The sequence below is a fragment of the Bradyrhizobium oligotrophicum genome (assembly GCF_051168495.1).
In the GTDB taxonomy this organism is placed as follows: Bacteria; Pseudomonadota; Alphaproteobacteria; order Rhizobiales; family Xanthobacteraceae; genus Bradyrhizobium; species Bradyrhizobium oligotrophicum_A.
Window position 1 is genome coordinate 56,486 of record NZ_JBNPVB010000011.1, and the last position, 197,093, is coordinate 253,578.

Annotated in this window: 176 protein-coding genes and 3 pseudogenes (1 of these 179 cut by a window edge); 129 read left to right on the top strand and 50 right to left on the bottom strand. The window is 66.3% G+C overall.

Going from position 1 to position 197,093, the window contains the following annotated elements:
• The 16 genes from bchF to bchJ form a co-directional block, all read left to right on the top strand.
• A protein-coding gene (bchF, locus tag ACQR1B_RS20920) for a 2-vinyl bacteriochlorophyllide hydratase (protein WP_434833443.1) crosses the window boundary here: on the top strand, nucleotides 1–503 show its 3' portion. It extends 97 nt beyond the left edge of the window; only the last 503 of its 600 coding nucleotides appear in the window; the start codon falls outside the window, past its left edge; its stop codon occupies nucleotides 501–503.
• Nucleotides 500–1,786, top strand: coding sequence for a ferredoxin:protochlorophyllide reductase (ATP-dependent) subunit N (locus tag ACQR1B_RS20925; RefSeq protein ID WP_434833444.1), 1,287 nt, complete (start codon nucleotides 500–502; stop codon nucleotides 1,784–1,786). The genes bchF and ACQR1B_RS20925 overlap by 4 nt, the downstream gene beginning before the upstream one ends.
• Nucleotide 1,787: 1 nt before the next feature.
• Nucleotides 1,788–3,341: a ferredoxin:protochlorophyllide reductase (ATP-dependent) subunit B gene (bchB, locus tag ACQR1B_RS20930; RefSeq protein ID WP_434833445.1), complete on the top strand. Its 1,554-nt coding sequence runs from the start codon at nucleotides 1,788–1,790 to the stop codon at nucleotides 3,339–3,341.
• The gene (locus ACQR1B_RS20935) at nucleotides 3,316–6,906 is read left to right on the top strand and encodes a magnesium chelatase subunit H (protein ID WP_434833608.1); all 3,591 of its coding nucleotides are present in this window, start codon (nucleotides 3,316–3,318) and stop codon (nucleotides 6,904–6,906) included. The genes bchB and ACQR1B_RS20935 overlap by 26 nt, the downstream gene beginning before the upstream one ends.
• Complete coding sequence (gene bchL, locus ACQR1B_RS20940; protein WP_434833446.1) at nucleotides 6,903–7,811, top strand: ferredoxin:protochlorophyllide reductase (ATP-dependent) iron-sulfur ATP-binding protein; 909 nt, start codon at nucleotides 6,903–6,905, stop codon at nucleotides 7,809–7,811. Before ACQR1B_RS20935 ends, bchL begins: the two co-directional genes overlap by 4 nt.
• Before the next feature lie 43 nt (nucleotides 7,812–7,854).
• The gene (bchM, locus tag ACQR1B_RS20945) at nucleotides 7,855–8,556 is read left to right on the top strand and encodes a magnesium protoporphyrin IX methyltransferase (protein WP_434833447.1); all 702 of its coding nucleotides are present in this window, start codon (nucleotides 7,855–7,857) and stop codon (nucleotides 8,554–8,556) included.
• Entirely contained in the window at nucleotides 8,553–9,980 is a 1,428-nt protein-coding gene (locus ACQR1B_RS20950; protein WP_434833448.1) for a PucC family protein, read from the top strand. Before bchM ends, ACQR1B_RS20950 begins: the two co-directional genes overlap by 4 nt.
• A gap of 19 nt (nucleotides 9,981–9,999) precedes the next feature.
• Nucleotides 10,000–10,782 carry a photosynthetic reaction center subunit H gene (puhA, locus tag ACQR1B_RS20955; RefSeq protein ID WP_434833449.1) on the top strand — a complete coding sequence of 261 codons (783 nt, stop codon included), beginning with the start codon at nucleotides 10,000–10,002 and terminating at the stop codon, nucleotides 10,780–10,782.
• A 26-nt stretch (nucleotides 10,783–10,808) separates the two neighbouring features.
• Nucleotides 10,809–11,429, top strand: a complete 621-nt coding sequence (gene puhB / locus ACQR1B_RS20960) for a photosynthetic complex putative assembly protein PuhB (RefSeq protein WP_434833609.1) — start codon at nucleotides 10,809–10,811, stop codon at nucleotides 11,427–11,429.
• A 16-nt stretch (nucleotides 11,430–11,445) separates the two neighbouring features.
• Nucleotides 11,446–11,913, top strand: a complete 468-nt coding sequence (gene puhC / locus ACQR1B_RS20965) for a photosynthetic complex assembly protein PuhC (protein ID WP_434833450.1) — start codon at nucleotides 11,446–11,448, stop codon at nucleotides 11,911–11,913.
• Entirely contained in the window at nucleotides 11,910–12,215 is a 306-nt protein-coding gene (locus tag ACQR1B_RS20970; protein ID WP_434833451.1) for a hypothetical protein, read from the top strand. The genes puhC and ACQR1B_RS20970 overlap by 4 nt, the downstream gene beginning before the upstream one ends.
• Nucleotides 12,212–13,273 carry a magnesium-protoporphyrin IX monomethyl ester (oxidative) cyclase gene (gene acsF / locus ACQR1B_RS20975; protein WP_434833452.1) on the top strand — a complete coding sequence of 354 codons (1,062 nt, stop codon included), beginning with the start codon at nucleotides 12,212–12,214 and terminating at the stop codon, nucleotides 13,271–13,273. Before ACQR1B_RS20970 ends, acsF begins: the two co-directional genes overlap by 4 nt.
• A gap of 13 nt (nucleotides 13,274–13,286) precedes the next feature.
• Nucleotides 13,287–14,321, top strand: coding sequence for a putative photosynthetic complex assembly protein PuhE (puhE, locus tag ACQR1B_RS20980; RefSeq protein ID WP_434833453.1), 1,035 nt, complete (start codon nucleotides 13,287–13,289; stop codon nucleotides 14,319–14,321).
• Complete coding sequence (gene hemA, locus ACQR1B_RS20985) at nucleotides 14,318–15,529, top strand: 5-aminolevulinate synthase (RefSeq protein WP_434833454.1); 1,212 nt, start codon at nucleotides 14,318–14,320, stop codon at nucleotides 15,527–15,529. Before puhE ends, hemA begins: the two co-directional genes overlap by 4 nt.
• A 95-nt stretch (nucleotides 15,530–15,624) precedes the next feature.
• Nucleotides 15,625–17,229: a magnesium-protoporphyrin IX monomethyl ester anaerobic oxidative cyclase gene (bchE, locus tag ACQR1B_RS20990; protein WP_434833455.1), complete on the top strand. Its 1,605-nt coding sequence runs from the start codon at nucleotides 15,625–15,627 to the stop codon at nucleotides 17,227–17,229.
• 1 nt (nucleotide 17,230) lies between these two features.
• Entirely contained in the window at nucleotides 17,231–17,872 is a 642-nt protein-coding gene (bchJ, locus tag ACQR1B_RS20995) for a bacteriochlorophyll 4-vinyl reductase (protein ID WP_434833456.1), read from the top strand.
• Between the two features lie 45 nt (nucleotides 17,873–17,917).
• Here bchJ and ACQR1B_RS21000 read toward each other — a convergent pair whose 3' ends face one another.
• Nucleotides 17,918–18,838 carry a LysR family transcriptional regulator gene (locus ACQR1B_RS21000; protein WP_434833457.1) on the bottom strand — a complete coding sequence of 307 codons (921 nt, stop codon included), beginning with the start codon at nucleotides 18,836–18,838 and terminating at the stop codon, nucleotides 17,918–17,920.
• Between the two features lie 146 nt (nucleotides 18,839–18,984).
• Here ACQR1B_RS21000 and ACQR1B_RS21005 point away from each other — a divergent pair, with 146 nt between their 5' ends.
• The 9 genes from ACQR1B_RS21005 to ACQR1B_RS21045 all read left to right on the top strand — a co-directional run bounded on the left by ACQR1B_RS21005 (nucleotide 18,985) and on the right by ACQR1B_RS21045 (nucleotide 28,768).
• Nucleotides 18,985–20,037: a class 1 fructose-bisphosphatase gene (locus ACQR1B_RS21005; RefSeq protein ID WP_434833458.1), complete on the top strand. Its 1,053-nt coding sequence runs from the start codon at nucleotides 18,985–18,987 to the stop codon at nucleotides 20,035–20,037.
• Nucleotides 20,038–20,073: 36 nt separating this feature from the next.
• Nucleotides 20,074–20,949 (top strand): phosphoribulokinase, encoded by an 876-nt coding sequence (locus ACQR1B_RS21010; RefSeq protein ID WP_434833459.1) that lies wholly within the window; start codon nucleotides 20,074–20,076, stop codon nucleotides 20,947–20,949.
• Nucleotides 20,946–22,973 (top strand): transketolase, encoded by a 2,028-nt coding sequence (tkt, locus tag ACQR1B_RS21015; protein ID WP_434833460.1) that lies wholly within the window; start codon nucleotides 20,946–20,948, stop codon nucleotides 22,971–22,973. Before ACQR1B_RS21010 ends, tkt begins: the two co-directional genes overlap by 4 nt.
• Nucleotides 22,974–23,016: 43 nt before the next feature.
• Complete coding sequence (gene fba / locus ACQR1B_RS21020; RefSeq protein WP_434833461.1) at nucleotides 23,017–24,099, top strand: class II fructose-bisphosphate aldolase; 1,083 nt, start codon at nucleotides 23,017–23,019, stop codon at nucleotides 24,097–24,099.
• A 35-nt stretch (nucleotides 24,100–24,134) separates the two neighbouring features.
• Nucleotides 24,135–25,595 carry a form I ribulose bisphosphate carboxylase large subunit gene (locus ACQR1B_RS21025; RefSeq protein ID WP_434833462.1) on the top strand — a complete coding sequence of 487 codons (1,461 nt, stop codon included), beginning with the start codon at nucleotides 24,135–24,137 and terminating at the stop codon, nucleotides 25,593–25,595.
• A gap of 74 nt (nucleotides 25,596–25,669) precedes the next feature.
• Complete coding sequence (locus tag ACQR1B_RS21030) at nucleotides 25,670–26,086, top strand: ribulose bisphosphate carboxylase small subunit (RefSeq protein ID WP_434833463.1); 417 nt, start codon at nucleotides 25,670–25,672, stop codon at nucleotides 26,084–26,086.
• Nucleotides 26,087–26,257: 171 nt separating this feature from the next.
• The gene (gene cbbX / locus ACQR1B_RS21035; protein ID WP_434833610.1) at nucleotides 26,258–27,190 is read left to right on the top strand and encodes a CbbX protein; all 933 of its coding nucleotides are present in this window, start codon (nucleotides 26,258–26,260) and stop codon (nucleotides 27,188–27,190) included.
• The gene (locus tag ACQR1B_RS21040) at nucleotides 27,187–27,909 is read left to right on the top strand and encodes an HAD-IA family hydrolase (protein ID WP_434833464.1); all 723 of its coding nucleotides are present in this window, start codon (nucleotides 27,187–27,189) and stop codon (nucleotides 27,907–27,909) included. Before cbbX ends, ACQR1B_RS21040 begins: the two co-directional genes overlap by 4 nt.
• Nucleotides 27,910–28,075: 166 nt before the next feature.
• Nucleotides 28,076–28,768 carry a TetR/AcrR family transcriptional regulator gene (locus tag ACQR1B_RS21045; protein ID WP_434833465.1) on the top strand — a complete coding sequence of 231 codons (693 nt, stop codon included), beginning with the start codon at nucleotides 28,076–28,078 and terminating at the stop codon, nucleotides 28,766–28,768.
• A 45-nt stretch (nucleotides 28,769–28,813) separates the two neighbouring features.
• Here ACQR1B_RS21045 and ACQR1B_RS21050 read toward each other — a convergent pair whose 3' ends face one another.
• The gene (locus ACQR1B_RS21050) at nucleotides 28,814–29,413 is read right to left on the bottom strand and encodes a PepSY domain-containing protein (protein WP_434871311.1); all 600 of its coding nucleotides are present in this window, start codon (nucleotides 29,411–29,413) and stop codon (nucleotides 28,814–28,816) included.
• Nucleotides 29,414–29,542: 129 nt separating this feature from the next.
• Nucleotides 29,543–30,706: a patatin-like phospholipase family protein gene (locus ACQR1B_RS21055; protein ID WP_434833467.1), complete on the bottom strand. Its 1,164-nt coding sequence runs from the start codon at nucleotides 30,704–30,706 to the stop codon at nucleotides 29,543–29,545.
• A 317-nt stretch (nucleotides 30,707–31,023) separates the two neighbouring features.
• Between ACQR1B_RS21055 and ACQR1B_RS21060 the strand changes: the two genes are divergently transcribed.
• Both ACQR1B_RS21060 and ACQR1B_RS21065 read left to right on the top strand, forming a co-directional pair.
• Entirely contained in the window at nucleotides 31,024–31,839 is an 816-nt protein-coding gene (locus ACQR1B_RS21060; RefSeq protein ID WP_434833468.1) for a lytic murein transglycosylase, read from the top strand.
• A gap of 105 nt (nucleotides 31,840–31,944) precedes the next feature.
• Nucleotides 31,945–33,075, top strand: a complete 1,131-nt coding sequence (locus ACQR1B_RS21065; RefSeq protein WP_434833469.1) for a hypothetical protein — start codon at nucleotides 31,945–31,947, stop codon at nucleotides 33,073–33,075.
• Nucleotides 33,076–33,376: 301 nt separating this feature from the next.
• Here ACQR1B_RS21065 and katG read toward each other — a convergent pair whose 3' ends face one another.
• Nucleotides 33,377–35,557, bottom strand: coding sequence for a catalase/peroxidase HPI (katG, locus tag ACQR1B_RS21070; protein WP_434833470.1), 2,181 nt, complete (start codon nucleotides 35,555–35,557; stop codon nucleotides 33,377–33,379).
• Between the two features lie 115 nt (nucleotides 35,558–35,672).
• On the opposite strand from katG, the gene ACQR1B_RS21075 reads away from it, so the two are divergent.
• The 35 genes from ACQR1B_RS21075 to ACQR1B_RS21245 all read left to right on the top strand — a co-directional run bounded on the left by ACQR1B_RS21075 (nucleotide 35,673) and on the right by ACQR1B_RS21245 (nucleotide 67,780).
• The gene (locus ACQR1B_RS21075) at nucleotides 35,673–36,602 is read left to right on the top strand and encodes a LysR substrate-binding domain-containing protein (RefSeq protein ID WP_434833471.1); all 930 of its coding nucleotides are present in this window, start codon (nucleotides 35,673–35,675) and stop codon (nucleotides 36,600–36,602) included.
• Between the two features lie 62 nt (nucleotides 36,603–36,664).
• Complete coding sequence (locus tag ACQR1B_RS21080; RefSeq protein ID WP_434833472.1) at nucleotides 36,665–36,994, top strand: hypothetical protein; 330 nt, start codon at nucleotides 36,665–36,667, stop codon at nucleotides 36,992–36,994.
• A 178-nt stretch (nucleotides 36,995–37,172) separates the two neighbouring features.
• The gene (locus tag ACQR1B_RS21085) at nucleotides 37,173–37,613 is read left to right on the top strand and encodes a hypothetical protein (protein WP_434833473.1); all 441 of its coding nucleotides are present in this window, start codon (nucleotides 37,173–37,175) and stop codon (nucleotides 37,611–37,613) included.
• Nucleotides 37,614–37,781: 168 nt separating this feature from the next.
• Nucleotides 37,782–38,381 (top strand): hypothetical protein, encoded by a 600-nt coding sequence (locus tag ACQR1B_RS21090; protein ID WP_434833474.1) that lies wholly within the window; start codon nucleotides 37,782–37,784, stop codon nucleotides 38,379–38,381.
• Nucleotides 38,378–38,611 carry a type II toxin-antitoxin system HicB family antitoxin gene (locus ACQR1B_RS21095; protein WP_434833475.1) on the top strand — a complete coding sequence of 78 codons (234 nt, stop codon included), beginning with the start codon at nucleotides 38,378–38,380 and terminating at the stop codon, nucleotides 38,609–38,611. The genes ACQR1B_RS21090 and ACQR1B_RS21095 overlap by 4 nt, the downstream gene beginning before the upstream one ends.
• A gap of 38 nt (nucleotides 38,612–38,649) precedes the next feature.
• The gene (locus tag ACQR1B_RS21100) at nucleotides 38,650–38,838 is read left to right on the top strand and encodes a hypothetical protein (RefSeq protein WP_434833476.1); all 189 of its coding nucleotides are present in this window, start codon (nucleotides 38,650–38,652) and stop codon (nucleotides 38,836–38,838) included.
• A 195-nt stretch (nucleotides 38,839–39,033) separates the two neighbouring features.
• Nucleotides 39,034–39,357 carry a hypothetical protein gene (locus ACQR1B_RS21105; protein ID WP_434833477.1) on the top strand — a complete coding sequence of 108 codons (324 nt, stop codon included), beginning with the start codon at nucleotides 39,034–39,036 and terminating at the stop codon, nucleotides 39,355–39,357.
• A gap of 1,094 nt (nucleotides 39,358–40,451) precedes the next feature.
• The gene (gene pstS / locus ACQR1B_RS21110) at nucleotides 40,452–41,462 is read left to right on the top strand and encodes a phosphate ABC transporter substrate-binding protein PstS (RefSeq protein ID WP_434833478.1); all 1,011 of its coding nucleotides are present in this window, start codon (nucleotides 40,452–40,454) and stop codon (nucleotides 41,460–41,462) included.
• Nucleotides 41,463–41,557: 95 nt separating this feature from the next.
• Nucleotides 41,558–42,553: a phosphate ABC transporter permease subunit PstC gene (pstC, locus tag ACQR1B_RS21115; protein WP_434833479.1), complete on the top strand. Its 996-nt coding sequence runs from the start codon at nucleotides 41,558–41,560 to the stop codon at nucleotides 42,551–42,553.
• Nucleotides 42,554–42,557: 4 nt separating this feature from the next.
• Nucleotides 42,558–43,433: a phosphate ABC transporter permease PstA gene (pstA, locus tag ACQR1B_RS21120; RefSeq protein ID WP_434833480.1), complete on the top strand. Its 876-nt coding sequence runs from the start codon at nucleotides 42,558–42,560 to the stop codon at nucleotides 43,431–43,433.
• Nucleotides 43,430–44,251: a phosphate ABC transporter ATP-binding protein PstB gene (gene pstB, locus ACQR1B_RS21125; protein WP_434833481.1), complete on the top strand. Its 822-nt coding sequence runs from the start codon at nucleotides 43,430–43,432 to the stop codon at nucleotides 44,249–44,251. Before pstA ends, pstB begins: the two co-directional genes overlap by 4 nt.
• A gap of 33 nt (nucleotides 44,252–44,284) precedes the next feature.
• Entirely contained in the window at nucleotides 44,285–45,001 is a 717-nt protein-coding gene (gene phoU / locus ACQR1B_RS21130; protein WP_434833482.1) for a phosphate signaling complex protein PhoU, read from the top strand.
• Between the two features lie 16 nt (nucleotides 45,002–45,017).
• Complete coding sequence (gene phoB, locus ACQR1B_RS21135) at nucleotides 45,018–45,725, top strand: phosphate regulon transcriptional regulator PhoB (RefSeq protein WP_015668923.1); 708 nt, start codon at nucleotides 45,018–45,020, stop codon at nucleotides 45,723–45,725.
• A 51-nt stretch (nucleotides 45,726–45,776) separates the two neighbouring features.
• Nucleotides 45,777–47,114, top strand: coding sequence for a trypsin-like serine protease (locus tag ACQR1B_RS21140; RefSeq protein WP_434833483.1), 1,338 nt, complete (start codon nucleotides 45,777–45,779; stop codon nucleotides 47,112–47,114).
• Between the two features lie 169 nt (nucleotides 47,115–47,283).
• On the top strand, nucleotides 47,284–48,399 hold the full coding sequence (locus ACQR1B_RS21145) for a HoxN/HupN/NixA family nickel/cobalt transporter (protein WP_434833611.1): 1,116 nt from the start codon (nucleotides 47,284–47,286) through the stop codon (nucleotides 48,397–48,399).
• A 15-nt stretch (nucleotides 48,400–48,414) separates the two neighbouring features.
• On the top strand, nucleotides 48,415–49,431 hold the full coding sequence (locus ACQR1B_RS21150; protein ID WP_434833484.1) for a HupU protein: 1,017 nt from the start codon (nucleotides 48,415–48,417) through the stop codon (nucleotides 49,429–49,431).
• A complete protein-coding gene (locus ACQR1B_RS21155; RefSeq protein ID WP_434833485.1) occupies nucleotides 49,428–50,864 on the top strand; it encodes a nickel-dependent hydrogenase large subunit in 1,437 nt (478 codons plus the stop codon). Before ACQR1B_RS21150 ends, ACQR1B_RS21155 begins: the two co-directional genes overlap by 4 nt.
• 236 nt (nucleotides 50,865–51,100) lie before the next feature.
• Nucleotides 51,101–52,192: a hydrogenase small subunit gene (locus tag ACQR1B_RS21160; RefSeq protein ID WP_434833486.1), complete on the top strand. Its 1,092-nt coding sequence runs from the start codon at nucleotides 51,101–51,103 to the stop codon at nucleotides 52,190–52,192.
• 21 nt (nucleotides 52,193–52,213) lie between these two features.
• Entirely contained in the window at nucleotides 52,214–54,004 is a 1,791-nt protein-coding gene (locus ACQR1B_RS21165; protein ID WP_434833487.1) for a nickel-dependent hydrogenase large subunit, read from the top strand.
• Between the two features lie 13 nt (nucleotides 54,005–54,017).
• Nucleotides 54,018–54,761 (top strand): Ni/Fe-hydrogenase, b-type cytochrome subunit, encoded by a 744-nt coding sequence (gene cybH / locus ACQR1B_RS21170; protein WP_434833488.1) that lies wholly within the window; start codon nucleotides 54,018–54,020, stop codon nucleotides 54,759–54,761.
• Nucleotides 54,762–54,773: 12 nt separating this feature from the next.
• Nucleotides 54,774–55,361, top strand: a complete 588-nt coding sequence (locus ACQR1B_RS21175; protein WP_434833489.1) for a HyaD/HybD family hydrogenase maturation endopeptidase — start codon at nucleotides 54,774–54,776, stop codon at nucleotides 55,359–55,361.
• 28 nt (nucleotides 55,362–55,389) lie between these two features.
• Nucleotides 55,390–55,680: a HypC/HybG/HupF family hydrogenase formation chaperone gene (locus ACQR1B_RS21180; RefSeq protein WP_434833490.1), complete on the top strand. Its 291-nt coding sequence runs from the start codon at nucleotides 55,390–55,392 to the stop codon at nucleotides 55,678–55,680.
• A 231-nt stretch (nucleotides 55,681–55,911) separates the two neighbouring features.
• A complete protein-coding gene (locus tag ACQR1B_RS21185; RefSeq protein WP_434833491.1) occupies nucleotides 55,912–56,355 on the top strand; it encodes a hydrogenase accessory protein in 444 nt (147 codons plus the stop codon).
• Nucleotides 56,352–57,215 (top strand): hydrogenase expression/formation C-terminal domain-containing protein, encoded by an 864-nt coding sequence (locus ACQR1B_RS21190; protein WP_434833492.1) that lies wholly within the window; start codon nucleotides 56,352–56,354, stop codon nucleotides 57,213–57,215. Before ACQR1B_RS21185 ends, ACQR1B_RS21190 begins: the two co-directional genes overlap by 4 nt.
• Entirely contained in the window at nucleotides 57,212–57,421 is a 210-nt protein-coding gene (locus ACQR1B_RS21195; RefSeq protein ID WP_434833493.1) for a rubredoxin, read from the top strand. The genes ACQR1B_RS21190 and ACQR1B_RS21195 overlap by 4 nt, the downstream gene beginning before the upstream one ends.
• Complete coding sequence (gene hybE / locus ACQR1B_RS21200; protein WP_434833494.1) at nucleotides 57,418–57,921, top strand: [NiFe]-hydrogenase assembly chaperone HybE; 504 nt, start codon at nucleotides 57,418–57,420, stop codon at nucleotides 57,919–57,921. Before ACQR1B_RS21195 ends, hybE begins: the two co-directional genes overlap by 4 nt.
• Nucleotides 57,918–59,012, top strand: coding sequence for a hydrogenase assembly protein HupF (locus ACQR1B_RS21205; protein WP_434833495.1), 1,095 nt, complete (start codon nucleotides 57,918–57,920; stop codon nucleotides 59,010–59,012). The genes hybE and ACQR1B_RS21205 overlap by 4 nt, the downstream gene beginning before the upstream one ends.
• Nucleotides 59,005–59,346, top strand: a complete 342-nt coding sequence (hypA, locus tag ACQR1B_RS21210) for a hydrogenase maturation nickel metallochaperone HypA (protein ID WP_434833496.1) — start codon at nucleotides 59,005–59,007, stop codon at nucleotides 59,344–59,346. The genes ACQR1B_RS21205 and hypA overlap by 8 nt, the downstream gene beginning before the upstream one ends.
• Entirely contained in the window at nucleotides 59,346–60,323 is a 978-nt protein-coding gene (hypB, locus tag ACQR1B_RS21215) for a hydrogenase nickel incorporation protein HypB (RefSeq protein ID WP_434833497.1), read from the top strand. The genes hypA and hypB overlap by 1 nt, the downstream gene beginning before the upstream one ends.
• Nucleotides 60,320–62,578, top strand: coding sequence for a carbamoyltransferase HypF (gene hypF, locus ACQR1B_RS21220; RefSeq protein ID WP_434833498.1), 2,259 nt, complete (start codon nucleotides 60,320–60,322; stop codon nucleotides 62,576–62,578). The genes hypB and hypF overlap by 4 nt, the downstream gene beginning before the upstream one ends.
• On the top strand, nucleotides 62,578–62,811 hold the full coding sequence (locus ACQR1B_RS21225) for a HypC/HybG/HupF family hydrogenase formation chaperone (RefSeq protein ID WP_434833499.1): 234 nt from the start codon (nucleotides 62,578–62,580) through the stop codon (nucleotides 62,809–62,811). Before hypF ends, ACQR1B_RS21225 begins: the two co-directional genes overlap by 1 nt.
• The gene (hypD, locus tag ACQR1B_RS21230; protein WP_434833500.1) at nucleotides 62,808–63,935 is read left to right on the top strand and encodes a hydrogenase formation protein HypD; all 1,128 of its coding nucleotides are present in this window, start codon (nucleotides 62,808–62,810) and stop codon (nucleotides 63,933–63,935) included. The genes ACQR1B_RS21225 and hypD overlap by 4 nt, the downstream gene beginning before the upstream one ends.
• The gene (hypE, locus tag ACQR1B_RS21235; RefSeq protein ID WP_434833501.1) at nucleotides 63,932–64,972 is read left to right on the top strand and encodes a hydrogenase expression/formation protein HypE; all 1,041 of its coding nucleotides are present in this window, start codon (nucleotides 63,932–63,934) and stop codon (nucleotides 64,970–64,972) included. Before hypD ends, hypE begins: the two co-directional genes overlap by 4 nt.
• Nucleotides 64,973–64,980: 8 nt before the next feature.
• Entirely contained in the window at nucleotides 64,981–66,438 is a 1,458-nt protein-coding gene (locus tag ACQR1B_RS21240; protein ID WP_434833502.1) for a sigma-54-dependent transcriptional regulator, read from the top strand.
• A complete protein-coding gene (locus ACQR1B_RS21245; protein ID WP_434833503.1) occupies nucleotides 66,413–67,780 on the top strand; it encodes a sensor histidine kinase in 1,368 nt (455 codons plus the stop codon). Before ACQR1B_RS21240 ends, ACQR1B_RS21245 begins: the two co-directional genes overlap by 26 nt.
• Nucleotides 67,781–67,787: 7 nt before the next feature.
• Here the strand turns inward: ACQR1B_RS21245 and ACQR1B_RS21250 are convergent, their stop codons facing one another.
• The 3 genes from ACQR1B_RS21250 to ACQR1B_RS21260 form a co-directional block, all read right to left on the bottom strand.
• Nucleotides 67,788–68,648: a formate/nitrite transporter family protein gene (locus tag ACQR1B_RS21250; RefSeq protein ID WP_434833504.1), complete on the bottom strand. Its 861-nt coding sequence runs from the start codon at nucleotides 68,646–68,648 to the stop codon at nucleotides 67,788–67,790.
• Nucleotides 68,649–68,778: 130 nt separating this feature from the next.
• Nucleotides 68,779–69,465 (bottom strand): GntR family transcriptional regulator, encoded by a 687-nt coding sequence (locus ACQR1B_RS21255; protein WP_434833505.1) that lies wholly within the window; start codon nucleotides 69,463–69,465, stop codon nucleotides 68,779–68,781.
• A gap of 103 nt (nucleotides 69,466–69,568) precedes the next feature.
• Nucleotides 69,569–70,285 carry a GntR family transcriptional regulator gene (locus ACQR1B_RS21260; RefSeq protein WP_434833506.1) on the bottom strand — a complete coding sequence of 239 codons (717 nt, stop codon included), beginning with the start codon at nucleotides 70,283–70,285 and terminating at the stop codon, nucleotides 69,569–69,571.
• A gap of 134 nt (nucleotides 70,286–70,419) precedes the next feature.
• Between ACQR1B_RS21260 and ACQR1B_RS21265 the strand changes: the two genes are divergently transcribed.
• The 7 genes from ACQR1B_RS21265 to ACQR1B_RS21295 all read left to right on the top strand — a co-directional run bounded on the left by ACQR1B_RS21265 (nucleotide 70,420) and on the right by ACQR1B_RS21295 (nucleotide 78,380).
• Nucleotides 70,420–70,944 (top strand): copper chaperone PCu(A)C, encoded by a 525-nt coding sequence (locus ACQR1B_RS21265; RefSeq protein WP_434833507.1) that lies wholly within the window; start codon nucleotides 70,420–70,422, stop codon nucleotides 70,942–70,944.
• An 88-nt stretch (nucleotides 70,945–71,032) separates the two neighbouring features.
• Nucleotides 71,033–72,811 carry a PQQ-dependent dehydrogenase, methanol/ethanol family gene (locus tag ACQR1B_RS21270; protein WP_434833508.1) on the top strand — a complete coding sequence of 593 codons (1,779 nt, stop codon included), beginning with the start codon at nucleotides 71,033–71,035 and terminating at the stop codon, nucleotides 72,809–72,811.
• Nucleotides 72,812–72,909: 98 nt separating this feature from the next.
• Nucleotides 72,910–73,407 carry a c-type cytochrome gene (locus ACQR1B_RS21275; protein ID WP_434833612.1) on the top strand — a complete coding sequence of 166 codons (498 nt, stop codon included), beginning with the start codon at nucleotides 72,910–72,912 and terminating at the stop codon, nucleotides 73,405–73,407.
• A complete protein-coding gene (locus ACQR1B_RS21280) occupies nucleotides 73,404–74,036 on the top strand; it encodes a hypothetical protein (RefSeq protein WP_434833509.1) in 633 nt (210 codons plus the stop codon). The genes ACQR1B_RS21275 and ACQR1B_RS21280 overlap by 4 nt, the downstream gene beginning before the upstream one ends.
• Nucleotides 74,037–74,108: 72 nt before the next feature.
• On the top strand, nucleotides 74,109–75,662 hold the full coding sequence (locus tag ACQR1B_RS21285; protein WP_434833510.1) for an AMP-binding protein: 1,554 nt from the start codon (nucleotides 74,109–74,111) through the stop codon (nucleotides 75,660–75,662).
• Between the two features lie 38 nt (nucleotides 75,663–75,700).
• Nucleotides 75,701–76,639, top strand: coding sequence for an AEC family transporter (locus ACQR1B_RS21290; protein WP_434833511.1), 939 nt, complete (start codon nucleotides 75,701–75,703; stop codon nucleotides 76,637–76,639).
• Nucleotides 76,640–76,667: 28 nt separating this feature from the next.
• Nucleotides 76,668–78,380, top strand: coding sequence for a thiamine pyrophosphate-binding protein (locus ACQR1B_RS21295; RefSeq protein ID WP_434833512.1), 1,713 nt, complete (start codon nucleotides 76,668–76,670; stop codon nucleotides 78,378–78,380).
• 307 nt (nucleotides 78,381–78,687) lie between these two features.
• On the opposite strand, the gene ACQR1B_RS21300 is transcribed toward ACQR1B_RS21295, so the two are convergent.
• Nucleotides 78,688–79,998, bottom strand: coding sequence for an MFS transporter (locus ACQR1B_RS21300; protein ID WP_434833513.1), 1,311 nt, complete (start codon nucleotides 79,996–79,998; stop codon nucleotides 78,688–78,690).
• Between the two features lie 153 nt (nucleotides 79,999–80,151).
• Here ACQR1B_RS21300 and cyoA point away from each other — a divergent pair, with 153 nt between their 5' ends.
• From cyoA to ACQR1B_RS21335, 7 genes are read left to right on the top strand one after another with little or no spacing between them, the layout of a single operon-like run.
• Nucleotides 80,152–81,327, top strand: a complete 1,176-nt coding sequence (gene cyoA, locus ACQR1B_RS21305; RefSeq protein WP_434833514.1) for a ubiquinol oxidase subunit II — start codon at nucleotides 80,152–80,154, stop codon at nucleotides 81,325–81,327.
• A gap of 10 nt (nucleotides 81,328–81,337) precedes the next feature.
• Complete coding sequence (gene cyoB, locus ACQR1B_RS21310) at nucleotides 81,338–83,347, top strand: cytochrome o ubiquinol oxidase subunit I (RefSeq protein ID WP_434833515.1); 2,010 nt, start codon at nucleotides 81,338–81,340, stop codon at nucleotides 83,345–83,347.
• Complete coding sequence (gene cyoC / locus ACQR1B_RS21315; protein WP_434833516.1) at nucleotides 83,344–83,973, top strand: cytochrome o ubiquinol oxidase subunit III; 630 nt, start codon at nucleotides 83,344–83,346, stop codon at nucleotides 83,971–83,973. The genes cyoB and cyoC overlap by 4 nt, the downstream gene beginning before the upstream one ends.
• Complete coding sequence (gene cyoD, locus ACQR1B_RS21320) at nucleotides 83,970–84,335, top strand: cytochrome o ubiquinol oxidase subunit IV (RefSeq protein ID WP_434833517.1); 366 nt, start codon at nucleotides 83,970–83,972, stop codon at nucleotides 84,333–84,335. The genes cyoC and cyoD overlap by 4 nt, the downstream gene beginning before the upstream one ends.
• Entirely contained in the window at nucleotides 84,335–85,171 is an 837-nt protein-coding gene (locus ACQR1B_RS21325) for an SURF1 family protein (RefSeq protein WP_434833518.1), read from the top strand. Before cyoD ends, ACQR1B_RS21325 begins: the two co-directional genes overlap by 1 nt.
• 49 nt (nucleotides 85,172–85,220) lie before the next feature.
• Nucleotides 85,221–86,564 carry an ATP-binding protein gene (locus ACQR1B_RS21330; protein ID WP_434833519.1) on the top strand — a complete coding sequence of 448 codons (1,344 nt, stop codon included), beginning with the start codon at nucleotides 85,221–85,223 and terminating at the stop codon, nucleotides 86,562–86,564.
• Complete coding sequence (locus ACQR1B_RS21335; RefSeq protein WP_434833520.1) at nucleotides 86,554–87,087, top strand: response regulator transcription factor; 534 nt, start codon at nucleotides 86,554–86,556, stop codon at nucleotides 87,085–87,087. Before ACQR1B_RS21330 ends, ACQR1B_RS21335 begins: the two co-directional genes overlap by 11 nt.
• Before the next feature lie 269 nt (nucleotides 87,088–87,356).
• On the opposite strand, the gene ACQR1B_RS21340 is transcribed toward ACQR1B_RS21335, so the two are convergent.
• From ACQR1B_RS21340 to ACQR1B_RS21355, 4 genes are all read right to left on the bottom strand, one after another.
• Nucleotides 87,357–88,631: a DUF2130 domain-containing protein gene (locus ACQR1B_RS21340; RefSeq protein ID WP_434833521.1), complete on the bottom strand. Its 1,275-nt coding sequence runs from the start codon at nucleotides 88,629–88,631 to the stop codon at nucleotides 87,357–87,359.
• A gap of 108 nt (nucleotides 88,632–88,739) precedes the next feature.
• Nucleotides 88,740–91,817 carry an efflux RND transporter permease subunit gene (locus ACQR1B_RS21345; protein WP_434833522.1) on the bottom strand — a complete coding sequence of 1,026 codons (3,078 nt, stop codon included), beginning with the start codon at nucleotides 91,815–91,817 and terminating at the stop codon, nucleotides 88,740–88,742.
• Nucleotides 91,814–92,890 (bottom strand): efflux RND transporter periplasmic adaptor subunit, encoded by a 1,077-nt coding sequence (locus tag ACQR1B_RS21350; RefSeq protein WP_434833523.1) that lies wholly within the window; start codon nucleotides 92,888–92,890, stop codon nucleotides 91,814–91,816. Before ACQR1B_RS21350 ends, ACQR1B_RS21345 begins: the two co-directional genes overlap by 4 nt.
• Complete coding sequence (locus ACQR1B_RS21355; protein WP_434833524.1) at nucleotides 92,887–94,011, bottom strand: efflux RND transporter periplasmic adaptor subunit; 1,125 nt, start codon at nucleotides 94,009–94,011, stop codon at nucleotides 92,887–92,889. Before ACQR1B_RS21355 ends, ACQR1B_RS21350 begins: the two co-directional genes overlap by 4 nt.
• Nucleotides 94,012–94,332: 321 nt before the next feature.
• On the opposite strand from ACQR1B_RS21355, the gene ACQR1B_RS21360 reads away from it, so the two are divergent.
• Nucleotides 94,333–94,971: a TetR/AcrR family transcriptional regulator gene (locus ACQR1B_RS21360; protein WP_434833525.1), complete on the top strand. Its 639-nt coding sequence runs from the start codon at nucleotides 94,333–94,335 to the stop codon at nucleotides 94,969–94,971.
• Nucleotides 94,972–95,004: 33 nt separating this feature from the next.
• Here ACQR1B_RS21360 and ACQR1B_RS21365 read toward each other — a convergent pair whose 3' ends face one another.
• From ACQR1B_RS21365 to ACQR1B_RS21375, 3 genes are all read right to left on the bottom strand, one after another.
• Entirely contained in the window at nucleotides 95,005–95,652 is a 648-nt protein-coding gene (locus ACQR1B_RS21365; RefSeq protein ID WP_434833526.1) for a hypothetical protein, read from the bottom strand.
• Nucleotides 95,653–95,702: 50 nt separating this feature from the next.
• Nucleotides 95,703–95,999, bottom strand: a complete 297-nt coding sequence (locus ACQR1B_RS21370) for a hypothetical protein (protein WP_434833527.1) — start codon at nucleotides 95,997–95,999, stop codon at nucleotides 95,703–95,705.
• A gap of 1,024 nt (nucleotides 96,000–97,023) precedes the next feature.
• Nucleotides 97,024–98,214 carry a urate hydroxylase PuuD gene (locus ACQR1B_RS21375; RefSeq protein ID WP_434833528.1) on the bottom strand — a complete coding sequence of 397 codons (1,191 nt, stop codon included), beginning with the start codon at nucleotides 98,212–98,214 and terminating at the stop codon, nucleotides 97,024–97,026.
• A 304-nt stretch (nucleotides 98,215–98,518) separates the two neighbouring features.
• Here ACQR1B_RS21375 and ACQR1B_RS21380 point away from each other — a divergent pair, with 304 nt between their 5' ends.
• On the top strand, nucleotides 98,519–98,803 hold the full coding sequence (locus tag ACQR1B_RS21380) for a hypothetical protein (RefSeq protein ID WP_434833529.1): 285 nt from the start codon (nucleotides 98,519–98,521) through the stop codon (nucleotides 98,801–98,803).
• A gap of 17 nt (nucleotides 98,804–98,820) precedes the next feature.
• Here the strand turns inward: ACQR1B_RS21380 and ACQR1B_RS21385 are convergent, their stop codons facing one another.
• The 3 genes from ACQR1B_RS21385 to ACQR1B_RS21395 are packed head-to-tail and all read right to left on the bottom strand — an operon-like array spanning nucleotide 98,821 to nucleotide 103,787.
• Nucleotides 98,821–100,218, bottom strand: coding sequence for a nucleobase:cation symporter-2 family protein (locus ACQR1B_RS21385; protein ID WP_434833530.1), 1,398 nt, complete (start codon nucleotides 100,216–100,218; stop codon nucleotides 98,821–98,823).
• 30 nt (nucleotides 100,219–100,248) lie between these two features.
• Nucleotides 100,249–102,963, bottom strand: coding sequence for a molybdopterin-dependent oxidoreductase (locus tag ACQR1B_RS21390; RefSeq protein WP_434833531.1), 2,715 nt, complete (start codon nucleotides 102,961–102,963; stop codon nucleotides 100,249–100,251).
• Nucleotides 102,960–103,787 (bottom strand): FAD binding domain-containing protein, encoded by an 828-nt coding sequence (locus ACQR1B_RS21395; protein WP_434833532.1) that lies wholly within the window; start codon nucleotides 103,785–103,787, stop codon nucleotides 102,960–102,962. The genes ACQR1B_RS21390 and ACQR1B_RS21395 overlap by 4 nt, the downstream gene beginning before the upstream one ends.
• A 140-nt stretch (nucleotides 103,788–103,927) precedes the next feature.
• On the opposite strand from ACQR1B_RS21395, the gene ACQR1B_RS21400 reads away from it, so the two are divergent.
• The gene (locus ACQR1B_RS21400; protein WP_434833533.1) at nucleotides 103,928–105,274 is read left to right on the top strand and encodes an 8-oxoguanine deaminase; all 1,347 of its coding nucleotides are present in this window, start codon (nucleotides 103,928–103,930) and stop codon (nucleotides 105,272–105,274) included.
• 19 nt (nucleotides 105,275–105,293) lie between these two features.
• Here ACQR1B_RS21400 and ACQR1B_RS21405 read toward each other — a convergent pair whose 3' ends face one another.
• From ACQR1B_RS21405 to ACQR1B_RS21445, 9 genes are all read right to left on the bottom strand, one after another.
• Nucleotides 105,294–106,271, bottom strand: coding sequence for a peptide ABC transporter ATP-binding protein (locus ACQR1B_RS21405; RefSeq protein WP_434833534.1), 978 nt, complete (start codon nucleotides 106,269–106,271; stop codon nucleotides 105,294–105,296).
• Nucleotides 106,268–107,305 carry an ABC transporter ATP-binding protein gene (locus ACQR1B_RS21410; protein WP_434833535.1) on the bottom strand — a complete coding sequence of 346 codons (1,038 nt, stop codon included), beginning with the start codon at nucleotides 107,303–107,305 and terminating at the stop codon, nucleotides 106,268–106,270. The genes ACQR1B_RS21405 and ACQR1B_RS21410 overlap by 4 nt, the downstream gene beginning before the upstream one ends.
• 18 nt (nucleotides 107,306–107,323) lie before the next feature.
• Entirely contained in the window at nucleotides 107,324–108,235 is a 912-nt protein-coding gene (locus tag ACQR1B_RS21415) for an ABC transporter permease subunit (RefSeq protein ID WP_434833536.1), read from the bottom strand.
• Nucleotides 108,232–109,242, bottom strand: a complete 1,011-nt coding sequence (locus tag ACQR1B_RS21420; RefSeq protein ID WP_434833537.1) for an ABC transporter permease subunit — start codon at nucleotides 109,240–109,242, stop codon at nucleotides 108,232–108,234. The genes ACQR1B_RS21415 and ACQR1B_RS21420 overlap by 4 nt, the downstream gene beginning before the upstream one ends.
• A 67-nt stretch (nucleotides 109,243–109,309) precedes the next feature.
• Complete coding sequence (locus tag ACQR1B_RS21425; RefSeq protein ID WP_434833538.1) at nucleotides 109,310–110,905, bottom strand: ABC transporter substrate-binding protein; 1,596 nt, start codon at nucleotides 110,903–110,905, stop codon at nucleotides 109,310–109,312.
• A gap of 177 nt (nucleotides 110,906–111,082) precedes the next feature.
• Nucleotides 111,083–112,162 (bottom strand): BMP family ABC transporter substrate-binding protein, encoded by a 1,080-nt coding sequence (locus tag ACQR1B_RS21430; RefSeq protein WP_434833539.1) that lies wholly within the window; start codon nucleotides 112,160–112,162, stop codon nucleotides 111,083–111,085.
• 81 nt (nucleotides 112,163–112,243) lie between these two features.
• Nucleotides 112,244–113,161, bottom strand: coding sequence for an ABC transporter permease (locus tag ACQR1B_RS21435; RefSeq protein WP_434833540.1), 918 nt, complete (start codon nucleotides 113,159–113,161; stop codon nucleotides 112,244–112,246).
• A complete protein-coding gene (locus tag ACQR1B_RS21440; protein ID WP_434833541.1) occupies nucleotides 113,148–114,239 on the bottom strand; it encodes an ABC transporter permease in 1,092 nt (363 codons plus the stop codon). The genes ACQR1B_RS21435 and ACQR1B_RS21440 overlap by 14 nt, the downstream gene beginning before the upstream one ends.
• Complete coding sequence (locus ACQR1B_RS21445; RefSeq protein ID WP_434833542.1) at nucleotides 114,223–115,791, bottom strand: ABC transporter ATP-binding protein; 1,569 nt, start codon at nucleotides 115,789–115,791, stop codon at nucleotides 114,223–114,225. Before ACQR1B_RS21445 ends, ACQR1B_RS21440 begins: the two co-directional genes overlap by 17 nt.
• A 578-nt stretch (nucleotides 115,792–116,369) precedes the next feature.
• Between ACQR1B_RS21445 and ACQR1B_RS21450 the strand changes: the two genes are divergently transcribed.
• Entirely contained in the window at nucleotides 116,370–117,491 is a 1,122-nt protein-coding gene (locus ACQR1B_RS21450; protein ID WP_434833543.1) for a hypothetical protein, read from the top strand.
• Between the two features lie 61 nt (nucleotides 117,492–117,552).
• On the opposite strand, the gene ACQR1B_RS21455 is transcribed toward ACQR1B_RS21450, so the two are convergent.
• On the bottom strand, nucleotides 117,553–118,071 hold the full coding sequence (locus ACQR1B_RS21455) for a nucleoside deaminase (RefSeq protein ID WP_434833613.1): 519 nt from the start codon (nucleotides 118,069–118,071) through the stop codon (nucleotides 117,553–117,555).
• A 127-nt stretch (nucleotides 118,072–118,198) separates the two neighbouring features.
• Between ACQR1B_RS21455 and ACQR1B_RS21460 the strand changes: the two genes are divergently transcribed.
• On the top strand, nucleotides 118,199–119,161 hold the full coding sequence (locus ACQR1B_RS21460; RefSeq protein WP_434833544.1) for a cation diffusion facilitator family transporter: 963 nt from the start codon (nucleotides 118,199–118,201) through the stop codon (nucleotides 119,159–119,161).
• 39 nt (nucleotides 119,162–119,200) lie between these two features.
• On the opposite strand, the gene ACQR1B_RS21465 is transcribed toward ACQR1B_RS21460, so the two are convergent.
• Both ACQR1B_RS21465 and ACQR1B_RS21470 read right to left on the bottom strand, forming a co-directional pair.
• A complete protein-coding gene (locus ACQR1B_RS21465; RefSeq protein ID WP_434833545.1) occupies nucleotides 119,201–119,440 on the bottom strand; it encodes a DUF378 domain-containing protein in 240 nt (79 codons plus the stop codon).
• A 59-nt stretch (nucleotides 119,441–119,499) separates the two neighbouring features.
• Nucleotides 119,500–120,639: an MFS transporter gene (locus tag ACQR1B_RS21470; protein ID WP_434833546.1), complete on the bottom strand. Its 1,140-nt coding sequence runs from the start codon at nucleotides 120,637–120,639 to the stop codon at nucleotides 119,500–119,502.
• 217 nt (nucleotides 120,640–120,856) lie between these two features.
• Here ACQR1B_RS21470 and ACQR1B_RS21475 point away from each other — a divergent pair, with 217 nt between their 5' ends.
• From ACQR1B_RS21475 to ACQR1B_RS21490, 4 genes are all read left to right on the top strand, one after another.
• A complete protein-coding gene (locus ACQR1B_RS21475) occupies nucleotides 120,857–121,786 on the top strand; it encodes a 2-dehydro-3-deoxygalactonokinase (protein ID WP_434833547.1) in 930 nt (309 codons plus the stop codon).
• Nucleotide 121,787: 1 nt separating this feature from the next.
• Nucleotides 121,788–122,429: a 2-dehydro-3-deoxy-6-phosphogalactonate aldolase gene (locus ACQR1B_RS21480; RefSeq protein ID WP_434833548.1), complete on the top strand. Its 642-nt coding sequence runs from the start codon at nucleotides 121,788–121,790 to the stop codon at nucleotides 122,427–122,429.
• 131 nt (nucleotides 122,430–122,560) lie between these two features.
• Nucleotides 122,561–123,016, top strand: a complete 456-nt coding sequence (locus ACQR1B_RS21485; RefSeq protein ID WP_434833549.1) for a MarR family winged helix-turn-helix transcriptional regulator — start codon at nucleotides 122,561–122,563, stop codon at nucleotides 123,014–123,016.
• Nucleotides 123,013–124,911 carry an FUSC family protein gene (locus ACQR1B_RS21490; RefSeq protein WP_434833550.1) on the top strand — a complete coding sequence of 633 codons (1,899 nt, stop codon included), beginning with the start codon at nucleotides 123,013–123,015 and terminating at the stop codon, nucleotides 124,909–124,911. The genes ACQR1B_RS21485 and ACQR1B_RS21490 overlap by 4 nt, the downstream gene beginning before the upstream one ends.
• Here ACQR1B_RS21490 and ACQR1B_RS21495 read toward each other — a convergent pair.
• Nucleotides 124,908–127,562: a flavin-containing monooxygenase gene (locus ACQR1B_RS21495; RefSeq protein WP_434833551.1), complete on the bottom strand. Its 2,655-nt coding sequence runs from the start codon at nucleotides 127,560–127,562 to the stop codon at nucleotides 124,908–124,910. The genes ACQR1B_RS21490 and ACQR1B_RS21495 overlap by 4 nt on opposite strands.
• A gap of 293 nt (nucleotides 127,563–127,855) precedes the next feature.
• On the opposite strand from ACQR1B_RS21495, the gene serA reads away from it, so the two are divergent.
• Nucleotides 127,856–129,103 carry a phosphoglycerate dehydrogenase gene (gene serA / locus ACQR1B_RS21500; protein WP_434833552.1) on the top strand — a complete coding sequence of 416 codons (1,248 nt, stop codon included), beginning with the start codon at nucleotides 127,856–127,858 and terminating at the stop codon, nucleotides 129,101–129,103.
• Nucleotides 129,104–129,124: 21 nt separating this feature from the next.
• A complete protein-coding gene (locus tag ACQR1B_RS21505; protein WP_434833553.1) occupies nucleotides 129,125–129,604 on the top strand; it encodes a TOBE domain-containing protein in 480 nt (159 codons plus the stop codon).
• Here the strand turns inward: ACQR1B_RS21505 and ACQR1B_RS21510 are convergent.
• From ACQR1B_RS21510 to ACQR1B_RS21550, 9 genes are all read right to left on the bottom strand, one after another.
• Nucleotides 129,513–129,935 (bottom strand): winged helix-turn-helix domain-containing protein, encoded by a 423-nt coding sequence (locus ACQR1B_RS21510; RefSeq protein ID WP_434833554.1) that lies wholly within the window; start codon nucleotides 129,933–129,935, stop codon nucleotides 129,513–129,515. The genes ACQR1B_RS21505 and ACQR1B_RS21510 overlap by 92 nt on opposite strands.
• 17 nt (nucleotides 129,936–129,952) lie before the next feature.
• Nucleotides 129,953–130,522, bottom strand: coding sequence for a DUF2478 domain-containing protein (locus tag ACQR1B_RS21515; RefSeq protein ID WP_434833555.1), 570 nt, complete (start codon nucleotides 130,520–130,522; stop codon nucleotides 129,953–129,955).
• An 11-nt stretch (nucleotides 130,523–130,533) separates the two neighbouring features.
• The gene (locus tag ACQR1B_RS21520) at nucleotides 130,534–131,394 is read right to left on the bottom strand and encodes a xanthine dehydrogenase (protein WP_434833556.1); all 861 of its coding nucleotides are present in this window, start codon (nucleotides 131,392–131,394) and stop codon (nucleotides 130,534–130,536) included.
• Nucleotides 131,395–131,604: 210 nt separating this feature from the next.
• Nucleotides 131,605–132,702, bottom strand: coding sequence for a molybdenum ABC transporter ATP-binding protein (gene modC, locus ACQR1B_RS21525; protein WP_434833557.1), 1,098 nt, complete (start codon nucleotides 132,700–132,702; stop codon nucleotides 131,605–131,607).
• Nucleotides 132,699–133,388, bottom strand: a complete 690-nt coding sequence (gene modB / locus ACQR1B_RS21530) for a molybdate ABC transporter permease subunit (protein WP_434833558.1) — start codon at nucleotides 133,386–133,388, stop codon at nucleotides 132,699–132,701. Before modB ends, modC begins: the two co-directional genes overlap by 4 nt.
• Before the next feature lie 40 nt (nucleotides 133,389–133,428).
• Nucleotides 133,429–134,196, bottom strand: a complete 768-nt coding sequence (gene modA, locus ACQR1B_RS21535) for a molybdate ABC transporter substrate-binding protein (RefSeq protein ID WP_434833614.1) — start codon at nucleotides 134,194–134,196, stop codon at nucleotides 133,429–133,431.
• A gap of 261 nt (nucleotides 134,197–134,457) precedes the next feature.
• On the bottom strand, nucleotides 134,458–136,023 hold the full coding sequence (locus ACQR1B_RS21540; protein WP_434833559.1) for an amidase family protein: 1,566 nt from the start codon (nucleotides 136,021–136,023) through the stop codon (nucleotides 134,458–134,460).
• Nucleotides 136,024–136,048: 25 nt separating this feature from the next.
• Nucleotides 136,049–137,467: a M20 family metallopeptidase gene (locus ACQR1B_RS21545; RefSeq protein WP_434833560.1), complete on the bottom strand. Its 1,419-nt coding sequence runs from the start codon at nucleotides 137,465–137,467 to the stop codon at nucleotides 136,049–136,051.
• Between the two features lie 286 nt (nucleotides 137,468–137,753).
• Nucleotides 137,754–137,942: a hypothetical protein gene (locus tag ACQR1B_RS21550; protein WP_434833561.1), complete on the bottom strand. Its 189-nt coding sequence runs from the start codon at nucleotides 137,940–137,942 to the stop codon at nucleotides 137,754–137,756.
• A 384-nt stretch (nucleotides 137,943–138,326) separates the two neighbouring features.
• Between ACQR1B_RS21550 and ACQR1B_RS21555 the strand changes: the two are divergent.
• Nucleotides 138,327–138,545, top strand: a pseudogene (locus ACQR1B_RS21555) (protein norD); the annotation flags it as partial.
• 65 nt (nucleotides 138,546–138,610) lie between these two features.
• On the opposite strand, the gene ACQR1B_RS21560 reads toward ACQR1B_RS21555, so the two are convergent.
• On the bottom strand, nucleotides 138,611–139,045 hold the full coding sequence (locus ACQR1B_RS21560; protein WP_434833562.1) for a DUF2267 domain-containing protein: 435 nt from the start codon (nucleotides 139,043–139,045) through the stop codon (nucleotides 138,611–138,613).
• Between the two features lie 541 nt (nucleotides 139,046–139,586).
• On the opposite strand from ACQR1B_RS21560, the gene ACQR1B_RS21565 reads away from it, so the two are divergent.
• Complete coding sequence (locus ACQR1B_RS21565) at nucleotides 139,587–139,829, top strand: hypothetical protein (protein WP_434833563.1); 243 nt, start codon at nucleotides 139,587–139,589, stop codon at nucleotides 139,827–139,829.
• A 236-nt stretch (nucleotides 139,830–140,065) separates the two neighbouring features.
• Here the strand turns inward: ACQR1B_RS21565 and ACQR1B_RS21570 are convergent, their stop codons facing one another.
• Nucleotides 140,066–141,052, bottom strand: a complete 987-nt coding sequence (locus tag ACQR1B_RS21570; RefSeq protein WP_434833564.1) for a LysR family transcriptional regulator — start codon at nucleotides 141,050–141,052, stop codon at nucleotides 140,066–140,068.
• A gap of 170 nt (nucleotides 141,053–141,222) precedes the next feature.
• Here ACQR1B_RS21570 and ACQR1B_RS21575 point away from each other — a divergent pair, with 170 nt between their 5' ends.
• The 5 genes and pseudogenes from ACQR1B_RS21575 (at nucleotide 141,223) to ACQR1B_RS21595 (ending at nucleotide 146,100) form a co-directional block, all read left to right on the top strand.
• Nucleotides 141,223–142,176, top strand: a complete 954-nt coding sequence (locus ACQR1B_RS21575) for an N-carbamoyl-D-amino-acid hydrolase (RefSeq protein ID WP_434833565.1) — start codon at nucleotides 141,223–141,225, stop codon at nucleotides 142,174–142,176.
• Nucleotides 142,177–142,204: 28 nt separating this feature from the next.
• Nucleotides 142,205–142,414 (top strand): annotated as a pseudogene (locus ACQR1B_RS21580) (transporter substrate-binding domain-containing protein); the annotation flags it as partial.
• A gap of 34 nt (nucleotides 142,415–142,448) precedes the next feature.
• Nucleotides 142,449–143,123, top strand: a pseudogene (locus tag ACQR1B_RS21585) (polysaccharide deacetylase family protein); the annotation flags it as partial.
• A gap of 23 nt (nucleotides 143,124–143,146) precedes the next feature.
• Nucleotides 143,147–144,730, top strand: coding sequence for an ABC transporter substrate-binding protein (locus ACQR1B_RS21590; protein WP_434833566.1), 1,584 nt, complete (start codon nucleotides 143,147–143,149; stop codon nucleotides 144,728–144,730).
• Entirely contained in the window at nucleotides 144,727–146,100 is a 1,374-nt protein-coding gene (locus ACQR1B_RS21595) for an amidohydrolase family protein (protein WP_434833567.1), read from the top strand. Before ACQR1B_RS21590 ends, ACQR1B_RS21595 begins: the two co-directional genes overlap by 4 nt.
• A gap of 970 nt (nucleotides 146,101–147,070) precedes the next feature.
• Here the strand turns inward: ACQR1B_RS21595 and upp are convergent.
• From upp to ACQR1B_RS21615, 4 genes are all read right to left on the bottom strand, one after another.
• Nucleotides 147,071–147,700, bottom strand: a complete 630-nt coding sequence (upp, locus tag ACQR1B_RS21600; protein ID WP_172112217.1) for a uracil phosphoribosyltransferase — start codon at nucleotides 147,698–147,700, stop codon at nucleotides 147,071–147,073.
• 514 nt (nucleotides 147,701–148,214) lie between these two features.
• Nucleotides 148,215–149,366, bottom strand: a complete 1,152-nt coding sequence (locus ACQR1B_RS21605) for an IS110 family transposase (RefSeq protein ID WP_434833420.1) — start codon at nucleotides 149,364–149,366, stop codon at nucleotides 148,215–148,217.
• A 313-nt stretch (nucleotides 149,367–149,679) separates the two neighbouring features.
• Nucleotides 149,680–150,903 (bottom strand): URC4/urg3 family protein, encoded by a 1,224-nt coding sequence (locus tag ACQR1B_RS21610; protein ID WP_434833568.1) that lies wholly within the window; start codon nucleotides 150,901–150,903, stop codon nucleotides 149,680–149,682.
• Nucleotides 150,904–150,918: 15 nt separating this feature from the next.
• Nucleotides 150,919–152,175: a GTP cyclohydrolase II gene (locus tag ACQR1B_RS21615; protein WP_434833569.1), complete on the bottom strand. Its 1,257-nt coding sequence runs from the start codon at nucleotides 152,173–152,175 to the stop codon at nucleotides 150,919–150,921.
• Nucleotides 152,176–152,429: 254 nt separating this feature from the next.
• On the opposite strand from ACQR1B_RS21615, the gene ACQR1B_RS21620 reads away from it, so the two are divergent.
• Both ACQR1B_RS21620 and ACQR1B_RS21625 read left to right on the top strand, forming a co-directional pair.
• On the top strand, nucleotides 152,430–153,659 hold the full coding sequence (locus tag ACQR1B_RS21620) for an amidohydrolase family protein (RefSeq protein WP_434833570.1): 1,230 nt from the start codon (nucleotides 152,430–152,432) through the stop codon (nucleotides 153,657–153,659).
• Nucleotides 153,660–153,929: 270 nt separating this feature from the next.
• On the top strand, nucleotides 153,930–154,856 hold the full coding sequence (locus ACQR1B_RS21625) for an N-carbamoyl-D-amino-acid hydrolase (RefSeq protein ID WP_434833571.1): 927 nt from the start codon (nucleotides 153,930–153,932) through the stop codon (nucleotides 154,854–154,856).
• 219 nt (nucleotides 154,857–155,075) lie between these two features.
• On the opposite strand, the gene ACQR1B_RS21630 is transcribed toward ACQR1B_RS21625, so the two are convergent.
• Nucleotides 155,076–155,735, bottom strand: a complete 660-nt coding sequence (locus tag ACQR1B_RS21630; RefSeq protein WP_434833572.1) for an aspartate/glutamate racemase family protein — start codon at nucleotides 155,733–155,735, stop codon at nucleotides 155,076–155,078.
• 128 nt (nucleotides 155,736–155,863) lie between these two features.
• On the opposite strand from ACQR1B_RS21630, the gene hydA reads away from it, so the two are divergent.
• From hydA to ACQR1B_RS21645, 3 genes are all read left to right on the top strand, one after another.
• Nucleotides 155,864–157,333, top strand: a complete 1,470-nt coding sequence (gene hydA, locus ACQR1B_RS21635) for a dihydropyrimidinase (RefSeq protein ID WP_434833573.1) — start codon at nucleotides 155,864–155,866, stop codon at nucleotides 157,331–157,333.
• Nucleotides 157,334–157,569: 236 nt separating this feature from the next.
• Nucleotides 157,570–158,541 (top strand): NAD-dependent epimerase/dehydratase family protein, encoded by a 972-nt coding sequence (locus tag ACQR1B_RS21640; protein WP_434833574.1) that lies wholly within the window; start codon nucleotides 157,570–157,572, stop codon nucleotides 158,539–158,541.
• A 1-nt stretch (nucleotide 158,542) separates the two neighbouring features.
• On the top strand, nucleotides 158,543–159,304 hold the full coding sequence (locus ACQR1B_RS21645) for an SDR family oxidoreductase (RefSeq protein ID WP_434833575.1): 762 nt from the start codon (nucleotides 158,543–158,545) through the stop codon (nucleotides 159,302–159,304).
• Nucleotides 159,305–159,508: 204 nt separating this feature from the next.
• Here the strand turns inward: ACQR1B_RS21645 and ACQR1B_RS21650 are convergent, their stop codons facing one another.
• Nucleotides 159,509–160,405, bottom strand: a complete 897-nt coding sequence (locus tag ACQR1B_RS21650; protein ID WP_434833576.1) for a LysR substrate-binding domain-containing protein — start codon at nucleotides 160,403–160,405, stop codon at nucleotides 159,509–159,511.
• A gap of 209 nt (nucleotides 160,406–160,614) precedes the next feature.
• On the opposite strand from ACQR1B_RS21650, the gene ACQR1B_RS21655 reads away from it, so the two are divergent.
• The 6 genes from ACQR1B_RS21655 to ACQR1B_RS21680 all read left to right on the top strand — a co-directional run bounded on the left by ACQR1B_RS21655 (nucleotide 160,615) and on the right by ACQR1B_RS21680 (nucleotide 169,184).
• Nucleotides 160,615–162,030 carry an FAD/NAD(P)-binding protein gene (locus ACQR1B_RS21655; RefSeq protein ID WP_434833577.1) on the top strand — a complete coding sequence of 472 codons (1,416 nt, stop codon included), beginning with the start codon at nucleotides 160,615–160,617 and terminating at the stop codon, nucleotides 162,028–162,030.
• A 110-nt stretch (nucleotides 162,031–162,140) separates the two neighbouring features.
• Nucleotides 162,141–163,760, top strand: a complete 1,620-nt coding sequence (locus tag ACQR1B_RS21660; protein ID WP_434833578.1) for an ABC transporter substrate-binding protein — start codon at nucleotides 162,141–162,143, stop codon at nucleotides 163,758–163,760.
• 286 nt (nucleotides 163,761–164,046) lie between these two features.
• Nucleotides 164,047–165,078: an ABC transporter permease gene (locus ACQR1B_RS21665; RefSeq protein WP_434833579.1), complete on the top strand. Its 1,032-nt coding sequence runs from the start codon at nucleotides 164,047–164,049 to the stop codon at nucleotides 165,076–165,078.
• Between the two features lie 2 nt (nucleotides 165,079–165,080).
• The gene (locus tag ACQR1B_RS21670; protein ID WP_434833580.1) at nucleotides 165,081–165,941 is read left to right on the top strand and encodes an ABC transporter permease; all 861 of its coding nucleotides are present in this window, start codon (nucleotides 165,081–165,083) and stop codon (nucleotides 165,939–165,941) included.
• Between the two features lie 47 nt (nucleotides 165,942–165,988).
• Nucleotides 165,989–167,650, top strand: a complete 1,662-nt coding sequence (nikE, locus tag ACQR1B_RS21675; RefSeq protein ID WP_434833615.1) for a nickel ABC transporter ATP-binding protein NikE — start codon at nucleotides 165,989–165,991, stop codon at nucleotides 167,648–167,650.
• 118 nt (nucleotides 167,651–167,768) lie between these two features.
• Complete coding sequence (locus ACQR1B_RS21680; protein WP_434833581.1) at nucleotides 167,769–169,184, top strand: FAD-binding oxidoreductase; 1,416 nt, start codon at nucleotides 167,769–167,771, stop codon at nucleotides 169,182–169,184.
• A gap of 103 nt (nucleotides 169,185–169,287) precedes the next feature.
• Here the strand turns inward: ACQR1B_RS21680 and ACQR1B_RS21685 are convergent, their stop codons facing one another.
• Nucleotides 169,288–170,664, bottom strand: a complete 1,377-nt coding sequence (locus ACQR1B_RS21685) for an MFS transporter (RefSeq protein ID WP_434833582.1) — start codon at nucleotides 170,662–170,664, stop codon at nucleotides 169,288–169,290.
• Nucleotides 170,665–170,666: 2 nt separating this feature from the next.
• On the bottom strand, nucleotides 170,667–171,452 hold the full coding sequence (locus ACQR1B_RS21690; RefSeq protein ID WP_434833583.1) for a GntR family transcriptional regulator: 786 nt from the start codon (nucleotides 171,450–171,452) through the stop codon (nucleotides 170,667–170,669).
• A gap of 166 nt (nucleotides 171,453–171,618) precedes the next feature.
• Here ACQR1B_RS21690 and ACQR1B_RS21695 point away from each other — a divergent pair, with 166 nt between their 5' ends.
• The 24 genes from ACQR1B_RS21695 to ACQR1B_RS21810 all read left to right on the top strand — a co-directional run.
• A complete protein-coding gene (locus tag ACQR1B_RS21695) occupies nucleotides 171,619–172,815 on the top strand; it encodes a mandelate racemase/muconate lactonizing enzyme family protein (RefSeq protein ID WP_434833584.1) in 1,197 nt (398 codons plus the stop codon).
• A gap of 7 nt (nucleotides 172,816–172,822) precedes the next feature.
• Complete coding sequence (locus ACQR1B_RS21700) at nucleotides 172,823–173,590, top strand: glucose 1-dehydrogenase (RefSeq protein WP_434833585.1); 768 nt, start codon at nucleotides 172,823–172,825, stop codon at nucleotides 173,588–173,590.
• Between the two features lie 47 nt (nucleotides 173,591–173,637).
• Nucleotides 173,638–174,669, top strand: a complete 1,032-nt coding sequence (locus ACQR1B_RS21705; protein ID WP_434833586.1) for an L-idonate 5-dehydrogenase — start codon at nucleotides 173,638–173,640, stop codon at nucleotides 174,667–174,669.
• A 47-nt stretch (nucleotides 174,670–174,716) separates the two neighbouring features.
• On the top strand, nucleotides 174,717–175,613 hold the full coding sequence (locus ACQR1B_RS21710) for a sugar kinase (protein WP_434833616.1): 897 nt from the start codon (nucleotides 174,717–174,719) through the stop codon (nucleotides 175,611–175,613).
• A complete protein-coding gene (gene eda, locus ACQR1B_RS21715; RefSeq protein WP_434833587.1) occupies nucleotides 175,610–176,254 on the top strand; it encodes a bifunctional 4-hydroxy-2-oxoglutarate aldolase/2-dehydro-3-deoxy-phosphogluconate aldolase in 645 nt (214 codons plus the stop codon). Before ACQR1B_RS21710 ends, eda begins: the two co-directional genes overlap by 4 nt.
• Nucleotides 176,255–176,503: 249 nt before the next feature.
• Nucleotides 176,504–177,469, top strand: coding sequence for a galactofuranose ABC transporter, galactofuranose-binding protein YtfQ (ytfQ, locus tag ACQR1B_RS21720; RefSeq protein WP_434833588.1), 966 nt, complete (start codon nucleotides 176,504–176,506; stop codon nucleotides 177,467–177,469).
• Between the two features lie 116 nt (nucleotides 177,470–177,585).
• Complete coding sequence (locus ACQR1B_RS21725) at nucleotides 177,586–179,136, top strand: sugar ABC transporter ATP-binding protein (RefSeq protein ID WP_434833589.1); 1,551 nt, start codon at nucleotides 177,586–177,588, stop codon at nucleotides 179,134–179,136.
• A complete protein-coding gene (locus ACQR1B_RS21730) occupies nucleotides 179,133–180,125 on the top strand; it encodes an ABC transporter permease (RefSeq protein ID WP_434833590.1) in 993 nt (330 codons plus the stop codon). The genes ACQR1B_RS21725 and ACQR1B_RS21730 overlap by 4 nt, the downstream gene beginning before the upstream one ends.
• Nucleotides 180,122–181,117: a galactofuranose ABC transporter, permease protein YjfF gene (gene yjfF / locus ACQR1B_RS21735; RefSeq protein WP_434833591.1), complete on the top strand. Its 996-nt coding sequence runs from the start codon at nucleotides 180,122–180,124 to the stop codon at nucleotides 181,115–181,117. The genes ACQR1B_RS21730 and yjfF overlap by 4 nt, the downstream gene beginning before the upstream one ends.
• Entirely contained in the window at nucleotides 181,114–181,854 is a 741-nt protein-coding gene (locus ACQR1B_RS21740) for a FadR/GntR family transcriptional regulator (protein WP_434833592.1), read from the top strand. The genes yjfF and ACQR1B_RS21740 overlap by 4 nt, the downstream gene beginning before the upstream one ends.
• Entirely contained in the window at nucleotides 181,851–183,587 is a 1,737-nt protein-coding gene (locus ACQR1B_RS21745; RefSeq protein ID WP_434833593.1) for an IlvD/Edd family dehydratase, read from the top strand. The genes ACQR1B_RS21740 and ACQR1B_RS21745 overlap by 4 nt, the downstream gene beginning before the upstream one ends.
• Before the next feature lie 9 nt (nucleotides 183,588–183,596).
• The gene (locus ACQR1B_RS21750; RefSeq protein WP_434833594.1) at nucleotides 183,597–184,526 is read left to right on the top strand and encodes a dihydrodipicolinate synthase family protein; all 930 of its coding nucleotides are present in this window, start codon (nucleotides 183,597–183,599) and stop codon (nucleotides 184,524–184,526) included.
• A gap of 2 nt (nucleotides 184,527–184,528) precedes the next feature.
• The gene (locus ACQR1B_RS21755; protein ID WP_434833595.1) at nucleotides 184,529–185,455 is read left to right on the top strand and encodes a Gfo/Idh/MocA family protein; all 927 of its coding nucleotides are present in this window, start codon (nucleotides 184,529–184,531) and stop codon (nucleotides 185,453–185,455) included.
• Nucleotides 185,456–185,458: 3 nt separating this feature from the next.
• Nucleotides 185,459–186,538 carry an aldose epimerase family protein gene (locus tag ACQR1B_RS21760; RefSeq protein WP_434833596.1) on the top strand — a complete coding sequence of 360 codons (1,080 nt, stop codon included), beginning with the start codon at nucleotides 185,459–185,461 and terminating at the stop codon, nucleotides 186,536–186,538.
• A gap of 2 nt (nucleotides 186,539–186,540) precedes the next feature.
• Entirely contained in the window at nucleotides 186,541–187,422 is an 882-nt protein-coding gene (locus ACQR1B_RS21765; protein ID WP_434833617.1) for an SMP-30/gluconolactonase/LRE family protein, read from the top strand.
• Between the two features lie 108 nt (nucleotides 187,423–187,530).
• Nucleotides 187,531–188,601 carry a multiple monosaccharide ABC transporter substrate-binding protein gene (chvE, locus tag ACQR1B_RS21770; protein WP_434833597.1) on the top strand — a complete coding sequence of 357 codons (1,071 nt, stop codon included), beginning with the start codon at nucleotides 187,531–187,533 and terminating at the stop codon, nucleotides 188,599–188,601.
• A gap of 82 nt (nucleotides 188,602–188,683) precedes the next feature.
• A complete protein-coding gene (gene mmsA, locus ACQR1B_RS21775; protein ID WP_434833598.1) occupies nucleotides 188,684–190,234 on the top strand; it encodes a multiple monosaccharide ABC transporter ATP-binding protein in 1,551 nt (516 codons plus the stop codon).
• 21 nt (nucleotides 190,235–190,255) lie between these two features.
• Complete coding sequence (gene mmsB, locus ACQR1B_RS21780; protein ID WP_434833599.1) at nucleotides 190,256–191,446, top strand: multiple monosaccharide ABC transporter permease; 1,191 nt, start codon at nucleotides 190,256–190,258, stop codon at nucleotides 191,444–191,446.
• A gap of 153 nt (nucleotides 191,447–191,599) precedes the next feature.
• Nucleotides 191,600–191,827: a hypothetical protein gene (locus ACQR1B_RS21785; protein WP_434833600.1), complete on the top strand. Its 228-nt coding sequence runs from the start codon at nucleotides 191,600–191,602 to the stop codon at nucleotides 191,825–191,827.
• 152 nt (nucleotides 191,828–191,979) lie between these two features.
• Entirely contained in the window at nucleotides 191,980–192,300 is a 321-nt protein-coding gene (locus tag ACQR1B_RS21790; RefSeq protein ID WP_434833601.1) for an STAS domain-containing protein, read from the top strand.
• 1 nt (nucleotide 192,301) lies between these two features.
• Nucleotides 192,302–192,667, top strand: coding sequence for a response regulator (locus ACQR1B_RS21795; RefSeq protein WP_434833602.1), 366 nt, complete (start codon nucleotides 192,302–192,304; stop codon nucleotides 192,665–192,667).
• A complete protein-coding gene (locus ACQR1B_RS21800; RefSeq protein WP_434833603.1) occupies nucleotides 192,658–194,712 on the top strand; it encodes a chemotaxis protein CheA in 2,055 nt (684 codons plus the stop codon). The genes ACQR1B_RS21795 and ACQR1B_RS21800 overlap by 10 nt, the downstream gene beginning before the upstream one ends.
• Nucleotides 194,702–195,229 (top strand): chemotaxis protein CheW, encoded by a 528-nt coding sequence (locus ACQR1B_RS21805; RefSeq protein WP_434833604.1) that lies wholly within the window; start codon nucleotides 194,702–194,704, stop codon nucleotides 195,227–195,229. The genes ACQR1B_RS21800 and ACQR1B_RS21805 overlap by 11 nt, the downstream gene beginning before the upstream one ends.
• Nucleotides 195,230–195,283: 54 nt before the next feature.
• Nucleotides 195,284–197,093: PAS domain S-box protein (locus ACQR1B_RS21810; protein WP_434875133.1), on the top strand; the 1,810-nt coding region annotated here is incomplete at its 3' end.

A 197,093-nucleotide genomic window follows, 5' to 3' on the forward strand; every position in this document is an offset into this window, starting at 1 on the left:
CGCGTGCAAAGCGGCAAGCGCTTTACACGCCTGAGGAAAAGCGCAGGCGCGATGCCACGCCCTGGACGCTGGTGCAGGGAATTCTGGCGCCGCTGCAATTTCTTGTCTTTCTGATCAGTCTCGGATTGGTGGCGCGTTATCTCGCGACCGGCGACGGCCTCTGGCTGGCCACGGCCTCGGTCGTTCTGAAGACGGCGCTGCTCTACACCATCATGATCACCGGCTCGATCTGGGAGCGGATCGTGTTCGGGCGCTATCTGTTCGCACCGGCCTTCTTCTGGGAGGACGTGTTCTCGATGCTGGTGATCGCGCTGCATACGGCCTATCTCGCCGCGATCATCGGCCACATCGGATCGGCGCGGCAGCAGATGCTGCTCGTGCTCGCCGCCTACGCGGCCTATGCGATCAACGCCACGCAATTCCTGCTCAAGCTGCGCGCGGCGCGGCTGCAGGAGCAGGCGATGGCGCAGGCTGGCGTGACCAGCGTGGAGCGGGCGTCATGACCATTCTCGCGCAGGCCTGCGCCGTTTCCCCGGCATCGTCGCCCGACGGCGTGCTGCGCGAGCGCGGCCAGCGCGAAGTGTTCTGCGGCCTCACCGGCATCGTCTGGCTGCACAGAAAGATTCAGGACGCATTCTTCCTCGTCGTCGGCTCGCGCACCTGCGCGCATCTGATCCAGTCGGCCGCGGGCGTCATGATCTTCGCCGAGCCGCGCTTCGCCACTGCGATCATGGAGGAGCGTGATCTCGCCGGCCTCGTCGACGCCAATGACGAACTCGATCGCATCGTCGGTCAGCTCTTGGCGCGCCGGCCGGATATCAAGCTCCTGTTTCTCGTCGGCTCTTGTCCGTCGGAGGTGATCAAGCTCGATCTGTCGCGCGCAGCGCTGCGGCTGTCACAGCATTTTTCGCCGGGCGTCCGTGTGCTGAACTACTCGGGCAGCGGCATCGAGACGACGTTCACGCAAGGCGAGGACGCCTGCCTCGCCTCGCTGGTGCCGGTGCTGCCGGCCGCCGATCGTGGTGCGGGGCCGTCGCTGCTCGTCGTCGGTGCGCTCGCCGACGTGGTGGAAGACCAGTTCAAGCGGACCTTCACGGCGCTCGGCATCGACAAGGTGGCATTTCTTCCACCGCGGCGCTCCTCGGAGCTGCCGGCCGTTGGACCGGAGACGCGCGTGCTGCTGGCGCAGCCCTTCCTCGGCGACACCGCGCGGGCGCTGGAGGAGCGGGGCTGCCGCCGCATCGCGGCGCCGTTCCCGCTCGGCGGCGAAGGCAGCGCGCTGTGGCTCGCGGCCGCCGCTGAAGCTTTCGGCGTCTCGCGCCCCCATGTCGAGCGCACCATCGCGCCGCTCAAGGCGCGGGCCGAGCGCGCGCTGGCGCGCTACCGGGCGCAGCTGGCGGGCAAGCGCGTGTTTCTGTTCCCGGACTCCCAGATCGAGATTCCGCTGGCGCGTTTCCTGGCGCGCGAGATCGGCATGGAGCTGGTCGAGGTCGGCACACCCTATCTGCATCGCGACCATCTCGCCGCCGAGCTGAAGCTGCTGCCTGACGGCACGCAGCTCAGCGAAGGCCAGGACGTCGAGCGTCAGCTCGACCGCTGCCGCGCCGCGCGGCCGGATCTCGTCGTTTGCGGGCTCGGGCTCGCCAATCCGTTGGAGGCCGAAGGCCTCACGACCAAATGGTCGATTGAGCTGATCTTCACGCCCATTCAAGGGTTCGAGCAGGCCGGCGATCTCGCCGAGCTGTTCGCGCGGCCCCTGTTGCGTCAAACCAGACTGGCGGTGTGAGATGCAGCTGTCGGTCTGGACATATGAAGGACCGCCGCACATCGGAGCGATGCGCATCGCCACCGCGATGCGCGACGTGCACTACGTGCTGCATGCGCCGCAGGGCGACACCTATGCCGATCTGCTGTTCACGATGATCGAGCGCCGCGACCGCCGCCCGCCCGTCACCTACACCACCTTCCAGGCGCGCGATCTCGGCGGCGACACCGCCGACCTGCTGCAGAGCGCGGTGCGCGCCGCGTACGATCGCTTCCAGCCGCAGGCGATGCTGGTTGGCGCCTCCTGCACCGCGGAACTGATCCAGGACGATCCCGGCGGGCTGGCGCAGGCCTTGAAGCTTCCGATTCCAGTGATCCCGCTCGAGCTCCCGGCCTATCAGCGCAAGGAGAATTGGGGGGCCTCGGAAACGTTCTATCGGATTGTACGGGCGTTGGCTGCGTCTTCCGCGAACGGCTCCCCCCGCCGTGCAAGGGAGGCAGGCGCTCGTCCAGCCTGCAACCTGCTTGGTCCGACGGCGCTCGGCTTCCGTCACCGCGACGATCTCGCGGAAGTGACCAGGCAGGTTGTGGAGCTCGGCATCGACATCAACGTGGTGGCACCGTGGAATGCGACGCCGGCCGATCTCGCCCGGCTTCCCGAGGCCGATTTCAACATCGTGCTCTATCCCGAAATCGCCGCGACCGCCGCGCAATGGCTGCAGCGCCAGTTCGGCCAGCCCTTTACGCGTACGATTCCCATCGGCGTGACCGCGACGCGCGAGTTCATCGCCGAGGTCGCTCAGCTCGCAGGTGTCGACGCATCGCCCGTGCTGGCGCGCAGCGAGAGCCGGCTGCCGTGGTATTCGCGCTCGGTCGACTCGACCTATCTCACCGGCAAGCGCGTCTTCATCTTCGGCGATGCCACCCATGCCGTGGCCGCAGCGCGGGCCGCCACCCAGGAGCTCGGCTTCGAGGTCGTCGGCCTCGGCACCTATGCTCGCGAATTCGCCCGCGAGATCCGCGAGGCTGCCGCGATCTACGGCGTCGAGCCGCTGATTACCGACGACTATCTGGAAGTCGAGACCCGCGTCAGCGAGCTGCGTCCCGAGCTCGTGCTCGGCACGCAGATGGAGCGCCACATCGCCAAGCGGCTCGGCATTCCCTGCGCGGTGATCTCGTCGCCGTGCCACGTGCAGGATTTCCCGGCGCGCTACTCGCCGCAGATGGGCTTCGAAGGCGCCAACGTGCTGTTCGACACCTGGGTGCATCCGCTGATGATGGGCCTGGAAGAGCATCTGCTCGGCATGTTCCGCGAGGACCACGAATTCGCCGATCACGCGCCGTCGCATCTCGGCGCCGCACCGGCGGCGCCTGCGCCTGCGCCGCTCCGCGTGGTCGAATCCACGACATCGACCGAACTCGCCTGGGCCACCGACGCCGAGCGCGAGCTGACCAAGATTCCCTTCTTCGTTCGCGGCAAGGCGCGCCGCAACACCGAGCGGTTCGCGCGCGAGCGCAACGTCAACCTGATCACACTCGAGACCTTATATGATGCCAAAGCGCATTTCGGTCGCTGACAAGACACCCATCCGGGTGGTGATCGTGACGATGGACAGCCATCTCGCCTCGGCTGCCGTGCGCGCGCGCACGACGTTGCAGGCGGAGCTGCCCGGCCTCGATCTCAAGGTGCATGCGGCCGACGAGTGGGGCTGCAATCCGGCCGCGCTGGAGCACTGCCTCGCCGACATCGCCACCGGCGACATCGTCGTCGCCACCATGCTGTTCATGGAAGATCACATCCAGCCGGTGCTGCCGGCGCTGCAGGCGCGCCGCGACCATTGCGATGCCATGATCGGCTGCCTGTCGGCGGGCGAGGTGGTGCGCCTGACGCGTCTCGGCAAGCTGACGATGTCGGGCTCTGCCACCGGCGTGCTCGGCCTGTTGAAGCGGCTGCGCGGCAGCAACCGCTCCGGCTCGTCCAGCGGCCAGAGCCAGATGAAGATGCTGCAGCGGATGCCGCGGCTGCTGCGCTACATTCCCGGCACCGCGCAGGATCTGCGCGCCTATTTCCTGACGCTGCAATATTGGCTCGCCGGCTCCGAGCAGAACTTCGCCAACATGGTCCGCTTCCTGGTCGGCCGCTACGCCGACGGCGCGCGCGCCTCGCTGCGCGGCAAGCTCGCTGCGGCCGAGCCGGTGACCTATCCGGACGTCGGGCTTTATCATCCGCGTCTGCAGCAGCGCATCGTGGATCGCGTGGACGATCTGCCGGCGACGCCGAAGGCGGTCGGCCGCGTCGGCGTGATCCTGATGCGCTCCTATCTGCTCGCCGCCAACACCGCGCATTATGACGGCGTGATCTCGTCGCTGGAGGCGCGCGGGCTTGCGGTCGTGCCGGTGTTCGCCTGCGGCCTCGACGCCCGGCCGGCGATCGAGCGCTATTTCCAGAAGGAAGGTGTCGCCACGGTCGACGCGGTGATCTCGCTCACCGGCTTCTCGCTGGTCGGCGGCCCCGCCTACAACGACGCGCGCGCGGCCGAGGAAGTGATGGCCGGGCTGGACGTCCCGCTGATCGCGGCGCATCCGCTGGAGTTCCAGACCGTCGAGCAGTGGCACGACGACGCGCGCGGGCTGACGCCTGTGGAGGCGACCATGATGGTCGCGATTCCCGAACTCGACGGCGCGGTCGGGCCGACCGTGTTCGGCGGCCGCTCGGCGCTTGCCAATGATGGGCGAGACATGGCCTCGCTGCCGGAGCGTGCGGCGCAGCTTGCCGCGCGTGTCGCAAGGCTGGTCGAACTGCGGCGATCGGCGCGCGCGGCGCGGCGGCTCGCCGTGGTGCTGTTCAACTTCCCGCCGAATGGCGGCGCGGCCGGCACGGCGGCCTATCTGTCGGTGTTCGAGTCGCTGCACAACGTCATGACCTCGCTGAAGGCTTCGGGCTACACGGTCGATGTGCCTGCGACGGTCGACGAACTGCGGACGCGCGTGCTGAAGGGCAATTCCGAACGCTTCGGCACGGCGGCCAATGTCGCAGCGCGCATTCCGGTCGATCAGCATGTCCGGCGCGAGCGCCATCTCGCCGAGATCGAGAAGCAGTGGGGCCCGGCGCCGGGCCGCCATCAGAGCGATGGCTCCAGCCTGCTGGTGCTCGGCGAGCAGTTCGGCAATGTCTTCGTCGGCCTTCAGCCGGCCTTCGGCTACGAAGGCGATCCGATGCGGCTCCTGTTCGAGCGCAGCTTCGCGCCGACGCACGCCTTTGCCGCGTTCTATCGCTGGATGCGTGAGGATTTCCGCGCCCACGCCGTACTGCATTTCGGCACCCATGGCGCGCTCGAATTCATGCCGGGCAAGCAGGCGGGACTCTCGGCCGAGTGCTGGCCGGAGCGGCTGATCGGCGACCTGCCGAACTTCTACATCTACGCCTCCAACAATCCGTCCGAAGGTGCGCTCGCCAAGCGCCGCGGCGGCGCCACCCTGATCAGCTATCTCACGCCCTCGATCACCCGCGCCGGTCTCTACAAGGGCCTCGCCGATCTGAAGTCGTCGCTGGATGCCTGGCGCAATCTGTCGCCGGACGCGGCCGAGCAGGTCAGGGCCGCCAGCGCGGCGCTGATCCAGGCGCAGGCCTCCGCCGTCGATCTCGCCGCGGCCGAACCGGCCTGGGGCGATGAGCGCGAGGGCCGCATCGCAGCGCTCGCGACGAGCGTGCTCGAACTGGAATATTCGCTGATCCCCCACGGTCTGCACGTCGTCGGCGCACCGCCCGAGCAGGCCCAGCGCGCCGAGCTGCTCGACCTCGCCGGCATCACCGACGACGTCAAGCGCGCCGAGCTCGACCGGCTGCTGGCGACCGACAGCGAGACGCCGGCGATCCTGCATGCGCTCGACGGCGGCTACATCCGCCCCGTTCCCGGCGGCGATCTCCTGCGCAACACCGACGTGCTGCCGACGGGACGCAATCTGCACGGCTTCGATCCGTTCCGCATCCCGAGCGCGTTCGCGCTCAAGGATGCCGAGCGCCAGGTCGCGCGGCTGCTTGCCCGCCATGCCGGCGAAGGCCACGGCCTGCCCGAGACGATCGCGCTGGTGCTGTGGGGCACCGACAATCTCAAGACCGAGGGCGGGCCGATCGCGCAGGCGCTGTGGCTGATGGGCACCGAGCCGCGTCACGACAGCTATGGACGGCTGTGCGGCGCCAGGCTGATTCCGCTCGAAACGCTCGGCCGGCCGCGCATCGACGTCGTGATCACGCTGTCCGGCATCTTCCGCGACCTGATGCCGTTGCAGACCAGGCTGCTCGCCGAAGCGGCGCTGCTCGCCGCCTCCGCCGACGAGCCGGCCGAGCTGAACTACGTGCGTAAGCACGCGCTGTCGTTCCAGGCGGCCCATGGCGGCGAGCTGGCCGACGCGGCGCTGCGCGTGTTCGGCAATGCCGAGGGCGCCTATGGCGCCAACGTCAACCACCTGATCGACTGCGGCGCCTGGACCGACGAGGATGAGCTCGCCGACGTCTATACGCGCCGCAAGGGCTTTGCCTACGGTGCCGACGGCCGGCCGGTGCGGCGCGACGCGCTGCTCGGCCATGTGCTGGCCGGGGTCGACGCCGCCTATCAGAACGTCGACTCGGTCGAGCTCGGCGTCACCACGATCGACCACTATTTCGATACGCTCGGCGGCATCAGTCGCGCGGTGCGCCGCGCCAAGGGCGAGGCCGCGCCGGTCTATATCGGCGACCAGACCCGCGGCGAAGGTACGGTGCGCACGCTGTCGGAGCAGGTCGCGCTGGAGACCCGCACCCGCACGCTCAATCCGAAATGGTACGAGGCGCTGCTCGCCCATGGCTACGAGGGCGTGCGCCAGATCGAGTCGCACGTCACCAACACCATGGGCTGGTCGGCGACCACGGGGCAGGTCGCGCCCTGGGTCTATCAGCAGATCACGACGACCTTCGTGCTCGACGAAGCGATGCGCGAGCGCCTCGCCTCGCTCAATCCGGCGGCGTCGGCGAAGATCGCGAACCGTCTGATCGAGGCGCATGAGCGCAATTACTGGACCCCGGATCCCGCCATGCTCGACGTGCTGCGCAAGGCCGGGGAAGAGCTCGAAGATCGCCTCGAAGGCGTGGGAGTTGCCGCATGAACGTGACCTTGAGACCGCCGCTCGCCTCGACGGCATTGCGCCGCCCCGATGGGGCCGGCAGCGTGCAGGTGCAAATGGACCCGACCCTCGCCATCGGCACCGCCAAGGTGTTCTCGGTGTACGGCAAGGGCGGCATCGGCAAGAGCACGACCTCGTCGAACCTCTCGGTCGCGCTATCGAAGCTCGGCAAGCGCGTGCTGCAGATCGGCTGCGATCCCAAGCACGACTCCACCTTCACCCTGACCAAGCGGCTGGTGCCGACCGTCATCGACATTCTCGAGCAGGTCAACTTCCATGCCGAGGAGCTGCGCCCCGAGGACTTCGTCTACCAGGGCTATAGCGGCGTGATGTGTGTGGAGGCGGGCGGCCCGCCGGCCGGTACCGGATGCGGCGGCTATGTCGTCGGCCAGACCGTGAAGCTGCTCAAGGAGCATCATCTGCTCGAGGACACCGACGTCGTGATCTTCGACGTGCTCGGCGACGTCGTCTGCGGCGGCTTCGCAGCCCCCCTGCAGCATGCCGACCGCGCGCTGATCGTGGCCGCCAACGATTTCGACTCGATCTTCGCGATGAACCGCATCGTCGCCGCGATCCAGGCCAAGTCGCGCAACTATCCGGTGCGGTTAGGCGGCGTCATCGCCAATCGCAGCGCCGCCACCGACCAGATCGACAAGTTCAACGAGCGCGCCGGCCTGAAGACGGTGGCGCACTTCCCCGACCTCGACGTGATCAGAAAGAGCCGTCTCAAGAAGTGCACGCTGTTCGAGATGGAGGCCTCGCCGGACGTGGAGCGCGCCCAGAACGAATATCTGCGCCTCGCGGCCTCGCTGCTCGCCGGCAGCGAGCCGATGCAGGCGGTGCCTCTCAAGGATCGCGATATCTTCGATCTCCTTGGATTCGATTGATCGGGTTTCGACTGATTGGGTTTCGATTGAGCAGGGCTGTCCGATGACCTCAGCGCAATATCTCGCCCGCCGTAGTGAAGTGGAGACCTATTTCGACCGCACCGCGGTCGCCGCCTGGACGCGGCTGACCTCGGATGCGCCGGTTGGGCGCATCCGCGCCACCGTGCGCGCCGGCCGCGACGAGATGCGGCGCACGCTGTTGTCATGGCTGCCGCTCGATCTGCGCGGCGCGCGGCTGCTCGATGCCGGCTGCGGCACCGGCAGCTTCTCGATCGAGGCGGCGCGCCGCGGCGCCGAGGTCGTGGCCGTCGACATCTCGCCGACCCTGATCGAGATCGCCCAGCGCCGGCTGCCCGACGACATCAGCCACAATGCGATCCGCTTCGTCGCCGGTGACATGCTCGATCCCAGGCACGGCGGCTTCAATTTCGCGGTGGCGATGGATTCCTTCATCCACTACCGCGCCGAGGACGCGGTGCGCATCGTCGCCGGCCTCGCGGCGCGTACCTCAGATGCCATCCTGATGACCTACGCGCCGCGCACGCCGCTGCTGGCTGTCATGCATGCCGTCGGCGGCCTGTTCCCGCGCGGCAATCGCGCTCCGGCGATCGAACCGGTCGCGGAGCAGAAGCTGTCCCGCCTGATCGCCGATCATTCTGATCTCGCCGACTGGCGCTGCGCCCGCAACTGCCGCATCGCCAACGGCTTCTACATCTCGCATGCGCTGGAGCTCCGCCCGTCATGAGCGCGCGCGCACCATCGTTCCTGCAACTGTGGACGCGGCTGTCGGCGCGCTATCTGCCGTTTGCGGATGCCGCCTCGGCCGAGCTGCCGCTGTCGCGCCTGATGCGGCTGTCGCTGTTCCAGGTCTCCGTCGGCATTTCCGTGGTGCTGCTCAACGGCACGCTCAACCGCGTCATGATCGTCGAACTCGGCGTGCCCTCCTGGCTCGTCGCCACCATGGTCGCGCTGCCGCTGGTGTTCGCGCCGCTGCGCGTGCTGATCGGCTTCAAGTCCGATCACCATCGCTCGGTGCTCGGCTGGCGCCGCGTGCCTTACATCTGGATGGGCACGCTGCTGCAGTTCGGCGGTCTCGCGATCATGCCGTTCGCGCTGCTGGTATTGTCGGGCGATGCGCCGGGCCAGGTGATCGCCGGCCGCATCGGTGCCGCGCTCGCCTTCCTGCTGGTCGGCGCCGGACTGCACACGACGCAGACCGCCGGGCTGTCGCTCGCGACCGACCTCGCACCGGAGCAGGCCCGGCCCCGCGTGGTGGCCTTTCTCTACGTGATGCTGATGTTCGGCATGATGGCGAGCGCGCTGACCTTCGGCGGGCTGCTGGCCGAGTTCAGCGAGATGCGGCTGATCCAGGTGATCCAGGGCGCGGCGCTGACCGAGATGGTGCTCAACGTCATCGCGCTGTGGAAGCAGGAGGCGCGTGATCCGTCGCGGACCTCGGCGAGCCGCGAGCGGCCGCGCTTCGGCGACTCCTGGCGTCACTTCCGCGAGGCGGGCGGCTCGGCGCGCGTGCTGCTCGCCGTCGGGCTCGGCACTGCCGGCTTCACGATGCAGGACATCCTGCTCGAGCCCTATGGCGCCGAGATCCTGCATCTCACCGTGGGCGAGACGACGGCGCTCACCGCCTTGCTGGCCGCGGGCACGCTCGCCGGCTTCGGTCTCTCCGCGCGCCGGCTCGGCAAGGGCTCCGATCCCTATCGGATCGCAGCGCTCGGCGGCCTCGTCGGGCTGTTCGCCTTCTCGGCGGTCATCTTCTCGGCACCGCTCGCCTCGCCGCTGCTGTTCCGGATCGGCGCGACTCTGATCGGCTTCGGTGGTGGATTGTTCGCGGTCGGCACGCTCACCGCGGCCATGGCGCTGGTGCAGAATGGTGAGAGCGGCCTTGCGCTCGGCGCCTGGGGCGCGGTGCAGGCGACCGCGGCAGGTGTGGCCATCGCGGGCGGCGGCGCCATTCGCGACGTGATGTCCCAGCTTGCGCTGGACGGGCACCTCGGGGTCGCGCTCGCCGGGCCGGCGACCGGCTACAGCATCGTCTACCACGTCGAGATCGCGCTCCTGTTCGTCACGCTGGCGGTGATCGGACCGCTGGTGCGGCGGCGGGCCGTGCAACCACAACAACTACAATTCGGGATCGCTGAATTTCCAGGTTAGCCCAGTCGGGGAGGAAGCCATGCAGACGTCATTTACGAGCTACATCGATGTCGCCCAGGTCGTGCTTTACGGCTTCTGGGTGTTCTTCGCGGGTCTGATCTTCTACCTTCGCACCGAGGACAAGCGCGAAGGCTACCCGCTGCAGTTCGAGGGCCGCCTCGGGCGGCAGACCGCCTCGAGCGGCCACGGCTTCCCGACGCCGCCGAGCCCGAAGACCTATCACATGCATGGCGGGCGCACCGCGACCCTGCCGAACCGGGACAACGACCGCGCGGACGCGCCGGTGACGCCGATGTATCCCTGGCCGGGCACGCCCTATCTGCCGACCGGAAATCCGATGCTCGACGGCGTCGGGCCGGGCTCCTTCGCCGCGCGCAAGGACGAGCCGGAGCTGACCATGGACAACATCCCCGCGATCGTGCCGCTGCGCGTCGCCGGCAGCATCTTCATCGCCTCGGAAGATCCGGATCCGCGCGGCATGCCGGTGATCGGCTGCGACGGCAAGCTCGGCGGCAAGGTCCGTGAGGTCTGGGTCGACCGCGCCGAGATGCTGATCCGCTATCTCGAAGTCGAGGTCGAGGGCATTGTCGGTCGCCACGTGCTGCTGCCGATGACCATGGCCATCGTCGACAGGTCCCGCGAGGCGGTGCTGGTCGATGCCATCCTGGCCTCGCAGTTCGCCGACGTGCCCGGTCTCGCCAAGCCCGACCAGGTCACCAAGCTCGAGGAAGACAAGATCGTCGGCTATTACGGCGGCGGGCATCTCTATGCCACCGCCTCGCGCCAGGAGCCACTGCTGTGAGGACGCGTCAGGAGCAAGACACGCTGATGCTGCCTGAGGGCGAGCGGCTGCTCTGGCAGGGACAGCCGACGGTGAAGGCGCTGCTGCTGCGGGTGTTCCACCTGCGCCTCGTGCTCGCTTATTTCGCGGCGCTGTTCGGTGCTCGCGTGGTGGCGGGCGTGGTTGATCATCAGCCGCTCGCGGCCGCGGTCGCCAGCGCATCCTCGCTGCTGACACCGGTGGCGCTGGCGACGCTGCTGCTCACCGGGCTCGCAGTGCTCTACAGCCGCACCACGCGCTACACCATCACCAGCCGGCGGGTGCTGCTGCAGTTCGGCGCCGTGCTGCCGATGACCTTGAACGTGCCGTTCAAGCAGGTCGGCCGTGCGGATCTGAAGCTGCATTCCGACGGCACCGGTGACCTGCCGCTCGGTGTCATCGCCGACCAGCGGCTGTCCTACCTGCTGCTGTGGCCGCATTCGCGGCCGTGGCGGCTGAACGTGGTCGAGCCGATGCTGCGCGGCGTGCCGAACGCCCGCGATGTGGCCGAGATTCTCGCCAAGGCGCTGGTCGCCGCATCTGATGGTGCCGTCGCGGCACAGCCGTTGCCGGCAGCCGATGGCGAGACGCAGGGCGCACCGCCGGCGGCGATCGCCAGCGCAGCTTGACCAGGAGGAGGGCGCCATGAGCAACGCCGAGGGACACGCTGAAGCCGAGATCATCATCCCGAAGGGCGCACTCCGCGCGGCCTTTGCCCTGGTCGCCTTTGCCTTGCTCGCGGCCGGCGTGGGCCGGATCACGGGCGTCGGCACGGTGCGCAGCGACCACGTCGTGGCCGTGCAGTCGACGGCGCTGCGGTTCGAAGACCGCGCCGATGGCGGCATCACGGTGGTGTCGCCCGCCACCGGCAAGGTCGTGACCGTGGTCGCGGCCGGCGGCGATGGCTTCCTGCGCACGGTGCTGCGCAGCATGGCCTTCGACCGCCAGCGTCACGCGATCGGATCGGGCCCGGCCTTCACGATCAACCGCTGGTCGGACGGTCATCTGACGCTGGACGATCCCGCCACCGGCCGGCAGATCGATCTCGCGCCGTTCGGCGCCGACAACATGCGCCGGTTCACGGGATTGATGGCGATGGGAGAGCAGCCATGAGAGGGCTATGGACCACCGGGCCGCGCCGTTTCGACATCGGCTGCAGCATCGAGATCGAACGTACCGGCGAGAGCCTGCATGCGCATGTCACGCTCGACCGCGACGTCGGCATCCGTCCGGGCGACGAGGTGCTGATCCAGGGCGCGCCGATCACGGTGAAGTTCGGCGAGCACTTGAACCTGCGCCGCACCGCGACCGTGGTGCGGGCCGGGCCGCTGAAGCGGATGCTGATGCACCTTGCAGGGTATCTCGAACTCACTGAATTGTACGACGTCAGCTTTTCGGACGGGAGGGTCAGATGATCGCGATGGAAGGCGGGGCCGGCAGCACGTCGACCAACATGGCGCTGGAGGACACGATCCTCACACCGCGCTTCTACACCACCGATTTCGCGGCAATGGACCGGCTCAACGTCGATCTGGTGCGGCGCGAATGGGATGCGGTCATGGCCGAGCTGCGCGCCGACCACAACCGCAAGCACTTCGTGCGCACGCCGGAATTCGACAAGGATCTGAACGACCTGCCGGAGGCGCTTCGCATCGAGTTCAAGGACTTCCTGGTGTCGTCGCTGACAGCGGAGTTCTCCGGCTGCGTGCTCTATGCCGAGATCAAGAGGCGCATCACCAATCCCGACATCCGCGAGCTGTTCTCCTATATGAGCCGCGACGAGGCCCGCCACGCCGGCTTCATCAACGAGATCCTCAAGGATCACGGCATCGGCGTCGACCTCGGCTTCCTCACGAAGGTGAAGAAGTACACCTACTTCAAGCCGAAGTTCATCTTCTACGCGACCTACCTGTCGGAGAAGATCGGCTATGCCCGCTACATCACCATCTACCGCCAGATGGAGCGGCATCCGGAGCGCCAGTTTCACCCGATCTTCAAGTGGTTCGAGAAGTGGTGCAACGACGAGTTCCGCCACGGCGAGGCGTTCGCGCTGCTGATGCGCGCCGATCCGAAGCTGCTCAGCGGCCTCAACAAGCTCTGGATCAAGTTCTTCCTGCTCGCGGTGTTCGCCACCATGCATGTGCGCGACCACATGCGCCCGGCCTTCTACGAGGCGCTCGGCATGCCGCCGGACGAGTACGACATGCGCGTGTTCCGCATCACCTCGGAGATCTCGCGCCAGGTGTTCCCGGTCATGCTCGACATCGAAAATCCGCGCTTCTGGGCCGGCTTGAAGCAGTTGCGCGAGGTGTCGGAAGCGATTGCCGATGCCAAGGCGCGAGGCGGCGTGATGGGTGCGATCAAGCGCGCCGTGCTGCCGCTGAAGGCCGCGCTGACCTTCGGCCGGCTCTATTTGCTGCCGGCCAAGAGCAACGCGCTGCCGCGGGAGATCACGCTGCAACCGGCCTGGTGAGAAGGAGCCCGACATGGGCGCGACCGCGATTGCCATTCCCTACGTCGTGTTCGTCTGGTGGTTCTCGACCGGCGCCGTGCTGCTGCTGGTCGGGCTCGCCGCCCGCTATCCGGCCGCGTTCAAATGGGGAACGGCCGCGGCCTTCGTCGCGGCCCTCTCGGGCGTCGCGGTGTCGAGCCAGGCGGCCGAGGACGCCAGCGCCTATTGCGCCTTCACCTGCGCGATCCTGCTGTGGGGCACGGTGGAGATGTCGCTGCTCGCGGGCTGGATCACCGGGCCGCGCCCCGAGCCGTGCCCGCGCGACTGCACGCCGGCCTCGCGCATCGGTTTCGCGCTGCAGGCGATCGCCTATCACGAGCTGGCGCTGATCGTGACCGCAGGCCTGGTGTTCGCGGTGACCTCGGGCGCGCCCAACCGTCTGAGCTGGTGGACCTTCGCCGCGCTGCTGGTGCTCCGGCAGAGCGCCAAGATCAATCTGTTTCTCGGCGTCCGCACCCTGAACGACGAGCTGCTGCCGCAACAGGTGCGCTTCATGCGCAGCTATTTCGCGAAGAAGTCCATCAACCTGCTGTTTCCATTCTCTCTTGCCGCCGCGACCGCTGCGACCGTGCTGGTCGCCGCCGCCGCGCTCGGTGCAAAATCCTCGTTCGACGGCGTGGCGCTGTCGCTGCTGGCATCGCTGATCGCGCTCGGCCTGCTCGAACACGGCTTCATGGCGCTGCCGATGCCGGTGATCAATCTGTGGCGCTGGAGCGCACCGGTCGAGCCCGCCGTTGCGACCGTGGCTGTGGCGCCGGTGCCCGTGCCCGTCACGCCGCTGGCGCGGCCGATGCTCACCATCGTGCCGGCTACGCCACAGGCGGAGCGTCCGGTGTCGGCGCAGAAGACCGCCGCGGCTTTGGCGCGGCAGCGGCTGGAGGAGCAGTTCCGCCAGGCCTACCGCCAGGCCCGCGCCGAGGCCCAGGCGCAAACCATGTCTGGACTGGCCGCAGTGTCGGTCACGACGCCGGTCGATCCGAACACGACAGCACAGGGGGGAGTCCCATGAACTACGAAGACTATTTCCGCCGCCAGCTCGACGGTCTTAGGCGCGAAGGACGCTATCGCGTGTTCGCCGATCTCGAGCGCAAGGCGGGCGCCTTCCCGATCGCGACCTATCGCGGGCCGCATGGCGAGCGCGACGTTTCGGTGTGGTGCTCCAACGACTATCTCGGCATGGGCCAGCACCCGAAGGTGCTGGAGGCGATGCACGAGGCGCTCGACCGCTGCGGCGCCGGCGCCGGCGGCACCCGCAACATCAGCGGCACCAACCACTATCACATCCTGCTCGAGGACGAGCTTGCCGATCTCCACGGCAAGCAGGCCGCGCTGCTGTTCAACTCCGGCTATGTCTCGAACTGGACCTCGCTGTCGACCCTGGCCGCACGCATGCCCGGCTGCGTGATCCTGTCCGACGAGCTCAACCACGCCTCGATGATCGAGGGCATCCGCCACAGCCGCTGCGAGACCCGGATCTGGCGCCACAACGACGTCGCCGATCTCCGAGACAAGCTGTCCGATCTCGATCCGAAGGTGCCGAAGCTGGTCGCGTTCGAGAGCGTGTACTCGATGGACGGCGACATCTCGCCGATCTCCGATATCTGCGACGTCGCCGACGACTACAACGCGATGACCTATCTCGACGAGGTCCATGCCGTCGGCCTGTACGGCCCGCGCGGCGGCGGCATCTCCGAGCGCGACGGCGTCGCGGACCGGCTGACCGTCATCGAGGGCACCCTGGCCAAGGCGTTCGGCGTCATCGGCGGCTACATCACGGCCTCGAACACGGTCTGCGACTTCGTGCGCAGCTTCGCCTCCGGCTTCATCTTCTCGAGCTCGCTGCCGCCGGCCGTGGCCGCCGGCGCTCTCACCAGCATCCGCCATCTCAAGGCCAGCGGCATCGAGCGCGCGCGGCACCAGGATCGCGTGGCGCGGCTGCGCCGCCGGCTGGACGAAGCGGGCGTCAGCCACCTCGACAATCCCAGCCACATCGTGCCGGTGATGGTGCGCGACCCCGTGCGCTGCAAGCAGATCAGCGATATCCTGCTCGATCGCTACGGCATCTATGTACAGCCCATCAACTACCCGACCGTGCCGCGCGGCACCGAGCGGCTGCGCATCACGCCCTCGCCCTATCACAGCGATCAGGACATCGAGCATCTGGTGTCGGCGCTGTCGGAGATCTGGGCCGAGATGGGGCTCGCGCAGGCGGCCTGACGGCCGACTTTTCGCGCGGCGTTTGATCCGGATCAATTTGTAAATCTGTCTTGACGTTAAGATGGATTGACAATTGATAATCGGGGGAGGACGCTGTGCGGATCTTGTTGCTGCATCCGAATTATCACTCCGGCGGCGCCGAGATCGCCGGCAACTGGCCGCCCGCATGGGCGGCCTACATCTGCGGCGCGCTGAAGGCCGCGGGCTTCGCCGATTTGCGCTTCATCGACGCGATGACCAACGATCTGTCCGAGGATCAGGTCCGCGCCATCCTGCGCGCCGAGAAGCCCGACGTGATCGGCTGCACCGCGATCACGCCCTCGATCTACAAGGCCGAGCGGCTGCTGGAGATCGCCAAGGAGGAGCACCCGCAGGCGCTGACCGTGCTCGGCGGCATCCATGCGACCTTCATGTATCAGCAGGTGCTGACGGAAGCGCCGTGGATCGACGCCATCGTGCGCGGCGAGGGCGAGGAGATCATCGTCGATTTGATGCGCGCCCGCGAGGACGGCCGCTGGGCCAATGATCGCCGCAGCATCAAGGGCATCGCTTATCGCGACGGCACCGAGGTCGTTGCGACCGTGGCGGCGCCGACGGTGAAGAATCTCGATGCGATCACGCCCGACTGGAGCGTGCTCGAATGGAGCAAATACATCTACATTCCGATGAACAAGCGCGTCGCCATCCCCAACATGGCGCGCGGCTGCCCGTTCACCTGCAGCTTCTGCTCGCAATGGAAGTTCTGGCGCGACTATCGCATCCGCGACCCGAAGAAGGTGGTCGACGAGATCGAGACATTGATGCGCGAGCACGACGTCGGCTTTTTCATCCTCGCCGACGAGGAGCCGACCATCAACAAGAAGAAGTTCGTGGCGTTCTGCGAGGAGCTGATCCGCCGCGACCTCAAGATTCTCTGGGGCATCAACACCCGCGTCACCGACATCCTGCGCGACGAAGCGCTGCTGCCGCTGTATCGCAAGGCCGGCCTGATCCACGTCTCGCTGGGCACGGAAGCCGCGGCGCAGATGAAGCTCGACCGCTTCAACAAGGAGACCACGGTCGCGCAGAACAAGAAGGCGATCCAGTTGCTGCGCGATGCCGGCATCGTGGTCGAGGCCCAGTTCATCGTCGGGCTCGAGAACGAGACCCGCGAGACCCTGGAGGAGACCTACCAGATGGCGCGCGACTGGAAGCCGGATCTCGCAAATTGGGCGATGTACACGCCCTGGCCGTTCTCGGACCTGTTCCGCGACCTCGGCGACAAGGTCGAGATCTTCGACTATGAGAAGTACAATTTCGTCACGCCGATCATGAAGCCGGACGCGATGGACCGCGGCGAGCTGCTTGACGGCGTCATGAACAACTATCGCCGCTTCTACATGCACAAGGCGCTGTTCTCCTATCCATGGGCCGGCTCCGGCGAGCGCCGCCGTTATCTGCTCGGCTGTCTCAAGGCGTTCCTGAAGTCCGGCTTCGAGCGCAAGTTCTACGACCTCGGCCGCGTCAATTATTGGGGGCCGCAGTCCAAGGGCAAGGTCGATTTCGGCTTCGACGCCTCGCGCAAGCGCGCCGACCCCGGCACCGTCGAATGGAAGACGAGCCACAATCGCAAGCTGACCGGACCACAGCAGGCGCAACTGATGGCCTGCGGCGGCGGCACCGAGCAGATGAGCGAAGAGGCCGAAGCCAGGGTGCATTGAGATGCACGGCACGCGGGCCCAGACCTTGCAGCAGCCGCGCGCGGCCGCCGCCTCGAAGCACGCGGCCGGTCGCATCGGCCCCAATGCCATCATCCAGACCGCTGAGGCTTTGCGTCTGCGGCTCGGCGAGGACATCGCGCGTCGCGTATTCGCGGCCGCGCGGCTCGAGACCTATCTCGCGGCGCCGCCGGCCGAGATGGTCGACGAAGCCGAGGTGATGCGCCTGCACGACGCGCTCCGCGCCGTGCTCGACGACGACACGGCCCGTGCCGTCAGCACCCGGGCCGGGCAGCTGACCGCCGCCTATCTGCTCGCGCATCGCATTCCCCGCGCGGCCCAGCGCGTGCTTCGTGTGCTGCCAGCCCGGCTGGCGGGCCGCGTCTTGTCGCGCGCCATCTCGGCCCATGCCTGGACGTTTGCCGGCACCGGCATCTTCACCGCGCGCCCTGGGCGACCGACCATCTATGAGATCAGTCATTGCCCGCTGTGTCGCGGGCATCGCGCCGATCATGCCATCTGCGACTTCTACACCGCGACCTTCGCGACGCTGTTCAAGACGCTCGTGCATTCGCAGGCGCAGGCGCGTGAGATCAGTTGCGAGGCGACGGGCGCCTCCGCCTGCCGGTTCGAAATCGCCTGGTGAGGCGGCGCCATCCCGGAAGCCGCGTCGTCACGACTTCGGGCGCTTTCAGCCCGGCAGGAAGCGCGCGCCCTCCTTGCCGAAGAAGTCCAGCATCGCCTGTGCCGGCGGCAGCAGCAGCTTGTCGGCGCGCCGCACCGCGTGCCATTGGCGGATGATCGGCAGGCCGGCGACCTTCAACGTGACCAGCCGTCCTTCGCTGAGCTCGTGCGCCACCGTGTGCTGCGAGATGAAGGCGATGCCGAGGCCGGCGATGACCGCCTGCTTGATGGTCTCGTTGCTGTCCATCTCCATGCTGGTCTTCGGACGCAGGCCGTGCTTGTCGAAGAAGCTCTCCATCAGCAGCCGAGTCCCCGAGCCTGGTTCGCGGGTGATGAACACTTCGCTTGCGAGGTCTTCGGCTGCGATCCGCTTGCGGCGGGCGAGGCGGTGGCCGGCCGGAGCGATGATGACGTGCGGGTGCTTGCCGAACGGCCGCATATCGACCGGAATGTCGGCCGGCGGCCGGCCCATGATGGCGATGTCGAGATCATAGCCTCTGAGCGCCTCGCGGAGGCTGTCGCGGTTGCCGATCCGCAACGTGACGTCGATCTTGGGATGCCGCCGCGAGAATTCCGCGATCGCGAACGGCACGAAATATTTCGCAGTGCTGACGGCGCCGATCGCGACGCGGCCGCCGCTGCGGCCGGCGAGAATGTCGAGCGCCTGCTCGCAATCCTGCAAGGCGGCCTCGACGCGTTCGGCGAGCGCGAGCACGCTGCGTCCGGCTTCCGTCAGGATCATGCCGTCCGTGGTGCGCTGGATCAGCGGCAGCCCGGCGAGCTCCTGAAGATTGCGAATCTGCAGGGTCACGGCAGGCTGGGTGAGGTTCAGGCGGCTCGCGGCGGACGTCACGGATCCGGAGTTTTGCACGGCGACCAGCGCGCGAAGCTGACGGATGGTAAGATCGCGAGCGAAGTGCCGGTTCATGGAACCCTCGGTGAGATCGTTCTCATAAGGAAAACTTTGGTCGATCCAAAGATAATGAAATTTCCCTAATCGTGCAATTCGAGTGTTGATGGCCATGCAGCACGACGCCTTCGTGGGGCTTCATCAAGTTCCCTTCAGAGGAGCTGATGGCAAGGGAGTTGACCATGAACCATCCGACCGATCATCAGACATTGCAGGCTCATCTCGCGTCGCAACAGGCCGATGCCGACTGCGCTGCGGTCGTCGAGGCGCTCGCCGACGCTGCGCGCGATCTCGCGCGGCAGATCGCGGTCGCGCCGCTGTCGGGCGTCGACGAAGGTGCGGCCACCGTGAACGCCGACGGCGATATCCAGAAGGCGCTCGATATCGTGGCCGACAATCTGATGCGGGACGCGTTGCGGCGGTCGCCGGTGGCCGGCATCCTCTCCGAAGAGGTCGACCTCCCGGAAACGGTCAATGCTGCTGCCCCATTGTGCGTCGCGATCGATCCGCTCGACGGCTCCTCAAATCTTCAGAACAACATCTCGGTCGGCACCATCTTCTCGATCCGGCCGCGCGGCCGCGACGTCCTCTCCAGCTTCTTCGAGCCCGGCACGGTGCAGCGCGCCGCCGGCTTCTTCGTCTACGGCCCGCAGACCTGCCTCGTGCTCGCGATCGATCGCCGCGTCGACCTGTATGTGCTGCATCCGACCTTGCACGAATTCATTCTCGCCAAGGCGGCCATCCGCATCCCGCAGGATACGCCGGAGTTCGCCATCAACGCCTCCAACCGCCGGCACTGGAGCGGCACCGTCCGCAATTATGTCGACGAGTGCCTGTCGGGCGCCGCGGGCCCGCGCGGCCGCGATTTCAACATGCGTTGGGTCGCCTCGCTGGTCGCCGAGGCCTATCGCATCCTGATGCGCGGCGGCGTGTTCCTCTATCCGGCCGACGCGCGCCCCGGCTATCGCGAGGGCCGGCTGCGGCTGATCTACGAGGCGCATCCGATGGCGCTGATCATGGAATGGGCCGGCGGCTCTGCGTCCAGCGGCCGCTCGCGCATCCTCGAACTGTCGGCGCGTTCGCCGCATCAGCGCGCGCCGCTGATCATGGGCGATGTCCGCCTGGTTCGCGATATCGACCAGCTGCATGAGGGCGTCGAGCCGCTGTTCGAGACCAGCGATGCGCCCTTGTTTGCGCGGCGCGGCCTGTTCCGCTGAGCCGGCCCTGCCGAGCGCGCCTTCCGGAGAACGTCCATGTCACGTCGTCATCCCATCATTTCGATCACCGGCTCGTCTGGCGCCGGCACCACGTCGGTCAAGCGGACCTTCGAGAACATCTTCCGCCGCGAGAACGTCAAGGCCGCCTATATCGAGGGCGACGCCTTCCATCGCTACAATCGCGAGGAGATGCGCCGCAAGATGGTCGAGGAGGCCGAGCGCGGCAACAAGCACTTCAGCCATTTCAGCCCCGACACCAACCTGTTCGAGGAGCTCGAGAAGACGTTCAGCGACTATTCCTCGACCGGCACCGGCAAGACCCGCCATTACGTGCACGACGAGGAGGAGGCGCGGCTCTACGACACCAGGCCCGGCAACTTCACCGAATGGACGGAGCTGCCGGCGGATTCCGATCTTCTGTTCTACGAAGGCCTTCACGGCGCGGTCGTCACCGAAACGGTCAACATCGCCCAGCACGCCGACCTGAAGATCGGCGTAGTGCCGGTGATGAATCTCGAATGGATCCAGAAGCTGCACCGCGACCGCGCCTCGCGCGGCTACACGACCGAGGCGGTCACCGACACCATCCTGCGGCGCATGCCCGACTACGTGAATTACATCATCCCGCAGTTTTCGGAGACCGACATCAACTTCCAGCGCGTGCCGACGGTCGACACGTCCAATCCGTTCATCGCGCGCTGGATTCCGACGCCCGACGAATCGATGGTCGTGATCCGCCTCAAGAATCCGCGCGGCATCGACTTCCCGTATCTGCTCTCCATGATCCAGGGCAGCTTCATGTCGCGTGCCAATTCGATCGTGATCCACGGCTCGAAGCTGGACATCGCGATGCAGCTCATCCTCACCCCCATGATCATGCAACTGATGGACCGAAAGAGGCGCACGCTATGACCGCCACCGCCGTGCAAACGCTGGCCACCAAGACCGATCCCAGCCATGCCGAGATGGCCAATGCCATCCGCTTCCTCGCCATCGACGCCGTCGAGAAGGCCAAGTCGGGCCATCCGGGCATGCCAATGGGCATGGCTGACGTTGCGACTGTCTTGTATCAGCGCTTCCTGAAGTTCGATCCGGCCGATCCCGCCTGGCCCGATCGCGACCGATTCATCCTGTCGGCCGGTCACGGCTCGATGCTGCTCTATGCGCTGCTGCATCTGACCGGCTACGAGGCGGTCACGATCGACGAGATCAAGCGGTTCCGGCAGTGGGGCGCCAAGACGCCGGGACATCCGGAATATGGTCACACGCCCGGTGTCGAGACCACGACCGGTCCGCTCGGACAGGGCATCGCGACGGCGGTGGGCATGGCGCTCGCCGAGCGTCTGATGAACGCGCGCTATGGCGACGATCTCGTCGACCATTATACTTATGTGATCGCCGGCGACGGCTGCCTGATGGAAGGCATCAGCCACGAGGCGATCTCGCTCGCCGGGCACCTCCGGCTCAACCGGCTGATCGTGCTGTTCGACGACAACGGCATCTCGATCGACGGCTCGACCAATCTTGCCTGCTCGGACGATCAGCTCGCGCGCTTCGCGGCCTCGGGCTGGGCGACCAGCCGTATCGACGGTCATGATCCCGAAGCCATCGAAGCGGCGATCGCCGCGGCCCGGCAGAGCGACCGGCCCAGCATGATTGCGTGCCGGACCACGATCGGCTTCGGCTCCCCCGGACGGCAAGGCTCGGAGAAGGCGCATGGCGCGCCGCTCGGGCCGGAGGAGGTCGAGAAGACCCGCGCCGCCCTGCATTGGCCGCACCGTCCCTTCGAGATCCCCGCCGACGTGCTGGTGAGCTGGCGCGAAATCGGCGCGCGCGGCCGCAGCGTGCGCGAGGCCTGGAAGGAGCGCGCGCGCAAACGCTCCACCTCCGACCGGTCGCCATGTCATGACGCGCTGAACAAGAAGCTGCCGGCCGCCTACACCGAGCGCATGGCGCAGTTCATCGCCCAGCTCAGCGCCGAGCGTCCGAAGATCGCGACCCGCCAGGCCTCGCAGAACGTCATCGACGTTATTGCGACGGTGCTGCCCAACCTGCTCGGCGGCTCGGCGGACCTGACCCATTCCAACCTGACCAAGGCGAAGACGCACAAATCGGTCACGCCGGCGACGATGGACGGCAACTACATCCATTACGGCGTGCGCGAGCACGCGATGGCCGCGGCCATGAACGGCATCGCGCTGCATGGCGGCTTCATTCCCTATGGCGGCACGTTCCTGGCGTTCGCCGACTACAACCGGCCGGCGATCCGGTTGGCGGCCTTGATGGGCATCCGCGTCATCCACGTCATGACGCACGATTCCATCGGCCTCGGCGAGGACGGCCCGACGCATCAGCCGGTGGAGCATGTCGCGAGCCTGCGCGCCATTCCCAATCTGCTGGTGTTCCGCCCCGCGGACGCAGTCGAGACGGCGGAGGCCTGGGATTGCGCGTTGCGCGCCGAGACCTCGCCCTCGGTGCTGTGCCTGTCGCGCCAGGCGTTGCCGGCGTTCCGCACCGAGGCGCCGGATCATAACCAGGTGGCGCTCGGCGCCTATGTCATCGTCGAGCCCGAAGCCGGCCGCGACGTCACGCTGATCGCGACGGGTTCGGAGGTGGCGATTGCGCTCGAGGCGGCGAAGCTGCTGGCGGCCGAGCATGTGCGCGCCGCCGTGGTGTCGGCGCCGTGCTTCGAACTGTTCCGGCAGCAGCCCGCGGACTATCGCGCGAAAGTTTTGGGCCAGGCGCCGCGCATCGGCGTTGAGGCTGCGATCGAGGGTGACTGGGCACGCTGGCTCGGCGATGCCGGCGAGTTCGTCGGCATGCACGGCTTCGGCGCCTCGGCGCCGGCCGAGGTGCTGTATCGCGAATTCGGCATCACGCCCGCGGCGGTGGCCGACGCGGCGATGCGCAACATCATCCGGGCGCGCGTTTCCTGACGGCGCACGGACCAGAACACGCAAGAGAGGGACGGAGACGAACATGGCGCGGATCACGCTCAGACAATTGCTGGACCATGCTGCCGAGCGCGGCTACGGCGTGCCGGCTTTCAACATCAACAACATGGAGCAGGGGCTCGCGATCATGGAGGCGGCCGCGGCGGTCGACGCGCCCGTGATCATCCAGGCCTCCCGCGGCGCGCGCTCCTATGCCGGCGACATCATGCTGTCGAAGATGATCGACGCGCTGGAGGAGATGTATCCGCAGATCCCGCTCTGCCTGCATCAGGACCACGGCAACGACGAGGCGACCTGCGCGACCGCCATCAAATACGGCTTCACCTCGGTGATGATGGACGGCTCGCTCAAGGCCGACGCCAAGACCGCGGCCGACTACGACTACAACGTCGACATCACCCGCCGCGTCACAGACATGGCGCATTGGGTCGGCGCCTCGGTCGAGGGCGAGCTTGGCGTGCTCGGCTCGCTCGAGCATGGCGGCGGCGAGCAGGAGGATGGTCACGGCCTCGAAGGCACGGTCAGCCGCGACCAGCTGCTGACCGATCCCGACCAGGCGGTCGACTTCGTCCGCGCCACCAAGGTCGACGCGCTGGCGATCGCGATGGGCACCTCGCACGGCGCCTACAAGTTCTCGCGCCAGCCGGACGGCGACATCCTCGCCATGAACGTGATCGAGGAGATCCATCGCCGGCTGCCGAATACTCACTTGGTCATGCACGGCTCGTCCTCGGTGCCGCAGTCGCTGCAGGACATGTTCAACCAGTTCGGCGGCGAGATGCCGCAGACCTGGGGCGTGCCGGTCGAGGAGATCGTGCGCGGCATCCGCCACGGCGTCCGCAAGGTCAACATCGATACCGACTGCCGGCTGGCGATGACGGCGATCTTCCGCAAGGTCGGCACCCAGTCCAGGAGCGAGTTCGATCCGCGCAAGTTCCTGAAGCCGGCGATGGATTCGATGCGTGACCTGTGCCGTGAGCGCTTCGAGCAGTTCGGCGCCTCCGGCAATGCGTCCAGGATCAGGGTCATCCCGCTCGCGGAGATGGCCAAGCGCTATCGCTCCGGCGCGCTCGACCCGCGAATTGGGGGAATGACTGAAGCTGCGTGACGTCAACGGCCACAACGAAAATCGAGGAGAAACACATGAACGACCCATCGATCACGGTGCGCGGCAAGGATCGCTACAAGTCCGGCGTGATGGAATACAAGCGCATGGGCTATTGGGAGCCGTCCTATCAGCCCAAGGACACCGACGTGATCGCGCTGTTCCGCGTCACGCCGCAGGACGGCGTCGATCCGACTGAGGCCTGCGCCGCAGTGGCCGGCGAATCCTCGACCGCGACCTGGACCGTGGTGTGGACCGACCGGCTGACGGCGGCCGAGAAGTATCGCGCCAAGTGCTACCGCGTCGAGCCGGTGCCGGGCTCGCCGGGCAGCTACTTCGCCTACATCGCCTATGATCTCGACCTGTTCGAGCCGGGCTCGATCTCCAACCTCACGGCCTCGATCATCGGCAACGTGTTCGGCTTCAAGCCGCTGAAGGCGCTGCGGCTCGAGGACATGCGGCTGCCGGTGGCCTATGTGAAGACGTTCCAGGGCCCGGCGACCGGTATCGTCGTCGAGCGCGAGCGGCTCGACAAGTTCGGCCGGCCGCTGCTGGGCGCCACCGTCAAGCCGAAGCTCGGCCTGTCCGGGCGCAACTACGGCCGCGTGGTCTACGAGGCGCTCAAGGGCGGCCTCGACTTCACCAAGGACGACGAGAACATCAACTCGCAGCCCTTCATGCACTGGCGCGAGCGCTTCCTGTATTGCATGGAGGCGGTGAACAAGGCGCAGGCGGCGACCGGCGAGATCAAGGGCACCTATCTCAACGTCACCGCGGCGACGATGGAGGACATGTACGAGCGTGCCGAGTTCGCCAAGGAACTCGGCTCCAACATCATCATGATCGACCTCGTGATCGGCTATACCGCCATCCAGTCGATGGCGAAGTGGGCGCGCCGCCACGACATGATCCTGCATCTGCACCGCGCGGGCCACTCGACCTACACGCGGCAGCGCTCGCATGGCGTCTCGTTCCGCGTCATCGCCAAGTGGATGCGGCTCGCCGGCGTCGACCATATCCATGCCGGCACCGTGGTCGGCAAGCTCGAAGGCGATCCCAACACGACGCGCGGCTACTACGACATCTGCCGCGAGGACTTCAATCCGATGCGGCTCGAGCACGGCGTGTTCTTCGACCAGCCGTGGGCGAGCCTGAACAAGCTGATGCCGGTGGCGTCCGGCGGCATCCATGCCGGCCAGATGCACCAGCTGCTCGACCTGCTCGGCGAGGACGTCGTGCTGCAGTTCGGCGGCGGCACCATCGGCCATCCGCGCGGCATCGCGGCCGGCGCCACGGCCAACCGCGTCGCGCTGGAAGCGATGATCCTCGCCCGCAACGAGGGCCGTGACTACGTGCATGAGGGCCCGGAGATCCTGGCCAAGGCGGCGCAGACCTGCACGCCGCTGCGCGAGGCGCTGGAGATCTGGAAGGACGTCACCTTCAACTACGAATCGACGGACTCGCCGGACTTCGTGCCGACCGTCACCCCCGCCGCCTAAACCTCGGTCGATGCGCCGCCGCGATGCGGGCCGGACACCGGCCCGCCCGGCTGGGCCAATCAGGAGACATCAACATGCGCGTGACACAAGGCTGCTTTTCGTTCCTGCCCGATCTGACCGATGATCAGATCACGGCTCAGGTCCAGTATTGCCTCGAAAAGGGATGGGCGGTGAACATCGAGTTCACCGACGATCCGCATCCCCGCAACACCTATTGGGAGATGTGGGGCCTGCCGATGTTCGACCTGCGCGATGCCGCCGGCATCATGCGCGAACTGGCCGAATGCCGGAAGATCTATGGCGACCGCTATATCCGGGTCTCGGCCTTCGATTCCACCCATGGCTGGGAGTCGACCCGGCTCTCCTTCATCGTCAACCGCCCGAAGAACGAGCCGGGCTTCCGGCTCGACCGGCAGGAAACCGTTGGGCGCAATCAGCGTTATTCAACGCGGTCCTATGCCGTCGAACGCCCCGAAGGCGAACGCTACTAGTCCGTGCCGCTCGGTCGGAGTCTCCGCCGGTCGGTCGACCGCTGCGGAGACTTCGTCACTGATACTGCCGCAATGACCGGTCCGATTTGACGGTATCCCCTGCTTGCCGGAGTTCGCAGAGGAGCTGCCGCCAGCGTGTGCGAACTTCGGCAAGCGGAGCACCAGCCCATGATGCAGGCCACGCAGGCGGACACCACCGAGGCGACGCCGGTCGATACCATCGACCTGCGCCGCGAGTTCGAGAGCGTCGAGATCGCCCCCGTGCTGGAGCAGCTCGACCGTGAGCTGGTCGGGCTCGCGCCGGTGAAGACGCGGATCCGCGAGATCGCCTCGCTGCTGATGATGGAGCGGATCCGCCGCAAGATGGGGCTGGCGACGACGTTTCCGACCCTGCACATGTCGTTCACCGGCAATCCCGGCACCGGCAAGACCACGGTCGCGCTGCGGATGGCCGGTATCCTGCACCGGCTGGGCTTCGTCCGCCGCGGCCACGTCATCAGCGTCACCCGCGACGATCTCGTCGGCCAATATATCGGCCATACCGCGCCGAAGACGAAGGAGGTGCTGAAGAAGGCGATGGGCGGCGTCCTGTTCATCGACGAGGCCTATTATCTCTATCGTCCCGAGAACGAGCGCGACTACGGCCAGGAGTCGATCGAGATCCTGCTGCAGATCATGGAGTCGCAGCGCGAGGACCTGGTGGTGATCCTGGCCGGCTATGCCGACCGGATGGAGAAGTTCTTCCAGAGCAATCCCGGCTTCCGCTCGCGCATCGCCCATCACATCGATTTCCCCGATTATTCGGAAGGCGAGCTGCTGACGATCGCCGAGATGATGCTGGAGGGGCAGAACTACCGGTTCACGCCGGAGGCGCGCACGGCGTTCGAGAAGTACATCGCGGTCCGGCGGGGCCAGCCGTTGTTCTCCAACGCGCGCTCGATCCGCAATGCGCTGGATCGGGTGCGGCTGCGCCAGGCCAACCGTCTGGTGTCGCGGCTCGATCGGGTGCTGACCCCGGAGGACGTGATGTCGATCGAAGCCAGCGACGTGCTGGCGAGCCGTGTATTCGCGCAAGCGGCGCCGAAGACGGAGGCGTCGTCATGAGTCTCGCGCTGGCGCAGAACGCGCCGCTGGACGATCTCCGCCGCCGCATCGCCGACGCCGGCGCGCTGATCCTCGATGTCGACGGTACGCTCGCGGAAACCGAGGAAATCCATCGCGAGGCCTTCAACGAGGCTTTCATTGCGGGCGGCGTCGACTGGCATTGGGGCCGCCGCATCTACAAGGACCTGCTGCGCGTCGCCGGCGGCAAGGAGCGCATCCGCGCCTTCGACCAGATGCGGCGCTCCGGTCCGCCCTTGAGCGATGCGGTGATTGCCAGGCTTCATCGCATCAAGACGGAGCGGTTTGCCGCGATTATGTCCGACAAGGGATGTCCGTTGCGACCGGGGGTCCGCGCGCTGCTCGATGCCGCCTGGGCGCGGGCGCAACGGGTCGCCATCGCGACGACGACCACGCGCGTCAATATCGACGCACTGCTGGCGCCCGTGCTGGGTGAGGATTGGGAGACGAAATTTGCCGCTGTCGTCGCGGCCGACGATGTCGCACGCAAGAAGCCGGCCCCAGACGTCTATCTGGAGGTGTTGTCACAGCTCGATCTGCCCGCGGCGAGCTGCATCGCGATCGAGGACTCCGGTAACGGGCTGATGGCCGCGACGCGCGCAGGCGTCCCCGTGCTCATCACGCGCAGCCTTTATTTTCATGACGACACTTTCGACGGCGCGCTCGCGGTGCTCGACGATCTCGCCGAACTGGTCGCCTGAGGTGTTTTGATGGTTCGATCGATTTCTGCATGACGGATTATGTACACCAAAGTGCGCATGGCTAACGTGCGCATGGCTGCTTCTCAGGTGCGGTTCTCTTGCCGTTCTGCTGAGAACGTGTAATCCCTTGACGACTTGCACACACGTCGAGTCGAGGTCGTGGAGTATGGCCCGTACGCAGGCCAAGGTTAAACGGAGTGAGGTCGCGCGCACGGTCGCGTTGCGCGGCCGGGTCGGCCGGCCGCCGAAGGCATTGGCCGGCAACATCGAGGAGCGGATCCTGGACGCGGCGCGCGAGGTATTCCTGGAGCGCGGCTTCGACGGCGCCAGCATCGATGAGATCGCCGAACGGGCGCCGGCCTCCAAACCCACCATCTATGCACGCTATTCCGGCAAGCCGGCATTGTTTGCCGCCATCGTCGAACGCTCGATCGGCGAATTGATGAATTTCGGCTCCTACACGTCGCCGGCCGGCACCGTGCAGGAAAAGCTGGCCGGGCTGGCAATGACCATCGTCGACCGCGCCCTGAAGGAATCTCTCGGACTGCTGCGGGTGACGATCGGAGAAGCCTACCGCTTTCCCGATCTCAGCTGCCAGTTTCACGAGGTCTCGCGACGGCGGTCGACCCATGCGGTCGCGGTGCTGCTCGCCGATACGATCGCGGCCTCCGGAGCGTCATCCAGGCGCACGCCGTCGAAGGCGTCGGAGGCGTCCGCCGACATCTTCATCGACCTGATCGTGCTGCCGCTGATGATGCGCGCGCTGATGGGAATGAAGGAAAAGACCATTCGCAAGGAGATGCCCGCCTTCGTCCGCGAGCGCGTCAAGGTCTTCCTCGCTCTGCATGCCCGGACATGATGCCGCGCATCTGAGATTGCCCGCACGCAGAGCGCGCCGGCGGCTTCAGCGCCGTCGCAGCGAGGTCGGTTCGAGCGTCACCTGTTTGAGATCCTTGCCGCAGACCACGACGACGATGAAGGCCAGCTTGCCGTCCTTGCTGACGAGGCCGCCGCTGATCGCCCGGCCTGCGGCGGATCGTTCCGCGATCTTGATGGCATCCGACATCTTGAGCGTCACGGCGTCGAGCGCAGCCAGGCTGTTGCGGTCGCTTTCGCTGAGGCCCTCGACGCTCGAGAACAGGACGCTGTTCAGCACCTTGGCGGTCGCGCCGTCGATGTCGGACTCCCAGATCTGGCCGCTCTGCAGGGTGCGGACCTTGTAGACGGGAACGTCGAGCCCACCCTCGAAGCTGATGTCCGCGGTTTTCGACCCCGGATGAATCTTCTCCGCGATCCGCAGGGCCTGATTCAACGACACTTCGGTGCGATGGAAGCGGTCGAGTTCGCGCTCGACCGCGTCCTGGCTCAGGGCCGGATCATCCGAGGATGGTGCCTCGGTGGCGGCGCGGGCAGGGATCTGCGCATCGACGATGTTGGCAACCGCGGCAACCGGCACCGCCGTCCAGCAAGACAGCATCAGGGCGAGAACGGCATTGTGTGTCATGTAACGTGTCATGGAACGGGTCATGGGCCACTCCGAATGTCGCCCGGCCAGGTGAGGGCCGATATCAAAATCGCACGTTAAGAACTAAACCGTATCGTTTTATAATTCGCTGCCCATCATTTGTCAAGGTCACGGCACCGGAGGTGTCTGGACCCAGAAGCGGCCGGAGCGCGCGGCGTCATAGCCGAGCGAATAGAGCGCGCGCATGTAGTCGGTATCGAAGCCGACGCCCTGGGCCTCGGGGACGGACTGGTCGATGGCGGTCATGTTGAACGCCATCCCGTTGTGCCTGGCGAACTGATGGGTGGCCGACAGATAGCCCTGGATCTCGCGCTTGCTCTTCATGCCCAGCGAGCGGATGGCGATCGCCTTGGTGCTGTTCTCGACCGGCTGGAAATCGATCGAGGTCCGGCCGTTCATGATGATGTAGATGGCGGGCTTCGGCGACGCCATGCGCCGCGATGATCCAGGCTGCATCAGCAGGCGATCCGGAAACGTGAACACCTGGGTCGAGACGCCGCCGTCGACATGCATCTCCTCGATGGCCTTGCCGTCCGAGGAGGCGGCGATCAGCGCCGGCGGAAACGCGACCGGCACGCTGGCCGATGCGGTCAGGACCTGCCGGAACAGCTCCAGCGCCCGTGGCGTCCGCGCCGAGGCGATCTCGCCCATGTTCCACAGCACCGGCCGCCCCGCATCCAGATCGGTGGTCACGACGAACAGCCGGCGTCCCTTGGCGTGCTCCTTGGCGATGGCCTCCAGCAGGGCCGGCGTCGTGTAGTGCCCGATCGCCTCGCGCAGCGGCTGGCCGTCGAAGATCGACGAGCCGAACACCGCCCCGAGCGCATTGGGGGAGGCGGCGAACGAACTCGCCAGTCCGCTGGTATACATCTCCTTCAAGGTCGGGTCGTAGGCCGGTCCGAGGAAGGCGAAGGGCGCGATCAGGGCGCCGGTGCTGACGCCCGAGACGATGGTGAATTCGGGACGCGCGCCGCTCTCGCTCCAGCCGTTCAGGACGCCGGCGCCGTAGGCCCCGTCGCCACCGCCTCCCGACAGCGCGAGATAGGCGAACGGCTTGTTGGGCTGCGGCTGCGGCTTGAACGCGGACGTATCGAAGCTCTCGGCCGGCGCATCGGCCCACATCCGGACGCTGCGGAAGCCGTCGATCGTGGCGCGCTTCGCATCGTCGGCCGAATAGGTCGCGCGCTGAACCGACGCGCAGCCGCCGAGCAGGAGGCCGAGACCAAAGACCGCGGCCCGAATACCGGCCGCCCTTGCCAAACGCGATCGCACATCTCACCCCTGCATTAAACGGAACCGTATAGTATTATTTATTCGATTTGATCAAGCAGGAATGAATCGGATGCGGGCGCGCGCATCACGATTGCGGGAGGGGCGCGGACTGGAACCCGCGCGGCACGTTGTGGGCGTCAGAGGTGCTGGTTCCCTGGTGATCGTCGCGACGTCGACCGGCTATGACTTCTTTCCCGTTTCCGATACGTTGTCAGCGTCAACCAGGGCGGCCGATATTGCCGCGTCAGCGTCGTCCGATGTCGCGCCGGGGCAATGATGCAGGCCGCGTGCGAGAGGACGCCATCACAGGAGCATCGATGACCAGGCGCCGGGCCATGATCACTTTCACCTTCATTGTCGCGGCGCTGCTCGCGGCCTGCGGCGGCCATGCGCAGGCGGCGCAGTGCGGCTCGTCGCCGGCGGGGTTCGAGGCGTGGAAGCGCGAGTTCGGCGAGGAGGCGAGGTCCAAGGGCGTCGGCGGCACCGCGATCGCAGCGCTGATGCAGACCAATTACGCCTCGGCCACGATCGCCGCCGATCGCGGCCAGCGCAGCTTTTCGCTGTCGCTCGATCAGTTCCTCGCCAAGCGCGGCGCTGTGACGATCGTCGCGCGCGGCCGTCAGCTCAAGCAGTCGCAGGCGGCGATGTTCGCCTCGATCGAGCAGCGTTACGGCGTGCCGCCCGGACCCTTGATCGCGATCTGGGGCATGGAGAGCGGCTTCGGCAGCCAGCGCGGCAATCAGCACATGCTGTCGTCGATCGCGACCTTGGCCTATGACTGCCGCCGGCCGGAGTTCTTCACCGAGCAGCTCTATGCCGCGCTGAAGCTGATCGACCGCGGCGTGCTCTCGGGCAGCACGCGCGGCTCGATGCATGGCGAGGTCGGGCAGACCCAGTTCATGCCGAAGAACATTCTCGCCTATGGCACCGGCAATCTCGACGTCGCCGCCAATGCGCTGGCTTCGACCGCGAACTTCCTGCGCGCCAATGGCTGGAAGGCGGGCGCCGGCTATCAGCCGGGCGAGCCGAACTTCGTCGCCATCGAGGCCTGGAACGCCGCCGGCGTCTATCAGAAGGCGATCGCGCTGATGGGCCGCCAGATCGACGGCGGCGGCTCGGCCGCGGAGCGGTAGGTCCTACTGGTTGTGGATTGATCGAAGGGATCCGGACGCAGGGGATGGACTATAGCCACCCCTGCGGTCAGGTTTGCTCATCCCGTTACCGCAACCGGCGCCCTCATGAGCGAATATCAGTACTACGAGTTTCTGGCCATCGACCGTGTTCTCGATGCCGCGGCACGCGAGCAGCTGCGCGTCATCTCGTCGAGGGCCCGAATCACCGGTTCGAGCTTCACCAATCACTACGAGTGGGGCGATCTCAAAGCCGATCCGCGCGACATGATGCGGCGCTGGTTCGACCTGCACGTCTACGTCGCCAATTACAACGCCCGGCGTTTCATGATCCGCCTGCCCAGGGCGGCGTTGGAGCCGTCGGACGCGGCTCCGTTCCTGGGGCCGCTCGATTGCGTCGAAATTATCGCATCAGGCGACGACGTCATCGTCGACATCAACCTCTATGATTTCGAATCCGACGACTACGAGGACGATGGATCGAGGTGGATGGCGGCGCTCGCGCCGCTTCGCACCGATCTTCTCGATGGCGATCTGAGGCCGTTTTATCTGCTCTGGCTGATGGCCGTTCAGGCCGAGCTCGTGCCCGACGATGCGCTGGAGCCGCTGCCCGGGATCGGTCCGGTGACCGGAGCGCTCGACAGCCTCGCCGATTTTCTGCTGATCGATCCGGACCTGGTGCAGGCCGCGGCCGAACGGCAGGCGGCTGCCGTCAAGCCGTCGCAGGCCGACCTCCGCGGGCAGATCGATGCGCTGCCGAATTCGGAGAAGATCGAGCTGTTGCTGCGGGTGGTCGAGGGCGATGGCGGCGTCGCGGCCGAGCTGCGGCGTCGTTTCCGCAACCCCGTTGCCCGGTCCGATGGACAGCGCTCGGCCGCTTCGCTGCGGGCGCGTGCCGGCGAGATTGCCGCCGCCCGCGAGGCAATCGAGGCTGCCGCGGCGGAAGCCAAGCGCAAACACCGGATGGAGCAGGAGAAGAGCGAATGTCAGTTGAGGTTGAAGACACTGGAGAGCCGCGGTGACGCGGTTTGGAAGCAGGTCGAGACCGAGATCGAGCGCCGCAACCCGTCCGGCTACGATGCAGCCGCTGCCCTGATTTCCGATCTGCGTGCGCTCGCGCATCAGACGAAGCAGATGGCGGCGTTCGAACGACACATCGCTGCGATCCGCATCAGGCACGACAGCAAGCGGAGATTTATCGAGCGCCTCGATTCGCTCAAACGGCAACCGCTGATCTAGACGAGCGTTTCCTTGGAACCGGTTGCTTCCGGGTCGAGCTCTCGCCGTCTTCACCGCTGTCATGCTCCGCGAAAGCGGGGCATCCAGTACTCCGTGGCAGAAGAGATTCACCGAGGTGTCACGGCGTACTGGATCGTCCGCCGGAGCCTGTCATCCGGCCGGCCGGAGGACGACGACAGCCGGGGTCCCATGATCCATGTGCCAGGACGTCGGAAGCGGTCGCCTGGTCTAGTCAACAAGAGGGCGGCGTTTCGGTGAAACGCCGCCCTCGCTGCTCGTGTTTAGTCGAGGTGAAGAGGCCTTACGCCTTCAGTTCGAACCGGTCGAGGTTCATCACCTTGGTCCAGGCGGCGACGAAATCCTTGACGAACTTCTGCTTGGCATCCGAGCTCGCATAGACCTCGGCGAGCGCGCGCAGCTGCGAGTGCGAGCCGAAGATCAGGTCGGCGCGGGTGGCCGTCCACTTGACGGCGCCGGACTTGCGGTCGCGGCCCTCGAACGTATGCTCGCCCTGATCGACTGGTGTCCAGGCCACGCCCATGTCGAGCAGGTTGGCGAAGAAGTCGTTCGAGAGCGTCTCCGGCTGCGCGGTGAAGACACCGTGCTTGGAGCCGCCCGCGTTGGCGCCGAGCACGCGCAGGCCGCCGACCAGCACGGTCATCTCCGGCGCGGTCAGCGTGAGCAACTGGGCCTTGTCGACCAAGAGCTCCTCGCCCGACAGCCACTGCTTGCCGCCGAGATAGTTGCGGAAGCCGTCATATTTCGGTTCGAGCACCGAAAACGACTCGACGTCTGTCTGCTCCTGCGAGGCATCGGTGCGGCCGGGCGCGAACGGCACGGTCACCTCGACGCCGGCCTTCTTGGCCGCCGCTTCGACGCCGGCATTGCCGGCGAGCACGATCAGGTCGGCGAGCGAGATCTTCTTAGCCCCGCCGGCCGCTGCGTTGAACTCCTTCTGGATGCCTTCGAGTGTCGACAGCACCTTGGTGAGTTCAGCCGGGTTGTTGACCTCCCAGTCCTTCTGCGGAGCGAGGCGAATGCGCGCGCCATTGGCGCCGCCGCGCTTGTCCGAGCCGCGGAAGGTCGAGGCCGAGGCCCAGGCGGTCGAGACGAGCTGCGCGACCTTCAGCCCCGAGGCGAGGATCTTCGCCTTCAGCGCCGCGACGTCCTTGTCGTCGACGACCGGATGATCGAGCGCCGGCACCGGATCCTGCCAGATCAGGTCTTCCTTCGGCACCAGCGGGCCGAGGTAGCGCACCTTCGGGCCCATGTCGCGGTGGGTCAGCTTGAACCAGGCGCGGGCGAAGGCGTCGGCGAACTGATCCGGGTTCTCCAGGAAGCGGCGCGAGATCTTCTCGTAGGCCGGGTCGAAGCGCAGCGCGAGGTCGGTGGTCAGCATCGACGGCGCATGGCGCTTGGACTTGTCATGCGCATCCGGCACGGTGCCGGCACCAGCGCCGCCCTTCGGCGTCCACTGATGCGCGCCCGCCGGGCTCTTGGTCAGCTCCCATTCATAGCCGAACAGGTTCCAGAAGAAGTTGTTGCTCCACTTGGTCGGCGACGACGTCCAGATCACCTCGAGACCCGAGGTGATGGTGTCGCCACCCTTGCCCGACGCATATTTGCTGGCCCAGCCGAGGCCCTGCTGCGCGATGTCGGCGCCTTCCGGCTCGGCACCGACCAGCGAGGCATCACCGGCGCCATGGGTCTTGCCGAAGGTGTGACCACCGGCGATCAGCGCCACCGTCTCCTCGTCGTCCATCGCCATGCGGCCGAACGTTTCGCGGATGTCGCGCGCGGCAGCGACCGGGTCGGGGTTGCCGTTCGGACCTTCCGGGTTGACGTAGATCAGGCCCATCTGCACGGCCGCCAGCGAGCCGGCGAGCTCGCGATCGCCGCTGTAGCGCTCGTCGGCGAGCCACTTGCCCTCGGGGCCCCAATAGATGTCCTGCTCCGGCTCCCAGGTGTCGGCGCGGCCGCCGCCGAAGCCGAAGGTCTTGAAGCCCATCGATTCCAGCGCGACGTTGCCGGTGAGCACGAACAGGTCGGCCCAGGAGATCTTCTGGCCGTATTTCTGCTTGATCGGCCACAGCAGGCGGCGCGCCTTGTCGAGGTTGGCGTTGTCAGGCCAGCTGTTCAGCGGCGCAAAGCGCTGCTGACCGGTGCCGGCGCCGCCGCGGCCGTCGCCGATGCGATAGGTGCCTGCGGCGTGCCAGGCCATGCGGATGAACAGCGGGCCGTAATGACCGAAATCGGCCGGCCACCAGTCCTGCGAATCCGTCATCAGCGCGTGCAGGTCCTTGATCACGGCATCGAGATCGAGGCTCTTGAATTCCTTGGAGTAATCGAACGCCTCACCGAACGGATCGGAGAGCCTCGAATGCTGGTGCAGGACCGACAGATTGAGCTGGTTCGGCCACCAATCCTTGTTCGAAAATCCCTTCAAGCCGCCCGAAAACGGGCACTTGCTGACGTCATCCATGTTTGCCTCCTGACTTGATCGGCATTGTTTCCCCCTGGGGTGGGCGGCGGGACCCTACGCGCCCAGATTGATCAGGGGAAATTGACTTTGGTGATTGTCACGATAAGTTAATCTGATGATACACCTGACGATGCGGCAGCTTCGCTATTTCGACGCGCTGGCCCGTCTCGGCCATTTCGGCCGCGCCGCGGAGGCCTGCGCGATCTCGCAGCCGGCGCTGTCGATGCAGATCAAGGAGATGGAGGAGGCGCTCGGCGGCGTGCTGCTGGAGCGCAATGCGCGCCAGGTGGTGCTGACGCGGTTCGGCGAGCAGCTTGCCGAACGGGTGCGCGAGATCCTGCGTTCCGTCGACGAGCTCGCCGATTTCGCCCGCGCCTCGCGCGACAAGCTCACCGGGCGGCTGCGGCTCGGCATGATCCCGACGGTGGCGCCCTATCTCGTGCCCAAGGTGATCGGCGACCTGACGCGCAAGCATCCCGAGATCGACATCCATGTGCGCGAGTCCAAGACGCCGAAGCTGATCGAGGAACTGGTCGAGGGCCGGCTCGATGCCGCGATCGTCGCACTTCCGGTGTCGGAGCCGTCGCTGACCGAGGTCGGATTGTTCTCGGAAAACTTCCTGCTGGTGCGCCCGCCCGAATATGAAGGCGCTGACGTGCCGAGCAGCGAGAGCCTGCGCGAGATGCGGCTGCTGCTGCTGGAGGAGGGGCATTGCTTCCGCGATCAGGCGCTGTCGTTCTGCAACATGCAGGCGCCGCGCGAGATGCTCGATGCCTCCTCGCTCTCGACCTTGGTGCAGATGGTCGGCGCCGGCATGGGCGTGACGCTCATTCCGGAGATGGCCGTCGGCGTCGAGACGCGCTCCGCATCGGTCTCGCTGGCGCGTTTCGCCGAGCCGCAGCCGCAGCGCACCATCGGCATGGTCTGGCGCAAGACCAGCCCCCTCGCCAAGCAGCTCATGCAGATCTCTGAGATCGTCGGCGGCGCGGCGGAGAGCCTGCGCAAGCAGGCCGCGGCGGGGCAGGTGCGCAAGCGGCGCGGCTGACGAGTTGAGGAACGTCCTGTCGAGGCCGACCTTGTCGTCCTTCTCCAACGAAGGACGTCCTCATGAAACGCATCGTGATCGCATCTGCCGCCGCCCTCGTATTGTCGAGCACGCTCGCCTCGGTTCAAGGCAATGGGGCCGGGAGCAGCGGCACCGGCGGCAGCAGCGCAGGACCGTCGCATAACGTGCCGACGGCCGCACCCGGCACGGCGCCGAGCAACACGGGCACGACCGGCATGGGGCAGGGCGGTTCCAACGATGGCGCGACGCCCGGCAACGGCTCGGGCCGCACGCGGTCGGCGCCGAAGGACGCGACCGGCTCGCTCAACAACAACAGCCCGAGCACCGGCGACGCCAACTCCGGAAGCTCGAGCAATCTCGGCCGGCATTGAGCGCGACGCGATGTTCCCACATCCGATGGCGCTTTTGCATGGAACGTGCGCGCAAACCGGCCGTTCGTAGCTTTCGAGCAACTCACGTGCTCCAAGCCGTCGCTGTTGCGGCGGACATCGGCGCCCGATCCAGATGGGAGCCGTCATGCGTGATGATCTCTGTCGAGGAGTCCTAGTGATGCGAAGCTTGAATTACGTGGCGGCGCTGGCCTTGTCGGGTGCGCTGCTGGCCGGTGCGAATGCGCCGGCGATGTCTGCTCCGATGACGGCGTTGTCGGCCGCCGCCCGGCCCGACGCCGCGCCGCTCAGCACCACGCAGGTGCGCTATGGCGGCCGTGGGTTCGGCGGCGGGTGGCACGGTGGCGGCTGGCACGGCGGAGGAGGCTGGCGCGGCGGTGGCTGGGGCTGGGGTGGCGGCGCGCTCGCGGCCGGCGCATTGCTCGGCGCCGGTATCGCGGCGACGGCGGCACCCTATTACTACGACGACCCCTATTATTATGGCGGCGGGCCCTACGGCTATGCCGGCGTCGGCTATGCGCCCTATTATGGTCGTCCCTATTACGCGCGCCGTTACTATGGCGGCTGGGGTGGCGGACCGTGGGGCGGCCCCTGGTGGTGAGCTTCGGCTGACTGAGCACGCGAAGCCGTCTGCGCGGGCCATCGCGCAGACGGACCATGCCGGGCCGGTGCCCCCTCCGCCGAGCCGCCGTTGAGGCCCCGTGGCATGGGTCTTGTATCGATCTCCGGCAGCGGCTGCGCGCCACGGCGCGTGGTCCGGAGAACGGACATGTCTGAGGCTGTCAATACCGAGGCGTTCTGGGTCGGAACGATCGTCGACTGGCTGGTCAAGAATGCCAGCCTGCGCAGGGAGCGCATCGACCTCAAGCGCAAATTTACGCAGGAGCCCTATAATCTCAGCGCCGTCAGGGTTCTGACGATGATGGACGAGTTCGTCGCGCTGCATAACGCGGCCAATGGGACGAAGCTCGTGCTGTCGCAGAACTGGCGGCTGGCGCATCGCAACGCCACGGTCGGCGACTTCATCGCCGCGTTTCTCCGCCTGGTTCTTCCCGATGATGGCCGAGCCGGGACCGACAATGGTGCGTCGGCCTCCGGCCGAATGTCGGAAAGCCAACAGGGCCCGACGCACAATCATCGTCTCGAAGCGTTGCGCGCCAATCCCGGCGGCGACTGGAAGCCGGTCGATCTCGAGATCATCGCCTCGCAATATGCGATGAAGTTTCGCAAGATCACCGGCACGCACGAGGTATTCCTGCATCCCTCGGTTCCGCATTGCGTGACGATCCCGCTCAAGGCCAAGATCAGGCCGCCGCACATCCGGGCCTTCGTGGCGATGATCGACGGCATGGACGAGGCGGCGCGATGAGCGATGCGAGCACCTACGTCTACGCGGTGACGGAACTCGGCGCCGAGGATGGCGGCGGCTATCTCGTCACCTTTCCCGATCTCCCCGGCGTCATCGGCATTGGCGAGACCACCGGCGAGGCCATCGCGGACGGACGGCAGGCGCTGTTCGCCTGTCTCGATGCGCTCAAGGCCGTCGACCGCGAGCCGCCGGTCCCGGGCGCATCCCACGCCGCCGCGCCGCTGGCGTGATCCGATGTGACGCCGGAGAGTTCAGCAGGAGGAAGAGCATGCCACTGTCGGAGGACGCCATTCAGGTCGGCAAATGCTACAAGACCAGGATCGCCGAGAGCTACAAGGTGCTGTCGATCACCCGCGGCATCGTCACCTACCAGACCTTGAGTTCGCCGCTGCGCATCAACACCGGCATCAAGGCGTTCGCGGATGCCGTCTACAAGGAGATCAAGTGTCCGGGATAGGAGCGCGATCCCGGGTCACCTTTCCTCCCGCCGCGAGTCTGGCAGTAACATCCACGATCTCTCCTCCGTCATTGCGAGCGCAGTGAAGCAATCCAGGGGCGTGGGCGGGACTCTGGATTGCTTCGCTGCGCTCGCAATGACGCGGAGAGAGTTCGCTTCTATATAACTGCGTGGAACTGCGTGGGGAATTTGAAGATGCGATTAGAACAGCGCGACGACGGCGTTCTCGCCTTCGTCGACGAGACCGGCTGCATCTGGGCGCAATGCGCGCGGCCGTCGCAGCATCCCGATGATTCCGACTACGTGATCGAAGGTCCGTTGAGCGGCTTCATCTGCGAGGAGGGCACGTTCACGCCGGACAGCGAGCAGGCGTTTCGCGCCTGGCTCGATGACCGACTGATCAGCGACGAGATCTTCCATGTCAGGGACCGCGAGACCGCGCTGTCTCTGTGCCAGCGCATCGCGGTCGCGGCGCGCGAGATCCTGAAGGACAGGGCCGGCCAGACGCAGATCGGCTGACAGGGGGGTGTTCGCTGAAAGAAAAATCGCTTGCTATTTTTCGGAAATCATGTTCTTCTCCCTGCAACCCGCCTCGTGCAGAGGGACGTACGCGTCGTCACGATACGTGGAGGTGGGCTGCGATGGACGTGACGGCTGTGCCAGACGAGCGCAGTCGGCGCGGACGGCGAAGTCGTGTGGTCCTGGCCTCTCGACGCTGAGGTCAAGTTCGCGAGTGATGCTGTCGAGTGATGCTGTGACGGCTCGCGCGGGCGATGGGGGCAAGAACGCCGATCCCCAGGGAGAGCACGAAGGACCCCGTAAAACGATCGCGCGGGGAAGGCCGGGTCGTCCGGCTGGACCTGTGGTACCTGCCGCCTGCATTCTTTTGAGCAGGCGGGCCACGGGCCTCAGTCGAGGTCCGGCCTTCCTCGCGCCCTCTCGTATTTCAAGAGGGACACGACTGCTGCATCACCCGGGCATCACCTGCCGCGGGACCGTGAGAGCGTGTCTCGATGACGAAGATCCCATCCAAACCCTCACTGTCGTCCCGGGCAAGCCAAAGCGGCGCGCGAGCGCCGCATCAGCGCCGACCCGGGACCCATACCCCCAGGGAGATGTGCGAGGCACCATGTCCGCCCGATCCCGCCCAGCCACATCCGCCGCGGCGTATGGATCCCGGGTCAGTGCCCGCCAACGCTGGCGCGTTGCCGGACTTGCCTGGGACGACACTGAATTGGAGGCGCAGGCGGTGCCGCATCCACCGCCGTCATGCCCGCGCCGGCGGGCATCCCGGACGCCGCGGCCATCGGTTGATCGCGGCGACCGCTGGAATGCGGGTTTGCCCGCCTGTCGCGGGCGATGCCGGCAATGATGGTCTTTCGCCGGGTGAGCAACGCTCGCACAAGGGCGAGGTGCGGCGACCTGCGGCAACGTGTCGGTGGACCCGTAAACTTTCGGGAAGATTCAAAAATATCAATCATTATCAACGGCTTGTGACTGTCATCCGACTGTCATCGAACCTTTATAAAAGCGGCACCGAGGCCCCTTAAAGCGGCCGGGGAAGCGCGATCGGGCGCATTTGGCGCTTCGCTTCCCGAGCATGGAGACCAGCTATGAATTTCGTCAAAGCACTCGTCGCTGCCGGCTTGGTCGCCGCATCGACGTCGGCATTCGCGGCCGACATCACCGGCGCAGGCGCGACGTTCCCGTTCCCGATCTATTCGAAGTGGGCCGACGCCTACAAGAAGGAGACCGGCAACGGTCTGAACTACCAGTCGATCGGCTCCGGTGGCGGCATCAAGCAGATCCAGGCCAAGACCGTGACCTTCGGCGCCACCGACGCGCCGCTCAAGGCCGAGCAGCTCGAGAAGGACGGCCTGGTGCAGTGGCCGATGGTGATGGGCGGCATCGTGCCGGTCGTCAACCTCGAGGGCGTGAAGCCGGGCGAGATGGTGCTGGACGGCGAGACGCTCGCCAACATCTATCTCGGCAAGATCACCAAGTGGGATGACGCCGCGATCAAGAAGCTGAACCCCAGCGTCAAGCTGCCGTCCGACGCGATCGCCGTCGTCCGCCGCTCCGACGGTTCGGGCACGACCTTCAACTTCACCTATTATCTCTCCGAGGCGAGCGCCGACTGGAAGAGCAAGATCGGCTTCAACACTGCCGTCGAATGGCCGGTCGGCGTCGGCGCCAAGGGCAACGAGGGCGTGTCGGGCAACATCAGCCAGACCAAGAACTCGATCGGCTATGTCGAGTACGCCTATGCCAAGCAGAACAAGCTGACCTACACCGGCATGGTGAACAAGGCCGGCAAGACCGTGCAGCCGACCGTCGAGGCCTTCCAGTCCGCGGCTGGCAACGCCGATTGGGCCAAGGCTCCCGGCTACTACGTGATCCTCGCCAACCAGCCGGGCGACAAGTCCTGGCCGATGACGGCGGCGACCTTCATCCTGATGCACAAGGAGCCGACCGACAAGGCGGCGTCCGCCGAGGCCATCAAGTTCTTCAAGTGGTCGTTCGAGAAGGGCGGCAAGATGGCCGAGGAGCTCGACTACATCCCGATGCCCGACAGCGTCGTGAAGCTGATCGAGAAGACCTGGTCGGCCGACATCAAGAGCTGAGCTCTCTCTTACCGAATACCCCTCTCCCGTCCCGGGAGAGGGGCTTTGCTCAAGGTTGAAGCGTGACCAAGAAACAGGGGGCGGACTTGGCTGAGATGGCGGTTCAATCCGAAGTCGGCGACATGTCGGCCGCAGGGCCCTATGACCGCGCCCGCGCGCTGAGCGCGTTCAGGCTCGGCGATGTGACGTTCTACTGGATCACCCGCCTGTCGGCGATCTCGGTGCTGCTGATCCTCGGCGGCATCATCATTTCGCTCATCATCGGCGCGTGGCCGGCGATGAAGACCTACGGCTTCGACTTCCTCCTGACCAAGCGCTGGGCGCCCTCCGCCGATCCGCCGGTGCTCGGCGCGCTCGGGCCGATCTACGGCACGCTGGTGACGTCCTTCATCGCCATGCTGATCGCCATTCCGGTCGGTCTCGGCGTTGCGATCTTTCTCACCGAGCTGTGCCCGCAATGGCTGCGCCGTCCGATCGGCATCGCCATCGAGCTGCTCGCCGGCATTCCCTCGATCATCTACGGCATGTGGGGCTTCTTCGTACTGGGCCCGTTTTTGGCCTACACGTTCCAGCCGTTCATGATCAGCCTCTGCGCCAACATCCCGGTGCTACAGGACATCTTCGCAGGTCCGCCGTCCTATCTCAGCCTGTTCAACGCCTCCTTGATCCTGGCGATCATGGTGCTGCCGTTCATCACGGCGATCTCCGTGGACGTCTTCAAGACGGTGCCGCCGGTGCTGAAGGAAGCCGCCTACGGCGTCGGCTGCACCACCTGGGAGGTCGTGCGCAGCGTCGTGATCCCCTATACCCGCGTGGGTGTCATCGGCGGCGTCATGCTGGCGCTCGGCCGCGCGCTCGGCGAGACCATGGCGGTGACCTTCATCATCGGCAACTCGTTCCGGATCTCGTCCTCGATCTTCGCCCCGGGTACGACGATCTCCGCTGCGATCGCCTCCGAATTCCAGGAGAGCGACGGCCTGCACCAGTCGAGCCTGATCCTGCTCGGCCTCCTGCTGTTCGTTCTGACCTTCTTCGTGCTCGCCGCAGCCCGCCTGATGCTGATGCGGCTCGAGACCAAGGCGGGGAAATAAGCTCATGACTGCCGTCGACATTCAGCCCACGCCCGTCAATCCGATCTACACGCGCCGTCGCCGCACCGACATCGTGGTTCGCGTGCTCTGCTTCGCAGCCGCCGCATTCGGCGTCACCTGGCTGGCGCTGATCCTGTTCACGCTGTTCTATAACGGCCTGGCCGGCCTCAGCCTGCAGGTCTTCACCGCCGACACGCCGCCGCCGGGCTCCAGCGAAGGCGGTCTGCGCAACGCCATCGTCGGCTCGGTCATCATGACCATCATCGGTGTCGGCATCGGCGCGCCGCTCGGCCTGTTCGCCGGCACTTATCTCGCCGAATACGGCCGCAACGACAAGCTGACCTCGGTCATCCGCTTCATCAACGACATCCTGCTGTCGGCGCCCTCGATCATCATCGGCCTGTTCATCTATGGTGCGGTCGTGGTGCCGATGGGCGGCTTCTCGGCGATTGCGGGCGCGCTGGCGCTGGCCGTCATCGTCATCCCCGTGGTGCTTCGAACCACCGAGGACATGCTGCTGCTGGTGCCCAATCCGCTGCGCGAGGCGGCCTCGGCGCTCGGCCTGCCGCGCTCGCTGGTGATCCGCCGGATCGCCTACCGTGCCGCGCGCTCCGGCCTCATCACCGGCGTGCTGCTGGCGACCGCCCGCGTCGCCGGCGAGACCGCGCCCTTGCTGTTCACCGCGCTGTCGAACCAGTTCTGGAGCCTGAGCCTGTCCAAGACGATGGCCAATTTGCCGGTGACCATCAACAACTTCGTCCAGAGCCCCTACGCCTATTGGAAGCAGCTGGCCTGGAGCGGCGCCCTTCTCATCACTTTGACAGTGCTGGCCCTGAACATCGGCGCGCGCATCCTCGGCGCCGAGAGGAGCTCGAAATGACCGACATGTCCGTATCCGTGAGCAGCCCCACGGCCGCCATTCCCGCCAAGTCGCTGCCGGAGGCGCCGGCCAAGGTGACTGCGCGCAACCTGAACTTCTATTATGGCGATCATCACGCGCTGAAGAACATCAATTTGTCGCTCGGCACCAATCGTGTCACGGCGTTCATCGGTCCGTCGGGCTGCGGCAAGTCCACTCTGCTGCGCATCTTCAACCGGATGTACGACCTCTATCCGGGACAGCGCGCCACTGGTCAGCTGATGCTGGACAACACCAACATCCTCGATCCCAAGCTCGACCTGAACCTGCTGCGCGCGCGCGTCGGCATGGTGTTCCAGAAACCGACGCCGTTCCCGATGACGATCTACGAGAACATCGCCTTCGGCATCCGCCTCTATGAGAAGATCTCCAAGTCCGAGATGGACGACCGCGTCGAGAAGGCGCTGCGCGGCGGCGCGCTGTGGAACGAGGTCAAGGACAAGCTCAACGCCTCCGGCCTGTCGCTGTCCGGCGGCCAGCAGCAGCGGCTGTGCATCGCCCGCACTGTGGCGGTGCGGCCCGAGGTCATCCTGTTCGACGAGCCGTGCTCGGCGCTCGACCCGATCTCGACCGCCAAGGTCGAGGAGCTGATCCAGGAGCTGGCCGAGAACTATACGATCGCGATCGTCACCCATAACATGCAGCAGGCGGCGCGCGTCTCCGACAAGACCGCCTTCATGTATCTCGGCGAGCTGATCGAGTTCGACGACACCAGCAAGATCTTCACCTCGCCGAGCGATCGGCGGACCCAGGACTACATCACCGGCCGGTTCGGCTGACGCCGACAGCATCATTGCCTTCAGGAGATCATCATGGCCAGTGAACATACCGCCAAGGCGTTCGACAGCGATCTGCAGGACCTCACCCGGCTGGTGTCGGAGATGGGCGGTCTTGCGGAGCGGCTGATCGTCGATTCCGTCGATGCGCTGGTGCGGCGCGACGTGGCGCTCGGCCAGAAGGTGGTCGCTGCGGACGTCGAGGTCGACAAGCTGCAGCGCCTCATCGAGGAGCGCGCGGTGCTCACGATTGCCCGCCGCCAGCCGATGGCGGTCGACCTGCGCGAGATCGTCGGCGCGATGCGCGTCGCCACCGATCTGGAGCGCATCGGCGACCTCGCCAAGAACATCGGCAAGCGGGTCGCGGCGCTGGAGAGCGACTTCCACCCGCTGAAGCTGATCCGCGGCCTCGAGCACATGACCGACCTCGTGCAGTCGCAGGTCAAGACGGTGCTCGATGCCTATGCCGCGCATGATCTGCCGGCGGCGATGACGGTGTGGAAGGGCGACGAGGAGGTCGACGCCATCTGCACTTCGCTGTTCCGCGAACTCCTCACCTACATGATGGAGGATCCGCGCAACATCTCGTTCTGCATCCATCTGATGTTCTGCGCCAAGAACATCGAGCGGATCGGCGACCACGCCACCAACATCGCCGAGACGGTGTTCTACATGATCGAGGGCCAGCAGATCATGGACAAGCGCCCGAAGGGCGACATGACCAGCTTCGCGGCCACGATCCCCGGTAACTGAGAGAAACGGTTCAGATATGGGCGCGCGAATTCTGGTGGTTGAGGACGAGGAGGCGCTGACGACGCTGCTGCGCTACAACCTCGAAGCCGAAGGCTATGAGGTCGAGACCGTGGCGCGCGGCGATGAGGCCGACACGCGGCTGAAGGAGCGCGTTCCCGATCTCGTCGTGCTCGACTGGATGCTGCCGGGGCTCTCGGGGATCGAGCTGTGCCGCCGCCTGCGCGCGCGCTCCGAGACCAGGCAGCTGCCGATCATCATGCTGACCGCGCGCGGCGAGGAGAGCGAGCGCGTGCGCGGGCTTGCCACCGGCGCCGACGACTACATCGTCAAGCCGTTCTCGGTGCCGGAGCTGCTGGCGCGGGTGAAGGGCCTGCTGCGGCGGGCGAGCCCGGAGCGGCTGGCGACGGTGTTGTCCTATGGCGACATCGAGCTCGACCGCGAGAAGCGCCGCGTGGCCCGCTCCGGCCGGCCGATCGATCTCGGCCCGACCGAATATCGCCTGCTCGAATTCTTCCTGGAGCATCCGGGCCGCGTGTTCAGCCGCGAGCAGTTGCTCGACAGCGTCTGGGGCCGTGACATCTACATCGACGAGCGCACCGTCGACGTCCACATCGGCCGTCTGCGCAAGCTGCTCAACCCCGGCCGCGAGCAGGACCCGATCCGCACCGTGCGCGGCGCCGGCTATGCGCTCGACGACCGCTTCGCCAAGTCCGAGCAGGCCTGAGTTGTCCGCCATGCCGCTGCCGTCTTGACGATGTCGGATGACGCCCGCATCATGAAGGCTCTGGCGGACGCAATGTTCAGGACGGTCATCATTCTTCTTGGCGTGTTGTTCGCCTTCGCGGCGGCGGCCACGGCCGGCGAGCTCGACGAAGCGGTCGCGGCTGCAGGCAATGGCGATCATGCCGCAGCGTTGCGCCGGCTCACGCCGCTGGCGAAAAAAGGCGATGCGCGGGCGCAGTTCGATCTCGGCTTCATGTCGGAGTTCGGCTGGGGACAGACGCGCAACCAGGCCGAGGCGCTGGGCTGGTATCGCAAGGCTGCGGATCAGGGGCTTGCGGTCGCACAGCACTATCTCGGCATCGCCTATGTCAACGGCGCGGGCGTCGCCTCCGATGCCGGCGAGGCGGCGCGCTGGTTCGCCCGCGCAGCGGCGCAGGGTTTTGCGCAATCGCAATACATGATGGGTCTGATCTCTCTCGACGGCCGCGGCGCACCGCAGGACGTCGTGCAGGGGTATGCCTGGCTGGTCATGGCCGGCCGCAACGGCGTTCGCTCGGCGAGCCGCGACGTGCAGCGGGTCAAGCTGAGTGAAGCGCAGCGCCTGCAGGCGGAGACCATCATCGCGAACTGGAAGCCGAAGCTCGAATCGGCGGACACCGGCATCGCCACGCCCAAGCCTGGCGAGTTGCTCGGGCTCGACCGGCACATCGGCGAGATGGTGGATCCGACCTCCTGGCCGGCATCGTCGATCGGCGCGGTGACCGTGGCGCAGTTCAGCACCGGAGGTTCGTGCACCGGAACGCTGGTCGCGCCGCGCGTGGTGCTGACCGCGGCGCATTGCATGTTCAATGGTCTCGCGCCGGTCAATCCCGGCAACGTCCGCTTTCTCGCCGGCATGAACAAGGGCACGCCGGCGGCGGTGTCGGTGGCCGACAAGCTGATCGTCGCGCCGGACTTTGTGCCGACCCTGCACGAGAAGTGGACGATCGACCGCTCGCCGGCCGATTGGGCGCTGATCATCCTCAAGGACGCCCTGCCGTCGAAGCCGGTCGCGGTCAAGGCCCTGACGCGCGACGAACTCGCGGCAGCAACGAAGGCCGGCACTATCTCCGAGATCGGCTACGGCCAGGAGCGGCGTTATTCGCCGACCGGCCAGCGCAATTGCAGTGCCGGCATGACCAGAGATGCCCGATTGCTGACCGTGCACTGCTTGGCGAATTTCGGCTATTCGGGCTCGCCGATCCTGGCCGAAGTCGGCGGCGAGCCGGCCGTGGTCGGCGTCTTCTCGGCCTTTCAAGAGGAGACTCGGCTGATGTTCGCCGCGCCCGCCAGCCAGTTCGAGGCGACCGTGCGGCGCGAGATCGCGGCGCAGAGCGCGTCGACGCGGTGAGGGAGGAGGGAGCACCGCTGGTCATTGTGTGAGCGTGACCGGATAGCGGATTGCCAAGCGAGGAGACCGATCCAGGCGACCGCGTCCCTGATGACTTGATTCGCGGGGACTTTGGCTCTCGTGACGCAGGGCTTGCCATTTGGCGCGGGTCTTGCTCTCCTGCGTGAGTATGACGATTGTCCAAATTGATCATCCTCACCCGGCGCGCACAGCCTGGCTCGGATCGGCAGGTCGACGGAACGCCGTGCTCGTGGCGGGCCTGGTGCTCGCCAACGCGCTCGCCTGGGTCTGGGCCTTCGCGCTCTACGCCGACCGCCCCGCCATCGTCGGCACCGCGATGCTGGCCTGGCTGCTCGGGCTGCGCCATGCGGTCGACGCCGACCACATCGCGGCGATCGACAACGTGGTGCGCAAGCTGGTGCAGGACGGCGGCGCGGCGCGCGCCGCGGGTCTCTACTTCGCGCTCGGCCACTCCAGCGTCGTCGTCATCGCCACGATCGTGGTGAGCCTCGTCGCCGGTGCCGACCTGTTGAATGAAGACAGCATGATCCGCGCGATCGGCGGGACCATCGGCACCTCGGTCTCGGCGGGCTTCCTGCTGCTGATCGCCGTCGCCAATCTGGTCCTGTTCGTCAACCTCTGGCGCCGCCCGCACCCGCAGTCCGCGCCGGACGACGCGGCAAGCGCCGGGCGCGGCATCCTCATTCGTGTCCTCCGGCCGGTGCTGCGCCTGGTTGGACGTGCCTGGCACATGTATCCGCTCGGGTTCCTGTTCGGCCTCGGCTTCGATACCGCCAGCGAGATCGGCCTTCTGAGCCTGTCGGCGACCGAAGCGGCGCGCGGCGCCAGCCTCGCGCATGTGCTGGTCTTCCCGGCGCTGTTCGCGGCGGCGATGGCCACCGTCGATACCGCAGACAGCATGCTGATGGTCGGCGCCTATCGCTGGGCGCTCACCGATCCCGGGCGCAAGCGGCGGTATAATCTGGTGATCACGGGGGCATCCGTGGCGATTGCGCTGGTGATCGGCGGTGTCGAGGCCTTCACGCTGCTGGCGCCGCGGTTTGGCCTCACGGGTGGTTGGGCCGATGTCGCGACGGCGCTGGGTGACGAGCTCGGCCATCTCGGGATCGTCGCGATCGGCCTGCTCGGACTGATCTGGGCCGTTGCCGTGCTGTTCGGCCGCCGCCCGCGCGGTTCCGAGGCCGCGCCGGGCGAACCGCTTGCCAGCGCTTGCGCAGGGGCGCTAAACCCGACGGTACACGGCCGGATACACAGGCCGGACTAGCAGCGGGACCGCACGATGGCCGGCTCGGAGGGAATGACCCGGATGTTGTGGCTGCAGGGCGCGAGCTGCGGCGGCTGCACCATGTCGATCCTGGAAAGCGGCGACTCCGGCTGGTTCGACGAGCTGCGCCAATCCGGCATCGACTTGATCTGGCACCCGTCCGTCAGCGAAGAGACCGGCGACGAGGTCGTGGAATTGCTGGACGCGATCCGCGATGGTCGCGAGCGGCTCGACTTGCTGGTGCTCGAAGGCTCGGTGGCACGCGGGCCCGGCGCGAGCGGCCGCTTCAACATGCTCGCGGGCACCAACCGCTCGATCTATCACTGGCTGCTCGATCTGGCGCCGCTGGCCGACTACGTCGTCGCCGTCGGCAGCTGCGCGGCCTATGGCGGCATTCCCGCGGCCGGCATCAATCCGACCGATGCGGTGGGCCTGCAGTTCGAGGGCAGCGACGCAGGCGGCGCGCTCGGTGCAGGGTTTCGCTCCAGACGCGGACTGCCGGTGATCAATGTCGCCGGATGCGCGCCGCATCCCGGCTGGATCATGGAAAGCCTGCTGGCGCTCACGGCGGGCGATCTGACCGCAGGCGGCCTCGACGCGGTCGGCCGTCCGACTTTCATCGCCAATCACCTCGCCCACCACGGCTGCTCGCGCAACGAGTTCTACGAGTTCAAGGCGAGCGCGGAGACGATGTCGGAGCGCGGCTGCCTGATGGAGCATCTCGGCTGCCGCGCGACGCAGGCGGTCGGCGACTGCAATCAGCGTTCCTGGAACGGCGGCGGCTCCTGCACCAAGGGCGGTTATGCCTGCATCGCCTGCACCTCGCCGGGCTTCGAGAGCGCGCACAACTATCTGGAAACGGCGAAGCTCGCCGGCATTCCGGTGGGACTTCCAAGCGATATGCCGAAGGCCTGGTTCGTGGCGCTCGCGGCGCTGTCCAAATCGGCGACGCCGCGCCGCGTGCGCATCAACGCGACGGCCGATCACGTCGTGGTGCCGCCGAGCCGCTCGGGCGACAAGCGCCGCTCATGACGCGGATCACGGTCGGCCCGTTCAATCGCGTCGAGGGGGATCTCGAGGTCCGGCTGGACATCGAGAGCGGCCGCGTCGCGCGCGCCGAGGTGACGGCGCCGCTCTATCGCGGCTTCGAGCAGATCCTCGAAGGACGGCCGCCGCTCGACGCGCTGGTGATCGCACCGCGCATCTGCGGCATCTGCTCGGTGTCGCAGTCGATCGCCGCCGCGGCGGCCCTGCGTCAGGCCATGGCCGTCACTGCCATGCCCAACGGCATCCTCGCAACCAACATCGCGCACGCGGCAGAAAACGCCGCCGATCATCTGACGCATTTCTACATCTTCTTCATGCCGGACTTCGCCCGCGAGTCCTACGCCGCCCACGCCTGGCATGGTGCTGCGGCCGAACGCTTCACGGCGACCAAGGGATCCGCTGCGCGCGAGGCGTTGCCGGCGCGGGCGCGGCTGCTGGAGATCATGGGCCTGATCGCCGGAAAATGGCCGCACAGTCTCGCCTTCCAGCCGGGCGGAACGACGCGCGCCATCGAGCTCGGCGAGCGCGTGCGCCTCAATGCGATCGCGGCGTCGTTTCGCGGCTTCCTTGAACGCGTGGTGTTTGCCGACAGGCTCGAGAACGTGCTCGCGCTGACGACGCCGGATGAGCTCGATCGCTGGCGCGAGGGCCGCGACGGCGACTTTGCGCATTTCCTTCGACTCGCCGATGCGCTCTCGCTCGCCGGCCTCGGCAAGGGACCGGGGCCGTTGATGAGCTTCGGCGCCTATCACGATTCGGATGGCGCGCGTTTTCGGGCCGGCATTCGCGCGAGCGGCGGAGAGATCGAGGCCTTGCCGGCGGAGCGGATCACGGAGGATGTCTCGCATGCCTGGATGCGCGAGACGTCGCGTAGTCCGGCCGAGAGCCGCACGGTGCCGGACGCCGACAAGGCGGACGCCTACAGCTGGTGCAAGGCGCCGCGGCTCGCCGGACAGCCGGTCGAGGTCGGCGCACTGGCAAGACAGGCCGTCGATGGTCAGAAGCTGATCACCGCGTTGCTGTCCGATGGCAGCAACGTCCGTAACCGCGTGATCGCGCGGCTGATCGAGACGGCGCAGCTCGCGCTGTCGATCGAAGGCTGGGTCAAGGTGCTGCGCCTCAACGAGCCGTTCTGCGAGACCGGCGGTGAGGTGGCGGACGGCAACTTCGTCGGGCGGGTCGAGGCGGCGCGCGGCAGCCTCGGCCATTGGCTATCGGTGCGCTCCGGCCGCATCGAGCGCTACCAGATCATCGCGCCGACCAGCTGGAATTTCTCCCCACGCGACTCGGACGGCGTGGCAGGCCCGCTCGAGCAGGCGCTGGTCGGCACCGAGGTCGGCGATGCCGGTGCCCGCGCCGTCGGCATCCAGCACGTCGTCAGATCGTTCGATCCCTGCATGGTGTGCACTGCGCATTGAGCGCAGCGCAACAAGCAGGCGGCAGGCGGAAACAAGCTTGTCGGGTGCAAAGCGCGTAATTTCCGATTGCTGCGCGCAGGTCGTCTCACGATGTCGCGTCGCTACGTCTTCCCGTCGTCAAGCATCTGGAATCATTATGATTCAAATCCAGCGCTGACTGCTGGCCCGCATCTTGCTGTCCTCTCTCGCCGGATCGCGATCACAAGGATCGCCAACGCGAAATCAGGGGAGGACTCATGGGCGCGGCAACGGAAACCTTCTACAATGTGATCAGGCGCCAGGGCATCACGCGGCGCAGCTTTCACAAGTTCTGCAGCCTCACCGCGACGAGCCTCGGCCTCGGGCCGCTCGCGGCCAGCCGGATCGCCAACGCGCTCGAAACCAAGCCGCGCACGCCCGTCATCTGGATGCACGGGCTCGAATGCACCTGCTGCTCGGAGAGCTTCATCCGCTCGGCCCACCCGCTGGTGAAGGATGCCGTGCTGTCGATGATCTCGCTCGACTACGACGATACGATCATGGCGGCGGCCGGCCATCAGGCCGAGGCCATCCTCGAAGAGACGCGCGCGAAGTACAAGGGGCAATACATCCTCGCGGTCGAAGGCAATCCGCCGCTCAACGAAGGCGGCATGTTCTGCATCGACGGCGGCAAGCCGTTCGTCGAAAAGCTGAAGATGATGGCCGAGGATGCAATGGCGATCATCGCCTGGGGCGCCTGCGCGTCCTGGGGCTGCGTGCAGGCGGCGAAGCCGAATCCGACGCAAGCCACGCCGATCGACAAGGTCATCACCAACAAGCCGATCATCAAGGTGCCGGGCTGCCCGCCGATCGCGGAAGTCATGACCGGCGTCGTCACCTTCATCACCACTTTCGGCAAGCTTCCCGAGCTCGACCGCCAGGGGCGGCCGAAGATGTTCTATTCGCAGCGCATCCACGACAAGTGCTATCGCCGCCCGCATTTCGACGCCGGCCAGTTCGTCGAGGAGTGGGACGACGAGGCCGCGCGCAAGGGCTACTGCCTCTACAAGATGGGCTGCAAGGGGCCGACCACCTACAACGCCTGTTCGACGGTGCGCTGGAACGGCGGCGTGTCGTTCCCGATCCAGTCCGGCCATGGCTGCATCGGCTGCTCGGAGGACGGCTTCTGGGACAAGGGCTCGTTCTACGACCGACTCACCACGATCAAGCAGTTCGGTATCGAGCGCAATGCCGACGAGGTCGGCATGGTGGCGGCGGGGACCGTGGGCGCAGCGGTGGCAGCGCACGCCGCGGTCACGGCCGTGAAGCGGCTCGCCGGCAAGCGCGACGACGCCAAGCAAGATCATTAATCGCATTCAGGGCAGGTAACGATGGGCATCCAGACCCCCAACGGCTTCAATCTCGACAATTCCGGCAAGCGCATCGTCGTCGATCCGGTCACCCGCATCGAGGGACACATGCGGGTCGAGGTCAACGTCGACGCCGATAACGTCATCCGAAACGCCGTCTCCACCGGCACGATGTGGCGCGGCATCGAGGTGATCCTCAGGAACCGCGATCCGCGCGACGCCTGGGCGTTCACCGAGCGGATCTGCGGCGTCTGCACCGGAACGCATGCGCTTACATCGGTCCGCGCCGTCGAGAACGCGCTCGGCATCACCATTCCGGAGAATGCCAACTCGATCCGCAACCTGATGCAGCTTGCGCTGCAAGTGCATGATCACGTCGTGCACTTCTATCATCTGCATGCGCTCGACTGGGTCGACGTGGTGTCGGCGCTCTCGGCCGATCCGAAGGCGACGTCGACCTTGGCGCAGTCGATATCGAGCTGGCCGCTGTCGTCGCCGGGCTATTTCCGCGATCTCCAGACCCGGCTCAAGAAGTTCGTCGAGTCCGGTCAGCTCGGCCCGTTCAAGAATGGTTATTGGGGCAGCAAGGCCTACAAGCTGCCGCCCGAAGCCAATCTGATGGCGGTGGCGCATTATCTCGAGGCGCTCGATTTCCAGAAGGAGATCGTCAAGATCCACACCATCTTCGGCGGCAAGAACCCGCATCCGAACTGGCTCGTGGGCGGCGTGCCGTGTCCGATCAACATCGACGGCACCGGAGCGGTCGGCGCCATCAACATCGAGCGGCTGAACCTCGTCTCTTCGATCATCGACCGCCTGATCGAGTTCAACGAGCTGGTCTATCTGCCCGACGTCGCAGCGATCGGCTCGTTCTACAAGGACTGGCTGTATGGCGGCGGCCTGTCCGGCAAGAGCGTGCTGGCCTATGGCGACGTGCCCGAGCATGCCAACGACTATTCGTCGAAGAGCCTGAAGCTGCCGCGGGGCGCCATCATCAACGGCAATCTGTCCGAGGTGTTTCCGGTTGATCACGCCAATCCGGACGAGATCCAGGAATTCGTCGTTCATTCCTGGTACAAATATCCCGACGAGACCAAGGGGCTGCATCCCTGGGACGGTGTCACCGAGCCGAACTACGTGCTCGGGCCCAATGCCAAGGGCACCAAGACCGACATCAAGGAGCTCGACGAGGGCGGCAAATATTCCTGGATCAAGGCGCCGCGCTGGCGCGGCCACGCCATGGAGGTCGGTCCGCTGGCGCGCTGGGTGGTCGGCTATGCGCAGAACAAGGCGGAGTTCAAGGATCCCGTCGACAAGTTCCTCAAGGATCTCGACCTGCCTCTGACCGCGCTGTTCTCGACGCTCGGCCGCACCGCGGCGCGCGCGCTGGAATCGGTGTGGGCGGGACGCCAGATGCGCTACTTCCAGGACAAGCTCATCGCCAACATCAAGGCGGGCGACAGCTCGACGGCGAATGTCGACAAATGGAAGCCGGAGAGCTGGCCGAAGGAGGCCAAGGGCGTCGGCTTCACCGAGGCGCCGCGCGGCGCGCTCGCGCACTGGATCAAGATCAAGGACACCAAGATCGACAACTACCAATGCGTCGTGCCGACGACCTGGAACGGTTCGCCGCGCGATCCGCAGGGCAACATCGGCGCATTCGAGGCGTCGCTGATGAACACCCCGATGGCCAATCCCGAGCAGCCGCTGGAGATCCTGCGCACGATCCATTCCTTCGATCCGTGCCTGGCGTGCTCGACGCACGTCATGAGTCCGGATGGCCAGGAACTGGCGACGGTCAAGGTCAGGTAGTGGGAGACGCACCATGATGGATGCCATTGCACGTCCCGCGGAGTCCGAGCCGAACCTCGCCGCGATCGCGGCCGATGCGGCCGGCGAGCATGCGGTCGGCCGGCCCACGGTCTATGTGTACGAAGCGCCGGTGCGCATCTGCCACTGGATCAACGCGTTCGCGATCATCGTTCTGATGGTGACCGGCTATCTGATTGGCTCGCCGCTTCCGACGGTGTCGGGAGAGGCGTCGGCGAATTTCGTGATGGGGTACATCCGCTTTACCCATTTCGCAGCCGGGCAGGTGCTGGCGGTGTTCTTCCTCGCCCGCATTCTCTGGGCTTTCGTCGGCAACCATCACTCCCGGCAGATCTTCTACATTCCGGTGCATCGCAAGCAGTTCTGGAAGGAAGTGCTGCACGAGATCCGCTGGTACGCCTTTCTGGAGCGTGAGCCGAAGATGTATGTCGGCCACAATCCGCTGGCGCAGACGGCGATGTTCACCGGCTTCACACTGTTCGTCTCCTTCATGATCGTCACCGGCTTTGCGCTCTATTCGGAAGGCACGGGGATCGACAGCTGGCAGCACAAGATGTTCGGCTGGGTGTTTTCGATCTGGCCGAACAGCCAGGACGTTCACACCTGGCATCATCTCGGGATGTGGGCGCTGGTCACCTTCGTGATGGTGCATGTCTATGCCGCCATTCGCGAAGACATCATGTCACGCCAGAGCATCATCTCTTCGATGATCTCGGGCGAGCGGCAGTTCCGCGACTGACAGGGGGCCGGCATGGTCGATGAGAGCGGGCGCGACCGCATCCTGGTGCTCGGGATCGGCAACATTCTGTGGGCGGACGAAGGCTTCGGCGTGCGGGTGGTGGAGGAATTCCACCGCCGCTTCACCGTGCCCGACAACGTCACGATCCTCGACGGTGGCACGCAGGGGCTCTACCTCGTCAACTATGTCGAGGAGGCTGATGGTCTGATCGTGTTCGACGCCATCGACTACGGCCTCGTGCCGGGCGAGCTCAAGCTCGTCCGGGACGACGAGGTGCCGCGCTTCACCGGCGCCAAGAAGATGAGCCTGCATCAGACCGGCTTCCAGGAAGTGTTGAGCGCGGCCGATCTGCTCGGCCGCTATCCGCAACGGCTCGCGCTGATCGGCTGCCAGCCGCTCGACCTCGAGGATTGGGGCGGGCCGCTGACCGAGCCGGTGCGCGCGCAGATCGAGCCGGCCATCGAGCTGGCCCGCGCGCTGCTGGCGGAGTGGGGCGCAGCGGCCGTGCCGCGACCCGAGCCGCTTGCCGGCGACGCGCGGCTGCTCGCCAACGACATCGACCATCACAGCTATGAGACGCGGGCGCGCGCGGCCGAATAGCCGCCGGCCGCTGCAGGGGAGTTCCGCCATGTGCCTGGGCGTGCCGATGACGATCGTGGAGACCGATGGCGTCTCGGCGCTGTGCAGCTTCGACGGCGGGGAGCGGCGTGTCTCGGTGCTGTTGTTGTCGAACCCGCCGGTCGGTGCGAAGGTGCTGGTCTATATCGACAACGCGGTGCGGTTGCTCGACGATGAGGAAGCGCGGCTGATCGGCGAGGCCCTGCGCGGCCTGCGGGCCGCGATCAATGGCGAGAATTGCGACGACTTCTTTGCCGACCTGATCGGTCGCGAGCCGGAGTTGCCGGAGCATCTGCGGTAGCGGGCTGCGCACCGCCGACGGTATCAACTGCCAAGATTGTATCCGGAAGTAAAGATAGTTGCTAGCTTTGACTGGAAAGCAACTATTCGTTCGATTGAACATCCGTCGATTGTGTTAAAAACAATAAATATTTCAACAGATTGAAGCGGTCGCTGCCGGGCGCTGTCTGGCACGTTGATTGCTCATCCTGTGACGCGACGGCAACGATAACTGGTAAGGGAGGACACATCGATGACGATGCAGCAGCGTGAAACGCGCGCGCGAGGCGGGTTGCCGGAGGTCGATGCCGGTAACGTCGATGCCTTTCTCGCCGATGCGGAGCGCGCCGGGGAGGTTGGCGTGCTGCTGTCGGCCGGAGACCCCGCGCGTTTTCCGGAGGCGCTCGACGTCGCCATCGTGTTGCCGGAGCTGATCACGGCGTTTCAGGGCCGGCTGCGCGGCGCGGTCATCGCGCGTGACGCCGAGACCGAACTCGGCGCCCGTTTCGGTGTGCGCGTGCAGCCATCGCTGATCCTGTGCCGAGGCGCCGATGCGCTCGGCGTGATCGCCAAGATCCAGGACTGGTCCGTCTATGTCGACCGCATTTCGCACCTGATCGATCGCCCGATCGGCGCGACTGCCACGGTGGTCGCCAGCATCGTCCCTGCGCATCAGCCTTCAGGAGTCGACCGATGAAGCCCGGATTCTGGATTGCGCCCGAAGGCGCCGAGCAGCCGGTCAGCGTGTTTCCGATCGGCGAGGAGGCGCTCGACTCCCAGTACAAGGGGCTGACCGCATCCGGCGCCCTGGCCAAGCTCGCCACTATGGATTCGGAGGCGCTGGCGCGCAGCTGCCCGCGCGCGGTAGAACTGCTGTCGACGATCGCGGCGGCGATCGCGGCGCAGACCGCCGATGCGCCGACACAGTTGTTTCGGCTCGCGGGTCTCAACGACCTGGAGCGCCGGCTGATCGACGACGTGCTGGGAGAGGGCGAGGTCGCCGGCGTGGTGGCCCTGCCCAATGGCTCGCTGGCGCAGATCCAGGAATCGGTGCTGGCCGGCATCTGGCGCGTCCGGATGGAAGGAGACGAGGCTCACGACTACATCGAGATCGGCGCGGTGCCGGAGATCGTCACGCGCGCGGCAGCCGATCTCACGGCTGGTGACATCGTCATCGGGTCGGCACCCGACGGCACGATGAACGCGCTGCCGGTGCTCGCCGAGATCCGTGAGCGCGCACTCGCCTGGCAGCCCGGCCAGCGCTCGCAGATCATCAATTTCACGCTGCTGCCGATGAGCCCGGCGGACATGAGCTTCCTGCAGGAGACGCTCGGCAACGGTCCGATCCAGCTGATGTCGCGTGGCTACGGTACCTGCCGTGTGCTCGCGACCGGTATTCGCCACGTCTGGTCGGTGCAGTTCTTCAATGCGATGGATACGATCATCCTCGACACGCTGGAGGTCGGCGGCGTCCCCGTGGTCGCGCTTGCCGCGGCCGAGGATTTCGAGGATTCCGCCGAGCGGCTGACGCAGATCATCGAGGCGTATTTCACATGAGCGGCTTCGAGAATTTCGGCGTCCGCGGCGATCTCGCCGACGACGTGCTGCTGGAATGCGGCATCTGCTGGACGCGCTATGATCCGGCCGAAGGCGACGCGGTGGCGCAGATCGCGCCGGGCACGCCGTTCTCGGTGCTGCCGGACGACTGGCGTTGCCCGAACTGCGACGCGCCGAAGGCCAAGTTCATGGCGGTGGAATCATGAGCGCTGCGGCGGCCGGGCAGGAGACACATGACGCCGCGCCGGCTGCGTGGGGCGAGCATCTCGTTTCGGTCTATCGCGAGATCGGCGACCGCGCGATGCGCGATCTTCCGATCTACCATGACGCGCTCGACGTCGAGGCCATCGGCTTCAGCGACTATCAAGGGATGACGATCGGCATCCTCATCACGCCCTGGTTCATGAACGTGGTGACTCCGTCCGCCGAGGGGTCTGCGGGATCATCGGTGGACATCGTCCTTCCGGCCGGCTCGTTCGCGTTCACGATCGGCGAGATCGCCGGAGTAGGACGGATCGCGAGCTGCTCGCTGTTCTCGCCGATGTTCGAGTTCGAGGACATGGCGGCGGCCCGCGCGGCGGCCGAGGCCGCGATAGCCGCGTTGATGACGCCGGGCGACGAACCGTCCGCCGCCCGCGCCACGCGCTCCCATGCGATCGATCGCCGGGCGTTGCTGCGCGGCGCGCTGTCGGAGAGCGGCGCATGACGGCGGGCTTCCGCAATCAGATCGATGTGACGCTGTGCCTTGCCGACGAGGTGATCGGGCATGTCGACATCAAGCCGCGCACGCGGCCGCCGCTCGGACGGTTGTTCGCCGGCCGGCCGGTCGAGGCGTTGCTCGCCACCGTGCCGCGGCTGTTCTCGCTCTGCGCCACCGCGCATCAGGTCGCGCTGCTGTCCGCGCTCGAGGCTGCCCGCGGCGAGCAGGCGGCCGCAACGACGCGCCATCGGCGTATCAAGGCGGTCGTCGCCGAGCGATTGACCGAGCTTCTGCGCGGTCTGCTGCCTGGGCCGCTGACCCGGGACCGCGCCGCGGCGCAGCAGCTGCTGCAGGCGGTGACCGGATTGCAGGGCCGGTCCGGTAGCGACGGCCTCGCGCCGTTCTCCAGCGAAGTCTTGTCACAGATCAAGATGGCCCTGGCCGCTCCCGGCATAGGCTTGGGGCCGGTTGTGCCGGGAACCCGGCCCGCTTCGATGATGGCGCAGGCCAGGGAAGCGTCCGGGGACAGGGGATGGCGACACATGCCTGTCGAGCTCTGCTACCTGTCCGCGGCCGACGACGAAGCGATCGTGAGCCGGCTGATGGTTGCGGGAACCGCATTTGCGGAAGCGCCGGAGCTCAACGGCCGCATTCCCGAGACCGGCGTCTGGGCGCGCTACGTCGCGCAGGCCGGGCCAGAGCTGGATGGCCCGTTCGAGCGGCTATCGGCCAAGATCAGCGAGATCGCTGCGCTGGTGTGCTGGATCGAAGCCGGCGAGGGCGAGGACGCCGCCTCCGATGAGGGGCTTGTTGCGAGCTATGCGCTTGGTCCGCGCCGCGGCGCTGCTGCCGTTGAGTGCGCGCGCGGCCGATTGCACTATGCGATCGAACTCGATGGGGATGGCCATATCGCCCATTTCGAATTCCTGGCGCCGACAGAATGGAATTTTCATCCGTATGGCCCCGTGGCCAAGCGCCTCACAGGCGCAGCAAGGCCGCGCTGTGCTGCAGACCATGCAGCGATCGAGGCCATGATCGGCTGCTTCGATCCCTGCGTCGGCTATCGCGTGGCGGTGCGGGAGATGGCCGATGCATGAGATGGCGCTGTGCGAGGGCATCGTCGAGATCGTCGAACAGGAGGCGCGCAAGGCCGCGTTTTCCAGGGTGAAGACGGTGTGGCTGGAGATCGGCGCGCTCAGCCATGTCGCGCCGGACGCGCTGCGGTTCTGTTTCGAGGCGGTGACCGCCGACACCATCGCCAAAGGCGCGGCGCTCGAGATCATCGAACAGCAGGGCACGGCGTGGTGCCTCTCCTGCTCGCGCAGTGTCGAGATCAGTCAACGCTACGATCCTTGTCCCGCCTGCGGCAGCCGTCAGTTGCAGGTGACAGGCGGCGAGGACATGCGGGTCAAGGAACTGGAGGTCGAGTGATGTGTACGGTGTGCGGCTGCAGCGACGGAAAATCCTCGATCGAATCCGGTGATCATCATCACGATCATGGCGATCATCACCATCATCATCATGCCCACGGGCACGATGATCACGGCCATGGTCACGCCGGGCATCATCACCATCACCATGATCATGATCACGACCACGATCATGGCCACCATCATCATGACCATGATGATCATGCGCATGACCACGACCACACGCATGGCTCTGCCGGTCACATCGACTGCTCGGCCAACCCGGCCGGTCAGGAGATCGCCGGCCTGTCGAGTGGCCGCATCATCCAGATCGAGCGCGACATTCTCGGCAAGAACGACCGGCTCGCCGCCGAGAACCGCGCGCGCTTCGCCGCGCACGACGTGCTGGCGTTCAACTTCGTGTCCAGCCCCGGCGCCGGCAAGACCTCGCTGCTGGTCCGCGCGGTCTCCGACCTGAAGCAGAGCCGGCCGGTCGCGGTGATCGAGGGCGATCAGCAGACCTCGAACGACGCCGAGCGCATCCGCGCCACCGGCGTGGCGGCGATCCAGATCAACACCGGCAAGGGCTGCCATCTCGATGCGGCGATGGTCGGCGAGGCCTATGGCCGGCTGCCGTCGCTGCGCGGCGGCCTGCTGTTGATCGAGAACGTCGGCAACCTGGTGTGTCCGGCCGCCTTCGATCTCGGCGAGGCCTGCAAGATCGTGGTGTTCTCGACCACCGAGGGCGAGGACAAGCCGCTCAAATATCCCGACATGTTCGCTGCGTCTTCCCTGATGCTGATCAACAAGATCGATCTCGCGCCGGTGCTCGATTTCGATCTGGCGCAGACCATCGAATATGCCCGCCGCGTCAATCCCAAGATCGAGGTGCTGACGATCTCGGCGAAGACAGGCGAGGGCCTCTCTGCGTTCTACGCCTGGATCAGGAAGCAGGCGGACAAGATGCGCGCGAGCGCGCTGGGAGCAGTGCAGGGATGAGTGTGTCCGGCCAGACATGGGCGGCGAAGCCCCCGCGCCTCAGGCTCCGTATTCGCGGAGCCGTGCAGGGCGTGGGCTTTCGTCCCTATGTCCATGGCCTGGCGACCCGCCATCGGCTGGGAGGCTTCGTCGCCAATGATGCCGATGGCGTCGTCATCGAGGTCGAGGGCGCGGACGTCGCCTCGTTCGTCGAGGCGCTGCCGCGGCAGGCGCCGCCTTTGGCGCGCATCGACGACATCGCCGTCGAGACGATCGCTGCCGAGGCGAGCGCGGATTTCCGCATCAACGCGAGCATCAGTGGGCGGGTGACCACCCGCATCGTGCCGGACGCCGCCGCCTGTCCTGCCTGCCTCGCCGAGCTGTTCGATCCGGCCAGCCGCTTCCATCTCTACCCCTTCGTCAACTGCACCCATTGCGGCCCGCGCTTCACGATTGCCGAGCGCCTGCCCTACGACCGCGCGACCACGGCGATGAAGCGCTTTCCGATGTGCGAGGCGTGCCGCGCCGACTATGAGGAGCCGACGGGGCGCCGCTTTCATGCCGAGGCGATCTCGTGCCCGCGCTGCGGGCCCCGTCTCAGCCATGAGATCGATGACATCGCCGCAGCGCTCGCGGACGGCCGGATCGTCGCCATCAAGGGACTCGGCGGCTATCAACTGCTGTGCGATGCGCGGGACGAGCAGGCCGTGCAGCGGCTGCGCGCGCGCAAGCAGCGCGACGGCAAGCCGTTTGCCGTGATGGTCGCCTCGGCTGCGGCCGCGACTGACATCGCCGAGCTAAATGCAGCGGAGCGCGCGTTGCTGGAGCACGTGGCACGGCCGATCGTGCTGGTGAACTCACGCCATGCCGTCGCGCCATCGGTCGCGCCGGGTCTTGCCAAGGTCGGCGTGATGCTGCCGGTCGCGCCGCTGCATCATCTGATTTTCCACGCGCTCGGTGCGCGCGGCGGAAAGAGTGCGTGGGCGCTGGTCTGCACCAGCGCCAATCCGAGCGGCGAACCGCTGCTGACCGACAATGACGAGGCGCTCGCTGGCCTCGCGGATATCGCGGACCTGATCGTCACGCATGACCGCGACATCGTCATCCGCGCCGATGATTCCGTGGTCACAATGATGGCCGGCGTGCCTCGTTTCGTCCGGCGTGCCCGCGGCTATGTCCCGGAGCCGATCCGGCTGGCGCATGCCATCCCGCCGGTGCTCGCGGTCGGCGCGCACCTGAAGGCGACGGTCACGGTGACCCGCGGCGACGAGGCCTTCGTCTCGCAGCATCTCGGCGATCTCGACACGGCGCAGGCGATCCGCTTCTTCGAAGAGACGATCGATCATCTCACCTCGATCCTCGACGTCGAGCCGGTGGCGGTCGCGCACGATTTGCACCCCGACATGGCCTCGACGCGCTTCGCGCAGGCGCGCGGCCTGCCGACGCTGCCCGTGCAGCATCACCACGCCCATGCGGCCTCCGTCATGGCGGAGCATGGATTGACGGGAGCTGCGCTGGCGCTGGTGCTCGATGGCTACGGCCATGGCAGCGACGGGGGCGCCTGGGGCGGCGAGCTGCTGTCGTGCGACGGGCCGCGCTTTGCGCGCCTCGGCCATTTCGCGCCGCTGAAGATGCCGGGCGGCGACCGCGCCGCGCGCGAGCCCTGGCGCATGGCGGCTGCCGTGCTGCACGACATCGGCCGCCGCGACGAGATCGGATCGCGCTTTGCAGCCCAGCCGCAGGCGCGCCAGTTGTCGATGCTGCTCGATCGTCCGGATGGGCCGGCCACGACCAGCGCCGGCCGTCTGTTCGATGCAGTCGCCGGACTGCTCGGCATCAGCACGATCCAGAGCTACGAAGGCGAGGCCGCCATGAAGCTCGAGGCGCTGGTGCGCGAGCCCGCGATTCTGCAGCGCGGCTGGACCATCGTCGATGGCGTGCTGTCGCTGCGGCCGCTGCTTGCGCACCTGGCCGCGCACGATCGCGACGCGGCCGACGCCGCCAGCCTGTTTCACGGCACCCTGGCCGCGGCCTGCGTCGACTGGATCGCGGCAGCGTCGCGCGCCACCGGCATCGGCACCGTGGTGCTCGCTGGCGGCTGTTTCCTCAACGCTCATCTGACGGAACAGATCGTGCGCGGCTGTCGTGCCGTTGGGCTCGATCCGCTGCTGCCGCGGCAGTTGCCGCCCAATGACGGCGGCTTGAGCCTGGGGCAGGCCTGGGTGGCCGGACTGAAACTCACGCAGACCAACATGATGCCTGGAGGGATCGTCTGATGTGCCTGGCCATTCCTGCCGAAGTGATCAAGCTGCTGCCTGACGGCATGGCGATCGTGTCGATCGACGGCGTCAGCAAGGAGGTCTCCGTCGCGCTGATCGAGGAGATCGCCGTCGGCGATTACGTCATTCTCCATGTCGGCCACGCGCTGGCGAAGATCGATCCGGACGAGGCGCGCGAGACGCTGGATCTGCTCCGGCAGATGGGCGCAGTGACGGAGGTCGCACCATGAAATATGCCGACGAGTTTCGCGACAAGGAGCTGGCCATGGGTCTGGCGCGCGCCATCCGCGCCAAGGCCGATCCGGCACGTGCCTATCGTTTCATGGAGTTCTGCGGCGGCCATACGCACGCGATCGCGCGCTATGGTCTGGAAGACATGCTGCCGGGGAACGTGCGCATGATCCATGGCCCCGGCTGCCCGGTCTGCGTGCTGCCTGCGGGGCGCATCGACATGGCGATCGCGCTGGCCGAACGGCCGGAGGTCATTCTCTGCGTCTATGGCGACCTGATGCGCGTGCCCGGCTCGCGCGGCGCCTCGCTGCTGCGGGCCAAGGCGCGCGGCGCCGACGTCCGCATGGTCTATTCGACGCTCGATGCGATCGCGCTCGCCGAACAGAATCCGAGCCGCGAAGTCGTGTTCTTCGCCATCGGCTTCGAGACCACGACGCCGCCGACGGCCGTGATGATCCGGGCCGCCGAGAACAAGCAACTCGCGAATTTCAGCGTGTTCTGCAACCACGTGCTGACGCCGCCGGCGATGCGCGCGATCCTCGACAGCGACACGCCGATCGAGATCGACGGCTTCGTCGGCCCGGCCCATGTCTCGACCGTGATCGGCACCGAGCCCTATGCGCCGTTTGCGCGCGAGGACGGCAAGCCCGTCGTGATTGCGGGCTTCGAGCCGCTCGACATGATGCAGGCGATCCTGATGCTGATCGCGCAGGTCAATGACGGCCGGCACGAGGTCGAGAACCAGTATCGCCGGGCGGTCACCGGCAGCGGCAACCAGCGCGCGATCAAGGAGATGGCCGAGATCTTCGAATTGCGCGACCAGTTCGAATGGCGCGGCCTCGGCAGCATTCCGTCGAGCGCGTTGAAGCTGCGGCCCGCCTTCGCGCATCTCGATGCCGAACTGCGCTTCGCGATGCCCGAGCGGGTCGTCGCCGATAATCCGGCGTGCGAATGTCCGGCGATCCTGCGCGGGCTCAAGAAACCGGTCGACTGCAAACTGTTCGGCACCGCCTGCACGCCGGAGACGCCGATCGGCTCCTGCATGGTGTCGTCGGAGGGCGCCTGCGCGGCGCATTGGACCTATGGCCGCTTCCGCGACCATCAGCGGAGGCTCGCATCATGAGCATGCATCAGCGCCGGCTCGACGTGAAGAACGGCTGCGTCGATCTCTCGCATGGTGCCGGCGGTCGCGCGATGGCGCAGTTGATCGCCGGCCTGTTCCACGAGGCGTTCGGCAATGAATGGCTGGCGCGCGGCAACGATCAGTCGGCCTTCGACGTCGCAGCCGGCCGCATGGTGATGACCACCGACGGCTACGTGGTGTCGCCGCTGTTCTTCCCCGGCGGCAATATCGGCTCGCTCGCCGTGCACGGCACCGTCAACGACATCGCCATGGCCGGCGCCAGGCCGTTATATCTCTCGGCCAGCTTCATCATCGAGGAGGGATTTCCGTTCTCCGACCTGAAGCGCATCGCGGATTCGATGGGCGCGGCGGCGCGCGAGGCCGGCGTGGCGATCATCACCGGCGATACCAAGGTGGTCGAGCGCGGCAAGGCGGACGGCGTCTTCATCTCGACCGCCGGCGTCGGCGTGCTGCCGGAAAGGCTCGACCTCTCGGCCGACAAGGCGAGGCCGGGCGATCGCGTGCTGCTGTCCGGCAGCCTCGGCGACCACGGCGTCGCCATCATGTCGAAGCGCCAGAACCTGACCTTCGACACCGAGATCGTCTCCGATTCCGCCTCGTTGCATGGCCTCGTCGCCGCCATGGTGGCGGCCGGCGGCGCCGGCATCAGGCTGATGCGTGACCCCACCCGCGGCGGGCTCGCGGCCACGATGAACGAGATCGCGCAGCAGTCCAATCTCGGCTTCCGCCTGCAGGAAGAGGCGATTCCGGTGAAGCCGGAGGTCGCCGCGGCCTGTGAGCTGCTCGGGCTCGATCCGCTCCATGTCGCCAATGAGGGCAAGCTCGTCGCGGTGGTCGCGCCCGAGGTGGCTGGCGTCGTGCTCGCCGCCATGAAGGCACATCCGCTGGGAGGCGATGCCTCGGAGATCGGCGAAGCCGTCAACGACGATCACCGCTTCGTCCAGATGGCCACGAGCTTCGGCGGCGGCCGCATCGTCGACTGGCTGTCGGGCGAGCAGCTGCCAAGGATCTGTTGAGACGCGTGATGGGAATCCAGGGAACGATATTGGTCGTGGATGACGAGGTCCGGTCGCAGGAGGCGCTCCGGCGCGTCCTCAACCAGGATTTCGAGGTTTTGTGCGCCGGCAACACGGCCGATGCCGAGAAGCTGCTCGAAGGCGAGATCGTGCATGCCGTGATCTGCGACCAGCGCATGCCGCAAGAATCCGGCGTCAGCTTCCTTAAGCGCGTGCGCGAGATGTGGCCGGACCCGGTGCGGATGATCATCTCGGGCTATTCGGATTCCGAGGACATCATCGCGGGTCTCAACGAGGCCGGTATCTATCAGTACATCACCAAGCCCTGGCAGCCTGATCGCCTGATCGACATCGTGCGCGAGGCCGTGCAGCTGTACCGGCTGCAGAAGGAGACGGAGACCGCCGGGGTCGACGTCAAGGCGACGCCGGCACACATCAAGAAGGTCGTTTCGGTCAAGCGCGGCGCCGCCAAGCAGCTCTACGATTTCGACCGCATCGTGCATTCGGCGGCGAGCCCGATGCGCAACGTCATCGAGCTCGGCCGCCGCGCCGCCGACTACGACATCTCGGTGCTGATCACCGGCGAATCCGGCACCGGCAAGGAGCTGCTCGCGCGCGCCATCCATTACGGCTCGGCGCGCGCCACCAAGGCGTTCGTGGTCGAGAACTGCGGCGCGCTGCCGGACGAACTGCTGGAGAGCGAGCTGTTCGGCTGCAAGAAGGGGGCCTTTACCGGCGCCTATCAGGACCGCATCGGCCTGTTCGAGGTTGCCGATGGCGGCACCATCTTTCTCGACGAAATCGGCGAGACGTCGCCCGCCTTTCAGGTCAAGCTGCTGCGGGTGCTGCAGGAGAGCGAGATCCGGCCGCTCGGCGCGCAGCGCGTCCGCAAGGTGGACGTGCGCGTGGTGGCCGCCACCAACCGCGATCTCGAAGCCGAGGTCGAGGCCGGCCGCTTCCGCCGCGACCTGTATTATCGGCTCGCCGCATTTCCGGTCCACATGCCCTCGCTCCGCGAGCGCCCGATGGACATTCCGCTGATCGCCGAGGGCGTGCTGGCGGCGGTCAAGACCTCGTTCAACCGGCCGCATCTGCGCTTCGCGCCGCCGGCGCTGGAGGAGTTCTCCAGATATCACTGGCCGGGCAATGTCCGCGAGCTGCAGAACGAGATCCAGCGCATGGCCGTACTGGCCGATGCCGACGAGCTGCGCTGCCCGCCCTTCGCCGCCCGGCGCAACGGCCGCCGCGCAGCCCCCGCCGCCGTCAACGGCAAGCTGAACGGCACCGGCACTCTGAAGGACAAGGTGGAAGACCTCGAAAAGACGATCATTGTCAATTGCCTCGAAAAGTATGAGGGTAACATCAGCCGCGTCGCGAGCGAACTCGGCCTGTCACGCGTCGGCCTTCGCAACAAATTGTCCAGGTACGATCTGAGAAAAAATGGCAAAGGCCACGCGCTCTCCTGAGTCGTCCGGAGCCGACACGCTTCTGAAGCTGATCGCGAGCAGCAGCACGCTCGAATTCGACAGCGAGCGCGAAGGCGTGTGGATCGAAGTGATCCGCAAGATGGACGAGGTCTATTCCGACCTCCTGCGCTACGAGGTCGATCTCGAGCACAAGAATGCCGAGCTCGAGGAAGCCCAGGCGTTCGTCACCAACGTCATCGAGTCGGTCTCGGACATTCTCGTCGTCTGCGACGCCAGGGGCAATGTGCAGCAGGCCAACTCGGCCTTCCAGCGCAATTCGGGCCGCACCTTGGCGGACATCGTGGGCCGCAACATCGCCGAGATGATCGACGTCGATCATCACGGCAAGCTCGCCTTGCTGCTGCACCCGCGCGGCGGCACGGAGGTGGTCGATGGCGAGCTGCGCTTCGCCGCGGCCGGCGGCAGCTCGGATCTGTTCGCGATCAACAGCTCGCCGCGGCATGACCATCGCGGCCGCTTCATCGGAGTGGTGCTGACGGGGCGGCCGATCGGCGAGCTCCGCCGCGCCTACGAAGCGTTGCACAAGGCGCATCAGGAGCTGCAGCGCGCGCAGCGGCAACTCGTCGAGCAGGAGAAGATGGCGAGCCTCGGCCGCCTCGTCGCTGGCGTCGCGCACGAGCTCAACAATCCGATCAGCTTCGTCTACGGCAACATCCACACCTTGATGCGCTACCGGACGTCGCTGGTCGGCTATCTCGATGCCATCCATGAGCAGCCGGTGGCCGATGAACTCGCCGCGCTGCGCTCGGATCTGCGGATCGATGCCATCCTGGAGGATTTCGGGCCGCTGATCGAGGGCACCCTCGAAGGTGCGGTGCGGATCAGCGAGATCGTCAAGAACCTGCGCCGGCTGTCATTCTCCAAGCTCGGCGAGGTCGAGCGGGTCAATATCGAGCGGCTGATCAACACGGCGGTGCTATGGGCGGGGCGCACCAAGCAGCATCGTGTCGACATCCAGATCGATGTCGAGCCGGAGCTGTGGATCTCCGGCAACGAAGGCCAGCTGCATCAGGTGATCGTCAATCTGGTCGAGAACGCGATCGACGCGATGCGCGCGACCGAGCTGCCGCGCCTCGTCGTTGCCGCGTCGCGCCAGGGCGGCGAGATCGCGTTCCGGTTCAGCGACAATGGTCCGGGCATCGACAAGGATCATCTCAGCCACATCTTCGAGCCGTTCTTCACGACCAAGCGCGTCGGCGAGGGGACGGGGCTCGGGCTGTGGATCAGCTACGGCATCGTGCGCGAGCATGGCGGCGAACTGGTCGTGAGCAACGAGCCGAACGGCGGCGCGACGTTCTCGTTCGCCCTGCCGGCTGTCTGACCGAACGCTAGGTGTCTTGGTCGAGCTCGGAGGCGACCTGACCATAGTTGAGCAGGGCGACCAGCGTTGTCCCGCCGACGACATTGCCGAGCAGGGTCGGGACGAAGAAGGCTCCGACATAGTCGCCCAACGAGGCCCGGCCCGTCAGCACCAGGAAGGCGCACTCGACCGATCCGGCCACGATGTGCGCGAACTGTCCCAGCGCGATCAGATAGGTCATGATGATGACGATATGGGCGCGGGCGCCGCGGACGGCAGGCAACAGCCACGTCATCAGCGCGATCAGCCAGCCGGCAAACACCGCCCGCATGAAGGTGGCCGGGAATGCGCCCTCGACGGTATGGCGGCTGAGCTCGGTGAAGGCGTCGATGATCCGCGGCTCGAAGACGTGAGTGTAGGCCAGCGCTGCTGCAGCCGCCCACGTCCCTACGACATTGGCGATCAGCACGAGACTCCACAGCCGCGCAACGCGGCCAAGGGTGTTCAGATCGCGATGATGCAGCAGCGGCAGGATCGGTGTCAGCGTGTTTTCTGTGAACAGCTGCTGCCGGCCGAGCACCACGACGAGAAAGCCTGCGGTATAGCCGACCGGTGCAAACAGCCGTCGCGCCGCCTCGTCGGTGAGGAACGTGTGGAATTCGCCCTGCACGATCAGGGACAGGCTGATCGACAGGCCGGCGGCGAAGCCCGATATCAGGATCGCCCACCAGCGTCGTTCCAGCTCGCTCTCGCCCTCCGCGCGGATGGTCTCGTGAATCAGGACGGCATTGGGCCGGCTCTGCGCCTCGATCTCGCGTCGCTGTTGATCCGAGACGCCATCGATGTCGGCCGCGGGGCTGAAGGTCGAGGCGGTTGCCTTGCTGCGCACGTGGTTGAACCCATCGGGTGGCGCAGGCGGTTGCCGACGCTGAAAAGGATGCTGAGATCCGTTTCGCGTGAACGTTCGAGCCGATGACGAAGTTCCGAACTGATGCTGCGGCGGGGGTGCGGCAAACCGATCAGGACGCCGTTGCCACCGGCACCGGCTGGCGCTGCTTGGACAACCGCGCCAGCAGCACCGTGGCGGTCCGCGTGATGTGCTGCCGGGCGAGATCCTCGGCCTTCTGCGCATCGCCTGAGATCACGGCGTTCAGGATGTCCTCGTGCTGGTCCCAGATCCGCCGCGGCGTCTCGTCGCGCATCAGCACCTCGCCCATCAGCCGGCGCAGATGCAGCCAATGCGGCTGGGTCGTATCCTGGATCACCGAGTTGCCGGAGATCTCGTAGAGGAACTCGTGAAACCTGACGTCGGCCTCGATCAGCTTCTCCACCGAGTGCTCGCGCTCGGCGCGGCGGCCTTCCTCGATCAGCCTGGGGCCTTCTTCGGCCGCGCGCTCGGCGCCGCGGGTCGCCGCCAGCCCGCAGGCGAGGCCTTCGGCGACGGCGCGGATTTCATAGAGGTTGCGGATGAAGTCGGTATCGATCGGCGCGACCTCGAGGCCGCGGCCCGGCGCGTCGCGCACGAAACCATGATTGCGCAACAGCAGCAGCGCCTGCTGCACCGGCTGACGCGACACACCGAGGTCGCGCGCCAGATCGTCCTGGATCAGCCGCGCGGATTCCGGCAGTTCCCCGCCGACGATGTCGGAGAGGATACGCTGGTAGACCCGTTCCGTCAGGCTCGGCTGGCTCTTCAGCGGCGGCACGCGGCCTCCTGCAACGATTCGAGCATGGTGTCCGATCCGTGATTCGATGCGGCCGGCCCGGTGTCGGGCGCTCGCGTCACCGATGGTGGACGGGTCGCGGCGCTCATAGCGATATCTTGCGTGCCGAGAGCGTGCGCCGCTGCTTCGGCCTGCCGCCCTGCTGGGATTCGATGTGATGGATGAAGACGGCGGCCGCCCGCGAGATGTGGTCGCGGCTCAGCCGTTCGGCCTCGGCGCTGCGGCCCGCGATCACGGCGGCGAGAATGCCCTCGTGCTCGTCCCACACCGTCCGGGACATGCTTTCCTCCTTCTGCAGGACGTCGGACATCACGCGCTTCAAATAGGGCCAATGCGGCGTCATCGTCTCGTTGATCAGCGTATTGCCGGAGAGATCGCTCAGAAAGCGATGGAAGGCGATGTCGGTCTCGATCTTGCGGCTGACCAGCCCGCTTTTAACCGCGGCATGGCCGGCGGCCATGTAGGCGGGACCTTCGTGGGCCGCGCGGTCACTGGCGCGTTCGGCGGCGAGGCGGGCGGCGAGACCTTCGAGCACGGCGCGCATCTCATAGAGATCCCGGACGAAGCCCGGGTCGAGCGGCGCGACGATCAACCCGCGGCCGGGTGCGGTCTGCACCAGCCCGCAGCCGCGCAGCAGCACCAGGGCCTGCTGAACCGGCTGTCGCGACACGCCGTAGGCCTGGGCGAGATCGTCCTGAATCAACCGCGATCCGGGCATGAGAATACCGCTGACGATCTCGTCAGTGATCGCTTCGACGACCTGGTCGACCAGAGACGGGGGGGCGGGGGACACAATGCGCATGAGTCATCACTTTTTTGCCGGCACGATAGCACGCCAGCCGCAAAAATCCATTTGCGACGAATTCGAATTCAGAGTACGAATTCAAAAATAAAGAGCCAAGTTAAAACGGCTTCAAAGTCTTGGGGAGGGCGCCCGTGTCGGATCAACCGGCTCGTTCGGAGCGTGACCAGAGCGGCTCGGCGCCCTCGGAGGGCAGCGTGCGTAACTCGCGGGGGTCCGCGGCGTTGCGTCGACTCTCGGCGGTGTTCGTTGCCGCGATCCTCGCGATGTCGCCTGCACTTGCCGCGGGCGGAGAAGGCCTGACCCTGTCCGACGCCTGGGTGCCTGCGGCGCCCGAAATCGGCCGCGACATCCCCCTGATGGTCACGATCAAGAACGAGACCACGGCGCCCGAAGCGCTGCTGCGCGTGCGCTGTCCGGTTGCCAATTTCTCCGAACGCCACACCGTCGATCGCGGCGAAGGCGCGCCGGCAATGCGCTCCATCCCCAACATTCCAATTCCCGCAGGCAGCACGCTGGTGCTGCTGCCGACCGCCTATCACGTGATGCTGCTGCAGACCCGCGAGCCGCTCGAGCCCGGCAAGCGCTTCACCTGCACGATCGTGTTCCAGAAAGCAGGATCCATCGAAACGGAGGTCGAGGTTCGCAAGTCCCCCTGAAGCTTGTTTGTCGCCTGCTGCCCGCGTCGCCGCGAGCTTGGCGGAGCGGTGTTCGAACTCAAAAAATCAAAAGTGGGAGAAGGAAACGATGAGGAATCACGTCAGGTCGACGCTACGGGCCGTGCTGCTGGCCAGCGCAGCTTTCGCCTGTTTCCAGCTCGGATCTCCGGCGCGGGCCGCCGACGAGATGACACCGGAGCGGCTGCTCAACGCCGACAAGGAAGCCGGCAACTGGCTGCATCATCACAAGAACTACTCGGGCACGCGCTTCTCGGCGCTGAAGGAGATCAACAAGGACAACGTCAAGAACCTGAAGGTCGCCTGGACGATGCATCTCGGCGGCGTCGAGGGCGGCGGCATCTGGAGCCATGGCGGTCTCGAAGGCACGCCGATCGTCGAGAATGGCATGATGTACGTGACCGACGGCTGGGGCTCGGTCTACAAGATCGATGCGCGCGGCGGCAAAGGCCAGCTGGTCTGGAAGATGGATCCGAAGACGGATCACGACTGGGCCGGTGCGGTCGCCTGCTGCGGCGTCGACAATCGCGGCGTCGCGCTGTGGGGCAATCTCGTCGTCTCGCACACGCTCGACGGCCGCCTGATCGCGACCAACAAGGAGACCGGACAGGTCGCCTGGCAGCGCCAGGTCGCCGATCCCGACAAGGGCGAGGTCATCACCGGCGCGCCGCTGATCGTGAAGAATATGGCGGTCTCGGGTGTGGCCGGCGCCGAATACGGCATCCGCGGCTGGATCGCGGCGACCGATCTGTCGACGCAGAAGGAAGTCTGGCGCACCCACACCATTCCGGCCAAGGGCGAGCCCGGCAGTGAGACCTGGAAGGACAGCAACGACGCGGCCGCGGCCGGCGGCGGTTCGACCTGGGTGACCGGCACCTACGACCCGTCGACCGACACCATCATCTGGGGCGTCGGCAACCCCGGTCCGGACTGGGACAACGCCTATCGTCCCGGCGACAACCTCTACACCGACAGCTCGCTGGCGCTCGATGCCTCGACCGGCAAGATCAAGTGGCACTATCAGCACACGCCGAATGATCCCTACGACTATGACAGCGTGGCCGAGAACGTGCTGGTCGACGTGCCCGCACCGAACGGTTCGACCCTGAAGCTCGCGCTCGAGGCCGATCGCAACGGCTTCGCCTATGCGATCGACCGCACCAACGGCAAGTTCCTCTGGGGCCTGCCCTTCGTCAAGAAGGTGACCTGGACCAAGGGGCTCGATGCCGAGACCGGCAAGCCGATCGAGTATGATCCGAAGAACCCGGTGCAGCGCTACAATGCGTCGGTGACGCCGCATCGCGAGAACAAGGTGGCGGACATCTGCCCGGGCAACATGGGCGGCAAGAACTGGCCGCCGACGGCCTACAATCCGGACCTCAAGCTCTGGTACATTCCGGTCATCGAGAGCTGCAACCGGATCACCGTGGAAGAGGCGACCAAGGACAAGCTGAAGCCGCGCGAGTTCTGGACCGGCGGCGGACCGAGCCAGCCGTTCAAGATCACGGGCAGCGTGACCGCGATCGACGTCACCACCGGCAAGATCGCCGGCAAGATGGAGACGCCGTTCCCAAATCTCGGCGGCATGCTGTCGACGCCTGACCTCGTCTTCACTGGCCAGCCTTCGGGCGAGGTGATGGCGCTCGACGCCAAGACCCTGCAGAAGCTGTGGGAGTTCAACACCGGCGGCGGCGTCAATGCGCCTCCGGTGACGTTCTCGGTCGACGGCAAGCAATACGTCGCGATCCTGGTCGGTCTCGGCGGCGCCTGGGACAAGTGGTTCATCGAAGCCACGCCCGAGTTGAAGAAGATCCAGCCCGGCTCGATGCTCTACGTCTTCGCGCTGTGATGTAGAGAGGGAGCGGAGGCATCGCCTCCGCTCCCGCCTTATCCCCCATTCGACAAGAACATCAGATGAAACTCAGTGCGATCACCTGCGCCGTGACGTTGGCCCTCGTTCTCGGTTCCGCCTCGCTCGCGGCGGCGCAATCGGCGGTGCCGGCCGATCCGACCGAAGCCGGCAAGGCGGTGTTCAAGCGCGCTAACTGCGTCGGCTGCCACAAATGGCACGGCAATGGCGGTGGCGGCTACGGCGGCGACGCGCTGTCGCTGCGCAAGACCGATCTCGACCGCCAGCACATCATCGAGACCGTGACCTGCGGCCGGCCCGGGACGGGCATGCCGTATTTCGCGCGCGGCTCGTATGACACCGCGAAATGCTACGACATGAGCCGCCAGGATGTTGGCGAGCGCATGCCGCCGGAGGGCGGCACGTTCCTGCGGCCCAACGATATCGAGGCCGTCGCGGATTATGTGCTCGCTCACATCAAGGGCCGGGGCGAGCCGACCTACGACGAGTGCACCGCCTTCTTCGGCAACATTTCGCGCGTCTGCGACATCTACAAGGCGAATGCCACCAAGCCCGCGAGCGAGCCATCCAAATGAAACGGACATCCTTCGCTGCCATCTTCGCGATCGTCCTGCTCCCCTTCGTCATGCATGCAGCCTCTGCCCAGGCCGTGCCGGCGTACGACCTGCGCGATATCACCGTCGGCATGCCGGTCGGTCAGTTGCCCGATGCCGGCTATGTCAATCTGACCTGCGCCGGGGATCCTGATCGCAAGCTCGAGGCGTGGTCCGGCTGGCGCGACTGCCCAGCCGATGCGCAAGGGGCGCGTGCGGTGCGCTTCGAGTTCGATCCGGAGACCAGCCAGGACGGCACCAAGGTTGCGGGTCATCCGGTGCTGCTGACCGCCCTGGTCGACGACAGCGGCGCCGTCACCGGCCTGACCATCGAGACCGATCCGAAGGCGCGGCTCTACATCCGCAAGAAGGCCTTCCTGCTCGGCAACCAGGTCAAGTCGCGCTACGGCGCCGAGGGCTGGGACTGCAAGGAGCAGCAGCCGACGGCGGGCGAGCAGCCGGTCGGCGGCGTGTTCCTGCGCGAGGTCTGCAGCAAGACCGTGCCCGGCCGGATGCTGACCGTCGAGCGCGAGCTGTTCCGCAAGCCCGATCAGGATGCCAAGAGCTTCGTCGACCAGACGCGGGTTCGGATCACGAGGCAGGCGAACTGACCGAGACGTCCGATGCCCGTCCTCTGCGCCGAGGCTCTTTCGTAGGTCACCGAGATGAAAGGGGGAACGACGATGAGGGACCTCCTGAATTTCGGGCAGATGCTGTCGGCCCATGCCCGGATGTCGCCGGATCGTGTGGGCGCGCGCGATCTCGAACGCGCGATGAGCTTCAGGCTGTGGAACGATCGCGCGCGCCGGCTGGCCAACGCGCTGCTCGGGCTCGGTCTCGCCAAGGGCGACCGCGTCGCCATCCTGGCCTACAATTGCGTCGAATGGTGCGAGATCTATGCCGCGACCGCCAAGGCCGGCCTCGTCGCGCTGCCGGTCAATTTTCGCCTTACCGCGCCCGAGGTGCAGTTCATCGTTCAGAACGCCGAAGCCGCGGCCATGATCGTGCAGGACGAACTCACCGGCCTTGTCGAGGAGGCGCGCAAGGATCTCGGCATCACCGACGACCGCTTCATTCATTTCGGCACCAGGCCGCGACCGGCGGGCTATCGCGGCTATGAGGACATCATCGCCGCGGCGTCGGATCGCGAGCCGGACGTCGAGGTCGCGCTGTCCGATCCCTGGACCCTGATGTACACCTCGGGCACCACGGGCAAGCCGAAGGGCGTGCTGCGCAGCCATCGCAGCGCCGTCTTGCTGTCGATGGTGACCGAGATCGAGCTCAAGCTGAGCCGCAACGACGGTGCGCTGCTGGTGATGCCGATGTGCCACGCCAACTCGCTGAACTTCTTCGGCGCGTTCGGCTATATCGGCGGCGTCAATTCGATCTATTCCCGCAAGAGTTTCGATCCGGAGCACGCGGTGACGACGCTCGCCGACGGCGGCGCGACCTTCACCTCGCTGGTCCCCACGCATTACATCATGATGCTCGATCTGCCGCGGGCGCTGCGCGCCCAGCATGATTTCAGCGCGGTCACCAAGCTGATGATTTCGTCTGCGCCGGCGCGCCCGGAGACCAAGCGCGAGGTCATGGAGATGTTTCCGAAGTCCGGGCTCTACGAGCTCTACGGCGCCACCGAGACCGGCTGGGTCACGATGCTGCATCCGCGTGAGCAATTCACCAAGCTCGGCTCGGTCGGGCGCGAATGCGTCGGCGCCGCGCCGATCCGCATCCTGGACGAAGCCGGCAACGAGGTGCCGGACGGCGAGGCGGGTGAGCTCTATTCCTCAAACGCGCACACCTTCGACTGCTATTGGCGTCTGCCGGAGAAGACCAAGGAGGCGTTTCGCGGCGACTATTGCTCGGTCGGCGACATGGCGCGCCGCGATGCCGACGGCTACATCCATCTCGCCGACCGCAAGAGCAACATGATCATCTCCGGCGGCGAGAACATCTATCCGTCCGAGGTCGAGGCGCTGGTCGGTGCCCATCCCGGTGTCAGGGACATCGCGGTCATCGGCCTGCCCGACGACAAATGGGGCGAGCGCGTCCACGCCGTGATCGTGCCGCGTGACGGCATGACGGTGCAGGAAGGCGAACTGGTCGAATGGGCGCGGCAGCGTCTGGCCGGGTTCAAACGGCCGCGCTCCTACGCCTTCATCACCGAGAACGAAATGCCGCGCAATGCGACCGGCAAGATCCTGCATCGCGAATTGAAGAAGAGATTTTCGCAGTGAGGCGTTTGCTGTGCTTTGCGGTCTGATATGTAGCTGCGATGCAGGCTGTTCTCAATTCCGCTCTTCCCATCTTCGCGCTGATCCTGACCGGGTTCCTGTGCGGCTGGTTCAATGTCTTCGATCGCACCGCGACCGACAATCTCAACCGCTTCGCCGTGTACCTGGCGTTGCCGGCGCTGATCTTCACGGCGATGTCCAAGATCGGCGTCGAGCAGGTCAGCCAGTTCGGCTTCATCGGCGCCTTCTGCGGCGGCATCGCCGCGACCTTTGCGACCGGCTTCGTGATCAGCCGGCTGCGCGGCCGGCGCGTCGCCAATGCCAGCATCGAGGGCCTCGACGCCGGCTACAGCAATGTCGGCTTCATGGGCATTCCGATGTGCCTCCTGGTGTTCGGTCCCGACAGCGCGCCGGCCTCGATCATCGCGACCTTGTTCACGGCCTGCGTGCTGTTCCTGTTCGCGATCGTCGTCGTCGAGATGGATCTGCAGAAGGGCGCCACGTTTGGGGCGACGGTGGCCAAGGTTGCGCGCTCTCTCCTGACCAGCCCGCTGTTCATCGCGCCCGTCGCGGGGCTGGCGGTAGGCCTCAGCGGCTTCGCATTGCCCGCACCGTTCCTGAGCTTCACGACCTTGCTCGGGGGCGCGGCGTCGCCCGCAGCGCTGGTCTGCATCGGCCTGTTCCTGGCGCAGGAGCGGGTGGTGACGCACGACGCGGCCTCGATCGGCCTCCTCGTCTCGCTGAAGCTGGTGATGCAGCCGGCGGTGACCGCGCTGCTCGCCTTCCACGTGTTCGCGATGCCGCCGCTATGGTCGCATTCGGCGGTGATCCTCAGCGCGCTGCCGATCGGTTCCGGGCCGTTCACCATCGCCAAGCTCTACGGCCTCGAGGCCGGTGTCACCTCGGGCTCCATTCTCGTATCGCACATCCTTGCCGTGCTCACCGTCTCGCTGCTCGTGGCCTGGCTCGCGCCGGGCTGATCCCATCGCCATCAGCCGGAGTCGTCAGATGAAGGTCCCTCCCGACAGTGCCGCCGATCTGATCGCCCGCCTGCTCAAGCGCCGCGGCGTTGCCCGCGTGTTCGCGCTGTGCGGCGGCCACATCATGCCGATCTGGATGCGGCTCGACGCCGAGGGCATCCGCATCATCGACGTGCGCGACGAACGCGCCGCCGTGCACATGGCGCAGGCGCATGCGGAGCTGACCGGCGAGCTCGGCGTCGCGCTGGTCACCGCGGGCCCGGGCATGACCAACGCCATCACCGGCATCGCCAACGCCCATGTGTCGCGCGCGCCGGTGCTGGTGATCTCGGGCGGCAATCCACGGCCTCAGGAGAATCGCGGCGGGCTGCAGGACATGGACCACACCCAGCTGGTGCGCTCGATCACGCGCTATGCGCGCACCGTGCGCGAGCCGTCGCTGGTGCTGCAGGAGCTCGACGAGGCCATCTCGCGCGCGTTCGGCGATGGCGGCGAGCCGGGGCCCGCCTTCATCGATTTCCCCGTCGATACGCTGCGCGGCCTCGTGCCGAAGGCGATGCAACTGGAGGAGCATCTCGCGCCGAAGTCGCGCGCGGCGACACGGCCGGATCGGGCCGAGGTCGAGAAGGCGGTCGAGCTGTTGTGGTCGGCGCGCCGTGTGCTCGTGATCTCAGGCCGCGGCGCGCGCAGTGCGGGACCCGAACTGATCGCGCTGCTCGACCGCCTCGGTGCAGTCTATCTCGACACCGGTGAGAGCAGGGGGCTCGTGCCCGATGATCATCCATCCGTGGTCGGCGCGATGCGCGGGGCCGTGATGGGCGATGCCGATGTCGTGCTGACCGTCGGTCGCCGGCTCGACTTCCAGCTCGCCTATGGCTCGCCGGCCGTGTTCAAGGATGCCAAATTCGTGCGCATCAGCGACACCGCGAGCGAACTGCGCGACAACCGTCGCGGCGCCGCCGAGATCCTGGCCGCACCCGCGGAGACCTTGCGCGCAATGGTGTCGGTTGCGGGCAATCGCGAATCGGCGGTCGATCTGCAATGGGCGGGCAAGCTGCGCGCGGCGCATCAGGAGCGCGCGGCCAAGCTGCGTCAGAGCATGGCGACGGCGCCGAACGGCTCCGACGGACGGCTGCATCCGAATCGCGTGCTGTCGGCGCTGCAGGAGGCGATCGGCAACGACGCGGTCGTCATCACCGATGGTGGCGACTTCCTGTCGTTCGCACGCGTCGGCCTCAGCGCGCCGCTGATGCTCGATCCCGGCCCGTTCGGCTGCATCGGCATCGGCGTGCCCTATGGTATCGCCGCCAGTCTTGCTTTCCCCGACAAGCCCGTGGTGGTCGCGACCGGCGACGGCGCCTTTGGCTTCAACGCGATCGAGGTCGACACCGCCGTGCGCCACCGGGCGCCGGTCTTGATCGTCGTCGCCAACAACGGCGCCTGGCAGATCGAGGTGCACGACCAGACCGTGACGCACGGCAAGGTCGTCGGCACCAGGCTGCAATTCGCCGATCACGCCGCGATGGCGCGCGCCTTCGGCATGCATGCGGAGCGCGTCGAGACCGAGGCGCAGCTCGGACCCGCGATCGCGCGCGCACTCGCCAACCGCCCGGCGCTGCTCGACATGGTGGTGACGCCGGAGGCGGTGTCATCGGATGCCAAGACCGGCCTCGCCTGGGTGCCGGATCTGCAACCGCTCGCGGCGTGGGACGAAGCGGAGCGCAAGTGGCGCGGGACGTGAGGGATGGTTTTGCGGGACGATTGGTTTCCAGGCTGGCAGCGACGATTGGTCTTGCCCGCCTAGTCAGGTACGCATGTCTAACCACACGAATGGTGCACCCTCTCCCCTTGTGGGAGAGGGTGGATCGCGCGCGCGGAGCGGGCGCGAGCCGGGTGAGGGGTCTGTCTCCGCAGTGACGGTCGAGCGCGCGGAGAGAACCCCTCACCCGGCGTGCATTTCGCTGCGCTCATGCCCGCCACCCTCTCCCACAAGGGGAGAGGGTGCACCGAGTTTGCGCTGTAGCTCGCCTGAACTAAACGCCTTCGCCTCACACCTGCTGCAACTGCCGCGGCGTGCTGAGCCACAGCGCGAGCAGGGTGCAGACGGCGCCCGACAGCAGATAGCCGCCGGCGGAGAGCAGGCCGAGATATGCCGCCAGCACCAGTGCCGCCAGCGGCGCGAAGCCGGCGCCGAACAGCCAGGCGAGGTCGGCGGTCAGGGCAGAGGCCGTGTAGCGATAGGTCTTCTGGAAGTTCGCGGCGATCGCGCCGGACGATTGCCCGAACGACAGGCCGAGCAGGATGAAGCCGAGCACCATGTAGACGGTCTCGCCGACCGGACCGGCATCCAGCAATTGCGGCGCGAACCCTGAGAATACCGCGATCGCGGTCGCCGAGCCGATCAGCAGCGATTTGCGCCCGATGCGGTCGGCGAGCATGCCGGAGACGACGATGGCGACGACGCCGAACACGGCGCCGACGGCCTCGATGATCAGGAAGCGGGCCGGCGTTTCCTTGGTGTACAGGAACACCCAGGACAGCGGAAACACCGTGACCATGTGGAACAGCGCGAAGCTCGCCAGCGGCGCGAACGCGCCGATCACGATGTTGCGGCCTTCATGACGGATCGTGTTGACGACGCGGGCCGGCTGCAGTTCTCGGGAATGGAACAGCTCGTCATATTCCGGCGTCACCACCATGCGCAGCCGCGCGAACAGCGCGACGACGTTGATGGCGAACGCCACGAAGAACGGATAGCGCCAGCCCCAATCGAAGAAATCCGCCGCCGAGAGATTGCCGACGAAGAACGCGAACAGCACGCTGGCGACGATCAGCCCGAGCGGCGCACCGAGTTGCGGAATCATCGCATACCACCCGCGCTGATGCTCCGGCGCGTTCATGGCGAGCAGCGAAGCGAGGCCATCCCAGGCGCCGCCCCAGGCGAGGCCCTGGCCGATCCGCGCCAGCGCCAGCAGCCAGATCGCGGCCGCGCCGACGGTGTGGTAGCTCGGCAGGAACGCGATCGCCACCGTCGACGTGCCGAGCAGGAACAAGGCCGTGATCAGCTTGGCGCTCTTGCCGTAGCGGCGGTCGACGGCCATGAAGATCACGCTGCCCACCGGGCGCGCGAGGAAGGCCAGCGCAAAGATCGCGAACGAATACAGCGTTTGGGTGAGTTCGTCAGCAAATGGAAAGACGAGACGTGGAAACACGATCACCGAGGCGATGGCGTAGACGAAGAAGTCGAAGAATTCCGACGTCCGGCCGATGACGACGCCGATCGCGATCTCGCCGGGATTTGCCTCGTGCCTGCGGGAGAGTTCGGTTTCGCCGTCGGCGGTCGCCGCTACCTGTGTCATCGTGCTGCCTGCAGTCCTCTCGCACATTATCTGCGTCCGTCATTGTCCGCCCCGGCGCCGCTCCGACATTGGACAAATTGTCCAATGTCGGGCGCGTCGTCTCGCCGCTACCTCAGGCCTCGTTCAGAGATCCGCCTGTCGACGAGGTCAAGCTTGCGTTACTGGAAACTGTTGGCTCTGCTGCCGCTAGGCTTCGCGCTCGGCGGCTGCAATCTGGTCGTGCTCGCCCCATCCGGTGACGTCGCCGCCCAGCAGCGCGATCTCGTGATCATCGCCACGGTGCTGATGCTTCTGATCGTGGTGCCGGTGATGGCGGCGACCGCCGTCGTCGCCTGGCGCTACCGCCAGTCGAACGACACCGCGACGTACACGCCGGACTGGGATCACTCGACGCAGCTCGAACTGCTGATCTGGGCAGCGCCGCTGCTCATCATCATCTGCCTGGGCGCGGTCACCTGGATGGGCACGCATCTGCTCGATCCCTATCGCACGCTCGGGCGCATCGCGTCCGACCGGCCGCTGACGCCGCAGGACAAGCCGCTCGAGGTCGATGTCGTGGCGCTCGATTGGAAGTGGCTGTTCATCTATCCCGAATACGGCATCGCCAGCGTCAACGAGCTTGCCGCACCGGTCAATCGCCCGCTCGATTTCAGGATCACGTCATCGTCGGTGATGAACTCGTTCTATATTCCGGCACTCGCCGGCCAGATCTATGCGATGCCGGGCATGCAGAGCCGGCTGCACGCCGTCATCAACAAGCCCGGCCTCTATCGCGGCTTCTCGGCCAACTACAGCGGCGCCGGCTTCTCCGGCATGCGATTCGCCTTCCAGGCGCTGTCGGACGGCGAATTCAACGGCTGGGTCGAGAAGGCCAAGGCCAGCGGCAGCCAGCTCGGCAAGCCGGATTATCTCCAGCTCGAACGTCCCAGCGCCAACGAGCCGGTCCGCCATTACGCCTCCGTCGACGGCGACCTGTTCCGCGCGATTCTCAACATGTGCGTCGAATCTGGCAAGATGTGCATGAGCGAGATGATGGCGATCGACGCTCGCGGCGGCATGGGCATGGCTGGCGTCCGCAACACGCTGCCGCTCGCCTACGACAAGTTCGCCGCGCGTGGCGCCGTGTTCGGCGCCGAACCGAGCTTCGTCGCCGGCGGCGTCTGCCTGCCGGGCGATCAGGTCACGCGCATGGCGGCGGAGGCATCGCCCACCGTGCTGGCGCCGGGCGACTGGACGCCGCTGCAGGGGCGCGGGCTGGAGCGGCCCAGCCTGATGCGGCCGTCGAAGGCATCCTTCATCACGGGGCCAGCCTCCAAGTCGGATTCGTGAGGATCACATCATGTTCGATACGTCAGATCTCACCCGATTGATCTTCGGCCGGCTCACGCTGGAATCGCTGCCGCTGCACGAGCCGATCATCATCGGCACCTTCGCGATGGTCGCGCTCGGCGGCCTCGCGCTGTTCGGCGCGCTCACTTATTTCCGGCTGTGGGGCTATCTGTGGAAGGAATGGTTCACCACCGTCGACCACAAGCGCATCGGCATCATGTACATGGTGCTCGGCATCGTCATGCTGCTGCGCGGCTTCGCCGACGCGCTGATGATGCGGTTGCAGCAGGCGATCGCCTTCAACGGCTCCGAAGGCTATCTCAACTCGCACCACTATGATCAGGTGTTCACGGCGCATGGCGTGATCATGATCTTCTTCGTGGCGATGCCGCTGGTCACCGGCCTGATGAATTATGTAGTGCCGCTGCAGATCGGCGCCCGCGACGTGTCGTTTCCGTTCCTCAACAATTTCAGCTTCTGGATGACCACGGCCGGCGCCGTGCTGGTGATGTGCTCGCTGTTCGTCGGCGAGTTCGCCCGCACCGGGTGGCTCGCCTATCCGCCGCTGTCGAACATCTCCTACAGTCCGGATGTCGGCGTCGACTACTACATCTGGGCGCTGCAGGTCGCCGGCGTCGGCACACTGCTGTCCGGCGTCAACCTGATCTGCACCATCGTGAAGATGCGGGCGCCCGGCATGACCATGATGAAGATGCCGGTGTTCACCTGGACCTCGCTGTGCACCAACGTGCTGATCGTCGCCTCCTTCCCGGTGCTGACGGCGGTGCTGGCGCTGCTGTCGCTCGACCGCTACGTCGGCACCAATTTCTTCACCAACGACTTCGGCGGCGATCCGATGATGTACGTCAACCTCATCTGGATCTGGGGCCATCCGGAGGTCTACATCCTGATCCTGCCGGCGTTCGGCATCTTCTCCGAGGTGACCTCGACCTTCTCGGGCAAGCGCCTGTTCGGCTACACCTCGATGGTCTACGCCACCGTCGTTATCACCATCCTCTCTTATCTCGTCTGGCTGCACCATTTCTTCACGATGGGCTCCGGCGCCAGCGTCAACTCGTTCTTCGGCATCACCACGATGATCATCTCGATCCCGACGGGCGCGAAGATGTTCAACTGGCTGTTCACGATGTATCGCGGCCGCATCCGCTTCGAGCTGCCGATGATGTGGACGGTTGCCTTCATGCTGACCTTCGTGATCGGCGGCATGACCGGCGTTCTGCTGGCGGTGCCGCCGGCCGACTTCGTGCTGCACAACAGCCTGTTCCTGGTCGCGCATTTCCACAACGTGATCATCGGCGGCGTGCTGTTCGGCCTGTTCGCCGGCATCGCCTACTGGTTCCCGAAGGCGTTCGGCTTCAGGCTCGATCCGTTCTGGGGCAAGCTGTCGTTCTGGTTCTGGACGGTCGGCTTCTACTTCGCCTTCATGCCGCTCTACGTGCTCGGCCTGATGGGCGTGACCCGTCGGCTGCGCACCTTCGACGATCCGAGCCTGCAGATCTGGTTCATCATTGCCGGCGTCGGCGCGTTCCTGATCCTGCTGGGCATCGCGAGCTTCCTGATCCAGATCGCGGTCAGCGTCCTCAGGCGTGAGCAGCTCGCCGACGTCACCGGCGATCCCTGGAATGCGCGCACGCTGGAATGGGCGACCTCGTCGCCGCCGCCGGCCTACAACTTCGCCTTCACGCCGGTGGTGCACGACAATGACGCGTGGTGGGACATGAAGCGCCGCGGCTACGCGCGTCCGCTCGCCGGCTTCAAGGCGATCCACATGCCGAGCAACACCGGTACCGGCGTGATCCTGGCGGGCCTCAGCACTGCCATGGCCTTCGGCCTGATCTGGTACATCTGGTGGCTGGCCGCCGCGAGCTTCCTGGCGCTGCTGGCGGTCGCGATCGGCCACACCTTCAACTATCACCGCAGCTTCCATATCGCTGCCGACGAGGTCGTCAGCGCCGAGCGCGCGCGCACCGAGCTGCTCGCCGCAGGAGCCAAGTCATGACCGTTGCGATGGGGACATTGAAGGCCGGCGAGCCGGTGTTCTACGTCGTCGACGAGCACGAGCACCCCGAGGGGAGCAGCACGATGCTCGGCTTCTGGATCTATCTGATGAGCGACTGTCTCATCTTTGCGATCCTGTTCGCGGTCTATGGCGTGCTCGGCGGCAAATATGCCGCGGGCCCGGCGCCAAAGGACCTGTTCGACCTGTCGCTGGTCGCGGTCAACACCTCGTTCCTGCTGCTGTCGTCGCTCACCTACGGCTTTGCGATGCTGTCGATGCAGCAGAACAGGGTCGGCGCGATGCAGGCCTGGCTGGTCGTCACCGGCCTGTTCGGTCTCGCCTTCCTCGGCATCGAGCTGACCGAATTCGCCCACATGATCCATGAGGGCGCGACGCCCCAGCGCAGCGCCTTCCTGTCATCGTTCTTCACGCTGGTTGGAACCCACGGCCTGCACGTGACGTTCGGCCTCGTCTGGCTGGTGACCCTGATGCTGCAGGTGAAGCGCTTCGGCCTGATCGAGGCCAACCGCCGCCGGCTGGTCTGCCTCAGCATGTTCTGGCACTTCCTCGACGTGATCTGGATCGGTGTCTTCACGTTCGTCTATTTGATGGGGATGCTTCGATGAGCTCTGACGCCCACGCTCACGACCACGGCTCGTCGGATGCCCATGCCGGCACGCGCTCGGGACAATTGATCGGCTTCGGCGCCTCGGTCGTCCTGACCGCGATTCCGTTCCTGCTGGTCATGAACGGCTCGCTCGACAAGCAGGTCGCGGCGCTGATCATCACGGCGTTCGCGGCGGTGCAGGTCGTGGTCCACATGATCTTCTTCCTGCACATGAACCCCAGGGCCGAGGGCGGCTGGACCATGATGGCGCTGATCTTCACCATCATCATGGTGGTGATCGCACTCTCGGGCTCGCTGTGGGTCATGCATCATCTGACCACCAACATGATGCCCGTGCACGAGATGGGCCAGACGCCGTGATGCCTGATCCTGCCGATGGGGCAGGGGATGGAGACGAGCCGGGCCGCAAGCAGCCCGCGCTGCGGCCGGCGTCGTTCGCAATTCGTGCGGCCTGGGTCGCCTGCGTCGCCGTTCTGCTGGCCCTCGGGGTCTGGCAGGTCGAGCGCCGCGCCTGGAAGCTCGATCTGATCGACCGCGTCGAGCGCCGCATCCATGCCGCGCCGGTGCCGGCACCGGGCCCGGCGGCGTGGCCGGGCATCACTCGAAGCGATGACGAATACAGGCGTGTCACGCTCAGCGGCCGCTTCCTCAACGATCGCGAGACGCTGGTGCAGGCGGTGACGGCCGAAGGGCCCGGCTATTGGGTGGTGACGCCGCTGCAGACCGCTGACGGCCCCGTGCTGGTGAACCGGGGCTTCGTTCCGGCGGACCGCCGCGAGCCGGCGAGCCGCAGCGCAGGGAACCCGGAGGGGACGGTCCGCGTGACCGGACTGCTGCGCATTTCGGAACCCGGCGGCGGCTTCCTGCGCCACAACGATCCCGCTGGCAATCGCTGGTATTCACGTGACGTCGCCGCGATCGCGTCGGCGCGCGGCCTGTCCGGCGTCGCGCCGTTCTTCATCGACGCCGATGCAACGCCCAATCCCGGCGGATTTCCGATCGGCGGACTGACCGTGATCGCGTTCCCGAACAACCATCTGGTTTACGCGCTGACGTGGTTTACATTGGCCCTGATGCTGGCCGGCGCCGGGCTGCAGCGGCTCCGCCGCAGCGCTGCCGGCCTGGCGGCCGCGCGGGACATCGAATGGGATCATCGGCAGCAGGACATGCGCAGCTCGGAGGCGTCGGCATCGTGAGCAGATTCGCCTCGATGCGGGCCTGTGCGCCGATCGCGGATGCCGCCTCATGAGAAACGAGGCGCCGAACCTGCCGATCGGCGCGGTGGCCGCGCTCGCCACGCCCGAGATCCACGCGCCGCTGCCGACCCGGGACGCGACCAACCGCAAGAACATGGTGCTGCTGATCCAGCTGCGCTGGATCGCCGTCGGCGGGCAGATCGTCACCATCGCCTTCGTCACAACCTGGTTCGGCATCGCGCTGCCGCTCGTGCCGATGGCCGCGATCATCTGCGCGCTGGTGGCGTTGAACGTCGCCAGCCACAGCTGGCTGCGTTATCGCGACGACGTCGGCAATCGTGACCTGCTGATCGCCCTGATGCTCGACGTCGTGGCGCTCACCTCGGAGCTCTATCTCACCGGCGGCGCGTCCAATCCCTTCACGTGTCTCTACCTGCTGCAGATCACGCTGGGCGCCGTGCTGCTCGATGGACGCTCGTCCTGGTCGCTGGTCGCGCTCAGCGTGCTCAGCTTCGTCTGGCTCACCATCGAGTACCGGCCGCTGGCGGTGCCGCACAGCGATCCGTTCAGCCTGCACGTCACCGGCATGTTCGTCGGTTTCGTGCTCGACGCGGTGCTGCTCGTGGTGTTCGTGACGCGCATCAACCGGAACCTGCGCGAGCGCGATGCCAAGCTCGCCGACCTGCGCCAGCACGCGGCCGAGCAGGACCACATCATCCGCATGGGTCTCTTGGCATCAGGCGCTGCGCATGAGCTCGGCACGCCCTTGGCCTCGATCTCGGTGATCCTGAACGACTGGCGGCGCATGTCCGCCATTTCAGCCGATCCGGCGCTGGCGGAGGATTTCAACGACATGGAAGCTTCGGTGCAGCGCTGCAAGTCGATCGTCACCGACATCCTGGTGTCGGCCGGCCAGGCGCGCGGCGAGGACTCGGCGCCGACGACCTTGAAGGTGTTCCTGACCACGCTGGTCGCCGAATGGAGCGCGGCGCGCTCGGCGCGCAACCTGATGTTCCGCGACGAGTTCGGCTCGGATCCGGCGATCGTCTCCGACGTCGCCCTGAAGCAGGCCATCGTCAACGTGCTCGACAATGCCTTCGAGGTGTCGCGCGATTGGGTGGAGTTCGTGGCCGAGCGCGACGGCGATCAGCTGCTTCTCAGCATCAGCGATCGCGGGCCGGGATTCGATCGGGCCATGCTCGCCCAGCTCGGGCGTCCCTATCAGTCGAGCAAGGGCCGCCCCGGCCGCGGCCTCGGCCTGTTCCTGGTCGTCAACGTGATCCGCAAGCTCGGCGGCGGCGTTTCGGCCTGGAACCACCGGGGACGCGGGGCGACCGTGCGGCTGTCGCTGCCGCTGTCGATGCTTGCGATTGGAGAGCCCAGTGGAGATTGAACGCTCTCTGCTCATCGTCGAGGATGACGACGGCTTTGCGCGCACCCTGAAGCGCTCGTTCGAGCGCCGCGGCTACGAGGCCGTGATCGCGGCCTCGCTGGAAGAGGTCGGCGACATCCTGAAAGCGAAGACATTCGGCTATGCCGTCGTCGATCTCAAGCTCGGCGGCGCCTCCGGGCTGGTCTGTGTCGAGCGGCTGCATGCGCACGACCCGCAGATGCTGATCGTGGTGCTCACCGGCTTCGCCAGCATCGCCACCGCGGTCGAGGCGATCAAGCTCGGCGCCTGTCACTACCTCGCAAAACCCTCGAACACCGACGACATCGAGGAGGCCTTCCGCAAGGCGCAGGGCAACGCGCAGGTGGCGCTGGCGGAGCGCGCGACCTCGATCAAGACGCTGGAATGGGAACGTATCCACCAGACCCTGATCGAGACCGATTTCAACATCTCCGAAGCGGCGCGAAGGCTCGGCATGCACCGCCGCACGCTCGCACGCAAGCTCGAGAAGCGGCCGGTGAAGTAGAAGTGTTATCTGATTGATGTTGCGGCTGAGATTGAACCTGCTGCGGCAGAGAACGTACGCTACTGCCGGGCAAGCGCATAGAAGGCTCAGAGCTTTTGCTCGTCTCTCTCCCAGCCGTCATGGCCGGGCACGTCCCGGCCATCCACGTCGTTCGGCATCCTGGGAAGGACGTGGATGCCCGGGACAAGCCCGGGCATGACGGAGCAAAAAATTGGGAGAACGCCGTCGCAGCAGCCCGTATCCTCAGCTGATACGTCCGGTGAATCGCGCTATTCCGCCGCCTCGCGCTTGCCTTCGATCAGCAGGATGTCGAGGCTTTCGATCTCCTGCATGGCGCGGCCGGCGATGCCCTGCAGGTCGCCATAGAGTCCCGCCGTCGAATCCAGCACGCCGCGCAGCTGTTCCTCGCGCTTGGCCCACAGACGCATCATGGTCTTGCGCTCGCGGTCGAGGTCGTTCTGCATCTCGGTGAAGCGCTCGACGATGGCGTCGATGCGGTGGCGGAATCGCGGACCGGTGAGATAGGCGTAGACCATCTCCATCTTGGTCTGCTGGCCCTCCTGCGCGAGCTTGCTCGAGGCGACGTCGATCAGCGACTGGCGCAGCGCCAGCGACAGCGGTAGCGCGAAGCGCGGCTCGGCCACCCAGACGCCGTCGATCAGGTCGAAGCCGTCGACGCCCTTGGGCAGCGCGGTCGAGACGATCAGCGCGATGTCGGCCTTCGCCGCGCGCAAATCGTCGCGCAGCTTCACCAGCCAGCCATCGCTCCAGTTCTTGGTGCGCTTCGATTCCCACAGGATCGCGCCGCAGGCCTGGCCGCCCGGACCGATGACGCGATGGATGACGTCGCCGCCGAACTCGCCCTTCGGCACCGGCTCGACTAGGTCGCGCGGAAAGCGCGCGCGCAGTTGCGATTCCAGCTCGATCTCGAGCGCCTCGCCCTGCAGCTGCTGCGAGCCCTGCTCAGCCTTGCGGCGGAGTTCCTCGATCTGCCGCTGCATGCCGGCGATCTGGGTCTCCTTCTCGGCGACCTTGGCCTTCAGTCCCTCCTCGGCCTCGAGCCGCGCCTTGTCGCGCACCGCGACGAGGCTCTCCTGCACCTTGGTCTCGATGGTGAGATCGAGCTCGCGGCGGGCCTCATCGAGTTCGCGCTGCTTGCGCATCATCTCGGCCTGCGCCTTCTGGGCGTCGGCGAGCTTGGCGTCCTTGCTGAGAATGGTCTCATGCAACTCGGCAAGCTGGCGATCGCGGTTGCCCATTTCATCCGCGACGGCCTCGCGCGCCTTCGCCGCCTCGGCCTGCGCGATGGCTGAGCGCTCCGCCTTCAGCTTGGCGGCGACCTGCTGATCGATCGCGGCCCTGGCCTGCGCGATCTGGTCCTGCGCCGCCTTGAGCTGCGCCTCGCGGCGGCCGAAATCGGCCTCCTTGGCCTGGAGCTGCTTCTCGAACTGCCGGCGCGTCTCCGCGATCAGGGGCGCGGCGAGCTGCTCGGTGAGCCTGATTTCGGTGCGGCAGGAGGGGCAGACGATCTGAGGATCGGTCATGATTCGCATCCTTGCATGGGATACGAATCTAACCGGCCGCCGCGTGGTGTTGAACCCACGCGGACGGCTTATCCCGCGCAATTATCCGCGATTCCCGTCGCTTTGGCGTCACGCGGCGTGTGGCGTGGCCTCGGCCGCCGCGCTGCCGTCCGGCGCCTTGATCCGGAACCAGGCGACGTAGAGCGCCGGCAGGAACAGCAGCGTCAGCACGGTGCCGACGATGATGCCGCCCATCATCGCATAGGCCATCGGGCCCCAGAACACCTCGCGCGCAATCGGGATCAGCGCCAGCGAGGCGGCGGCTGCCGTCAGCATGATCGGGCGCATGCGGTGCTCGGTGGCTTCCACGACGGCCTCCCATGGCGGCCGTCCTTCCTCGCGCAGATGCTCGATCTGCACGATCAGGATCACGGAGTTGCGGATCAGGATGCCGATCAGCGCCAGTACGCCCAGGATGGCGACGAAGCCGAGCGGTGCGCCGCTCGGCAGCAGCGCCGCGACGACGCCGATCAGCGCCAGCGGCGCCACCGCGAACACCAGGAACAGCCGGTGGAAGCTCTGCAGCTGCAGCATCAGGATCGTGGCCATCGTGAACAGCATGATCGGCACGACGGCGATGATCGGCGCCTGGCTCTTGGCGCTTTCCTCGACGCTGCCGCCGGCGACGACGTGGAAGCCTGCCGGTAGCTTGGCGTTGAAGGCCGCCATTGCGGGCTTTAGCTGATCGACGACCGTGTTCGGCTGTACCTGGTCGATCACGCTCGCCTTCAGGGTCAGCGTGGGCAGGCGCGAGCGCCGCCAGATTTCCGGCTGTTCGATCTGGTAGCGCAGGGTCGCCAGGGCGGCGAGTGGGATCGACTGGCCGTTCGATCCCGACAGCTGCAGGTCGCGCAGCGTCTCCAGCGACTGCCGCTCCTTGGCCTGGGCGCGGCCGCGCACGTCGATCAGGTAGATGTCGTCGCGCACCTGGGTGATCGAGGTGCCGTCGAGCACGCTGTTCAGCGTGTTGGCGATGTCCTCGGAGGTGACGCCGAGTTGGCGCGCCTTGTCCTGCAGCACGTCGACCTTCACGACGCGCGCGGGCTCCATCCAGTCGAAGATGACGGCGCCGACATGGCTGTTGCCGCGCATCACGCCTGCAACTTGCTGCGCAATCTCGCGCACTTTGGCGACGTCGGGCCCGCTGACGCGGTACTGCACGGGGCGTCCGACCGGCGGGCCGATGTCGAGCAGATGCACATAGGCATCGGTGCCGGGGAAGGTCTTGGTGAGATAGGCCTGCAGCTTGGCGCGGGCGCGGTCGCGTGCTTCGAGATTCTTGGTGACGATGATGATCTGGCCGAACGAGACGTCGGCGGGCTGCACGTCGAACGACAGCACGAAGCGCTGTGCGCCGGAGCCGACATAGGTCGACCAATGGTCGATGTCCGGATCGCCCTTCAGCGCCTCCTGTTCGAACTGCGTCATCTGCGCGTTGGTCTCGGTGATCGAGGAGTTCTGCGGCAGGTTGAAGTCGATGACGAGTTCGTTGCGGTCGGAGGAGGGGAAGAACTGCTGCTGCACGAAGCCCATGCCGAACACCGACAGTCCGAAGATCGCGACCGTCGTGATGATCGTGATCCAGCGATGCCGCATGCAGGCGTCCAGCATGGCGCGGAACGCCCGCGTCAGCCGGCCGCCCTCGGCGTGGTGGCCGGGCAGGGAGGCGGGCAGGATGGTGACGCCGAGCAGGGGGGTGAACAGCACCGCCACGATCCACGACACCACCAGCGAGACCGCGATCACGACGAACAGCGTGAAGGTGAATTCGCCGGCGGCGCTGTTGTTCAGTCCGATCGGGATGAAGCCCGCCACCGTCACCAGCGTTCCGGTCAGCATCGGGAATGCGGTGGAGGTGTAGACATAGGTCGCGGCCTTGCGCAGGGAGTCGCCGACTTCGAGCCGCGCCACCATCATCTCGACCGCGATCATCGCGTCGTCGACCAGCAGGCCGAGCGCGATGATCAGGGCGCCGAGCGAAATGCGCTGCAGGGAGATGCCGCTATAGGCCATGACCAGGAAGGTGATGGCGAGCACCAGCGGGATCGAGATCGCGACGACGAGGCCGGCGCGGACGCCGAGGCTGACGAAGCTGATCGCGAGCACGATGATGACGGCCTCGTACAGCGCCTTGGTGAAGCCGCCGACCGCCTCCTCGACGATCTTGGGCTGATCCGACACCAGGTGCACGCCGACGCCGACCGGCAGATCGGCGATGACCTTGGTCATCTCCTCCTTCAAGGCCTCGCCGAACTCCAGCAGATTGGCGCCGGCCTTCATGCCGATCGCCAGCCCGATCGCCGGCTGGCCGTTGACGCGGAACAGCGACGTCGGCGGATCCTCATAGCCGCGGGTGATGGTGGCGACGTCGGTGAGCGGAAAGAAGCGGTCGTTGATGCGCAGGTTGATCGCCTTGAGGCTCTCCTCCGAGGTGAACTGGCCGGAGACGCGCACGGCGACGCGCTCGGGGCCGGCCTGCAGCACGCCGGACGGCGACACCGCGTTCTGCGCCTGCAGCGCCGTCAGGATGGTGCGCTGGTCGATGCCGAGCGCGGCGACCTTGCGCGGCGAAAATTCGAGATAGATCACCTCGTTCTGAGCGCCGACGATGTCGACACGGCCGACATTGGGCACGGTCAGCACCTTGGCGCGGACCTCCTCGACGCGGTCGCGCAGCTGGCGCTGGCTCAATCCGTCGCTGGTGAAGGCGTAGATGTTGCCGAACACGTCGCCGAAGCGGTCATTGAAGCCGGGGCCGATCACGCCCGAGGGAAAATCGCCCTTGATGTCGTTGATCAGGTTTCGCACCTGCAGCCAGGTCGGCACCACGTCGCGCGCCTTGGTCGTGTCGCGCAGGTTGACGAACACGGTGGTCTGGCCGGGCACGGTCAGGCTCTTGGTGTAGTCCAGCGCCGGCAGCTCCTCGAGCTTCTTCTCGATCCGGTCGGTGACCTGCCGCGTCATCTCATCGGCCGACGCGCCGGGCCATTTGGCCTGGATCAGCATCGTCTTGATGGTGAAGGACGGATCTTCCTCGCGGCCGAGATGCAAATAGGAGTAGAGGCCCGCAGCCATGAAGGCGATCATGAAATACCAGACGAGCGAGCGATGCTCGAGCGCCCAGTCGGAGAGATTGAAGGACTTCACGGCTGCGGTTCCTGATCGATGCGGACGGACTGGCCATCCTTGAGACTGTGCACGCCGGCGGTGACGACGCGCTGTCCGGCGTCGAGACCGCCGGTGACGCGGACGCTGCCGTCCTCGTTGGTGGCGATCGTGATCTGCTGCCGCTTCACCGTCTTGCTGGCCGGATCGACCAGCCAGACGAAGCTCTTGTCGTTCTCCGCCAGGATCGCCGAGCGCGGCAGCCTGATGACCATCTTCTGCGCGATATCCAGCGTCGCGGTCACGGTGGTGCCGAGGCGCATGATCTCGGGCGGATCATCGAGCGTGATCCGGATGCGGCGCGTGCGGGTCGTCGCATCGGCGCGCGGTCCGATCTCGCGCACCTTGCCGGTGGTGCTGATCCGGGGATCGACCTGCAGCCGCACGGTGAACGGCGTGCCGACCTGCAGGCTGCCCGCAACGTCGTCGCCGACATCGATGACGGCGTCGCGGATGTCGGGCCGCGCCACGGTGACGACGCTTACGCCTGGCGAGACAACCTGCCCGACTTCGGCGCCGACGGCGGTGACGATGCCGGCGAAATCCGCCTTGAGCTGCGCGTAGCCGAGCTGCTCGCGCGCCTTGGCGAGATTGGCCTGCGCCTTGATCACCGAAGCCTGCGCCGCGGCGCGCGACTGCTCGGCGTTCTCCAGCGTGGCCTTCGTGGTGGCGTCGGTCTCGAGCAATGTGCGCTGCCGGCCTTCGGTGCCGGTCGCATTGGCCAGTTGCGCCTGGCTGCGCGAGACGTCCGCGGCCGACGCGCGCACCGCGAGTTCGAGCGCCGCCGGATCGATCGCCGCCACGACCTGGTCCTGCTTGACCATGTCGCCGACGAAAACCTGACGCGCGATCAGCCGGCCGAGCACCCGGAAGCTCAGATCGGCCTTGTAGCGCGGCTCGATCGTGCCGGTGACGGCGGCGCCATTGGCCGCCTGCGATTCGACCGTCATCGACAGCACCGGCCGCACCGGCTCGGGAGCGGCAGCCTTGTCGCTGCAGCCGGCGAGCAGAGCGAGCGCGAGAAGCGGAATGGCACGACGCATCGGCAGCATCACGATCGTGCCTCCCCATCGAACGAGATCTGTTGTCCGACGCTCAGCAGCTTGCCGCCATCGGTCACGACGCGGTCGCCCGGCTTCAGTCCGGCGGAGATGACGATCGATCCGGTCTCGTAGTCCTCGATCGTGACCGGCTTCAGCGAGACGGTCTTGTCGGCGGCATTGACCAGCCAGACGGCCGGCGTCTTGCCGGTGGCCGTCAACGCGCTCCAGGGCAGGACGATGCGCTGCTCGGGCTTGATGAAGCCGGTCGCAGTCACCGCGCTGCCCAGCGTCATCTCGGGCGGTGGATTCTCGATCGCGATCTTGATGCGGACCGTCCCGGATTTCGGATCGATCGTCGGCGAGATCTCGCGCACGCGGCCCTGCGCGGTGATCGTTGGATCGGACACCAGAGCGAGCGCGGCCTTCGTATCGTCGAAGTTGAACGACAGCGCCTTCTCGTAGACGTCGAGCACCGCATCGCGCTCGCCGTCATGGGCAAGGGTGAAGACGGATTGCGCCGCCTGGGCGACTTGGCCGACCTCGACGTTGCGCGCGGTGATGGTGCCGTCGGCGTCGGCGCGCAGTTCGGTGTAGGTGAGCGCGTCCTTGGCGGTGTCGCGCTGGGCCTTGGCGGCTTCCAGCGATCCTTCGGCGGTCCGCAGCGTCTCCTGGGCCTGGTCGAAGGTCGCGCGCGTGGTGAAGCCGCTCGAGAGCAGCGTCTGCTGCCGGTTGAAATTGGAGGTGGCGACCTTGAGCTGGGACTCGGCCGCCGTCACGGCGGCCTCGGCGGAATCGAGATCGGCCTGCTGCTCGGCCGGATCGATCTTGGCGAGCAACTGGCCGGCCTTGACGTGCGCGCCGACCTCGACCAGCCGCTCGGTGACGCGGCCGCTGACCCGGAACGACAGATCGGCGAGCACGCGCGCCTGCACGTCCCCGGTCAGCGTGATCGATTGCCGCCGCTGCGACAGCTTGACGAGTTCGGTCCGCACCAGCCGCGCGGAGTGCGTGGCCACGGCCGCCTTCTGGTCGCAGCCGGCGAGCAGGAGCCCGATCGCGGCGCAGCCGGTGGCCGCCAGCAGGCGGCGGCCGGACGCGCGGGCAGGAGGTCGGGAGCGCGAGAGTGGGATCATGGTTGCACGTTCGGGCCCAAAGCAATGGTTGATGGTCGACGATCCCCGGGGCACGGGCGGTCGTCTTTCGCGTTTGGAGTTGCGCGACGGAATATCGCAGAACGCCGTTGCATCCGAGCCGGCGGTCGCCCGTTGGCGGGAGCACGGCGTTGAGGACCAACAGATCATGATCCCCTTGACAGCGCATGAACTAGACAATCATATCTAGAAAAAAATATCTAGTAACATTCTCGTTGGTGGTTTTGAATTACCCACTGCCATAGAAATTGTCCGGGCGATCGATGCTCTCCGGAAAACCAGAAACAAGAGCTTGAACGGAACGTGCGACGGAAAGCTGTGACGAAACCCGGGACGTCGGCGCGGACAACGGCCCGCGCGCCGCGGCAGGCGCGTGGGCGCGAGCGTCGCGAGCAACTGCTCGATGCGGCAGCGGCGCTCATCGCCGAGTCCGGGCTCGCTGCGGTGAGCATGCATGCGGCGGCCGAGCGCGCCGGGGCCTCGATCGGCTCGGTCTATCACTTCTTCCGCGACAAGGATCAGATGCTCGATGCGCTCGCCGAGCGCCACGATGCGGAGCTGCAGCCGGCCTTCGATCGCGTGCTGCAGCGAACCGATGCCGACTGGATCGCGATGCCGCCGGCCGAGATCATCGAGCAACTGATCGGCTGGGCGATCCGCTACTTCGTCCGCCATCCCGATGCGCTGGCCACGCTCGATCTGCACGACAAGACCATGCATGGCGAGTTCAAGGCCCTGATCGACCGCGTTCTGCGCGCAAAGCTTGGCGAGGAATTGGGGGCGGAGGCGGCCACGACGCTCGATGCCGTCGTGCTCGGCACGCTGCTGTTCACGCGCGAGCAGGACCCGCGCAGTCGCGACGCCGTGGTTGCCGCGCTGCCCGAGATGATGAGCGCCTATCTGGTGGTATTGGAGGCGAAGGCGAAGCGGGACAGGCGGTGAGGCGCGAGCGGCTCGATCCCGCGACGGGCGTGGCTATTTGAACAGCCATTCGGTCTTCCTGCGGTGGACCACGACCGACCGCGGCATCGTGGCCGCGTCGCCGACCGGTTTCGCCGTCAGGACGATCTCGTCCTCGCCATCCCAGCGTTCGAACTCGAATTGCCATTTGCCGTCTTCCGGCGTGCGATAGTGCCAGTCCTTCAGCACGCGGTCACGCTTCGCTGGGATGACATCGATGCCGTCGGGGAGGCTTGAGGAACCCTGGCGCGATGCGACCGCTGCCAGCCAGCGCTTCTCCGGCGAATAGTGCGGCGGGGCGACGATGCCGATCTCGTCTCCGGTGTCGGCACGCACCAGAAGCCAGTCGACGCCCTCCAGGCGACCGCACTCGAGCAGCATCAGATCATGGTCGGGGAAATATCCCGTCAGCTGAAACTTGACGCAGCCCTTCGCGTCGCCGCTGGCGCACTTCGCATCCTGGTTCCGATACACGCGCGTATGGCCGTTGCGGAATGTCAGCTTCAGCCCGGCGCCGTTGCGCTGCGCAAGGTTCGGAATCTGGGCGATGCAGGCCGCCTCCGATCGATCGAGATCGCCGTGTCCGGTATCGTCGATGCACCGGCCGTCCTGAGACGGGTGGTCGACGATGGCGAAGGCCGGCCGGTCGGCGCCGACCGCCACGTTGCTGGTCAGGCAGAGCAGCGAGGCCAACGCGATGATGCGATTGTTGTTCATCGCATGCGTTCCGCTGTCGACGGCGTGTCGACGTGATCTGTCGATGGGATCGAAAGTTGCTGCGAATCCTCGATGGTCGCGGAGCGGGGGCGGCGCGCCTGCCGTCTCTCTCCGCGTCGCTTGCGCTGCCTTCCGATCCGATCGGCCAGCCAGGCGACGACGCCGACCGCGGCAAAGCTGATCAGCAGCGAGATGCACAGGAGTCCGAGATAGAGCTTCAGCACCGAGCTTGCGAAACATGCAAGCGCGATGAGCGCGACAATGGCCAGCCGGCCTTTGGCGGAGATCGACATTGTGAGGGCGTTTCGCTGAGAGCTGGTCGTTCGCAGCACTCTAGCGCCGTCGTCTGTGCCGCCAAGCCGTGCGCGAATGGGTGGTAAACACGACTGCAAGGTCATCGTGACAATCGAAGGCGCTCGAACCCGATCGTAGTCGCGTGTGTCGAAAATCAACTGCGCGTTGCGCGGGCGTGGTTGTCCCTGCATTTGCCTTCACGCATTCGTCGCAGAAATTGAGCCGGCCGCGCGGAGGCGGGCTGTTCTCAACCGCGTAGTTGCGAGCGAAGCGCAGCAAGCCGGTCGCGCTCACGGGCAAGATCCTGCATGACCTCGGGGCGGCCGCGTGTTCGTCGCCGCGCACCACGACACGCGTGCTGGACCGTCTGCGCCGGAAAAATGATTCCGCCAATCCTTTCAAGCTGATTTGGGCTGTCCAGTGCTTCGGCGAAAAATATTCCACTTTCTATTTTTCAGAATATGTGGTTGTATCTGGCCATCCCGTCCCATGCAGAGGGGCGTACGCGTCGTCACGATACGTAGGGGCGGGGAGCGGTGGCCGTGAGCCTGTCTGGCGCTTGCAGCGTTTCGACGAATGGCAGCTTGCGGACGTTCAAGCCGTGTGGTCCTGGCGCCCCGATGCTGGCGCTAAGTTGGCGATGACGTTCGTGCGTCGTTGCCGATGACGGGGGCAAACAAGCCCGGTCCCCGGGGAGAGCGCGGAGCAGACGTTAAACCCATCGCGCAGGGAGGGCCGGATCGTCCGGCTGGACCTGTGGTACCTGCCGCCTGCATTTTTTTGAGCAGGCGGGCCACGGGCCTCAGTCGAGGTCCGGCCTTCCCTGCGCCCTCTCGTCTGATCGAGGGCGGACCTGACGCACAACCTGGGCGCATCGCGTCGTGGGACCACGGATGTGTGTCTCTTCTCCACCAGCGAGGCGATCGAAGGCGTTCCTGTTCCGTGGGAGCGCGCACGTCCTGGCGAAAGTTCTCGACGAGACCGGCTGTTTGATAGGTGAAGCAGGACGACGAAGACTCGTCCCTATTGCTGCGCGTCCGCCCACGCGGCCAGCACGGCGCGTTCCTCGCCGGTGATCTCGGTGATGTTGCCGGGCGGCATTGCGTTCGACCACGCCGCGTTGCGCGCGATCAGCCGCGCATTGCGCAGGATGTGCTCGGCACTGTCGAGCCGCACGCCCTTGGGCGCGGTGACGATGCCGTCCCACACCGGCTCGGCGGCATGGCACATGCTGCAGCGGGAGGTCACGATCTCCTCGACCTGGGCGAAGCTCGGCTGCGCGCTCGTCGCCGCCGTCTTGGCGTCGCGGGGACCAGCGGCCGACAGCAGCAGGATCGCGATCATGCCCGCGCCGGCGACGCCCCACACCCACCAGGGCGAGGCGTTGCCCTTGTGACGCTCGTTGAAGAAATGGCGGATGACGGGGCCGAGCGCGAGCACGATGGCGACGATGACCCAATTGTAGCGGGTGCCGAACAGCAGCGGATAGTGGTTGCTGATCATCAGCACCACCACCGGCAGGGTGAGGTAGTTGTTGTGGACCGAGCGCTCCTTGCCGGCCTTGCCGAGCCTGGGGTCGGGCGCCTCGCCCGCCAGCAGCGCGGCGACGATCTTCTTCTGGTTGGGAATGATCACCGCGAACACGTTGGCGACCATGATGGTGCCGATGATGGCGCCGATCTGGTTGAAGGCGCCGCGGCCGCTCAGCACGTGGGCGAAGGCGAAGGTCAGCGCGACGAGAAAGACGTAGCCGCCGATCGCGAAGGGCAGCTCATGCCTGGCCAGCCCGCTGCGGCAGGCGGCCTCATAGAGCAGCCACGCCAGCGCCAGCGAGCCGAAGCTGAACAGGCCGGCCTGGACGGGCGTGAGGTCGAGGATCGACTTGTCGATCAGGAACAGGTCGGCGTTGAGATAATACACCACGATCATCAGCACGAAGCCGGACAGCCAGGTGGTGTAGGCCTCCCATTTGAACCAGGTCAGCTCGCTCGGCATCTGCGCCGGCGCCACCAGATATTTGACGATGTGGTAGAAGCCGCCGCCATGGACCTGCCAGGCCTCGCCCATCACGCCCTTCGGCAGGTTTTCGCGCGGCTTCAGGCTGAGGTCGAGGGCGATGAAGTAGAACGAACTGCCGATCCAGGCGACCGCGGCGATCACGTGCAGCCAGCGGAAGATCAGGCTCAGCCATTCCGATATGATCGAGGCCCACATCGCGCGCTCATCTCCTTACTTTGTTTGTTCGAGCCCACATCGCCCGGCCGGCGCGGTGCTCACCTCTCCCCGCTTTCGGGGAGAGGTCGGATTGCATCGCCAGATGCAATCCGGGTGAGGGGGACTCGCCGCGAGGTCGGTGTGTGTGGCTGCCCCTTACCCCAGCCCTCTCCCCGTAAGAACGGGGAGAGGGAGCGCACCGTCCGCGTGGCGCAGGACGCAGATCTTCAGAAATGTTCGTTGCGGTGGACTTCCGCGAAGCGATTGCGTTCAATGAGTTGGAAAGCAAAGCGGGACGGTTGTGATGAAGAGACTGGGTCTGATGATTGTCGTGGCGGCGCAGGTGGCCGTGACACACGCCGCAATGGCCCAGACCGCTCTGAAGGGAGCCGCCAAGCGCGCCGATGCCTGTGTGCCGATCGGGCGCACCGAGGATGGCAAGCTGGTCTATTCGATGAAATGCGAGAGCATTCCAAAGCCGGTCGCGCCCGCGTCGCCGCCGCAGCCCGCTCCGGCCGCCGAGCCCGAGCCGGAGAGCGAGCGGAGCGGCCTGTTCGGATGGTCCTACGACCGCCGGCCGAAGCAGTAGCGCAGCCATCCCTCGCCTCAGACGTGCTGCGCGGACGACGCGGCGGCGGCGGCGTCGGCCTCCGCGGTCTTGCCGCTGCCGAGCCCGTTGAAGAACGCGTTCAGCAGCACGGCGACGACGGCGCAGAGCAGGATCCCGGATTCCAGCAACGGCTGCAGATCCTTCGGCAGGTTGTGGAAGAAGCGCGGCGCGACGAGCGGGATCAGGCCGAAGCCGACCGAGATCGCGACGATGAACAGGTTGAAGCGGTTGGTCTTGAAATCGACATTGGCGAGGATGCGCGCGCCGGTCGCCGCCACCATGCCGAACATCACGAGGCCGGCGCCGCCGAGCACGACCTGCGGCACGGCCTCGACGAGCGCGGCCATCTTCGGCAGCAGCCCGAGCAGCAGCATGATGCCGCCGCCGGTGATCGTCACCCATCGCGTGCGCACGCCGGTGACCGAGACCAGACCGACATTCTGCGAGAACGAGGTGTAAGGGAAGGTGTTGAAGATGCCGCCGAGCAGGGTGCCGACGCCGTCGGCGCGCAGGCCGCGCGACAGCGCCTCGCGATCCACGGTCTTGCCGGTGATCTCGCCAAGCGCCAGGAACATGCCGAGCGACTCGATCATGACAACGATCATGACGATGCACATCGTCATGATCGGCACGAACTGGAATTGCGGGATGCCGAACTTGAACGGAATCACCAGTGCCCCCCAGGGCGCTGCCGCGACCTTGTCGAAGTGCATCACGTCGAGCATCGTCGCGAGCACCGCGCCCGCGACGATGCCGAGCAGCACCGAGACGTTGGCGAGAAAGCCGGTGCCCCATTTGATCAGGCCCAGGATGAACAGCAGCACGAACAGCGCGATGCCGAGGCCCTGAAGCTGGCCGTAGTTCGGATTGGGGAAGGCGCCGGGCACACCGTCGACGACCTTGGTGAGGGTCGGCAGGCCGCCGCCGGCCCAGTTGATGCCGACGCGCATCAGCGAGATGCCGATGATGAGGATGATGGTGCCGGTCACCACGGGCGGAAACAGCGGCAGCAGCCGGCTGACGAAGGGCGCGACGATGATGCCGAACAGGCCGGCGGCGATGACCGAGCCGTAGATGCCGAGCAGGCCGATCTCGGGCGAGGCCGCCATCGACAGCATCGGGCCGACGGAGGCGAAGGTCACGCCCATCATGACCGGCAGGCGAATGCCGACGCCGGGGAAGCCGATGCACTGCACGAGGGTGGCCAGGCCGCAGGCGAACAGATCGGCGCTGATCAGGAAGGCGACGTCCTCGGGCGGCAGCTTCAAGGCGCGGCCGATGATCAGCGGCACCGCGACCGCGCCGGCATACATCACCAGCACATGCTGCAGCCCGAGCGGGAGCAGTTTCGGGACCGGCAGCATCTCGTCGACAGGATGGCTCGTCTCGCTCATGTCTCCCCCCGGATCGTCCCCATGATGTCGTTAGTCGCCGAACGTCTCCTGCAACTGCGGAAACAGCCGGTCCGGCTTGAACGGAACGGCCGAGAAGCGGATGCCGGTCGCGGCGCGCAGCGCGTTGCCGAGCGCGGCGGCGACCGGATTGTACGGGCTCTCGCTCATCGACTTCGCCCCCAGCGGACCGATGACGTCGTTGGTGTCCGCGAACAGAACCTCGGTGCGTGGCACGTCGGCGTAGGACGGCAGATGATAGTCGCGGAAGCGCGGATTGACCACGCGCCCCGCGCCGTCGATCACCACCTCCTCGTAGAGCGCCGCACCCAGCGCCTGCGCGACGCCGCCCTCGACCTGGCCGCGGCACTGCATCGGATTGGCGACGCGGCCGGCATCCGCCGCCTGCACGCTTCTGAGGATCCTGACCGCGCCGGTGTGCCGGTTCACCGCCACGCGAAAGCCCTGGACGTTGAACGCGACCGAGCGCGGTGTGCCCTGCGAGTTGCCGCTGGCGGCCAGCTGGTCTGCACCGATGCTGGCGACGCTTGCGAAGGAGAGCCGCTGCGCGCCGCAACTGACGGCGTCATCCACGATCTGGCAGTCGGCGGCGTCAACGTTCCAGCGATCTGCCGCGAAGCGCTTGATCTTGTCGGCAAGCGCCTCGGCCGCGGCCTGCGTCGCCCGTCCGGCCACAAAGGTGCCGGTCGAGCCATAGGCGCCGGTGTCGTGACCGCCATGCGCGGTGTCGGACTGGCTGAGGGAAATGCGGTCGACCGTCGTGCCGAGCACGGTCGCGGCAATCTGGCGATGCACCGTGCTGGTGCCATTGCCGAATTCGGCGGTGCCGACGCTGAGCGCGAAGCCGCCATCGTCGCGGAGGCTGATCGTGGCATCGGCGAAGTGGCCGTCGGGCGGGACGGTGTCGATCATCGTCAGCGCGATGCCGTCGCCCGTGAGCCACTCGGCCGACAGCTCCGGTGTCGGCATCGACTCGGCCATGGCGCGCTCGACCAGATCGAGGCACTGGTCGAGCCCGTAGGAGCCGTACAGCACGTCGCTATGCTCGGCGCCGGGCGGCGCCAGCATCGGATCGCCGGGCCTGACGATGTTGCGGCGGCGCATCTCGAACGGATCGATGCCGAGCTGCAGCGCGAGCTCGTCGATCGCAGCCTCGACCGCGAAAGTGGTCTGCGGCAGGCCATAGCCGCGATAGGCGCCGGCCGGCACCGTGTTGGTGTAGATGGCGACGCCGTCGACCTTCTTGTTAGGGCAATTGTAAACCGAGATCGACTCGCCGCAGGCATGGAACAGCACCGGACCCGCATGGTTGCCATAGGCGCCGGTGTTCGAGAGCACGTCGAGTTGCAGCGCGGTGAGCTTGCCGTCCTTGTCGGCGCCGGCTTTGACGGTGACGCGCATCGGATGCCGCGTCGAGGTGCCGATGAACTGCTCCTCGCGGGTGAATTCGAGTTTGACCGGACGTCCGGTCTTCAATGCCGCGAGCGCCAGGATGTCCTCGACGAACATCTCCTGCTTGCCGCCGAAGCCGCCGCCGACGCGCGCGCAGAACACGCGGACCTTGTCGGGAGTGAGCGCAAAGATCTCGCACAGCGCCCGCCGCGTCAGGAACGGCACCTGGGTGCTGGAGCGGACATTGAGGATGCCGGCCTCGTCGATCCAGGCGAGGCCGCCGTGGGTTTCCAGTGCCGCATGCTGGACGCGCTGTGTCGTGAAGGTGCCCTCATAGGTCGCGACGGCGGTTCGCAGCGCGGTCGCGACATCTCCGAATTCGCCATGGGTCTCGGCAGCGATGTTGCGGCCGACATCGGCGATGCGATGCTCGGCCGAGCGGCCGGCGTGAATGACCGGCGCCCCGGGCGCGATCGCGGCTTCGGGATCGACCACGGCGGGCAGGATCTCGTAGTCGACGACGAGACGCCGGCAGCCTTCCTCGGCAGCGGCTTCGCTGTCGGCGACCACGGCGGCGACCTTCTGGCCGATGAAGCGGACGACATCGTCGAGCACGCGGGTGTCGGCCGGGTCCATCCAGGCCTGTTCGTGGCGCGCGGTCGAGAACAGAATGGCGGGCGCATCCTCATGCGTGAGCACCGCATGCACGCCGGGGACGGCCAGCGCAGCCACCTTGTCGATGCCGGTGATGCGCGCATGCGCGTGCGGCGAGCGCAACAGCTTGACGTGCAGCAGGCCGTCGATCCCTGTGTCGAAGGTGTAGCGCGCCTGGCCGCGCACGACGTCAGGCCCGGCCGGTGCGGGCAGGCTGCGGCCGAAGGCTTCGCCGGCCGCGACGTCCTCGACGTTGGTGCGGCCAAGGAGCGCGTCCTCGATCGCGCGATAGCCGGTGCAGCGGCACAGATTGCCCTTCAGCGCCGCGCCGAGATCCTTCTTCTGCGCCTGATTGAGCGAAGCGCAGGTGACGATCATCCCTGCGGTGCAGAAGCCGCATTGAAACGCCTGCGCATCGAGAAAGGCCTGCTGCATTGGATGCAGGCCGTCATCGCTCGCAAGACCTTCGACCGTCGTGACCGCCTTGCCGTCGGCGCGGAACGCCGGGATCAGGCAGCTATGCACCGGCCCGCCGTCGAGCAGCACGGTGCAGGCGCCGCAGTCGCCGGCGTCGCAGCCCTTCTTGACGCCGAAATGGCCGGCGTCGCGCAGGAAGGTGCGCAGGCACTGCCCCGGGCGCGGCGTGGCATCGACCGCTGTGCCGTTGACGATCACGCTCATGGCCGCGCGCCGCCTGGGAGCTCGGCGCGGATCTCCTCGGCGAGGCGCAGCGTCATCGCCTTGCGCCACGCCGGCTTGCCGTGGAGGTCGTCATGATAGAGGTCATCAGCAATGTCACTGAGAATGCGCGCGCGAAGCGCGGCTGCGTCGGGCATGGTGGTGAAGCGCAGCTGCAGCGGCTTGATGGTCGAGGCCGTTACCGTGAGCAGCAGGTCGCCGTCGCGGCCCATCGTACCGATGACGAGAGCTCCGGAGCGTCCGACCGGCGTCAATGCGATCTGGCGAAAGGCGGTGCGCCGCTTCAGCGCGGCGAGCGGGACGTCGATCTGGCGCAGCAGGTCGCCGGGCGCGAGCAAATTCCTGTTGTTGTCGATGACGAAGTCAGCGGCCGCGATGCGCCGTTCGCTGCCGTCACTCTTCCAGATCGTGCACACGCCTTCGAGCGCGGCGAGCAGCGAGATCATAGGCCCTGCCGGCAGCGACATGCAGAGATTGCCGCCGACCGTCGCCGTCTTCCAGATCTTGAACGAGGCCAGGAACGCGCGGCAGCATTGGTCGATCAAGGGCGCTGCGATCCAGTCGGCTGGGCATGGCAGCGCGTCGAGCTCGGCGACGCTGCAGGTCGCTGCGATGCTCAGGCCCTGGTCGCTGACGGTGAGTGGCGGCCAGGCGAGATCGCTCAGGTCGACCAGCCGCGACAGCTGTGCCTGCGGCTCCGAGAACAGCCAAGTGCCGCCGGCCAGCCAGGCATCGCCTGCCTTCCAGGCGGGCAGCTCCGCCCGCGTTTTCGGGCGCACGACCTCAGTTATGGTGTTCAGGTCCATGGTTACACAAGCTCACCGGCGACGGGGATCGCCGGTGAAATCCTTGCAAGACCAGCGCCAACTGGCAATAGGATGACGTTGGCCTTTCGCTTGCAGGTCATCAGCAAACGCGAACGCTCAATCAGCGGGACGAGACAGCCATGAGCACCACGCCGATCTGGATCAAGGACCCGCTCGCCATTCTGGCTCAGGGCGCTGCGCGCGGCGTCGTCGTCAAGGACGGCCGCATCATCGAGCTGGTGGCCGCCGGCGCCGAGCCCGCCACAGTTGGCGCGGTGGTGTATGACGCGAGCGCGCATGTCATCATTCCCGGGCTGATCAACACGCATCATCACTTCTACCAGACTTTGACCCGTGCGCTGCCGGCGGCGTTGGACCGCGAGCTGTTCCCGTGGCTGAAGGCGCTGTATCCGATCTGGGCGAAGCTGACGCCGGAGGCGCTCGATGCGGCCGTGACCCTGGCCATGGCCGAACTGATGCTGTCGGGCTGCACGACGACGACCGATCACCACTACGTGTTTCCAACCGGTCTGGAGGATGCCGTCGGCATCGAGGTGGCGGCGGCGAAGCGGCTCGGCATCCGGGTGCTGCTGACCCGCGGCTCGATGAACCTGTCGGAGCGCGACGGCGGGCTGCCTCCGGACAGCGTGGTGCAGGACGAGGACACCATCCTGGCCGACAGCGAGCGCGTGGTCGCGACCTTTCACGAGCGCGGGCCGGACGCGATGGTGCAGATCGCGCTGGCGCCGTGTTCGCCGTTCTCTGTGACGGGATCCTTGATGCAGAAAACCGCTGCGCTCGCCGACAGGCTCGATGTCCGCCTGCATACCCATCTGGCGGAGACCGAGGACGAGAACCGCTTCTGCGAGCAGATGTTCGGCTGCCGTCCGCTCGACTATCTCGAACAGAACGGCTGGCTCGGACCGCGCACCTGGCTCGCGCACGGCATCTTCTTCAATGCCGAGGAGATCAAGCGGCTCGGCAAGGCCAAGACCACCATCAGCCATTGCGCCTGCTCGAACCAGCTGCTCGCCTCCGGCTGCTGTCCGGTGTGCGAGATGGAGGAGGCCGGCGTCGGCATCGGTCTCGGCGTCGACGGCTCGGCCTCCAACGACGGCTCGAATCTGATGCAGGAGGTGCGCGCTGCGTTCCTGCTGCAGCGGGCGCGCTATGGCGTCAGCCGCATCAGCCACAAGGATGCGCTGCGCTGGGCGACGAAAGGTTCCGCCGCGTGTGTCGGCCGGCCGGAGCTTGGCGAGATCGCGGTGGGGAAGGCGGCGGATCTGGCGCTGTTCAAGCTCGACGAGCTGCGCTTCTCCGGAGCCGGCGATCCGATCGCGGCGCTGGTGCTGTGCGGCGCGCATCGCGCGGATCGGGTGATGGTCGGCGGCCGCTGGACGGTGATCGATGGCGCCGTTCCTGGGCTGGATGTCGCGGGCCTGATCGGCCGGCACAGCGCGGCGGCGAGGGCGATGCGGTCGCAATGAAGCGGACCCAAACCGATCTCTACGCCGCCTGCATTTCCAGGAAACGCTCGGCGTAGTGGCAGGAGACGAGGCGGCCGTCGAGCGGTCGCAATGGTGGACGCTGGGCGCGGCAGAGATCCGTCACATGGGGACAGCGGGTGGAGAAGACACAGCCGTTCGGCGGATCGAGCGGCGAGGGCAGCTCGCCCTTCGGAACGATGCGCTGGCGTGTGCGGCCGAGGCCCGGTGTGGCGTCGAGCAGGGCCTGCGCATAGGGATGCAACGGCCGGGCGAAGATGCGATCCTTTGGCCCGTGCTCCATCGCCAGTCCCAGATACATGATCAGCACGTCGTCGGCGATGTGCCTGACGACGCCGAGATCGTGCGAGATGAAGAGATACGCCAGCCCCATTTCGCGCTGCAGATCGACCAGGAGATTGAGCACCTGCGCCTGTACCGACATGTCGAGCGCGGAGACCGGCTCGTCGGCAACCAGCAGCTTCGGCCGCAACATCAAGGCGCGCGCGATCGCGATGCGCTGGCGCTGGCCGCCGGAGAACATGTGCGGATAGCGGCCATACTGCTCAGGCCGCAAGCCCACCCGCGCCATCATGTCGAGCGCCCTTGCGCGCCGCTCCTGCTTCGACAGGCTGGTGTTGATGATCAGCGGCTCTTCGAGAATGGCGCCGACGCGTTTGCGCGGGTTGAGTGACCCATAGGGATTCTGGAATACGATCTGCACGGTGCGGCGCAACGTCTTCACGGCGCTCGCGGGAGGATCGACCGCGTCGACGCCGTCGAGCACGAGCGTACCGGCGCTCGGCTTCTCGATCAGGGTCACCAGCCGTGCCAGAGTCGACTTGCCGCAACCGGATTCGCCGACGATCGCCAGCGTCTTGCCGGCGTCCAGCGCGAACGACACGCCGCCCACGGCCTGCAGCTGCGCCGGGGCGCGGAACCAGCCCTGCTTGACGTCGTAGCTGCGCTTGAGATCGGTGGCGGTGACGAGCGCCGTCATGACACGTCCTCGCGCTTGAGGACCGGCGCCCTACTGGCGTTGCCGCGATCGGCGGCGATGCGTTCATCCCGCGTGGGATCACTGAGCGGATAATGACAACGGATCAGGCCGTCCATCCAGGGGCGCAGGTCGGGGCGTCGATTGTCGGCCAGCGGGGTCGCATAGGCGCAGCGCGGACTGAACAGGCACCCGGGCGGGCGATCGTAGGCCCCCGGCACCACGCCCGGAATGGTGGCGAGCCGTCCGCCGTCGCTCGCCTCGGGACGCGCCGCCAGCAGCGCGGCCGTGTACGGATGCTGCGGCGAGGCGAACAGGCTCGCGGTCGGACGCTGCTCCATGATCTGGCCCGCATACATTACGGCGACGCGCTCGGTGGTGTCCGAGACCACGCCCATGTTGTGCGTGATCAGGATCAGCGCCATGCCGCGGTCGCGCTGCAGCGACAGCAGCAGATCGAGGATCTGGGCCTGGATGGTGACGTCGAGCGCGGTGGTCGGCTCGTCGGCGATCAGGAGTTTCGGATTGCAGGCGATTGCCATCGCGATCATGACGCGCTGGTTCATGCCGCCGGAGAGCTGGTGCGGATAGGCCGACAGCCGGCTCTCTGCGGCGGGAATGCCGACCTGCTCCAGCAGTTCGATCACGCGCCGCCGCGCGGCCTTGCGGTCCATCCCTTCGTGGATCTGCAACGTCTCGGCCAGCTGATAGCCGATCGTGAAGGAGGGATTGAGCGACGTCGTCGGCTCCTGGAAGATCATCGCGACGTCCTTGCCGGTCAGCGCGCGCCGCTCGCGGTCGGACAGAGTCTGCAGATCACGTCCCTCGAACAAGAGCTTGTCGGCCTTGACGCGCCCCGGAAAAGGCACGAGGCCCATCAGCGCCAGCATGCCGACGCTCTTGCCGGAGCCGGATTCGCCGACGATGCCGAGCACCTCGCCCTTGTCGAGCGTGATGCTGACGCCGTCGACGGCGCGGACCATCCCGTTCTGCGATGGAAACGCGACCGACAGATTCTCGATCTCGAGCAGCGGCATCAGTTGGCCTTCGGCATGCTAACGTTTGAGCTTGGGATCGAGCGCGTCGCGCAGCCCGTCGCCCAGCAGGTTGAAGGCGAGCACGGTCACGAGGATCGCCAGGCCCGGAAAGGTCACGACCCACCACGCCCGCAGCACGAATTCCCGCGCGTCCGCCAGCATCGTTCCCCATTCGGGCGAGGGCGGCTGCGCGCCGAGACCGAGAAAGCCGAGCGCGGCCGCGTCCAGGATCGCAGTCGAGATGCCGAGCGTCGCCTGCACGATCAGGGGCGCAGCGCAATTCGGCAGCACCTCCTTGATCATCAGCCGCAGCCGGCCGGCGCCTGCGACCTTGGCCGCCATGACGTAGTCTTTCGAGACCTCGCTGATCACGGCGGCGCGCGCGATCCGCACGTAGTGCGGCAGCAGCACGATCGCCACCGCCAGCATGGCATTCATCAGGCCCGGCCCGAGGATCGCGACGATCACGATCGCGAGCAGCAGGCTCGGCAGCGTCAGCGTAATGTCCATCAGCCGCATGATCGCGATCTCGATCACGCCGCGGAAGAACCCCGCGACCAGGCCGAGGATGGTCCCCGAGATCACCGAGAGCGTCACCACCGCGATGCCGATCAGCAGCGACAGCCGCGCGCCATGGATGAGGCGGGAGAGAATATCGCGGCCGATGGCGTCGGTGCCGAGCGGATAGGCGATCGATCCGCCCTGTTGCCAGACCGGCGGCTTGAGAAAGACTGCATTGTTGGTGAGAATGGGCGAATGCGGCGCGACGACATCGGCCGAGAGCGCGAGCAGCACCAGGATCGCGATCACGACGAGGCCCGCTACGGCGCCGGCATTGTCCTTGAAATAGAACCAGAACTCCACCAGCGGATGCGGCGGCGCGCCGGCTTGCGCCACGACGGCAGGCGTTTCGAGGACTTCGGCGGTCATCGTGTATACCGGATGCGGGGATTGATCAGGCCGTAGGTGACGTCGACCAGCAGATTGATCATCATGACGATCGCGCCGATCAGCAGCGTGCCACCCTGCAGGACCGGATAGTCGCGGCGGTTGATGCCCTCGATCAGCCATTTGCCGACGCCGGGCCAGGAAAAGATCGTCTCGGTGAGGATCGCGCCGGTGAACAGCACGCCGATCTGCAGCCCGATCACCGTCACCACCGGGATCAGCGCATTGCGCAACGCATGGATCGCGATCACCCGGAACGGCGGCAGCCCCTTGGCGCGCGCGGTGCGGATGTAATCCTCGCCCAGCACCTCCAGCATGGCGGACCGCGTCATGCGGGCGATCACCGCCAGCGGCACCGTGCCGAGCACGATCGTCGGCAGCACCAGATGCGACAAGGCCGAACGAAACGCCTCGATGTCTCCTTCCAGCAGCGTATCGATCAGCAGGAAGCCGGTCACCGGCTCGATGTAGTACTGCACGGCGATCCGCCCCGACACGGGCGTCCATCCGAGCTGCACCGAGAACAGCAGGATCAGAAGCAGTCCCCACCAGAAGATCGGCATCGAATAGCCGGTCAGCGAGATGCCCATCACGCCATGATCGAAGATGGAGTTGCGCTTGACGGCCGCGATGATGCCGGCGGGCAATCCCAGACACAGTGCGAACAGGATCGCGCACACCGACAGCTCGATCGTCGCCGGGAACAGGCTCTGGAATTCCGATATCACCGGCTCATGTGTGACGATCGAGCGGCCGAGATCGCCTTGCGCAAGTCGCGAGAGATAGAGGCCGTATTGCACGAGCACCGGCTGATCGAAGCCGTAATCCTTGCGCAATTGCGCGAGCCGGGCCGGATCGATGCCGCGCTCGCCGGCCATGGTCTCGATGGGATCGCCCGGGATCAGGCGGATCAGCACGAACACCAGCAGCGTGATCCCGAGGAAGGTCGGAATTACGAGGCTGAGCCGGGTCAAGACGAAACGGAGCATGGCGTTCTCTTCATCCGCCCGGACGGGCGGAGGCCGAGCGGCCAAGGCCGCTCAGCCCTCTCTTTCGCTAATCCTTGACGTCGACGCCATAGAAGCTGTGCCGCCCGAACGGTGACAGCTTGAAGTCGACGACGCGCTTTCTGACCGGCTTCAACTGCACGGCATGCGCGATGGTGAACCACGGCGCCTGCTCCTTGAAGACCAGCTGAGCCTGCGCATAGAGTTTGGTCCGCTCGGCCTGATCGCTGACGGTCTTTGCCTTCAGGACCAGGTCCTCGAACGGCTGGTAACAGAACTTGGCGACGTTCGATCCTCCTGATTGCGCGGAGGCGCAGCCCAGCAACGTATGCAGGAAATTGTCGGGATCGCCATTGTCGCCGGTCCAGCCCATCATCCCCATCTGATGCTCGCCGGCCTGCAACCGCTTGCGATACTCGCCCCATTCGAACGACTTGATCTCGGCCTTGACGCCGATCTTGGCGAGATCGGCCTGCATCAACTCGGCAATGCGCTTGGCATTCGGATTGTAGGGGCGCTGCACCGGCATCGCCCAGAGATCGGTCTCCAGGCCGTTCGGAAAGCCCGCCTCGGCGAGCAGCTTCTTGGCGGCTTCCGGATCGTAGGGATCGTCCTTGACGCTGTCGTTGTAGGACCACATCGAAGGCGGGATCGGGTTCTTGGCGGCGATGCCGGTCGACAGATAGACGGCGTCGATGATCGCCTTCTTGTCGATCGCCATGCTGATGGCCTTGCGCACGCGCACGTCGTCGAACGGTTTCTTCTGGGTTTGGAACGCCAGGTAGCCGACGTTGAGGCCCGGCTGTTCCAGCACCGTGACGTTGGGATCCGACCTGATCGCATCGATGTCGGCCGGGTTCGGATAGGGCATCACGTCGCATTCGCCCTTCTGGAGCTTGGCCCAGCGCACCGATGAATCGGGCGTGATCGCATAGACGAGATCGTCGATCTTCGCCTTGCCGCCCCAATAAGCGGGGAATGCCTTGTACCGGATGACGGCGTCCTTCTGATATTGCACCAGATAGAACGGGCCGGTGCCGACCGGGTCCTGGTCGATCTTCTCCGGCGTGCCGGCCTTCAGCATGGCATCGGCATATTCTTTCGACTGGATGGCCGCGAAAGGCATCGCGAGATCGGCCAGGAACGGGGCTTCCGGCTGGTTCAGCGTCACCCTGATCGTGGAGTCGTCGACCTTCTCGACCGACTTCAGCAGTTTCGGCATGCCCATGTCGCCGAAATACGAGTGGTTGGAACTCGTCACCTTGAAATACGGACTGTCTTCCTTCCATTGCCGCTCGATCGAGAACATCACGTCATCTGCGTTGAAGTCGCGCGTCGGCTTGAACGACTTGGTCGAATGCCACTTCACGCCCTTGCGCAGGTTGAAAGTATAGACGGTGCCGTCCGGGGAGATCGTCCATGTTTCTGCCAGACCCGGCCCGACCTGCGTGCCACCGCGTTCGAACTCCACGATACGGTTGTAGATCGGCTCATTGCCATCGAAAGACGTGCCGGTCGTGTTGACGCCGGGATAGAAATTCTCCGGGCTGCCTTCCGAGCAGAACACCAGGGTTTTGGCAGACGCGGCGGGAGCTGCTGCCAGCGCGCAAGCGCAAACGGCGGCGAGCAGGAAAGATCTGTCCACTTCGGAACTCCAGATATTTCGCGGTGCAGTTGTGACGGCCGCGCGACCTTGCTATCGAGTCTCGCGGCTGTCAATGCGTCCCAAGGCGATGTAACGCCGCGCGAACATCGATCCGATGTTCCGCACCGGCAGATATGCCACGCCCTGGGACGGCAGGAGCCTGCTCAGCGGCGTCGGCTATTTTCCCGGAACCTTGTCATCGACGCCCTTGACGTAGAAGTTCATGCCGAGAATCTGGCCGTCGGCGAGGTGATCGCCGCCCTTGCATTCGACTTCCTTGCCGTCCTGGCCGAGCACCGGGCATTTGAACGGATGCAACTTGCCGGAGGTGATCGCGACCTGGGTTTCCTCGGCCAGCTTCTTCACGTCGTCGGGCATGTTGGTGTAGGGCGCCATCTCGAACATCTTGGAGTCGAGGCCGCCCCAGGTGTCTTCGGACTTCCATGTGCCGTCGAGTTCGGCCTTGACGCGGGCGATGTAGTAGGGGCCCCAGGTGTCGAGGATCGAGGTCAGCTGGGTCTTCGGACCGAACTTGATCATTTCGGAATCTTGGCCGAAGGCGAGCTTGCCGCGTTCGCTTGCCACCTGCATCGCCGCCGGACTGTCCGTGTGCTGCATGATGATGTCGGCGCCCTGGTCGATCAGCGCCTTGGCGGCGTCGGCTTCCTTGCCGGGGTCGAACCAGGTGTTGGCCCAGATGATCTTGACCTTGATGTTCGGATTGACCGTCTGTGCTCCGATGATGGTGGCGTTGATGCCCGAGATGACCTCCGGGATCGGGAACGAGCCGATATAGCCGAGCACGCCGGCCTTCGACATCTTGCCGGCAATGATCCCCTGAATGTAGCGGCCCTGATACCAGCGCGCCGAATAGGTCGACATGTTCTTGTCGCGCTTGTAGCCGGTCGCGTGCTCGAAATGCACGTTGGGATATTTCTTGGCGACCTTCAGGGTCGGGTCCATGTAGCCGAACGAGGTCGTGAAGATCAGCTTGTTGCCGGCGCGGACCAGCTGCTCGATCGCGCGCTCGGAGTCGGGGCCTTCCGGCACGTTCTCGAGATAAGTGGTCTCGATCTTGTCGCCGAATTCCTTGACCAGCGCCTGGCGCGCCAGCTCGTGCTGATAGGTCCAGCCGAGATCGCCAATCGGTCCGAGATAGATGAAGCCGACCTTCAGCTTGTCGGCGGCGTGAGCGACGCCGGCGATGCTTCCCGCCAGCACCAGTGCGGCAGCAGCCCCCAGAAGCCTTTTCATCATGGTCAATGTCTCCAAATGGTCAGGGGAAAACCGTGCAATCCAGAGCGTCGCGCCCCATCGCGGGCGCCCTGTCGAGCTGTGTCAGCGATCCGGCACGAACACCGTCCCCAATGCCGCCGGTGCGGTCGAGCCGCCGGTGCGGGCGCGCGACAGCAGCACCAGCACGATGACTGTCGCGAGATAGGGCAGTGCCGACATGAATTGCGAGGGAATGCCGACGCCGGCGCCTTGCGCATGCAGCTGCAGGATCGTCACGGCTCCAAACAGGTAGGCGCCGACGACCAGCCGGCCCGGCCGCCAGGATGCGAACACGACCAGCGCCAGCGCGATCCAGCCGCGTCCTGCCGTCATGCCAGGAATGAAGAACGGCGTGTAGGCGAGCGGCAGATAGGCGCCGGCGAGCCCGGCGCAGCCGCCGCCGAACAGCACGGCCAGCATGCGGATGTGCAGCACGGGATAGCCGAGCGCATGTGCGGAGACGTGGTTGTCGCCGCAGGCGCGCAGCACGAGACCGGCGCGGGTGCGGTAGAGGAACCACCATACGGCGATGATCAAGGCCAGCGACAGATAGACGAAGGCGTCCTCGCCGAACAGGATGCGGCCGACCAGCGGGATGTCGCTGAGGCCGGGAATGGAAAGGTGTGGCGCGGTGGCGATGCGCTCGCCGACGAAGCGTGCGCCGATCAGGCCGGAGAGGCCGACGCCGAGAATGGTCAGCGCCAGGCCCGTCGCCACCTGGTTGACGGCAAGACCGAGGGTCATGAACGCGAAGATGAGCGACATCAGCATGCCGGCGACGATGCCGCACAGTGCGCCGACGATGATCGAGCCCGACAGCCACGCTCCCCCGAAGCCGCAGGCGGCGCCGACGATCATCATGCCCTCGACGCCGAGGTTGAGCACGCCGGAGCGTTCGGTGACGAGCTCACCGGTTGCCGCCAGCAACAGCGGCGTCGATGCGGCGAGCACCGACAGGATGATTGCTTCAACCAGCACCACTTTGCACCTGCCGCGAGGCGAAGACGAGCTTGAAACGGTAGAGGATCAGGGAGTCGCAGGCGAGCACGTAGAACAGCAGGATGCCCTGGAAGACCTTGGTCACATCGAGCGGAATCTTCATCGTGATCTGCGCCTGCTCACCCCCGATGAACGTCAGTGCGAGGAACAATCCTGCAATTAATATTCCAATCGGGTTGAGCCGGCCGAGGAAGGCGACGATGATCGCAGTGAAACCATAGCCCGGCGAGATGCCCGGTTGCAGATGTCCGATCGGTCCGGCCACCTCGATGATGCCGGCGAGACCGGCCAGCGCACCCGACACTGCGAAGGTCAGCAGGACGAGCTGGTTGGCATTGAAGCCGCCGAACCGCGCGGCGCGCGGCGCGACGCCGACGACGCGGATCTCGAAGCCCTTGATGGTGCGGTCGAGCAGCACGAAGGCGCAGGCGACCACGAGGAGCGCGATGATGCTGCCGAGATGCAGCCGGCCGCCCTCGATCAGGACCGGCACGGTGGCCACCAGATCGAACTCCGCCGTGGTCGGAAAGTTGAACCCGGCCGGATCACGCCACGGACCGCGCACCAGATAGTCGAGAATGAGATCGGCGACATAGACCAGCATCAGGCTGGTCAGGATCTCGCTGGCGCCGAACTTGACCCGGCACAGCGCCGGGATCAGCGCATAGAGCGCGCCTGCAACGGCGCCCGCGATGAGCATCGCCGGCAGCACCCAGTGCCCGGCCTCGGTGCCTTGCGTCTTCACTGCGATCCAGCTGCCCGCGACGGCGCCGATCAGGAATTGGCCTTCGGCGCCGATGTTCCAGGCGTTGGCAAGGTAGCACAGCGACAATCCGATCGCGATCATCACCAGCGGCGTCGCCTTCACCGCAATCTCCTGCAGCGAGTAGTCGTCGGTGAGCGGCGCGATGAAGTAGACGCCGAGCGCCGTGATCGGGTTCTTGCCGAGAATGGCGAACAGCACGCTCATGGTGACGAGCGTGAGGCCGATCGCGATCAGCGGCGACACCAGCGCGATGGTGCGCGAGCGCTCGGCGCGTTTCTCAAGCACCAGCTGCATGCGCGGCCTCCTTCTGGTCGAGACTGGCGCCGCCCATCAGCAGCCCCAGCTTCTCGCGCGTGGCCTCGGCGCGCGGCAAAGCCGGCGAGAGATGGCCGTGAAACATCACCGCGATGCGGTCGGCGATCTCGATCAGCTCGTCGAGATCCTGGCTGGTGACGAGCACGGCGGCGCCAGCGCTGGCAAGATCGATCAGGGCCTGGCGGATGATCGCAGCCGCACCCGCATCGACACCCCAGGTCGGCTGGTTGACGATCAGCACCGCCGGCGTGCGCAGGATCTCGCGGCCGACGACGAATTTCTGCAGATTGCCGCCGGACAGGCTGGCAGCCTCCGGATCGCGCTTGGCCTTGCGGACGTCGAAGGTCTCGGTGGTGCGATCGACGGTCCGCAAGGTCGCCGCGGCGTTGATGAAGCCGTGCCGGACCATGTCGCTGGCCGCGTGTCCCGTCAGCAGCGCATTCTCCGACAATCTCATCCGGGGCGCAGTGCCGTGACCGAGCCGTTCCTCCGGGACGAAGGCCGCGCCCAGCTTGCGCCGCTGCGTGATCGAGAGGTTGCCGCAGGCGAGGCCGTCGATGATGATCGTGCCCGGCTCGTTGACGAGGCGCTCACCGGAGAGCGCGGCGAACAGCTCGTCCTGGCCGTTGCCAGCGACGCCGGCGATGCCGAGGATCTCGCCGCCCTTCAGCTCGAAGGAGATGTTCTGCAGGCGTACGCCATGCAGTTCGGCGGGCGCGAGGGTGAGATCGTTGACGACCAGGCGCGGCACGGTGGTGCGTCGCTCGGCCGGCGTCTTCACCTCCTTGATCTCGGCGCCCACCATCATGCGGGCGAGCGAGGCCGCGGTCTCGCGCTTCGGATTGCAGGTCGCGACCTTCTTGCCACCTCGCAGAATGGTGGCGGTGTCGCACAGCCGCTTCACCTCGTCGAGCTTGTGGCTGATGTAGAGGATGGCGCGGCCTTCCGCCTTCAGGCGCTCCAGCACAACGAAAAGCTGGTCGGCCTCCTGCGGCGTCAGCACGGCCGTGGGCTCGTCCAGGATCAGGAATTTCGGGTTCTGCATCAGGGCGCGCACGATCTCGATGCGCTGCCGCTCGCCGACCGACAATTGCCAGACCTCGCGCTTGGGATCGAGCGGCAGGCCGTAGTCCTGCGCCACCTTTGCAAGGCGCGCCGACATCACCTTGAACGGCTCCTTGCCGTCCAGCCCAAGCGCGACGTTCTCGGCCACGGTGAGATTGTCGAACAGCGAGAAATGCTGGAACACCATGCCGATGCCGAGCGAGCGCGCTTCGGAGGGGCCTGACAGCTTGACCGGAGCGCCCTGCCAGCGCAGCTCGCCGGAGCTCGGCTGCACCAGGCCATAGATGGTCTTGACCAGGGTGGATTTGCCGGCGCCATTCTCGCCGAGCAGCGCATGGATTTCACGGGGAAAGATCTCGATGTCGATCTTGTCGTTGGCGAGGAAGTCGCCATAGCGTTTGGTCAACCCGATCGTCTGCAGGAGCGGGGGCGGGGATCGAGGAGTGGCCGTCGCAGGATCGGACATGCTGCTCGCGCACGGATGGATGGAACTGCCTTAATTGTGAGCTAATTTGCAGCCGCACGTAAGAGGCGAAAAGCGCCATCCTGTGCCCAAGTCTTGCCCAGCGAGGCGACGTCCACACCGAGGTCCACACCGTTTGGCACTGCGATGCGGTCCGCGGTTGTGCTTATCCTTCGTTACAGCTACGTGATCGCGGCCCGCGTGTGGCGCTTTTACGACAGTCGGCGGAAATCAATCTCTCGGTGCAGCCTGCTCGTTGGATGAGCAGCGTCATCCCATGCGCGTAGCCGCCCGCGCTCGCCTGCTCGAATTCTCTCGGCGGAGGGGCGAACATGTCCATCCGCTTTTCAGAAAAACTCCAGCAATGTGAAGCGGCAAGATCGGGTTGCGCGCCAGCCGGAGCGCGGCCAATCGTCCCATGTCGCGAAACCACATCGATGATGCAGCCGCGCGCAACGCGGCGGAACCTTGATCAAAGCCCGAGCAGGGCCTGGAGAAAGTTGAGGCTTCTCGCGCCGGGGGAACGGCGCAACTGTGTATGCAAGTCGGGAATCTTTGCTTCTCAACTGGGGGTGTTCTCAATGTCGTTTCGTAAAATCATTGCTGCTGCCATGACGCTCGGCGCGGCTGTCCTTGCTTCCACCGGGCTTGCCGGCGCTGCCGACCTGCCGGCGAAGGCAATCGCGAAGAAGGCCCCGGCCGACGTGCCGTTCTTTCTCGTCGTCGACAATCGCGTCAGCTATTCGTACATCTTCAACGCCAGTCAGCCCGGCGCCTGGAGCACGAACCCGGACGGGACGTTCAACGCCAAGACCACCAAGCAGGTCTATTCGTTCACTCATTTCGACGTCTGGGGCTACGGCACCAACTTCTTTACCATCTCGCTGTTCAAGTCGGACCACAACGACCCGGCCGGGCCATGCACCCAGACCGGCGGAATCGTGTCGCCGAATGCGGGCTTTGCGTTCACGCCGGCCAGCTGCGCCGGTGCGACCGAGATCTATGGTCTGTTCCGCTCGACCTTCGGCTGGAACCAGATCTTCAACACCAAGGCCTTCACGATGGGCCCGCTGCAGAACATCTCGTTCGAGGTGGGTATGGATGCCAACACCGAGAACCGCTATTTCGGCGCCGCCAAGCGTGACGTCGTCGCCGGTCTGCAGTTTGCGTTCAACCTGCCCTACAAGGGCTACTTCAACGTCGCGCCCTTGATGTACTGGGAGTTCGCCAACCACAACTCGTTCTCGCAGTGCGGCGCCGGCTGGTCGAACCCGTGTATCGGCGACGGCAATACCGCTTACAAGCCGACCTGGGCGGTCGAGACCAACTACTACATGGACCTCGGCTTCCTGCCGGAGAGCATGCAGTTCTTCTCGATCTCGGGCCGCGCCGGCTGGTATGGCAAGAAGGGCACCGACACCGAGCCGCTCCCGGCCAGCGTCGCCAACGGCGTCTACCCGACCAAGGTCGAGTTCAACTCGGAGCCGATCCGCCTGACCTTCGACGCGTCGAAGGCGATGTGGGGTGAGAAGCAGAGCCACATGATCGACGTCTGGGTGGCCTATCGCTACTGGCAGAACAAGTTCGGCCTCGACCACAATAATGCGGTCGGCTGCTCCGTCGCCGGCGCCGGCGGCACCCGCGTCGCCACGGGCGCCTGCACGGAGTCGTCGCTGTATTCGGGCGTGACCGTCAAGTTCTGACCGGTCGATCCGTCTTCAGGGCGCCGCGGCTCCGTCGCGGCGCCTTTTCATTTGGTGCAGATCACTTGTCCCAGACTCCAACGTGAAGGGCGGCCGCTTCGTCCTCCAGCAGCGGCCCCACGACCTCGGTCGGCCGCTGGCCGCGGGCAAAGACGTCGCGGCAAGGCAGGTCGAGCGTCGGATTCTCCGGATGGTTGCCGGTGAAGCCGCGCAGCCGCTGTTCGCTCAAGCCATAGACCACACGTCCGATGCCGGCCCAGTAGAGTGCGCCGGCACACATCGCGCAGGGCTCGGCCGACGAATACAGCGTCGCCGCTGTCCTGATCTCGGGAGCGAGCGTCGTGCAGGCCTGTGTCGCGACCAGTCGTTCTGCATGAGCGGTGGCATCGCGCGCCGGCATGTAGCCGTTCTCGGCCTCGATCAGCACGCGGCCGTCGGCGTCGACGAGGATCGCGGCGAAGGGGTGGTTGCCGTGCGCCACCGAGCGGCGGGCGACCGCGAAGCTGTGGCGCAGGAAATGCGCATCACGCTGGTGTTCGTCGGGCAGATCGTTCTTGCCCGCGGGACTCTCGCCGTCCATCGTCATCACGCTGCTCCGTTGCCGTCAGGCGATCCTGAGCCCTCGGACCGAGCTTCGCAAGGGAACCGATGCTTGCAGGAGGCGTTGCCCGGCGCACGAGACCACCGAGGCATGTGAACGGATTGCGATGGCTGCGAGCGGGGATTCCAAGATTGCCGTCTACGCAGCGCTCGCGGGCAATCTGCTCGTGGCCTGCACCAAGATCGCAGCGGCGATCTGGACCGGCAGCTCGGCCATGATGAGCGAGGCGATCCACTCGGTCGTCGACACGTCGAATGGACTGGTCCTGCTCTACGGCTTCCACCGGGCCAGTCGTCCGCCCGATCGCCAGCATCCCCTGGGCCATGGCCGCGAGCTCTATTTCTGGAGCTTCATCGTCGCGCTGCTGCTGTTCGCGCTGGGGGCGGGCGTGTCGCTGTATGAAGGCGTCTTGCACCTGATGCATCCGGTGCCGATCGAAGACCCGACGGTGAGCTACATCGTGCTCGGGCTCTCATTCGTGTTCGAGGCAGGGTCGTGGTGGGTGGCGGTCCGGCAGTTTCGCGCGGCTGCCCCGGAGCTTTCATATGTCGAGGCGTTCCGGCGCAGCAAGGATCCGCCCGCCTTCATGGTCGTGTTCGAGGACAGCGCCGCGCTGATCGGGATCATCATCGCCGCCGGGGCCACCGCGGCTGCCGTCGCCTTCGAGCAGCCGGCGTGGGATGGCATCGGCTCGATCCTGATCGGGCTGCTGCTTGCGGCCACGTCGATGGTGCTGGCGCGGGAGAGCAAGAGCCTTCTGATCGGCGAGCCGGCCGATCCGGAGCTGTCCCGGTCGGTTCTCGAGATCGCGCGAAAATCACCGGGTGTCCTGGCAGCCAACGGCTTGCTGACAGTGCAGCTCTCGCCGCAGCAGGTGGTGGTCGCTCTCAGCATCGAGTTCGCCGACGATCTGCGCGCCGATGATATCGAACGCGCCGTCGTCGCGATCGAAGCCGAGCTGCGCGCCCGCCATCCCGACATCGCCGCGTTGTTCGTCAAGCCGCAGACCGGCGTTCGCTACCGTGAAACGCGCGACCGCCAGCTGCAGGGTAGGCGGGCTCCCGCGTAGGCCTCGTCGAGGCCCGATCCCGCGGAAGCCTACAAGTGGTCAACGATAGACGACGTCGCTTCGAGCGGAGGAAAGCCGCACCAGCATGCCGATCTGGTAAATCGCCGACAGCGCGACGACCACGTACACGATCCGGGCGATGGGGGAAGATGTCGCGGTCTCGGCGGCGCCGTTGCCGAAAATCGCAGTGACGAGGTCTAAGTCGAACAGGCCGACGAGGCCCCAGTTCAATCCTCCGACGATGACGAGAATGAGAGTGATGATGTTGAATGTCCGCACGGTGTTCTCCTTGGCCGAGCCATCTGACCGGGGTCAAGGCGGGGGCGGGCACCTCGTTCCTATCGCGGCGCCCTCGCCACGAGAGGGGCGCTCACGAGCACGACGACGAGCAGAGCGGCGAGCATCCAGAATGCGGTCGGCAGGCTGGTCGCTGCGGCGACGAAGCCGATGCCGGCAGGTCCGAGCAGCACGCCGGAATAGCCGGCCGTGGTGACGGCAGCGACCGCAAGACCGACGGGCATCGTGCTCTGTGCGCCGGCGCCCCGGAACAGCACCGGGACGAGATTCGAGGCACCCGCGCCGATCAGCGCAAAGCCGGCCATGGCGGCAACGACCGACGGCAGCGCCAGGAGCACGACGAAGCCGATGATCGCGATGGCGCTGCCCCACAGCAAGGTCGCGCGGTCGCCGATCCGTGCGACGACGACATCGCCGACGAGCCGGCCGGCCGTCATGGCGATCGAGAACATGATGTAGCCGAGTCCGGCCTGTGCGGCCGGCAGGCGGCCGGAGCCGGTGAGCAGAAGAGCGCTCCAGTCGAGCATCGCGCCCTCGACCAGGAACATGATCGCCGCCAGCGCGGCCAGCAGCAGCACCGCGCCATGAGGAAGCACGAGCAGGGGACCCGACTGCGCCGGCTTGTTGGCCACCAGGCGTGGGGCCGCGACGATCATCGCGACCAAAGCGAGCGCGCAGCAGGCGAGCGTGCCGGGCAGAGGCGCGACCTCGAAGGCGAGCAGCAGGGTCATGATACCAGAGCCCACGAAGCCGCCGATGCTGAATTGGGCGTGAAAGCCGGACATCAACGGCCGCTCGCTCAGCCGCTCGACCTCGATGGCCTGGATGTTGATGGCGACATCGAGCGAGCCGAGGGCTGCGCCGAATGCGAACAAGGCGATTGCGAGGGTGATGGGGGTCGAGGCGACCGTCAGCGGAGGCAGCAGGAGACCGAGAGCAAGACCGCTGACGATGACCACGGGCTTGCTGCCGTAGCGTGCGCTGAGCAGGCCGGCAGCCAGCATCGATGCGACGGAGCCGACGCCGAGCGAGAGCAGCAGGAGCCCGAGCGTGGCGTCGTCCACCGCCAGTCGCAGCTTGGCGAACGGCACCAGCGGCGCCCAGCAGGCGATGCCGAAGCCGGCAACGAAGAAGGCCAGGCGTGTCGCAAGTTGCGCCGCGCGGCGGTCCGAAAAGGTCATGAAAGGGTCCGGCAGGCAGGTGAGGCGCTGCCGCGACAGCCGCCTCTGGAGATCCGATGGGTGAGCACTACGCCGCAAAGTGCGTCGTCTGGCGGAGCTGGGGGGCAACGTCACGCGCCGATGACGTCGCGCTTGTCGGCCGGACATATCATGCCTATAGGGCTGACGTCACTCAAACCGACATTTGGCAGTGTCGCAGCCAGGCTGCAGAGGAACGATGAGTTCGGCAGACACGTCCAGAGCGGCCTTCGTTGCCGTCGACTGGGGAACCTCGAGTTTCCGGGCCTGGCTGATGGCGGCCGACGGGACGGAGCTTGCCGAGAGCCGTGGCGGTGAGGGCATGTTGCACTGCGCGACCTCTGGCTTTGCGCCGGTGCTGCGCGATCATCTCGGCAAGCTCGGCGCGTTGGCCGAGCTGCCCGTGCTGATCTGCGGCATGGCCGGGGCGCGGCAGGGCTGGGTCGAGGCGCCCTATTTGCAGACACCGACCCGTCTCGATGCGCTGCACGCCGGCGCTGTCGGCGTCGACACGGACGGCGACGTCCGCATCCTGCCCGGGCTTGCGCAGGCGCGCGCCGATCAGCCGGATGTGATGCGCGGTGAGGAGACGCAGTTGCTCGGCGTGACCGAGCCGGAGTTTTCCGGAATCGTCTGCATTCCCGGCACCCACAGCAAATGGATCCATATCGACGCCGGCGCCGTGGTCGACTTCGCCACCTACATGACCGGCGAGCTGTTTGCCGTCATCTCTCAGCACAGCATCCTGATGCATGCGGTCGAGCCTGGCGGGGCAGCTACGGACGACGGCGCGCCATTCCGCGCGGGCCTCGCATCGGGGCTGGCAGCGCCGGCGGCTCTGACCAATGCGCTGTTCCGGCTGCGTGCCGCGCAACTGCTCGGCTTCGAGCAGCGCTCCGATGGAGCTGCACGCTTGTCCGGGCTGCTGATCGGGAGCGAGATTGCCGCCGCCCGCGCGCGTTTCGGTGCCGATCATCCGCTGCGGCTGATCGGCGCAGGCCGGCTCGGCGCTCTCTATCGTGAGGCGCTCGTTGCGAGCGGCTTCAACGTGAATGAATGCGATGCCGAGCAGGCGTCACGCCGCGGCCTGGTGAAGGCCGCGCGGCAGATCTGGGGAGCGCGTTTCTGACATGACACAATTCGTGGCCTGGCCGTCCGTCAAGCGATCGCTCGTCGCCATCCTGCGCGGCATCAAGCCCGACGAGGCGGAGGCGATCGTCGACGTCCTGATCGAGGCCGGCTTCGAGATGATCGAGGTGCCGCTCAACTCGCCGGACCCGTTCGTCTCAATCGAGCGTCTGGCGACGCGGTTCGGCAGGGATTGCCTGATCGGCGCGGGGACGGTCGTCAACGCGCCGGACTGCGTGCGTGTCGCCGAGGCCGGCGGACGGCTGATGGTCAGCCCGAACGTCGATGCGGAAGTGCTGGCGACGGCGCAGGCCTACGACATGGTGACCATGCCCGGCGTGCTCACGCCGACCGAAGCATTCCTCGCCCTGCGCTGCGGCGCATCGGCCCTGAAGTATTTTCCGGCCTCCGTGCTCGGCCCCTCCGGCATTGCGGCGCAACTCGCCGTGCTGCCGAAGGGCACCGTGGTCGGCGCCGTCGGCGGCGTGTCGGACAAGAACCTCGCCACCTACGTCGAAGCCGGCGTGCGAGCGTTCGGCCTCGGCTCGAGCCTGTACAAGCCGGGCATGCGGGCTGACGACGTCAGGGGCACGGCCTTGGCCTCGATCCAGGCCTACGACCAAGCCTTGATGGATCAAGCATAGGCTCATCTGGCAGCCGCCCTCCCGCACCAGCAGGCGGCGTCGTCGGCATGCGCGGGAAGCAGGGCAGCTCATCGCACGCGGATGCAAAAATATCTTGAATTCAAATCATTTGAGTTCAAGTAAATTGTTCGATGGCAACCTCCAGCTCCACGGCGCGCCTGCGCTTCGGGTTTGCGCTCGTCGGTCTCGCCCGCCGCTGGCGGCGCGCGCTCGACGAGCGGATGGGTGTGCTCGGATTGTCGGATGCGGCTTGGCCGCCGCTGGTGCACCTCGACCGGCCCGGCGACGGCATCACCCAGAACGAACTCGCAGCGCGCTGCGGCATCGATGGTTCGAGCCTGGTGCGCCTGCTCGACATGCTCGGCGAGCGTGGGCTGATCGAGCGCCGGGTCTCTCCGCACGACCGCCGCTCGCGGCTGGTCCTTCTCACCACGAAGGGGCGGCACGTGCTGACGTCCGTCTATCGCATCCTGCAGGATGCCGAGATCGCGATGCTGACGGATATCGACGACCAGCAACTGCAATCGACCCTCGGGGTCTTCGACCGGATCGAACGCTGTCTCGCCCGGCCGGACGAGGCGAAATGATCACGTCGATCGTGCAGCGGTTCGGCTTCGCAGGTCCCAAGCTCGCGTTCGGTTTCCGGACTGCGATCGCAGCCTGTCTCGCGCTCTTAGCCGCCTGGCTGGCCGGGCTCGAACATCCGCAATGGTCGGCGATGACGGTGTGGGCGGCGTCGCAGCCGCTGCGCGGGCATCTCCTCGAGAAGAGCGCGGCGCGGTTCGGCGGCACGGTGACCGGCGCCCTGTTCGGCATGGGGTTGATGCACGTCTCGCGGGGCGATCCCATCGTGCTCGTGATCGGGATCTCGCTCTGGATCGGCCTGTGCGCCTTTGCCGGCAATCTCGTTCGCGGCTACGCGTCCTATGCGGCGATGCTCTCCGGATATTCGGCGGCGATGGTGGCGCTGCTCGATTCGGCTCATCCCGAGCACGTGCTGGCCCTCGGCGCCGATCGCGTGCTCACCGTTACGGTCGGAATCCTGGCCGCATTGTTGGTCGGCCTGCTGTTCGCCGCGCCCGGCGACGACGTCTCGCTTCTGGAGAAGGCGCGGCTGCTCAGCGGGCGGCTGGCTGCCGACATCATGGCGCGATCGCGCGGGGCGCCGGTCGCGGAGGACCGGCAGCAATCGATCCTGTCGGACATCGCGGCGCTCGAGGGGACGCTCGACCTGCATGGCGCCGGCTCGCGCAAGCGCCGACGGCTGGTCCGGAAGATTCGCGCCCTGCTGTCGGCGCAGGTGTCCGCCGCGTTGTGGCTGCGCTCGGATGAAAGCCGTGTGATCGAAGCTGCGACCGCCACCGGGACGCAGGTCGGTTTGCCTGAGGCGGCTGGCCCTGCCGAGGCGCTCGCGCGGTTGCACGAGGCCGCGGCGACCGCCGATCCGAACAGTGCATCCACGGCGGTCCTGGATGAGCTGAGCGTGGCGACGAGAAATCTGGACGATCTCGACGGTAGTCCTGCAGCCGATCCGCTGCTCCATCGCGATTGGCTGCTGGCACGCCGCGCCATGGTCCGCGCCTTTGCGGCGCTGTCGGTGACGGGACTGATCTGGCTCGTGACGGGCTGGGAGATGGGCGGCTTCATGATGCTCGGCACGGCCATCATGCTCTCGATCTTCTCGACATTCGAGAATCCGGTCGCGATCCTGCGCCACGTATTTGTCGGACAGCTGTTCGGTGCTGTCCTCGCCCTGATCTGCCGATGGCTGATCTGGCCATTTGCGGCTGGATCGTTCGCGTTGATCGCGGCGATGGTGCCGTTCATCCTGCTTGGCGCACCGCTAACCGCGCATCGCCGGACTGAGCGCATGGCGTTCGACGTCAACATGGTGCTGCTGCTGATGCTGCAACCGGCGTGGCCGCAGACCATGACCATCGCGCATTCGTTGATGGCCAGTCTTGCCGTGGTCGTCGGACCGGTGGCCGGCTTGATTGCTTTTCACCTGATCTATCCCGTCGACGGCCGCCGGCGTTATGAGGCGGTCAGATATTCGATGATCGACGACCTCGAACATCTCGCAGCCAGCGCCCTGCTGCCCGATCGCCGCAAATCCTGGCGCGAGTTGCTGTACCACCGGATTCTGCTCGCGACCTATTGGGGAGAGCGCGCATCCTATCCTCCGGCGCGTCTGGCCGAGGATGCGCTGGCGCTGCTGTATGTCGGCCAGGCGATCGAGCAGCTCGGCGGGCTTGGCGCGCGCACATCGTCGCCACGCGCCAGGCGACGGATCACGGCGACGCTGGAGCGGCTGCACCGTGTTGGTGCAGATCAGAAGCGCGCGGCGCGGGCTTTGCTGGCCGCGCTCGGCCGGCTGCCCGCCGAAACGTCCGGCTGCAAACCGATCCTGTCTCGGGCCGCGACCGCGCTGGTCGAAAGGCCTGCAGCCTTTCGCAAGACTGCAGGCCGACGATCGCCTTAGCTGGCGGCGGCGTCGATCTCCGGCGCGGCACTGCTTTCCGGTGAACGCGCGAAGACCTGCAGCGCCTCCGCCATCTGCACCCGGCCGCCGACGCCGGTGATGACGACATCGACCATCGTCAACGACGAGTGGAAATGGCCGCGGGCCTTGAGCTGGCCGACCGGTACACCGGCCGCAGCAAGGGCCTCCGCATAGGCCACGCCCTCGTCGCGCAGCGGATCGAACTCGCAGGTAACGACATAGGCCGGCGGCAGCCCCTTCAACTGGCCGCGCAATGGCGACACAAGCGGGTCCGTGCGATCCGCCGGCGAGCAGTAGATGTCCCAGAACCAGAACATCAGCCCGCGGGTCAGGAAGTAGCCGGCGGCGTTCTCGGTGTAGGACGGCCGATCGAAGCTGCAGTCGGTGACCGGGCACACCAGCAACTGACCACCGATGACGGGGCCGCCGCGATCACGCGCGAGCTGACAGGTGACCGCGGCGATGTTGCCGCCCGCGCTCCAGCCGGCGACCAGCACCGGTCCCTCGCGTCCGCCGAGCTCCGCGGCGTGCTCGGCGATCCAGCGCGTCGCCGCATAGCCATCCTCGGCCGCGGCGGGGAAACGGTGCTCGGGCGCATGGCGATAGCCGACGCTGACGAAGATCATGTCGGAGCGGCGGCACATGTCGCGGCAGAACGGATCGTCCGACTGCTCGTCGCCGAGCACCCAACCACCGCCATGGAAGTACACGACGATCGGATGCGGGCCGGGCGTCGCCGGACGATAGAGCCGGTAGGGCAGGGGACCATCGGCGCCCTGCAGGGTGCCGTCCTTCACCTCGCCGACCGGACGTCCCGGCGGGCGCACCGCATTGAACTGCGTCAGGAACTCGCGGGCGCCTGCGGCGCCCATCGTTTCGATCGGCGGCAGGTTCATCTCGGCGAGCATGTTCAGCACCAGCCGGACATCCGGCTGCAGCTTCACGATCTCGCCGTCGTTGCACTGGGTCGCGCCGTTCGGACCCGCGAGCTTGAAGCCGAGCATGCCGCGGCTGACGATCTCGTTGCAGATGCCGCGATAGGGACCGACGCCGCCCGTATAGGGCATCAGCGCCTGCGGCTTGCCCGGCACGTTGGCGCCCGTGTACCAGGTGTTGGCGAGCCGGTGCAGCGTCACCGTCGCGCAGTCCGCCATGTGGCGCGTCCAACCGGCCTGCGCCGTCTCCGTCGGTTCGATGGTGGTGAAGCCGGCCTCGCGCATCTCGGCGAGGCGATCGACCACGAAGTCGACATGCTGTTCGATCGACACCGCCATGTTCGACAGCACCGATGGGCTGCCGGGACCGGTGATCAGGAACAGATTGGGGAAACCGGCGACGGTCAGTCCGAGATAGGTCTCCGGCCCCTTCGCCCAGGTATCGTCGAGCGATTTGCCGTCGCGCCCCTTGATCGGATGCACGGCGCGGATCGCGCCGGTCATCGCATCGAAGCCGGTCGCGAACACGATGACATCGATGTCGAAGCTGCGCTTGTCCGTCTTGATCCCGGTCGCGGTGATCGATGCGATCGGCTCCTGGCGCAGATTGACCAGGGTGACGTTCGGGCGATTGAACGTCGCGTAGTAGTTGGTGTCCAGACAGGGACGCTTGGCGCCGAACGGATGGTCGTGGGGCGTGAGCGCCTCGGCCGTCTCGGGGTCCTTGACGATCTCGCGGATCTTCCCGCGGATGAGGTCGGCGAGCAGGGCGTTGCCGTCGGCATCGACGCCCTGGTCCGCCCACAGTTGGGTCAGCATGCCGACGAGATCGCCGGACGCCCACAGCTTCTCGAAGCGCTCGCGGCGCTCGGCCTCGCTGAGCTGCCAGCTGAACTCGGTGGCGGGCGGGATCGGCACGCCGGTCAGCGACCAGCGCGCCTGCTCGCGCAAGCCCTTGCGATCCTGCGCGAGCTGCGCGGCCCGATCCGCCGGGAGCGGGCCGTTGCGCGCCGGCAGCGCGAAGTTCGGCGTGCGCTGAAACACCGTCAGCTGCGCCGCCTGCTCGGCGATGATCGGGATCGACTGGATGGCGGACGAGCCTGTCCCGATCACCGCGACGCGCTTGCCGCTGAGGTCGACGCCGTCATGCGGCCAGCGGCTGGTGAAATAGATCTCGCCCTTGAAATCGTGGACGCCGTCGATCTCCGGCGGCTTCGGTTGCGACAGGCAGCCGGTCGCCATGATGTAGTGCCGGCAGGAGACGGTGGGGCCGTTGTCGGTCGTGAGCAGCCAGCGCTCTTTCGAATCGTCCCAGGAGGCGCCGAGGACGCGGGTGCCGAAGCGGATGTCGCGGCGCAAATCGTAACGATCTGCCACGAAGCCGAGATAGCGCAGGATCTCCGGCTGGGTCGCGTATTTTTCCGACCATTGCCAGGCGTCCTCGAGTTCGGGATCGAAGGTGTAGCTGTAGTCCACGGTCTGGATGTCGCAGCGCGCGCCCGGATAGCGGTTCCAGTACCAGGTGCCGCCGACGTCGTTCGCGGTGTCCAGCGCGACGGCCGAGAACCCGGCCTTGCGCAGCCGGCGCAGCAGGTACAATCCCGCGAATCCGGCGCCGACGACGGCGACATCGACCGTCTGGGTTGCGCCGGGAGTCGATTCCGACGCGCGCGTCTCGACCATCCCGTCCGACATGCTGACCTCCCGATGATTTTGTTATTGGTCGAAAGGCTAATCCTGCCCGCATGGTTTGTCATCCATGCAAGTGACGATCTGCGGTTGCTGCGGTGCGAGGTTCGCGGTGCGGTCTGTATACCAGGCGCCGATTTTGCATCGCCGCTCACAATGCCGCGACGGAGTGGACAAGACGCTGAGAAAGCGACAGAAAGCCACCCTGCCGCGGCGCATTCACCAAGTTTCAACGCATCGCGACTGTAACAACCGCTACACGACGCCACGCCACTCCCAGATCGATTCAGGCCAGGCCCATGCCGTTATCGCTGCCCAAGCAAAAGATCCGCGTTCTGCTCCTGGAGGGCGTGAACGACTCGGCCGTCCGCATGTTCGAGGCGAACGGCTATTCGGAGGTCGAACGGCTGCCCAAGGCGCTGGGCTCGGCGGAGCTGAAGCGGATGCTGTCGGGCGTGCACATGCTCGGCATCCGCTCGCGCACGCATCTCACCGCCGAGGTGCTGCAGGCTGCCGACCGGCTGATGGCGGTGGGGTGCTTTTCCGTCGGCACCAATCAGGTCGAACTCGACGCGGCGCGGCGGCTCGGCATTCCCGTCTTCAACGCACCGTATTCAAATACGCGCAGCGTCGCCGAGCTGACGATTGCCGAAGTCGTGATGCTGATGCGCCGCATCTTCCCGCGCTCGGTGTCGGCGCATTCGGGCGGCTGGGACAAGTCGGCCAATGGCAGCCGCGAGGTGCGCGGCAAGACGCTCGGCATCATCGGCTACGGCAATATCGGCTCCCAGCTGTCGAACCTCGCCGAAGCCATGGGCATGCGGGTGATCTTCTTCGATCTCACCGACAAGCTGCGCCACGGCAATACCGAGCCGGTCGAGAGTCTCGACGAACTGCTGGCGATGAGCGACGTCGTGTCGCTTCACGTGCCGGAGACGCCGGCGACCGCCAACATGATCGGCCAGCGCCAGATCCGGCACATGAAGGACGGCGCCTATCTGATCAACAATTCGCGCGGCACCGTGGTCGACATCGAGGCGCTGGCCAGCGCGTTGCGCGAGGGCAAGCTCTCGGGCGCCGCCGTCGACGTGTTCCCGGTCGAGCCCGCCTCGAACGCCGATCCGTTCGTGTCGCCGCTGCAAGGCCTGCCGAACGTGATCCTGACCCCGCATGTCGGCGGCTCCACCGAGGAGGCGCAGGACCGCATCGGTGGCGAGGTCGCGCGCAAGCTGATCGACTATTCCGACGTCGGCTCGACTTTCGGCGCGGTCAACTTCCCGCAGGTGCAGTTGCCGGCGCGCCCGACCGGCACGCGCTTCATCCACGTCCACCGCAACGTTCCGGGCGTGCTGCGCCAGGTCAACGAGGCAGTGGCGCGGCACAACATCAACATCCTCGCGCAATATCTGCAGACCGATCCCGAAGTCGGCTACGTCGTGCTGGAAACCGACGTGGTCGGCGGCGAGGGCGAGGAGCTGCTGTCGGAGTTGCGTGCAGTCGAAGGGACGATCCGCGTCCGCGTGCTGTACGACCACGACCGTCCCTGAGGCCGTGGAGGCTGCTGCGTGATGACGGCCCAATCTCCATCGTCCCCAGCCCCGTCCATCGTGCTCAGCACGACGGTGCCGGCACGCGTGCTGCGCCATGATCCGCAATACGGCCTATCGACGCTGTTCTTTGCCGATGGCGAATTGCGCGTGCCGATGGTCGATGCCGCTATTGATGCCGGCGTATCCGTGACCATCGAGGCGCGTGACGTCTCGATCGCGCTGTCGCGGCCGATGGACGTGTCGATCACCAACCGTCTGCCGGGACGGATCGAGGAGATCACGCCGCTCGATCCGCCTTACGTGCGCGTCACCTTCGATCTGGGCGCGACGAAGCTTCACGCTCTGGTGACGCTGGAGTCCGTCGAGCGTTTGGCGCTCGAGCCGGACCTGTCCGCCTGGGCGATGATCAAGAGCGTCGCGATCGGGCCCGGCGCGGTTCGGCCTTCGGAGCTGCCTCGGCCGCGCCACTGGCCCGCTTCTGATAGCGGGAATCGGTAGCCTTCTGCAGCTCGCCGAGCGCGGCCGCCGTCGCCGTGCGCGTGCGCCGCTCCATCGAGCGATACAGCGCGATCAGCCGCTCGCCGAACGGCGTGATCTCGGCGCCGCCGCCGCGGCGGCCGGGATGCGTCTCGAACACCGGCGCCTCGAAGGTGCGGTTCAGCGCATCGACCATCAGCCAGCATTTGCGATAGGAGATGCCGCTCGCCCGCGCCGCGCCCAGGATCGAGCGCTCCTTACGGATGAAGTCGATCAGCAGCAGATCCTCGGGGCACAGGCTGCCGCCATTGCCGAACGTGATGGTCAGGTCGATCTGCGCCGTCCGCCTCATCTCATTCCGGCCTGCATTCACATGATCCTGATCATGTCATGTACATGCATCGATGTCACGAGCCGGTGCGACCAGCCCGTCAACCATCCTGTGCATCGCGCCACATCGACCGACACGAACTCCGCCAACTCGCCGGTATAGTCATGCCACTCCGTCGTCATCGCCGGTGAAACGGCCGTGATGACCGGACGCCCAGCCGCGATGGCCGCGCCGAACGCGTCGGCGAGGCCGCCTCCCATGGCCTCCTGCTTGCCGAACTTGCTGAGGATCACGACGTCGGTCCCACGCGCGATCGACTGCTGCACGGCGGCGCAGGCGAGCACCAGGCCTTCGGGATCGAGGTTGCAGGCCTGCGACCCCGGACCGAGATCCTGCGAGATCGAGAACACACGGCCATCATCGAGACTGCGTAGCATCATGGATTTGCACGGCTTCGCCTTGTCCGCGCTGCTCTCGATGACGCCGGAGACGCGCAATCCGGCGCCTACGAGACGTACGGCGAAGTCAGCGAGCAGCTCCTGGATCGCGGCGGATGCAGCGCCCTGCAGCGCCACGATCTGGCGCGTCCCGATCTCAGCGACACCCATGGCAGTCCTCCTTACACGATGGCGGAGACGCGGCCCGCCGTCCGGCTGGTTTGCATGACCTGGTGAACGGCCGACACGACGCTCGCCGCGATGGTCTGCCCGCGCTCGTCCATGCCGGTCCAGGCGGCGTGACGGCCGCGCGGATCGATCTCGATCAGCTTGACGTTGGCGGGCACGCGCAGGCCGTCGCGCGCCATGCCGCGCAGCGCGCCGTCGAGCGGGGCGAGCACCGGCGTGCCGCCGAGCGAGCCGAGCTGCAGTCCTTTGTAGACACGCATGCCGATGTCGAGCGGCGTGTGCCACACGGCGTCCTGGTCCGAATAGACGAAGCGCTCGCGTCCGGCGCCGCCGAGATCGCGCGCCTTGCCGTCGGCGCTGCGCGTGCTGCCCTGCGCCACGATCGTGCCGGTCTCGCAAGGATGGGTCTCGATCGCGATGTCGCAATTGTGCCCGACGGCGAAGCGCGGGCCGATGCCGACGGCGATGGCGGCGACGCCGCGCAGATCAGGCGTGACGACATGCTTCTGCATGCGGGCATCGACGATGACGGCCGGATAGCGGAAGGCGATGATGTCGGTGAGGTGCATCGCGGTGACGGCGACCTGGCCGGGCTCACGGTGGATCCGAACCACGTCCGCGATGCTCTCGGCGCGGCAGCCGGTCACGCCGTCGAGCTCGCGCGCCTCCCCGAACAGGACGTCATGGAAAGCCATGCCGCGACGGATTACCGGCGGGAAGGCGTCGTGGCACAGCACGATCGCGAAACGCGCCTGGTTCAGCCTGGCCGCGACGGCAGAGGCGATCTCGTTGGTGCCCAGCACCAGCGCAAGCGGCTTGGGCGCGTTCGGATGCCAGGTGACGGCGGCTTTCATGCTGATGACCTCATGTTGCCGGATCGAATTAGCAAACACCGGGCCAATCGGCCGGTCTGCGGTCAACGCCTTCATGGCATTGGTGAAACCGGGGCGGGCGCCGCTTCGATCGATCAAAAGCTGTATTGTTGCAGATATAACATTGGGTGCTATATTGTCGTGTATATAACGCGGCGCAAAGTTTCCGCGGAATGCGGCCGGCGCGGCCGGTCAGGCGGCGGGATCTTCGCGGCGGACCAGCGCGACGCCCTTGACCTGGGCGTAGACGGCGAGCCCCGCCTGCAGGCCGAGCTCCGTCCACGAGCGCTGGGTGACGCGCGACAGGAGCCGCGCGCCGCCACCGTCCTCGCCGAGACCGAGCAGGGCGGTGACGCGATGGTCCGACTGGCTGCGGATTTCGAGGATCTTCGCCCTGAGCACGTTGACGATGGTGCTGCGGCTCGGCGCTTCCAGCGCGAGGCTGACGTCATCGGCGAGCACGCGCAGGCGACGCTTCGTCCCGGGCGCGAGCGGCTCGGCCGGCAGCAGGAACCGGCCGCCGGGCACGGTCAGCGTCGCCATGCCGTCCGCCGCATCCTGCGCCACGACCGTGGCATCGAGGCTCACGGCGGCATCGCGCGACAGCGCGAGCGGTAGCGACAGGTCGGCCTGGAGCTCGGGCAGCGGGCCGGAGGCCAGCACGGCGCCACTGCGCATCAGCACCAGCTGATCGGCGAGCCGCTCGACCTCGGCGATGTCGTGGCTGATATAGAGGATCGGCAGGTCGAGCGCGGCATGCAGCCGCTCCAGATAGGGCAGGATCTCGTCCTTGGTCATCTGGTCGAGCGCCGACAACGGCTCGTCCATCAGCAGCAGTTTCGGCTGGCTGAGCAGGGCGCGGCCGATCGCGACGCGCTGCCGCTCGCCCCCGGACAGATGCCGCGGGGAGCGCTCGAGCAGCCTGTCGAGGCCGAGCAGCGCGACGACCTCGTCGAAGCCGATCGCGGCGGCGCCGATCGTGTCGGGATGGCCGTACAACAGATTGCGCCGGACCGAGAGGTGCGGAAACAGATTGGCTTCCTGGAACACGTAGCCGATGGGACGCTGATGCACGGGACGAAAATGCTTGTCCTCCTGCCAGACGTCGCCGGCCACCGAACAGAGGCCGTCGTCCAGGCGATTGAGCCCGGCAATGCAGCGCATGACTGCCGTCTTGCCGCAGCCCGAGGGACCGAAGATCGCTGTCACCCCGCGCGCCGGCACCTCGAAGCGCGCATTCAGCTCGAAGCGCCCGAGCGTGCCGCGGAAATCGACCTTGATGGTGCTCATGACGTGCGTCGTGTCATCTTTTTCTCGATCAGCATCATCGTCAGAATGACGCAGAAGGAGAATAGGACCATGCCGAGCGCCAGCACCGACGCCTCGGTCCATTGCGAGGTCTCGACATAGTCATAGATCGCAACCGACAGCACCTTGGTCTTGCCGGGGATGTTGCCGCCGATCATCAGCACGACGCCAAACTCGCCGACGGTGTGGGCGAAGCCGAGGATCGCCCCGGTGAGAAAGCCGGGGCTCGCCAGCGGCACGGCGATGGTCCAGAATGCACGCCAGGGCGAGGCGCGCAGGGTGGCGGCGGCCTCCAGCGGCTTCTCGCCCATCGCCTCGAAGGCGTTGCGGATCGGCTGCACCACGAACGGCATCGAGAACAGCACCGAGCCGATCACGAGGCCGGGGAAGGTGAAGGCCAGCGTGCGCGCACCCCACAGCGAGGCCAGCACGCCGCCTGGGCCGCTGGGGCCGAGCGCCACCAGCAGATAGAATCCGAGAACGGTCGGCGGCAGCACCAGCGGGATCGCCACCAGGGCTGCAACCGCCTCCTTCCACCACGCCTGCGACCGCGCCAGCCACCAGGCGATCGGCGTGCCCACGATCATCAAAATGACGGTCGTGATCGCCGCCAATTCGAGGGTCAGCCGGACCGGTTGCCAGATGTCGGCCGAGACGTGGAGGTTCATCCTTGGACGTTCATCCCTGGAGCGCTATCGATGCGAGCGCTCAGCTGCCGGACTTCGGATCCAGAGCATAGCCGAACTTCTCGATGACCGCACGCGCTTCCGGTGTCCTGAGGAAGGCCAGGAACGCGGTGGCGGCCTCGTTGCCGGCGGACGCCTTCAGCAGCACGGCATCCTGCCGGATCTCGCTGTAGAGGTTCTGCGGCACCAGCCAGCGCGAGCCGCCGGCATTCGGCATTAGTTGCGACAGCGCGACGAAGCCGAGCTCGGCGTTGCCGGTGTCGATGAACTGGAACGCCTGCGAGATGGTGTTGCCCTGCACGATCTTGGGCTGGACCGTCTCATAGAGCTTGAGCGCCTTCAGCGTCTCGACCGCAGCGGCGCCATAGGGCGCGGCAGCGGGATTGGCGATCGACAGCTTGTTGAACGCGTTCGCCTTCAGGGTGTCCTCGCCCTTGACCGTGGCCGGGTCCTTGCTCCACAGCACGAGCTTGCCGATGGCATAGGTGAAGCGGCTGTCCGCGACGCCGAGACCGTCATCGACCAGCTTCTTCGGCCGCTCGTCGTCGGCGGAGAGCAGGATCGCGAACGGCGCATTCTCCTTGATCTGGGTGTAGAACTGCCCGGACGCACCGAAGCTGAGCACCAGTTCGTGGCCCGTCTTGGCCTTGAACAGGCCCGCGATCTCCTTGGCCGGCTCGGTAAAGTTGGCGGCCACGGCGACGTTGGCGCTGCCGGCAAACGCGTTAGCGCCGGTCAGCAGGGCAACGGCCGCGCAAAAGGCGGCGGTGGCGAAGCGCATCGATCTCATCACATTGTCCTTGTTCATATCTACCTCGACGGGGCTCGTATCGCTGAATTGCAAGTCCCGTTCCGTCGCATCGGGCCAGAGCCGAGGTCATGCTATATCCATTCGTATATATCAAAATAGGCAGCTCGGCCAGCTCCCGTCAACACGAGGGCCGCTCGTGTCGACGCGATGCGCGCAAATGTTCGAATTTGGACAATCGAAGCGGCGCAGTGTCGCAAACACGACGGCCCGAGGAGTTTGATCCTCGGGCCGTTCGTCAGACTAGGTCATCCGCTCCCAGAGCTGACGCACCAGCATGCCCGCGCGCTTCTCGATCGCCGCGGCGGCGTCGAGCGCGAGGTCCTCGCGATAGCGGCCGGCGATCAGTTGCACGCCGATCGGCTTGTCATCGTGGACCGCGACCGGCACGACGGCGCCGGGCAGGCCGAGGACGTTGATGGCCGAGATGAAGCGGATCTCGTTGAAGAAGATCTCGCGCACGCGCTCGGCGCTGACGGTGTCCTCGCGCGGACCCGGCGTCGGCTTGACGGTCGTCGGCGCCAGCACCACCGGGTACTCTTCGAAAAACAGCTGCCAGGCGCGGATGTGCGTCGAGCGCTGCGCCGTCGCCTTCATCCAGCCGGCGAGATCGAGCATCTCGGCCTTCGCTCGCATGCCGCCCCAGGCTTTGTGGAAATCCTCGGAGGTGACCGCCAGCATCTTGGCTTCCTGCATCACCACGACCTCGTTGGTGATGATGTCGCACCAATTCTGCCAGACGCCGGAGATGTCGGGGACCTCGACCTCGCTCACCCGGTAGCCCGAGCGCTCGAGATGATCCGCGGCCTGCCGGAGCGCTGTGTTCACCGCGGGATCGACCTCCATGTCGTCGGGGATCCTGGCGAGCGCGACCTTGATCGGCCGCTTCGGCCTGTTGCCCTGCAGTGGCGCCGGCACCCACCAGGGATCGCGCGGATCGCGCCGGCTCATCACTTCCAGCGCCAGCCGGACATCGGCGACGCTGCGCGCCAGCGGCCCCTGCGACGACATCAGATGAGAGAGCATCGGCCGCTCGGACGCAGCGCTCTCGTTGTAGGCGGGGATGCGGCCCTGCGTCGGCTTGATGGTCACGATGCCGTTGCAATGCGCCGGCCAGCGCAGCGAGCCGCCGATGTCGTTGCCATGCGCGATGGTGCCGATGCCGGCCGCGACCGCGGCTCCGGCGCCGCCCGACGAACCGCCGCAGGTGATCTCTGGGTCCCACGGGTTCAACGTCAAACCATGCAGCGGGTTGTCGGTGAAGCCGCGGAACGAGAATTCCGGCGTGTTGGTGAGGCCGAGCACGATCGCGCCGGCCGTCTTGAGGTTGCGCACGACCGGGGCGTCCGATGGCGCAATGATGCCCATCTGGGCCGGAACGCCGTTGGGATTCGGCCGTCCCTGGTAGTCGACGTTCTCCTTGATGGTGACCGGAACGCCATGCAGCAGGCCCGTCTTGTCGCGGGCCTTGTCGGCCGCACGCGCTGCCTTCAAGGCGTCCTCGGAGAGATCGACGACGACGGCATTGAGCTTCGGATTGACCTCATGCAGGCGCGCGAGATGCGCCTCAGTGACCTCGACCGAGGAGACCGCGCCGGAGCGGATCGCAGCCGCGGTGTCGACCGCCGACCACTGCCAGGCCGGTCCCTTCGGCAGCCGCGGCTTGGGCGCGGCTGCTTTCGGTTGGGTCTTGGGCCGAATTCCGGCCTTGGCCGGAGCTTTCTTCTTGGCTGCCGGCCTCGCGGCCGCACGCTTCGTCGTCGGCTTGACCGCCCTCGCAGGCGGCCGCTTCGCTGTCGTCTTCGCCACTGATGGAGTCCCCCGTTTTGCGTTCTCAGGCCACCGACATCGTCAGCGGCGGCTCGACCTCGTCAGGCAGCGGGCTGACATAGGGCGTGCGCGTCGTGCGCTTCTTGAGGTCGGCCTTGGCGGCCGCGATCAGCGCGGGCTCGTTCAGCGCCTTGATGCCAAGGCCGGCCATCGCCTTGGCAGCCTGCACCATGGCCTTGTGAGCGCCGGGCGACTTGCCCTGGGCAACGACCTGCCAGGTGTGGAACGGCGTGCCGATCGCGACCGTCGGCGCATGGACCTGCACGGTCGGCACCACCCAGCTGACGTCGCCGACATCGGTCGAGCCGATCTGCGGATTGCGCTTGGCGTCGAGCGGCACCAGGAAGTCGGCGAGCGGCTTCTCCGTCGGGTCCATGCCGATGCTGTAATAGACCGAGGCGATGTCCTTGTCGGTCAGGGTCGCCTGGATCTGCCCGGCAAAGCTCTTGTCGGCCTCGTCGAAATGCGGCGGCCCGAGCTCTTCCATGATCCCGTACAGCGCCTGTTCGAGCGGCGTGTTGGGCAGGATGTTGGAGACCGCCGAGACGATCTTCATCTCGACCTTGGTCTCGGTCATCAGCGCGGCGCCTTGCGCGATCTTGTGCACGCGCTCGACCAACTCGTTCATGCCCGGCAGGTCGCGCGCCCGGATCGAGTAGCGCACCCGCGCATGCGCCTGCACGACGTTGGGCGCAATGCCGCCGGTGTCGAGCACCGCGTAGTGGACGCGGGCGTCGCTCGGCATGTGCTCGCGCATGTAGTTGACGCCGACATTCATCAGTTCGAGTGCATCCAGCGCGCTGCGGCCGAGATGCGGCGAGGCGGCGGCATGCGAAGTGCGGCCGGTGAAGGTGAAGTCGGCGCGGGTGTTGGCGAGCGACGGCGTCATCACCACTTCCCAGAAGCTCGACGGATGCCAGGTGATCGCAATGTCGGCATCCTCGAACGCGCCGGAGCGCACCATGAAGGCCTTGGCGGCGCCGCCTTCCTCGGCGGGGCAGCCGTAGTAGCGCACGCGGCCCGGGACCTTGTTGGCCGCGAGCCAGTCCTTCACGGCGGTGGCCGCGAGCAATGCGGCCGAGCCGAGCAGGTTGTGGCCGCAGCCGTGGCCATGGCCGCCGTTCTCGACCGGACGATGCTCGGCGACGCCGGCCTCCTGACTGAGGCCGGGGAGGGCGTCATATTCGCCCATGAAGGCGATGACCGGACCGCCGTCGCCCCATTCCCCCATCAGCGCGGTCGGAATGCCGGCAACCTGTTCGGTGATGCGAAAACCCTGGTGCTTCAGTTCGGCGAGATGTTCGGCGGACGAGCGGGCTTCGGTGTAGCAGACCTCGGGCATGGCCCACACCCGGTCGCTGAGCTCGATGAAACGGGTCTTGATCGCGTCGACGCCGCGCCAGATCTCGCTGCGGTTATCCATCTCCGGTCCTTGTCCTCTGCTGCCGATAGGAAGCCGGTATCGTTATCAGCTAAGTTCCCGGGCGCCTAGCGATCCCGGGCGGGAGCAGCCATGCGGCGCAGACCACGCCGCGGGCGAGCGCGCCACGCTTTGAGCAGACGATGCTGCGATTGGATGCAGTGCGGCGCTTTCGGCGCCGCAACGCGACGTGAGTCGGGATCGGCACTCTCACATTTCGGAACTGTCGACCGTCGTCGTTACCGCGCCCGTCGCAGTTCGCGGCCGGCGATTGCCGGGATCGAGACACTCAAGCCGTGAGCGGCGGATGCTCGGTGCGCGGGTGGCGATCGTGCAGGAGCTTCGCGAACTGATGGCGCAGATCGTCGTGACCGCGCATCGCGGTCTCGAACAGCGCTTCCTGAATGTCGCGCGGCATGTCGCCCCACACGCTGATCGCGGCGTTGCCGAGCAGCTCTGCGAATCGGTTGTCGTCCATGCGCCACCTCCGGACGATCTGACGTCCGAGGACGGCAAAGGTTCCATGCCGGCTATTGCGTGCGGAACAGCACGACGGCAATCGCGACTGACGATGCGATGGCGAACACGGTCCCCCGTGGTCGACGGCACGCCCATGCGCCGCAGCGCGGCAGCAAACACGATGATGATCGGTGTTGCGGTGATGTGGTCGAGCTGCGCCTCCACATTCTACTTTTTGCTGAAGGGCTTCCATCTGCTCCATGTCGCGCGCGGAATCGTCATTCTCGCGGTCGCGTGCTCGATGTCGAGAAGGAGCCGCTGCTGGTGCTAGCACGAGCTGTCGGCGTAGGGCGACAGCCACGGCATCCTCACCCCATGTCGCGGCGTAATTCCCGGGTCCGCCGACGTCGATCACTATGAGGGACGGCTTGCGATCGAGGACACGCGCAAGTCGGTGCAGGAGACGCGGCACGCCGGCGTGGCGGTGTTCGGCGTCACCATCGATGCGTCGGCGCGGTCCTACTTTCCGACGCTGTTCGGCCGTGGCGGCTACACCATCGTCGGCAACATCCGCCACCTCCTCGCGACGCTGCCGGCACTGTACCGGCAGCTGGCGCATTGAATGCACGGGAGTTGAGGGCGCCCGATGGATGGCGAGCGGATCGTTTCAGTCCTCGTGTCGGTGCCTCACGTCGCGGGCTCGCGCAGGTTCCGCAAAGGTACCGGCAGATGACCCATCAGCTTGTCGAACTCGCCGGGATCGAGCTTCTCCCAGAGGATTTCGAAGATGCCGCGCGCCGCCCTGAGTGGGTCGACCGGGAATTGCGGCGGCAGCTGCCGGAAGATGTCGTCGACGAAATATTCGAGATGGCGGTCCTTGGTCGGTGTTGCCGGGTGATGCCAGCCCTCGTAGTAGATGCCACGAACGACCAGCGGCAGCTGCGCGCCGAAGTTAACGGCGGTGGCCAGCGGCAAGCGGTCACGCAGCACATGCAGCACCGCGCGCAGCGCGTTGTAGGCCTGCTGGCGGCTCGCAAGCGCGAGCCTCTGCTCGACCGCCTTGAGCCAAATATTGGTTTCCTGGACGGCATGGTCCAGTGCCGTGACGCCGATCTCGCTCATGTGAATCTCCATGACATTTGCATAGGTCCGTTCGCGGAACGCCGAACGACGCAACAGCAACACCTGATTCTCTTGGAGGTTGTGTCAGTAGGCGGCGCGTTCAAGCCGAGGATGTTGACTTGCATCAAGCTCGCGGCGTTGTTGTCGATCGTGAGGTAAATGGCTGGTCAATTGCTGTGGGTGCGAGCGCTTACGGCGCGTGGCCGCAGAACGGGATACCGGTGATCTCGCCAACGCATTTCGACATCTGAGCCCGAATCACCGCAAGAGCTCGGGTCTGGCGGCGCGACCGCATCCGCCCGACATACGCGGTCGAAAACCCTCGCCCTCGATTCTGGAACTCTCCGAACCGCACGCGTGGACATCCAGGGATCATCGCAAAGTGGCAATGCGCCATCAGGTTGAACCGTGATCGTCCTGCTTGTGAAGAACGCGTCTTCGCTTGCTCGTCACGACAGACTCACCTTAGATCGGAGTCGATCGAGGCGGAGAGATCACGCACTCGACACTCCCTCAACTCACGAATCGACGTCGGCTCGCAATGCTCAAGTCTGCCCAAGAGAAGTCTGTTCACAACAAGCCTGCTCAAGACAAATCCGGCAACGACCTGCCGGCGACCGGCTATGCCGTCGTGGTCGATGGTCAGATCAAGACCGAGTTCAAGACCAAGGAAGGCGCGCACAGCGGCGCGCACGATCTCAAGCGTCGGTTCCCGATGTTGCAGATCAAGGTGTATGACGCCGAGACGAAGCAGACGCACGACATCGAGCTGGCGCGGGCGTGAGAGCCGCGGCTCGGTCGCCAAGACGACGCAACGCTCCAGCGCGTGATTGACATCGTCGCCAACGATTGCCGAAGGACGGGTTCGGAGAAAAGCCACCTCCGATCCGTTGTAGCTATACATGCGGTGGCCATGAATGCGCCCTCGCCCCTTGCGGGAGAGGGCATGCAGGACAGCGCAGCAAACTCGCTCGGGTGAGGGGTATACCTCAACGAGTCATGCTCGCGGAGAGATACCCCTCACCCGACCGAGCGCGTAGATGTGTCGGCGATGCCCTCTCCCACAAGGGGCGAGGGCGCTGTATGGCGTAGCCGTGCTGCGGAGCCGATCGCGTCGACGCTGCCGGTGAGAGTCCGGCTCGCATTCCGCACCTCGTTGCGAAACGTCTTCGCCAGATTCGACAAAGGTCTCGCCTGCGACCACAGCACATAGGCCGAGACTTTGGTGCTCGGCGTGAACGGGCGCACGGCGAGGTCGTGGCCGCCCTGGCGCGGCGAGAACGGATCGACCACGGCAACGCCGACGCCGGTCGCGGCGAGCACGCAGGCGGTGTTGCAATAGCGCACCTCGACGGTCGGCTGGAAATCGGTATCGGCCGCGCGAAAGCTCTCGCGCACGGCTTCGCCGAGCCGCGTGCCACGCTCCAACCCGATCAACGGGACGCCGGCGAGATCCCGTGCGGAAATGACCGGCTGTTGCGCCAGCGGATGCTGCGGCGGCATCACGCACACCATCTCGCCGGTGTGCACCACCTCATGAGCGATGCCGGGATGATCGGACAGGCCGAGCGCGAAGCCGAGCTCGGCGACGTTGCCGAGCACGCCTTCGATGACGCCCTCATAGCGTCTGACGTCGAAGAACATGCGCGTCTGCGGCCGCCGTCGCAGGAAGCCCGACAAGGTCGGTGGAATGATGCTGTAGGCGAGCGGCGGCGTCGCCACGATCGACAGATGACCCGACTTCTGCTCACGCAGATCGCGCACGCGATTTTCGAGCCGCGCATGCAGGGTGAAGATTGCCTCGCTCTCTTCATACAGCGTCATCGCTTCCGGCGTCGGGAACAGCCGGTTGTTGACGCGCTCGAACAGCGTGAAGCCGGCCTGGGCTTCCATGGCCTTCAGTGCGTTGCTGATCGCCGGCTGCGACAGCGCCAGTTCCTCGGCGGCGGCGACGGTTGTGTGATGGCGGATGACGGCCCGCAGGATCTCCAGCTGGCGCAGGTTCATGTGAACGCCCTATAAGCCCCGGTTATGGTCTCGACCAAAATATCATAGCGCAGGCCGGCATCAGCGGATTGCAAATCCCGCGCCGCTTTTGCCAAATGATTACTTCTTCTGGTGCGCGCATCCAGGCACTTTCCGCCTGATCATTCGGCATCGCGCACAGATAGGAGGCAATGTTGAGCCGTATATTCCGCGCCGCCGCCGCCCAGATGGGCCCGACCCAACGGGCCGACAGCCGGGCGCAGACGCTGTCGCGCATGATCGGGCTGCTGGAGCAGGCAGCCAGCCAAGGCGCGAAGCTGGTGGTGTTTCCCGAGCTCGCCTTCACGACCTTCTTTCCGCGCTGGATCCTCGAAGGCGACGCGCTCGACAGCCATTTCGAGCGGTCGATGCCGAGCCCGTCGGTTGCCGCGCTGTTCGACCGTGCGCGCTCGCTTCGCGTCGGATTCTATGTCGGCTATGCCGAGCTGACGCCGGACGGACGGCGCTTCAACAGTTCCATCCTGGTCGATCCCGATGGCGAGATCATCAGCAAGTATCGCAAGGTTCATCTGCCGGGCTCGGTCGAGCCGCGGCTCGGCGCCAGATATCAGCAGCTGGAGAAGCGCTATTTCGGCTACGGCGATCTCGGCTTTCCGGCCGTGCGCGCCGGCAGCGACTGGAGCGGCGCCATTATGGGCATGATGATCTGCAACGACCGGCGCTGGCCGGAATCCTGGCGCGTGCTCGGGCTGCAGGGCGTCGAGCTGGTCTGCGTCGGCTACAATTCGGCGGCGTATGACCCGAATGGCGGCACCACCGAGGACGCGTCGCTGCGCACCTTCCATTCGACCCTGGTGGCGCAGGCCAATGCCTATATGAACGCAACCTGGGCGATCGCGGTGGCCAAGGCCGGCGACGAGGATGGCAGCGGGCTGATCGGCGGCTCTTGCATCGTCGATCCCAATGGGCGCATCGTGGCGCAGGCGACGACGCTTGCCGACGAGGTCATCGTCGCCGACATCGATCTCGACCTGTGCCGCCAGGGCAAGGACAAGATGTTCAACTTCGCGGCGCATCGCCGCCCGGACCAGTACAAGGTGATCACCGAGCGGGCCGGCGTGGTCGAGCCGGTCGTGATCGATTAGTTCGTTTGGCTTGGAGGAGTTCTGCAGGATGCGCCGTTCGTTGTTCGCCGGCTTCTTCACCCTCGCGTCGCTCGTCTCGGCTGGTGCGGCCGAGCTTCCCGCCGACATCAAGCAGGCGGGCGCGCTCAAGCTCACCGTCAACTCGACCTACGCGCCGATGGAATATCACGACCCCGCCACCAACGAGCTGAAGGGGCTCGACATCGATCTCGCCAACGAGCTGGCGAAGCGGCTCGGCCTCAGCGCGGCCGGCTCCTTGAATTCGCCGACGCACGCCGAAGCTCCTCGAGCTGCTCGCCGACCTCGACCTGAAGGCGACGTTCTTCATCACTGGGTGGTCGGTCGATGCGCATCCGGCGATGGCGGAGGCGGTGCTCAAGGCCGGCCACGAGATCGGCCATCATGGCTATCATCACCTGCTGCCCGATCCCGGCGATCCCTTCATCATCGAGGAGATCGAGCGCGGCTTTGAGGCGATCCAGCGCCGGCTCGGCATCCGGCCGATCGGCTACCGTGCGCCGTTCGGCGAGTTCTGCGAGGAGCTGCGCGTGGCGCTGGTGCGGCAGGGCATCGTCTATACCTCGTCGTTCCGCGACGACGTCCGACCCTATCGCCATCGCCTCGCCGACGGCAAGCCCGGCACGATCGAGATCCCGGTGACCGCGAGCTATGACGACTGGATGCACGGCCTGTCGGCGCGGTTCTCGCCGCGCTCGATCTTCCCCAAGGAGCACGTGCTGTCGATGTGGAAGGACGAGCTCGACGAGGTGCGCGACTGGGGCGCGATGGTGACCACCGTGTTGCATCCGCAAGTGTCGGGACGGCCGATGCGCTTCCGGCTGCTGCGCGAGTTCCTGACCTACGCCAAATCGTGCCAGGACGTCTGGATCACGACCGGCGCCGAGATCGCCGCGAACTACCAGCGCCACGAGGCGGCGGGCGCCTGAACGATACGTATCGAGGATATCTGATGCCGATCTCACGCCGGTCCTTCCTGGGGGCCTCTGCAAGCCTGCCGCTTTTGTCGATGCCCGGCATCGTTCGCGCCGAAGCGCAGACGACGCTGCGTTTCGTTCCGGTGATCGACCTCGCCTTTCTCGATCCGATCTTCTCGACCGCGCAGGTGTCGCGCAACCATGGCTTCATGGTCTACGACACGCTGTACGGCATGAATGCCGCGCTCGACGTCTCGCCGCAGATGGTGTCGGGTGACGTCGTCTCCAACGACGGCAGGCAGTGGGACCTGACGCTGCGCGACGGGCTGTTCTGGCATGACGGCGAGAAGGTCCTGGCGCGCGACTGTGTCGCCAGCATCCGCCGCTGGGCCGCCCGCGACGGCTTCGGCGCCGAGCTGATCGCCGCGACCGATGAGCTGTCCGCACCCGACGACAGGACCATCCGCTTCCGGCTGAAGCGGCCGTTTCCGCTGCTGCCGCAGGCGCTCGGCAAGGCCGCGGTGCAGCCGGCCTTCATGATGCCGGAGCGGCTGGCGAGCCAGGATCCGATGAAGGCGCTGACCGAGGTCGTCGGCAGCGGCCCGTTCCGCTTCCTCCGGGATGAGCGGGTGCAGGGCATTCGCAACGTCTATGCGAAGTTCGAGCGCTATCAGCCGCGCGCCGACGGCAAGCCGGACTGGACCGCGGGGCCGAAGATCGTGCACTACGACCGGGTCGTATGGTCGACGATGCCGGACGCCGGCACCGCGGCGGCGGCGCTGCGCACCGACGAGCAGGACTGGCAGGAGACCACGCCGCACGATCTCTTAGCCGTGCTCCAGGGCGAGGGCGACATCGCGACGCGGGTGCTCGATCCACGCGGCTATGCCTGCATGATGCGCGTCAATCATCTGCATCCGCCGTTCGACAACCCGGCGATCCGGCGCGCGCTGCTCGGCGCCATCGATCAGGCCGCCTTCATGACGGCCGTTGCAGGCACCGAGCCGGCCTATCAGTCGACGCCGCTCGGCTTCTTCGCCCCCAATACTCCGATGGCGAGCGACGTCGGGCTCGACGTGTTCCGCGGCCCGCGCAACTACGAGAAGGTCAAGGCCGAGCTGAGGGCCGCCGGCTACAATGGCGAAAAGGTGGTGCTGCTGGTGCCGGCGAATTCGCAGGCGCAGCGGCCGCTCGGCGAAATCGCCGCCGATACGATGCGGCGCGCCGGAATGAACGTCGAAGCCGTCGCGCTGGATTTCGCCGCGGTGCTGCAGCGGCAGCTCAAGAAGGACCCCATCGACAAGGGCGGCTGGAACGCGGCGGTCGGCAACTGGCAGGGCATCGACTGGCTCAATCCGGCCGGCAATACCAATCTTCGTGGCGAAGGCGCGGTCGCCGGCTGGTACAGGAGCGAGAAGATGGGCGCGCTGCGCGCGCAATGGCTGGCGGCAGCCGATCTCGCCGCGCAGCAGCGCATCTGCCGCGACATCCAGGCCCTGGCGTTCGAGGAGATCCCGTATTATCCGGTCGGCCTCTACAAGCAGCCGACGGCCTATCGCAAGAGCATCACCGGCATCCTCGACGGCACCGCCGTATTCTGGAACGTGAGGCCCGCATGACGACCACCGCGATCTTCGGCAGCTATGTGCTGACGCGCCGGGATGGCGCGCAGGACGTCTTGCGCGACCGCTGGGTGCTGGTCGAGGGCAGGCGCATCGCGGCGATCACGGCGAGCAGGCCTTCCGCCGACGACGTGTTCGACCGGCCCGGCCGCTTCGTGCTGCCGGGTCTGTTGAACCTGCACAACCACATCTTCAGCGAGGCGATCGCGCGGACCTTGACCGAGGACGGCAACGGCCGCCGCAACAACAAGAGCATCGTCTACACCGTGCTGCTGCCGCTCTCCAAGCGCGGCGCGGAGATTCTCTCCGCAGAGGAGCGGCGCGCGATCGGCCGCATGGGCGTGCTGCAGCTTCTGAAGGGCGGCGCGACCACGGTGATGGAGCCCTTTCGAAACGCCATCCCCGAGCTGTTCGATGCGGCAGAGGAGATGGGCCTGCGCTTCTACGGCGCGCCCTATCTGTTCTCGACGTCGGACGCCAAGGCAGATGCCAATGGCGTCGTGCACTACGCCGGCGATGACGGCGAGGCCGATCTGGCCACCTGGAACGCGCTGCATCAGCGCTGGCACGGGCAGGGCGAGGGGCGCATCCGGCTGGCGATGAGCCCGCACGCGACCGACACTTGCGGTCCCGACCTGCTGCGCGCGGCAGCCGGCCGGGCGCGCGAGCTCGAAATTCCCATCACCACGCACATGGCGCAGAGCGCGGGCGAGATGGCCACGATCGCCCAGCGCTATGGCGGCCGCACGCCGGCCGAATATCTCGACTGGCTCGGCCTGCTCGGCCCCGATCTGCTGGCCGCACATTGCCACGCCTCGACCGATGCGGACCTCAAGCTGATGGCGGCGCGCGGCGCCGGCGTGCTGAACTGCCCGCGCGTCTTTGCCCGTGCCGGCGTGACCGCCGCGTTCGGCCGCTTCGCCGCGCATGGCGTGCGCACCGCGGTCGGGACCGACGGCTACAACATGGACCTGCTCGGCGAGCTCAACGCGGCCTCGCTGATCTCCAAGGTCGCGCTGGGGAGTGCCGAAACGGCGAGCGCGCCGGAACTGATCGACGCGGTGACCGCGACCGCGGCCGCCATGATCAAGCGCGCCGATCTCGGCGTGATCGCGCCGGGCGCGACCGCCGATCTCACCATCGTCGACATGACGCATCCGCATCTCCAGCCGTTGCACGACCCCCGCCGTGGCCTGATCGCGCTCGCCAACCGCGCCAACATCGACCAGGTGATGGTCGACGGCCGGCTGCTGATCCACGACGGGCGCTATCTGCATGGCGACGAGGCGGCCATCACGGCGGCAGGCGCTGCCGCGATCGAGAAGATCTGGGCGCTGCCGGAGGCGCAGGCCGCGTTCGCGGGGTGAGCGCCGCGCATCTCTCATCCGATTGAACCTTGTCAAACAGCGGGGCAAGCCGCATCGCTGCCGCGGCGCTGAGTGCGCCCGGGTGATGCTGCAGTCTCGGCCCTCGTGAAATGATGAGGGCGCAGGGAAGGCCGGGTGCCGGTCGCACCCATGGTCCGCGTGCAACAAGAAGCACGCGGCAGAACCACAGGTACGAACCAGGACATCCGGCCCTCCCTGCGCGATGGTTTACGGGCTTATACGCGCTCTCCCCGGTGCCCGGCTTGTTGGCCACCGTCATCGGCACGATGCTTGGCAACGGCCGATTTGATACCAGCTTCGGGATATCAGGACCACGCGACTTCGCCGTCCGTGGAACACCGCTCGTCAGCGCAAGCGCTGTCGATGCTCTCACGTCCACCGCATTGCCGGCCCAACGTATCGTGACGACGCGTACGCCCCTCATCCGGACCGGAACGGAGGGGAGCATAGACCGAATATTCTGATTTACGGAAGCGATTTATTTCTGGCGCGGGCTCTTGAAACCTCGCTCCTCATTGAAGACGCGAGTGAAAATAGTCTTTTTGCGCGATGAGATTCGATCATGGCGACGGACGATTTCAGCGCGCGGATGTGTGCGGGCCGTGCCCGTCGGGCAAATCAAGGCGCGGCAACGCATTTACAAATGCCTCTCATGGACCGACGTGGCGTGCGGGTGCGGTGCGCCGCGGGTGCAGGCTGAGTTCATCGCCGCGAGGGGCAGTGTTGAAGCTGGAAATTGGGGCCTCATGGTTCGAGACGCGTCGCAGGGGCGACGCTCCTCACCATGAGGGGCGGATATCGCATATCGCACCCTACGTATTGTTGCACTCGTGTGTGTCCACGCCGTCATGGCCGGGCTTGTCCCGGCCATCCACGTCGTCCGGCACCCGTGGAACGACGTGGATGCCCGGGCCTTCGCCGCGCCGAAGCGGCTCAGACCTAAGCGCGATCACCGCGTGCCGTAGGCGCGGTCGCCGGCGTCGCCCAAGCCGGGGACGATGAAGGCGTCGTCGTCGAGGCCCTCGTCGATGGCTGCGGTCCACAGCGTGACGTCGGGATGCAGGCCGCGCACGCGCTCGACGCCTTCGGGGGCAGCGATCATGCAGACCATGCGGATGTCCTTGGCGCCGCGCTCCTTGAGCCGGTCGACGGCGGCGACCGCGCTGTTCCCGGTGGCGAGCACCGGCGTCACCACGACGGCGAGGCGCTCGTGCAGGTCGGACGGGGCCTTGAAGAAGTACTCCACCGCGGTGAAGGTCTGCGGTTCGCGATACAGGCCGATATGGGCGACGCGCGCGGTCGGCACCAGGTCGAGCATGCCGTCGACGAAGGTGACGCCGGCGCGCAGCACCGGCACGAACACCAGCTTCTTGCCGGCGATCTTGGCTGACTGCATCCGTGCCAGCGGCGTCTCGATCTCGACCTCGGTCAGCGGCAGGTCGCGCGTGACCTCGTAGCACAGCAGCATGCCGATCTCCTTCAGGAGCTCGCGGAACGACTTGGTCGAGATCGACTTGTCGCGGATCAAGGTCAGCTTGTGCTGCACCAGCGGATGATCGACGACCGTGACGCCTTCCATGGCTTTCATCTCCGAAGCGTAGGGTGGGCAAAGGCGCGAAGCGCCGTGCCCACCTCGATTTAGCTCAACTTGGAATGGTGGGCACGCTGCGCTTTGCCCACCCTCATATGGGGTCTTGTGAGTCAAGTCTCGTTTGATAGGTCGGGTTGTTTTTTCGAGGGGCGGTTGGTTTCCTTGAGTGTGTGTGTTCGGTGGAGCGAAGCCGGCGTCCGCGCGCTCTCGATATAGCGCCGTAGCGGACGGCGGCTTTGCGGTGGGCAGGGCGATGTCCGGCCTGGGTATCGTCGGTCTCGGTCGAGGACTGGCTTGCGAAGATCCTGCAGCTGTCCGCTGCATCACCTCATATCCGGTCGGATGCTTGGCATCCGGGCCCTTGTTCCGCATGCTTGCGGCGAGAAGCCAAAGAGGATGAGACCCATCTACAAGACGGCTGGTGGTACAGCCCTAGGGTGGCACGGTCGTCATCCATCCTCGCAAGACCGCGGCGAACCGCGGGCCTGATCGCGAAGTTCGTTTACGCCTTCATCAGCGCCTCCTCGGGCACCAGGCCGGTCTCGAGATAGCGCCACAGCGCCACGACGAGCTTGCGCGCCAATGCCACGATCGCGATGCGCCGGGCGCGCTTGCCGGCGTTGAGCGTGCGGGTCTGGAACCAGCGGCTGAGCTCGCTCCCCGGCTGATGACGCACCCAGAGCCAGGCCAGCTCGATCGTCTTCAGGCGGACGTGCGGATTGCCCGCCTTGCTGATGCCCTGCTCGCGATCGATGCCGCCGCTCTTCCACGGACTCGGGGTCAGGCCGCAATAGCTCGCGACCTCGCGCCGGTTGCGGAAGTCCTTGTAGAACAGCTCACCCACCAAGGTGGTGGCGAAGGCCGGCCCGAGCCCTTTGAGGCGTTGCAGCTGCTCCCGCCGCTTGGCCATCGCGTCGGGAGCGTCAGCCGCCTGCGCGGCCGCCAGGCTCTTCTCCAGCGTTGCCAGCTGCTCACGCACCAGCATCAGGCGCGCATGCTCGCGCTTGACCTCCGCCATCACGTGGGGCGGCAGCGGCTGCCCTTGCCAATCGCGCTGCTGCTCGAGCCAGGTGAGCCAGTTGCCGCGCCGCGGGCTGCCGACCTCCAGGCCTGACAGCCGCAGCAGCGCCTTGATCCGGTTGGTGTGGGCCGTCTGTTCGGTCACCAGGCGGTCGCGCTCGCGGCTGACCCGCCGGGCGTCCTCCTGCTCGACCGTCGGCACCCGGACGATCCGGACCACCCGGGGCTCGCCGCGCAAATGGGCCATCAGCGTGCGCAGCAGCAGCTCGCCGTCGATCCGATCTGTCTTCGCCCGCCGTGCCCGCTGCTCGACCGCGATGCTGGCCGGGTCGAACACCAGGTTGCCGATCCCCTCCGCGACCAGCAGCCGGTGCAGCCAGAAGCCGTCATAGCCCGCCTCGTAGCAGCTCATGACCCGCGGCTCCAATCCGAGCTTCTGCGCCGCACGGGCCCGTATCTTGGCGATCAACGCCAGCAGCCCGGCGTGATCGCCACCTTCCAGCTTGTATCGCGACATTCGCCCCTGGTCGGGACTGTGCACCGTGATCAGCCAAGTCTTCTGGCTCAGTTCAATCGCAACGAAAATCGTGCCAGTATCTCCGGCGGTGGGCGTGCCAATGGTCGATGCTTGCATCTGACTCTCCGAGGGTTCGAGTGTGGAAACCCAAACCTATCGGAAGGGCTCGCTCACCGCTCCCCCATGGAATCTACGAACCGATCGTTAGTTCGAGCCAACATGGAGCGACACGAATGGTGCACCCTCTCCCCTTGTGGGAGAGGGTGGATCGAACTCGCGGAGCGAGTTCGAGCCGGGTGAGGGGTTCTCTCCGCGGAGACAGACCCCTCACCCGGCATGATCGCGCTTCGCTTGATCATGCCACCCTCTCCCACAAGGGGAGAGGGTACACCGTCGGTGCCGCAATCAGATCGGCTTACTCTCAAATCCCTTAAAACACCGTGCCGTCGCTGATGATGGTCAGCGGCGGGGAGCCATCGGGGCGGCGGGCGAAGGCGAGCTTGCGGCCGGCGGCCCAGGTGCCGCCTTCGAGGATGCGCGCCAATGGCAACTGCTCTGCGCTCGCGCCGGTCCGCTTCCGGATCAGTTCGGCGAGCCGATCGAGCAGGGCGACCGTCATCGCGCGCCATTCCACGACGAGCAGAGAGCCGACCTCATGCGCCCGGCCGGCATCGGCGGGATCGCGCAAGCTCAGCACGCCCCCGTCGACGAACAGGCCGCCATTGCGGTATTCGGCGAGGCCCGTGAGGCCGTCGATGTCTGCCACCTCGAAGCCCGCGCGCTGCAGTGGTTCGATCAGCGAATAGCTCAGCCATTGTGACAGCTTGTGCAGCGGCACGAGGCCGGTGGTCGCATCGCCGGTGACCAGTGAGGTGTGCCGCCAGCAATCGCCGAGGGCGGTGCCTTGCAGCGTCAGGCGTGACGGCCAGATCGGGCCGAGCTGCAGTAGCACCTGCAGCAGAATGTCGGCGGCTTCGATGCGAGCGCCGGTGGCGCCAGCGGCGAGCTGATCGAACAGGCCGCCCGGACGCGGGCGATCCTTCCCGCCGAAAATCTCGGGCCTCGCCGCCGCGACCTCGCCGAGGCGGCGCAGCAGCGCCACCCGGCCCTCCAGTCCGACCAGCGGATTATCGGGGCCGACCTGGAAGCCGCGTTCGAGATCGGCGACCGCGAGCTGCTTGAGCTTCGCCGCATCGGCACGCAGCGGATTGTTCGCATCAGCCGAGAATGCGCCGCTCGCGAACATGTCGAGGCTGGCCAGCGCCAGACCCTCGGAGCGCCCAATACGCATGTCGGTTACGGCGTCATGATAGCGCCAGGATGCGCCGGCGCCGGCGTCGAGCAGCACGCTGGTGATGGCGAGATCGAACTCGGCGCGTGCCCGTGCCGCCGCATCCGGCCAGCTCACCGTGCCGGCGATCGCAGCCCAGCGATCGACGCCGCCGACCACGAAATGCCGCCAGCGCGAATGGAACGGCACGTCGCCGTTCGGATAAGCCTTGCCGGTCACGTCCAGGACGAGATCGGCGATCGCATCGAGATTGTCGAGCTCGACGCGGAAATGCGGCAGCTTGTCCGCAAGCCCCAGCGAAAGCATCTGATGCGCCCGCTCGCGCACGGCGCGGGCGGACAGGAGAGAGGAGATCTCGGTCATGATCCGCCGCTGCGCTCAGTACTTCTCGAGCGGGCGGCCGACGGTGTCGTCGAGCTCTTGCGGCTTCTGCGGCTCCAGCGAGAAATAGCCGGCGGCCTTCTTCGCTGCCATCTCGACATGGGCGTCGGCCGGGATCAGCTCGTCCGGGATCGGCACACGCTCGACGATGTCGACGCCCTGGCCGACCAGTGCGTCATGCTTCATGTCGCTCATCGAGATGAAACGGTCGATGCGCCTGAGGCCGAGCCAGTGAATGACGTCGGGCATCAACTGCTGGAAGCGCGCATCCTGCACGCCGGCGACGCATTCGGTGCGCTCGAAATAGGCCGCTGCGGCGTCGCCGTCCTCCTGGCGCTTGCGTGCATTGTAGACCAGGAACTTGGTCACCTCGCCGAGCGCGCGGCCTTCCTTGCGGTTGTAGACGATGATGCCGAGGCCGCCGTTCTGCCCGGCCGCGACACATTCCTCGATGCCGTGGATCAGATAGGGGCGGCAGGTGCAGATGTCGGAGCCGAACACGTCGGAGCCGTTGCACTCGTCATGCACGCGACATGTGATCTTCGTTCGGCTGTCATTCAGCTTGGTGACGTCGCCGAACAGATAGACCGTGGTGCCGCCGATCGGCGGCAGGAACACCTGCAGGTCCGGCCGCGTCACCAGTTCCGGATACATGCCGCCGGTCTGCTCGAACAGGCCACGGCGCAGATTGGTCTCGCTGGTGCCGAACCGCGCGGCCACGCCGGGCAGGTACCACACCGGATCGATCGCGATCTTCACCACGGAGACGCTGCCATTCGCATGCACGACCTCGCCATCATGAACGAGGCGCTTGGCTGCGAGCGCTGCATGCAGCTCCGGCAGTTCGATCCGCGCCTTGGTCACGGCGATGGTCGGCCGGATGTCGATTCCTTCCGCGATCTCGCCGCCGAAATTCTCCGCGACCAGGTGGCCCCAAGGATCGAGCGCGACGATCTTGGCCGGATCGCGCCACTGCGCGAACGGGCCGATAGCGGCGGCGGGATGGGTGTTGGTGAGATCTGGGCGGCGGATCGGGTCGAGCGCGCCGGAGGATACCGCGAGCGCGCGATAGACCGTGTAGGAGCCGCCATGGCTGCCGATCACGTTGCGGTCCTGCGGACGCGACACCGTGCCGATGATAGGGCCGCGCTCGCGCGCGCTGTCGGCGCCCCAATGGAGCGGGAAATTGTGCTTGGCGCCTGGCACCGGGTGCGAGGTCAGGCGGATGTGATCCGTGCGGTTGGAGCGCGTCATTGGTGAGCTACCCCCAAAACGGCAACGGCCCGCCTTGACGACGGGCCTGAGCAGAACGAGTTCACGTTTTCCATAAACCAATATAGCAGTTTTTCCTCGCCAAACAAGTGGCCCGGCTGGCGGTCTATTTGTAAACGAATGGTTTCGGATCCCGGCCGGCAGTCCGGTGGCGTCCTGCCCTGGCATGGAGCTTGCCTTTTGCGGGCCGGGCCGCCAGCTTGGCGCGCATAGGGATTCTCGACGGCAATGGCGGTATGGACCTGATCATTCGCAACGCGGTGCTGGCGCAGCAAGGAGAGCTGCGCCGCGCCGATATCGGAATTTCCAAAGGCCGCATCGCGGCCATCGAGCCAGTGTTGCAGGCCGAGGGCGACCAGCGCGATGCCGGGAACTGCCTCGTCGTGCCCGGCCTGATCGAGACGCACATCCATCTCGACAAGGCCTGCATCCTCGATCGCTGCACGATCAGGGAAGGGACGGTGGCGGAGGCCGTTCGCGAGACCGCCGCGGCCAAGCGCAACTTCACGGCGGACGATGTCTACACGAGGGCGAAGCAGACCGTGGAGCGCTGCGTCAGCCACGGCACGATGCGGATGCGCACCCATGTCGAGCTCGATCCCGGCGTCGGCTTCATCGGCTTCGAGGCGATCCAGCAGCTTGCACAGGACTATGTCTGGGCGCTCGACCTGGAGATCTGCGTGTTTCCGCAGGAAGGGCTCACCAACTACCCGGGCACCGAGGAGCTCCTGATCGAGGGGCTGCGCCGCGGCGCGCGCAGCATCGGCGCCGCGCCCTATTTCGACACCGATCCGCGAGCGCAGATCGATCGCATCTTCGCGATCGCGCGCGATCACGACGTCGACATCGACATGCATCTCGATCTTGCCGAGACGCTCGATCACATGCAGATCGAATATGTCTGCCGCAAGACCGAGGACTATGGCTGGGGCGGGCGCGTTGCTGTGGGCCATGTCACGCAGCTGTCGCTGTTGCCGCCGGAGCGCTTCAACGCGATCGCCAAGCAGCTCGCCAATGCCGGCGTCGCGGTCACCGTGCTGCCCTCGACCGACCTGCATCTGATGGGCCGCCGCCACGATCACGCGATCCCGCGCGGTGTGGTACCGCTGGAGCCGCTGCGCGCGGCGGGCGTGACCTGTTCGCTCTCGACCAACAATGTGCTCAATCCGTTCACGCCCTATGGCGACGGCTCGCTGATCCGGATGGCCAATCTCTACGCCAATGTCTGCCACGTCTCGCGTCCCGATCATCTCGCCGGCTGCCTCGACATGATCACGCATGATGCGGCGAAGCTGATGCGGCTCGACGACTACGGCATCGCGGTGGGCGCGCCGGCCGATCTCGTCTGCATCGATGCGCGTGATCCGACAGAAGCGGTGGCGACCTTGGCGCAGCCGCTGTGGGGCCTGAAGCGCGGCCGCCCGTCGTTCTCGCGCGCCCGGCCCGTGCTGCATCGGCCGGTTTGATGATGGGATTTGCACGGCGCAGCCGCCGCTCTCTCGCCATTGGCAAACTGCCAGCGGTCATGTCCACCCCTGTGTCATACAGCGCCCTCTCCCCTTGTGGGAGAGGGCATGTACGGCCCATCCGCGTGCGCGGTTGGGTGAGGGGTCTCTTTCGGCGAGCGTCGCTCGTGGAGAAAGACCCCTCACCCAACCGAGCTTGCTGAGCCGTCAAACATGCCCTCTCCCACAAGGGGAGAGGGCGCATATACGAACTGATCGTGGAGCTGCACCATGCGCATCATCAACGTTGCCGCCGCCCAGATGGGGCCGATCCAGCGGGTCGACAGCCGCGAGGTCGTCGTGGCGCGCATGATCGCGCTGCTGGATGAGGCCAAGCGCAAGGGGGCCGATCTCATCGTCTATCCGGAGCTGGCGCTGACGACGTTCTTTCCGCGCTGGTACATGGAGGATCGGAACGAGGTCGATACGTGGTTCGAGCGCGAGATGCCTAACGCCGCGGTGCGGCCGCTGTTCGAGCGCGCCGCGCAGCATGACATGGCGATGTATCTCGGCTATGCCGAGCTGACCTCCGACGGACATCACTACAACACCGCCATCCTCACCGACCGCGCCAGCAACATCGTTGGTAAGTACCGCAAGGTGCATCTGCCGGGTCACGAGGAGTTCGAGCCCGCGCGCAGCCATCAGCATCTGGAGAAGCGCTATTTCGAGCCGGGCGATCTCGGCTTTCCCGTATGGCGCAATCTCGGCGGCATCATCGGCATGGCGATCTGCAACGACCGCCGCTGGCCGGAGACCTATCGCGTGATGGGGCTGCAGGACGTCGAGCTGGTGCTGATCGGCTACAACACGCCGTCGGTGAATTCATTGAAATCAGCGGAGGGCCTGCAGCAGCGGCTGTTCCACAACCGCCTGTCGGCGCAGGCCGGCGCCTATCAAAACTCGTGCTGGGTGGTCGCAGTGGCCAAGGCCGGTGACGAGGACGGCCATCATCTGATCGGCGGCAGCCTCATCGTCAATCCCGATGGCGAGATCGTCGCCGAAGCCAAGACCGAGGGCGACGAGGTGCTGGTGGTGCCGTGCGATCTCGATGCGACCAGGTTCGGCAAGCAAACGATCTTCGACTTCGCCAGGCACCGGCGCGTCGAGCATTACGGGCTGATCACCAGCCGCACGGGGGCGGTGCCGCCGGAGTGAGGCGTGCTAGGGCATCAGTTGCAGGTGGCGCCGTGACCCAGAGCTCGCTGCGCTCCCTCTCCCCGTTCTTCACGGGGAGAGGGTTGGGGTGAGGGGCAGCCACGCGCACCGGCCGCGCGGAGAGTCCCCCTCACCCGGATTGCATCTTCGATGCAATCCGACCAAGCGGGGCGAGGTGAAGCCAGCAGGTCGCGCGAGCGTGCGCCAACAACCAGACGATTAGTTGGCAAACGCCACCGCGCCCAGCGCCATGGTCACCGCGGCCTGGGTCGGATCGATCACCGGAATCCCCAGCGCGTCCTCCAGACCCTTGCGATGTCGCGCCATGCCGGCGCAGCCCATCACGATGGCGCCGGCGCCATCCTCGTCCTTCAGCGCGCGGCCGACCGCGATCATCTTCGCCAAGGTGCCTTCGCCGGACGCCGTCTCCGCCACGGTCATGTCGAGCGGACGCTCGGCGGCGAGCCGGTCCATCAGGCCCATCTGGCGCAGATAGCGGATGTGGCGGCGGATCGAACGCTGCGCGATGGCGAGCACGCCGAACGTGTCGGCACGGGTCAGCGCGGTCAGCACGCCGCATTCGGCGATGCCGAGCACCGGACGCGTCGTCGCCTCGCGGCAGACATGCAGGCCGGGATCGCTGTAGCAGGCGATGACGAACGCGCTCGAGGCGTTGTCGCCCTCGACGAAACGGCGCAGTGGTAGCGCAACGCTGTCGGCATCCTTCTGGCTCTCGACGCCATAGGGGCCTTCCTTCAAGGTCTCGCAGACGATCTCAGGTCCCTCGGCGAACATCAGCGGTCGCAACGCCGCAGCCAGGCCGTCGGTCACCACCTGGTTGGAGTTCGGGTTGATCACGGTGATGCGCGGGCGGGACATGGGAGCTACCTGCTTCTTCAGTGTTGACGGCGCCCGACAGGCAACCACTATGCCACGGCTGACGCAATGGGGCTGATGATGCCATTCTGCGCCCGCGCCGTTCCATCTGGCAGAACTAGGAGATCGCGATGACCGAGCCGGCCTATGACCTGATCATCCGGGGAGGGCGCGTCGCCACCACCACCGACACGTTCGAGGCTGATGTCGCCATCTCGGGCGAGACCATCGCGGCGATCGGCCGCGGGCTCGGGCCCGCGAAGCGCGAGATCGATGCGCGTGGTAAGTTAGTGCTGCCCGGCGGGGTCGACAGCCATTGCCATATCGAGCAGCTCTCGGCGGCCGGCATCGTCAACGCCGACACCTTCGAGAGCGCCACCACCTCGGCGGCGTTCGGCGGCACCACATCAGTGATCTCCTTCGCCGCGCAGCATGTCGGGATGCAGCTGCCGCAGGTGGTCGAGGAGTATCACGCGCTGGCGCGCGAGGGCGCCGTCATCGACTACGCGTTCCACATGATCATCGCCGATCCCACCAAGGAAACGCTGGAGCGCGATCTGCCGGCGCTGATCCGGCAGGGCCACGGCTCGATCAAGATCTTCATGACCTATGACCGGCTCAAGATCGACGACGAGCCGCTGCTCGACATCCTCGTCGCCGCGCGCGAGGGCGGCGCGATGCTGTGCGCGCATGCCGAGAACCACGGCATCATCTCCTGGATGGTGAAGCGGCTGCTCGCGCGCGGCTACACCGCGCCGAAATATCACGCCATCAGCCACGCGCGCTTCTCCGAGGCCGAGGCGTTCAACCGCCTGATCGGCATGGCGGCGCTGGTCGACCAGCCGATCATGATCTTCCACGTCTCGACCGCCGAGGGCGCCAAGGTGATCCGCGATGCGCGCGGGCAGGGGCTGAAGGTGTTTGCGGAAACCTGCCCGCAATATCTGTTCATGACGGCCGAGGATCTCGACAAGCCGGGCATCGAGGGCGCGAAGTGGATGTGCAGTCCGCCGCCGCGCCGCGCGCCGGACCAGGAGGCGCTGTGGCAGGCGCTGTCGCTCGGCGATCTGCAGACGATCTCCTCGGACCACGCGCCGTATCGCTTCGACGAGACCGGCAAGCTGCGCGCCGGCCCCAACCCGAACTTCAAGCAGATCGCCAACGGCCTGCCGGGACTCGAGCTGCGCCTGCCGCTGCTGTTCGACGCAATGGTGACGAAAGGCCGGCTCGGCCTCAACAAGTTCGTCGAGCTGACGGCGACGGCGCCGGCCAAAGTCTACAATCTGCATCCCAAGAAGGGCGCGATCGCGATCGGCGCCGATGCGGATATCGCGCTGTGGGATCCGGACAAGCGCGTCACCATCAGCGATGCCGACATGCACGATCTCGCCGGCTACACGCCGTTCGCCGGCCGCAGCGTGCAGGGCTGGCCCGTGACCGTGCTGTCGCGCGGCCGCGTCATCGTCGATGGCGGCAAGCTCTCGGCGCAGCCCGGCTCCGGGCAGTTCCTCGCCCGCAGCGGTGGCGAGGCGGCAAAGCCGACCGGCCGGCTGGTGCCGGACATGGACCCCGAGCAGAATTTTGGCGCGACGCTGCTGTGATCGGAATGGCGACAGCGTGGCCTCGTGCTTCGAGACGGGCGCTTCGCGCCCTCCTCAGCATGAGGAGGACGAGCGAGCCTTGCGGCGCGCGAGGTGGTTTTCCTCTCCATGAACACGCCTCTCGGCATGTTCATGGTCCGGTGTGCAGTGCCGCCGTCGGCTTTTTCCCCTCATGGTGAGGAGGCTGCGTCAGCAGCCGTCTCGAACCATGGGGCCCTGATGCAGAGGCGTTTCCCATGCATGTCCTGATCTTCGGTGGCGCGGGCTTTGTCGGGCTCAACATCATGCAAGGGTTGCTCGAGCGTGGGCACACCGTGACGGTGTTCGATGCGGCATCTTTGCCCACCGCGGCGCAGCGGGCGTTCGCTGCTCATGGCGAGCGGCTGCGTGTGATCATCGGCGATGTCACCGATGAAACGGCCGTTGCCGCCGCCGTCGCCGGCGGCTGCGACGCTGTCGTACTCGGCGCGGCGATCACTGCGGGGCCCGACCGTGACGCATCCGATCCGGCGCGCATCCTCGCGGTCAATCTGCTGGCCCAGGTGCCGATCCTGCAGGCCGCGCGGCGCAGCGGTGTCAGGCGCGTGATCAATCTGTCGTCCGCGGCATCCTACGGCGCCAGCGGCCAGCGCTTTGCCGTGCTGGAGGAGACGACGCCGTGCGAGCCGGTGTCGCTGTATGCGATCACGAAATTCACCTCCGAGCGTGTCGCCGCGCGGCTGTCGGACCTCTGGAACACCGATGTCATCAGCGTGCGGCTGTCGGCGGTGTTCGGCCCGTTCGAGCGCGGCGGCGGCGTGCGCGACACGCCCTCGCCGCAGGCGCTGATCGCGGCCTGCTGCGCACGCGGCGAACCCGCGTTGCTGAACGAGCCCGGCGACAAGGACTGGGTCTATGCGGTCGACGTCGCCGATGCCGTCTGCCTGCTGCTCGAGGCCGAGAAGCCGCAGCACGCGCTCTACAACATCTCCAATGCCGCGACCTTCACCGCCGAAGCCTGGGGCCGCGCGTTCGCGAGCGGCCGGGCCGGATTCACGTGCCGGCTCGCGGAGCCCGGCGAGGCGCCGACGGTGCCGGTGTTTGCGCCGGTCCGTGGCCGTCTCTCGACGACGCGGCTGGCCGACGAGTTCGGCTGGCGCGCGCGGTTCGACTGCGCCGCGTCGGCCGCGCATTTCGGCCACTGGTTCGATCAATACGGGAGAGACTGAGATGAGGCTCGCAGGCAAGGTCGCGGTCATCACCGGCGGCGGCTCGGGCATCGGCCGCGCCAGCGCCGTGACGTTCGCGCGCGAAGGCGGGGTCCTCGCGCTGGTCGATCGCGATGCCGCGGGTGCCGAGGAGACGCTGGCGCTGGTGCGCGACGCGGGCAGTGACGGCAGCGTGCATGTCGGCGATGTCGGCGACGCCGACTTTGCCAAGGCGACCATCGAGAGCGTCGTCGCCGCGCGCGGCCGGCTCGACGTGCTGATGACCGCGGCCGGCTTCTCCTGCGGCGGCAACGTCGTCACCACCGATCCCGCCGATTGGGACGCCGTGTTCCGCGCCAATGTCGGCGGCACCTGGCTGTGGGCCAAGCACGCCGTGCCAATCATGCAGCGTCAACAGAATGGTTCGATCATCACCGTGGCCTCGCAACTCGCGGTCGCCGGTGGCAAGGGCAACAGCGCCTACATCGCCGCCAAGGGCGCGATCATCAGCCTCACCCGCACCATGGCGGTCGACTTCGCCACCGACGGCATCCGCGTCAATGCGCTGGCGCCGGGCGCGATCGACACGCCGCTGCTGCGCCGGAGCTTTGCCCGCCACGCCGACCCCGAGCCGGTGCGCGAGGCCTCGCGCCTGCGCCACGCCATGAAGCGTTTTGGTGAAGCCGATGAGGTCGCTGCCGCCGCGCTGTTCCTGGCCAGCGACGAGGCGTCGTTCACGACGGGAATCGTTCTGCCCGTAGATGGCGGCTGGCTGGCGACGTAGAGACTGGGTGAATTCCGCTCTGATCGTTTGAGTCGGGCTCGCGCTGCGATCGCGGTGCACTCCCTCGCCCCGCTTGCGGGGAGAGGGTCGGGGTGAGGGGGACTCTCCGCACGGTCGGTGCGCGTGGCTGCCCCTCACCCCAACCCTCTCCCTGTAAGAACGGGGAGAGGGAGCGCACCGTCGTCGCGGCGATGGCTCGGCAACTCATCGCTTCGTTGCCGTTGCCTTCCGATCTCGCCCGCGCAAGATATCCGCCAACGCCGCGGCGTTGCGGGAGAGGGGCTCGAAGCGCGGGGTCAGGAGATGGGCGCGCATCGGCGTCTTCGGCGCGAGCGGCCGTGCGGCGAGGTCGGGCCAGGCGCGGCCGCGCAGCACGAACTCGTCGACCACGGCAAGTCCCGCACCGGCGCGGACCATGGCGCAGGCATCGGGCGTGTATCGCACGATCATCGCCGGCTCCGGGCCGCCGGCCAGGGCCTGCGCGACGATGTGGCCATAAGGCGTCTGCGGGCCGAAGCCGACCAGCGGATAGGGTGTCATGTCCTTCGGCCTGATGCTGCGCAGTTTCGCCAGCGCATGATCGGCCGGCATGATCACATGCAGCGCGCCTTCCGCGATCGTCTCCATCGCCACCGTCGGCTCGTCGACCGGCAGCACGGTGATGCCGAGATCGGCGCGCGCGGTGCCGACGCGGTTGACGATCTCCAGCAAGGTCAGCGATTCGAACTCGACGCGCAGGTCGGGAAAGCGGCTGCGCAGCCGCGCCAGCGCCTCGGGCACCATGCCGTGTCCCGCGCTCGGGCTCGCCACGACGCGGATCGTGCCGGTGCCGCCGGCGCGCAACTCTTCGGCGAGATCGTTGATGCGCGCGACGCCACGATGCACGTGCTCGACTTCGGCAAACAGCCGCTTCGCTTCCGGTGTCGGCTGCACCCGGCCGCTGATGCGCTCGAACAGCTTCAACTTCAGGCCATCCTCGGTATAGGCGAGCAGCCGGCTGATGGCAGGCTGAGACACCGACAACAGCCGCGCGGCGCCGCTGATCGAACCGGTGATCATGATGGCGCGGAAGACCTCGATCTGGCGCAGATTGAGCGGCATGCGACCTCTTGTCTCGCTGCAATGCCACCAGACTGTACGCCGGAGACCCATCCCATAACAAGCTGTTATGGGCAGCGGACAAATCGGTATGGAAGGCTTGAGGTCCGCTTTGCTAAGCTTCGTCGGCCGGGTGAACTGACTGATGGAGAAAGCGTGAGCGACAGCAAGCGTGTCGCGCGCGATGGCGCGTGTTTCATTCGGTGGCCGGCATGAGCGACGGTCTCGCCGCACTGACGGCCCAGGTTCGCAGCGATCTTGCGAAAATCGCGCATCCCACCATGCCATGGTTGACGCCCGTGACCGGTCCAGACGGCCGGGCTGCGCTCGACGTGCTGATCGTCGGCGGCGGCCAGTCGGGTCTTGCGACGGCGTTCGCGCTGCTGCGCTCGCGTGTCAGCAACATCCTCGTCCTCGACAAGGCTGAGGAAGGCCGCGAAGGGCCGTGGATGACCTATGCGCGCATGCCGACCCTGCGCAGCCCGAAGGATTTCACCGGACCCGATCTCGACATTCCCTGCCTGACCTATCAGGCATGGCACGAAGCGAAGTTCGGCAGCGACAGTTGGCGCGATCTTAACCTGATCCCGCGCGAATATTGGGCAGACTATCTCGCCTGGTACCGCGAAGTGCTCGACCTTCCCATGCGCAACGGCTGCGAGGTCGTCGACATCGCCCCGGCCGCCGATGGACTGCTCAAGGCGACGGTGCGCGGCAAGGACGGCGAGACCGCGCTCTATGCGCGCAAGATCGTGCTCGCGACCGGCCAGGAAGGCATGGGCGATTGGAGCATCCCGGAACCGCTGCGCCATCTGCCCGCGACGCGTTGCGCGCATTCGGGCGCCGAGATTGAGTTCGAAAGCTTGCGCGGCCGCCGCGTCGCCGTGATCGGCGCCGGCGCCTCTGCCTTCGACAACGCGGCCGTTGCGCTCGAGGCCGGTGCTGACAGCGTCGATCTGTTGTGCCGTCGCGCGGAAATCCAGTTGATCCAGCCGTATCGCTGGCTGACCTTCCGCGGCTTCCTGCGGCACTTCTCCGAGCTCGATGATGCCTGGCGCTGGCGCTTCATGAACGCGGTCCTGGGGCTGCGCGAAGGCTTTCCGCAGCACACCTATGATCGCTGCGCCCGCCACACTGCGTTCCATCTGCATGAAGGAGCGCCCTTGATCGCCGCGCGCGAGACCGCCGACGGCGTCGTGCTGCAGACGGCGAAAGGCGAGATCACGGCGGATTTCGTGATCAGCGCGACCGGCATCTCGATGGACTTCACCAAGCGGCCCGAACTGCAGCGCTTCGCGATGAACATCGCACGCTGGTCGGACCGCTACACGCCGGATGAGAGCGAGCGCAACGATCGGCTCGGTGCCTTCCCCTACCTCTCCGACGACTACGCGCTATCAGAGCGCAAGGCAGGCGAGACGCCGTGGATCCGCGATATCCATGTCTTCGCCATCGCCTCGACGATGAGCTTCGGCGCATCGGGATCATCCATCAACGCGATGACGACGGCGGTGCCGAAACTCGTGCATGGACTGACGCGTGGATTGTTCACGGCTGATATCGACAAGCATTGGGCCAACTTCCAGGCCTATGATGTGAGACAGGCCGAGGTTCGTCGTGGCACGTGATTTGCTGCTGCGCGTGAACCATGCGCGTGCAGCAGATGAGCCGGTCGTGTCGGTGACTGCGGTAGATGTTTTTAGTCCCGGATTTTGAGACTGATGAGGGAACAAGGGCGATGAGTTTCGAAATGTCCAAACGTTCGTTGTTCGCGGCGACCGCGTTGCTTGCGGTGACACTCGCGGCGCCGGCGGCGCATGCGCAGAGCCGCTCGGAGACGTTGCGCTATGTCACCGGCGCGACCGTCAACACGCTCGATCCGAACATTCCGGGCTCGACGCGCGAAGCCTTCGCGCTGTCGATGTCGAGCTACGACCGGCTGGTGTCGTTCGGCCGCAAGCAGCTCAATGGTAAGTGGGTGTTCGATCTCGACACGATCACCGGCGAACTCGCCGAATCCTACTCCGTCAGCGCCGACGGCCTGAAGATCACCTTCAAGCTGCGCCCCGATGCCAAGTTCCAGGACGGCTCGCCGGTCACCGCCGAGGATGTCAAATGGTCGCTCGACCGCTGCGTCACCGCGCCGATCCTCGGCAAGGCACAGTTGCTGACGGGCTCGCTGACGTCGGCCGATCAGTTCAAGGTGATCGATCCCCTGACCATCGAAGTCACCTTGCCGAAGCCGGACAAGCTGGCGCTGCCGAACCTCGCGACCGTCTATCCGATCATCATCAACTCCAAGCTCGCCAAGGCGCATGCCACCGCTGACGATCCGTGGGCGCTGAACTGGACCAAGGAGAACGCGGCCGGCAGCGGCGCCTATATCGTCGATACCTTCAAGCCTGGCGAGCAGGTGATCGCCAAGCGCAACGAGGCCTGGAACCGCGGCACGCCGGACAAGCCGGCGGCGTTCAAGCGGCTGATCATCCAGTCGGTGCCGGAGCCGGCGACACGCGCCAACCTCGTCGAGCGCGGCGACGCCGATCTCGTCATCGACCTGCAGGCCAGCGACGTGCAGTCGCTCGAAGGCAAGGGCAAGCTGAAGGTGATCTCGACGCCGCAATACAATGCGGTGACCTTCATCTCGATGAACAACACCATTCCGCCGTTCGACAACGTCAATGTGCGTCGCGCCATTGCCTATGCGTTGCCCTATGACGACATGTTCAAGGCCGCCTTGTTCGGCCGCGGCGCGCCGCTCTACGGCGCGACCTGGGCCGACGGCAAGCCGCCGAGCGGCGGGTATCCGATCCCGCAGCCGATCAAGCTCGATCTTGAGAAGGCGAAGGCCTATCTGAAGGACGCCGGCATGCCGGACGGGTTCTCCACGACGTTCAGCTTCAACGTCGGCCAGGCTGCGACCGCCGAGCCGATGGCCGCGCTCGTCAAGGAATCGCTCGGCAAGATCGGCATCAAGGTCGATATCCAGAAGCTGCCGGATGCACAGATGTCGACCGCGATCAACGAGAAGAAGCTGCCGTTCTTCATCGAGGGCATCGTCGCCTGGCTGCCGTCGACCGACTATTTCTACCGCAACTTCTACACCGGCAAGCAGCGCTGGAACTACTCCTCGACCGACAATGCCGAACTGGAGAAGATCGCCCAGGAGGCGCGTTTCGAGGCCGACAAGGCGAAATACGAGGCCGAGGGCAAGGCGCTCAACGCGATCCATTTCGACCAGATGTTCCAGATCCCGATCTGGCAGGCGGCGCAGGACGCGGTAATGCAGCCGACGGTGGACGGCTACGTCTACCAGTTCACGCGGCAGGTCGATTATCGTAACCTCAGCCGGAAGTAGGATGACTAAAGTGCATCGCGTCGATCTGGTTCGGCGATAAGCTTCGGGCAAGGACAGAGCAATGCCGCTGATGAACGGAAACTTGCTCTTGCTTTGCTCCGGTCGTCATGGCCGGGCTTGTCCCGGCCATCCACGCGGTTCGGCACACTCGGAAGGACGTGGATGCCCGGGACGAGCCCGGGCATGACGGAGTATCAAACCACCACGGGACCCGGGTGGCGAAAGCTGTGGATCGCGGCAGGCGCCGCGTCCTTGACAATCGATTGAGTTGGGAGAACCAAGAGACATGGGCACGATCGGCGCTACCTTGGTGCGGGCGGGACGACGCTTCGTCTCGTCGCTGCCGGCGCTGTTCGGTGTTCTGGTCTTCACCTTCCTGCTGATGCGCGTGCTGCCGGGCGATCCGGCGGTGTTTTTCGCCTCCGGCCCCAATGCCGGCAAGGAGGAGATCGAGGTGATCCGCCGGCAACTCGGGCTCGACAAGCCGCTGCCGAACCAGCTTGCGATCTATCTCTACGACGTCGGCCGTGGAAATCTCGGGCGCTCCATGATGACCGGGCAGGCAGTCGCCAAGGATCTCAGGGAACGGCTGCCGGCCTCGCTCGAGTTGACGCTGACGGCGCTGCTCATTGCCCTCGTCTCGGCAGTCCCGCTCGGCGTGCTCGCAGCACTGAGGCCGGGCTCGCTGGTCGACCATGGCGTGCGGCTGTTCTGCTCGCTCGGCGTGTGCGTACCGACCTTCGTGTCCGGTCTGCTGCTGATCTACGTGTTCTATTATCTGTTCGGCCTGGCGCCTGACCCGACGGGCCGCATCGACATCTTCGCGACGCTGCCGCCACAGCGTACGGGCTTCCTGATCATCGATTTCCTTCTGGCCGGCGATCTCGACGGCTGGTGGGCGGCGGCGCGGCAGCTGATGCTCCCGGCGCTGACGATGGCGCTGTTCGTCATCGCCCCGCTGGCACGCATCACCCGCGCCTCGATGCTGGTATCGCTCGGCAGCGACTTCGTCCGCACCGCGCGCTCGGTCGGGCTGTCGTGGTGGCGCATCGTCGTCATCTATGCCCTGAGGAATGCGATCCTTCCCGTCATCACCATCGCCGGCATCGTGTTCTCGACCATGCTCGGCGCCAATGTGCTGGTGGAGAAGGTGTTCTCCTGGCCCGGCGTCGCCTCCTATGCGCTCGATGCGCTCTTGGTCTCGGACTACGCGCCGGTGCAGGGCTTCGTGCTGCTGATGGCGACGATCTTCGTGATCGTCAATCTCCTGGTCGACGTGCTCTACGGCATCGCCGATCCCCGGGCGACGGTGGCGTGAGCATGAGCACGATCGAAACCTCATCAACCTTGCGCCACACCGCCTTCGTGCTGCGCGGCAATCCGGTCACCGCGGTCGCGGCCGGTGGCGCGCTGCTGCTGGCGCTGATCGCGATATTTGCGCCGTGGCTCGCGCCTTACGATCCTGTCGCGTCCGAGGTCTCTGCGGCGCTGCAGCCGCCGAGCGCCGCGCATTGGGCGGGCACCGACCAGCTCGGCCGCGACGTGCTCAGCCGTCTGATCGTCGCGAGCCGGCTGGACCTCACGATCGCGGTGTCGGCGGTCGCGGTGTCGTTTGCGCTCGGCTCGATGATCGGTGCGCTGTGCGGCTATGCCGGCGGGCGACTCGACAAGACGGTCGGCCGTTTCGTCGACGTGCTGATGGCGTTCCCGCTGTTCGTGCTCGCGATGGCGATGGTCGCCGCGCTCGGCAACCGGGTCGAGAACATCGTGATCGCGACCGCGATCATCAATCTGCCGTTCTACATCCGCTTCGCGCGCGCGGAAGTGAACATCCGCCGCAATCTCGGCTGGGTCGAGGCGGCACGCGCCTGCGGCGAGAGCCATGTCGCGGTCGTGATGCGCTTCCTGCTGCCGAACGTGCTGCCGGCGATGGCGGTGCAGATGTCGCTCAATCTCGGCTGGGCCATTCTCAACGCGGCGGGCCTGTCCTTCATCGGCCTCGGCGTCAAGCCGCCGACGCCGGAATGGGGCATCATGGTTGCGGAGGGCGCGCGCTTCATCTCGACGGGACGCTGGTGGCTGGTGGCGTTTCCCGGTTTCGCGCTGATGTTTGCCGTGCTGTGCTTCAATTTGCTCGGCGACGGTCTGCGCGACATCCTCGACCCCCGGATGCGAACGTGATGGTGGATCTCAAAATCGATCAGCGTGGCGCATTCGAGGATGAGGACGTGAGCGCGCCACTGCTCGAAGTCGAAAACCTCGAGGTGACGTTCTCGACCCGACGCGGCCCTGTCGAGGCGGTGCGCGGCGTGTCGCTGTCGCTGCAGCCCGGCGAGATGCTCGGGCTGGTCGGCGAGAGCGGCTCGGGCAAATCGGTCACCGGCTTCGCCATCACCCATCTGCTCGACAAGGCCGGCCGCATCACGGCCGGCCAGATCCGCTTCAAGGGCCAGGACATCACCCGCGCCGGCGGCGCCGATCTGCGCAGCCTGCACGGCGCTGCCATGTCCATGATCTTCCAGAACCCGCGCGCGGCGCTGAACCCGATTCGCACCGTCGGCCAGCAAGTCGCGGATGCCATTCTCGCGCATCGCCGGCTGTCGCGGCAGGAAGCCCTCGCCGAAGCCCTGGATCTGCTGCGCGCCGTGCAGATCCGCGATCCCGAGCGGCGCATGTCCGCCTATCCGCACGAACTCTCCGGCGGCATGTGCCAGCGCGTGATGATCGCGGTCGCGATCTCCTGCAATCCGTCGCTGCTCATCGCCGACGAGCCGACCACCGGCCTCGACGTCACGACGCAGAAGGTGGTGATGGACCTGCTCGCCAGGATCGCCGCCGACCGCGGCATGGCGACGATCCTGATCACGCATGATCTGGGCCTTGCTGCGCGCTACTGCGCGCGCGTCGTGGTGATGGAGCAGGGCAGGCTGGTCGAGGAAGCCGCGCCGCTGACGCTGTTCCACCGGCCGCAGCACCCTTACACCAAGCGACTGGTCGCGGCCTCGCCGACGGCGACCTCCCGGATCGAGGATCTGGTGCCGGATGGCGACAGAATTCCGCTGGTCGAGGTGACCGCGCTGCCGCCTCCGCCGCACGGCACGCCGCTGCTGCTCGACGTCAAGACCATCGCCAAGCGCTTCGACGACGGCACGCTCGGCGTCGCCGATTTCTCGATGACGATGCGCGGTGGCGAGAGCGTCGGCCTCGTCGGCGAGAGCGGCTCGGGCAAGAGCACGACCTCGCGCATGATCTGCCGGCTGATCGATCCGAGCGAGGGCGAGATCCTGTTCGACGGCCAGGCGATCGGCCAGATTCCGGCGCGCGATTTTCACCGTTCCGAGCTGCGCAAGGATATCCAGATCGTCTTCCAGGATCCGAACGACAGTCTCAATCCGCGCTACACCGCGTTCGACTGCATCGCTCATCCCTTGTTGCGGCTGATGAAGATGCGATCGGGCGACGCGCTGCGCCAGCGGGTCGAGGAATGCGCCGATCGCGTCGGGCTGCCGCGCGAGCTGTTGCAGCGTTTCCCGCATCAGCTCTCCGGCGGGCAGAAGGCGCGCGTCGGCATCGCGCGTGCCATCGCCTGCAAGCCGCGGCTGCTGGTGCTGGACGAGCCGACCGCGGCGCTCGACGTCTCCGTGCAGGCCGTGGTGCTGCAGCTTCTCAACAAGCTCAGGCGCGAGGACAACCTCGCCTTCCTGTTCGTCAGCCACGATCTCAACGTCGTGCGCATGATGTGCGACCGCACCATCGTGCTGCGCACGGGCGCGATCGTCGAGCAGGGCGACAGCCGGGCCCTGTTCGCCAACCCGCAGACCGACTACACCCGCGAACTGGTCGATGCTGTGCCGCACATCGCCCCGCCGGCGGCGCTGGCGCCGGCCTGAGCCACCCATAACAAATGATTATGGACGGCGGACAACTTGGTATTGGGGCCGGCACCGCCCGGACTGTTAGTTTTCCAACCTCGCAACAACGCTACGTTCGAAGGTCCGTGTGCGCGCCATGACCAAGCTGATCTCCACGCTGCAGGGCATCGTCGGCGCCCCTCACGTCCTGATCGCACCTGAGGACCAGGCGCCGTACCTGCGTGACTGGCTCGGCAAGTATCAGGGCGCGGCGATCGCCGTGGTGCGCCCCGGGGCTACCGAGCAGGTGGCAGCCGTGATGGCGGCTTGCGCCGCGGCCCGCATTGCGGTGGTGCCGCAGGGCGGCCACACCAGCCTGTCCGGCGGCGCCACGCCCGATGCGCGCGGCCAGGTGATCGTGCTGTCGCTGACGCGCATGAACCGCATCCGCGCGGTCGATGCGATCGGCCACACCATCGTGGTCGAGGCCGGCGTCGTGCTGGCGAAGGTGCAGGATGCCGCGCGCGAGGCCGGCCTGCTGTTTCCACTCAGCCTGGGCTCCGAAGGCAGTTGCACCGTCGGCGGCAATCTCGCCGCCAATGCGGGCGGCGTCGCCGTGCTGCGTTATGGCGTGATGCGCGAGCTCACGCTCGGCCTCGAAGTGGTGCTGCCGGACGGCCGCATCTGGGACGGCCTGCGCAGCCTTCGCAAGGACAACACCGGCTATGCGCTGCGCGATCTCTTCATCGGCTCGGAGGGAACGCTCGGCATCATCACCGGCGCCGTGCTGAAATTGTTTCCGCAGCCGACAGCGCGCGCCACCGCCTTCGTGGCGGTCGCCGACGCGGCGGCTGCGCTGAAGCTGCTGCGGCTGTCGCGCGCGCATTGCGGCGATCGTCTCACCGCATTCGAGTTCCTGACCTCGGCGACGCTGGAGATGATCCTGCGCCAGATGCCTGATACGCGGCTGCCATTTGCAGCGCGTCCTGACGCCGCGGTGCTGATCGAACTCAGCGACATCGGCGACGAGAGCGCGCTGACCGACCGACTCGAAACCGCGCTGGCCGAAGCCATGGCGGACGGGCTCGCCTCGGACGCCGTCGTTGCGCAGGACGGCACGCAGGCGAAGGCATTCTGGCGGGTGCGCGAGAGCGTGTCGGAGGCGCTGGTGCGCGAGGGCAGGGCCCTCAAGCACGACATCGCGGTGCCCGTTGCGGAGATTGCCGATTTCGTCGCCGTGATGGACGCGGCAGTCGGCGCCGCGCTGCCCGGCATCCGGCCGATGGTGTTCGGCCATCTCGGCGACGGCAATCTGCACTACAATCTGATGCGTCCGCTCGATATCAGCGAGGACGCGTTCTACGGCCACGGCCCGCGCATCACCCGCCTCGTTCACGACGAGATCACCCGCCGCCGCGGCTCGATCAGCGCCGAGCACGGCATCGGCCAGCTCCGCACGTCAGAGATGTCGCTGTGCAAGCCGCCGCTCGAATTGGAGCTGATGCAACAGCTCAAGCGCATGCTCGATCCGTACGGGCTGATGAATCCGGGCAAGCTGCTGCCGAACGTGTAGTTCGGGGCCGGGATCGCGGCGTGATGGCCGCGGCGGCGGCCATCGATCGTTTGCTCAAGTGAGAGCCGACGGGCGGATCCGCGTCAGCGGATCCGCCCGCAGATCAATCCGCCTCGTAGCCATAGACCTCGGGCAGGATGAAGATGGCGGCGAGCAGCCCGATCAGCGGGAAGATCGCGACGAACAGGGTCGCGTTGGCCTGGCCGATCGCCGCGAACAGCGACGGGAACAGGAAGATCGCCAGGAACGACGGCAGCTTCACGAACATGTAGGCGAAGCCGCTCGCCGTGCCGCGATATTGCGGACGCGCCACCATGGTCGGGATGGTCATGCAGTTCGAGGCATCCCAATAATGGCCCCACAACATGCCGGCCGCTGCAAACGGCAGGATGTATTTGTGGTCGGTGTAGAGCGCACCTGCCGCGATCAGCAGCGAGACCAGCACGATGCCGAAGCCGGCGATGCTGATGCCGCGATGGCCGATCTTCGGCGTCAGCAGCGGGCCGACCCAGCCTGAGAGCGCGGCAAAGCTGAACAGGGCCATGGTGACGAGATTGTTGCCGAGCAGGCTGGAGACGCCGACCATCGCGAACATCACCGGCAGATAGAAGGCGAAGGTCGAGAACTCGGAGGCCTGCGCGAAGCAGGCGATCCAGCCATAGACCGTCGCGCGCCAGCGGATCGGGTCCTTGCGCAGATCGGCGATGAAGGCGCGCGTGCTCGGCGCGGGAATCACGACGTCCTGATCCGGCAGCATCTTCAGGTCGTCATTGTACATGTGGCGGGCGACCGCCTTGGCTTCCTTGAAACGGCCGCGCTGCACCAGCCAGACCGCCGTCTCCGGCACGTCGTGGCGCAGCAACAGGATGATCAGCGCCGGCACGGCGCCGAGGCCCAACGTGACGCGCCACAGCGTCTCGTGATTGATCTGCATCAGCAGGAAGACCACGATCACGCCGATGGTCAGCACCTCGCCGACGGCGAACATGAACTGCCAGCGGTTGCCCATGACCTCGCGTTCGCCCTTCGCCATGGACTCCATGATGTAGGTGTAGCCGGTCGAGATGTCGCTGCCGAGCGGAACGCCGAGCAGGAAGCGAATGACGATCAGCCAGGTCATGTTGGGCACGAAGGCCTGCACCAGCGCCAGCACGACGAACATCGTCATCGTTCCCAGGAACATCCAGCGGCGGCCGATCTTGTCGGACAGCCAGCCGCCGATCAGGGCGCCGATCAGCGCGCCGCCCTGCGTGCCGGCGGCGGCGAGCCCGAGTTCGAGCGCGCCCGGATTGTACTGCTCCTTGACGAAGATCAGCACGAAGGCGATCGAATACAGGTCCCACGCCTCGACCAGGATCGAGGCCATCATCAGCCAGCCGACGCGGTTGCCCTTCGGACTGTAGTTCTGCACCAGATAGCGCACGGCGCTATCGATCACCGCCTTCTGCGGTACAGGATCTGTTGCAGTCGCAATACTCATTCCTAGTCCTTCCGTGTTGAAGTCTTACTGACTTGGGCAAGAGGCAGAGGCTCGATGTTGCAGTCGAGCAGGCGGGGGTCGATGCCGGCTTCGAGGTCGACGAACATCTGGTCCATGAAATCGATCAGCGTGTCGCTGGCCTTGACGGCGGCGCCGACGCGCTGGCCGGCAACGGCGTTCAGGATCGCGATGTGCCGGTCGACCGTGCCGGTGAGGTCATGATCCGGCAGCAGGCGATGGTAGATGTAGCCGATGCGGCGATAGATCGTGTGCAGGGGGCGCATGGTGTGCACCAGGAACGCTTCGCCGCTGGCGGCGAGGATCAGCGCATCGATGCGGCGGTCGAACTGGTTGAACTCGTCGATCGACAGGCTGGTCCGCCGTTCGCTCAGCACGCGCTCGATCTGCTGCATCTGGCTGCGATGCGAAAGACTGGCGCGTTCGGCGGCGAGACGCACGACGAAGCGCTCCATGTCGCGGCGCAGCGCCAGCAGCAGGCGCTCGCGCGCCAGATCGATCGGCGCGATCTGCAGGCCGTGGCGAGGGCGGATGATGATCAGCGTGTCGGCTGCGAGCCCGTTGACGGCGGCGTGCACCGGGGTGCGGCCGAAACCGGTGATATCCTGCAACTCCTGCACGGTGAGGAAGCGTCCCGGCTGCAGCGCGCAGTTGACCAGCAGCTCCTCGATCTTGAGGTAGGCCGCCTCGAACAAATTGCCGCCGCCGCGCCGCTGTGCGTCCTCGGTCTCGGGCTTTGCGGTCTCGCGAACGCTTTTGCGTCGCACCATCTGCCTGCCTCTTTGCGTTCCTCCGGCGCGCGTCTCGGCGCCCGCCGTGAGTAGCAATAAACATATTGTGATATATTACAAGAGGGCGTAAGGCTGGCCGCCGCTCGTCACAGATGCAAGAGCAGAGGCAAGCGGCGCCGAACCGGCACTGAAGGGAGAAAGCTCAGTGAAGATCACCGCGATCGAGACCATTCGCACCGAGGAATTCGCCAACGTCATCTGGGTCCGCGTCCATACCGATGCCGGTGTGATCGGTCTCGGCGAGACCTTCTATGGTGCGGGTGCGGTCGAGGCGCAGATCCACGACACCTTTGCCGGACGCCTGCTCGGCCGCGACCCGCTGCGCATCGAAGCCATCCATCGCGACATGCTCAATCTGCCGATGGCGCAGTCTTCGACCGGCGTCGAATATCGTGCGGCCTCCGCCATCGACATCGCCCTGTGGGATCTGTTCGGCAAGGTGTGCGGCCAGCCGGTGCACCAGATGCTCGGCGGCCTATGCCGCGACAAGCAGCGCATCTACAACACCTGCGCCGGCACGCGCTACGTGCGCTCGACCAACATCAGCCCGGTCTCGAACTGGAGCCTGGGGACGGACAGCCAGTACGAGGACCTCGACGGCTTCATGAACCGCGCCGACCAGCTCGCCGAAAACCTGCTGGAAAACGGCATCTCGGCGATGAAGATCTGGCCGTTCGATCCGGCGGCCCAGGAGAATCAGGGCCTCTACATCACCGCGGCGCAGATGAAGCAGGCGGTCCAGCCGTTCGAGAAGATCAGGAAGGCCGTCGGCGACAGGATGGAGATCATGGTCGAATTCCACTCGCTGTGGAATCTGCCGACCGCGAAACAGATCGCGCGTGTGCTGGAGGACTATCAGCCCACCTGGTACGAAGACCCGATCCGCATGAATTCGCCGCAGGCGCTGGCCGAATATGCGCGTTCCACCCATGTCTGGGTCACCGCGAGCGAGACGCTCGGCTCGCGCTACCCTTACAAGGACATGCTCGACCGTGACGCCGCGCATGTGGTGATGGCGGACCTGTGCTGGACCGGCGGTCTCACGGAAGGGCGCAAGATCGCGGCGATGGCCGAGACCTATCACCGTCCGTTCGCGCCGCACGACTGCATCGGCCCGGTCGGCTTCATCGCCGCGGTGCACATGTCGTTCAGCCAGCCTAACACCCTGATCCAGGAATCGGTGCGCGCCTTCTACAAGGGCTGGTACAACGAGCTTGTCACGACGATGCCGCTGATCAAGGATGGCTATGTTTATCCCATGGAAGGGCCGGGCCTCGGCGTCGATCTGCTGCCTGCCGTGTTCGAGCGCCCCGACCTGACCGTCCGCCGCAGCAACGCGTGAGTGAATCATGTCAACGTCGCTTTTCGATCTTTCCGGCAAGACCGCCCTGGTGACCGGCTCCTCGCGCGGGCTGGGGCGAGCGATCGCCGAAGGCTTTGCGAAAGCCGGGGCGCGGCTCGTCATCAACGGCACGGACAAGGCGCGCGCGGAAGCGGCCGCCGGTGAATTCCGTGCGGCCGGATTCCAGGCCCAGGCGGCCGCGTTCGACGTGACCGACGAGGCCGCGATCATCGCGGCGTTCGAACGCCTCGATGCCGAGGGTTTGCCGATCGACATCCTGGTCAACAATGCCGGCATCCAGCACCGCAAGCCGCTGGTCGAATTCACGACCGAGGAGTGGCGTCGCGTCATCGAGACCAATCTGACCAGCGCCTTCGTGATCGGCCGCGAAGCCGCCAGGCGGATGATCCCGCGGGGCCGCGGCAAGATCATCAATATCGGCTCGCTGGCGAGCGAGCTGGCGCGCCCCACCGTGGGGCCCTACACCGCGGCAAAGGGCGGCATCCGCAACCTGACCAAGGCGATGGCGGTCGAATGGGCCGCGCACGGCATCCAGGCCAATGCGATCGGTCCGGGCTACATGCTCACCGACATGAACCAGGCGCTGATGAGCAACCCCGATTTCAACACCTGGCTGATGTCGCGCATCCCCTCGAAGCGCTGGGGACGTCCCGACGAACTGGTCGGCACGGCGATCTTCCTGGCCTCCGAGGCATCGAGCTATGTCAACGGCCAGACCATCTATGTCGATGGCGGCATGCTGGCGTCGATGTAGGATCGGCCGACGAGACGAGACACAAGCGAGACAGGAAGGAGCAGCCCATGCGTGCCGTCGTGATTCACGCGCCCAAGGATCTGCGCATCGACAGTTTTCCCGATCTGGCGCCGGGAGCCGGCGAGGTCCGGGTGAAGATCGAGGCCGGCGGCATCTGCGGCTCGGACCTGCACTACTACCATCACGGCGGCTTCGGCACCGTACGCATCAAGCAGCCGATGGCGCTGGGGCACGAGATCGCCGGCGTGATCGCGGCGGTCGGGGCCGGCGTGACGGGCTTGTCCGAAGGCACGCGGGTCGCCGTCAATCCGAGCCTGCCATGCGGGAGATGTGCGTATTGCCGCGAGGGGCTGCGCAACCAGTGCCTGGACATGCGCTTCATGGGCAGCGCGATGCGTGATCCCCACATCCAGGGCGGCTTCCGCGAATTCGTCACCGTCGATGCCTCGCAGGCGGTGCCGATCGCGCCGTCGCTGTCAACAGGGGAAGCTGCGATGGCCGAGCCGCTGTCGGTGTGCCTGCATGCCGCGCATCAGGCCGGCTCGCTGCTCGGCAAGCGCGTGCTGGTGACCGGCTGCGGCCCGATCGGCGCGCTGTCGATCCTGGTCGCGCGCTACGGCGGCGCGGCCGAAATCGTCGCGACCGATGTCGCCGAGGCGCCGCTGGCGGTGGCGCGAACGCTCGGTGCCAGCCATGCCCTCAACGTCGGCGCGGAGCCGTCGGCGCTCGATCCGTGGCGGGCCGGCAAGGGCACGTTCGACGTGCTGTTCGAAGCCTCCGGCAATCAGGCCGCCCTGCGGGCCGCGCTCGACGTCATGAGGCCGGGCGGCGTCATCGTCCAGCTCGGGCTCGGCGGCGAGATGACCTTGCCGCTCAACACGCTGGTCACGAAGGAGCTGCAATTGCGCGGCACGTTTAGGTTCGACCGCGAATTCGAGCTGGCGCTGCGGCTGATGGGCGAGGGACTGCTGGACGTGAAGCCCCTGATCTCGGCTGTGCTGCCGTTCGAGCAGGCGGTGACCGCCTTCGAGCTCGCCAGCGATCGGAGCCGGTCGATGAAGGTTCATTTGACGTTTTGACGGATGGATTGACGCCGATGAAAGTCGCCTGCATCGGAGAGTGCATGGTGGAATTCGCGCAGGAGGACGGCTCGCTGTTCCGGCGCGGCTTCGGCGGCGACACGCTCAACACGGCGCTGTATCTGTCCCGGCTCGGCGTGGCGACGTCCTACGTCACCGCGCTCGGCGACGATCCGCTGAGCGCGATGATGCTGGCGGCGTGGCGCGAGGAGGGCATCGACACCTCGGAGGTGCTGAGGGTCGAGGGCCGCGTGCCCGGCCTCTACATGATCGAGCGCGACGCCAGGGGCGAGCGCAGCTTCCTGTATTGGCGCGACCGCGCGCCGGCGCGCGAGCTGTTCGACCGTGCCGATTCCGCCATGCTCGACCGTCTCGCCCGCTTCGACTGGCTCTATCTGTCCGGCATCAGCCTCTCGCTCTACGGCGAGACCGGCAAGGCCAAGCTGCGCGAACTGCTCACGGTGGCGCGCCAGCGCGGCGCCCGCGTCGTGTTCGACGGCAACTACCGGCCGCGCGGCTGGGTCAGCCGTGAGGCGGCGCAGCGCGCCTTCCGCGCCATCCTGCCGCTGGTCGACATCGCGCTGCCGACATTGGAGGACGAGCAGATGCTGTTCGGCGATGCCGACGCCTCGGTCAGCCTGCGCCGTTTCAAGGAGGCCGGGGTCGGCGAGGTCGTGGTGAAGCGCGGGCCGCGCGGCTGCCTGATCCATGCCGATGGCGTCCTGGTCGACATCGCGCCGCCCGCCGTGCTGCAGCCGGTCGACACCACGGCCGCGGGCGATTCCTTCAACGCGGGCTATCTGGCCGCACGGATCAAGGGCGCGCCGCCGCGCAAAGCCGCGCTGGCGGGGCACCGGCTGGCCGGCGCCGTGATCATGTCGCCGGGCGCCGTGATTCCGGCCGCGGCGATGCCGCGGGACATTCTGACGATGAGCGAGGGGTGATGAACGGTCTGGACAAGCGCGCGAAGCTCGATGCGGTGTTTGCGCTGGCGCCGGTGATCCCGGTGATCACGATCGACGATGCCGCACAGGCCGTGCCGCTCGCGCACGCGCTCGTTGCCGGCGGTCTGCGCGTCATCGAAATTACTCTGCGCACACAGGCCGGCCTCGATGCCGCACGCGCGATCATCGATGGGGTGCCGGACGCGGTGGTCGGCATCGGCACCGTGCTGACGCCGTCGGACTACGAACGCGCCGCCAAGCTTGGCGCCGCCTTTGCGATCAGTCCGGGGATGTCGATCGAACTGCTGGACGCGGCCAATGCGGGCGGGCTGCCGTTCGCGCCGGGCATCCAGACGCCATCGGACCTGATCGCCTGCGTGACGCGCGGCTATGAGTTGGTGAAATTCTTCCCGGCGGTGCCGGCTGGCGGGCTCGCCGCGCTCGACGCCTTGGCGGGGCCGTTCCCGAACGTGCGCTTCTGTCCGACCGGCGGCATCAATCTCGGCAACGCGGCACAGTGGCTGCAGCACAAGAAGGTCGTTGCGATCGGCGGCTCCTGGGTTGCGCCGGCGGCGGCCATCAAGGCCGGTGCCTGGGCCGCCATCGAGCAGCGCGCTCGCGAGGCGGCGGCGCTGCGCTGATCCAACTCCGGCTAGGGCCGAGATCAAGGTGACGTCGGCTGTCGTTTTTTGGCAGCGCAGCATTGCACGCTCGCACCGACTCCAACGGAGTTTTCTCAAAAAGTATTACAGTCAAATAATATGACTAGTCAGGCCCTGTGTTCCGTGGAATAACGGGCTTCGCCGGCCGTTGAGGCCGGTGGAAAGGTGCGACGACACCGCTCGAAAGCGGCGCGCATTCAAAAACAGATGATTTTGGGAGAACGCCTGATGACCCTGAAAGCCCTCTTTGCGGCCTCGGCAACGGCCGCCTTGTTGCTTGCTCACCCTGCCGGCGCCGCCGAACTGACCGTCGGATTTTCGCAGATCGGATCGGAGTCCGGCTGGCGCGCCGCCGAGACCTCGGTCTCGAAGCAGGAGGCCGCCAAGCGCAAGGTCAATCTCAAGATCGCCGACGCGCAGCAGAAGCAGGAGAATCAGATCAAGGCGATCCGCTCGTTCATCGCGCAGGGCGTAGGCGCGATCTTCCTCGCGCCGGTCGTGGCCTCGGGCTGGGACTCTGTGCTGAAGGAAGCCAAGGAAGCCAAGATTCCGGTGGTGCTGCTCGACCGCGACATCGATCCCTCGGGCAAGGACCTCTATCTGACCGCCGTCACCTCCGACAGCGTCCACGAAGGCGAGGTCGCCGGCGAGTGGCTCGCCAAGACCGTCGGCGGCAAGGCCTGCAATGTCGTCGAGCTGCAGGGCACGGTCGGCGCCAGCGTCGCCACCAACCGCAAGAAGGGGTTTGACGCGGTCATCGCCAAGAACGCCAATTTGAAGGTCGTGCGCAGCCAGACCGGCGACTTTACCCGCGCCAAGGGCAAGGAAGTGATGGAGAGCTTCATCAAGGCCGAGAACGGCGGCAAGTCGATCTGCGCGGTCTATGCCCACAACGACGACATGATGGTCGGCGCGATCCAGGCGATGAAGGAAGCCGGCCTCAAGCCGGGCAAGGACGTCCTCACTGTTTCGATCGACGCCGTGCCGGATATCTTCAAGGCGATCGCGGCAGGTGAAGCCAATGCTACGGTGGAGCTGACGCCGAACATGGCCGGTCCCGCGCTCGACGCGATCATCGCCTACAAGGACAAGGGCACCGTCCCGCCGAAGTGGATCCAGACCGAATCGAAGCTCTACACTGCGGCCGACGATCCGCAGAAGGTCTACGACAGCAAGAAGGGTCTCGGCTACTGAGCCCAAGCTGCTGCGCCGTCGTCCCGGCGTTTGCCGGGCCGATGGACGATAGGTCGCTGGCGTCCGCACATCGTGCGGGCGCGTCAACCTTCCTGGTGATCGCCAAGTAGTTCGTCATGTTTGATGGTTCAGCTCCGCCGGCGACCCGTCCAGCCCTGCTGGACATCCGCGGCTTGGCCAAGAGCTTCGGTGCGCTGAAGGCGCTCGATGCTGTCGACTTCACGCTGGGTGAGGGCGAGATTCACGCACTGCTCGGCGAGAACGGTGCCGGCAAGTCGACCCTGATCAAGGTGGTTACCGGGGTGTTCGCGCGCGATGCCGGCACCGTGCTGCTTGCGGACCGCGAGATCGCGCCGCGCTCCGCCAAGGATGCGCTCGATGCCGGCATTGCCACCGTCTATCAGGAGGTGAACCTGCTGCCGAACCTCTCGGTGGCGCAGAACCTCTATCTCGGCCGGCAACCGACGCGCTTCGGCGTCGTGCGCGAAGCCGAGATGAAGCGGCGTGCGCATGCGCTGCTGCTGGACTACGGCCTGGACATCGATGTCGGCGCGCCGCTTTCGAGCTACTCGGTCGCCGTCCAGCACATCACCGCCATCGCGCGCGCCGTCGACCTCTCCGCGCGCGTCCTCATCCTCGACGAGCCGACCGCGAGTCTCGACCGCCACGAGGTCGAGATCCTCTTCAAGGTCATGCGCAAGCTCGCGGCTGATGGCATCGGCATCGTCTTCGTCAGTCACTTCCTCGATCAGGTCTACGAGATCTGCGATCGCGTCACCGTGCTGCGCAACGGCCGCCTGATCGGCACGCGCGACATCACCGAGCTGCCGCGGCTCGATCTGATCCGCATGATGCTGGGTCGCGAGCTGGCGGAGACCACCGGCGAGCGTGCGGCGAGCCAGCCCGAGACCGCGCGCGAAGTCTGCGTCAGCTTCAAGGGCTATGGCAAGCAGGGCTACCTCGCGCCGTTCGATCTCGAGCTGCGCCGTGGCGAGGTGGTCGGGCTCGCCGGCCTGCTCGGCTCTGGCCGCACCGAGACGGCGCGGCTGGTGTTCGGCGCCGAGCGCGCCGACAGCGGCGAGGCCACCGTGGACGGCAAGGCCGTAAGGCTGAATTCGCCGCGCGATGCCGCAGGCCTCGGCTTCGGCTATTGCCCTGAGGAGCGCAAGACCGAGGGCATCGTCGCCGATCTGACCGTGCGCGAGAACATCATCCTGGCGCTGCAGGCGCGGCGCGGCCTGCACCGGCCGCTGTCGCGGCGCGAGCAGGACGAGATCGCGCTACGCTACATCCGCATGCTCGATATCAGGCCGCCTGATCCGGAACGGCCGATCGGGCTGTTGTCCGGCGGCAATCAGCAGAAGGCCTTGCTGGCGCGCTGGCTCGCGACGTCGCCAAAACTTCTGGTGCTGGACGAGCCGACCCGCGGCATCGATGTCGGCGCCCATGCCGAGATCATTCGTCTCGTTCGTGAATTGTGCGAGCAGGGGCTGGCGCTGCTCGTGATCTCCTCCGAACTCGACGAGATCGTCACCTATTCCAACCGCGTCGTCGTGCTGCGCGATCGCGCCCATGTCGAGGAGCTCAAGGGCGACGCGGTCGAGGTCTCCAGCATCCTCGCCGCGATCGCCGCCGACAGCGAGCCTGTGCACGAGGCCGCATCATGACGCTCCGCATTCCGCGCCGTGGTCTCGCGCAAGCGCTGGCACTGATCGTGATCCTGATGATCGATCGCGCGGTGTCGCCGCAGTTCTTCAACCTGCATCTGCAGGATGGAAGGCTGTTCGGCAGCGTCATCGACGTGCTCAACCGCGGCACGCCGGTGGCGCTGCTGTCGCTCGGCATGGTGCTGGTGATCGCGACCGGCGGCATCGACCTCTCGGTCGGTGCGGTCATGGCGATCGCGGGCGCCACTGCGGCCAGCCTCGCCGACACCCATTCGCTGCCGGTCGTCATCGGCTCCGCGCTCGCCGTCGGGCTCGTCTGCGGACTCTGGAACGGCATCCTCGTCGCCGTGCTGCGCATCCAGCCGATCGTCGCTACGCTCATCCTGATGGTCGCCGGGCGCGGCATCGCGCAACTCATCACCGAGGGCCGCATCGTCACCTTCACCTCGGCCGATCTGGTGTGGATGGGCAACGGCGCCGTGCTCGGCCTGCCGACGCCGATCGTGATCGCGATCGGCATGCTGCTGCTGACCGCCGGGGTCGTGCGCGGCACCGCGCTGGGGCTCTTGATCGAGGCGACCGGCGGCAATGCGCGCGCCAGCGAGCTGTCCGGCGTCGGCACCCGCGCCATGATCCTGTCGGTGTATATCTGGTGCGGCATCTGCGCGGCGCTCGCCGGCGTAATTGCCGCGGCGGACATCATGGGCGCCGATGCCAACAATGCCGGCCTCTGGCTCGAGCTCGACGCGATCCTCGCGGTCGTGATCGGCGGCACGTCGCTGTTCGGCGGCCGCTTCAGCCTGGTGCTGGCGGTGGCCGGCGCGATGATCATCCAGGCCATGAACACCGGCATCCTGCTGTCGGGCTATCCGCCGGAGCTCAATCTGCTGGTGAAGGCCGTCGTTGTGCTCGCCGTGCTGCTGGCGCAGTCGCCGCGGCTCGGCGATCTCCGGCGATTCACGGCGCGCTGGCGGAGGACCAAGCCATGAAGGCATCGACCTCGGTTGCGATCACCGCCATCGTGCTCGTCGCCGGCTTCGTGCTGTGCGCGCTGCAGTTCCCGAACATCGCCTCGACCCGCGTCGTCGCCAATCTGCTCACCGACAACGCCTTCCTCGGCATCGTCGCGGCCGGCATGACCTTCGTCATCGTCTCCGGCGGCATCGATCTGTCGGTCGGTTCGGTGATCGGCTTCACCACGGTGTTCGTGGCGCTGGCGGTCGAGCGCTGGGGCCTCCCGCCGCTCGCCGCGTTTGCGCTGGTGCTGGTGCTGTGCGCGCTGTTCGGCGCGGCGATGGGCGCCGTCATCCACATCTTCGACCTGCCGCCTTTCATCGTGACGCTCGCAGGCATGTTCCTCGCCCGCGGCGTCAGCTTCCTGCTGTCGACCGAGTCGATTCCGATCACCGCGCCGGTCTACAGCGCCGTCTCCGATTTCGCGATCCGGCTGCCCGGCGGCGGGCGGCTCACCGCGATCGCAATTGCGATGCTGGTCATCCTGGTGTTCTGCGCGCTGCTGCTGCACCTCACCCGTTTCGGTGCCAACGTCTATGCGCTCGGCGGCAGCCGCGCCGCGACCGCCCTGATGGGCATTCCGGTCGGGTCGATGACGGTTCGCATCTATATGCTGTCGAGCGTGCTCGCCGGCCTCGCCGGCATCGTCTTCTCCTTCTACACGGCCGCCGGCTATTCTCTCTCGGCGGTCGGCGTCGAGCTCGACACCATCGCCGCGGTGGTGATCGGCGGAACTCTGTTGACGGGCGGACAGGGCTCCGTCATCGGCACCTTCCTTGGCGTCCTGATCCAGGGCATGATCCAGACCTACATCAATTTCGACGGCACGCTGTCGAGCTGGTGGACCAAGATCGCCACGGGGGTTCTGTTGTTCGTTTTCATTGCGCTGCAACAAGGTCTGATGGCGCTGGCGCGCCGCTCATCCATCAAGCCGGCGGGGGCCAAGCCCGTGGGAGCGAGGACATGACCTCGCAAATCCTCTCGATTCCGACCCGGCGCGCGCACTCCAACCATGCCGAGGTCGCCCGCAGCATCGGCATCGACATCATTTCCGGCCGTCTGGGCGAGGGCACACGATTGCCCGGCGATGCCGAGCTGACGGCGACGTTCGGTGTGTCGCGCCCCGTCTTGCGCGAGAGCGTCAAGACGCTGGTCGCGAAAGGCCTGCTGTCGACCAAGGCGCGCGTCGGCACCGTGGTACGCGGACGCTCGGACTGGAACATGTTCGATCCTGACGTGCTGGCCTGGCATCTCGATGCCGGCATCGACAAGCGCTTCCTTGCCGATCTCGCCGAGATCAGGCTGGCGATCGAGCCGCGCGCCGCGGCGCTCGCGGCGGAACGCCGCAGCGAGGACGATCTCGCCGCGATGGGCGAGGCGATGGCCCGGATGGAGCGTGAGCCGTCGACCTCCGTCGCGTTTGCCGAGGCGGACCTGGCCCTCCACATCGCGATCGCCAATGCGTCGGGCAATCCCTTCATGCGCTCGATCGGCGCCGTCATCGAAGCCGCGCTGCGCGCCTCGTTCGTCCTGAGCGCGCCGGTCGAGACGGCTGATCGCGACACCGTGCTGGTCTGGCACCAGCGCATCATCGACGCGATTGCCGCCGGAGAGCCCGAGGCAGCCTCCGAAGCGATGATCGAAGTCATCTACAACGGCCGGCGGCGCCATGCGCAGTCGGCTGCACGAACGGATCGGGAATGACCAACGACAACGAGAAGAAGACGCTGCGGAGCCAGGCGTGGTTCGGCCGCCAGGACAAGATGGGCTTCTATTATCGCTCATTCCTGAAGAACAGCGGCACGCCGCAGGACCGTTTCGACGGCCGTCCGGTCATCGGCATCTGCAACACCTGGTCAGAGCTGACGCCCTGCAACGGGCATTTCCGCGTCATCGCCGAGCATGTCCGCCAGGGCGTGCTCGACGCCGGCGGCTATCCGCTGGAGTTTCCGGTTTCCTCGCTCGGCGAGGTGACGATGCGCCCGACCGCAATGCTGTTCCGCAACCTCGCCTCGATGGACGTCGAGGAGGCGATCCGCGCCCATCCGCTCGACGGTGTCGTGCTGCTGATGGGCTGCGACAAGACCACGCCGGCGCTGCTGATGGGCGCGGCCTCGGCGGATCTTCCGACGATCGGTGTGTCCGGTGGTCCGCAGCTGCGCGGCGTCTATCGCGGCCAGATCATCGGCTCCGGCACCAACATCATCTCGATGAGCGAGCAACTGCGCGCCGGCGAGATCACGCTCGCCGAGTTCCACGAGGCCGAGGCCGGCATGAACCGCTCCGCCGGCAGCTGCATGACCATGGGCACGGCGTCGACCATGGCCTCGATGGTCGAGGCGCTCGGCATCGGCCTGCCGGAGAACGCCGCGATTCCCGCTGCCGACGCGCGGCGCAATCTGCTGGCGCGCATGGCCGGGCGGCGCATCGTCGAGATGGTGGCCGAGGATCTCAAGCCATCGGACATCCTGACGCGGCAGGCGTTCGAGAACGCGATCCGGACGCTCGCTGCGATCGGCGGCTCGACCAATGCGGTCGTGCATCTGCTCGCGATCGCCGGCCGTATCGGCGTCGAACTGACGCTGGCGGACTTCGACCGGCTGTGCCGCGACGTGCATTGCCTGGTCGACCTGATGCCGTCGGGACGTTTCCTGATGGAGGATTTCTACTACGCGGGCGGTCTGCCGGTCGTGCTGCGCGCGCTCGGCGAACGCGGGCTGCTGCACAAGGAGGCGCGCACCGTCAACGGCAAGACATTGTGGGACAATGTCGCGACGGCGGCCTGCTGGAACACGGACGTGATCACGCCGTTCGAAGCGCCGTTCAAGGCCGAAGGCGGCATCGCCATTCTCAGCGGCAACCTTGCGCCGAACGGCGCGGTCATCAAGCCGTCGGCGGCTTCGCCGGAACTGATGAAGCACACCGGCCGCGCGGTGGTGTTCGAGAGCGTCGAAGAGATGCACGATGCGGTCGATGACGACACGCTCGACATCGACGCCTCCTGCATCATGGTGCTGAAGAATTGCGGCCCGAAGGGCTATCCGGGCATGGCCGAGGTCGGCAACATGCCGCTGCCGGCCAAGCTGCTGCGCCAGGGCGTGCGCGACATGATCCGCATCTCCGATGCGCGCATGTCGGGCACCGCCTATGGCACCGTCGTCCTGCATGTCGCGCCGGAAGCCACCGTCGGCGGACCGCTGGCGCTGGTGAAGAACGGCGACATGATCACGCTCGACGTCGCCGCCCGCGCGCTGCATCTGCATGTCAGCGACGAGGAACTGGCCGCGCGCCGCGCCGCCTGGACGCCGCCTGCGCCGCATGCCGCCCGCGGCTATCAGAAGCTCTATATCGATCACGTGCTGCAGGCCGATCGCGGCGTCGATTTCGATTTTCTCGTCGGCCGCAGCGGCTCGCCCGTGCCGCGCGACAATCACTAGAGGTGCCGCATGACCGCTTCCTCCAGAAAGCTCTACAAGGGCGTCTTCCCGGTCGCGCCGACCGTCTTCGACGCCGACGGCCGTCTCGATCTCGAAGGCCAGAAGCGCGCGATCGATTTCATGATCGACGCCGGCTCGCACGGCATCTGCATCCTCGCGAACTTCTCCGAACAGTTCGTGCTGACCGACGACGAGCGCGATCTCGTCATGACCACGGTGCTGGAGCATGTCGCGGGCCGCGTGCCGATCATCGTCACGACCACGCATTTCTCGACCTTCGTCTGCGCCGAGCGCTCGCGCCGCGCGCAGGACAAGGGCGCCGCGATGGTCATGGTGATGCCGCCCTATCACGGCGCCACCTTCCGCGTGCCCGACAGCTCGATCTACGAGTTCTATCGCGGCGTGTCGGACGCGATCTCGATTCCGATCATGGTTCAGGACGCCCCGGTCGCGGGCACGCCGCTGTCGGTATCGCTGCTGGCGCGCATGGCCAAGGAGATCGAGAACCTCGCCTATTTCAAGATCGAGGTGCCGCGCGCGGCCGACAAGCTGCGCGCGCTGATCGAGGCGGGCGGTGCAGCCATCGAGGGCCCGTGGGACGGCGAGGAGGCGATCACGCTGATGGCCGACCTCGACGCCGGCGCCACCGGCGCCATGACCGGCGGCGGCTATCCCGACGGCATCCGCAAGATCATCGATCCGTATTTTGCAGGCGATCGCGAGGCTGCGGCCGCGGCCTATGAGCGCTGGCTGCCGCTGATCAATTACGAGAACCGGCAGTGCGGGCTTGCGACCTGCAAGATCCTGATGAAGGCGGGCGGCGTCATCCGTCACGACACCTTGCGCAGTCCGCAGCCGGCGATCCATCCGGCGACGCAGAAGGGTCTGATCGAGATCGCGCGCCGGCTCGACCCGGTCGTGCTGCGCTGGGGGCGCTAGAGATGAGCGAGCTTCGTGTCGCCATTGTCGGCTTCGGCAAGATCGCGCGGGACCAGCACGTGCCGGCGATCGCCGCCACCGATGGCGTGAGATTGACGGCGGTGGCGAGCCGCAATGCCTCGCTGCCCGGCCTGCCGCATTTCGGCACCATCGAGGAACTGCTGCGCGACGGTCCCGAGATCGACGCCGTCGCGCTGTGCACACCGCCGCAGGTCCGGCGCGCGCAGGCGCTCGCTGCGCTCGAGGCCGGCAAGCATGTGATGCTGGAAAAGCCGCCGGGGGCCGCCGTCAGCGAGCTCGATCCGCTGATCGCGCTCGCGGCGGCCAGACAGCGCACGCTGTTTGCGACCTGGCATTCGCGCTACGCACCGGCGGTCGAGCCCGCGCGCGAGTGGCTGTCCTCGCGCAAGATCCGCAGCGTCCGCATCGACTGGAAGGAGGACGTGCGCGTCTGGCATCCGGGGCAGGCTTGGATCTGGGAGCCGGGTGGTCTCGGCGTGTTCGATCCCGGCATCAACGCGCTATCGATCCTGACGCGCATCCTGCCCGAGCCGGTGTTCGTGACTGAGGCGGAGCTGGCGTTCCCGTCCAACCGTCAGGCGCCGATCGCGGCCAACCTGTCGCTGACCACGGCCAGCGACCTGCCGATCGCGGCCGAGTTCGATTTCCGCCAGACCGGACCACAGAGCTGGGATATCCGGATCGAGACCGACGAGGGACAATTGAAACTGTCCCTGGGCGGTGCGCGCATGACCTTGGACGATCGGCCGCTGGTCGACGAGAAGGAGCAGGAATATTCCGGGCTCTATCGTCGCTTCGTCGAGCTTGCCAGGACCGGCGCGAGCGATGTCGATCTCGCGCCGCTGCGACTCGTTGCCGACGCGTTCCTGCTCGGCCGCCGCAACATCGTCGAGCCATTCGAGGACTGAGCCATGGTCGAGCAGGCGCGGATCACCCGGGGTATCTTCGGAACGCTGCCGGACGGCCGCGACGTCGAGCGCGTCGTGTTGCGCGGTACCGACGGCTTCGAGGCGCGGATCATCACGTTCGGCGCGGCGCTGCAGGCGCTGCTGGTGCCGGATGCGCGAGGCGCCGTCGACGACGTCGTGCTCGGCCATGACGACCTGCTCAGCTATGTCAAGTTCCGGAAATTTTTCGGCGCCACGGTCGGGCGCTATGCCAACCGCATCGCCGGCGCGCGCTTCACGCTCGATGGCGACGACGTGCGGCTGGACGCCAATGACGGCGCGCACGCGCTGCATGGCGGCCCCGACGGCTTCGACCGCAAGCTTTGGCAGATCGTTGCGGCGGAAGAGGGCGAGCAGCCCTCGGTGACGCTGCTGTATGTCAGCCCGGACGGCGAAGCCAGCTATCCGGGACGGCTCGACGTTCGCGTCACCTATCAGCTGACCGGCCCGATGGAATTGTCCGTCTCGTTCAGTGCCCGCACCACGCGCGCGACGGTCGTCAACCTGACCAATCACAGCTTCTTCAATCTCGACGGCCTCTCAGCCGGCACCGGCATTCTCGATCATCGTCTGACGCTGGCGGCCGATCACTATCTCGCCATCGACGAGACGGCGATCCCCCTGGCCGAGCCGCCGCGCGCCGTCGCCGGCACGCCGTTCGATTTTCGTGACCCGCATCCGGTCGGCGCGCGCATCCGCGCCGACGATCCACAGATCAGATGCGGCCGCGGCTATGACCATAATTTCTGTCTCCGCGACGGCGCCGGCGTGCGTCTCGCGGCGCGGCTGGAGTCGCCGCGGTCGGGACGGGTCATGGAGCTGCTGACCGATCAGCCAGGTCTGCAGATCTATTCCGGCAACTATCTCGATGCGACGACCAGCGGCAAGGGACGCGCGTTCCGGCAGTCCGACGCCATCTGCCTGGAGCCGCAGGCGTGGCCGGACAGCCCGAACCGGCCGGACTTTCCGAGCCCGCACCTGTCACCCGACGATGTGTACGGCCACAGGACCGTGTATCGCTTCTCGACGGCGGGAGCTTCCTGATGATGGAGCAGGTGCCGACCACGATCCTGTGTGCCGAGCGCTGCCATCTCGGCGAGGGGCCGACCTATGATCCCGCGACCGACACCGCCTGGTGGTTCGACATTCGCGAAGGCGTGCTGTTCGAGGCCGGCATCGGCAGCGGCGAGGTCCGCCGCCATGGGCTGGGGCGGATGGCGAGCGCACTCGGCCGCATCGATGCCGACCGCCAGCTGATCGTCGCCGAGGACGGGCTCTACATCCGCACCATCGCCGACGGCGTGCTGTCGCTCTATCGGCCGCTCGAAGCCGACAATCCGGCGACGCGGTCGAACGACTCGCGCGTGCATCCCTCGGGCACGTTCTGGATCGGCACCATGGGCCGCAAAGCCGAGTACGGCCTGGGCGCGATCTACGCGCTGCATCGGGGCGAAATCATCCGGCTGTTCCCCAACGTCACGATTCCCAACGCGATCTGCTTCTCGCCGGACGGTTCGGTCGGCTATTTCGCCGACACCGACGAGAACGTGCTCTACCGCGTCGCGCTCGACCTGGAGACGGGCCTGCCGCGCGGCGAGCCCGAGGTGCTGCTGCGCCATGCCGGCGTCGGCGGGCTCGACGGCGCCGTCGTCGATGCCGAGGGCCGGATCTGGAACGCGCGCTGGGGCGGCGGTTGCGTCGACGTCTATAGCCCGCAGGGCGAGCATCTGCGCTGCATCGCGGTTCCCGCCAGCCAGGCGAGCTGCCCGGCCTTCGTCGGCTCCGACCTGTCGCGCCTGCTGGTCACCTCGGCCTGGCAGGACATGGACGAGGCGGCCAAGGCGGCCGATCCCGGCCACGGCCAAACTTTCCTGCTGGATGTCGGATGCCGCGGCCGCGCCGAGCCCGACGTCAAGCTCTCCACCTGAGAGGAGGAACAATCAGTCAAGCGTGGTTCAGCCTAACAGCTATCTGGTATCGAGATAAGCGATCGCGTATTCATTGTCCAAATTCGAAAATCCAAAGGGAGTGTAGACATGCTGAAGATGAAGACCATCATGGCCGCCGCGTTGGCCGGCCTCGGCGCGGTGGCGCTGTCCGGCGCCGCAATGGCCCAGAGCAAGGGGACCGTCGGCATCGCGATGCCGACCAAGTCCTCGGCACGCTGGATCGACGACGGCAACAACATCGTGAAGGTGCTGAAGGATCGCGGCTACAACACCGATCTGCAATATGCCGAGGACGACATTCCGAACCAGCTCTCGCAGGTCGAGAACATGGTCACCAAGGGCGCCAAGGTGCTGGTCATCGCGGCGATCGACGGCACCACGCTGTCGGACGTGCTGAAGCAGGCCAAGGCCAAAGGCATCACCGTGATCGCCTATGACCGCCTGATCCGCGATACGCCGAACCTCGACTATTACGCGACCTTCGACAACTTCCAGGTCGGCGTGCTGCAGGCGCAATCGATCGTCGACAAGCTCGGCCTGAAGGACGGCAAGGGGCCGTTCAACATCGAGCTGTTCGGCGGCTCGCCGGACGACAACAACGCCTACTTCTTCTACAACGGCTCGATGTCGGTGCTGCAGCCCTACATCGACTCCGGCAAGCTCAAGGTCGCCTCCGGCCAGATGGGCATGGACAAGGTCGCGACGCTGCGCTGGGACGGCGCCACCGCCCAGGCCCGCATGGACAACCTGCTCAGCGCCTATTACGGCAACAAGCGTGTCGACGCGGTGCTGTCGCCCTATGACGGCCTCTCGATCGGCATCATCTCGTCCCTGAAGGGCGTCGGCTATGGCAGCGGCAACCAGCCGATGCCGGTCATCTCCGGCCAGGACGCGGAGGTGCCGTCGGTCAAGGCGATCCTGCGTGGCGACCAGTACTCGACGATCTTCAAGGACACCCGCGATCTCGCCAAGGTCACCGCCGACATGGTCGATGCCTCGCTGAGCGGCAAGGAAGTCACGGTCAACGACACCAAGACCTACAACAACGGTGTCAAGGTCGTGCCGTCCTACCTGCTCAAGCCGGTCGTGGTCGACAAGAGCAATTGGGAGAAGGTCCTGATCGAAGGCGGCTACTACAAGAAGTCGCAGGTCGAGTAATCACGATCGGCCGGCGAGCGCGGTCATGCGCTCGCCGGCCACTCTCGTCCGAGTGAGCTCCAGTGTTGCGGGATACAAGGCGATGACGGCAATCCTCGAGATGCGTAGCGTCAGCAAGAGCTTCGTGGGCGTGCAGGCGCTCCGCGACGTCAGCTTCACGGTTTCGGCGGGCGAGATCCACGCCCTCGTCGGCGAGAACGGCGCCGGCAAGTCGACGCTGATGAAGGTGCTGAGCGGCGTCTATCCGTACGGCCGCTACGAGGGCCAGATCATTTTCGAGGGCGAGGAGCGGCGCTTCCGCGACATCAATGATTCCGAGGCGCTCGGCATCATCATCATCCACCAGGAACTCGCGCTGATCCCGCTGATGTCGATCGCCGAGAACATCTTCCTGTCGCATGCGCCACAGCGCTTCGGCGTCATCGATCGCGACGAGGTCTACCGGCGAACGCAGCAATTGCTCGCCCAGGTCGGTCTCAAGGAATCGCCGGACACCCTGATCACCGATCTCGGCGTCGGCAAGCAGCAGCTGGTCGAGATCGCCAAGGCGCTGTCCAAGCGGGTCAAGCTCCTGATCCTGGACGAGCCGACGGCGAGCCTCAACGAGGCCGACAGCCAGGCGCTGCTCGATCGCCTCGTCAGCTTCCGCGAGCAGGGCATCTCCTCGATCCTGATCACCCACAAGCTCAACGAGGTCGCCCGCGTCGCCGACCGCATCACCGTGCTGCGCGACGGCCGCACCGTCGATAGCATCGACTGCCGCGCCGAGCCGGTCCTGGAGGACCGGATCATCAAGAGCATGGTCAATCGCGACATGGCGCATCGTTTCCCGGAGCGCCAGCCCAAGATCGGCGAGCCGGTGTTCACGGTCGAGAACTGGTCGGTCTATCACCCGCAGCATCCCGACCGGCAGGTGATCAAGAATGTCGACTTCACGGTGCGCCGCGGCGAGATCGTCGGGATTGCCGGCTTGATGGGCGCGGGGCGGACCGAATTCGCCATGAGCCTGTTCGGCCGCTCCTGGGGCGTGAATATCACGGGCCGCGCGCGTCTGGAGGGCCACGACGTCCAGCTCACCAGCGTGCCCGCGGCGATCGATGCCGGCCTTGCCTATGTCACCGAGGACCGCAAGCAGCTCGGCCTGATCCTGGCCGACGACGTCCGCAAGAACATCACGCTGGCCAGCCTCGCCCAGGTCGCGCCGAAGGGGGTCATCGACGACATCGCCGAGCTCAAGGCGGCGTCCGGCTACCGCGGCCGGATGCGGATCCGCTGCTCGGACGTCTACCAGGAGGCCGGCCAGCTCTCGGGCGGCAACCAGCAGAAGGTGGTGCTGTCGAAATGGCTGATGACCGATCCCAAGGTGTTGATCCTGGATGAGCCGACGCGCGGCATCGACGTTGGCGCAAAATACGAGATTTACTGTATCATCCAGGAGCTTGCCGATGCGGGCCGGGGTGTCGTCGTGATCTCGTCGGAGATGCCCGAACTGCTCGGGATCTGCGACCGCATCTGCGTGATGAATGACGGCGCCTTCGTCGGCGAGTTCGCCGGGGAGGATGCGACGCAAGAAAAGATCATGCGCGCCATCATGCGCAACGAAGCCATCAAGAACCAGGAGACGGCCGCGTAAGCGGTCGGGAGGACGCCAGCAATGACCGACAAGACGGTTTCGCTCCCGGAGGAGAAGTCGCACGGCGGCTTCCTGAAGAACAATCTGCGCAGCTATGGCATGCTGCTGTCGCTGTTCGTGATCATGCTGTTCTTCCAGTTCATGACCGACGGCACCCTGCTGCAGCCGCTCAACCTCACCAATTTGGTGCTGCAGAACAGCTACATCGTCATCATGGCGCTCGGCATGCTGCTCGTGATCGTGACCGGGCACATCGACCTGTCGGTCGGCTCGGTCGCCGGCTTCGTCGGCGCCGTCGCGGCCGTGCTGATGGTGCGCTACCACGTCGACTTCCCGCTCGCGATCATTGCCTGCCTGATCGTCGGCGGCGCGATCGGCGCCGCGCAGGGCTACTGGGTGGCGTATTTCGGCATTCCCTCCTTCATCGTCACCCTGGCCGGCATGCTCGTGTTCAAGGGGCTGGCGCTGGCGCTGCTGCAGGGGCAATCGGTCGGGCCGTTCCCGGCCACGTTCCAGAAGCTGTCGTCAGGGTTCATTCCGGAGCTGATGTCCGGTGCCGGCAATCTCAATCCGACGTCGCTCGCGATCGGCGCCGTGCTGACGCTCATCCTGGTCTATGCCAGCGTCAAGGGCCGCGCGCGCGAGGTCGAGCATGGCATCGAGGTCGAGCCGTTCGCCTTCTTCGCCGCGAAGAATGTCGTGCTTGCCGGCGCGCTGCTCTATTTCACCTATCTGATCGCCTCGCATCGTGGCCTGCCCAACGTGCTCGTCATCATGACCGCGCTGATCGCGCTCTATGGCTTCATGACGCGGCGCACCGTGGTGGGCCGGCAGATCTATGCCGTCGGCGGCAACGCCAAGGCCGCGAAGCTGTCGGGCATCAAGACCGAGCGGCTGGTGTTCCTGACCTTCGTCAACATGGGCGTGCTGGCGGCGCTGGCCGGGCTGATCTTCGCCGCCCGGCTCAACACGGCCACGCCGAAGGCCGGCCTCGGCTTCGAGCTCGACGTCATCGCGGCCTGCTTCATCGGCGGCGCCTCGGCCTATGGCGGCGTCGGCCGTGTCGGCGGCGCGGTCATCGGCGCGATGATCATGGGCGTGATGAACAACGGCATGTCCATCCTCGGCATCGGCATCGACTATCAGCAGGTCATCAAGGGGCTGGTGCTGCTCGGCGCCGTCTGCATCGACGTCTACAACCAGCGCCGCTGATCGGCGCCACGATCGCCTGTCACGGGCTCCAGACGGCCGGCCGCCCATGGCGGACCGGCCGTTCTGTTTTCCATGGGTCTGACCCGGACCATGGCCCGCGCAATGATCATCCGATCGTGCACATCAGGGCGGGCCCGGCGCGGAGACGAGCCCATGGTGTCCCTTGTCGTCCGGGCGGCAGTCACGATCGGTTCCCCTCATCGGCGCGTTTCCATCAGCCTCGGCGAACGCGCCGAGTTGATGGCGCATGCTCGCATCCGCAAGCAGGATGTGGAGAGGTCGATGCAGCCGGAAATGTCTGGTCGTCGCTGTCCGGCCCGATGCGTCATCGCGACGGAGCGCCGTGCCGATGGTAAGCACGCACAGGTAGAGCGACAGTAATATTACGGCTCCCATATTTAACATTCCGACAATCGCTTTCCAATCAATTTGAACGACAAAGGTCGGATGATCGAGTGAATCGAGGTCGGTGTGTTGCCGGCGGCGTCTTCGCGCCTCCAGCCGGCGCTCAGCAGTGCATGGATATGACGACGATGACCGACGCGAATCCGACGGCTGACTCCGGCGCGACCGACGACGCGCAGGTCGCTCATGTGCTGTCGTCGATGCTGGACCTGACGCAGGCGGCGCATTTGCGTGACGAGATGGTCAGGATCGCGGGCCGCGGCGGCATCGTGCTCGATGCGAGCGGAGTCGAGCGGATGTCGACGCCCTGCGTCCAGATCCTGCTGGCCGCCGCCCGCGGCGCGCAAGCCGCCAACAAGCCGTTCAAGATCACGCAGGCATCCGAGCTGTTCCTGACGGCGCTCGCCGAACTGGGACTTCAGGACGAGTTCGACAATTGGATGGAGTGACATGACCAAGCGAATTCTGGCAGTCGACGATTCGAAGACCATGCGCGACATGGTGACCTTCACCTTGAAGAAGGCCGGCTTCGATGTGGCGGAAGCCGAGGACGGCAAGGCCGCGCTGAACGTGCTCACCGGCGGAAAGTTCGACCTGATCATCACGGACCTGAACATGCCGAACATGGACGGGATCTCGCTGATCAAGAACGTGCGTGCCGGCAGTCAGCATCGCGGCGTGCCGATCCTGATCCTGACGACCGAGAGCGATGGCGCGAAGAAGGCCGACGGCAAGGCGGCCGGCGCGACGGGATGGCTGGTGAAGCCATTCAATCCCGAGCAACTGATCGCGACGGTCAACCGCGTATGTCCGTAACGCCCGAGCCAGAGACTTATCCCGTCGCGCAGTTCCGCAAGACCTATTTCGAGGAATGCGCGGAGCTGCTCGACGCCCTGCAGGCGAATCTCGAGCTCTTGTCCAGTGGGCAGGAGGATGGCGAGACGCTGCACGCGATCTTCCGGTCGGTGCATTCGATCAAGGGAGGAGCGGGCGCCTTTGGTTGCACCGACCTCGTGGCGTTCTCGCACACGTTCGAGAGCCTGCTCGACGCCCTGCGTGATCACAAGATCGGCGCGAGCCAGGAGATCAAACAGCTCTTGCTGCGCGCCAGCGACGCGCTGGCCGACATCGTGCATGCGGCGCGGCTCGAGCAGCAGCTGCCTGCCAATTTTGCGGCAGACATCAGCGCTGCCATGCGGGACGCGCTCCAGGGCGCGGGCCAGGCGATCGACGTCCCGGCCGGGTCCGTCGCGGTCGAGGCGAAATCGCTCGGCGAGCAGAAATATCGCATCCGGTTTCGGCCGCATACCGAGATGCTGAGGAAGGCGAACGAGCCGCTGTTGCTGATCCGCCAGCTGCGCAAGCTCGGCCTGCTCACCACCGAGGTGGACAGTTCCAGCCTGCCGGCGCTCGACGCGATGGATCCGGAGGCGTCCTACTTCAACTGGACGTTCATTCTGGACACGGCCGTGCAGCGCGGCGCCATCCAGGACGTCTTCGAATTCGTCGAGGATGATTGCGATCTCGAGATCGAACTGATCGAAGCGGCCACGAGTTCGGTGGACGTCGCCGTCAGCGACCCAGGCAGCGCGACCGCGGCCGTCGTCGCCGCGGTCAGCGTGGCGCAGTCGATCCGCGTCGACGTCGACAAGGTCGACCGGCTGGTCAATCTGGTCGGCGAGCTCGTGATCAGCCAGGCGATGCTGACCGAACAGGGCCTGTCGTTGCCGGCCGACAAATATCCGCAGCTCATCCAGGGAATCGAGGCGCTGGCCCAGAGCGCGCGCGAGCTGCAGGAAAGCGTGATGGCGATCCGCGCACAGCCGGTGAAATCGGTGTTCGCGCGGATGCCGCGGATCGTGCGCGAGCTCGCGGCCACGCTGGGCAAGGAGGTGCGCATCGTCACCTCCGGGGAGATGACCGAGATCGACAAGACGGTCATCGAGCAGCTCAACGATCCGCTGACCCACATGATCCGCAACGCGCTCGATCACGGCATCGAGCCTCCGGCCGAGCGCGCGGCGGCCGGCAAGCCGCGGCAGGGCACGATCCTTCTGTCGGCTGCGCAGCGCAGCGGCCGCATCGTCATCGAGGTGTCGGACGACGGACGCGGCATCAACCGCGACAAGATCCTGGCCAAGGCCAGGGCGCGCGGGCTGGTGCCCGCCGGGGCCAACCTGACCGACGACGAGATCGACAATCTGATCTTCCTGCCGGCGTTCTCGACCGCCGAGGTGATCACGAGCATATCGGGACGCGGCGTCGGCATGGACGTCGTCAAACGCAACGTGCAGGCGCTGGGCGGGCGAATCTCGGTGCGCTCGCGCTTCGGCCACGGCTCGTCGTTCACGCTGTCGCTGCCGCTCACGCTCGCGGTGGTCGACGGCATGGTCGTATCGGTGGGACGCGAGACCTTCATCATCCCGCTGGTCGCCATCGTCGAGAACCTGCGTCCGCAGGCCGCCGAAATCCATCCGGTCGTCGGGCGCGGGCACGTTCTTGCGCTGCGCGGCGAATATCTGCCTCTAATCTATCTGCATCGCGTGTTCTCGATCGGCGGTGCGATCGACGATCCCTGCCGCGGCATCGTGATCATCGTGCAGAGCGAGAGCGCCGGCCGCGTCGGCATCGTCGTGGACGAACTGCTCGGCCAGCAGCAGGTCGTCGTGAAGAGCCTTGAGGCCAACTACGAACCGGTCGAAGGCATCAGCGGCGCGACGATCCTGGGCAATGGCCGGGTCGCCCTCATCCTGGATGTCGCCCGGCTGCACGAGACCGACATCCGCGGCACGGCCGCACGGCTGCCCCCGCCGGACGATTCGAGACCCGAACCCGCAAAGGACATGATCCATGCAGCCTGACAACAAGCCGGCCGCGCAGTTCGGCCAGGACGCGGCCGTCAGCGAAAACGTGCAGCAGTTCATCACCTTCACCCTGGGCGAGGAGGAATACGGCATCGACATCATGGTGGTCCGGGAGATCAAGGGATGGACCGAGACGACGATGATCCCCAATTCGCCGGCGCATGTGCGGGGCGTGATCAATCTGCGCGGCATCATCGTGCCGATCTTCGACCTGCGCGCCCGGTTCGGCACCGGCGTGACCGTGCCGACCAACATGCACGTCGTGATCATCGTCGCGGCGGGAACGCGAACCGTCGGCCTTCTGGTCGATACCGTCTCCGACATCATCTCCGTCGATCCCAAGGAGATCCGCGACGTCCCGGACATGGGCATGCCGATCGAAGATCAGTTCCTGCAGGGCCTGGTCGCGATCGAGGATCGGATGGTCACGCTGGTGTCGCTGTCGGGATTGTTCGGAATACCCTCAGAGTCAGCCAAACGTCCAGCTCTTCAGGCCGATGCGGCCGCCGCCTAACCCCCAAGCCAATTTTGCGAGATCGTCATGAGCGACACCTACGAGGACAACATCATGCAGGACTTCACCGCTGACGGCGCCCCGGGCGATGACAGCGCGAAGAAAAAGGCACGGCCGCGCAGCAGCAGGCCGCGGCCATCAGCCAAGGCCGCGCCCGCCGCGGACCGCGCGCCGGCGCGCGACGGCCAGATGGCCGACATCGTCGCACAGCTCGCGGCCATCAAGCGGTCCCAGGCGGTGATCACCTTCGCGCTCGACGGCACGATCCTCGATGCCAACGACAATTTCCTGAACGCGCTGGGCTATTCGCTTGCCGAGATCAAGGGCCAGCATCACTCGATGTTCGTCGATCCGGCCTATCGGCAGAGCCACGAATATCGGATGTTCTGGGACAAGCTCGGCCGCGGTGAATACGACGCCGGCCAGTACAAGCGCATCGGCAAGGGTGGCCGCGAGGTCTGGATCCAGGCTAGCTACAATCCGATGATGGACTCCAAGGGGAAGCCATATCGCGTGGTGAAATGCGCGACAGACATCACCGAGCAGGTGATGCGCAATGCCGATTTCAGCGGCCAGATCGCGGCCATCAGCAAAGCGCAGGCGGTCATCGAGTTCACGATGGACGGCAAGGTTCTCAATGCCAACGAGAACTTCCTGAATACGCTCGGCTACACGCTGGGCGAAATCAAGGGCCAGCATCATTCGATGTTCGTCGATGCCGCTTATCGCAGCTCCAACGACTATCGCATGTTCTGGGACAAGCTCGGTCGCGGCGAGTATGACGCCGGCCAGTACAAGCGGATCGGCAAGGGCGGCAAGGAGGTCTGGATCCAGGCCAGCTACAACCCGATCATGGGGCCGGACGGCAGGCCGTTCAAGGTCGTCAAATACGCGACCGACATCACCGAGGAGGTCATCCGCACCGCCGATTTCAGCGGCCAGCTTGCCGCCATCGGCAAGGCGCAGGCGGTCATCGAGTTCACGATGGACGGCAAGGTGCTCAATGCCAACGAGAACTTCCTGAACACGCTCGGCTATACGCTGGGCGAGATCAAGGGCCAGCATCATTCGATGTTCGTCGATGCCGCCTATCGCAGCTCCAACGACTATCGCCTGTTCTGGGACAAGCTCGGCCGCGGCGAGTACGACGCCGGGAAGTACAAGCGCCTGGGCAAGGGCGGCAAGGAGGTCTGGATCCAGGCCAGCTACAATCCGATCCTGGGCCCCGACGGCAGGCCGTTCAAGGTCGTCAAATACGCGACCGACATCACCGAGGACGTCATCCGCAACGCCGATTTCAGCGGCCAGATTGCGGCCATCGGCAAGGCGCAGGCCGTCATCGAATTCACGATGGACGGCAAGGTGCTCAATGCCAACGAGAACTTCCTGAACACGCTCGGCTACACGCTGGGCGAGATCAAGGGCCAGCATCATTCGATGTTCGTCGATGCCGCCTATCGCAGCTCCAACGACTATCGCATGTTCTGGGACAAGCTCGGTCGCGGCGAGTACGACGCCGGCCAGTACAAGCGGATCGGCAAGGGTGGCAAGGAAGTCTGGATCCAGGCCAGCTACAATCCGATCATGGGGCCGGACGGCAAGCCGTTCAAGGTCGTCAAATACGCGACCGACATCACCGAGGAGGTCATCCGCAATGCCGATTTCAGCGGCCAGATCGCGGCTATCGGCAAGGCGCAGGCGGTCATCGAGTTCACGATGGACGGCAAGGTGCTCAATGCCAACGAGAACTTCCTGAACACGCTCGGCTACACGCTGGGCGAGATCAAGGGCCAGCATCATTCGATGTTCGTCGATGCCGCCTATCGCAGCTCCAACGACTATCGCATGTTCTGGGACAAGCTCG

Bases quoted from the DNA above. Each gene is read 5' to 3' on its own strand.
- ACQR1B_RS20925 (WP_434833444.1), top strand. From the start codon at position 500: ATGACCATTCTCGCGCAGGCCTGCGCCGTTTCCCCGGCATCGTCGCCC.
- bchB (WP_434833445.1), top strand. From the start codon at position 1,788: ATGCAGCTGTCGGTCTGGACATATGAAGGACCGCCGCACATCGGAGCG.
- ACQR1B_RS20935 (WP_434833608.1), top strand. From the start codon at position 3,316: ATGCCAAAGCGCATTTCGGTCGCTGACAAGACACCCATCCGGGTGGTG.
- bchL (WP_434833446.1), top strand. From the start codon at position 6,903: ATGAACGTGACCTTGAGACCGCCGCTCGCCTCGACGGCATTGCGCCGC.
- bchM (WP_434833447.1), top strand. From the start codon at position 7,855: ATGACCTCAGCGCAATATCTCGCCCGCCGTAGTGAAGTGGAGACCTAT.
- ACQR1B_RS20950 (WP_434833448.1), top strand. From the start codon at position 8,553: ATGAGCGCGCGCGCACCATCGTTCCTGCAACTGTGGACGCGGCTGTCG.
- puhA (WP_434833449.1), top strand. From the start codon at position 10,000: ATGCAGACGTCATTTACGAGCTACATCGATGTCGCCCAGGTCGTGCTT.
- puhB (WP_434833609.1), top strand. From the start codon at position 10,809: ATGCTGCCTGAGGGCGAGCGGCTGCTCTGGCAGGGACAGCCGACGGTG.
- puhC (WP_434833450.1), top strand. From the start codon at position 11,446: ATGAGCAACGCCGAGGGACACGCTGAAGCCGAGATCATCATCCCGAAG.
- ACQR1B_RS20970 (WP_434833451.1), top strand. From the start codon at position 11,910: ATGAGAGGGCTATGGACCACCGGGCCGCGCCGTTTCGACATCGGCTGC.
- acsF (WP_434833452.1), top strand. From the start codon at position 12,212: ATGATCGCGATGGAAGGCGGGGCCGGCAGCACGTCGACCAACATGGCG.
- puhE (WP_434833453.1), top strand. From the start codon at position 13,287: ATGGGCGCGACCGCGATTGCCATTCCCTACGTCGTGTTCGTCTGGTGG.
- hemA (WP_434833454.1), top strand. From the start codon at position 14,318: ATGAACTACGAAGACTATTTCCGCCGCCAGCTCGACGGTCTTAGGCGC.
- bchJ (WP_434833456.1), top strand. From the start codon at position 17,231: ATGCACGGCACGCGGGCCCAGACCTTGCAGCAGCCGCGCGCGGCCGCC.
- ACQR1B_RS21000 (WP_434833457.1), bottom strand. From the start codon at position 18,838: ATGAACCGGCACTTCGCTCGCGATCTTACCATCCGTCAGCTTCGCGCG.
- ACQR1B_RS21005 (WP_434833458.1), top strand. From the start codon at position 18,985: ATGGCAAGGGAGTTGACCATGAACCATCCGACCGATCATCAGACATTG.
- ACQR1B_RS21010 (WP_434833459.1), top strand. From the start codon at position 20,074: ATGTCACGTCGTCATCCCATCATTTCGATCACCGGCTCGTCTGGCGCC.
- tkt (WP_434833460.1), top strand. From the start codon at position 20,946: ATGACCGCCACCGCCGTGCAAACGCTGGCCACCAAGACCGATCCCAGC.
- fba (WP_434833461.1), top strand. From the start codon at position 23,017: ATGGCGCGGATCACGCTCAGACAATTGCTGGACCATGCTGCCGAGCGC.
- ACQR1B_RS21025 (WP_434833462.1), top strand. From the start codon at position 24,135: ATGAACGACCCATCGATCACGGTGCGCGGCAAGGATCGCTACAAGTCC.
- ACQR1B_RS21030 (WP_434833463.1), top strand. From the start codon at position 25,670: ATGCGCGTGACACAAGGCTGCTTTTCGTTCCTGCCCGATCTGACCGAT.
- cbbX (WP_434833610.1), top strand. From the start codon at position 26,258: ATGCAGGCCACGCAGGCGGACACCACCGAGGCGACGCCGGTCGATACC.
- ACQR1B_RS21040 (WP_434833464.1), top strand. From the start codon at position 27,187: ATGAGTCTCGCGCTGGCGCAGAACGCGCCGCTGGACGATCTCCGCCGC.
- ACQR1B_RS21045 (WP_434833465.1), top strand. From the start codon at position 28,076: ATGGCCCGTACGCAGGCCAAGGTTAAACGGAGTGAGGTCGCGCGCACG.
- ACQR1B_RS21050 (WP_434871311.1), bottom strand. From the start codon at position 29,413: ATGACACACAATGCCGTTCTCGCCCTGATGCTGTCTTGCTGGACGGCG.
- ACQR1B_RS21060 (WP_434833468.1), top strand. From the start codon at position 31,024: ATGACCAGGCGCCGGGCCATGATCACTTTCACCTTCATTGTCGCGGCG.
- ACQR1B_RS21065 (WP_434833469.1), top strand. From the start codon at position 31,945: ATGAGCGAATATCAGTACTACGAGTTTCTGGCCATCGACCGTGTTCTC.
- katG (WP_434833470.1), bottom strand. From the start codon at position 35,557: ATGGATGACGTCAGCAAGTGCCCGTTTTCGGGCGGCTTGAAGGGATTT.
- ACQR1B_RS21075 (WP_434833471.1), top strand. From the start codon at position 35,673: ATGATACACCTGACGATGCGGCAGCTTCGCTATTTCGACGCGCTGGCC.
- ACQR1B_RS21080 (WP_434833472.1), top strand. From the start codon at position 36,665: ATGAAACGCATCGTGATCGCATCTGCCGCCGCCCTCGTATTGTCGAGC.
- ACQR1B_RS21085 (WP_434833473.1), top strand. From the start codon at position 37,173: ATGCGAAGCTTGAATTACGTGGCGGCGCTGGCCTTGTCGGGTGCGCTG.
- ACQR1B_RS21090 (WP_434833474.1), top strand. From the start codon at position 37,782: ATGTCTGAGGCTGTCAATACCGAGGCGTTCTGGGTCGGAACGATCGTC.
- ACQR1B_RS21095 (WP_434833475.1), top strand. From the start codon at position 38,378: ATGAGCGATGCGAGCACCTACGTCTACGCGGTGACGGAACTCGGCGCC.
- ACQR1B_RS21100 (WP_434833476.1), top strand. From the start codon at position 38,650: ATGCCACTGTCGGAGGACGCCATTCAGGTCGGCAAATGCTACAAGACC.
- ACQR1B_RS21105 (WP_434833477.1), top strand. From the start codon at position 39,034: ATGCGATTAGAACAGCGCGACGACGGCGTTCTCGCCTTCGTCGACGAG.
- pstS (WP_434833478.1), top strand. From the start codon at position 40,452: ATGAATTTCGTCAAAGCACTCGTCGCTGCCGGCTTGGTCGCCGCATCG.
- pstC (WP_434833479.1), top strand. From the start codon at position 41,558: ATGGCGGTTCAATCCGAAGTCGGCGACATGTCGGCCGCAGGGCCCTAT.
- pstA (WP_434833480.1), top strand. From the start codon at position 42,558: ATGACTGCCGTCGACATTCAGCCCACGCCCGTCAATCCGATCTACACG.
- pstB (WP_434833481.1), top strand. From the start codon at position 43,430: ATGACCGACATGTCCGTATCCGTGAGCAGCCCCACGGCCGCCATTCCC.
- phoU (WP_434833482.1), top strand. From the start codon at position 44,285: ATGGCCAGTGAACATACCGCCAAGGCGTTCGACAGCGATCTGCAGGAC.
- phoB (WP_015668923.1), top strand. From the start codon at position 45,018: ATGGGCGCGCGAATTCTGGTGGTTGAGGACGAGGAGGCGCTGACGACG.
- ACQR1B_RS21140 (WP_434833483.1), top strand. From the start codon at position 45,777: ATGAAGGCTCTGGCGGACGCAATGTTCAGGACGGTCATCATTCTTCTT.
- ACQR1B_RS21145 (WP_434833611.1), top strand. From the start codon at position 47,284: ATGACGATTGTCCAAATTGATCATCCTCACCCGGCGCGCACAGCCTGG.
- ACQR1B_RS21150 (WP_434833484.1), top strand. From the start codon at position 48,415: ATGGCCGGCTCGGAGGGAATGACCCGGATGTTGTGGCTGCAGGGCGCG.
- ACQR1B_RS21155 (WP_434833485.1), top strand. From the start codon at position 49,428: ATGACGCGGATCACGGTCGGCCCGTTCAATCGCGTCGAGGGGGATCTC.
- ACQR1B_RS21160 (WP_434833486.1), top strand. From the start codon at position 51,101: ATGGGCGCGGCAACGGAAACCTTCTACAATGTGATCAGGCGCCAGGGC.
- ACQR1B_RS21165 (WP_434833487.1), top strand. From the start codon at position 52,214: ATGGGCATCCAGACCCCCAACGGCTTCAATCTCGACAATTCCGGCAAG.
- cybH (WP_434833488.1), top strand. From the start codon at position 54,018: ATGATGGATGCCATTGCACGTCCCGCGGAGTCCGAGCCGAACCTCGCC.
- ACQR1B_RS21175 (WP_434833489.1), top strand. From the start codon at position 54,774: ATGGTCGATGAGAGCGGGCGCGACCGCATCCTGGTGCTCGGGATCGGC.
- ACQR1B_RS21180 (WP_434833490.1), top strand. From the start codon at position 55,390: ATGTGCCTGGGCGTGCCGATGACGATCGTGGAGACCGATGGCGTCTCG.
- ACQR1B_RS21185 (WP_434833491.1), top strand. From the start codon at position 55,912: ATGACGATGCAGCAGCGTGAAACGCGCGCGCGAGGCGGGTTGCCGGAG.
- ACQR1B_RS21190 (WP_434833492.1), top strand. From the start codon at position 56,352: ATGAAGCCCGGATTCTGGATTGCGCCCGAAGGCGCCGAGCAGCCGGTC.
- ACQR1B_RS21195 (WP_434833493.1), top strand. From the start codon at position 57,212: ATGAGCGGCTTCGAGAATTTCGGCGTCCGCGGCGATCTCGCCGACGAC.
- hybE (WP_434833494.1), top strand. From the start codon at position 57,418: ATGAGCGCTGCGGCGGCCGGGCAGGAGACACATGACGCCGCGCCGGCT.
- ACQR1B_RS21205 (WP_434833495.1), top strand. From the start codon at position 57,918: ATGACGGCGGGCTTCCGCAATCAGATCGATGTGACGCTGTGCCTTGCC.
- hypA (WP_434833496.1), top strand. From the start codon at position 59,005: ATGCATGAGATGGCGCTGTGCGAGGGCATCGTCGAGATCGTCGAACAG.
- hypB (WP_434833497.1), top strand. From the start codon at position 59,346: ATGTGTACGGTGTGCGGCTGCAGCGACGGAAAATCCTCGATCGAATCC.
- hypF (WP_434833498.1), top strand. From the start codon at position 60,320: ATGAGTGTGTCCGGCCAGACATGGGCGGCGAAGCCCCCGCGCCTCAGG.
- ACQR1B_RS21225 (WP_434833499.1), top strand. From the start codon at position 62,578: ATGTGCCTGGCCATTCCTGCCGAAGTGATCAAGCTGCTGCCTGACGGC.
- hypD (WP_434833500.1), top strand. From the start codon at position 62,808: ATGAAATATGCCGACGAGTTTCGCGACAAGGAGCTGGCCATGGGTCTG.
- hypE (WP_434833501.1), top strand. From the start codon at position 63,932: ATGAGCATGCATCAGCGCCGGCTCGACGTGAAGAACGGCTGCGTCGAT.
- ACQR1B_RS21240 (WP_434833502.1), top strand. From the start codon at position 64,981: ATGGGAATCCAGGGAACGATATTGGTCGTGGATGACGAGGTCCGGTCG.
- ACQR1B_RS21245 (WP_434833503.1), top strand. From the start codon at position 66,413: ATGGCAAAGGCCACGCGCTCTCCTGAGTCGTCCGGAGCCGACACGCTT.
- ACQR1B_RS21260 (WP_434833506.1), bottom strand. From the start codon at position 70,285: ATGCGCATTGTGTCCCCCGCCCCCCCGTCTCTGGTCGACCAGGTCGTC.
- ACQR1B_RS21270 (WP_434833508.1), top strand. From the start codon at position 71,033: ATGAGGAATCACGTCAGGTCGACGCTACGGGCCGTGCTGCTGGCCAGC.
- ACQR1B_RS21280 (WP_434833509.1), top strand. From the start codon at position 73,404: ATGAAACGGACATCCTTCGCTGCCATCTTCGCGATCGTCCTGCTCCCC.
- ACQR1B_RS21285 (WP_434833510.1), top strand. From the start codon at position 74,109: ATGAGGGACCTCCTGAATTTCGGGCAGATGCTGTCGGCCCATGCCCGG.
- ACQR1B_RS21290 (WP_434833511.1), top strand. From the start codon at position 75,701: ATGCAGGCTGTTCTCAATTCCGCTCTTCCCATCTTCGCGCTGATCCTG.
- ACQR1B_RS21295 (WP_434833512.1), top strand. From the start codon at position 76,668: ATGAAGGTCCCTCCCGACAGTGCCGCCGATCTGATCGCCCGCCTGCTC.
- ACQR1B_RS21300 (WP_434833513.1), bottom strand. From the start codon at position 79,998: ATGACACAGGTAGCGGCGACCGCCGACGGCGAAACCGAACTCTCCCGC.
- cyoB (WP_434833515.1), top strand. From the start codon at position 81,338: ATGTTCGATACGTCAGATCTCACCCGATTGATCTTCGGCCGGCTCACG.
- cyoC (WP_434833516.1), top strand. From the start codon at position 83,344: ATGACCGTTGCGATGGGGACATTGAAGGCCGGCGAGCCGGTGTTCTAC.
- cyoD (WP_434833517.1), top strand. From the start codon at position 83,970: ATGAGCTCTGACGCCCACGCTCACGACCACGGCTCGTCGGATGCCCAT.
- ACQR1B_RS21325 (WP_434833518.1), top strand. From the start codon at position 84,335: ATGCCTGATCCTGCCGATGGGGCAGGGGATGGAGACGAGCCGGGCCGC.
- ACQR1B_RS21330 (WP_434833519.1), top strand. From the start codon at position 85,221: ATGAGAAACGAGGCGCCGAACCTGCCGATCGGCGCGGTGGCCGCGCTC.
- ACQR1B_RS21340 (WP_434833521.1), bottom strand. From the start codon at position 88,631: ATGACCGATCCTCAGATCGTCTGCCCCTCCTGCCGCACCGAAATCAGG.
- ACQR1B_RS21355 (WP_434833524.1), bottom strand. From the start codon at position 94,011: ATGATCCCACTCTCGCGCTCCCGACCTCCTGCCCGCGCGTCCGGCCGC.
- ACQR1B_RS21370 (WP_434833527.1), bottom strand. From the start codon at position 95,999: ATGTCGATCTCCGCCAAAGGCCGGCTGGCCATTGTCGCGCTCATCGCG.
- ACQR1B_RS21375 (WP_434833528.1), bottom strand. From the start codon at position 98,214: ATGTGGGCCTCGATCATATCGGAATGGCTGAGCCTGATCTTCCGCTGG.
- ACQR1B_RS21380 (WP_434833529.1), top strand. From the start codon at position 98,519: ATGAAGAGACTGGGTCTGATGATTGTCGTGGCGGCGCAGGTGGCCGTG.
- ACQR1B_RS21385 (WP_434833530.1), bottom strand. From the start codon at position 100,218: ATGAGCGAGACGAGCCATCCTGTCGACGAGATGCTGCCGGTCCCGAAA.
- ACQR1B_RS21390 (WP_434833531.1), bottom strand. From the start codon at position 102,963: ATGAGCGTGATCGTCAACGGCACAGCGGTCGATGCCACGCCGCGCCCG.
- ACQR1B_RS21395 (WP_434833532.1), bottom strand. From the start codon at position 103,787: ATGGACCTGAACACCATAACTGAGGTCGTGCGCCCGAAAACGCGGGCG.
- ACQR1B_RS21400 (WP_434833533.1), top strand. From the start codon at position 103,928: ATGAGCACCACGCCGATCTGGATCAAGGACCCGCTCGCCATTCTGGCT.
- ACQR1B_RS21405 (WP_434833534.1), bottom strand. From the start codon at position 106,271: ATGACGGCGCTCGTCACCGCCACCGATCTCAAGCGCAGCTACGACGTC.
- ACQR1B_RS21410 (WP_434833535.1), bottom strand. From the start codon at position 107,305: ATGCCGCTGCTCGAGATCGAGAATCTGTCGGTCGCGTTTCCATCGCAG.
- ACQR1B_RS21415 (WP_434833536.1), bottom strand. From the start codon at position 108,235: ATGACCGCCGAAGTCCTCGAAACGCCTGCCGTCGTGGCGCAAGCCGGC.
- ACQR1B_RS21420 (WP_434833537.1), bottom strand. From the start codon at position 109,242: ATGCTCCGTTTCGTCTTGACCCGGCTCAGCCTCGTAATTCCGACCTTC.
- ACQR1B_RS21430 (WP_434833539.1), bottom strand. From the start codon at position 112,162: ATGATGAAAAGGCTTCTGGGGGCTGCTGCCGCACTGGTGCTGGCGGGA.
- ACQR1B_RS21440 (WP_434833541.1), bottom strand. From the start codon at position 114,239: ATGCAGCTGGTGCTTGAGAAACGCGCCGAGCGCTCGCGCACCATCGCG.
- ACQR1B_RS21445 (WP_434833542.1), bottom strand. From the start codon at position 115,791: ATGTCCGATCCTGCGACGGCCACTCCTCGATCCCCGCCCCCGCTCCTG.
- ACQR1B_RS21450 (WP_434833543.1), top strand. From the start codon at position 116,370: ATGTCGTTTCGTAAAATCATTGCTGCTGCCATGACGCTCGGCGCGGCT.
- ACQR1B_RS21455 (WP_434833613.1), bottom strand. From the start codon at position 118,071: ATGGACGGCGAGAGTCCCGCGGGCAAGAACGATCTGCCCGACGAACAC.
- ACQR1B_RS21460 (WP_434833544.1), top strand. From the start codon at position 118,199: ATGGCTGCGAGCGGGGATTCCAAGATTGCCGTCTACGCAGCGCTCGCG.
- ACQR1B_RS21470 (WP_434833546.1), bottom strand. From the start codon at position 120,639: ATGACCTTTTCGGACCGCCGCGCGGCGCAACTTGCGACACGCCTGGCC.
- ACQR1B_RS21475 (WP_434833547.1), top strand. From the start codon at position 120,857: ATGAGTTCGGCAGACACGTCCAGAGCGGCCTTCGTTGCCGTCGACTGG.
- ACQR1B_RS21480 (WP_434833548.1), top strand. From the start codon at position 121,788: ATGACACAATTCGTGGCCTGGCCGTCCGTCAAGCGATCGCTCGTCGCC.
- ACQR1B_RS21485 (WP_434833549.1), top strand. From the start codon at position 122,561: ATGGCAACCTCCAGCTCCACGGCGCGCCTGCGCTTCGGGTTTGCGCTC.
- ACQR1B_RS21490 (WP_434833550.1), top strand. From the start codon at position 123,013: ATGATCACGTCGATCGTGCAGCGGTTCGGCTTCGCAGGTCCCAAGCTC.
- ACQR1B_RS21495 (WP_434833551.1), bottom strand. From the start codon at position 127,562: ATGTCGGACGGGATGGTCGAGACGCGCGCGTCGGAATCGACTCCCGGC.
- serA (WP_434833552.1), top strand. From the start codon at position 127,856: ATGCCGTTATCGCTGCCCAAGCAAAAGATCCGCGTTCTGCTCCTGGAG.
- ACQR1B_RS21505 (WP_434833553.1), top strand. From the start codon at position 129,125: ATGACGGCCCAATCTCCATCGTCCCCAGCCCCGTCCATCGTGCTCAGC.
- ACQR1B_RS21510 (WP_434833554.1), bottom strand. From the start codon at position 129,935: ATGAGGCGGACGGCGCAGATCGACCTGACCATCACGTTCGGCAATGGC.
- ACQR1B_RS21515 (WP_434833555.1), bottom strand. From the start codon at position 130,522: ATGGGTGTCGCTGAGATCGGGACGCGCCAGATCGTGGCGCTGCAGGGC.
- ACQR1B_RS21520 (WP_434833556.1), bottom strand. From the start codon at position 131,394: ATGAAAGCCGCCGTCACCTGGCATCCGAACGCGCCCAAGCCGCTTGCG.
- modC (WP_434833557.1), bottom strand. From the start codon at position 132,702: ATGAGCACCATCAAGGTCGATTTCCGCGGCACGCTCGGGCGCTTCGAG.
- modB (WP_434833558.1), bottom strand. From the start codon at position 133,388: ATGAACCTCCACGTCTCGGCCGACATCTGGCAACCGGTCCGGCTGACC.
- modA (WP_434833614.1), bottom strand. From the start codon at position 134,196: ATGAGATCGATGCGCTTCGCCACCGCCGCCTTTTGCGCGGCCGTTGCC.
- ACQR1B_RS21545 (WP_434833560.1), bottom strand. From the start codon at position 137,467: ATGGATAACCGCAGCGAGATCTGGCGCGGCGTCGACGCGATCAAGACC.
- ACQR1B_RS21550 (WP_434833561.1), bottom strand. From the start codon at position 137,942: ATGGACGACAACCGATTCGCAGAGCTGCTCGGCAACGCCGCGATCAGC.
- ACQR1B_RS21560 (WP_434833562.1), bottom strand. From the start codon at position 139,045: ATGAGCGAGATCGGCGTCACGGCACTGGACCATGCCGTCCAGGAAACC.
- ACQR1B_RS21565 (WP_434833563.1), top strand. From the start codon at position 139,587: ATGCTCAAGTCTGCCCAAGAGAAGTCTGTTCACAACAAGCCTGCTCAA.
- ACQR1B_RS21570 (WP_434833564.1), bottom strand. From the start codon at position 141,052: ATGAACCTGCGCCAGCTGGAGATCCTGCGGGCCGTCATCCGCCATCAC.
- ACQR1B_RS21575 (WP_434833565.1), top strand. From the start codon at position 141,223: ATGTTGAGCCGTATATTCCGCGCCGCCGCCGCCCAGATGGGCCCGACC.
- ACQR1B_RS21590 (WP_434833566.1), top strand. From the start codon at position 143,147: ATGCCGATCTCACGCCGGTCCTTCCTGGGGGCCTCTGCAAGCCTGCCG.
- ACQR1B_RS21595 (WP_434833567.1), top strand. From the start codon at position 144,727: ATGACGACCACCGCGATCTTCGGCAGCTATGTGCTGACGCGCCGGGAT.
- upp (WP_172112217.1), bottom strand. From the start codon at position 147,700: ATGGAAGGCGTCACGGTCGTCGATCATCCGCTGGTGCAGCACAAGCTG.
- ACQR1B_RS21605 (WP_434833420.1), bottom strand. From the start codon at position 149,366: ATGCAAGCATCGACCATTGGCACGCCCACCGCCGGAGATACTGGCACG.
- ACQR1B_RS21610 (WP_434833568.1), bottom strand. From the start codon at position 150,903: ATGACCGAGATCTCCTCTCTCCTGTCCGCCCGCGCCGTGCGCGAGCGG.
- ACQR1B_RS21615 (WP_434833569.1), bottom strand. From the start codon at position 152,175: ATGACGCGCTCCAACCGCACGGATCACATCCGCCTGACCTCGCACCCG.
- ACQR1B_RS21620 (WP_434833570.1), top strand. From the start codon at position 152,430: ATGGACCTGATCATTCGCAACGCGGTGCTGGCGCAGCAAGGAGAGCTG.
- ACQR1B_RS21625 (WP_434833571.1), top strand. From the start codon at position 153,930: ATGCGCATCATCAACGTTGCCGCCGCCCAGATGGGGCCGATCCAGCGG.
- ACQR1B_RS21630 (WP_434833572.1), bottom strand. From the start codon at position 155,735: ATGTCCCGCCCGCGCATCACCGTGATCAACCCGAACTCCAACCAGGTG.
- hydA (WP_434833573.1), top strand. From the start codon at position 155,864: ATGACCGAGCCGGCCTATGACCTGATCATCCGGGGAGGGCGCGTCGCC.
- ACQR1B_RS21640 (WP_434833574.1), top strand. From the start codon at position 157,570: ATGCATGTCCTGATCTTCGGTGGCGCGGGCTTTGTCGGGCTCAACATC.
- ACQR1B_RS21645 (WP_434833575.1), top strand. From the start codon at position 158,543: ATGAGGCTCGCAGGCAAGGTCGCGGTCATCACCGGCGGCGGCTCGGGC.
- ACQR1B_RS21650 (WP_434833576.1), bottom strand. From the start codon at position 160,405: ATGCCGCTCAATCTGCGCCAGATCGAGGTCTTCCGCGCCATCATGATC.
- ACQR1B_RS21655 (WP_434833577.1), top strand. From the start codon at position 160,615: ATGAGCGACGGTCTCGCCGCACTGACGGCCCAGGTTCGCAGCGATCTT.
- ACQR1B_RS21660 (WP_434833578.1), top strand. From the start codon at position 162,141: ATGAGTTTCGAAATGTCCAAACGTTCGTTGTTCGCGGCGACCGCGTTG.
- ACQR1B_RS21665 (WP_434833579.1), top strand. From the start codon at position 164,047: ATGGGCACGATCGGCGCTACCTTGGTGCGGGCGGGACGACGCTTCGTC.
- ACQR1B_RS21670 (WP_434833580.1), top strand. From the start codon at position 165,081: ATGAGCACGATCGAAACCTCATCAACCTTGCGCCACACCGCCTTCGTG.
- ACQR1B_RS21680 (WP_434833581.1), top strand. From the start codon at position 167,769: ATGACCAAGCTGATCTCCACGCTGCAGGGCATCGTCGGCGCCCCTCAC.
- ACQR1B_RS21685 (WP_434833582.1), bottom strand. From the start codon at position 170,664: ATGAGTATTGCGACTGCAACAGATCCTGTACCGCAGAAGGCGGTGATC.
- ACQR1B_RS21690 (WP_434833583.1), bottom strand. From the start codon at position 171,452: ATGGTGCGACGCAAAAGCGTTCGCGAGACCGCAAAGCCCGAGACCGAG.
- ACQR1B_RS21700 (WP_434833585.1), top strand. From the start codon at position 172,823: ATGTCAACGTCGCTTTTCGATCTTTCCGGCAAGACCGCCCTGGTGACC.
- ACQR1B_RS21705 (WP_434833586.1), top strand. From the start codon at position 173,638: ATGCGTGCCGTCGTGATTCACGCGCCCAAGGATCTGCGCATCGACAGT.
- ytfQ (WP_434833588.1), top strand. From the start codon at position 176,504: ATGACCCTGAAAGCCCTCTTTGCGGCCTCGGCAACGGCCGCCTTGTTG.
- ACQR1B_RS21725 (WP_434833589.1), top strand. From the start codon at position 177,586: ATGTTTGATGGTTCAGCTCCGCCGGCGACCCGTCCAGCCCTGCTGGAC.
- ACQR1B_RS21730 (WP_434833590.1), top strand. From the start codon at position 179,133: ATGACGCTCCGCATTCCGCGCCGTGGTCTCGCGCAAGCGCTGGCACTG.
- yjfF (WP_434833591.1), top strand. From the start codon at position 180,122: ATGAAGGCATCGACCTCGGTTGCGATCACCGCCATCGTGCTCGTCGCC.
- ACQR1B_RS21740 (WP_434833592.1), top strand. From the start codon at position 181,114: ATGACCTCGCAAATCCTCTCGATTCCGACCCGGCGCGCGCACTCCAAC.
- ACQR1B_RS21745 (WP_434833593.1), top strand. From the start codon at position 181,851: ATGACCAACGACAACGAGAAGAAGACGCTGCGGAGCCAGGCGTGGTTC.
- ACQR1B_RS21750 (WP_434833594.1), top strand. From the start codon at position 183,597: ATGACCGCTTCCTCCAGAAAGCTCTACAAGGGCGTCTTCCCGGTCGCG.
- ACQR1B_RS21755 (WP_434833595.1), top strand. From the start codon at position 184,529: ATGAGCGAGCTTCGTGTCGCCATTGTCGGCTTCGGCAAGATCGCGCGG.
- ACQR1B_RS21760 (WP_434833596.1), top strand. From the start codon at position 185,459: ATGGTCGAGCAGGCGCGGATCACCCGGGGTATCTTCGGAACGCTGCCG.
- ACQR1B_RS21765 (WP_434833617.1), top strand. From the start codon at position 186,541: ATGGAGCAGGTGCCGACCACGATCCTGTGTGCCGAGCGCTGCCATCTC.
- chvE (WP_434833597.1), top strand. From the start codon at position 187,531: ATGCTGAAGATGAAGACCATCATGGCCGCCGCGTTGGCCGGCCTCGGC.
- mmsA (WP_434833598.1), top strand. From the start codon at position 188,684: ATGACGGCAATCCTCGAGATGCGTAGCGTCAGCAAGAGCTTCGTGGGC.
- mmsB (WP_434833599.1), top strand. From the start codon at position 190,256: ATGACCGACAAGACGGTTTCGCTCCCGGAGGAGAAGTCGCACGGCGGC.
- ACQR1B_RS21785 (WP_434833600.1), top strand. From the start codon at position 191,600: ATGGTGTCCCTTGTCGTCCGGGCGGCAGTCACGATCGGTTCCCCTCAT.
- ACQR1B_RS21790 (WP_434833601.1), top strand. From the start codon at position 191,980: ATGACCGACGCGAATCCGACGGCTGACTCCGGCGCGACCGACGACGCG.
- ACQR1B_RS21795 (WP_434833602.1), top strand. From the start codon at position 192,302: ATGACCAAGCGAATTCTGGCAGTCGACGATTCGAAGACCATGCGCGAC.
- ACQR1B_RS21800 (WP_434833603.1), top strand. From the start codon at position 192,658: ATGTCCGTAACGCCCGAGCCAGAGACTTATCCCGTCGCGCAGTTCCGC.
- ACQR1B_RS21805 (WP_434833604.1), top strand. From the start codon at position 194,702: ATGCAGCCTGACAACAAGCCGGCCGCGCAGTTCGGCCAGGACGCGGCC.